This window comes from Bradyrhizobium sp. JR4.1, from assembly GCF_040548605.1.
GTDB lineage: Bacteria > Pseudomonadota > Alphaproteobacteria > Rhizobiales > Xanthobacteraceae > Bradyrhizobium > Bradyrhizobium canariense.
Genome location: NZ_JBEPRY010000004.1, coordinates 56,302 through 281,103, shown reverse-complemented (window position 1 = coordinate 281,103; position 224,802 = coordinate 56,302). Strand labels below are relative to the sequence as shown.

Annotated in this window: 217 protein-coding genes, 1 tRNA gene and 3 pseudogenes (1 of these 221 only partly in view); 106 read left to right on the top strand and 115 right to left on the bottom strand. The window is 63.1% G+C overall.

All coding sequences use genetic code 11. The features are described from left to right. From ABIB90_RS12865 to ABIB90_RS12800, 14 genes are all read left to right on the top strand, one after another. Positions 1–495, top strand: partial view of a histidine phosphatase family protein gene (locus tag ABIB90_RS12865; RefSeq protein ID WP_354200783.1) — the 3' portion only. Its footprint begins 105 nt before the window's first position; the window shows 495 of its 600 coding nt (coding positions 106–600); its start codon lies beyond the left edge, outside the window; its stop codon occupies positions 493–495. After that, positions 492–1,595, top strand: a complete 1,104-nt coding sequence (locus ABIB90_RS12860) for a CgeB family protein (protein WP_354200782.1) — start codon at positions 492–494, stop codon at positions 1,593–1,595. The genes ABIB90_RS12865 and ABIB90_RS12860 overlap by 4 nt, the downstream gene beginning before the upstream one ends. A 2-nt stretch (positions 1,596–1,597) precedes the next feature. Then, on the top strand, positions 1,598–2,407 hold the full coding sequence (locus tag ABIB90_RS12855) for a nucleotidyltransferase family protein (RefSeq protein ID WP_354200781.1): 810 nt from the start codon (positions 1,598–1,600) through the stop codon (positions 2,405–2,407). Then, positions 2,404–3,171 carry a TIGR04290 family methyltransferase gene (locus ABIB90_RS12850; protein ID WP_007596136.1) on the top strand — a complete coding sequence of 256 codons (768 nt, stop codon included), beginning with the start codon at positions 2,404–2,406 and terminating at the stop codon, positions 3,169–3,171. The genes ABIB90_RS12855 and ABIB90_RS12850 overlap by 4 nt, the downstream gene beginning before the upstream one ends. Next, complete coding sequence (locus ABIB90_RS12845; protein WP_007596137.1) at positions 3,168–4,121, top strand: glycoside hydrolase 5 family protein; 954 nt, start codon at positions 3,168–3,170, stop codon at positions 4,119–4,121. Before ABIB90_RS12850 ends, ABIB90_RS12845 begins: the two co-directional genes overlap by 4 nt. Then, positions 4,109–5,314, top strand: coding sequence for a phosphopentomutase (locus tag ABIB90_RS12840; RefSeq protein ID WP_354200779.1), 1,206 nt, complete (start codon positions 4,109–4,111; stop codon positions 5,312–5,314). Before ABIB90_RS12845 ends, ABIB90_RS12840 begins: the two co-directional genes overlap by 13 nt. Before the next feature lie 209 nt (positions 5,315–5,523). Next, complete coding sequence (locus ABIB90_RS12835; protein WP_354160273.1) at positions 5,524–6,636, top strand: NAD-dependent epimerase/dehydratase family protein; 1,113 nt, start codon at positions 5,524–5,526, stop codon at positions 6,634–6,636. Continuing rightward, complete coding sequence (locus ABIB90_RS12830; RefSeq protein ID WP_354160271.1) at positions 6,636–7,700, top strand: GDP-mannose 4,6-dehydratase; 1,065 nt, start codon at positions 6,636–6,638, stop codon at positions 7,698–7,700. Before ABIB90_RS12835 ends, ABIB90_RS12830 begins: the two co-directional genes overlap by 1 nt. Further along, positions 7,697–8,983: a TIGR04295 family B12-binding domain-containing radical SAM protein gene (locus ABIB90_RS12825; protein WP_354160269.1), complete on the top strand. Its 1,287-nt coding sequence runs from the start codon at positions 7,697–7,699 to the stop codon at positions 8,981–8,983. The genes ABIB90_RS12830 and ABIB90_RS12825 overlap by 4 nt, the downstream gene beginning before the upstream one ends. Continuing rightward, complete coding sequence (locus ABIB90_RS12820; protein WP_354160267.1) at positions 8,980–10,083, top strand: glycosyltransferase family 4 protein; 1,104 nt, start codon at positions 8,980–8,982, stop codon at positions 10,081–10,083. Before ABIB90_RS12825 ends, ABIB90_RS12820 begins: the two co-directional genes overlap by 4 nt. Next, positions 10,080–11,210, top strand: a complete 1,131-nt coding sequence (locus ABIB90_RS12815) for a CgeB family protein (protein ID WP_354160265.1) — start codon at positions 10,080–10,082, stop codon at positions 11,208–11,210. The genes ABIB90_RS12820 and ABIB90_RS12815 overlap by 4 nt, the downstream gene beginning before the upstream one ends. Beyond that, complete coding sequence (locus ABIB90_RS12810) at positions 11,207–12,295, top strand: CgeB family protein (protein ID WP_354200778.1); 1,089 nt, start codon at positions 11,207–11,209, stop codon at positions 12,293–12,295. The genes ABIB90_RS12815 and ABIB90_RS12810 overlap by 4 nt, the downstream gene beginning before the upstream one ends. Next, complete coding sequence (locus ABIB90_RS12805) at positions 12,292–13,416, top strand: CgeB family protein (RefSeq protein ID WP_354160261.1); 1,125 nt, start codon at positions 12,292–12,294, stop codon at positions 13,414–13,416. Before ABIB90_RS12810 ends, ABIB90_RS12805 begins: the two co-directional genes overlap by 4 nt. A gap of 11 nt (positions 13,417–13,427) precedes the next feature. After that, positions 13,428–14,495 carry a UDP-glucuronic acid decarboxylase family protein gene (locus tag ABIB90_RS12800; protein ID WP_354160259.1) on the top strand — a complete coding sequence of 356 codons (1,068 nt, stop codon included), beginning with the start codon at positions 13,428–13,430 and terminating at the stop codon, positions 14,493–14,495. Positions 14,496–14,518: 23 nt separating this feature from the next. Here ABIB90_RS12800 and ABIB90_RS12795 read toward each other — a convergent pair whose 3' ends face one another. Continuing rightward, the gene (locus ABIB90_RS12795) at positions 14,519–14,779 is read right to left on the bottom strand and encodes a hypothetical protein (protein ID WP_219681643.1); all 261 of its coding nucleotides are present in this window, start codon (positions 14,777–14,779) and stop codon (positions 14,519–14,521) included. Positions 14,780–14,922: 143 nt separating this feature from the next. Between ABIB90_RS12795 and ABIB90_RS12790 the strand changes: the two genes are divergently transcribed. Both ABIB90_RS12790 and ABIB90_RS12785 read left to right on the top strand, forming a co-directional pair. Beyond that, positions 14,923–15,276 carry a hypothetical protein gene (locus tag ABIB90_RS12790; RefSeq protein WP_354160257.1) on the top strand — a complete coding sequence of 118 codons (354 nt, stop codon included), beginning with the start codon at positions 14,923–14,925 and terminating at the stop codon, positions 15,274–15,276. Next, entirely contained in the window at positions 15,254–15,442 is a 189-nt protein-coding gene (locus ABIB90_RS12785) for a hypothetical protein (RefSeq protein WP_007596149.1), read from the top strand. The genes ABIB90_RS12790 and ABIB90_RS12785 overlap by 23 nt, the downstream gene beginning before the upstream one ends. Positions 15,443–15,462: 20 nt before the next feature. Here the strand turns inward: ABIB90_RS12785 and ABIB90_RS12780 are convergent, their stop codons facing one another. After that, on the bottom strand, positions 15,463–15,927 hold the full coding sequence (locus ABIB90_RS12780) for a metallophosphoesterase family protein (protein ID WP_354160255.1): 465 nt from the start codon (positions 15,925–15,927) through the stop codon (positions 15,463–15,465). Between the two features lie 521 nt (positions 15,928–16,448). Between ABIB90_RS12780 and ABIB90_RS12775 the strand changes: the two genes are divergently transcribed. Then, a complete protein-coding gene (locus ABIB90_RS12775; RefSeq protein WP_354200777.1) occupies positions 16,449–18,173 on the top strand; it encodes a site-specific integrase in 1,725 nt (574 codons plus the stop codon). On the opposite strand, the gene ABIB90_RS12770 is transcribed toward ABIB90_RS12775, so the two are convergent. The 13 genes from ABIB90_RS12770 to ABIB90_RS12710 all read right to left on the bottom strand — a co-directional run bounded on the left by ABIB90_RS12770 (position 18,167) and on the right by ABIB90_RS12710 (position 28,714). Continuing rightward, complete coding sequence (locus ABIB90_RS12770) at positions 18,167–18,382, bottom strand: hypothetical protein (protein ID WP_354200776.1); 216 nt, start codon at positions 18,380–18,382, stop codon at positions 18,167–18,169. The two genes, ABIB90_RS12775 and ABIB90_RS12770, sit on opposite strands and share 7 nt — an antisense overlap. A gap of 123 nt (positions 18,383–18,505) precedes the next feature. Next, the gene (locus ABIB90_RS12765) at positions 18,506–18,817 is read right to left on the bottom strand and encodes a chorismate mutase (RefSeq protein ID WP_354160247.1); all 312 of its coding nucleotides are present in this window, start codon (positions 18,815–18,817) and stop codon (positions 18,506–18,508) included. Then, a complete protein-coding gene (gene ureG / locus ABIB90_RS12760) occupies positions 18,814–19,503 on the bottom strand; it encodes an urease accessory protein UreG (protein ID WP_354160246.1) in 690 nt (229 codons plus the stop codon). Before ureG ends, ABIB90_RS12765 begins: the two co-directional genes overlap by 4 nt. Continuing rightward, positions 19,500–20,084 carry an urease accessory protein UreF gene (locus tag ABIB90_RS12755; RefSeq protein WP_354160245.1) on the bottom strand — a complete coding sequence of 195 codons (585 nt, stop codon included), beginning with the start codon at positions 20,082–20,084 and terminating at the stop codon, positions 19,500–19,502. Before ABIB90_RS12755 ends, ureG begins: the two co-directional genes overlap by 4 nt. A 137-nt stretch (positions 20,085–20,221) precedes the next feature. Then, on the bottom strand, positions 20,222–21,925 hold the full coding sequence (gene ureC / locus ABIB90_RS12750; protein ID WP_354200774.1) for an urease subunit alpha: 1,704 nt from the start codon (positions 21,923–21,925) through the stop codon (positions 20,222–20,224). A gap of 12 nt (positions 21,926–21,937) precedes the next feature. Beyond that, positions 21,938–22,276: an urease subunit beta gene (locus ABIB90_RS12745; RefSeq protein WP_354200773.1), complete on the bottom strand. Its 339-nt coding sequence runs from the start codon at positions 22,274–22,276 to the stop codon at positions 21,938–21,940. Then, a complete protein-coding gene (locus tag ABIB90_RS12740; protein ID WP_354200772.1) occupies positions 22,273–22,851 on the bottom strand; it encodes a HupE/UreJ family protein in 579 nt (192 codons plus the stop codon). The genes ABIB90_RS12745 and ABIB90_RS12740 overlap by 4 nt, the downstream gene beginning before the upstream one ends. Before the next feature lie 6 nt (positions 22,852–22,857). Further along, on the bottom strand, positions 22,858–23,160 hold the full coding sequence (locus tag ABIB90_RS12735; protein ID WP_354160237.1) for an urease subunit gamma: 303 nt from the start codon (positions 23,158–23,160) through the stop codon (positions 22,858–22,860). Between the two features lie 25 nt (positions 23,161–23,185). Then, positions 23,186–24,097 carry an urease accessory protein UreD gene (locus ABIB90_RS12730; protein WP_354160235.1) on the bottom strand — a complete coding sequence of 304 codons (912 nt, stop codon included), beginning with the start codon at positions 24,095–24,097 and terminating at the stop codon, positions 23,186–23,188. 111 nt (positions 24,098–24,208) lie between these two features. Beyond that, positions 24,209–25,483, bottom strand: a complete 1,275-nt coding sequence (locus ABIB90_RS12725; protein WP_354160233.1) for a beta-propeller fold lactonase family protein — start codon at positions 25,481–25,483, stop codon at positions 24,209–24,211. Between the two features lie 62 nt (positions 25,484–25,545). Next, complete coding sequence (locus ABIB90_RS12720) at positions 25,546–26,127, bottom strand: cytochrome P460 family protein (RefSeq protein WP_354200771.1); 582 nt, start codon at positions 26,125–26,127, stop codon at positions 25,546–25,548. Between the two features lie 24 nt (positions 26,128–26,151). Then, positions 26,152–26,760 carry a cytochrome P460 family protein gene (locus tag ABIB90_RS12715; protein WP_354160229.1) on the bottom strand — a complete coding sequence of 203 codons (609 nt, stop codon included), beginning with the start codon at positions 26,758–26,760 and terminating at the stop codon, positions 26,152–26,154. Between the two features lie 439 nt (positions 26,761–27,199). Further along, positions 27,200–28,714: an amidase gene (locus ABIB90_RS12710; RefSeq protein WP_354200770.1), complete on the bottom strand. Its 1,515-nt coding sequence runs from the start codon at positions 28,712–28,714 to the stop codon at positions 27,200–27,202. A 222-nt stretch (positions 28,715–28,936) separates the two neighbouring features. Between ABIB90_RS12710 and ABIB90_RS12705 the strand changes: the two genes are divergently transcribed. The 4 genes from ABIB90_RS12705 to ABIB90_RS12690 are packed head-to-tail and all read left to right on the top strand — an operon-like array spanning position 28,937 to position 30,830. Further along, complete coding sequence (locus ABIB90_RS12705; RefSeq protein WP_354200769.1) at positions 28,937–29,554, top strand: sulfite oxidase-like oxidoreductase; 618 nt, start codon at positions 28,937–28,939, stop codon at positions 29,552–29,554. Then, positions 29,541–30,302, top strand: a complete 762-nt coding sequence (locus ABIB90_RS12700; protein ID WP_354200768.1) for a ferredoxin reductase — start codon at positions 29,541–29,543, stop codon at positions 30,300–30,302. Before ABIB90_RS12705 ends, ABIB90_RS12700 begins: the two co-directional genes overlap by 14 nt. A gap of 5 nt (positions 30,303–30,307) precedes the next feature. Then, on the top strand, positions 30,308–30,574 hold the full coding sequence (locus tag ABIB90_RS12695; protein ID WP_354200767.1) for a DUF6510 family protein: 267 nt from the start codon (positions 30,308–30,310) through the stop codon (positions 30,572–30,574). Between the two features lie 43 nt (positions 30,575–30,617). Then, on the top strand, positions 30,618–30,830 hold the full coding sequence (locus ABIB90_RS12690; protein ID WP_354200766.1) for a hypothetical protein: 213 nt from the start codon (positions 30,618–30,620) through the stop codon (positions 30,828–30,830). A 96-nt stretch (positions 30,831–30,926) separates the two neighbouring features. Here the strand turns inward: ABIB90_RS12690 and ABIB90_RS12685 are convergent. The 5 genes and pseudogenes from ABIB90_RS12685 to ABIB90_RS12665 form a co-directional block, all read right to left on the bottom strand. Beyond that, positions 30,927–31,698 (bottom strand): annotated as a pseudogene (locus ABIB90_RS12685) (SDR family oxidoreductase). A 38-nt stretch (positions 31,699–31,736) separates the two neighbouring features. Beyond that, positions 31,737–32,606: an alpha/beta fold hydrolase gene (locus tag ABIB90_RS12680; RefSeq protein WP_354200765.1), complete on the bottom strand. Its 870-nt coding sequence runs from the start codon at positions 32,604–32,606 to the stop codon at positions 31,737–31,739. Positions 32,607–32,784: 178 nt separating this feature from the next. Further along, a complete protein-coding gene (locus tag ABIB90_RS12675; protein WP_354160216.1) occupies positions 32,785–33,717 on the bottom strand; it encodes a helix-turn-helix transcriptional regulator in 933 nt (310 codons plus the stop codon). Between the two features lie 346 nt (positions 33,718–34,063). After that, positions 34,064–34,678, bottom strand: coding sequence for a response regulator transcription factor (locus ABIB90_RS12670; RefSeq protein WP_354160215.1), 615 nt, complete (start codon positions 34,676–34,678; stop codon positions 34,064–34,066). Between the two features lie 2 nt (positions 34,679–34,680). Further along, positions 34,681–36,354: a GAF domain-containing sensor histidine kinase gene (locus ABIB90_RS12665; RefSeq protein ID WP_354200764.1), complete on the bottom strand. Its 1,674-nt coding sequence runs from the start codon at positions 36,352–36,354 to the stop codon at positions 34,681–34,683. A gap of 334 nt (positions 36,355–36,688) precedes the next feature. Here ABIB90_RS12665 and ABIB90_RS12660 point away from each other — a divergent pair. Then, positions 36,689–36,961 (top strand): annotated as a pseudogene (locus tag ABIB90_RS12660) (TMEM175 family protein); the annotation flags it as partial. Positions 36,962–37,244: 283 nt separating this feature from the next. On the opposite strand, the gene ABIB90_RS12655 reads toward ABIB90_RS12660, so the two are convergent. The 6 genes from ABIB90_RS12655 to ABIB90_RS12630 all read right to left on the bottom strand — a co-directional run bounded on the left by ABIB90_RS12655 (position 37,245) and on the right by ABIB90_RS12630 (position 40,944). After that, positions 37,245–37,757 carry a YkgB family protein gene (locus tag ABIB90_RS12655; RefSeq protein ID WP_354160211.1) on the bottom strand — a complete coding sequence of 171 codons (513 nt, stop codon included), beginning with the start codon at positions 37,755–37,757 and terminating at the stop codon, positions 37,245–37,247. Positions 37,758–37,777: 20 nt separating this feature from the next. Beyond that, positions 37,778–38,461, bottom strand: coding sequence for an HWE histidine kinase domain-containing protein (locus ABIB90_RS12650; protein ID WP_354160209.1), 684 nt, complete (start codon positions 38,459–38,461; stop codon positions 37,778–37,780). 37 nt (positions 38,462–38,498) lie between these two features. Continuing rightward, positions 38,499–38,639, bottom strand: coding sequence for a hypothetical protein (locus ABIB90_RS12645; RefSeq protein ID WP_354200763.1), 141 nt, complete (start codon positions 38,637–38,639; stop codon positions 38,499–38,501). A gap of 245 nt (positions 38,640–38,884) precedes the next feature. Next, positions 38,885–39,844 carry an L-histidine N(alpha)-methyltransferase gene (egtD, locus tag ABIB90_RS12640; protein WP_354200844.1) on the bottom strand — a complete coding sequence of 320 codons (960 nt, stop codon included), beginning with the start codon at positions 39,842–39,844 and terminating at the stop codon, positions 38,885–38,887. 78 nt (positions 39,845–39,922) lie between these two features. Further along, positions 39,923–40,366 carry a sigma-70 family RNA polymerase sigma factor gene (locus ABIB90_RS12635; protein WP_354200762.1) on the bottom strand — a complete coding sequence of 148 codons (444 nt, stop codon included), beginning with the start codon at positions 40,364–40,366 and terminating at the stop codon, positions 39,923–39,925. A gap of 212 nt (positions 40,367–40,578) precedes the next feature. Continuing rightward, complete coding sequence (locus ABIB90_RS12630) at positions 40,579–40,944, bottom strand: response regulator transcription factor (protein WP_354160203.1); 366 nt, start codon at positions 40,942–40,944, stop codon at positions 40,579–40,581. A gap of 534 nt (positions 40,945–41,478) precedes the next feature. Between ABIB90_RS12630 and ABIB90_RS12625 the strand changes: the two genes are divergently transcribed. The 6 genes from ABIB90_RS12625 to ABIB90_RS12600 all read left to right on the top strand — a co-directional run bounded on the left by ABIB90_RS12625 (position 41,479) and on the right by ABIB90_RS12600 (position 54,945). Beyond that, positions 41,479–42,006, top strand: a complete 528-nt coding sequence (locus tag ABIB90_RS12625) for a YkgB family protein (RefSeq protein ID WP_354160201.1) — start codon at positions 41,479–41,481, stop codon at positions 42,004–42,006. Positions 42,007–42,046: 40 nt separating this feature from the next. After that, entirely contained in the window at positions 42,047–42,271 is a 225-nt protein-coding gene (locus ABIB90_RS12620; protein ID WP_354160199.1) for a hypothetical protein, read from the top strand. Positions 42,272–42,606: 335 nt separating this feature from the next. After that, complete coding sequence (locus ABIB90_RS12615) at positions 42,607–47,763, top strand: trifunctional serine/threonine-protein kinase/ATP-binding protein/sensor histidine kinase (RefSeq protein WP_354200843.1); 5,157 nt, start codon at positions 42,607–42,609, stop codon at positions 47,761–47,763. A gap of 152 nt (positions 47,764–47,915) precedes the next feature. Then, positions 47,916–53,435, top strand: coding sequence for a trifunctional serine/threonine-protein kinase/ATP-binding protein/sensor histidine kinase (locus ABIB90_RS12610; RefSeq protein ID WP_354160197.1), 5,520 nt, complete (start codon positions 47,916–47,918; stop codon positions 53,433–53,435). 160 nt (positions 53,436–53,595) lie between these two features. After that, positions 53,596–54,516: a DUF427 domain-containing protein gene (locus tag ABIB90_RS12605; RefSeq protein ID WP_354160195.1), complete on the top strand. Its 921-nt coding sequence runs from the start codon at positions 53,596–53,598 to the stop codon at positions 54,514–54,516. 111 nt (positions 54,517–54,627) lie between these two features. Continuing rightward, positions 54,628–54,945, top strand: coding sequence for a hypothetical protein (locus ABIB90_RS12600; RefSeq protein WP_354160193.1), 318 nt, complete (start codon positions 54,628–54,630; stop codon positions 54,943–54,945). A 29-nt stretch (positions 54,946–54,974) separates the two neighbouring features. On the opposite strand, the gene ABIB90_RS12595 is transcribed toward ABIB90_RS12600, so the two are convergent. Beyond that, positions 54,975–55,970: an AraC family transcriptional regulator gene (locus tag ABIB90_RS12595; RefSeq protein ID WP_354160191.1), complete on the bottom strand. Its 996-nt coding sequence runs from the start codon at positions 55,968–55,970 to the stop codon at positions 54,975–54,977. 130 nt (positions 55,971–56,100) lie between these two features. Between ABIB90_RS12595 and ABIB90_RS12590 the strand changes: the two genes are divergently transcribed. Then, on the top strand, positions 56,101–56,637 hold the full coding sequence (locus ABIB90_RS12590) for a carboxymuconolactone decarboxylase family protein (RefSeq protein ID WP_354160189.1): 537 nt from the start codon (positions 56,101–56,103) through the stop codon (positions 56,635–56,637). Positions 56,638–56,682: 45 nt separating this feature from the next. Further along, positions 56,683–57,195, top strand: a complete 513-nt coding sequence (locus ABIB90_RS12585; protein ID WP_354200761.1) for a YkgB family protein — start codon at positions 56,683–56,685, stop codon at positions 57,193–57,195. Between the two features lie 135 nt (positions 57,196–57,330). On the opposite strand, the gene ABIB90_RS12580 is transcribed toward ABIB90_RS12585, so the two are convergent. Together ABIB90_RS12580 and ABIB90_RS12575 are read right to left on the bottom strand one after the other, a co-directional pair. Further along, positions 57,331–58,218 (bottom strand): polysaccharide deacetylase family protein, encoded by an 888-nt coding sequence (locus ABIB90_RS12580; RefSeq protein ID WP_354200760.1) that lies wholly within the window; start codon positions 58,216–58,218, stop codon positions 57,331–57,333. A gap of 1,064 nt (positions 58,219–59,282) precedes the next feature. Next, the gene (locus tag ABIB90_RS12575; RefSeq protein WP_354200758.1) at positions 59,283–60,344 is read right to left on the bottom strand and encodes a LysR family transcriptional regulator; all 1,062 of its coding nucleotides are present in this window, start codon (positions 60,342–60,344) and stop codon (positions 59,283–59,285) included. Between ABIB90_RS12575 and ABIB90_RS12570 the strand changes: the two genes are divergently transcribed. From ABIB90_RS12570 to ABIB90_RS12545, 6 genes are all read left to right on the top strand, one after another. Beyond that, positions 60,337–61,440, top strand: coding sequence for an NADH:flavin oxidoreductase (locus tag ABIB90_RS12570; RefSeq protein WP_354200757.1), 1,104 nt, complete (start codon positions 60,337–60,339; stop codon positions 61,438–61,440). The genes ABIB90_RS12575 and ABIB90_RS12570 overlap by 8 nt on opposite strands. Before the next feature lie 31 nt (positions 61,441–61,471). After that, the gene (locus tag ABIB90_RS12565; RefSeq protein WP_354160179.1) at positions 61,472–61,717 is read left to right on the top strand and encodes a hypothetical protein; all 246 of its coding nucleotides are present in this window, start codon (positions 61,472–61,474) and stop codon (positions 61,715–61,717) included. A 444-nt stretch (positions 61,718–62,161) separates the two neighbouring features. Continuing rightward, positions 62,162–62,488: a putative quinol monooxygenase gene (locus ABIB90_RS12560; RefSeq protein WP_354160177.1), complete on the top strand. Its 327-nt coding sequence runs from the start codon at positions 62,162–62,164 to the stop codon at positions 62,486–62,488. A gap of 75 nt (positions 62,489–62,563) precedes the next feature. Next, positions 62,564–63,289: an alpha/beta fold hydrolase gene (locus tag ABIB90_RS12555; protein ID WP_354160175.1), complete on the top strand. Its 726-nt coding sequence runs from the start codon at positions 62,564–62,566 to the stop codon at positions 63,287–63,289. Positions 63,290–64,066: 777 nt separating this feature from the next. Beyond that, positions 64,067–64,393, top strand: coding sequence for a hypothetical protein (locus ABIB90_RS12550; protein WP_354160173.1), 327 nt, complete (start codon positions 64,067–64,069; stop codon positions 64,391–64,393). A 46-nt stretch (positions 64,394–64,439) separates the two neighbouring features. After that, the gene (locus ABIB90_RS12545) at positions 64,440–65,837 is read left to right on the top strand and encodes a dihydrolipoyl dehydrogenase family protein (RefSeq protein ID WP_354200756.1); all 1,398 of its coding nucleotides are present in this window, start codon (positions 64,440–64,442) and stop codon (positions 65,835–65,837) included. A gap of 268 nt (positions 65,838–66,105) precedes the next feature. Here ABIB90_RS12545 and ABIB90_RS12540 read toward each other — a convergent pair whose 3' ends face one another. The 12 genes from ABIB90_RS12540 to ABIB90_RS12485 form a co-directional block, all read right to left on the bottom strand. Then, entirely contained in the window at positions 66,106–66,687 is a 582-nt protein-coding gene (locus ABIB90_RS12540) for a UbiX family flavin prenyltransferase (RefSeq protein WP_354200842.1), read from the bottom strand. 287 nt (positions 66,688–66,974) lie between these two features. Next, positions 66,975–68,399 (bottom strand): UbiD family decarboxylase domain-containing protein, encoded by a 1,425-nt coding sequence (locus ABIB90_RS12535; protein ID WP_354200755.1) that lies wholly within the window; start codon positions 68,397–68,399, stop codon positions 66,975–66,977. A 27-nt stretch (positions 68,400–68,426) separates the two neighbouring features. After that, positions 68,427–69,809 carry an amidase family protein gene (locus ABIB90_RS12530; protein WP_354200754.1) on the bottom strand — a complete coding sequence of 461 codons (1,383 nt, stop codon included), beginning with the start codon at positions 69,807–69,809 and terminating at the stop codon, positions 68,427–68,429. Next, positions 69,806–70,489 (bottom strand): DUF2848 domain-containing protein, encoded by a 684-nt coding sequence (locus ABIB90_RS12525; RefSeq protein ID WP_354160529.1) that lies wholly within the window; start codon positions 70,487–70,489, stop codon positions 69,806–69,808. Before ABIB90_RS12525 ends, ABIB90_RS12530 begins: the two co-directional genes overlap by 4 nt. Then, the gene (locus ABIB90_RS12520) at positions 70,473–71,165 is read right to left on the bottom strand and encodes an ABC transporter ATP-binding protein (protein ID WP_354160165.1); all 693 of its coding nucleotides are present in this window, start codon (positions 71,163–71,165) and stop codon (positions 70,473–70,475) included. The genes ABIB90_RS12525 and ABIB90_RS12520 overlap by 17 nt, the downstream gene beginning before the upstream one ends. After that, entirely contained in the window at positions 71,165–71,911 is a 747-nt protein-coding gene (locus ABIB90_RS12515; protein ID WP_354160163.1) for an ABC transporter ATP-binding protein, read from the bottom strand. Before ABIB90_RS12515 ends, ABIB90_RS12520 begins: the two co-directional genes overlap by 1 nt. After that, a complete protein-coding gene (locus tag ABIB90_RS12510; RefSeq protein WP_354200753.1) occupies positions 71,908–72,831 on the bottom strand; it encodes a branched-chain amino acid ABC transporter permease in 924 nt (307 codons plus the stop codon). The genes ABIB90_RS12515 and ABIB90_RS12510 overlap by 4 nt, the downstream gene beginning before the upstream one ends. Further along, positions 72,831–73,730: a branched-chain amino acid ABC transporter permease gene (locus tag ABIB90_RS12505; protein ID WP_354200752.1), complete on the bottom strand. Its 900-nt coding sequence runs from the start codon at positions 73,728–73,730 to the stop codon at positions 72,831–72,833. Before ABIB90_RS12505 ends, ABIB90_RS12510 begins: the two co-directional genes overlap by 1 nt. Before the next feature lie 50 nt (positions 73,731–73,780). Further along, on the bottom strand, positions 73,781–75,169 hold the full coding sequence (locus tag ABIB90_RS12500) for an ABC transporter substrate-binding protein (RefSeq protein WP_354200751.1): 1,389 nt from the start codon (positions 75,167–75,169) through the stop codon (positions 73,781–73,783). A gap of 55 nt (positions 75,170–75,224) precedes the next feature. Then, complete coding sequence (locus ABIB90_RS12495; protein ID WP_354200750.1) at positions 75,225–75,605, bottom strand: cupin; 381 nt, start codon at positions 75,603–75,605, stop codon at positions 75,225–75,227. A gap of 16 nt (positions 75,606–75,621) precedes the next feature. Then, positions 75,622–77,091 (bottom strand): 4-hydroxyphenylacetate 3-hydroxylase family protein, encoded by a 1,470-nt coding sequence (locus ABIB90_RS12490; protein ID WP_354160154.1) that lies wholly within the window; start codon positions 77,089–77,091, stop codon positions 75,622–75,624. Positions 77,092–77,112: 21 nt separating this feature from the next. After that, positions 77,113–77,631, bottom strand: coding sequence for a flavin reductase family protein (locus ABIB90_RS12485; RefSeq protein ID WP_354160152.1), 519 nt, complete (start codon positions 77,629–77,631; stop codon positions 77,113–77,115). A gap of 141 nt (positions 77,632–77,772) precedes the next feature. On the opposite strand from ABIB90_RS12485, the gene ABIB90_RS12480 reads away from it, so the two are divergent. The 5 genes from ABIB90_RS12480 to ABIB90_RS12460 all read left to right on the top strand — a co-directional run bounded on the left by ABIB90_RS12480 (position 77,773) and on the right by ABIB90_RS12460 (position 82,806). After that, on the top strand, positions 77,773–78,384 hold the full coding sequence (locus ABIB90_RS12480) for a MarR family winged helix-turn-helix transcriptional regulator (RefSeq protein ID WP_354200749.1): 612 nt from the start codon (positions 77,773–77,775) through the stop codon (positions 78,382–78,384). An 826-nt stretch (positions 78,385–79,210) separates the two neighbouring features. After that, on the top strand, positions 79,211–79,684 hold the full coding sequence (locus tag ABIB90_RS12475) for a YkgB family protein (RefSeq protein ID WP_354160527.1): 474 nt from the start codon (positions 79,211–79,213) through the stop codon (positions 79,682–79,684). A gap of 316 nt (positions 79,685–80,000) precedes the next feature. Then, positions 80,001–80,285 carry a hypothetical protein gene (locus tag ABIB90_RS12470; protein WP_354160148.1) on the top strand — a complete coding sequence of 95 codons (285 nt, stop codon included), beginning with the start codon at positions 80,001–80,003 and terminating at the stop codon, positions 80,283–80,285. Beyond that, positions 80,282–80,854 (top strand): hypothetical protein, encoded by a 573-nt coding sequence (locus tag ABIB90_RS12465; protein WP_354160146.1) that lies wholly within the window; start codon positions 80,282–80,284, stop codon positions 80,852–80,854. The genes ABIB90_RS12470 and ABIB90_RS12465 overlap by 4 nt, the downstream gene beginning before the upstream one ends. Beyond that, complete coding sequence (locus tag ABIB90_RS12460) at positions 80,851–82,806, top strand: hypothetical protein (protein WP_354160144.1); 1,956 nt, start codon at positions 80,851–80,853, stop codon at positions 82,804–82,806. Before ABIB90_RS12465 ends, ABIB90_RS12460 begins: the two co-directional genes overlap by 4 nt. A 302-nt stretch (positions 82,807–83,108) precedes the next feature. Here the strand turns inward: ABIB90_RS12460 and ABIB90_RS12455 are convergent. The 4 genes from ABIB90_RS12455 to mnmA all read right to left on the bottom strand — a co-directional run bounded on the left by ABIB90_RS12455 (position 83,109) and on the right by mnmA (position 85,741). Further along, positions 83,109–83,185: transfer RNA gene (locus ABIB90_RS12455), tRNA-Met, on the bottom strand. A gap of 310 nt (positions 83,186–83,495) precedes the next feature. After that, positions 83,496–83,852 (bottom strand): hypothetical protein, encoded by a 357-nt coding sequence (locus tag ABIB90_RS12450; protein ID WP_007596151.1) that lies wholly within the window; start codon positions 83,850–83,852, stop codon positions 83,496–83,498. Between the two features lie 46 nt (positions 83,853–83,898). Further along, complete coding sequence (locus tag ABIB90_RS12445) at positions 83,899–84,537, bottom strand: class I SAM-dependent methyltransferase (protein ID WP_354200748.1); 639 nt, start codon at positions 84,535–84,537, stop codon at positions 83,899–83,901. 22 nt (positions 84,538–84,559) lie between these two features. Next, positions 84,560–85,741 carry a tRNA 2-thiouridine(34) synthase MnmA gene (gene mnmA, locus ABIB90_RS12440; protein ID WP_354200747.1) on the bottom strand — a complete coding sequence of 394 codons (1,182 nt, stop codon included), beginning with the start codon at positions 85,739–85,741 and terminating at the stop codon, positions 84,560–84,562. A 349-nt stretch (positions 85,742–86,090) separates the two neighbouring features. Between mnmA and ABIB90_RS12435 the strand changes: the two genes are divergently transcribed. The 9 genes from ABIB90_RS12435 (at position 86,091) to ABIB90_RS12395 (ending at position 95,879) form a co-directional block, all read left to right on the top strand. Next, positions 86,091–87,731 carry a flagellar hook-length control protein FliK gene (locus ABIB90_RS12435; protein ID WP_502918231.1) on the top strand — a complete coding sequence of 547 codons (1,641 nt, stop codon included), beginning with the start codon at positions 86,091–86,093 and terminating at the stop codon, positions 87,729–87,731. A 13-nt stretch (positions 87,732–87,744) separates the two neighbouring features. Continuing rightward, positions 87,745–88,452: a flagellar hook assembly protein FlgD gene (locus ABIB90_RS12430; protein WP_007596155.1), complete on the top strand. Its 708-nt coding sequence runs from the start codon at positions 87,745–87,747 to the stop codon at positions 88,450–88,452. Between the two features lie 359 nt (positions 88,453–88,811). Beyond that, positions 88,812–89,087: a CtrA inhibitor SciP gene (gene sciP, locus ABIB90_RS12425; protein ID WP_002714638.1), complete on the top strand. Its 276-nt coding sequence runs from the start codon at positions 88,812–88,814 to the stop codon at positions 89,085–89,087. 192 nt (positions 89,088–89,279) lie between these two features. Then, complete coding sequence (gene fliF / locus ABIB90_RS12420; RefSeq protein ID WP_219681647.1) at positions 89,280–90,887, top strand: flagellar basal-body MS-ring/collar protein FliF; 1,608 nt, start codon at positions 89,280–89,282, stop codon at positions 90,885–90,887. Positions 90,888–90,904: 17 nt separating this feature from the next. Continuing rightward, the gene (gene fliG / locus ABIB90_RS12415; protein ID WP_219681648.1) at positions 90,905–91,996 is read left to right on the top strand and encodes a flagellar motor switch protein FliG; all 1,092 of its coding nucleotides are present in this window, start codon (positions 90,905–90,907) and stop codon (positions 91,994–91,996) included. Then, the gene (locus ABIB90_RS12410; protein WP_219681649.1) at positions 91,996–92,616 is read left to right on the top strand and encodes a FliH/SctL family protein; all 621 of its coding nucleotides are present in this window, start codon (positions 91,996–91,998) and stop codon (positions 92,614–92,616) included. The genes fliG and ABIB90_RS12410 overlap by 1 nt, the downstream gene beginning before the upstream one ends. Positions 92,617–92,619: 3 nt before the next feature. Continuing rightward, a complete protein-coding gene (fliN, locus tag ABIB90_RS12405; protein WP_007596160.1) occupies positions 92,620–92,970 on the top strand; it encodes a flagellar motor switch protein FliN in 351 nt (116 codons plus the stop codon). Between the two features lie 38 nt (positions 92,971–93,008). Then, a complete protein-coding gene (flbD, locus tag ABIB90_RS12400; RefSeq protein WP_354160128.1) occupies positions 93,009–94,394 on the top strand; it encodes a sigma-54-dependent transcriptional regulator FlbD in 1,386 nt (461 codons plus the stop codon). Positions 94,395–94,730: 336 nt separating this feature from the next. Continuing rightward, positions 94,731–95,879, top strand: coding sequence for a M20 family metallopeptidase (locus ABIB90_RS12395; protein WP_354200745.1), 1,149 nt, complete (start codon positions 94,731–94,733; stop codon positions 95,877–95,879). A gap of 115 nt (positions 95,880–95,994) precedes the next feature. Here the strand turns inward: ABIB90_RS12395 and ABIB90_RS12390 are convergent, their stop codons facing one another. From ABIB90_RS12390 to ABIB90_RS12365, 6 genes are all read right to left on the bottom strand, one after another. After that, positions 95,995–96,153: a hypothetical protein gene (locus tag ABIB90_RS12390; protein ID WP_018453881.1), complete on the bottom strand. Its 159-nt coding sequence runs from the start codon at positions 96,151–96,153 to the stop codon at positions 95,995–95,997. A gap of 95 nt (positions 96,154–96,248) precedes the next feature. Then, positions 96,249–96,830 carry a flavin reductase family protein gene (locus ABIB90_RS12385; RefSeq protein ID WP_354200744.1) on the bottom strand — a complete coding sequence of 194 codons (582 nt, stop codon included), beginning with the start codon at positions 96,828–96,830 and terminating at the stop codon, positions 96,249–96,251. Between the two features lie 32 nt (positions 96,831–96,862). Then, positions 96,863–97,699, bottom strand: a complete 837-nt coding sequence (locus ABIB90_RS12380; RefSeq protein WP_354200743.1) for an ATP-binding cassette domain-containing protein — start codon at positions 97,697–97,699, stop codon at positions 96,863–96,865. A gap of 20 nt (positions 97,700–97,719) precedes the next feature. Then, positions 97,720–98,526: an aliphatic sulfonate ABC transporter permease SsuC gene (gene ssuC, locus ABIB90_RS12375; protein WP_354160120.1), complete on the bottom strand. Its 807-nt coding sequence runs from the start codon at positions 98,524–98,526 to the stop codon at positions 97,720–97,722. Beyond that, a complete protein-coding gene (ssuD, locus tag ABIB90_RS12370; protein ID WP_354200742.1) occupies positions 98,523–99,680 on the bottom strand; it encodes an FMNH2-dependent alkanesulfonate monooxygenase in 1,158 nt (385 codons plus the stop codon). Before ssuD ends, ssuC begins: the two co-directional genes overlap by 4 nt. A gap of 141 nt (positions 99,681–99,821) precedes the next feature. Next, entirely contained in the window at positions 99,822–100,772 is a 951-nt protein-coding gene (locus tag ABIB90_RS12365; protein ID WP_354200741.1) for a sulfonate ABC transporter substrate-binding protein, read from the bottom strand. 123 nt (positions 100,773–100,895) lie between these two features. Between ABIB90_RS12365 and ABIB90_RS12360 the strand changes: the two genes are divergently transcribed. After that, a complete protein-coding gene (locus tag ABIB90_RS12360) occupies positions 100,896–101,135 on the top strand; it encodes a hypothetical protein (RefSeq protein WP_354160114.1) in 240 nt (79 codons plus the stop codon). Here ABIB90_RS12360 and ABIB90_RS12355 read toward each other — a convergent pair. From ABIB90_RS12355 to ABIB90_RS12345, 3 genes are all read right to left on the bottom strand, one after another. Then, a complete protein-coding gene (locus ABIB90_RS12355) occupies positions 101,132–102,298 on the bottom strand; it encodes a cytochrome P450 (RefSeq protein WP_354200740.1) in 1,167 nt (388 codons plus the stop codon). The two genes, ABIB90_RS12360 and ABIB90_RS12355, sit on opposite strands and share 4 nt — an antisense overlap. Before the next feature lie 81 nt (positions 102,299–102,379). Continuing rightward, positions 102,380–102,808 (bottom strand): hypothetical protein, encoded by a 429-nt coding sequence (locus ABIB90_RS12350; protein WP_354160110.1) that lies wholly within the window; start codon positions 102,806–102,808, stop codon positions 102,380–102,382. 162 nt (positions 102,809–102,970) lie between these two features. Further along, the gene (locus tag ABIB90_RS12345; RefSeq protein WP_035993509.1) at positions 102,971–103,660 is read right to left on the bottom strand and encodes a hypothetical protein; all 690 of its coding nucleotides are present in this window, start codon (positions 103,658–103,660) and stop codon (positions 102,971–102,973) included. Between the two features lie 218 nt (positions 103,661–103,878). Here ABIB90_RS12345 and ABIB90_RS12340 point away from each other — a divergent pair, with 218 nt between their 5' ends. Next, positions 103,879–104,067 carry an RNA polymerase sigma factor region1.1 domain-containing protein gene (locus ABIB90_RS12340; RefSeq protein ID WP_354127286.1) on the top strand — a complete coding sequence of 63 codons (189 nt, stop codon included), beginning with the start codon at positions 103,879–103,881 and terminating at the stop codon, positions 104,065–104,067. A gap of 112 nt (positions 104,068–104,179) precedes the next feature. Here ABIB90_RS12340 and ABIB90_RS12335 read toward each other — a convergent pair whose 3' ends face one another. From ABIB90_RS12335 to ABIB90_RS12320, 4 genes are all read right to left on the bottom strand, one after another. Beyond that, entirely contained in the window at positions 104,180–104,968 is a 789-nt protein-coding gene (locus ABIB90_RS12335) for a helix-turn-helix transcriptional regulator (protein WP_354160108.1), read from the bottom strand. A gap of 63 nt (positions 104,969–105,031) precedes the next feature. After that, positions 105,032–106,237 (bottom strand): LLM class flavin-dependent oxidoreductase, encoded by a 1,206-nt coding sequence (locus ABIB90_RS12330; RefSeq protein WP_354200739.1) that lies wholly within the window; start codon positions 106,235–106,237, stop codon positions 105,032–105,034. 81 nt (positions 106,238–106,318) lie between these two features. Continuing rightward, positions 106,319–107,557 carry an acyltransferase family protein gene (locus ABIB90_RS12325; protein WP_354200738.1) on the bottom strand — a complete coding sequence of 413 codons (1,239 nt, stop codon included), beginning with the start codon at positions 107,555–107,557 and terminating at the stop codon, positions 106,319–106,321. 87 nt (positions 107,558–107,644) lie between these two features. After that, complete coding sequence (locus tag ABIB90_RS12320; protein WP_354200737.1) at positions 107,645–108,772, bottom strand: AraC family transcriptional regulator; 1,128 nt, start codon at positions 108,770–108,772, stop codon at positions 107,645–107,647. Positions 108,773–108,979: 207 nt separating this feature from the next. Between ABIB90_RS12320 and napE the strand changes: the two genes are divergently transcribed. From napE to ABIB90_RS12290, 6 genes are all read left to right on the top strand, one after another. Then, a complete protein-coding gene (napE, locus tag ABIB90_RS12315; protein WP_007596178.1) occupies positions 108,980–109,165 on the top strand; it encodes a periplasmic nitrate reductase, NapE protein in 186 nt (61 codons plus the stop codon). 26 nt (positions 109,166–109,191) lie between these two features. Continuing rightward, positions 109,192–109,506 carry a chaperone NapD gene (locus tag ABIB90_RS12310; protein WP_354200736.1) on the top strand — a complete coding sequence of 105 codons (315 nt, stop codon included), beginning with the start codon at positions 109,192–109,194 and terminating at the stop codon, positions 109,504–109,506. A gap of 16 nt (positions 109,507–109,522) precedes the next feature. Continuing rightward, positions 109,523–112,036 carry a nitrate reductase catalytic subunit NapA gene (gene napA, locus ABIB90_RS12305; RefSeq protein ID WP_354200735.1) on the top strand — a complete coding sequence of 838 codons (2,514 nt, stop codon included), beginning with the start codon at positions 109,523–109,525 and terminating at the stop codon, positions 112,034–112,036. Further along, complete coding sequence (locus ABIB90_RS12300; RefSeq protein ID WP_354200734.1) at positions 112,033–112,503, top strand: nitrate reductase cytochrome c-type subunit; 471 nt, start codon at positions 112,033–112,035, stop codon at positions 112,501–112,503. The genes napA and ABIB90_RS12300 overlap by 4 nt, the downstream gene beginning before the upstream one ends. Beyond that, positions 112,500–113,153 (top strand): NapC/NirT family cytochrome c, encoded by a 654-nt coding sequence (locus ABIB90_RS12295; RefSeq protein ID WP_354160094.1) that lies wholly within the window; start codon positions 112,500–112,502, stop codon positions 113,151–113,153. The genes ABIB90_RS12300 and ABIB90_RS12295 overlap by 4 nt, the downstream gene beginning before the upstream one ends. Before the next feature lie 265 nt (positions 113,154–113,418). After that, positions 113,419–114,534 carry an ATP-dependent DNA helicase gene (locus ABIB90_RS12290; protein WP_007596183.1) on the top strand — a complete coding sequence of 372 codons (1,116 nt, stop codon included), beginning with the start codon at positions 113,419–113,421 and terminating at the stop codon, positions 114,532–114,534. A 126-nt stretch (positions 114,535–114,660) separates the two neighbouring features. On the opposite strand, the gene ABIB90_RS12285 is transcribed toward ABIB90_RS12290, so the two are convergent. Further along, a complete protein-coding gene (locus ABIB90_RS12285) occupies positions 114,661–116,358 on the bottom strand; it encodes a caspase family protein (RefSeq protein WP_354200733.1) in 1,698 nt (565 codons plus the stop codon). Between the two features lie 244 nt (positions 116,359–116,602). Between ABIB90_RS12285 and msrA the strand changes: the two genes are divergently transcribed. The 4 genes from msrA (at position 116,603) to ABIB90_RS12265 (ending at position 118,550) form a co-directional block, all read left to right on the top strand. Then, complete coding sequence (msrA, locus tag ABIB90_RS12280) at positions 116,603–117,307, top strand: peptide-methionine (S)-S-oxide reductase MsrA (protein WP_007596185.1); 705 nt, start codon at positions 116,603–116,605, stop codon at positions 117,305–117,307. Positions 117,308–117,352: 45 nt separating this feature from the next. Beyond that, positions 117,353–117,772, top strand: coding sequence for a peptide-methionine (R)-S-oxide reductase MsrB (gene msrB / locus ABIB90_RS12275; RefSeq protein WP_354160088.1), 420 nt, complete (start codon positions 117,353–117,355; stop codon positions 117,770–117,772). Between the two features lie 108 nt (positions 117,773–117,880). Then, entirely contained in the window at positions 117,881–118,045 is a 165-nt protein-coding gene (locus ABIB90_RS12270; RefSeq protein WP_007596187.1) for a DUF3309 family protein, read from the top strand. 211 nt (positions 118,046–118,256) lie between these two features. Beyond that, positions 118,257–118,550 (top strand): hypothetical protein, encoded by a 294-nt coding sequence (locus tag ABIB90_RS12265; RefSeq protein WP_007596188.1) that lies wholly within the window; start codon positions 118,257–118,259, stop codon positions 118,548–118,550. A gap of 77 nt (positions 118,551–118,627) precedes the next feature. On the opposite strand, the gene ABIB90_RS12260 is transcribed toward ABIB90_RS12265, so the two are convergent. Continuing rightward, positions 118,628–119,185, bottom strand: a complete 558-nt coding sequence (locus tag ABIB90_RS12260) for a DUF4112 domain-containing protein (RefSeq protein WP_354200732.1) — start codon at positions 119,183–119,185, stop codon at positions 118,628–118,630. Positions 119,186–119,246: 61 nt separating this feature from the next. After that, on the bottom strand, positions 119,247–119,672 hold the full coding sequence (locus ABIB90_RS12255; RefSeq protein WP_007596190.1) for a DUF5413 family protein: 426 nt from the start codon (positions 119,670–119,672) through the stop codon (positions 119,247–119,249). Positions 119,673–119,815: 143 nt separating this feature from the next. Here ABIB90_RS12255 and ABIB90_RS12250 point away from each other — a divergent pair, with 143 nt between their 5' ends. The 3 genes from ABIB90_RS12250 (at position 119,816) to ABIB90_RS12240 (ending at position 120,857) form a co-directional block, all read left to right on the top strand. After that, positions 119,816–120,061, top strand: a complete 246-nt coding sequence (locus tag ABIB90_RS12250; protein WP_007596191.1) for a cysteine rich repeat-containing protein — start codon at positions 119,816–119,818, stop codon at positions 120,059–120,061. A 37-nt stretch (positions 120,062–120,098) separates the two neighbouring features. Next, positions 120,099–120,326 carry a hypothetical protein gene (locus ABIB90_RS12245; protein ID WP_354160085.1) on the top strand — a complete coding sequence of 76 codons (228 nt, stop codon included), beginning with the start codon at positions 120,099–120,101 and terminating at the stop codon, positions 120,324–120,326. Positions 120,327–120,587: 261 nt separating this feature from the next. After that, positions 120,588–120,857: a hypothetical protein gene (locus tag ABIB90_RS12240; RefSeq protein ID WP_354160083.1), complete on the top strand. Its 270-nt coding sequence runs from the start codon at positions 120,588–120,590 to the stop codon at positions 120,855–120,857. A 165-nt stretch (positions 120,858–121,022) separates the two neighbouring features. Here the strand turns inward: ABIB90_RS12240 and ABIB90_RS12235 are convergent, their stop codons facing one another. Both ABIB90_RS12235 and ABIB90_RS12230 read right to left on the bottom strand, forming a co-directional pair. Further along, on the bottom strand, positions 121,023–122,645 hold the full coding sequence (locus ABIB90_RS12235) for a hypothetical protein (protein ID WP_354200731.1): 1,623 nt from the start codon (positions 122,643–122,645) through the stop codon (positions 121,023–121,025). 37 nt (positions 122,646–122,682) lie between these two features. Next, positions 122,683–123,975, bottom strand: a complete 1,293-nt coding sequence (locus tag ABIB90_RS12230; RefSeq protein WP_354160079.1) for an adenylosuccinate synthase — start codon at positions 123,973–123,975, stop codon at positions 122,683–122,685. A gap of 405 nt (positions 123,976–124,380) precedes the next feature. Between ABIB90_RS12230 and mgtA the strand changes: the two genes are divergently transcribed. Next, on the top strand, positions 124,381–126,879 hold the full coding sequence (gene mgtA, locus ABIB90_RS12225; RefSeq protein WP_354200730.1) for a magnesium-translocating P-type ATPase: 2,499 nt from the start codon (positions 124,381–124,383) through the stop codon (positions 126,877–126,879). A gap of 153 nt (positions 126,880–127,032) precedes the next feature. Next, positions 127,033–127,965 carry a DMT family transporter gene (locus ABIB90_RS12220; RefSeq protein ID WP_007596200.1) on the top strand — a complete coding sequence of 311 codons (933 nt, stop codon included), beginning with the start codon at positions 127,033–127,035 and terminating at the stop codon, positions 127,963–127,965. A 55-nt stretch (positions 127,966–128,020) separates the two neighbouring features. On the opposite strand, the gene ABIB90_RS12215 is transcribed toward ABIB90_RS12220, so the two are convergent. Then, on the bottom strand, positions 128,021–128,410 hold the full coding sequence (locus ABIB90_RS12215; protein WP_007596202.1) for a DUF1330 domain-containing protein: 390 nt from the start codon (positions 128,408–128,410) through the stop codon (positions 128,021–128,023). 105 nt (positions 128,411–128,515) lie between these two features. Here ABIB90_RS12215 and ABIB90_RS12210 point away from each other — a divergent pair, with 105 nt between their 5' ends. Then, complete coding sequence (locus tag ABIB90_RS12210; RefSeq protein WP_354200729.1) at positions 128,516–129,451, top strand: DMT family transporter; 936 nt, start codon at positions 128,516–128,518, stop codon at positions 129,449–129,451. A 97-nt stretch (positions 129,452–129,548) separates the two neighbouring features. After that, positions 129,549–130,526, top strand: a complete 978-nt coding sequence (locus ABIB90_RS12205) for a Bug family tripartite tricarboxylate transporter substrate binding protein (RefSeq protein WP_354160071.1) — start codon at positions 129,549–129,551, stop codon at positions 130,524–130,526. Positions 130,527–130,646: 120 nt separating this feature from the next. Here the strand turns inward: ABIB90_RS12205 and ABIB90_RS12200 are convergent, their stop codons facing one another. Further along, the gene (locus tag ABIB90_RS12200) at positions 130,647–132,332 is read right to left on the bottom strand and encodes a methyl-accepting chemotaxis protein (protein WP_354200728.1); all 1,686 of its coding nucleotides are present in this window, start codon (positions 132,330–132,332) and stop codon (positions 130,647–130,649) included. Positions 132,333–132,583: 251 nt separating this feature from the next. Here ABIB90_RS12200 and ABIB90_RS12195 point away from each other — a divergent pair, with 251 nt between their 5' ends. The 8 genes from ABIB90_RS12195 to ABIB90_RS12160 all read left to right on the top strand — a co-directional run bounded on the left by ABIB90_RS12195 (position 132,584) and on the right by ABIB90_RS12160 (position 141,112). Beyond that, complete coding sequence (locus tag ABIB90_RS12195; RefSeq protein ID WP_354160067.1) at positions 132,584–133,627, top strand: C-terminal binding protein; 1,044 nt, start codon at positions 132,584–132,586, stop codon at positions 133,625–133,627. An 87-nt stretch (positions 133,628–133,714) separates the two neighbouring features. Next, complete coding sequence (locus ABIB90_RS12190) at positions 133,715–135,058, top strand: ABC transporter substrate-binding protein (protein WP_354160065.1); 1,344 nt, start codon at positions 133,715–133,717, stop codon at positions 135,056–135,058. 140 nt (positions 135,059–135,198) lie between these two features. Next, positions 135,199–136,155: a carbohydrate ABC transporter permease gene (locus ABIB90_RS12185; protein ID WP_007596214.1), complete on the top strand. Its 957-nt coding sequence runs from the start codon at positions 135,199–135,201 to the stop codon at positions 136,153–136,155. Beyond that, complete coding sequence (locus ABIB90_RS12180; RefSeq protein WP_219681670.1) at positions 136,148–137,047, top strand: carbohydrate ABC transporter permease; 900 nt, start codon at positions 136,148–136,150, stop codon at positions 137,045–137,047. Before ABIB90_RS12185 ends, ABIB90_RS12180 begins: the two co-directional genes overlap by 8 nt. Positions 137,048–137,180: 133 nt before the next feature. Continuing rightward, positions 137,181–138,149 carry an MBL fold metallo-hydrolase gene (locus ABIB90_RS12175; RefSeq protein WP_354200727.1) on the top strand — a complete coding sequence of 323 codons (969 nt, stop codon included), beginning with the start codon at positions 137,181–137,183 and terminating at the stop codon, positions 138,147–138,149. A 50-nt stretch (positions 138,150–138,199) separates the two neighbouring features. Further along, positions 138,200–139,204: an alpha/beta fold hydrolase gene (locus ABIB90_RS12170; RefSeq protein WP_354200726.1), complete on the top strand. Its 1,005-nt coding sequence runs from the start codon at positions 138,200–138,202 to the stop codon at positions 139,202–139,204. A 21-nt stretch (positions 139,205–139,225) separates the two neighbouring features. Beyond that, positions 139,226–139,672, top strand: a complete 447-nt coding sequence (locus ABIB90_RS12165) for a DUF6130 family protein (RefSeq protein WP_354200725.1) — start codon at positions 139,226–139,228, stop codon at positions 139,670–139,672. A gap of 84 nt (positions 139,673–139,756) precedes the next feature. Beyond that, on the top strand, positions 139,757–141,112 hold the full coding sequence (locus ABIB90_RS12160; RefSeq protein WP_354200724.1) for an esterase-like activity of phytase family protein: 1,356 nt from the start codon (positions 139,757–139,759) through the stop codon (positions 141,110–141,112). Positions 141,113–141,284: 172 nt separating this feature from the next. On the opposite strand, the gene ABIB90_RS12155 is transcribed toward ABIB90_RS12160, so the two are convergent. Next, positions 141,285–142,964, bottom strand: a complete 1,680-nt coding sequence (locus ABIB90_RS12155) for a mucoidy inhibitor MuiA family protein (RefSeq protein WP_354200722.1) — start codon at positions 142,962–142,964, stop codon at positions 141,285–141,287. A 167-nt stretch (positions 142,965–143,131) separates the two neighbouring features. Next, positions 143,132–143,752 carry a response regulator transcription factor gene (locus ABIB90_RS12150; protein ID WP_354160053.1) on the bottom strand — a complete coding sequence of 207 codons (621 nt, stop codon included), beginning with the start codon at positions 143,750–143,752 and terminating at the stop codon, positions 143,132–143,134. Between the two features lie 202 nt (positions 143,753–143,954). Here ABIB90_RS12150 and ABIB90_RS12145 point away from each other — a divergent pair, with 202 nt between their 5' ends. Beyond that, positions 143,955–144,983, top strand: a complete 1,029-nt coding sequence (locus ABIB90_RS12145) for an AraC family transcriptional regulator (protein ID WP_354200721.1) — start codon at positions 143,955–143,957, stop codon at positions 144,981–144,983. A 1-nt stretch (position 144,984) separates the two neighbouring features. Here the strand turns inward: ABIB90_RS12145 and ABIB90_RS12140 are convergent, their stop codons facing one another. Then, positions 144,985–146,196, bottom strand: coding sequence for an NnrS family protein (locus ABIB90_RS12140; protein WP_354200720.1), 1,212 nt, complete (start codon positions 146,194–146,196; stop codon positions 144,985–144,987). 128 nt (positions 146,197–146,324) lie between these two features. Here ABIB90_RS12140 and ABIB90_RS12135 point away from each other — a divergent pair, with 128 nt between their 5' ends. Beyond that, complete coding sequence (locus ABIB90_RS12135; RefSeq protein WP_354200719.1) at positions 146,325–147,035, top strand: Crp/Fnr family transcriptional regulator; 711 nt, start codon at positions 146,325–146,327, stop codon at positions 147,033–147,035. 87 nt (positions 147,036–147,122) lie between these two features. On the opposite strand, the gene ABIB90_RS12130 is transcribed toward ABIB90_RS12135, so the two are convergent. Together ABIB90_RS12130 and hemN are read right to left on the bottom strand one after the other, a co-directional pair. Further along, a complete protein-coding gene (locus tag ABIB90_RS12130; protein ID WP_007596228.1) occupies positions 147,123–147,320 on the bottom strand; it encodes a DUF1858 domain-containing protein in 198 nt (65 codons plus the stop codon). Between the two features lie 180 nt (positions 147,321–147,500). After that, positions 147,501–148,853, bottom strand: a complete 1,353-nt coding sequence (gene hemN, locus ABIB90_RS12125) for an oxygen-independent coproporphyrinogen III oxidase (protein WP_354200718.1) — start codon at positions 148,851–148,853, stop codon at positions 147,501–147,503. 159 nt (positions 148,854–149,012) lie between these two features. Between hemN and ABIB90_RS12120 the strand changes: the two genes are divergently transcribed. From ABIB90_RS12120 to ABIB90_RS12110, 3 genes are all read left to right on the top strand, one after another. After that, complete coding sequence (locus ABIB90_RS12120; protein WP_354200717.1) at positions 149,013–149,219, top strand: hypothetical protein; 207 nt, start codon at positions 149,013–149,015, stop codon at positions 149,217–149,219. Positions 149,220–149,455: 236 nt separating this feature from the next. Further along, the gene (gene nirK, locus ABIB90_RS12115; RefSeq protein WP_354200716.1) at positions 149,456–150,553 is read left to right on the top strand and encodes a copper-containing nitrite reductase; all 1,098 of its coding nucleotides are present in this window, start codon (positions 149,456–149,458) and stop codon (positions 150,551–150,553) included. A gap of 51 nt (positions 150,554–150,604) precedes the next feature. Beyond that, positions 150,605–151,483: an SUMF1/EgtB/PvdO family nonheme iron enzyme gene (locus tag ABIB90_RS12110; protein WP_354200715.1), complete on the top strand. Its 879-nt coding sequence runs from the start codon at positions 150,605–150,607 to the stop codon at positions 151,481–151,483. Positions 151,484–151,694: 211 nt separating this feature from the next. On the opposite strand, the gene ABIB90_RS12105 is transcribed toward ABIB90_RS12110, so the two are convergent. The 3 genes from ABIB90_RS12105 to ABIB90_RS12095 are packed head-to-tail and all read right to left on the bottom strand — an operon-like array spanning position 151,695 to position 153,725. Further along, complete coding sequence (locus ABIB90_RS12105) at positions 151,695–152,330, bottom strand: GNAT family N-acetyltransferase (RefSeq protein WP_354200714.1); 636 nt, start codon at positions 152,328–152,330, stop codon at positions 151,695–151,697. A 21-nt stretch (positions 152,331–152,351) separates the two neighbouring features. Next, positions 152,352–153,002 carry a CoA transferase subunit B gene (locus tag ABIB90_RS12100; RefSeq protein ID WP_027570379.1) on the bottom strand — a complete coding sequence of 217 codons (651 nt, stop codon included), beginning with the start codon at positions 153,000–153,002 and terminating at the stop codon, positions 152,352–152,354. Positions 153,003–153,017: 15 nt separating this feature from the next. After that, positions 153,018–153,725 (bottom strand): CoA transferase subunit A, encoded by a 708-nt coding sequence (locus ABIB90_RS12095; protein ID WP_007596238.1) that lies wholly within the window; start codon positions 153,723–153,725, stop codon positions 153,018–153,020. Positions 153,726–154,014: 289 nt separating this feature from the next. On the opposite strand from ABIB90_RS12095, the gene ABIB90_RS12090 reads away from it, so the two are divergent. From ABIB90_RS12090 to ABIB90_RS12070, 5 genes are all read left to right on the top strand, one after another. Further along, on the top strand, positions 154,015–155,943 hold the full coding sequence (locus tag ABIB90_RS12090) for an AsmA family protein (protein ID WP_354160525.1): 1,929 nt from the start codon (positions 154,015–154,017) through the stop codon (positions 155,941–155,943). A 133-nt stretch (positions 155,944–156,076) separates the two neighbouring features. Continuing rightward, on the top strand, positions 156,077–157,969 hold the full coding sequence (locus tag ABIB90_RS12085; protein WP_354200713.1) for a WG repeat-containing protein: 1,893 nt from the start codon (positions 156,077–156,079) through the stop codon (positions 157,967–157,969). 185 nt (positions 157,970–158,154) lie between these two features. Next, the gene (locus ABIB90_RS12080) at positions 158,155–159,540 is read left to right on the top strand and encodes an ABC transporter substrate-binding protein (protein ID WP_354160035.1); all 1,386 of its coding nucleotides are present in this window, start codon (positions 158,155–158,157) and stop codon (positions 159,538–159,540) included. 94 nt (positions 159,541–159,634) lie between these two features. Beyond that, the gene (locus ABIB90_RS12075) at positions 159,635–160,507 is read left to right on the top strand and encodes a carbohydrate ABC transporter permease (RefSeq protein WP_007596244.1); all 873 of its coding nucleotides are present in this window, start codon (positions 159,635–159,637) and stop codon (positions 160,505–160,507) included. Continuing rightward, on the top strand, positions 160,504–161,355 hold the full coding sequence (locus ABIB90_RS12070; RefSeq protein ID WP_007596245.1) for a carbohydrate ABC transporter permease: 852 nt from the start codon (positions 160,504–160,506) through the stop codon (positions 161,353–161,355). The genes ABIB90_RS12075 and ABIB90_RS12070 overlap by 4 nt, the downstream gene beginning before the upstream one ends. Here the strand turns inward: ABIB90_RS12070 and ABIB90_RS12065 are convergent. The 6 genes from ABIB90_RS12065 to ABIB90_RS12040 form a co-directional block, all read right to left on the bottom strand. Beyond that, positions 161,352–161,852 carry a DUF6622 family protein gene (locus tag ABIB90_RS12065; protein WP_354200712.1) on the bottom strand — a complete coding sequence of 167 codons (501 nt, stop codon included), beginning with the start codon at positions 161,850–161,852 and terminating at the stop codon, positions 161,352–161,354. The two genes, ABIB90_RS12070 and ABIB90_RS12065, sit on opposite strands and share 4 nt — an antisense overlap. 13 nt (positions 161,853–161,865) lie before the next feature. Further along, positions 161,866–162,678 carry an ABC transporter permease gene (locus tag ABIB90_RS12060; RefSeq protein WP_007596248.1) on the bottom strand — a complete coding sequence of 271 codons (813 nt, stop codon included), beginning with the start codon at positions 162,676–162,678 and terminating at the stop codon, positions 161,866–161,868. 4 nt (positions 162,679–162,682) lie between these two features. Next, entirely contained in the window at positions 162,683–163,597 is a 915-nt protein-coding gene (locus ABIB90_RS12055; RefSeq protein WP_219681684.1) for an ABC transporter permease, read from the bottom strand. Then, positions 163,594–164,763, bottom strand: a complete 1,170-nt coding sequence (locus ABIB90_RS12050; RefSeq protein WP_354200711.1) for an ABC transporter ATP-binding protein — start codon at positions 164,761–164,763, stop codon at positions 163,594–163,596. The genes ABIB90_RS12055 and ABIB90_RS12050 overlap by 4 nt, the downstream gene beginning before the upstream one ends. Before the next feature lie 75 nt (positions 164,764–164,838). Further along, complete coding sequence (locus ABIB90_RS12045; RefSeq protein ID WP_354200710.1) at positions 164,839–166,296, bottom strand: glycerol-3-phosphate dehydrogenase; 1,458 nt, start codon at positions 166,294–166,296, stop codon at positions 164,839–164,841. A 140-nt stretch (positions 166,297–166,436) separates the two neighbouring features. Beyond that, on the bottom strand, positions 166,437–169,124 hold the full coding sequence (locus ABIB90_RS12040) for a sensor domain-containing protein (protein ID WP_354160024.1): 2,688 nt from the start codon (positions 169,122–169,124) through the stop codon (positions 166,437–166,439). A gap of 202 nt (positions 169,125–169,326) precedes the next feature. Between ABIB90_RS12040 and ABIB90_RS12035 the strand changes: the two genes are divergently transcribed. Beyond that, entirely contained in the window at positions 169,327–170,430 is a 1,104-nt protein-coding gene (locus ABIB90_RS12035) for an NAD(P)/FAD-dependent oxidoreductase (RefSeq protein WP_354160022.1), read from the top strand. Positions 170,431–170,598: 168 nt separating this feature from the next. Here the strand turns inward: ABIB90_RS12035 and ABIB90_RS12030 are convergent, their stop codons facing one another. Together ABIB90_RS12030 and ABIB90_RS12025 are read right to left on the bottom strand one after the other, a co-directional pair. Continuing rightward, a complete protein-coding gene (locus ABIB90_RS12030; RefSeq protein ID WP_007596254.1) occupies positions 170,599–170,778 on the bottom strand; it encodes a YdcH family protein in 180 nt (59 codons plus the stop codon). A 111-nt stretch (positions 170,779–170,889) separates the two neighbouring features. After that, positions 170,890–171,036, bottom strand: a complete 147-nt coding sequence (locus ABIB90_RS12025) for a hypothetical protein (RefSeq protein WP_240543946.1) — start codon at positions 171,034–171,036, stop codon at positions 170,890–170,892. 69 nt (positions 171,037–171,105) lie between these two features. Here ABIB90_RS12025 and ABIB90_RS12020 point away from each other — a divergent pair, with 69 nt between their 5' ends. The 3 genes from ABIB90_RS12020 (at position 171,106) to ABIB90_RS12010 (ending at position 171,925) form a co-directional block, all read left to right on the top strand. Further along, positions 171,106–171,312 (top strand): YdcH family protein, encoded by a 207-nt coding sequence (locus tag ABIB90_RS12020; RefSeq protein WP_007596255.1) that lies wholly within the window; start codon positions 171,106–171,108, stop codon positions 171,310–171,312. Positions 171,313–171,431: 119 nt separating this feature from the next. Then, complete coding sequence (locus ABIB90_RS12015) at positions 171,432–171,650, top strand: hypothetical protein (protein ID WP_007596256.1); 219 nt, start codon at positions 171,432–171,434, stop codon at positions 171,648–171,650. A 23-nt stretch (positions 171,651–171,673) separates the two neighbouring features. Further along, positions 171,674–171,925: a hypothetical protein gene (locus ABIB90_RS12010; protein WP_007596257.1), complete on the top strand. Its 252-nt coding sequence runs from the start codon at positions 171,674–171,676 to the stop codon at positions 171,923–171,925. On the opposite strand, the gene ABIB90_RS12005 is transcribed toward ABIB90_RS12010, so the two are convergent. Next, on the bottom strand, positions 171,926–172,663 hold the full coding sequence (locus ABIB90_RS12005) for a GGDEF domain-containing protein (RefSeq protein WP_354160019.1): 738 nt from the start codon (positions 172,661–172,663) through the stop codon (positions 171,926–171,928). 141 nt (positions 172,664–172,804) lie between these two features. On the opposite strand from ABIB90_RS12005, the gene purE reads away from it, so the two are divergent. Continuing rightward, complete coding sequence (purE, locus tag ABIB90_RS12000) at positions 172,805–173,293, top strand: 5-(carboxyamino)imidazole ribonucleotide mutase (RefSeq protein ID WP_354160017.1); 489 nt, start codon at positions 172,805–172,807, stop codon at positions 173,291–173,293. Then, the gene (locus tag ABIB90_RS11995; protein WP_219681688.1) at positions 173,290–174,396 is read left to right on the top strand and encodes a 5-(carboxyamino)imidazole ribonucleotide synthase; all 1,107 of its coding nucleotides are present in this window, start codon (positions 173,290–173,292) and stop codon (positions 174,394–174,396) included. Before purE ends, ABIB90_RS11995 begins: the two co-directional genes overlap by 4 nt. 36 nt (positions 174,397–174,432) lie before the next feature. Here ABIB90_RS11995 and aqpZ read toward each other — a convergent pair whose 3' ends face one another. Then, entirely contained in the window at positions 174,433–175,155 is a 723-nt protein-coding gene (aqpZ, locus tag ABIB90_RS11990) for an aquaporin Z (RefSeq protein ID WP_007596263.1), read from the bottom strand. A gap of 260 nt (positions 175,156–175,415) precedes the next feature. Here aqpZ and rpsU point away from each other — a divergent pair, with 260 nt between their 5' ends. Both rpsU and ABIB90_RS11980 read left to right on the top strand, forming a co-directional pair. Beyond that, complete coding sequence (gene rpsU / locus ABIB90_RS11985; RefSeq protein WP_007596265.1) at positions 175,416–175,724, top strand: 30S ribosomal protein S21; 309 nt, start codon at positions 175,416–175,418, stop codon at positions 175,722–175,724. A 125-nt stretch (positions 175,725–175,849) separates the two neighbouring features. Further along, entirely contained in the window at positions 175,850–176,500 is a 651-nt protein-coding gene (locus ABIB90_RS11980) for a tetratricopeptide repeat protein (RefSeq protein WP_007596267.1), read from the top strand. Positions 176,501–176,528: 28 nt separating this feature from the next. On the opposite strand, the gene ABIB90_RS11975 is transcribed toward ABIB90_RS11980, so the two are convergent. The 11 genes from ABIB90_RS11975 to ABIB90_RS11925 form a co-directional block, all read right to left on the bottom strand. Beyond that, the gene (locus ABIB90_RS11975; protein ID WP_354160014.1) at positions 176,529–177,461 is read right to left on the bottom strand and encodes a hypothetical protein; all 933 of its coding nucleotides are present in this window, start codon (positions 177,459–177,461) and stop codon (positions 176,529–176,531) included. 92 nt (positions 177,462–177,553) lie between these two features. Further along, on the bottom strand, positions 177,554–177,838 hold the full coding sequence (locus ABIB90_RS11970; RefSeq protein WP_007596270.1) for a cupin domain-containing protein: 285 nt from the start codon (positions 177,836–177,838) through the stop codon (positions 177,554–177,556). Between the two features lie 34 nt (positions 177,839–177,872). Then, a complete protein-coding gene (locus ABIB90_RS11965) occupies positions 177,873–178,970 on the bottom strand; it encodes a calcium:cation antiporter (protein WP_354160012.1) in 1,098 nt (365 codons plus the stop codon). 70 nt (positions 178,971–179,040) lie between these two features. After that, positions 179,041–180,522, bottom strand: a complete 1,482-nt coding sequence (locus ABIB90_RS11960; RefSeq protein WP_354200709.1) for a sodium:proton antiporter — start codon at positions 180,520–180,522, stop codon at positions 179,041–179,043. Next, positions 180,476–181,273, bottom strand: coding sequence for an alpha/beta hydrolase (locus tag ABIB90_RS11955; RefSeq protein WP_007596276.1), 798 nt, complete (start codon positions 181,271–181,273; stop codon positions 180,476–180,478). Before ABIB90_RS11955 ends, ABIB90_RS11960 begins: the two co-directional genes overlap by 47 nt. Positions 181,274–181,430: 157 nt before the next feature. Further along, on the bottom strand, positions 181,431–182,828 hold the full coding sequence (locus tag ABIB90_RS11950; protein WP_354200708.1) for an NAD(P)(+) transhydrogenase (Re/Si-specific) subunit beta: 1,398 nt from the start codon (positions 182,826–182,828) through the stop codon (positions 181,431–181,433). 42 nt (positions 182,829–182,870) lie between these two features. Then, positions 182,871–183,188 carry a proton-translocating transhydrogenase family protein gene (locus tag ABIB90_RS11945; RefSeq protein ID WP_007596278.1) on the bottom strand — a complete coding sequence of 106 codons (318 nt, stop codon included), beginning with the start codon at positions 183,186–183,188 and terminating at the stop codon, positions 182,871–182,873. Positions 183,189–183,199: 11 nt separating this feature from the next. After that, the gene (locus ABIB90_RS11940; protein WP_354200707.1) at positions 183,200–184,327 is read right to left on the bottom strand and encodes a Re/Si-specific NAD(P)(+) transhydrogenase subunit alpha; all 1,128 of its coding nucleotides are present in this window, start codon (positions 184,325–184,327) and stop codon (positions 183,200–183,202) included. Positions 184,328–184,464: 137 nt separating this feature from the next. After that, positions 184,465–184,617: an aa3-type cytochrome c oxidase subunit IV gene (locus ABIB90_RS11935; protein WP_007596280.1), complete on the bottom strand. Its 153-nt coding sequence runs from the start codon at positions 184,615–184,617 to the stop codon at positions 184,465–184,467. Between the two features lie 185 nt (positions 184,618–184,802). Next, positions 184,803–187,694, bottom strand: coding sequence for a patatin-like phospholipase domain-containing protein (locus ABIB90_RS11930; RefSeq protein WP_354200706.1), 2,892 nt, complete (start codon positions 187,692–187,694; stop codon positions 184,803–184,805). A 211-nt stretch (positions 187,695–187,905) separates the two neighbouring features. Continuing rightward, positions 187,906–189,828, bottom strand: coding sequence for a M3 family oligoendopeptidase (locus ABIB90_RS11925; protein WP_354200705.1), 1,923 nt, complete (start codon positions 189,826–189,828; stop codon positions 187,906–187,908). A 127-nt stretch (positions 189,829–189,955) separates the two neighbouring features. Between ABIB90_RS11925 and ABIB90_RS11920 the strand changes: the two genes are divergently transcribed. The 3 genes from ABIB90_RS11920 (at position 189,956) to ABIB90_RS11910 (ending at position 195,899) form a co-directional block, all read left to right on the top strand. After that, positions 189,956–191,449 carry a sigma-54-dependent transcriptional regulator gene (locus ABIB90_RS11920; RefSeq protein WP_354168076.1) on the top strand — a complete coding sequence of 498 codons (1,494 nt, stop codon included), beginning with the start codon at positions 189,956–189,958 and terminating at the stop codon, positions 191,447–191,449. Positions 191,450–191,807: 358 nt separating this feature from the next. Further along, positions 191,808–193,988 (top strand): L,D-transpeptidase scaffold domain-containing protein, encoded by a 2,181-nt coding sequence (locus tag ABIB90_RS11915; RefSeq protein WP_354168074.1) that lies wholly within the window; start codon positions 191,808–191,810, stop codon positions 193,986–193,988. Between the two features lie 288 nt (positions 193,989–194,276). Continuing rightward, positions 194,277–195,899, top strand: a complete 1,623-nt coding sequence (locus ABIB90_RS11910; protein ID WP_354200704.1) for a peptidoglycan L,D-endopeptidase MepK — start codon at positions 194,277–194,279, stop codon at positions 195,897–195,899. Positions 195,900–196,070: 171 nt separating this feature from the next. Here ABIB90_RS11910 and ABIB90_RS11905 read toward each other — a convergent pair whose 3' ends face one another. Together ABIB90_RS11905 and ABIB90_RS11900 are read right to left on the bottom strand one after the other, a co-directional pair. After that, positions 196,071–196,343 carry a DUF2312 domain-containing protein gene (locus ABIB90_RS11905; protein ID WP_007596286.1) on the bottom strand — a complete coding sequence of 91 codons (273 nt, stop codon included), beginning with the start codon at positions 196,341–196,343 and terminating at the stop codon, positions 196,071–196,073. 209 nt (positions 196,344–196,552) lie between these two features. After that, a complete protein-coding gene (locus ABIB90_RS11900) occupies positions 196,553–196,855 on the bottom strand; it encodes a DUF1244 domain-containing protein (protein WP_007596287.1) in 303 nt (100 codons plus the stop codon). A 181-nt stretch (positions 196,856–197,036) separates the two neighbouring features. Between ABIB90_RS11900 and ABIB90_RS11895 the strand changes: the two genes are divergently transcribed. Together ABIB90_RS11895 and pyk are read left to right on the top strand one after the other, a co-directional pair. Then, entirely contained in the window at positions 197,037–197,630 is a 594-nt protein-coding gene (locus ABIB90_RS11895; protein WP_007596288.1) for a DUF1036 domain-containing protein, read from the top strand. Further along, positions 197,627–199,063 carry a pyruvate kinase gene (pyk, locus tag ABIB90_RS11890; protein ID WP_007596289.1) on the top strand — a complete coding sequence of 479 codons (1,437 nt, stop codon included), beginning with the start codon at positions 197,627–197,629 and terminating at the stop codon, positions 199,061–199,063. The genes ABIB90_RS11895 and pyk overlap by 4 nt, the downstream gene beginning before the upstream one ends. A 150-nt stretch (positions 199,064–199,213) precedes the next feature. Here the strand turns inward: pyk and ABIB90_RS11885 are convergent, their stop codons facing one another. Continuing rightward, on the bottom strand, positions 199,214–199,894 hold the full coding sequence (locus tag ABIB90_RS11885; RefSeq protein WP_007596290.1) for a TetR/AcrR family transcriptional regulator: 681 nt from the start codon (positions 199,892–199,894) through the stop codon (positions 199,214–199,216). On the opposite strand from ABIB90_RS11885, the gene ABIB90_RS11880 reads away from it, so the two are divergent. Then, positions 199,893–200,090, top strand: coding sequence for a hypothetical protein (locus ABIB90_RS11880; protein ID WP_354200703.1), 198 nt, complete (start codon positions 199,893–199,895; stop codon positions 200,088–200,090). The two genes, ABIB90_RS11885 and ABIB90_RS11880, sit on opposite strands and share 2 nt — an antisense overlap. Positions 200,091–200,163: 73 nt before the next feature. After that, positions 200,164–201,147, top strand: a complete 984-nt coding sequence (locus ABIB90_RS11875; protein WP_219681697.1) for a phosphatase PAP2 family protein — start codon at positions 200,164–200,166, stop codon at positions 201,145–201,147. A 236-nt stretch (positions 201,148–201,383) separates the two neighbouring features. On the opposite strand, the gene ABIB90_RS11870 is transcribed toward ABIB90_RS11875, so the two are convergent. Continuing rightward, a complete protein-coding gene (locus ABIB90_RS11870; RefSeq protein WP_007596297.1) occupies positions 201,384–201,548 on the bottom strand; it encodes a Flp family type IVb pilin in 165 nt (54 codons plus the stop codon). 297 nt (positions 201,549–201,845) lie between these two features. On the opposite strand from ABIB90_RS11870, the gene ABIB90_RS11865 reads away from it, so the two are divergent. Together ABIB90_RS11865 and ABIB90_RS11860 are read left to right on the top strand one after the other, a co-directional pair. Further along, a complete protein-coding gene (locus ABIB90_RS11865; protein WP_354200702.1) occupies positions 201,846–203,360 on the top strand; it encodes a hypothetical protein in 1,515 nt (504 codons plus the stop codon). Continuing rightward, positions 203,357–204,607, top strand: a complete 1,251-nt coding sequence (locus ABIB90_RS11860; RefSeq protein ID WP_354200701.1) for a glycosyltransferase family 87 protein — start codon at positions 203,357–203,359, stop codon at positions 204,605–204,607. Before ABIB90_RS11865 ends, ABIB90_RS11860 begins: the two co-directional genes overlap by 4 nt. A 132-nt stretch (positions 204,608–204,739) precedes the next feature. Here the strand turns inward: ABIB90_RS11860 and ABIB90_RS11855 are convergent. The 11 genes and pseudogenes from ABIB90_RS11855 to tolQ all read right to left on the bottom strand — a co-directional run bounded on the left by ABIB90_RS11855 (position 204,740) and on the right by tolQ (position 218,606). Beyond that, positions 204,740–205,953 (bottom strand): annotated as a pseudogene (locus tag ABIB90_RS11855) (ABC transporter substrate-binding protein). A 288-nt stretch (positions 205,954–206,241) separates the two neighbouring features. Then, complete coding sequence (ftsH, locus tag ABIB90_RS11850) at positions 206,242–208,164, bottom strand: ATP-dependent zinc metalloprotease FtsH (protein ID WP_007596301.1); 1,923 nt, start codon at positions 208,162–208,164, stop codon at positions 206,242–206,244. A 268-nt stretch (positions 208,165–208,432) separates the two neighbouring features. Next, a complete protein-coding gene (gene tilS / locus ABIB90_RS11845; RefSeq protein ID WP_354200700.1) occupies positions 208,433–209,488 on the bottom strand; it encodes a tRNA lysidine(34) synthetase TilS in 1,056 nt (351 codons plus the stop codon). A 76-nt stretch (positions 209,489–209,564) separates the two neighbouring features. Beyond that, positions 209,565–210,620 carry a tol-pal system protein YbgF gene (gene ybgF / locus ABIB90_RS11840; protein WP_354168059.1) on the bottom strand — a complete coding sequence of 352 codons (1,056 nt, stop codon included), beginning with the start codon at positions 210,618–210,620 and terminating at the stop codon, positions 209,565–209,567. Positions 210,621–210,807: 187 nt separating this feature from the next. Continuing rightward, entirely contained in the window at positions 210,808–211,296 is a 489-nt protein-coding gene (pal, locus tag ABIB90_RS11835) for a peptidoglycan-associated lipoprotein Pal (RefSeq protein ID WP_007596304.1), read from the bottom strand. Positions 211,297–211,541: 245 nt separating this feature from the next. Further along, positions 211,542–212,306, bottom strand: coding sequence for an N-acyl amino acid synthase FeeM domain-containing protein (locus ABIB90_RS11830; protein ID WP_007596306.1), 765 nt, complete (start codon positions 212,304–212,306; stop codon positions 211,542–211,544). Between the two features lie 165 nt (positions 212,307–212,471). Continuing rightward, on the bottom strand, positions 212,472–214,802 hold the full coding sequence (locus ABIB90_RS11825) for a putative bifunctional diguanylate cyclase/phosphodiesterase (protein WP_354168056.1): 2,331 nt from the start codon (positions 214,800–214,802) through the stop codon (positions 212,472–212,474). Positions 214,803–215,045: 243 nt separating this feature from the next. Further along, on the bottom strand, positions 215,046–216,392 hold the full coding sequence (gene tolB, locus ABIB90_RS11820; protein WP_007596313.1) for a Tol-Pal system beta propeller repeat protein TolB: 1,347 nt from the start codon (positions 216,390–216,392) through the stop codon (positions 215,046–215,048). A gap of 41 nt (positions 216,393–216,433) precedes the next feature. Then, complete coding sequence (gene tolA / locus ABIB90_RS11815; protein ID WP_007596315.1) at positions 216,434–217,393, bottom strand: cell envelope integrity protein TolA; 960 nt, start codon at positions 217,391–217,393, stop codon at positions 216,434–216,436. A 3-nt stretch (positions 217,394–217,396) separates the two neighbouring features. After that, positions 217,397–217,846 carry a protein TolR gene (gene tolR, locus ABIB90_RS11810; protein ID WP_018453789.1) on the bottom strand — a complete coding sequence of 150 codons (450 nt, stop codon included), beginning with the start codon at positions 217,844–217,846 and terminating at the stop codon, positions 217,397–217,399. A 43-nt stretch (positions 217,847–217,889) separates the two neighbouring features. After that, complete coding sequence (gene tolQ, locus ABIB90_RS11805) at positions 217,890–218,606, bottom strand: protein TolQ (protein WP_007596319.1); 717 nt, start codon at positions 218,604–218,606, stop codon at positions 217,890–217,892. A gap of 423 nt (positions 218,607–219,029) precedes the next feature. Here tolQ and ABIB90_RS11800 point away from each other — a divergent pair, with 423 nt between their 5' ends. After that, positions 219,030–219,548, top strand: a complete 519-nt coding sequence (locus tag ABIB90_RS11800) for a DUF2231 domain-containing protein (RefSeq protein ID WP_354200699.1) — start codon at positions 219,030–219,032, stop codon at positions 219,546–219,548. Positions 219,549–219,583: 35 nt separating this feature from the next. On the opposite strand, the gene ABIB90_RS11795 is transcribed toward ABIB90_RS11800, so the two are convergent. Further along, complete coding sequence (locus tag ABIB90_RS11795; protein ID WP_354200698.1) at positions 219,584–220,351, bottom strand: serine acetyltransferase domain-containing protein; 768 nt, start codon at positions 220,349–220,351, stop codon at positions 219,584–219,586. 317 nt (positions 220,352–220,668) lie between these two features. Between ABIB90_RS11795 and ABIB90_RS11790 the strand changes: the two genes are divergently transcribed. Next, entirely contained in the window at positions 220,669–221,832 is a 1,164-nt protein-coding gene (locus ABIB90_RS11790) for an acyl-CoA desaturase (RefSeq protein WP_354168052.1), read from the top strand. 188 nt (positions 221,833–222,020) lie between these two features. On the opposite strand, the gene ABIB90_RS11785 is transcribed toward ABIB90_RS11790, so the two are convergent. From ABIB90_RS11785 to ABIB90_RS11765, 5 genes are all read right to left on the bottom strand, one after another. Next, entirely contained in the window at positions 222,021–222,506 is a 486-nt protein-coding gene (locus tag ABIB90_RS11785; protein ID WP_007596323.1) for a DUF2852 domain-containing protein, read from the bottom strand. Between the two features lie 120 nt (positions 222,507–222,626). After that, on the bottom strand, positions 222,627–223,367 hold the full coding sequence (locus tag ABIB90_RS11780; RefSeq protein WP_007596325.1) for a TetR/AcrR family transcriptional regulator: 741 nt from the start codon (positions 223,365–223,367) through the stop codon (positions 222,627–222,629). Between the two features lie 95 nt (positions 223,368–223,462). Beyond that, positions 223,463–223,825, bottom strand: a complete 363-nt coding sequence (locus ABIB90_RS11775; RefSeq protein WP_354168050.1) for a YciI family protein — start codon at positions 223,823–223,825, stop codon at positions 223,463–223,465. A 38-nt stretch (positions 223,826–223,863) separates the two neighbouring features. Next, positions 223,864–224,268 (bottom strand): YciI family protein, encoded by a 405-nt coding sequence (locus ABIB90_RS11770; RefSeq protein WP_354168048.1) that lies wholly within the window; start codon positions 224,266–224,268, stop codon positions 223,864–223,866. Between the two features lie 78 nt (positions 224,269–224,346). Then, a complete protein-coding gene (locus ABIB90_RS11765) occupies positions 224,347–224,712 on the bottom strand; it encodes a nuclear transport factor 2 family protein (RefSeq protein ID WP_354200697.1) in 366 nt (121 codons plus the stop codon). Positions 224,713–224,802: the final 90 nt, after the last annotated feature.

Sequence of the window (224,802 nt, the reverse complement as noted above, 5' to 3'; positions counted from 1 at the left end):
GAAATCGCGCGATGCGCCGATACCTTCACGCCGCTGCCGAGCATGGTCCAGTCGAGCCCGCAGCGGCGCTGCATGCAGTCGGCCTGCATCCTGGCGACGCGCTTCGGCTTGCCAGTCGAGATCGTGCCGGCACTCGACGAGCTCGACTACGGCGAATGGACCGGACTGTCATTCGAGGCGCTCGCCGGAGACCCCCGATGGTCGCGCTGGAACGAACAACGCGGAACGAACCGCCCGCCAGGCGGCGAAAGCATGCGGTCGCTCCAGAAGCGCGTCGTCGCCCATCTGGAACAAGTGCGCAATGATCATGGTAGCGGCACCGTCGTCGTCGCCGTCAGCCATGCCGAACCGATCCGCGCAGCGCTGCTGCATTATTCCCGGAAAGAGCTCGACGACTTCCTCTCGATCGAGATCGACCCCGGCAGCGTCAGCACCCTCAGCGTGGACAATCGCGGACTCAAGATCACCAGGATCAATCAGCGGGTGCCAGCGTGAAGATCGTCATTTTCGGCCTGACAATTTCCTCGTCCTGGGGCAACGGTCACGCCACCTTGTGGCGAGGGCTTTGCAAGCATCTCGCGCGCGCCAACCACAGCGTCGTCTTTTTCGAGCGCGACGTGCCGTACTACGCCGGCGCGCGGGATTTGCACGAACTGCCCGGTGGGCAATTGCGACTGTTTTCGAACTGGGACGATGTGCTTCCTTTGGCGCGCAGCGACATTCGTGATGCCGATGTCGCGATCGTGACCTCCTATTGTCCCGACGCGATCGCCGCGACGGAGCTCGTCCTGTCCGAGGGTCGTGCGGTGCCCGTGTTCTACGACCTCGACACGCCGGTCACGCTGGCGAAGCTGATGGCTGGCGAGACCGTTCCCTACATCGGGCCGCGGGGCCTGCGGGATTTCGCCCTGGTCCTGAGCTTCACCGGCGGTTCCCGCATCTGCAACGAATTTCGCGACAGGCTCGGCGCCGGCAATGTCCGTCCGCTCTACGGCCATGTCGATACGGACATTCATCGGCCGGTGCCGTCGCAGCCGCATTACCGTGCGGATCTGTCTTATCTCGGCACATATTCGCAGGATCGCCAGCGCGCGCTCGAGGCCCTCTTCGTCGAACCCGCACGTAGCAGGCAGGATCGGCGCTTCCTGATCGGGGGTGCACAATACCCGGAAGATTTTCCCTGGTCGCCAAACATTTACTTCGTGCAGCACTTGCCGCCGTCTGAGCACGCGTCGTTCTTTGCGTCGTCCCGGCTGACACTCAACGTCACGCGCCGGGCCATGGCGGAGATGGGCTGGTGCCCCTCCGGCCGCCTGTTCGAAGCCGCTGCCTGCAAGACCCCGCTGCTCAGCGACGACTGGCCGGGACTCGATGAATTCTTTGTACCCGGGCAGGAGATCCTGATCGCACGCGATGCGAAGGACACGCTCGCCGCGTTGACGATGACCGACGCCGAGCTTCAGCACATCGCCGGGCGCGCATATGAACGGACCATGGATCAGCACACATCCGACAAGCGCGCAGCCGAACTGATTTGGCTGTTCGAGCAGACGGCATCCCTTGGCGCGCGCCGACAGCAACCCGAGGAGGCCTGATCATGTGGGGCATCGTTCCGGCCGCGGGCCGCGGCAGCCGCATCCAGCCGCTTGCCTTCTCCAAGGAGTTGCTTCCGGTCGGAAGCCAACGGGACGACGGCATCGACCGTCCGTGCGCGGTCTCCGAATATCTGCTGGAGCGGCTGATCCTTGGGGGGGCCGACAAGATCTGCTTCGTGATCTCCCCCGGAAAATCGGACATCCTCGAATATTTCGGCGATCATTACGGCAGCGCCCAACTCGCCTATGTCGTGCAGCCCGATGCGTCGGGGCTGTGCGATGCTGTGTTCAGGGCCGGCACGGTGGTTGGCCACGACGAAGACATCCTGGTCGGACTTCCGGACACGGTCTGGTTCCCAAGGGCGGCCCTGCAGGCGTTGCCGGCCGCTGACCTGTCGTTTCTGCTGTTTCCGGTTGAGCACCCCGAGTTCTTCGATGCCGTCGTGCTCGACGGCGATCGCGTCACGGAGATCCAGGTCAAGCAGCCGGATGCGGCGTCGAAATGGATATGGGGCGCCTTCAAGATGTCCGGCAACGGATTTCGCGAACTCCAGTCGTTGTGGACAAAGCGCGAGCGCCGGGATGAATATTTCGGGACGCTCGTCAATGCCTACATCGCGGCCGGCGGCCAGGGTCTCGGCGTCAAGGCTGGCGAATCCTATGTCGATGTCGGCACCATCGACGGCTACCGAACGGCAATGGCGTTGCTCGCGGAAAGCTCTCCCGGGAACGGACGCTCTCGACTACTGGCCGGCGGTTCGCCGGAGGCAGCCCGCCCGGCCCAGGTAATGAACAATGGAGTGACCGCATGAGCAGTGGCGCCCTCTCCCGCGAGGAAATCCGCCAGCGCGTCGATGCGCTCGGGCCATGGTTTCACAATCTGGACCTCAACGGCGTGCCGACAGCGCCTTCACACTTTCTCGGCGACTATCCCAACGTGAAATGGCGCCGCTTTTCCGGGATCATTCCGGACCGCCTCGAAGGCAAGACCGTGCTCGATATCGGCTGCAATGCCGGTTTCTACGCCATGGAGATGAAGCGGCGCGGCGCCGAGCGCGTCCTCGGCCTGGACACCGACGACGAATATCTTGCGCAAGCCCGCTTCGCGGCCGAGGTGAACGGGCTCAGGATCGAATTCCGCAAGATGTCAGCCTACGATGTCGGACAGCTGCGCGAAAAATTCGATCTCGTGATCTTCATGGGCGTCCTCTACCACCTGCGGCACCCCCTGCTGGCACTCGACCTGATCCACGAGCACGTGGCCGGCGATCTCCTGCTGTTCCAGTCGATGCAGCGCGGCGACAGCCGCGTGGATTCCCTCGACAAGAACTACGACTTCTGGACCACCGATCAGTTCGATTCCCCGGGCTATCCAAAGCTGCACTTCATCGAGAACAAATATGCCGACGACCCCACCAATTGGTGGGTGCCGAACCGCGCCTGCGCCGAAGCCATGCTGCGCAGCGCCGGCTTTGCGATCGCGGCGCATCCGGAAGAGGAAGTCTATCTCTGCAAGCGGGTGACAAGGCCGCAGGCGGAAGGTCCGGTTTATCCGTCGCGGGAGACCGGCCGATGATCGAAGCCGCCAAGATCTGGAACGAGCCCAACAACAAATCGCACTGGGACATCCTGATCGATCCGGATTGGACCATGTTCGCCAGCCTGGCGCTGGCTGCCGGAAAGGCGATCCGCAGCGCGCATCCCACACTCCCGCGTGTGCTTGGCGGCATGTCGCCGATCGATCCGTCCTTCATGCGCAACATGCAGGCGCGCGGCGTGCTCGATCATGTCGATGCCGTGGCCGTGCACGGCTTTCCGCTGGACTGGAACCTGTGGCAGATCGCGGAATGGCCCGCCAAGATCGAGGAGATCAAGGCGGTCACCTCGCTACCGGTCTGGGTGACGGAGGTGGGAGTCTCGTCCTTCGGTGCCGAGGAGGTGCAGGCCTGGGGACTGACGCGGACCGCTGAGCTATTGACTGGCCGGGCGCCGCGGATTCACTGGTACAGCCTGTACGATCTGCCTTCGAGCTGGGAGGCGACCACGCGGCACAAGGAAGCTGAAGGCTCCTCCTACTACCGGCATTTCCACATGGGACTGCTGCGCGAGGACGGCACGCCGAAAGCTGCCGCGGACTTGTTCGGCCAATATGCACCTGCGATGGGCCTCTGCCAGTGGTTTCACTTCGAGGACCACCGCCTCGATGACGCCGTGCGCTGGATGCGCCGACTCGGCGTGCAGCATCTCAGGACCGGCCTGTCCTGGGCTGACAGCTTCCGTCCCAATGCGCTCGCCTGGTTCGATCGGCAGATGGACGCGCTGGCCGAGTTTCAGGTCACGGTGACCTTCTGCTTCACCCCGGAACATCGGGGTATCGAGCCTCATCACACCAGCCCGCCGCTCGACGTCAACGAGTTCGCGGATTTCTGCGCACAGATGGTCGAACGCTATTGCGCGAAAACCGGGCTCGCGCCGTCCGCAGCGTCTTCGCGCGCGGCCATCTCGGAGCCGACATGCGTGCCCTGATCCTGGTGATGGACTCCGTCGGCATCGGCGCCGCGCCCGATGCCATCAATTACGGCGACGAGGGTGCTGATACCGTCGGCCACATTGCTGACATGTGCATGGCCGGCAATGCCGACGGACCACGCCGGGAGGGGCCGCTTCGGCTTCCCAATCTGGTCGCGCTCGGCCTTGGCCAGGCTTGCCGTCTCGCCACCGGGCGCGTACCGCCGGGGCTCGATGGCCGTCCTGAGCATGCGCGATTTGGCTGCGCGAGCGAGATCTCCAAAGGCAAGGACACGCCATCCGGCCATTGGGAGATCGCCGGCGTGCCGGTGCCGTTCGACTGGGGCTATTTTCCAAGAACCAAGCCGTGCTTCCCGCGCGACCTGATGGAGCGCCTGTGCAAACAGGCCCGATTGCCCGGCATCCTCGGGAACTGTCACGCGTCCGGCACCGAGATCATCGCCGAATTCGGCGAGCGTCACATCAGAACGGGCGAACCGATCTGCTATACGTCGGCCGACAGCGTGTTTCAGGTCGCAGCGCACGAGGAGACGTTCGGACTCGAACGCCTCTATGAGGTCTGCCGCATTGCGCGCCGACTGGTCGATCCCCTCAACATCGGGCGCGTCATCGCACGTCCCTTCATCGGCACGTCGGCAGGCGACTTCAAGCGAACATCGCACAGGAAGGACTTTTCCGTTCCGCCGCCGGAGCGGACGATCCTCGATCTAGCCGAAAGCGCAGGCCGTGACATCGTCACGATCGGCAAGATCGACGACATCTTCGCCCATCGCGGCACCGGGAGGAACCTGCGCAGCGACGGCAACCAAGCGCTGTTCGATGCCACGCTCGATGGGCTGGCTTCTCTTGCAGAGGGCGGGATGTTGTTCGCAAATTTTATCGATTTCGACACGCTGTATGGCCATCGCCGAGATGTCGGGGGCTATGCAGCGGCACTCGAAACCTTCGATGCACGCGTTCCGGACCTGCTGAACCGCCTGCGCGACGATGATCTCCTGATCATCACGGCCGATCATGGTTGCGACCCAACCTGGAGCGGCACCGATCATACGCGGGAACAAGTGCCGGTCTTGGCGTGGAACGCACGATCAACTTCTCCGATCGGCCAGCGCGACGGATTTGCGGACATCGGCGCGACGGTCGCGAGCCATCTCGAACTGCAGGCGCCGGGTCACGGCGTGCATTTCTAGTCCGCTGCACCGGACAGATTCACCTGGGTTATTGATCCAGGTTAGAGAAATATTCGTTTGTAGGTTTCGCAGGAACGAACATTCCTTGCATCGCTTCTAATTCCAAATGTGACTGGCGCGCCGGTCGCCCGACCAGAACAGCAGCGCGCTTTCATTCTCATCACGGATTGATCCCGCAGGATCGATCTCACGGCGGCACGGAGCGGTGAATGACGCGAGTATTGATCACTGGAGGTGCGGGATTCATCGGGTCGCATGCGGCCGACGCGCTGCTGGCGGCCGGCTATGAAGTCCGCCTGCTCGACAATCTCTCGCCGCAGGTCCACGGAGGCAACCGCCAGCGTCCCGCCTATCTTGCCAAAGACGCGGAGCTCGTCGTCGGTGACGTCACCGACGCTCTCGCGGTCGATCATGCGTTGCGCGGCACCGACATGGTCCTGCATCTCGCATCAGCAGTCGGCGTCGGCCAGAGCATGTACGACATCGAACCCTACGTCAGAACCAACGAGCTCGGTACCGCCGTGCTGTTGCAGACACTGTCCAAGCGCCCGGTCGCGCGGCTCGTGGTGGCCTCGTCCATGAGCATCTACGGCGAGGGCCTTTACCGGAGCGCCGATCAGAGCGTGGTCGCCTGCGAGGAGCGGGCGGTCGAGCAGCTTCGCCGCGGCGATTGGGAGCTGCGCGATGCAGCCGGTAACCCGCTCGATCCTGTCCCTACGCCGGAGACAAAGCAGCCTTCGCTGAGCTCGATCTATGCGCTCAACAAATATGCGCAGGAGCGCATGTGCCTGATCACGGGCAAGGCTTATGGCATCCCGACCGTGGCGCTACGCTTCTTCAATGCGTTCGGGCCGCGTCAGGCCCTGTCCAATCCGTATACCGGCGTGCTGGCCATCTTTGCCGCCCGGCTGCTCAACGGCCGCCCTCCCCTCGTCTTCGAGGACGGCCGGCAGCGCCGCGATTTCGTCCATGTCCATGACGTTGCCCGCGCCTGCCGGTTGGCGCTGGAGGCGGAGCACGCGCAGGACGTCTTCAACGTCGGCTCGGGCCAGAGTCGCACCATCCTGTCGGTCGCGGAGGATCTGGCCGAAGTCATGGGGCGCCGCGACATTGCGCCGGAGCTGACGCGGAAATATCGCGCCGGGGATATCCGGCACTGCTTCGCCGACATGGGAAAATCCCGCGACGTGCTCGGCTTCGAGCCTCGCGTCGCATTCAAGAACGGGCTCGAAGAGCTGGCGGAATATCTCGCCGACCAGATCGCTGACGATCAGGCGGAGCGAGCCACCAGGGAGCTGCAGCAACGAGGATTGGTCGCGTGATGAGTGAACGAGACAACAGACCCGTCCTGATCACCGGCGGATGCGGGTTTATCGGCTGCAACCTCGCCGACCGCCTCGCGGAGCGCGGCGAGCCGGTGCTGATCCTGGATAATCTCGCCCGCGCCGGCGTGCGGGAGAATGCGCAGTGGCTGAAGTCCCGGCATGGCGACCGGGTCACAATCACCGTGGCCGATATTCGCGAGCCGATCCCGGTGATCGACGCCGTACGCGAAGCCCGCGCCGTGCTGCACTTGGCCGCCCAGGTCGCCGTCACCGACAGCGTGAGCGATCCGGCCGCCGATTTCGAGATCAACGCGCGAGGAACTTTGAACGTGCTCGAAGCCGTGCGCCTCCACAACAACGCAGCGCCGATCGTGTTCGCCTCGACCAACAAGGTCTACGGACGCCTGATCGACGATGGCGACATCGCGCTCACCGGCCGGCGCTACACGCCGACAAGCGACCTGCTCGCCGCCGGCATCTCGGAAAATGCGCCGCTCGACTTCTACAGTCCCTATGGATGCTCCAAGGGAACGGCGGATCAATACGTCCACGACTATGCGCGGGTCTATGGCCTCCAGACCGTCGTGATGCGGATGAGCTGCATCTATGGGCCCCGTCAATTCGGCACCGAGGATCAGGGCTGGATCGCGCATTTCCTGCTGAGCGCCATCCGCAGCCAGGAGCTGACGATCTATGGCGACGGCCATCAGGTCCGCGATGCGCTTCACGTCTCCGACGCGGCCTCGGCCTGGCTCGCCGTGCTCGATGGCATCGCGCTCGCCCGTGGACGCGTCTTCAATCTCGGCGGCGGTCCGGCCAACGCAATCAGTCTGCTGGAATTGATCGACCGCATCACCGATCTGACCGGCCGCAAGGTGGCCTATCGCTTTGCTGATTGGAGGCCGGGGGATCAGCCCTGGTACGTCACCGACACGCGCGCGCTCTCCAGCGCGCTCGGCTGGGCGCCTCAGGTTTCGTTCGCAGACGGCCTCCGATCCCTTCACACCTGGCTGGACGGCCGGTTCGGATCGTCACAAGGCAACCGCGAGGCGCTGGCATGACGCGTGTTGCCCTCATCAATCCAAACTGGGATTTTGGCGGCAGCATCTATTTCGGCTGCCGATCCCCTCACCTTCCGCTCGAACTCGGGATCTCCGAGCATTACCTGAAGGCGGCCGGGCACAAGACGCTGCTGCTCGACGCCCACATGTTCGATCTTTCCCTCGCCGATATCGAAGCCGAGCTGCGCGCGTTCGGCCCCGACCAGATCGTCATCACGACGGCACCGACCTATCTGTTCTGGCGCTGTGCCCCTCCCGAGCTCCGCGTTCCGCAGGAGCTCGCGATGGCGGTGCGCGATTTGGCTCCGATCCTCATCGCGGTGGGCCCGCATGGCTCGACTGTGCCAAGGACCGCGCTTCGAAAGCTCGGCACCGACATCGTCGTGATGGGCGAGTGCGAGGCGTCCTTGCTGCGTCTCGCCAATGGCGAGCGGGACTTTCCGGGCCTGTGCTTCGCCGATGGCGCATCGCTCCGTGTCAATGGCGGCCCGCAGGCCGTCGCGTTCAAGGATCAGCCGCCGCTCGACTGGCCGGAGGAGATGATCCGGCGGCACCATCATCACCATCATCGTTTCGAAGCCGAGCCGCAGGCGCCGGGAGCCGAGGTCGAGTCGTCCAGGGGATGTCCGTACAACTGCACCTTCTGCGCCAAGGAGAATTTCCGCAACGCTTACCGCAAGCGGCCTGCCTCCATCGTTCTCGAAGAGATCGACGGCCTGCGTCATCAGGGCATCGAATACGTCTATTTCATCGACGAGATTTTCCTTCCGAACGCGGAACTGCTGGAAGGGCTGACCACACGCGGGCTGAAGTTCGGAGTGCAGACCCGCATCGACCTCTGGAGGCCGGATATGCTGGCTCTGCTCGGCCGCGCCGGCTGCGTCTCGATTGAAGCCGGCATCGAGAGCCTGACCGTCGAAGGACGCGCCGCGCTCGCCAAGAACTGCAAGATGACGACCGACCAGCTTGCCGAACGGCTGGTCGAAGCGCGCCGTCACGTTCCTTTCGTGCAGGCCAATTTGATCGAAGTCCCCGAGGACGATGATCCCGTCGTGCAGCGCTGGCGCCGCACCATGCAGGATGCCGGCATCTGGGCCAACGATCCGGTCCCGCTGTATCCCTATCCGGGCTCGCCGGATTATCGAAAGCTGTGGGGCGAGCCCGACGATTTCGCCTGGGAGCGCGCACACCGGCACTATCTTGCGATGTTCGACCAGTTCAGCGACGTGCAGAACGATCGCCCGGTCCCGCTCGAGACTCTCGAACTGCAGGTGACATCATGAGCCGCAGCTCGCAGCTCAGGATCCTGATGACGACCGATACCGTCGGGGGCGTCTGGACCTACTCGTCCTCTCTTGCTTCGTCCCTTGCTGCGAAGGGCGCCGACGTCACCCTTGTGACGATGGGTCCGCGCGCGCGAGCCGGCCAGCTTGAGATGCTGCGTGGCTCGCGGGTCCGCCTGATCGAAACGGACCTTGCACTCGAATGGCAGGACCCGGAAGGACGAGATCTGCCCCAGGCCAGGCGCGTCCTTGCGAAGCTCGAAACCGGAATCAGGCCCGACGTCGTTCACCTCAATAGTTTTCGCGAGGCGACCTTCGCTTGGCGCGCTCCGGTGGTCGTCGTCGCACATTCCTGCGTCAACTCCTGGGGGCTCGCCTGCCGCGATACGAGCTGGCTCGGCGAACCGAAATGGCGCGGCTACACCGAGCGGGTGACGGCCGCACTCGACACGGCACAGGCCTGGGTTTGTCCCAGCCAGTCCTTCCACGACGACATTGCGGAAATTTATCGGCCTCGCTCGCGCGGCATCGTGATCTGGAATGGAATTGGCCCTCAGGGTCTCGCGGGACAGAAGCAAGACATGATCTTTGCGGCGGGCCGGCTCTGGGACCGCGCCAAGAACATCGAGGTCCTGGCGACTGCCGCGCCTGGGCTGGACTGGCCCGTTCAGGTGGCCGGGCCGGCGAACGAGTGCCCTTCGGCTTCCGTCACCTGGCTCGGGCATTTGCCTCACGAAGCCATGCGCGCGCACTTGCAGCACGCCGCTATCTTTGCCAGCCCCGCGCTCTATGAGCCGTTCGGCCTCTCCGTTCTGGAAGCCGCGGCGGCGGGATGCGCTCTCGTCCTGTCCAACATTCCCACTTTCAGGGAATTGTGGAGCGGGGCCGCGCTGTTCGTCGACCCCACCGACAGCAAGGCGCTGCATCGAGCACTCGCGGATCTGTGCACCGACGATCGCGAGCGAGTGCGGCTGCAACGTGCCGCCTTTGAGCATTCCCTGACCTACTCGCTGACCCGAACCACGAGCGCCTATTTCAGCCTCTACGAGGAGCTGCTTGCTGACCATCACGCGCCCGCCCCCATGGAGGTACGCGCATGAAATGCGTTCTGTTCTACCACGCGTTCACCTCCTGCTGGAACAACGGCAATGCCCATTTCCTGCGCGGCTATGCCCGCGAACTTCACGCGCTCGGTCATGAAGTCGTCGTGTTCGAGCCGATCGACGGCTGGAGCCGATTGAATGCGATCCGCGAGGGTGGCAGTCAAACGATGGAGGATATTCCAACGCTATTTCCCGGCATCGGCATCCGCCGCTACGATGCCTCCCTTAATCTCGATGAAGCCTTGCACGGCGCCGATCTCGTCGTCGTCCACGAATGGAATTCGCCTGATCTAATCGCAGACATCGGATCGAGACGGGCTCACGGCGCTCCGTTCACGCTGCTGTTCCACGACACCCATCATCGCGCCGTTAGCGCACCGGACGAACTTGCGCAGTTCGACCTCGACGGCTTCGACGGTGTGCTCGCCTTCGGCGAGGTCCTTCGTCAAATCTATCTGAAGCTCGGCTGGGCCGACCGGGCGTTCACCTGGCACGAGGCGGCCGACATCGCCCTGTACCATCCGCTGCCGCATGTCGAGCGCACCGACGATGTCGTCTGGATCGGAAATTGGGGCGACGGCGAACGCAGCACCGAGCTCAACGAATTTCTGGTCGAACCCGTGGCCGAGCTGAAGCTGCGCGCGGGGGTCTATGGCGTCCGCTATTCGGACGGGGCGCTCGACACCATTCAGGCGGCAGGCATTCGGTATGGCGGCTGGCTGCCCGCACACTGGGCTCCCATCGCTTTCGCCGGCGCACGCGCGACTGTCCACGTTCCCCGCGGCCCCTATGTCCGCTTGCTTCCGGGCATTCCAACCATTCGCGTCTTCGAGGCGATGGCCTGCGGCATTCCACTGGTCTCGGCCCCCTGGTCGGATGCGGAAGGCCTGTTCCCGGAAGGTGCCTATCTCAGCGCCTCCGACGGCACCGAAATGAAGCGGGCGCTTCGTGCGCTGCTCGATGACCCGGAGTTATGGTCCTCCACCGTGGAGACCGGACTCCGGACAATCAAGGAACGTCACACCTGCCGTCACCGGGCGGAGCAGCTTGTCGGCATCGTGCAGGACCTCCGGGCCACAGGCCACTCCAAAAAGCCCCTGCGATACATCGGAGCCTCCGCATGAAGATCTGCTTCTTCGGGTCCAGCCTCGTCTCATCCTACTGGAACGGTGCTGCCACCTATTACCGCGGCATGCTGAAGGAGATTGCGGCCCTCGGCCACGACGTCACATTCTTCGAGCCCGATGCCTTCGAGCGCCAGGCCCATCGCGACATCGACGATCCGGACTGGGCGAAGGTGGTGGTCTACGCCGCGACGCCCGACGGCTGGCGAAGCTCGCTTGAGGAAGCGGCCCGCTCGGCCGACATGCTGGTCAAGGCCAGCGGCGTCGGCGTCTTCGATCGGGAGCTGGAGAACGCGGTCGCCGAAATTCCGTCGAATGCGATGCGCATCTACTGGGACGTCGATGCCCCCGCGACGCTGGAATCGGTGGCGGACAATCCAGACCATCATCTGCGCCATGCGATCCGGTCCTACGACATGGTTTTGACCTATGGCGGCGGCGATGCTGTCGTATCCGCTTATCGCGGCATCGGCGCGCGAGACTGCGTGCCGATCTACAATGCGCTCGACCCCGCCACGCACTTTCCGGCGCCGCCCAATGCGCACTTCACCTGCGATCTGAGCTTGCTGGCAAACCGCCTCCCTGATCGCGAGCAGCGCGTCGAGCGGTTCTTTATCGATGTCGCCTGCCGATTGCCGGACAAGACATTCGTGCTCGGTGGATCGGGGTGGGACTCGAAAAACACGCCAGCCAATCTGCACAAGGTCGGGCATGTCGGGACCGGCGACCACAACGCGTTTTTCGGCTCCGCTCTGGCTACGCTGAACGTCAATCGCGATAGCATGGCCCGCTACGGCTTCTCGCCGCCAACGCGCGTGTTCGAAGCCATCGGTGCCGGAGCCTGCCTGATCACCGACCAGTGGGACGGCATCGATCATTTTCTCGAACCAGATCGCGAGGTGCTGGTGGCCGCGAGCGGGGCCGAGGTCGCAGAGCATCTTGCCGCACTGCGCCTCGACCGGGCTCAGGCGATCGCAGCGCGCGCTCGTGCGCGCATTCTGAGCCATCACACCTACCGGCAGCGCGCGCGCCAGTTCAACGATCTCTTTGCCGCAAGCAGTTCGCGAATCGAGGCAGCAGAATGAAGCTCACCATCGTCGTCGTCGGTCTTTCGGTTACTTCGTCCTGGGGCAACGGTCATGCCACGACCTACCGCGCCCTGATCGAAGCCCTGGCACGACGAGGTCACCACGTCACGTTTCTGGAACGCGACGTCCCCTGGTATCGCGAGCATCGTGATCTTGCCAAGCCTTCCGCTTGGACCGTCGAGCTTTATCAATCCTTGAAGGACATCCCGCAGCGTTTCGGCAAGATAATCCGCGATGCCGATCTGGTGGTCATCGGCTCCTACGTGCCCGACGGCATCGCGATCTCCGAATGGATCACGACCCACGCCAGGGGGATTACCGCCTTCTACGACATCGACACGCCAGTCACGCTTGCCAAGCTCGAGCAGGGCTTGGACTATCTTTCCGCGGCGATGATCCCGCGCTTCGATCTTTATTTGTCCTTTGCCGGCGGCCCGGTGCCCGGCATGATCGAGGAGAACTATGGCAGTCCGCTGGCTCGGGTGCTGTATTGCAGTGCCGACACCGACATCTACGCGCCACAACGCGTGGAGAAGAAGTGGGCATTAGGCTATCTCGGAACCTATAGCGAGGACCGGCAACCGGTTCTGGAGCAGTTGTTGCTCGCCCCTGCTCGCACTCTGTCACGCGAGCAATTCGTCGTCGCCGGGGCGCAGTATCCCGATGAGGTGGTCTGGCCCGCCAATGTCGCCCGGATCGAGCACCTCACGCCCAGACATCATCCGGGATTTTACGCAGAGCAACGCTTTACGCTAAACGCCACCCGCGCCGACATGCGCGCGCTCGGCTTCTCGCCCAGCGTTCGGCTGTTCGAAGCGGCCGCGTGCGGCACGCCCGTCATCTCGGACCGGTGGCCTGGAATCGAAACCGTCTTCGAGCCTTTCCGGGAAATCCTGCTCGCATCGAGCCCCCGCGACGTCGTGGAGATCCTGCGCGACATGCCCGAGGAGCAAAGGCGCACGATCGCGGAAAACGCACGGCGCCGCGTTCTGGCCGACCACACCTCCGACCATCGCGCCCGGCAAGTGGAGACCTACTATGCCGAGGCATCGGTCCGTCGCCGCCGGAAAGCCCCGCAACTTCCCGCCTCGCGTCCCATGCAGGTCGCCCAAATCTGAAAGGCAGCACCATGACACTTCAGACCCGCATCAACGCGTCCCGCCGCTCCCCCACCGTTCTGGTGGCCGGCGGCGCCGGCTTCATCGGATCCCACCTCTGCGACTCGCTTCTGCAGCGCGGCCACACCGTGATCTGCCTCGACAACCTGTTTACGGGAAGGATCGACAACATCCGGCCGCTGCTCAATCATCCGAATTTTCGCTTCATCGAACATGACGTGCGCGATCCCGTCGAGATCGAGGGCGACATCGACCGGATCTACAGCCTCGCCTGCCCGGCGTCGCCCCGTCACTATCAGAAAGATCCGGTCGGCACGATGAAGACGTGCGTGCTCGGCACCATCAACATGCTGGAGCTCGCGCAGCGGAAAGGCGCGCGGGTGCTGCAGGCATCGACTAGCGAGATCTACGGCGATCCGGAGGTCCATCCCCAGCCAGAAACCTATCTCGGCAACGTCAATCCGATCGGGCCCCGGGCCTGCTACGACGAGGGCAAGCGGGCCGCGGAAACGCTGATGTTCGATTACCATCGCATGTACGGGGTCGAAATCAAGGTCGCGCGCATCTTCAACACCTACGGACCCCGGATGCTGGAGAATGACGGACGCGTGGTCTCCAACTTCATCGTGCAGGCACTTCGCGGAGAGCCGATCACGATCTATGGAGGTGGTACGCAGACCAGGAGCTTCTGCTTCGTCGACGATCTCGTGCACGGCCTCCAGCTGCTCATGGAGAGTTCGTCTTCGATTACCGGTCCGTGCAATCTGGGCAATCCCCACGAGGTCACCATCGAGGCCATTGCGCGCGACGTGCTGGCGTACACGGAATCAATTTCCCCGCTCCGGTTCGAGGAGTTGCCCAAGGACGATCCAAAGCGCCGCAAACCGGTGATCGACACAGCCGTTCGAGCGCTGGGATGGCGCCCGCGCGTGGCGCTCAAAGACGGTCTCAAGGCGACGATCGCCTATTTCGCCATGCGCATGGCCGGGGAAGCGCCGGCACTCGTTCCGGCCATTGCACCGCGCCGGGGCGGACGTACCGGGGCACGCGGCAAGCTGACGATCGCCGATCGGCAGTGATCAGCGGAACTCCTCGCGAGCCCTCAAGCCCGTGAAGCAGCCGCGCCGCGGACCGACTTGCAGAGGTTCTCGAGATGGTACTGGTATTCGGAGATCGCGCGGTTCGCCATCCGGATCCGATTTTCCTGGCCTTCCTGGACCATCATGGTGATGCGTTGGGCTAGAAATACGCACGCATCGAATTCATCGTGGATCGCTCCACTACGGGCGAGAAAGTCCCATGCGATCTCATAGGCCTGTTCGGCAGCAGGATTGCGGTAGTCGTTGAAGATGATGTGCGTCATGACAGCAAAACGCGGATGAGAGGGTTTCGGTCCTGCGAGCCCATATGACAGCGCAGCCAGCCTCGGCGGCCGATACATGCCCGTAGGAACGAACGATTCCTGCCCGTGTTGACCCCGCAGTTCCTACCGACGGCTTTTTGTTCATGGTCAAGGATCTATCGCGTGAAACGGAGAAGGACGGCACCCGGAAGCTGATGATGGCGGGATCGGGAGTGGCCGCGGTCCTGTTTGTGGGTTTCATCGTCTGGTTCGCCGTCCCGCAGATGTCCGGGGCAACGGACTATCTGGGCCGCCCCTCCACAGGAGCCGGCTGCCTCAACGATCAGCAGCGCGAACAGCTCCGCTCCATCCTCTCATCAGCGCATGACCCCGCGATGGATCGCCCGAATTTCGAGATGATGATCGGTACTTCCGTGCCGCGCCAGTACGCTGATCGCGTGCCGCCGCATCGACGGATTGTAGAGAGGACAGCTTATGCCGAAAGCAAAAGAACCTGAAAACGATCCGAGAGAAACCCCGGTCGACGATCCGCGACAGCAGACCGATTTGCCAACCCACCGGCAGACGGACCAGCCTTGGCAGGGGAATCCCGAGAAGGAGCAGATCGACCCAAAGCGTCCCCCGATTGATCTGGAGCGGTGGCAAAAATCGAATACCCACTAGCTGCGACGCACGTACCTCGTTCACGCGTCGAGCTCATGGATGGTGGGCCGCAGGTCGCCCTCATCCGGATCGAGCGTTGCCAGCGTGATCGGCAGCTTGAAGCGCCTCGGACCGGCGCTTCCGGGATTCAGGAAAAGCACTCCGTTGATCGTGTTGACCTGCACCCGATGCGAATGTCCTGATATCACCACGTTCACACCGGTTGCCGCAGGGTCGATGGCCAGCGTCTTGAGATCGTGCAGAAGATAGAAGCAACGAGCGCCGAGGTGCACCGTTTCGGTTTCGGGATAGCGCCTCGCCCAGCTGCCGACGTCGACGTTTCCCCTGATGGCGGTGACGGGTGCTATTCGGCAAAGCCGCTCCAGAACCTCCGGCGCGCCGATATCACCGGCGTGGAGGATATGCGACACTCCCGCAAGACAGCGCTCGGCCTCCGGCCGGAGAAGGCCGTGCGTATCCGAGATCACTCCGATTCTCGTCAACATGTCAGGCCGGGACTTCAGTGCAGGACATCCATTGGCACTTTCCCGATCTCCTCACCCTCCTGGTTCGTGACCGGGATGGAAAAATGACGATTCCTGAGTTCGGGACGCTCCGCGAGGCTTTTTCTCGGACAACGCAGTCCCGCAAGCGGGGCTCCGACCGCTACGGGTCAGGAGTACAAAATCGCAGGAGATAGTAATTAGGGATGCAAAATCGCGGAATTTGGTAGCGGGAGAGGGAAACGCTACCAGGTCCAAGTTGAAGCAAAATCTTGAGATTTTCCAGCACGTTGGCCGGATTGGAGTAGCGGATTTGACGGTGTTACATCCCATCCGGATGTCTCACGCCAGCTGCCTCCGGAAAGGCTGCCAACGTGTCTCGTCCCTCCTACCTCGCCCGGCGCGGCGACGGTCGCTATTTCCTCCAGATTCGGTTGGGGAAACAGGCCGCTCGGCTCTTTGGGCTCCCCCTTCTTCGTGTCAGCCTCAGGACCGGGAACTTCAATGAGGCGAGGCGCCGGCTGGTGGATAATCTCGATTGGGTACAGGAGCTGATCGAGGCTCCCGACCTGGAAGCCATGGGAACCGTGCTCGACGTACGGCTGCAGGCCAATGTCGGCCGCGGCTCGCCGGCTGACGAGCGGCTTTTGGCCGAGCGCTGCGCCTTCGAGCATGAGGTCCGACGCTTTCTCACGCGGGCGCAGGAACGCGGCTACGCCTACGCGATGCACTTTCCGCAGATGCCGACCCTTTGGGTCGACTTCGTCAACCAGAACAAGGCCGCTGAAACCAGCATTGCCCGGCTCAATGTCCGCCGTTCCTACGAAGCCGGCCGCCGCGAGGCCACCGAAGCAACCAAGGAAGGCTGGGCGTCGGAGCCGAAGGCGGCTTTGCCAGCACGTCGGGACGGCTTCGATCCAGTTGCCATGATCGATCGGCTCGTTCAGGACGCAGTGGCTCAGCGCGTGGCCCAGCTGGTACCGGCCAATGTCGCCCCGTTGGCGCCGTCCATCGCACCGCTCGCGGTTACTGCCCCGACTCAGCCGACCAACTCCGACGATCCGACCGCGAGCAATTCCGATCGCATGTCCTCGTTGCTACGGGAATTTCTGCGGCCGGCCAGCCGAAAGCGCCAGCACACGATGAAGGGCCGCGGCGAGGCCGAGGCCGTCGTGCAGTTCGCGATCGATTTCCTTGGCGATCCCCGGATGAACGAGCTCACCGACGACAAGTGGAAGCTGCTCGACGAGGCGCTGCCCGACATTCCGAACCGCAGCAACATCCCGCGCGAGGCTGCAAAAACACTCTTCCAGCGCTTCAAGTACGCGGAAGACCGCGGCTGGTCCGAGCTCACCCGCGTCACCACAACCACGATCAAAAGCAGGTACTGGGGCGGTCTGTACAAGTTCATCGATTGGACCATCCAGGAGAAGCGCTACAGCGGAGCGCGCTACACGTTTGAGTGCATCGACCCGGAGAACCTGGCACCGCTGCCGCGCGACGCGTTCGATGATGACGAACTGCTCAAGCTTTTGACGCAGCCGCTGTTCACCGGCTGCAAGAACCGCATGCACGTCTGGCAGCCGGGCGGATACCTGGTGCAGTCCCATATCTATTGGGGTTTTCTGATCTGCATCTTGACCGGCATGCGACCGGGCGAGGTTGGCCAGATCAAGTGCGCCGACATCAGGACCGACAATCAGTTCTTCTATTTCGATCTGAGACCATTCGATGCGCGGAGCGGACGCGTTGCCCTGCAGGACTTGCGTAACCTCAAAACCAACGCGGCCGGTCGGGTCATTCCCGTTCATCCTTTGCTGATCGAATTAGGCTTGCTCGAGCGGATGCAGGAGTTGATGGACAAGGGCGAGGAACGCCTGTTTCCCGAGTGGGACGTCTACATCAGGAAAGATGGCACGCAGCGCTGGTCTCAGCCGCTGAGCAAGTCGTGGCAATACGCAAAGAAGCTTTTGAAGTTGAGCCGCGCCGACTTGACGCTTTACAACACGCGGCACCTCATGGCCGATTGGCTCGACAGCGGCGGCATCGCTCAGCGGACGCGCGACCGCATTCTCGGGCACGCCAGCGACGTTCGCGGTCGTTATGGCCGCAAAGGCATTCTCGATCCGCAAATCGCGGCGAAGATCGAGGCGCTCGAACCGCCAGTGATCAAGCGGATGAGGGAGATCCTGCTCGCGGCGAAGAATCGCGCCGACGCCGGTGGGCTCACGGTCCTAAAGACTTATTGAGTTTTCGCCGGCCTGAATGGCGAACCTAAAACGATTCGAATCGCAGCCTGACGGCGCGGCAGAAGCCCCGGAAGAACGTGATCGACCAGGGCAGTCGCGCCGGTCGTCGCGCTGCCGACGGTGTTTCCCGTCATGTCGACGTCCCGCTCGCCCTCGGCGCTATCGGGCTTCTCGTCGGCTGCAGAGGACCACGACGCTTTCTTGCGCAAACACGGAGAACTTCCCGAGCGCAATCAACGGCGGCCCCTCTCCCCTACCTTCGAGCACGTCGGGTGGCCGCTCTCGGCTGGACCTCGTTTCGCCGGAATAGGCACGCGCTGATATACGCCGCCCTAGCCGGCGCCCAACTCAAACTTCATCGCCTCATGATTGGTGATGACTTCTCGCACGACCAGCGCATGCAGCTTCTGGACAAAATCCGGATCGAGCCCGCTCTGGGCGGCTAGGGTGCGAAGCCGCTTCAATTGCGCCGCTTCACGTCTGGGATCCCGAGACACCAGTCCATGTCTGGCCTTGAGCTCTCCGATCGCATCAGTACAGCGAAAGCGTTCTGCGAGCAGGTGCACCATCGCCGCATCCAGATTGTCGATGCTGCGGCGCAGCTTGGCCAGATCGCCGGCAAACTCCTGGTCATCATCCGTCATCGATGGGCACCTCCAGACAGCGTCGCGGCGGATAACCCGCCCTTCTGCAGAATGAAGCCCGCGATCTCATCGACACCTTGGCCACTCTTCAGATTGGAGAAAACGAACGGTCGCGCGCCTCGCATCCGTCGTGCGTCTGCTTCCATGATTTCCAGATTCGCGCCCACCAGGGGAGCCAGATCGATCTTGTTGATCACCAGCAGATCGGATCGCATGATCCCCGGCCCTCCCTTGCGCGGGATCTTCTCTCCTGCGGCGACGTCGATCACGTAGACGGTCAGGTCCGCAAGCTCCGGGCTGAAGGTGGCGGCGAGATTGTCACCGCCCGACTCGACGAAGCAGAGCTCCGCGTCCGGAAACTTCAGGTTCATGTCATGGATCGCCGCCAGGTTCATCGATGCGTCCTCCCGTATGGCCGTATGCGGACAGCCACCCGTTTCCACTCCCATGATGCGCTCTGCCCCCAACGCTTGCGCGCGAGTCAGAATGAGCTGATCCTCCTTAGTGTAGATGTCGTTCGTGATGACGTAGATCTCGTAGAAATCACGTAGGTGCTTGCACAGCGCCTCGACCAGCGCCGTCTTTCCAGAACCGACCGGACCGCCGATTCCGACGCGCAGTGGCCCGTTGGTTGCCGGAATGCCAAGTGTGCGGAGAGACCTGCTCTCGCGTTCAATCGTTCTCATGACCGAAACAACCTCGTATACTGGAGCTCGTGCGCGATGGACGCGAGCTCAACCATCAGGCCCGCCGAACCGAGATCGTTGACCGTCTCACGGCTTGCGATTTCACTGCGCGACAGGATCGCCTGCTCGAGCGCCGCGATGGCAAGCTGACCATCGGTCTGACCGAGAGGCACCAATCGCACGCCCGCGCTCACCAGATTGGCGACGTAGCTGTGCAGGAACGCCGGTAGCGCGATTTCGACGGCAATCCGTTCGCGCGCCGCTCGCGCTCCGAGCAGGACAGCCAACACCGGCGGACATCTCGGGTCGGAGAACATGTCCAGAATTCGATCCGGCCAGACACTGCGAAGGGTCGTAAGGCAGGCAGACGATTGTTGTGCGGATTCGAGCACGAATTCGGATGTGCCGCGGGAAGCGGCTGCGAGTTCGGCCAGATCCGGGAGTTTGTCCTCGGTGCCTTCGGCCACGCATCGGTAGGCTTCGTTAAAGAAGATTGCTTCGTTTCGGCCGGAGCCATAACAGAGGTCGGCCTCGAGCCAATCGATCAGGCTGCGCCGATCGGAGACATAGCCGGCCTCCACGGCCCACTCCAGTCCGTGCGAGTAGCTGTAGGCCCCGTTCGGGAACGCCGGCGAGAGCCAGCTCTGCAACCTCAGGAACGCCAGCGCCTTGTGTCCATAACTTTCGTCTGTCATCGCACCACCATGCCGGCAACGCGTCAGTACATGAAATAGCGCTGCGCCATCGGGACCACATTCACCGGCGGGCAAGTGAGGAGCCGTCCGTCGGCCCGCACCTCGTAGGTTTCGGGATCGACTTCCATATGGGGCAACGCGTCGTTGAGAATCATGGAATGCTTGCCGATCGATCGCGTGTTCGCGACCGGCAGGAGTTGCTTTGCCAAGCCCAGCTGTCTCGTCGTTTCGAGCGAGGCCTGACTGACGAAGGTCACGGAATTTCTGCCGGGAGAACGGCCAAAGGCGCCGAACATAGGCCGGTAGTATTCCGGTTGAGGCGTCGGTATCGATGCATTGGGATCGCCCATGATCGCGGCGACGATCACGCCGGATTTCAGGACCATGTCGGGTTTGACGCCGAAGAACGCCGGATCCCAGATGACGATGTCCGCGAGCTTTCCGACCTCGAGCGAGCCAACATAACGTGACATTCCCTGAACGATAGCCGGATTAATCGTGTATTTCGCGACGTAGCGCCGAGCCCTGAAATTGTCGTTATGCCCGGTCTCCTCCGGCAACCGCCCGAACTGCTTTTTCATCTTGTCGGCAGTCTGCCACGTCCGCGTGATCACCTCGCCGACGCGCCCCATCGCCTGGCTATCCGACGACACGATCGAGAACGCGCCGAGATCGTGCAGGATGTCCTCTGCGGCGATCGTCTCCCTTCGTATGCGGCTCTCCGCGAAGGCGACATCCTCCGGGATACGGCGATCCAAGTGGTGGGTCACCATCAGCATATCGAGCGCTTCGTCGAGCGTGTTGGCGGTGTAAGGACGCGTTGGATTTGTCGAGGCTGGGATGACGTTCCTCTCGCCGCAGACCTTGATGATGTCCGGCGCATGCCCGCCGCCGGCCCCTTCCGTATGGGCCGCATGGATCGTCCTGCCCTTGAACGCGGCGATCGTGCTCTCGACGAACCCGCCTTCGTTCAGGGAATCGGTGTGGATCATGACCTGCACGTCCATGTCGTCGGCGACAGAGAGACAGCAGTCGATCGATGCGGGCGTTGCGCCCCAGTCTTCGTGCAGCTTCAAGCCACACGCGCCGGCTTCGATCTGCTCGACCAGGCCCGCGGGTACGCTCGCATTGCCCTTTCCGAAAATGCCGAAGTTCATCGGGAACCCATCCAGCGCCTCGAGCATCCGATGGATGTGCCATGGCCCCGGCGTGCAGGTCGTCGCCGTCGTCCCTGCGGCAGGCCCGGTCCCACCACCCATCATGGTTGTGACGCCCGAGAAGAGCGCCTCGTCGATCTGCTGCGGGCAGATGAAATGAATGTGCGTATCCATTCCGCCGGCGGTGATGATCTTGCCCTCGCCCGCGATGATTTCTGTCCCCGGCCCAATGATGATCGAGACACCCGGCTGTATGTCGGGGTTGCCCGCCTTGCCGATGGCGGCAATGAGCCCGTCCTTGATCGCGATGTCGGCCTTGACGATTCCCCAGTGATCGAGGATCAGCGCGTTGGTAATGACCGTATCGACCGCTCCCTGCGCGCGCGTGAGTTGCGATTGTCCCATGCCGTCGCGAATGACCTTGCCGCCACCGAACTTTACCTCCTCGCCATAGATCGTGAGGTCCCTCTCGGGCTCGATGAACAGGTCGGTGTCCGCCAGGCGCACCCTGTCGCCGACCGTAGGGCCGAACATCTGCGCATAGGAGCTACGGCTCATCGTGTGGGACATATCTTCCTCACCTTATTCGTTGGCGCCGGGCGCATCGGTCCCTGATTCCAGAGGTCCCATCACGCCGCCGCTGAAGCCGTAGATGCGCCGCGCTCCGGCAAACGGAATCAATGAGACCTCGCGCGACTGACCCGGCTCAAACCGCACGGCCGTCCCGGCCGGGATATCGAGGCGGCACCCACGGGCAAGGGATCGATCGACCGCGAGTGCGGCGTTCACTTCGGCGAAGTGATAATGGCTGCCCACCTGGACCGGCCGGTCGCCGGTGTTGGCTACGGCAATCGATGGTCCGGTCCTGTCCCCGTTCAGGACGACGTCGCCGTCAGCCGGAATGACCTCCCCGGGGATCATGCCACGCCTCCAAGCAGCAGCAGTCCGACAAGCCCGGCGCATACGCCCGCGGCGCGAAGCAAACTTCTTCTGGCCGCGTGTGCTCCCCAGAACCCGATGACCATTCCGGTCAGGAGAAGAGCGGCGGTCGCCGTTGTGAAGCCGATCAGGTAGGGAACAAGCATCGAGGCGGCTTCAGTTCCATGTGCGTGACCATGAAAGAACGCGAACAGCCCCACGGCCGCCGCGCCCAGCATCACGGGCATCCTGAATTCGAACGCAACGAACGCTCCAAGTGCCACCACCGAGAGGCTGATCGCCGCCTCCACGAAGCCCATCTGAAGTCCTGCGCTTGCCGCAGCGAAGCCGCCCAGCATCGCGATCAGAAAAGTCAGCGGCCACACGGCTCTCGCGGATCCGCCCACAAGCGCGCTCCACGTTCCCACCAAGGTGATCGCAATCAGATGATCCGCGCCGCTGAATGGATGGACGAGACCGGCGTCGAACGAACTGCCCGCGTCCGGAATGGGATGAGCGAAGGCCGGCGAGGCAAGCACGCTCAGCGCGACGACACAGAACGGTAGGATACGCATCATCAGCTCCTATCGGATCGGGTTGTGCACGGGGACGAGCTTCGTCCCGTCCGGAAACGTTGCCTCCACCTGGACCTCGCGGATCATTTCCGGGATACCCTCCATGACCTGGTCGCGGCGCAGAAGCCGGCCGCCTTCAGACATCAGATCCGCGACCGATCGTCCATCGCGGGCACCTTCCATGATGGCATCCGCAATCAATGCTATGCTTTCGGGATAATTCAGCTTGACGCCTCGCGCGAGCCGGCCGCGCGCAACGATCGCGGCGAGGGCGATCATCAGCTTGTCTCGTTCCCGTGGTGTCAGATTCAAATGCTCCTCCCACTTGGCCGCGCTGCTAACAGGACCACATCTTCGGCACTCCGAAGGGACCGGATCCGAGTTCATGGTCGAGTTGATCGAGGAAGCGGCGCAGACCTCGCCTGAGATCCACGCTTGCAATCGCGGCGACCCGGACCACGATGATCGCGCCCACGATCGTGACGCCGCACGCACATTCCAGGGAAGCACCGATCTCGCGCAATCTCTCGAGCCGGGCCTCAAGACCCGGACCGAAATAGATCATTGTCGCGACCGCCTTCCAGTTCGAGAGCAGCGCCGTCTTCCGAAGCTGCAGGAGGGCCTGGTCTGACGCGAGGAAGCCATCTGCCCATACCAGACGGCCGTCGACCCTGACGCGCCAGCTGTCCAGGATATGTCCGGCAAGAACCTCCTCGCCGCTTTCGATGCGGCCAAGAACCAGCCACTCGAGGGCAATCAATTCGGTGCCCGAGCTCAGATCGATCTCGGTCTGTCGCGCGATCCGCGCCTGGTCGAAGACGATGGTCTCTTGTGGAAGCCACGCAAGCCGAGCACGTCCCTCAGCCCTTAACCGCGTCCGGATGCGGGCAGGCCGATCGAGCGCCCGATAGACCTTCTCCGCGGCCTGTGTGGTCACTGCGACTGACGCATTGCCTTGAGCGACCACCTCGATCCTGATCTCGTCGCCGCCTGCAACACCACCCGAGGTATTGATGAGGACCGCTTCCTTGCGCCGACGATCGTCGACATTCGGGAACGCGACGGCCATCGGAAATTTCTGATAGACGTCAATGATCTCCGTGCCGTTTGCCTCGCCGGAGAACACCACGCGAGCCTCCCCGGCAGCGCGCTGCAGATCGAGTTTTTCCGTGGCGCTCCGCCTTTCTTCCGGATGGCCGGGATAACCCGCGGATGTACCGCGAGAGCGCTCGTGAATTGCTTCAAACATCCGTCTCGCGGCTCGTGATTGACCTTGTGTGTCTCGCATGTCGGCGAGGGGGAGGCCGAGCGTGGAACGGCAATGCCGACCACGCCCGGATCTCGTGTCGCGAAGCCAGGATCAGAAACCCGCAAGCCCCTGGGAGCTGTTGTAGGGGATCTTGACGCTGCTAATCTCCTTCAGCGAACCGTCGGGCTGGGTGCTGTAGCTGACCAGCTTCGAGGCGTTGCCGTAGATCTGATAGAGATAGGCGCCGTCCGGCGAGAGCCAGCTATCGCTGGGACCGCTCGTCACGGTTCCGTTCAATCCCCTCGCGGTGCCGTCGCCGGGGACCTTCGGGCACGCCGGATCGCACGCAATCTCCAGGCCGCTACCGTTGATCCGGTAGCTGCTGATGTTGCTGTATCCGAAATTCGTCGCGTAGATCGTGCGATCATCGGGCGAGACGGCGAGCCAGCACAGCTCGGACGGAAGACCCGCGCTGGTGTCGATCTTGACGAGCGGACCGATCTTGATCGAGCCGTTCTTCTCGATGGTGCAGATCGAGCATCCGTCGCCAACGGCATAGCCGATCACAAACGTATTCGGGCGCTGATGCAGGAACGCGATGTAGAACGGAGAACCGCCCTTCGCGTCGTAGAACCTGGCCGTGCCGAGCGAGCCGTCCTTTTGTAGGGCGAACACAGCGAGGCCGTCCGGATCCGGCGCATTCGACGCGATCGAGTGCAACGCGCCGCCGGCGCGCTGGACCCAGAGAATCGGCGAGCCGTCGGGATACAGGCCGGTGAGCGCGATCGGCTCATCGAAAGTGGTGCCGACGAGCACCAGCTCCTCGTTGGGCGAGACCACGACCATGGTGGAGACACGGTTGCGCTTGCTGTACGTGTTGACCGAGTATCGCTCAGGCCGCGTCTTGAGCATGCCTTCGGCATCGACTGACATCAGCCGAAGATGATCCGGTCCGAACGAGTGCAGCACGAAGAGGGTGCGGGTCGACGGAGCGAAAGCCAGCGATTTGGCCGTGCCGCTCCTGCCATCGACCGGGTTGCCGGTCGACTTCACGTCGAGCAGCGTCAGATGACCGTCGCTATCCAGGCGGAAGCTCGAAACGGAGTTGTCTCCGCCATTGGTCGCAAACATGAAGCGCCGATCGGATGTTATGATAACGCTTCCCGCGCCCTCAAAGGAGTTGGGCGCGCTGTCCTGGCCGCTGATCGGCTTGAATTCACCGGAGCCGGCGCCGCCCGTCTTGATGCGCGCGACCTCGGCCAGCTTGCCGTCCGCCTGTCGCGTGTAGTGAATAATGGCGTTATCGATCTCGTTGGTCTGGATATAGAGATGTCCAGTCTGCCCCTTCGACATTCCCATCTCACTCGCCGTCGCTTCTTTAGCCATCTCTCGCTCCTTTGATGATTGGCTTTGGTAAATCGAATGACTTTCAGTGACCCGCACCATGGCTATGGCTTCAACGGGGGGTATCCATCGACGTAAACCCAGTCGGACGTCCGCACGGGCACATGGCACGCCTGGCATTGAGCCTTGTAATTCGTCGTTGTCGTTTTTGAGCGATCGCCCGCGTCGAACCAGGACCATCCCCAACCGTCGCCCCAGAGCGGGCTCCCCGGGTGACTGTTCGCCGCGTCCTTCACCATGACGAACCAGCCCTTCAAAGCATCGGCGCGGCTGACGGTACCAGTCGTCATTTCAGAGGTTGTCGCCTTGAACACCTCCTTGACCAGCACCGCACCGTCCGGGAAGCGCTTGTCCTTCCGATAGGCGTCAATCACTCCCGGCGAGGCGTACACGACGTGAAGCTCCTTCGAGCCGTGACTGTCGTCTGCCGCAATCGCCCAGCTTCCGAGGAGCTGATAGGTCGTACGATAATCATCTGGCACGTGCAGACGCCCGTCGCGGTCGGCGACACTCGCACCGGTCGAAACAGCATCCACCGCGTTCGCCCACAGCTGTGACTGCCTGATCGCGGACGCGACTCCAAGGATCACGACGAAGGCAACACAAGCGGCTTTGAGGACTTTCATGCCGATCTTCCGCCCATTGCGCGCTCAGCGCGCGTCCTTGTTGTCCAGCAGCGGATAGAACTGGGTCCAGACCTCATCCTTCTTGGCGTTGGCGATATGGCAGTAGGCGCACTCGTCTTTCGACTTCACCTTGGCCATCGACGCCTTTGGTTCGTGGTGATTGAAGTTGAAATAGCCCCACCCGTTGGTGTCGGCGAAGCGCTTCGAGTCCTTGACGGTCACGTCGGCGCCGTTCCACTTGCCCGGGAAGTAGCCACGTCCCGACGCTTCCGTTCGCGAGCCGTCGGCATTCTCCTGCGGCAACGTCAGCTGCAGCTCCTTGAACAGTATCGTCCCCTCGGGGAATTCACCGGTCTTCTTGTAGATCGCGTACGAGCCCGGCTCGATATAGACGTTGTGGAATTCCGGGAAGTTCGCCTGCCCGCCGTTGAGGGCGTTTGGCGTCAGCGGCGAGCCGACATAGACCCACTCGTGGAAATTCTTCGGCAGAAGCAACTGCCCGTCCGCGGTATATTCCGGCAGATAGCGCGTAACGCTCTGGGCATTGGTATCCTTGAGCGATCCGAAGAACAGGATCGTTGCGACCGCACTGCCTGCGATGACTGCCGCTGCTGCCTGGACTCTCACGCGCATTGTCTTCTCCCGCGACTGCGGCCGAACGCGCGAGGCGCCGGCACGATTGACCTGTCGAGAGATGACTTAGCCAGTCGCGCAAGATCTTGCGCGTTGGGGATTGCCTTCGCTTTGGCCATCTTGATGCATTCGGTGCCGAACTTGCGATCGCCGAAGAGGTTCACACTTCGGAAGCAAGACGCGCGGCCCAATCGGCGCTGCGACCACGGCGCGGACGGCCATGGAAACGACCGAGGGTGCAGGGTCAGCGGGTGAGATCCGAAAGCGGGGTTGCTCTCAGGTGCCGCATCACTTGAGAACGTTCGCTGCACGGGGAGGACGGCTTTGCCCTCATATGGCCTGCCAATGGCTGGAGACCGATTGGAAGTGTCGGCAGGCGCGAAGCCGCCGGACATCGATTCTGCGGGTGGGTTGACCGATGGATCACGCAGATCGTTCGTTATACCCGCAGGGGGCGCTCGCGGCAGATCCGGTAATTGTCCTGCCAGGGACGAAGCCGCTCGAAAGCCGCGCTCGCGGCCAGTACGTCGAAGTCGGCGTTTCGCCGACCTATGATTTGCATCCCGACCGGAAGACCGTCGGACAAACCCGCCGGGATCGAGGCCGCCGGATGGCCTGTGAAGTTGACGAAGTAGGTCAGGCACCATCCGATGAGAGGATCTATGTCGAAACCATTGATCGAATTTGGTCCAGCCGTGTTGCCATCGCTGGCGTTGTCGACCGGCGGGCACGCGACAGTCGGCGTGACCAACAGATCGAATCTCTCAAGGACGTTCTGGAAGGCATCGTAGACCTCCGACCGGACGGCCTGGTCGCGGAAGAAATCGAGCCCCGACATGCGATTGGTCTTCTCGACCCAATCCATGTATTCGGGTGGAAAGTCGTCACGATGCTTTCCGAACAGATCGATGCCGTCGCGCTTCATGTTCTCGATCGCCTGCAGGTTCAGAAGCATGTAGAGACGCGACCAGACGTCGCTCAGCTCCCGTTGCGGGCGGGCGATGCCGAGCTTCACTTCCTCAACGTGAGCGCCAGCTTCCTCGAACGCCTGTACCGCGCGGCGGACCGTCTCCGCGACTTTCCCGTCGACCGGAAAAACGTCCAGATTCGGACTATAGGCAATCTTGAGGCCACGGATTGAACGACGGGTCGCCGCGGTGAAGTCGACGGGCGGCTCGATCAGGCTGAAGGGATCTCGTGGATCAGGGCCGGCAAGTACGTTCAACGCGATGGTGGCATCTTCGACCGTCCGCGTGATGGGCCCTTCGAACAGGAACGGAGAGTCGGCCACTCCGAACGCGTTGGGGCGCACGAGAAACGGCACGCGTCCGAACGACGCCTTGTAGCCATACACTCCACACCAGGCGGAGGGGATTCGTATCGAGCCGCCAGCGTCCGTACCTTCTGCAATGGGTAGCAGTCCATCGGCGACCGCCGCGGCGCTTCCTCCGGATGAACCACCCGTGTTTTTGGCAAGATTGAACGGGTTGCGCGTGGGACCGAACAGATAATTGTCGCAGGTGCCTCGGAATCCCATCAGAGGGCTGTTGGTCTTGCCGAGGAACACAGCTCCGCCACGCTTCTCCATGCGCTCGCAGAACACGCAGTAACCGTTCACGACGTGGTGCTTGAGCGCGCGGATGCCGCCCAGGCTCGCAGGCCAGCCCGGCTTGAAGTCGAACAGATCCTTGAGCGCCGACGGGATGCCATGCAGTGGCCCCCACCGCTCGCCGGCGACCAATGCGCGCTCGGCCTCTTTCGCTCTCGTGCGGGCGCCGTCGAAATCGAGATAGACCAGCGCATTCAGGCTCGGATTGCGCGCTTCGATGCGCCGGATGAACGCATCGACCACTTCAACCGGCGACAGATCACGCCGCCGGATGCGAGCTGCCAGCTCGTGCGCGGTGAGGTAAGCGAGTTCGTCGGAATGCAAGGGTTGGCTCACGCTCGACATCGTTTCCTCCTTTTGAACCACTTCAGGACGAAGCCGCATTTGACATTGAAACAGTTCCTGACTGCGCAGCCGCGATTGCTTCGTCTTTCGCAATCTTGATGCATTCACCGCGACGGCCATCGACAAGGCACCGATCAGGGTTCATGTGCGCTTACGTGAGCTGCAGATTAAGCCGACGCGCGTTCGGACATCCTGCGCATCACCGCACAAGGGCACGCTTCCATGAACCGACCTCCCGTTTCTCGCGGCTTCAAATCCAAGCGACAGGCAGCCGAAGCCGCCCGGTTGCCGCCCGGTCAGTATCTAACGACGGACTTTCCGGTGCTGTCCGCCGGCCCCACGCCGGAAATCCGTGTCGCCGACTGGAAGATTGCCCTTCAACTCGGCGGGTCGTTGCTGGGGAAATGGACGTGGGACGAATTCGAGGCACTGCCCCAGACCACGGTCACGGTCGACATTCACTGCGTCACCAAATGGACCAAGCTCAGCACGGTCTGGCAGGGCGTTAGCTTCGACGATCTTCTCAAGGTGGTCGGGCTGAGCGAGCCGCCGGACGCCTATGTCATGGCGCATTGCGAGGGCGGATACACGACGAACCTTCCGGTAACCGATCTGGTCGCGGGAAAGGCGATGATTGCGACCCGCTATGGGGGTCTGCCGCTCGCCCCCGCACACGGCGGCCCCGCGCGACTTCTGGTGCCGCATCTTTATTTCTGGAAGAGCGCAAAGTGGCTGCGAAGGCTCCGTTTCATGCCCAAGGACGAGCCTGGGTTCTGGGAATCGCGTGGTTATCACAACTATGGCGATCCCTGGCGGGAGCAACGTTATGACGGCGACTGATGCGCCACTGCAGCAGCCCAGGATCGAGTGGCAGACCGGTCGCGTGCAGGCCATCGTGGCCGAAACAAGCCGGGTGAAGAGCATCATCCTGCAACCGGCCAACTGGTCCGGGCACTGGCCCGGCCAGCACGTCGACATCCGTCTCACCGCCGATGACGGCTATCAAGCCGAACGAAGTTACTCGATCGCATCGCCTCCGGAAGAAAAACTGCTCACTCTCACCGTGGAACGGGTCGAGGACGGTGAGGTGTCCTCCTATCTCCTCGACGAATTGCGGGTTGGTGACGCTCTCGAATTTCGTGGACCCATTGGGCGGCATTTCATCTGGAGCCAAACGCGCGGTGGACCGATTTGCCTGGTCGCCGGCGGCACCGGGATTACGCCGCTGATGGCAATGCTACGCCACCGCTGGAGGTCGCTCGCGCATATACCGGCATCATTGATCTATTCGGCACGCAGCCTTGCCGAAATCGTGTACCGGGATGAACTCGATACGATGGCTCGCTCCGACCGCGACCTGCGTCTGGCCTATGCGCTCACCCGCGAGCATCCGAGCGACTGGAACGGACATCGGGGGCGGATCAACGAGGCTCTGCTCTCAGAGAACAGCTTTACGCGCGAGCAAAATCCCACGTTCTTCATTTGCGGTCCCACCGGCTTTGTCGAAGGCATATCGAGCATGCTCGTGAAGCTCGGCTTCGACCCTCTCGCCGTAAGGACCGAGCGTTTCGGGCCAACAGGAGCATGATTGCCATGGCAGACAACATCGCCGACCTCATTCTTGGTGGTGATCCCGGCACGCATTTGCTTCAAGAAGCCTTTGCCTTTGACATCACCCTGACGAAGATCCGGTGCGCGGCATGCAACACCGTGTCCTGCCTTGGCGCTTTGGCCGTCGACGGCGGGCACCTGGAGGCGCTCGTCAAGTGCGCCGATTGCGGATGCGATCTGATGAGGGCAACGCGAACTCAGAAGGGATGTGTCCTTGAAATGCACGGTGCCCGGCATCCGTACTTCTGAAGGCCGAGCCCGACCGCCCGCCAAACTCCGATCAAAAACCGGCATGCACGGTGAAGACGTCCACCTCGTTGAAATCGAGCGCCAGATTGCCGCCACGGCGGCGAAGCTTCGCGAGCTGATTGAACAGTCTGCCGCACATGTCGCCCCGATGAACGAAGAGCTCGTCGGCCAGCGCATTGACGATCAGGCCGCCCGGCTTGAGATTCTGATCAGGCGCCGCGAAGAGCTCCTCAGAGCCAGATCTGGCAAAGACTGAAAAGAACGGCGAGCGCGTGCGCACCGAACGGGCCTGGAAGCGTCAGCTGTGAAATTTCAATCCCTCGACGATCTTCGATTTGCGTTCGGCGCCAAATCAAATCGATTTCACCTCGCCGCCGTCCATCCGCAACGCCGAGCCGGTCATCCAGCGCGCGGCGGGCGATACGAGGAATGCCATCAACTCGGCAATCTCTTCCGGCTCGCCGTAACGCGCGATCCCGGCCTCCTTGGGAAACTTTGCCGTAGCTTCCTCGACGGTCATGTCGTGCAGGGGGCGCCCAGTGCTCGAGGTAGGAGCGGCGGCGGCCCGTCATCACCGGCCCCGGCAGGACGCTGTTGACCTGGACGCCGTCGCTGATTCCCTTGTCGGAGAATGCCTTTGCCAAAGCGACGATTGCAGCGTTGATGGTGCCGACCGCGGCATAGGGCGCCTTGGGGAAAGAGGCCGAGTTTCCCGACATCAACACCACCGCCCCCTTCGCGGCCATGAGCGACGGCCAGGCTGCGATCGTGAGCCGCCGGGCGCCGTGCAGCTTCAACGCCAGCCCGGCTTCCCATTGTGCTTCCGTTGTCTCGAACGGATCGACCTGAGGTACCGCGCCTGCGATATTGAGCAGGGCATCGATCCGGTTGAACGCCGCCAAAGTCTGGTCGACGACAGATTGAGCAATACGAGGTTCGGCCAGATCGGCATCGATCACCAGCACCTCGGCGCCGGCGCCCCTGACCGCCTTTGCGGTGTCCTCGAGGTTGGCCCGGTTTCGCGCGACAAGGGCAAGAGCCGAGAAATCGCGCGCCAGGCGCACCGCGGTCGCCCGGCCGATTCCCTGGCTCGCACCTGTGACGATGGCGACTGATTTCGACATATGAACCCTCCCGAACACCGTGGCGAGGGAGGCGGCGCTCACCCGTTTGAAATCGGCTGTGCAAGAAAATCGCCGATCGCCACTGCGATCTCCCGAGCATCAGTTTCGAGCGCAAAGTGCCCCGTATCGAAGAAGCGCACTTCGGCGCCTGGCAAGTCGCGCTGAAACGCCATCGCGCCCGCCGGCAGGAAGAAGGGATCGTTCTTGCCCCAGACCGCCAGCAAGGGCGGCTTGTACTTGCGGAAATAGGCCTGGAATTCTGGATACATGGCGACGTTGGTCCTGTAATCGCCGAACAGATCGAGCTGGACCTCGTCCGCGCCCGGGCGCTCGAGATAATGGTTGTCCAGCGTGAAGCCATCAGGGGAGATCAGGGAGGCGTCAGGCACCCCGTGGGTGTATTGCCAGGCCGTCGTTTCCGGCGAAAGGAATGATCGGAGCACCTCTCGATTCGCTTGCGATGCATGTTGCCAGTAAGCACGGATCGGGCTCCAGCCTTCGCTCAATCCCTCCTCATAGGCATTGCCATTCTGCGAGATGATGGAAGCGATGCGCTCGGGATGTCGAAGGGCCATCCGAAAGCCCGTCGGCGCGCCATAGTCGAAGACGTACAGCGAGAAACGAGCAAGTCCGATGATTTCCGTGAACCGTTCGATCACCTGCGCCAACGCGGCGAACGTATAGGCAAAGCTTTCGCGAGCCGGCATGTCGGACTGGCCAAACCCGGGCAAATCCGGCGCCACCAATCGGAAGCGATCCGACAGCGCCGGGATCAACCCGCGGAACATGTGGCCAGCCGTCGGAAATCCGTGAAGCAGCAGCAAGGCGGGCGCGTCAGCCCGGCCGGCCTCCCGATAAAATACGTTCAGTCCGTCCACGTCCACCTTGCGGTATCGAATGTTCGTCATCTGCGGTCCCTCGCGGTCCCCTCGACGCCCGTTGCGCCTTGTGAAAATGATGATCCGAGGCGCTCACCTGGATACTTCGTGGCTCGGGACCATCCGGTTACAGACTCACCGGGATTCTTCCGCCCGTACGAAACTACCTGTCACCTCCTCTGCCCGATCTACCGTCCTCCGGACCGACTCACTCGAACTCCCTGCGATAGTCCGTAGGAGTCCAACCCGTCGCTTTGCGAAAGGCGGAGCTGAAGGAGCTCGTTTGCGCATAGCCCAGGCTGAGTGCGATATCCGTAATCGATACCGCGCGATCCGCCAGTCGTAGCTTGGCGCACTCCATGCGTCGCTGCACCTGATACTGGTAGGCCGGAATTCCGAACGACTTCTTGAAAGCACGGCAGAAGTGATGAACGCTGAGCCTGGCAAGCTCGGCAAGCGTCAGGAGGCAGACTTGTTCTCCCAGATGCCCCTCGACGTACTCGACCACGACGCGCTTCTGCCAACCTGCGAGGCCTCCACGACTGACCGGTGCCGGCTCGCGAACGAGATCGTGATCAGACCTGGAAAGCTCGTGGGCGAGCACGCCGCAGAGCGCCTCGAGGTAGGGCGCACAGTTCGACGCTGCGCTCTCGATCGCCTTCTTCAGTTTGGAGGCGGTCTCCCAGACCAGCGGATCCTCGAAATATATTCTTGGCGCGAGCCCGGCCGCGCCGTCGTCGGACTTATGAAGCGCGGCGGGATCGAAGTAGAGGAAGGTCACCTGCGCAGACGAGGCGGCCTCATGCCATTCCTGATAAGCGCGTCCCGCCGGGACAAAGGTCAGCCTGTGCTCAGAATCTCGCAGCTTCGACGGGCAGAGGCCATCGATGGAGGTCTCACCGCTTTTCCGTGCTCCCTTGTTGTACAACACCAGGAGATGTCTCGATCCCTGAAAGCGAAATTCAATCCTGTTGCCGATGGGGAGGTGGACGCTCTCCGAAAACCACCAACGCCAGCCTATCCCAAGGCGCTTCACCGGTTCGGGAGGCGTTATGCTGACCGTCGGATGAAGCGCCGCGTCGGACGGCCTGAAAGAATGCGTCTCGTCCACCGGACGGATTGGCGAAGCGGCAACCGCCATCCTTGGCGTGGTCTCACTCGAGTTTGATACGTGCATGCCCATCGTCGTCGCCCTGTTCTGTGCTCCGGATGGCCGCGTCCAATCGTCAACGAACTTCTGCACGGAGGAGATGCCATGATCGCCTGGATACGGGCGTTGAAGCCGCAAGCTGCAAGTGGCGTTACCTCTCCGGTCAAAGCGCGCTGCCAACGCCGGCTGGCAGCACCGCACAGGAACAACATGCTTTTCATCGCCCTCGCGGGCAATCTCACGCTTGTGCTGTTCCAGCCCATACTTAGGTATGGGTCGCGCGCAGGGACGCCGCTGCGATGAGTGAGAAGGGGATGCCGGTCCCGAAGGCAACGCTTCAGCCCTGGAGTTGGAGTGCTTCAGCCATTCGAACGAGCATCGCCGCGGTTCTTGCCCCCAGCTTCCGCATGACGCTGCCACGATGCATCTTGACCGTCGCTTCGCTGATCGAGAGCTCGCTGGCGACCTGCTTGTTCATCAGACCGGATGCCACCAGCGTCATCACTTGCCGCTCGCGCGTGGTCAGGAGTGCAAACTTCTCCTGCAACTGCGCAAGGTGCGCGTTGTCGTCGCGCCGCTCGATGTCCTTTCGGATCGCAGCAGTGACCGCGTCGAGGAGATCCTGATCCCGTATCGGCTTGGTGAGAAAATCGACCGCCCCCAGCTTCATGCCTCTTACGGACATGGGAATGTCGCCAAAAGCGGTCATCAGGATCACCGGGATTCCGACATTGATTTTCGTCAGGTACTCCTGCAGCTCCAGTCCACTCGTGCCAGGCAATCTGACATCGAGCACCAGACACGCAGGGCCATCCGACAGTTCAACCTTCAAGAAATCCGAAGCAGATCCGTACAAGGCGACCTTATAGTGCAGGGACTCAAGCAGGTCGCCAAGGGACTCGCGAACCGCGCGGTCATCGTCGACAATATGCACAACGCCGGACGGAGGCATGTCTACCGTCTTTCCGGAATCCGAACCGTCTGGCGAAGCGGGAGAGCGAAGGTGAACTTCGCTCCGCACCTCCCATTTTCTTCCACCCATAGCCGTCCTCCGTGGAGTTTCACTATCTTGCGGCAGATCGACAATCCCAGACCGAGTCCAGCTCCCTTCGTCGTATAGAGCGTCTCGAAGACCCGCTCTCTATCAGCCGGGCTGATGCCACCCCCCGTATCCGCGATTGCCACGGAAATCATACCATCGGCGACCCCCGAGGAGAGGGCCAAAATGCGGTTCCCGTGCTCAACCTCGGCCATCGCCTCGATCGCGTTGCGCACGAGGTTGAGGGCGACCTGCTGGACCTGAACACGGTCTGCTTCCACACGGGGCAATGATCGATCGAAGTCGGTACGGACGATGACCCCGGCTCGCTCGATTTCCCTTTTCGACAGAAGCAGAACCTCCGCGACCGCATCGTTGATATCGAACTGGGCAAAATGGACCTGCGTGCCCCTCACCAGAGAGCGGACTCCGGTCACGACCTCCGCAGCTCGACGTGCCTGCCTGATGATGCGCGCGACCGATTTCCGGGCCTCCGCGGCTTGAACGGGATCCCTGGCGAGCCACCGGAGGCAAGCTTCCGCGCTCATGATCATGCCCGTCAGCGGTTGATCGATCTCGTGAATGATCGAGCCGGCGAGCTCGCCAAGGGACGTCAGCCCCGTCGCCCGTGCAAGCTCGTTTCGTGCGTCGGCGAGAGCCTGCTCCGCCGCCTTCCGTTGCGAGACGTCCGTGATGATGCCTTCCAGCTCGAGGTCTCCCGTGGGCCCCTCATCGAATTGACCAACGGCCACGACGTGCAACGTCTTGCCGTCCCGGTGGACCACTCGGTACTCGTGGGTGAATGGCGACTTGGTGCTGATTGCCTCGGTGAGGTCTTGCTCCAGCGCGGGATAATCCTCGGGGTGAACCCGGCTCCTGAACACCTCGAATGGCACGGGGTTTACATCCAGGTCGATATCCAGAATGCGGTAACATTCCCGCGATCCACGCGAGAGCAGGGTCCGCGTGTTCCAGCGATAGCTGCCCATCCCGCCGATCTGCTGACCTCTGACCATCCACATGTTGGTCTCGCGCAGCGCTTCAAACAGGCGTACCGATTCGAATGAGACGGCAGCCTGATTGGCCAGCATGGATGTCCCCCAGACGCACCGCGGCGTGAAGATATCCGCATCTCCATCCGCTTCGAGGTAGAGAACGCCAATCGCCCAGTGCTGGTGAATCAACGGCAGGCACAGCTGAGCTATCTTGCCAGACGGCGGGTTCGCGGGGTCGATCAGTGCCGAGTTCTCAGCTGCAGCTTGCCTCACGACCGTTTGTTTCCGATCCAGCACCTCTTCGGCAAGGTTGCTCGGCAAGCGGAATTCGGCGTTCGGCGGGAAGGAGGCAAGGAAGTTCGCCCTCTCGCGCGGGAAGCTCGCATCGGCCTTGGCAAGCAATTCTCTTTGCCCGCTGAGCAGGATCGCCCCTCGACTGGCCCCGGAATAACTCAGCGCCTCCATGAGGAGAGCCTTGGCCAATCCCTGATAGCTGATTTCTCGCGAGATGATCTGAATCGCCTTTGCGACCAGATCCAATTCGTGCGTCTCGTTATCAAGCCTCATACCGAGATGTCTCGTCGTGACAATCATATCCAGACGTCTCGACGCATCACCCGACCGCTTGCGGATCGAAGGATGGGACGAGAGCGCGTCAGTACGTCGCAACATGTAACGGGACTTGAGGACGTTGCCAAGTTTGGCCGCGGAGAGCCACGGTTTAGGCGCCCGCGCCTTGCAGGTCGCTGCGCATCGCACGGATTTTTTTCGAAGCAGGTGTAACCGATGCGACGTTTGCTCCGAATACCTACGAAAGTGTGGAGCGGCGGCATTGCGCCCCGCTGGTCGTTGGCATGGCTCGCTTTCTGTTCAGGCCCGATCGGGGCGTCGAGACACTGCGCAGTCCTGCATCGGCAAGGAAACAGGAATGATGACCGCGGACTCCCCGAAGACAGAACGCCTGAATGCATTCTCGGATGGTGTTTTTGCAGTCGTCATTACAATTCTCGCCCTAGACCTCCGCCCGCCACACGCGCCGAGCCTCGATGCTCTGTTTGAAATCTGGCCGACCGTCATCAGCTACGCAGTCAGCTATCTCTTCATTGCCATCGTCTGGGTGAACCATCACCATCTTCTACGCTACGCAGGTGCGGCGACGCCCCGATTGATCTGGGGAAACTTCGCTCATCTGTTTTCCGTATCGCTGCTGCCATTCTCGACAGCCTGGATCGCGAGCTCAAGGCTGTCGCCGCTGCCCGTCGCCGTCTACGCCGGCATATTCGCCCTGGTGAACGCGACTTATCTATTGCTGTGCTGGGAATCCGTCGACCGGCCAGCGATCGAGGCGATCCCAGGCCAGGCGCGTATGATGATGCGGATGCGATCCTTGACCACCCTGCTCGGATTCCTCGCCGCGGTGGGCGTCTCCCTGCACTATCCCATGCTCGCGCTGGCCATGATCTGCATCTGCCTTGCCCCATATCTCAAGCCTCAGGTAGCAGGACACGCGCCGCGTCTTGCTTCAGAAGATACAACGACACCGCAAGCAGCACGACATCCTTCATCAGGAACGGAACGTTGCCTGTCATCGCCGGAAAGCCGCCCGCAGCAGCGTCCCAACCGTCCGGCATAAATGGAATGATTGTGACTGTTGCGATGAAGGTACCGGTAGATCCGAGGGCGCCCAGCATGCCGAGGCGTTTGCTCCAGAAGCCCGCGAATATCAAGGCGCCAAAGGTCCATTCGGCGACGCCGAGGAACCAACTGGCCCCCTGATAGCCGAAAGCGGGGTAGAGCCACCAGATCAGGGGACCGTTGCTGATGAAGGGCTCCAGGCGATCCGCCTCGTACGCCCACCATTTCTGGTAGCCGAAGAAGAAGAACAGGATCACCATCGAGGCCCGGACGATATGGTAATCCAAGTCTCCCGCAAGCAGCCCCGATATCGGCAGCCTGCCTGCGAACGATTTGCGCGGGGCTCTCGCCAATGTACTCATGGTGTCGATCCTCCTTGATCCTAACTGACAGCCCCTTGCGTGGTCACCGTTTGCCCGAGATCGATCAGAAGCCGGCAGACAAGACCGTCGGGTGCGAAGTCGAGATCGACCTGCGCGCCCGGTAGGGCCCTTGCGATCAGTTGGGTGCCGAACCCTCTGCGTTCTGGCTTGGTCACTATCGGTCCGCCGCGTTCGCGCCACTGGATCGCAAGACCTTGTCCGCCGAGATAGGGCGGACTCTCCCAGATCACCTCGACGGCTCCCGCCGTCGAGGTCAGCGCGCCGTACTTGCTCGCGTTCGTAGCCAGCTCGTGAATGATGACGTGGAGCGCTAAGGCGATGTGCGGCTCCAGCGTGAGGTCCGGCCCCGCGAGCAGAATGCGGCCCCTGTGAAACATCGCGTGCGGCTTGAGCGTTCGCTCCAGCACCCCCGCAAGAGACACTCGCTGATCTCCCGCCGATTCGATCATCCTGTAAGCGTCGGACAGGGTTGCGATCCGCGCCGAGAGCGCCTCGCGAAAATCGGCGGTCGTATTTGCGTCGGTGTTGTTCACGAAGCACAGAACGATGCTGAGAATATTGCGCATGCGATGCTGCAATTCCCTGACGACAAGCTCGAGCGCGTCATCCCGGATCGGGGCGATCGGCTCGTATTGCGCGCACCCGCTTCCGTCGCGGACCGAACCGGTGACAGTGTGCCTCATTTGCCGACCTATCGCTGTTTGCTGAACCGGATCTCGATCAACACCCGCGGCAGATTTTCAGCTTCTTGTCGAGATCTGCGTCCAGGCCTTCCTGTTTCCGGTTGAAGTCGGTAATGCGCCTCTGCACCGCATCCTCGGCAGTTGAATTCGGCATGAATTCACCGCCGCGCGGCTGCACCTGGACGCTCTCAGCCGGGCTCGGCGCTTTCGGCGATGGCGCCGGGAGTGGATCTGCCAGGGCGGTTAGAGGAATGGCGGCGAAGCTCAGGATGAGGGATGAACGGAATTGCATGGTCGCGCCTCGACGTTGATTGCCATGATGACGCGCCCATTATGATGCATATGCACGGGCCTCGCTGTTCGTGGATTGCGCCGATTGAGGCGATATTGTTGGAATGATTCCGTTTGCGCCGCCGATGCAGCCTAGGGTGCCGCCGGCTCGGGCCTTTGCTCCGCGAGAATGACCGAGAAGAGCCCTCTGTCGTCAGTCCAATCGGCGACGGGATTCCATCCGCCGGCCTGCAGCAGGACGAAGGCATCCCTTCGACCGTATTTGAGGCTGTTCTCCGTGTGGATGGTCTCGCCCTTCGACAATGAAAAGGGCCGACCGTCGACCTCGAAGCAGACGGCGCGCGTGGCTTCCAAATGCATCTCGATGCGCGCCTCCACGTCATTCCAGAGCGCCAGGTGGCGAAACGCCCCCAAGGGAATCGAGCCGCCGAGTTCGCGGTTGATCCGATGCAAAAGGTTGAGATTGAATGCGGCCGTCAGCCCTTGCGTGTCGTCATATGCCGGCAGGAGAACATCCTGTTCCTTGATGCGGTCGATGCCAATCAGCAGCATCGATCCGACACCCAGGGTCGCCGCCATGGCCCGCAGCAGATCGACCGCCGCAGGCACGGTCAGGTTTCCGATCGTCGACCCCAGAAAGAAGCCGAGGCGCGCAGTCGACGCAATCTCTTCCGGCAGCGCAAAGGGATGAGTAAAGTCGACCTCGGTCGGATAGATCGGCAGCCCCGGGAACGCATGCGACAAGCCTGCCGCGACCTGCCGGAGGAACTCGCCCGAGATGTCGATCGGCACATAGGCCGAGGGCTTCGTCTCCGCCAGCAACAGTCGCGTCTTTGCCGATGAGCCTGAGCCGAATTCTACGACTGCGCGGCCCGGCCCTGCGAGCGCGGCGATTTCCGATACTGCGGACGCAATGATCGATCGCTCGGTTCGTGTCGGGTAGTATTCGGGCAGCAACGTGATGGCTTCAAACAGAGCCGATCCACGACGGTCATAAAGCCATCGCGCCGGAATGGCCTTTGGCGCGAGGCTCAGCCCCTCCATGATGTCATAGCGGAACGCCGCCGTCAGGTCGGCCACCGCGGATCGCATTTCGTTCTGGAGTTGGAGCAATTTCGATTTTCCTTCGCACGACGTCCCGGCCGGCCCGGGCGGTCGGCCCCAATAACATCAGGAGACTAATGTCGCCAATTTCTTCAGGCCGCGGTGGATATTGATCTTAACCAGGGCCGCCGACTGGCCGGTCGCACCGGCCGCTCGCTCGATGCTCAGACCATTGAGCTTCACGAGGCGGATCGCGCTCGCTTGTGCAGGCTTCAGCCGGCCAAGTAGCTGGTCCAGCGCAGCAGCGCTGATCGCGGCACCTTCGTGATCCTCGATCGCGATGTCCTTGTCGAGCGCGAGCGCGCTGTAGCGCGAAGCATCGCGAATGCGATCGACCCATTTGTAGTGGGCAATCGCCGTGACCCAGGCCCCGAAGGGCTTCGAGGGCGCAAACGTGTGGCGTTTGGCGTGAATGGCCAGCAGCACCTCTTGCCTCGCGTCGTCGGCAGCGGGATAGGCAAGCCGGCGCGCGTAGTAGGCCCGCAGCCACAGATCCAGCTCCCGCAGCAATCGCTCATATGCGGCCCCATCGCCTGCTCGCGCCGCAAGCATGAGCCGGCCCCATCGCTCCGAACATTCGTTCCATCTCTCCCAACCGACGGTCCTCTGGCGATTATATCGCGGCCGATCCGTATCTTCCCGGGGTCGTGGACGCCCGGGCTCGTCGCCACCTGACAATGGCGTCGCCATGGAGGACGTGATGTCGTCACCCGAGAGCGCTTTCATCTTCGAAGGCTCCTGTCGAGACACTCAAGCAGCGCGCTCGTTTCGAACGGCTTTCTGAGAAGGCAGAATGCGCCCATTGAAGCCGCTTCGGCGTCCAGCTGCCGGTGAGGAAGCGCGGTAATGAGAATCACCGGCGCTCCGACCCTCTGCTGCCGGAGCTCGCGAACGAGGTTCAGCCCGCCCATTCCGGGCATGTGAACGTCGGCAATGATGCAGTCGAAGCTGAACCGGTCGGCGTAGCTCAGCAGCGCTTCGGCCCTGTCGAACGGCTCGGAGCGGTATCCGATCGATCGCATCAGATCCACCAAAGACAGGCACAGGGCCTCGTCGTCATCGACGACTCCTACGAAAGGGACCTTCACCTGACTTACCCTCGCAAGATGCGATCATCATCGAAGCGCGATCGCAACGGGGTCGATCGGCGCGCAAGCCGCTCCCCAGTTGACCAGGCTGCGACTGCCGTGACGTTCGATGCTTGTTCGCGACAGGCACATGTTCGGTCTCCCCAACTGAGGAAAATCCAGTAGCTGCGCCATGATCGGTTGCGCGTGTCGGCCTCGAGCATGCGTTCGGCGGGTGCCCCCTACAACCTCCCGGTTGTGATGCATGGACCCATACTTTGGTATGGGTTTGCGGCGCCGAGGCGAGCCACCCCACGGTGGCGCGGACGCGTGGAGAGACCGCGCCGCCGTCTCATCACGTCATTTGCATGTGCCAGAACGCGAGCGAAGTCTGCCCACGCCGATCCCGGTTGCCTGCGGCCGAACAGCGCAAGTTTGAGAAAGGCACGATAACCTGCGCACAGCGCGTCCTTCGAAGCTTGGCTACTCTTCAGATAATGACGGACGTCGACGCGGCCATTCGCCAATCCGACCTCGAGGATGAGACCACATCAGATGGACCAGCTCATAAAGAAACTGTCCGAGCTCGATCTAGTCAGAGGCGATTTTGACTACCATGCCACGCGTGTGGCGATGATCGTCGTCTTCTTCGTCTTCAGCTGCCAGAAATGGTTCGACTACGAAGCGCACGCGTTGATTCCGTTCATCAGCAATGGTCCGCTGATCTTCTGGCTGTATCCGGTGTTTGGCGTGCGCGGTGCGGCCTACTTCCTGGGTTCGGCGGAATTGTTGTTTGGGCTGCTTCTTCTGCTCGGCTTCTGGAGCAGAAAATTGGCAGTCCTGGGGTCGCTGGGTTCATGCGCGACCTATGTGGCCACCGTGACAATCATTCCGTTTTTCCCCGATGCCTGGGCCGCGCCAGCCGGCGGCTTTCCTGCGGCCACGCTGCCGTTCCTCTTCCTCATGAAGGATGTCGTACTGCTTGCGGCTTCGGTCTATCTGCTCAAGCGGGACCTCCTCCGGGCAGCAGCCGATGTGTCGCCTGCTCAGAACGGGATTGTTCGACAGGAAGCGATGCAATAGCACCGGTTGGCACTGGAGGAGCAGGATCAACATCGCCCCCGTGACGGGCGATGAGCCGCTCGGCGGCATCGGCGAGGTCGCGGCCGATGATCTGCGGCTGAGGACCAATTCCGAGGATATTATTGCGAGAATATTATTGCTGGGCTGCCTCATGAACGCCGCTTCCGAGCCGACCGCGACGGCGCCGAGCGTATCCCAGGCATGGCAGGCGATCATGCAGAGCTGCGAAGGACGGACGCCAAGTTCATTCTCCACGCCAGCGTGAGTTTGCGGCGACGGCTTATAGACGTTGACGCTGTCCACGCTGAAGATCTCTCGAAGAATTCCGCAATTCCCCCGCGCTTAAGCCAAGGAATCTGCAGCTCACGGGCGAGTTCCCGACACCCAGAGTTCCCGATCAAAATCAAATCTGCCTGTAACCTATATGGCAGCATGTTCGAATATTGGAGGCCAGCGGAGTGAGCAGCGTGAAGCCAGCGGGGTTCGTTCTGATGAGTGCCGTTGTGAGGGACCTTTTCGGAGATTAGGGTGATGAGGGGGCGATTGGACGGTTGGCGCGCTTTCTCGACGGGGCGGCCGGTCAGTTCCGGAGTCCGGCAGATGAATGTGTCCTCGCCGATCCCCCCGCATGGAGATGCCGGTCTCGAACTCCTATGGGACGACGGCGAGCGCGTCTTTTGCCGTGAATGGCGCCGGAGCGCCGATGGCAACCTCAACTGTGTCTTGACCGTAAGAGCCGCGGCGGAACATCCGCCCGCGGTCCGCGACCGGTTCGCGCACGAATACGCCTTGCGCGACCAGCTCGATCGAGCCTGGGCTGTACGGCCGCTGGAACTGATCCGCGATGGCGATCGTGCCTTGCTGATATTGGAAGATCCCGGAAGCGAGCCGCTCGAGCGGCTGCTCGGCTCGCCGATGAAGCTGGACCATTTCTTGCGATTGGCTCTTCGTATTGCCGGGGCGGTCGCCCAGCTCCACCATCGTGGCCTGATCCACAAGGATCTGAAACCGGCGAATATTCTGGTCGACGCAGCGGGCGCGATCAGGATCACCGGATTCGGCCTCGCATCTCGTCTGCCACGCGAGCGACAGCAGCTCGGACCACCGGAGACCATCGCGGGCACGCTGGCCTACATGGCGCCCGAGCAGACCGGCCGCATGAACCGGTCCGTCGATTCCCGCAGCGATCTGTACGCACTCGGGGTGACGTTCTACCGGATGCTGACGGGGGCACTGCCGTTCACCGCGGCCGATCCGATGGAATGGGTGCACAGCCACATCGCGAGACGAGCCGCTCCGCCTGCCGAAAGGGTCGATGGCGTCCCTCGCGCCGTGTCGGCGATCATCATGAAGCTTCTCGCCAAGACAGCCGAAGACCGCTACCAGACCGCCGCCGGCCTCAAGAACGACCTCGAGCACTGCCTCGCCGAATGGCTGGCGCGAGGCCGGATTGACGGCTTTACACCCGGCGAGGCGGACCAACCGGACCGCCTGCTCATTCCCGAGCGGCTCTACGGCAGGGAACCTGAGCTCGAGGCCTTGCTCGACGCGTTCGACCGCGTCGCCCGGAGCGGAAAGCCCGAGCTTGTCTTGATCTCGGGCTATGCCGGTATCGGCAAGTCGGCCGTAGTCCACGAATTGCACAGAGCCCTGGTCCCGCTGGGTGGCCTTTTCGCCTCGGGCAAGTTCGATCAGTACAAGCGCGACATCCCTTATGCGACGCTCGCACAGGCCTTTCAAAGCATCGTCCGTCGCCTCCTCGCCAAGAATGACGCCGAACTCGCATCGTGGCGCAACGCCATCTGCGAAGCATTGATGTCCAACGGCCAGCTCATGGTCGATCTGGTTCCCGAATTGAAACTGGTCATCGGCGATCAACCGCCGGTCCCGGATGCTTCACCGCAAGACGCTCTGCGACGATTTCAACTCGTCCTGCAGCGCTTCATCGGCGTCTTCGCGCAACCGGACCGGCCGCTTGTGCTCTTCCTCGACGACCTGCAGTGGCTGGATGCTGCGACGCTCGACCTGCTCGAGGAGCTGCTGACGCGATCGGACCTGCAACATCTCTTGCTGATCGGCGCTTTTCGCAGCAACGAGATCGATGCCAACCATCCGCTGAGGCGCAAGCTCGCCGCAATTCACGATTCGGGCGCGCCTGTCCAGACGCTCAGCCTGGCAGCCCTCATTCACGCCGACGTCGAGCATTTCATCGTGGATGCGCTTCGCTCCGAGCCGGCCCGCGCTGCGCCATTGGCGCAACTGATACATGAGAAGACCGGCGGCAATCCGTTCTTCCTGATCCAGTTCCTGCACGCACTCTCGGAAGAACGCTTGCTGGCCTTCGATCATGAGACAGGCCAATGGCAGTGGGACCTCGAGCGCATCCATGCCAAAGGCTATACCGAAAACGTCGTTGACTTGATGGTCCGCAAGCTGAGCCGTCTGCCAGAGGAAACGCGGACGGCTTTGCAGACGCTTGCATGCCTCGGCACCAGCGCCGACGTCCCAACTCTGTCATTGATGCTCGGCATATCGGAACAGCAGGTCCATCTCGACCTCGTCGACGCGGTGCGTCTCGAGCTGGTCGAGCGTCAGGACCGGCACTGCAGGTTCGTGCACGACCGGGTCCAGGAAGCCGCCTACGCACTTATTCCCGAATCCGAGAGGCCTGCGTCGCACTTGCGAATCGGGCGGCTCCTGGTGGCACGCACTCCGCCGGAGCAGCGCGAGTTGGCGATCTTCGATATCGTCAATCAACTCAACCGCGGCCTACCCCTCGTCGGCTCGCCGGGCGAGCGCGAGCAAGTCGCCGAGCTCAACTTGATTGCCGGCCAGCGCGCCAAGGCATCCTCAGCCTATAGCTCGGCACTTGCCTATCTCTCCACCGGAAGCGAGCTCTTGACCGCCGATTGCTGGGCGCGGCGGCACGAGCTTGCCTTCACACTGGAAATGAATCGGGCCGCATGCGAGTTCCTGACCGGCGAACCAGCTGTCGCGGACGATCGTCTGGCTGCACTGGCGACGCGCGCGACCAATCCGCTCGAACAGGCCGCCGTCGCATGCCTACGTATGGATGTCTATACAACGCTCGGTCAATCCGGCCGCGCCGTCGACGTCGGCCTGGGGTACCTGCGGCAGCTCGGCGTGCACTGGTCTCCCAACCCGACTGAAGCGGAGGCGCGCCGCGAGTACGATCTTGTCTGGACGGGCATTGGGGAACGCAGCATCGAAGACCTCGTCAAGCTGCCCTTGATGAGCGACCCAGCCTCCCTTGCGACGATGGATGTTCTGACAAAGCTACTGCCGCCCGCCCTCTTCACGGATATGAACCTGCTTTCCCTCACGATCTGCAGGGCCGTCAATCTTGGGCTCGAGTGGGGCCACAGCGACGGATCGTGCGTTGCTTATGTACAGCTCGGAATGGTGGCCGGCCTGCAATTCGGCGACTACAAATCCGGATTTCGCTTCGGAGAGCTCGGTTATGAATTGGTCGAGCAGCGCGGAATAAACCGCTTCCAGGCTGCGACCTATCTGATATTTGGCGCACACGTCGTGCCGTGGACCAGACACTTCAGGGTCGCCCGCGATCTCCTTCGCCGCGCTTTCGAAAGCGCGCACAGAAGCGGCGATCTCACCTATGCGGCATATAGTTGCAGCAATCTGAACGGCAATCTATTCCAGGCAGGCGATCCACTCGTCGAGATTCTGAGCGAGGCCGAGGCTGGCCTCGCCTTCGTCCGGAAGATGGGGTTCGGGTTCATCGAGGACATCATCTCCGCGCAACGCGGGTTGTTCCGGACGCTCCGCGGGTTGACCCCAACATTCGGTTCCTTCGACGACGAGCAGTTCGACGAACTTCGGATCGAAGAGCACTTCGCCGTCAATCCGAATTTGTGGCGCGCAGAATGCATTTACTGGATCCTCAAACTCCGGGCGCGTTTTCTTGCCTGCGACTACTCAACGGCGGTCGGTATCCTGTCGAAGCTGCAGCGGCGGCGATGGACGCCGCTCACTCCGGCCGAGGCAGCTTCGTATCACTACTATAGTGCGCTTTCTCTGGCTGCACTGCCGGAAGCAATCACCGCCGAGCACCGGCACATCGACACGATTGTCGCGCATCATCGGCAACTCCAAGCCTGGGCTGAGAATTGCCCGGACAATTTCGCGCACTGCGCAGCGCTGGTCGATGCGGAAATCGCCCGCCTGGAGGGCCGCGACTCCGATGCAATGCGCCTTTACGAACACGCAGTTCGCTCGGCCCGCGCAAACGGACTCATTGCCGATGAGGGTCTCGCCTACGAACTGGCTGCGAATTTTTATGCGGCTCGCGAATATAACGCGTTCGCCGATATATACCGTCGGAACGCGCGCGACGCCTATTCCCAGTGGGGAGCCGAGGGCAAGATACGCCAGATCGATGAGATGTATCCGCATCTTGCGGAGAACGCACCCCTGGGCACTGCAACTGACACGATCGGTGCACCGATCGAACATCTGGACCTCGTAGCAGCCCTGAAAGTCTCGGAGGCCGTGTCCGGAGAGATCGTCCTCGAGAAACTGATCGACATTCTGATGCGTACGACCATCGAGCACGCCGGTGCGGAACGAGGACTGTTGATTTTGCAGCGGGACGCGAAGCTGCGGATTCGGGCGGAGGCGACGACGCAGGGAGCTTCGATCAATGTCGATCTGTGCGATCGCCCGATCTCCCAGATGGAAATCCCGGAGTCGCTCGTCCTGTACGCGGCTCGCACGCAAGGAAGCGTCATTCTCGACGATGCTGCGGAAAGCGGAACCTTCAGAGGAGACCCGTACATTCAGCTCAAGAGCGCCCGGTCGGTTCTGATCATTCCGCTCACGAAGCAAGGCGGCCTGGTCGCTCTGCTGTATCTCGAGAACAATCTTGCAAAGGGTGTGTTTACGCCCGCAAAGGTCGCCCTCCTCAAATTTATCGCGTCCGAGGCCGCGACGTCGCTCGACAACGCTCGTCTGTACCGGGAGCTTCAGGAACGCGAGCAGCGTTACCGCGAGGCTCAGACGGAGCTGGCCCACGCCAACCGCGTGGCGGTGATGGGACAACTGACGGCGTCGATCGCCCACGAGGTCAATCAGCCGAACACCGCCGTTATCGCCAGCGCGCAAGCGGCCTTGAGCTGGCTCGATCACCAGCCGCCGGCGCTGGCGCAGACGCGCAGGGCGCTGACACGCGCCATCGAGAACGGCATCCGCTCCAGCGAGGTCATTGGGCGAATCCGGGATCTCGTAAAAAAGTCACCGCCCAAACGGGATTCCCTGGCGATCAACAACGTCGTCGGCCAAGTCATCGAACTCACGGAAGCTGAAGCGGCGCGGAACGATGTCTCGATCCAGACGATATTCGCCGATCGTCTGCCCAAGGTCATCGGCGATCGCGTCGAGCTGCAGCAAGTCGCGCTCAACCTGATCCTGAACGCCATCGAGGCCATGAGCGAGACAACGGAGGGCAAGCGCGAGCTATTGATCCAAACCGCGAGAGCAGATGCCGAGAGCATACTCGTATCGATCACGGATTCGGGACCGGGCTTGTCTGCGGAGAGCCAAGCGCGGCTGTTCGAACCCTTCTACACGACCAAGTCGGGCGGCCTCGGTGTCGGACTGTCGATATGCCGTTCGATCATCGTTGCGCATGGCGGCAGGCTATGGGCGGCTGCAAACGAACCGCGCGGAGCCGTCTTCCAGTTCACCGTGCCAATCGATGAAGGCTTTGCAGTTGGTTGAGCCACGCCCCGAAATCCGAATGTGGCTCATACCACGGCTCCGATCCCCGCTATTGTTGAGGATTGGTGTTGGGAGTACGTTCCCGAACGGGACTGGTGAACACCTTTCCCTCCTCTTCAACCGACTAGCCGGCTAGTTCCGGAGTCCGGCAGATGCACGTATCTTCGCGGGTATCTACAAATGGCAATGCCGGTCTCAGGGCGTTATGGGACGACGGCGAGCGCGTCTTCTGCCGTGAATGGCGCCGATCCGCCGATGGCAACGTCAACAGTGTCCTGACCGTAAGGGCGGCTACGGAACATCCGCCGGCCGCGGTCCTCGACCGGTTCGCCCATGAATACGCCTTGCGCGACGAGCTCGATGGGACCTGGGCCGTACGGCCGCTGGAGCTGATCCGCGACGGTGGCCGAACCGTGCTGATATTGGAAGACCCCGGCAGCGAACCGCTCGAGCGGCAGCTCGGCGCGCCGATGACGCTGACCCGCTTTCTGCCATTGGCTCTCGGCATCACCACCGCCGTCGACCAGCTGCATCGGCAGGGCCTGGTCCACAAGGATTTGAAGCCGGCCAATCTCCTGGTAACCGGAGCAGACGAGGTCAGGATCACAGGATTCGGCCTTGCATCTCGCCTGCCGCGCGAGCGACAGCAGCTCGAACCACCGGAGACCATCGCGGGCACGCTGGCCTACATGGCGCCCGAGCAAACCGGCCGCATGAACCGGTCCGTCGATTCCCGCAGCGATCTGTACTCAGTCGGCGTGACGTTCTACCGGATGCTGACTGGCGCGCTGCCGTTCACTGCGGCCAGTCCGATGGAATGGGTGCACAGCCACATCGCGAGACGTGCCGTTCCGCCCGCCGAACGAATCAATGGCGTGCCTCGCGCCGTGTCGGCGATAATCGTGAAGCTTCTCGCCAAGACGGCCGAGGACCGCTACCAGACCGCCGCCGGCCTCAAGAGCGACCTCGAACGGTCACTCGCCGAATGGGAAGCGCAGGGACGGATCAATGATTTCGTTCTGGCCCAAACCGATACACCCGACCGCCTGCTGATTCCCGAACGGCTATACGGCAGGGAGCACGAGATCGAGGCGTTGCTCACCTCGTTCGATCGCGTCACCCGGAGCGGCACGCCCGAGTTGATCCTGGTATCCGGCCCCTCCGGTATCGGCAAGTCCGCTTTCGTCGACGAAATGCACAAGGCCTTGATCCCGTTGGGAGGGCTCTTCGCTTCCGCCAAGTTCGATCAGAGCAAGCGCGATATGCCTTACGCGACGGTCGCGCATGCGCTCCAAGGCCTTATCCGAGGCCTCCTCGCCAAGAGCGATGCCGATCTGGCACCCTGGCGTAGCGCACTGCACGACGCGCTGGGCCCTCTCGGTCAACTGATGGTGGATCTCGTACCGGAACTGCGGCTCGTGATCGGGGATCAACCACCTGTCCCGGAAGCTCCCCCGCAAGACGCACAGCGACGCTTCCAACTCGTCGTTCGACGCTTCATTGGCATCTTCGCCAAGCCTCACCATCCACTCGTGCTTTTCCTCGACGACCTGCAATGGCTCGACGTGGCCACATTGGATCTGATCGAGTTTCTTCTAGACAGATCCGACCTGCAAGATCTGCTTCTCATCGCTGCCTATCGACGCAAGGATGTCGACGTTAAACATCCACTGGCACAACGACTCGTCGAAATTCGGGCCTCCCGCAAACGGGTGCTGGAAATCGACTTAGCACCCCTCACTCGCGCTGCCGTCCTGGAATTCACCGCGGATGCACTTCACTGCGAGCCGGCATACGCCATGCCCATGGCGCAGCTGATATACGAGAAGACAAACGGGAATCCGTTCTTTCTCACGCAGTTTCTACGGGCACTGGCCGAAGAAAAGCTACTGACCTTCGATCATGACAAGGGACAGTGGCGCTGGGATCTCGAGCGCATCAGGGAAAAGAGCTACGCCGAAAACGTCGCGGATCTCATGGTCGGCAAGCTGAGCGGTTTGCGCGACGAGACACGTCAGGCCCTGCTGGAGCTGGCCTGCTTGGGCAACAGCGCCGAGATCGCAATGCTCTGCCTCGTGCACGGAACACCGGAGCAGACACTGCACGCAGATTTGCGAGATGCGACGCATCTCGAACTAATTCGACGCCTCAAGAGCTCTTACGCGTTCGTGCACGATCGCGTGCAAGAGGCCGCTTATGCGCTTCAACCGGACCAGGACAGGCGAACAGCCTTGCACCTTCGGATCGGTCTGGTCTTGGCAGCGCAGCTGACGCCTGACGAGACCAACGAGCGCGTCTATATGGTTGCCAACCAGCTGAACCGCGGCATTGCCTCTTTGACGAACGACGCTGAACGCGAACAGGTCATTGCCGTCAATCTCGCAGCTGGCCGGCGCGCGCGAAATGCAACGGCTTACCACGCGGCCGCAACGTACCTTGAAATCGCCCGCGAACTGCTCGGGGAGGAAGGGCATCCGCAGTGCAGCCGAGACGCCTTCGCGATCGGCCTGCTCCACGCCGAATGCAAATTCCTGCTTGGCGAGCTGAACACAGCAGAGGCGGAATTGACGGTCCTGTCGCAGAGCCGTTCAGACATTCAGGCGAACGCCGAGGTCGCCAGACTCCAGGCGCAGCTATACACCACTGCGGGACAGCTCGAGCGGGCGGTCGATGTTTGCCTCGCATTTTTGCGCAGAACCGGCATTGACTGGTCTCCTCATCCGAGCCGCAGCGAGGTGGATGAGGATCGGCGACGTTTGCGGAGTTTGACCGAAAAGCTGTCCGATGATCAGCTTTACGCGCTACCGCCGATGACCGATCCGGATCATCGTGCGACCATGGGCGTTTTGGCTGACCTCCTCACACCTGCGTTTCTCACCGATCGTAACCTGTCCGACACCATGCTCGTGGAGGCAACTCGACTGACGCTCGAGCACGGGACCTGCCCTGAATCGTGCTACCCGCTGACCGCCATATTCGGCGTGCTCGCGAGCAATTCAACCGATGCAGAACTTGGATTCAGATTATCACAATTTGGTGCAGCGCTTGCTGACAGGCAACCGCAGACAGGGCTGAGCGGCCGCGCGCTTTTGGCATTCGGCCTCCACGTGACCCCATGGATTCTCCCGATCCGATCGGGAAGGCCGTTCATTCGGCGCGCTCTTGCAATCAGTTTGACGACTGGAGATCTAGCATTCGCGGCGTATTCGCATCGCGGACTGATATCGGTGGATCTCTTCTGCGGCGATTCGCTCATGGACGTCTGTTCGAACGCCGAGCAATCCTTGACGTTCGCCGAGGGTCTGGGCGTCCGATTGGCTGCGGAGGGCCTCATCAGGCAACGAAATCTGGCGCTGAGCCTTATGGCGCGCGATGGGCCGAATGACTTCGAGAGCCCCGGGGCGCTTCAGACCTCGGACGCGAGCGAACCGCTAAGCGCCTTCTTCTACTACGCGACGCAGATTCAGATCGAAGTCCTTGCCGGACGTAACGATGTCGCGATCGCCCTCGCCGCACGCGCAGAAACGTTCTCATGGTGCGTCCGGGCTTATTCGGATTTCACCGAATACCGGTTCTACACGGCGCTTGCTCATGCCGGAGCTTATCACGCATCACGGCCCGAGGATCGCGAGCGACGCTTCAGCGACCTCCGCGAACACCACCGCAAGCTGACAATCTGGTCCAACCGCTGCCCCGCAAACTTCGCCGCCCGGCAGAAGCTCGTCACGGCGGAGCTCGCGCGCATCGAAGGCCGCGAACTTGAGGCGGAACAGCTGTACGAAGAATCGATCCGATTGGCGCAAGAATCCGGATTCGCGCAGATCGAAGCGATCGCCGCGGAACGTGCAGCTGGGTTCTACGAGGCGCGAGGCATTCGAACGGTCGTTCTGTCCTACTTGAAAAAAGCGTGCGATTGCTACGCGCGCTGGGGGGCCGAGGCGAAGGTGAGCCAGCTCGAGAAACTCCATCCGGGCCTGCGGGAGAGCGGATCCGCGCTCAACGCGGCCGGTACGATCGGAGCACCTGTCGAACAGTTGGACCTTGCGACGGTTCTCAAGGTGTCGGAGGCTGTTTCAGGCGAGATCGTTCTGGAGAAGCTCACTGAGACCCTGCTTCGTTCGGCCATCGAGCATGCGGGTGCGGAACGTGGCGTGCTGATTTTACCGAGGGGTTCTGAGCTGAGAATTCGGGCGGACGCGGTGACTGGCGGCGGTTCGGTCGCTCTCGATCTCGCCGATTCACCGATCTCCGCCGCTGAAGTACCGATGTCGATCGTACTTTACACGGCTCGCACCCAAGAAAGCGTCGTGCTTGACGACGCCTCGACGAGCAGCGCGTTCGGCGGCGACGAATACATCCGGAAGAAGCACGTCCGATCAGCCGTGTGCGTGCCGCTCATCAAGCAAGGTAAGGCGGTGGCATTTCTGTATCTCGAGAACAATCTCGCCTCGCGCGTCTTCACGCCCGCCCGGATCGCAATCCTGAAATTTCTCGCATCCGAGGCTGCGACCTCGCTCGACAATGCCCGTCTGTACCGTGAGCTTCAGGAGCGGGAGTCGAGGATCCGCCGGATGGTCGAGGCCAACATCATCGGGATATTCATCTTCGATCACACCCCCGACTTTCTCGATGCCAATGACGCGTTCCTGAAGACCATCGGATATGATCGCGAGGATCTCGCCGCAGGCCGGTTGCGCTGGGCAGATCTAACGCCGCCCGAATGGCAGGAGCGCACCGCTCGCGCCCGGGCCGAATTGAAGGCGACGCGGGTTGTCCAGCCGTTCGAAAAGGCGTTCTTCCGCAAGGACGGCAGCCGGGTGCCGGTGCTGACCGGCGGAGCCTTGTTCGACGACGAGCAAGAGCAAGGCGTTGCCTTCGTACTGGATCTCAGCGAGCGCAAGCGCGCCGAAACCGAGGCACGCGAGAACGAGCAGCGTTACCGCGAGGCTCAGATGGAACTGGCCCACGCCAACCGCGTGGCGGTGATGGGACAACTGACGGCGTCCATCGCCCACGAGGTCAATCAGCCGAACACCGCCGTTATCGCCAGCGCGCAAGCGGCCTTGAGCTGGCTCGATCACCAACCGCCGGCGCTGGAGCAGACACGCAGGGCGCTGACACGCGCCATCGAGAACGGCATCCGCTCCAGCGAGGTCATTGGGCGAATCCGGGATCTCGTAAAAAAGTCACCGCCCAAACGGGATTCCCTGGCGATCAACAACGTCATCGACCAAGTTATCGAACTCACGGAAGCTGAAGCGGCGCGGAACGATGTCTCGATCCAGACGATATTCGCCGATCGTCTGCCCAAGGTCATCGGCGATCGCGTCGAGCTGCAGCAAGTCGCGCTCAACCTGATCCTGAACGCCATCGAGGCCATGAGCGAGACAACGGAGGGCAAGCGCGAGCTATTGATCCAAACCGCGAGAGCAGATGCCGAGAGCATACTCGTATCGATCACGGATTCGGGACCGGGCTTGTCTGCGGAAGGCCAAGCGCGGCTGTTCGAACCCTTCTACACGACCAAGTCGGGCGGCCTCGGTGTCGGACTGTCGATATGCCGTTCGATCATCGTGGCGCATGGTGGCAGACTCTGGGCGGCTGCAAACGAACCGCGCGGAGCCGTCTTCCAATTCACCGTACCAATCGATGACGGCTTTGCGGTTGGTTGAACCGTCTCGGCTGGCGTCATCACACCGCAAAATTGGTTGGGTGACTGTAACCAAGGCCGGGCCGCGAACGAAATATAGCCATCGGATCGCACCGGCGAAGCCAAGCACGAGCCGGAATAGATCCGCCATCGGCTGACGGTGTGCTGCAGGGAGAGATCAGTTGGGACTGTCCTGGCAACAAGGCCCGCTTTCAACGGGAGCAATCGGCCGCTTTCTCGTCCCCGAGCCGCTGCCCAAGCGACTATTGTACGTCGAACCGTTACGTCGCCGCATACGTGTGCGCTTTGGGGCAAGCTGGATCGCCGATAGCGAACGGGTCCTCCTGCTTTTTGAACCGGGCCGTTATCCTGTGGCCTATTTCCCGGAGGCCGATGTTTCCCCACATGTGCTGGAACGCACCGAGCATATCACTCAACACGCCGATCTTGGGCCGACGTCCTGGTACAGCGTTCGGGTCGACAAGCAACACATCGCGGCGCGAGGAGCGTGGCAGCACACCAACCTGCCCGCCCATGCAGGCGATTTGCAGGGTCTGATCGCCTTCGCCTGGCGGGCCATGGATGCCTTCTACGAGGAAGACGAACGCATCGTGGGCCATGCTGCCGATCCCTATCACCGCATCGACATCCGCCAGACCTCTCGTAACCTCGTGGTCAGCCACCAGGGCCGGGCCATTGCCGATACAAAGCGGCCGCTGGTCCTTTACGAGTCTGGCTTTGCACCCCGATGGTACGTTCCTCGTGCCGACATCGATGAGTCTGCCCTCACCCCGGTAAAGCTCCAGACCTTCTGCCCGTACAAGGGCCTCTGCAGCTATTACTCGATCGGAGGCGCGCGCCAGGCTGCATGGTCGTATCTCGACGCCTATCCCGAAGTCCGCCGCATCTCCAATTTTGTATCGTTCGAGCCGGACATCGTGACGGTCCATCTCGATGGCACGCAGATGCGTCTCGAACCCGGCCAGTTGGTGGTTTCACACGGCCCCGATCGTAATCTCGACATCGGCGAGGTGGTCCCCGAGCCAACGCCTGGTAGCCAACCCGCTGAAGCTGCAACCAGTCCACTCCATCGACGTTCGTGAGACGAACGAGCACACCTTAGAGATCGCGCAGCATTCAGCCTTTCGCGTCCACGATTATTGTGACCCTCAACGGAGCTGCTCATCCCGAGCCTCCATTACGGGAGCGCCACAATGTCCTATCGTTCGAACCAGACACGCTCGATCCGCTCCGCTTTTGCGGGCCTCCTCCTGATCGGCTTGCTGTCGCCCGCACATGCCTCCGACCGGAACAGCTCTCTCGACGCCCTCCCCGATCTGCCGTCGCGCGCCGCCCAGCGTTTCGCCTCGGCCGAGCCGACGTCGCGCCTGCCCTGGCTCGCTCCGGTCGGCCACCGTCAGCCGAGCCGGGCAGATGCGCCTCAATCGGATGCTCTGTCGGCCTGGGAGCGTGAGCAGCAGCAGCGCAATCAGATGCTGGATCGCAAGCTCATCATCTGCCGCAGATGCTGAGGTAGCTCGGCCACCTCGCGCTCGCCTGCCTAGGCATTCTCGACACCCGATGTTGCCTCTGGCCTCTTCGCCAGCTCCAGCTCGTCAATCGTCGCAGGCGTCTGCGCAGCCTTTCGCCATTGCGCGGGGGTGATGCCCATGTGGCTCTTGAATGCCCGCTGGAACGCCGCCTCGGACAGATATCCGACCGCCTCCGCCACAGCTCCGGTCGAGAGCGAGGATTTCCTCAGTTCGTTCGTTGCCAGCGTCATGCGGATGTCGGTCAGCAGTTCGCTCGGCGAGCGTCCGACCTTCTCCTGGAATTGACGGGCGAGTGTCGCACGCGACATGTTGGCGAGCTGCGCAAGCTCGGGCAGCGTCCATGCGCGCGCGGGCGCATTGAACAAGGCCGCGACGACCGGCGCGAGGCGTGGGTGACCTGCAAGCGCAAGCAGCCCGCGTGGCGCGTCCCCGGTCTCGCTGGCGAGGCGCAGCACGAGCGCGAACATCGCCGTAGACAGGGCGTTCAGCATCGCGCGGCCACCCAGCTGATCGTCTGCGGTTTCGCCGCGCATCAAGGCAACGAGGCCTGCGAGCTGCCCCGCCGTGTCCCGTTCTCCGGCCTGCGCGCCGGCCCTCACGATCAGCACCGGCGGCAGATAGTTGCGCAGCAGCCGGTCGTGCGGCGGGGCGATCGAAAAATGTCCGCACAACAGATCGAGCCGGGCATCCGAGCCGGGATTCTCGCTGATGGTGAAGTTCAGTGACGCGCGATTACGGGCCTTCAGCGGCGCAGCTCGGCTGCCGTCGTGCATGACGTGCCGGGGGTTGCGCGGCAGCAGCAGAATATCGCCGGCCTCCAGCAGCAGCGGCCGGCCTCCCGCCGGATCGTCCAGCATCGCCGAGCCTGCGAGCACCGCATGGTACGGGATTTCGTTGGCCTCGCCCGGCCCCTGCTCGATCCGCCAGGGCGCGCCGTAGGAGCAGCGCAGGTCCAGACGGCCGCGCACAGGCATCATCTCGAACAGCCGGCTCAGCCAATCCATCCTGCTCCCCTCTCGATATGCAAATGAGACGAATGAGCATATATGCAAGCACATTAAGCATTCAACATCTCATGCCGCGTCCATAGTGTCACTCCGCAATCGTTCACTACCCCAACCACGGAGTGCCATCATGTCCCGTCTTTCCGTCCCGAACCTCGAAACTGACGCCGGCCCCTCCGGCCTGGTCTATGCCCAGATCAAGAAGGCCATCGGCAGCGTGCCGAACACCTTTGCGGCCATCGCCGCCCATGGCCCCGCCGCGCTCAAGGCCGTACTCGCCGCCGACGCCGTGCTCGCCTCAGGCGGACTGACCAAGTCCGATAAGGAGATCATCAAGCTCGTCATCAGCGAGGCCGCCGGCTGTGACTATTGTGTCGCCGCCCACAGCCATCTCGGAAAGCTCGTCGGCCTGGCGCCGGAAGTCCTGAAGAAAATCCGCGATGGCCAGCCCACCGGTGATGCCCGGCGCGATGCGCTGGTCGTTTTCGTCGACAAGCTTGCGCGCACGAGCGGCACCATCAGCGACAAGGATTTCGTCGCGATCAAGGCCGCCGGCTACAGCGACGCGCAACTCGTCGAGATCAGCCTCGCCTTTGCTACCACCGCGTTCACCAACGTCTTCAACCGCATCAACGATACCGAGATCGACTTCCCGGCCGTCGCCTAACGCGACGGCCGCCACGTCGATCATCTCATCTCAGGGATCACGACCATGACCATGCTTGCCAAGACCCACACTGCCCAAAATCCTCTCGTCCGCGCCCTGCAGGGATCCGGCTTGCTCGCGAAAGATCTCGACTACCATCTCGTTCGCGCCTCGATGGTGATCATGTTCTTCTTCTTCGGTTACCAGAAGTGGTTTCCGTACGAATTCGAACGGCTGGTCCCGTTCATCAGCAGTGGCCCGTTGATCTGGTGGCTTTATCCTGTGTTCGGCCATGCTGGCGCCAGCTATTTCCTCGGCGTTTCTGAATGGACCTTTGGCGCGCTGCTGCTCGCGGGCTTCTGGAGCCACCGGCTTGGTGTGCTCGGCGCTCTCGGCTCGACCGGCACCTTCATCGCGACCGTCACCATCATTCCCTTCATGCCGGAGGGCTGGGACCTCGCCGCGGGAGGCTTCCCCGCGATGACCGGTAACGTGCCCTTCCTGATGAAGGACGTCGTCCTGCTCGCTGTGTCGTTCTATCTCCTCAGGCAGGACTTGGCGCGTTTGGTGCAACGATAGTTTCTTTCCGCCGATAGCGAAGGATCGCCGGCAAGCATCGTGCTCGCCGGCGATCGCTTCTACACAAAATCCGCGCGAGACCGACGTTTCCGGCCCTGGCCCAGGCCGTCCGCTTGGTGCGAAGATCACCGCTCGCTACACGATACGGCTCCGCAAATGTTGTTGCCTGTACCATTTGTTGATCTCGCCGCTGGTTGTCACCCACACGTCCTTTCGGCTCAAGATGTGAGCGAAGGCTGCCGCCAGGTGCTTCGTCCGAAACGCTTGCCCCGAAATAAAGGGATGCAAGGCGATGGGATGAACCCTCGGAATACGCTCTCCTTCCTCGTAAAGGACGTCAAATTGGTCTCGTATGATCCGGCCAAAGTCTTCCGCGGACGCACCAAACGTCAGAGCCGACGGAAGGTCGTTGCATTCGACGGAGTACGGCATTCCCAGAAGTGAGCCCTTCTTCACTTTCATCTGAAAGGGCAGATCATCACACGTGTAGTCGCACAAATATTCGATGCCCCGTTCCGCGAGCAGATCCGGCGTGGCGTGCGTCTCGGTCAAGAACGGGCTGAGCCAGCCCTTCGGCTTTTCACCAGTGGCCTCCGCGATGACCGTGAGCGTGTCCTCGATCAGCGCAGCTTCCTCCTCCAACGAAAGACCGTTGACGATCTCGGAGTTATTTCGTCCGTGCCCCATAAAATCCCATTTGCGTTTCGAACCTTCCTCAACAACCCGGGGATACTCGCGACAGACATCGGAATTGAGACACACGCTTGCCGGCAAGCCATACTTGTCCAGCGTCTCCATCAACCGCCAGATGCCCACCCGCTGCCCATAGTCTCGCCACCCGTAATTAAGAGAGTCCGGCATAAAATGCGCGGTGTGCGGCACAATCGCCGGGCCAGGTCGATCCTCCGGAAAATGCTCCAAATTGATATAGATCACGACGGCGACACGTTCCTTTTTCGGAAAGGAGACAAGTGAACGATCGACAATCGGCGTGAAGTCGTAACGTTTAGTTTGAGTCTGCATCAGTCGGTCACTCCTCGGTAAACTACCTTGACCGTCGGTCTCACGACCCGACGCCCGGCCATATGCTTCTTGAACGCCCTGCTTCACACCCAAGACGGTGATGCGCCTCCGCATCCCCTCCTTCGCCCGACTTCGGGGATGACCGCTTAAACCGACTTATGCATTCGCACTACCCGACGGCCCCGGCTCCATCTAACTCAAGACAGGGTCAGCTACCGTCCGAGCCGATCACGACTTTGGCAGCCGTGCAGACGACAAAATCTATTGCGCCAACCCGCATAATCGCACTTTCAAGCGTCCACCCCCTCAAGGATGCTGCGCTCATTATATGGGGCCCAAGGAGAGCCGCATTATTTCCGGATTATCGCGTTTGCGGCGATATTGCTCGAATCCGGTTCGGAAGCCGGCGAATATTTCGCGGATCAACTTCCGGTAACGCGCAAAAAACGTAGCCAGTTGTAACCGAACGCGTCCTCCTGACGAACAATAGGCGCGGACGTGACCTGCGATCGCGCGGAGTGACTGGGTTGGACACCGCCTTCCGCAAACAAGTTGAACCTCGCGGATCTTCGGCAGGTCGTTCGTGAATCATTCGCGGCAAGGCCGATGTGGATCCGTTGCTGCAGTCCCTTGGCCATCCACTCACTCCTCTCCATCGAAAATTGCTTTCCGCAGGGCAAGGTAGGATCATGAAAAGCTCGATTGCCGACACGTCTGTAGCGCTATCGCTCATGACGGAAGCGCTGAAGTTGCTTGATGAACCGCAGCACTCCGAGGCTGCAAGTCACCTCCGAGATGCCATCTACGGATTGTTGCCCCGGAAGGGGCTGCACGGGTCTCCTCCGCGCCATGGTGCGGAGAGCACGATTGGTCCTGACGCAAACTCGCAATAATCGAGCAACATCGATAGCAAGCCAAGCACGCCTGCGGACTCAGTTCGAGATTGCGATGCGCCGATCGTGGCACGACGCGATATCGGTGGTGAAAAGCCTCTCTCAGGCTGCTCTACCAGATATCGGCGATGCAGAGGATCGGCTGAGCCTTCAGGAGCGTCCGCGCGAACGCTAACCGGGCGTCACATGTAATTCTGCATCTGCCCCCGCGTGCAACCGTTCGCGTAAAACATCAATGAAAGCTCTCACGCGGGCGGGCATTAGTGTACGAGTCGGAAAAACCGCCCATATGCCAATTTCGAGCGGCTTGGCGTCGCTGAGTATGATCCGCCGCAACTCTTCACGCGCAACGAGTTTGTGCACGTCCCAGTAGGTCAAATAGGCGATGCCAACGCCCGCAATACAGGCTGCCCGCACCGCATCGACTGTGCTGGCCGACAAGGCACCGTTGACACGGATCCGATGTTGCTCGCCGTCACGCATGAATGGCCAAGTATCCATCGCATGAAGCTTGATGCACGAGTGCCCCACCAAGTCGCCGGTTGTGGTGGGCTCTCCAAAGCGCGCGACATAGCTGGGCGACGCGCAGAGGGTGAATGGGTTATCTGCGAGCCTGGTCGCAATCATGTCGGAAGGCCTCATCACGGCCACGCGAACCGCCACATCCAATCCTGCCGTCGCGATGTCGACAACACCATCACTCAAGGTCAGATCGACGCGTAGTGCGGGATTGGCGGCGATCAAATCGGCCACGACGGGGACGACAACAGAGTGCCCGATGACGTTTGGGGCCGTGATTTTCAATACACCCGACAGGCCTGAGCCGGCGGTCGACACCGACTCGAGCGCTGAATCGCGAGCCTCAATGAGAGCGACTGCATGGGGCGAAAAGGCCTCGCCCTCAGGGGTAAGCGACAGAGAGCGCGTCGTGCGGTGAAACAGGCGCACGCCCAACTCGGCTTCAAGGCCGGCCAGCCTACGGCTGACCAGCATCGGCGTTGTGCCGAGCTGGCGCGCCGCGGCCGACAGGCTACCGACCGACACAATCGTTCGAAACAACGCGACGTCTGCGAGATCCATATTATAACGATAAGCGATATAGTGCTTATCGTCTAGTCTGGCTTCTGCACCGTAGCGGCAGAAGCTAAATGCATGTCCATCGAGCTGCAAATCCACACTTTCGGGATCAAAGCGCTTCTTTTTGGCGTCAAAGGAGACATTGGCTATGGACATCGACACAAGCGCGCTTTTCGCGCCGATCGTTATAAAAGGCCATACAGTAAAGAACCGCCTCGCTGTCGCACCGATGACCCGCATCACGGCGACCCAGGACGGCCAGGCGACCGAAACCATGACCCGCTACTACGAGCGCTTCGCGCGGGGCGGCTTTGGGATGGTCAGCACCGAAGGCACTTACACCGATCAGGCGTTCTCCCAGGGCTATTTCCATCAGCCCGGCATGACCGATCAGGCACAGGCCAACGCCTGGAAGCCGGTTGTCAACGGCATCAAGGCGCACGGGGCGCTCGCGATCGCTCAGATGATGCACGCTGGCGCGATCAGCCAGGGCAATCGCTTTCGCGATGGCACAATCGGGCCGTCTGCAATTCAGCCGATGGGCCAGCAGATGACGTTCTATCATGGCAAGGACCGCTACGCGTTGCCAGCCGCCATTACGGAAGAACAGATCGCCGATGCCATCACCGGCTTTGCTGACTCGGCTGCACGGGCAATTGAAGTTGCCGGATTCGACGCCATCGAAGTTCACGGCGCCAACGGCTATTTGCTCGACCAGTTCTTGACCGCCTACTCCAACCACAGAACGGACCGCTGGGGCGGTGTCACGGAAAATCGTGTGCGGTTAATCGTGGAAACGTTGAAGGCGGTGCGGGCAAAGGTCAGCACCACCACGCCAGTCGGCGTCCGGATCTCGCAGGGCAAGGTGAATGACTATGGTCATAAGTGGGCGGGCACGGAGAGCGATGCCGAAATCATCTTCGGCAGCCTCGGCGAGGCCGGCGCGGACTTCATCCATGTAACCGAATTCGAGGCGTGGAGACCGGCGTTCGCCGAGGGGGGTCCGTCATTGATGCGGCTCGCCAAGCGCTATGCTCCGAAAGCAACAATCTTCGCCAATGGCAGCCTGCACAATATCGAGCAGGCGGTGGCTGCGCTCGACGACGGTGCCGATATCGTCACCATCGGTAGAGGAGCTCTCGCGAATCCCGACTTGCCTAGGCGTCTGTCCGAACGCAGCGCCTTGAAAGAGTTCGACCCGGCAATTCTTGGACCTATCGCCGACATCAAGGAAATCGAACTGGCGACGTGAACGAAGCCCGGTTGCGCCATCTCGGGAGACCATGTTCGCCAGCGTCGCTGAGCCGACCGTCCTTCCGAGGATTGCTTCCGCAGCGCAGGGGAAGACCATGCTGGACTCGATTTCAGATACTTCGGTGGCGCTTTCGCTCATGCTGGAAGCGCTGAGCTTGCTAGATGGGACGGAGCACTTGAAAGCGGCGACCCACCTTCGAGATGCGATCAACGAGCTGGCGCCGCAGAAGCGGCAAGAGCCAGCTTCGTCTCCTGGCACGCAGAGCTCGGACTAATCTTTGAGATGCGCCCCGCGCTCACTTGGGACGACTGCGCCGATACCTTGAACCGCAGCAGCGATACAGCCGCATTGTGGGCACGAAGTGAACACGTCCCTGTTAGGCGTCGAGCCTGACTGATTTCGCGCTACGCCGACGGAGAGCACGACGCGAAAGATCCTCTCCCTTCGCAAGGATGGCTGCGAGCAAGACCAAGCGCCTGGCGGCCTCATCGGAGAGCGATGAGTTATCATCACGATATCGTTTTTATATCTCCCCCGACTCGCCCCTTCCGAATATCCAGTCATATCGCATAGTATACTGATATTACAGCATATTTAATGATAACAAGAATCTCTGAATGGCGAAAAATCTAGCGTTATTGAAAAGGTGTTTCTTAAAAAACGCCTTCATGGTCAGCAAAGGTTTTGATAAGAAGTCGCGCGTTGAAGATGCGCATCTATGTCAGACGACGGCGAAAGGATGAATCGAATGGTTAAGTTCGGCTTCTATGTTGAGTTGAAGGCAAGGCCGGGAAGGGAAGCGGACGTCGAGTCCTTCCTGAAGCAGGGCGCCGTGATGGCGAAGGCCGAGGCCGGGATCGTGTCGTGGTATGCGGCGAAGGAAGAAGAGCCCGGCGTCTATGCGATCATCGACACCTTCAAGGACGAAGTTGGGCGCGACGCCCACCTGAACGGAGAGCTTGCGAAGGCACTCTTCGGGCGTGCGGACGAACTGTTCGCAGTGGCTCCAAAGGTTCATCGGCTTCACATGATCGCCGAGAAGTAAGGCGCCGTTCTGCGGCTCCCCACAAGGCAGCTGATGCGCCACCTCCTGCCCAACCCTCCTGAGAAGGAAATCACAATGAATAGCAAATCAACCAAGCCCACTATCGTGCTTGTGCACGGGGCCTTCGAAGACGCGTCGATCTGGAATAGAGTAATCCAACGGCTCCAGCGCGATGGCTACCCGGTCGTCGCCTTCGCCAACCCGCTGCTGGGTGTGGCGGTCGATGCCGCCTATCTGCGTAGCGTGATCGACAGAATTCAGGGACCCATGATCCTGGTGGCCCACTCCTACGGCGGGGCCGTCATCACCGAGGCCGGCGGGGATGAAAAGGTAAAGGGCCTCGTGTACGCGGGCTCAATTTTGCCCGCGGTAGGGGAGGCTCCAAGCCAACTGATCGAACGGTTTCCCGGCAGCTCATTCCCAACGTCCACCGACGTGATCCCCTACACCCGGCCCGACGGAAGCAGTGGCAGGTATCTCCTCTACCAAGCCGACAAGTTCCACAGCCAGGTCGCCGCCGATGTGCCCGCAAGCGAGGCCGCCATGTTGCTCGCCACCCAACGCCACATGGACTTCGCCTGCCTGACCGAGAAGCTGACGTCCGCTGCGTGGGCGACCAAGCCTACCTGGCAAATCTTGACCACGCAGGATCTCGCCATTCCTCCGGCGGAACAGAAGTTCGAAGCCGATCGTGCCCGCTCCACCGTCATTGAGGTCAGGGCTTCGCACGCTGTCACCGTCTCCAACCCGGACGTGGTGGCCGACGTGATCATACAGGCGGCCAGCGCAGCCGCGAAATAACGGCGGTCTCTTGCGCGGCGGTTCCCACGCTGCGGCGGCCGCGGCGGCGCATCCCGCGGGCATCGAATTCCCTCTTCGTTATCTGCGCGAGTTCGACAGCGTCGTACGCACAGCGAGCGAAGAGGGTCGATCCGTCGAGGCTTCTCTGGAGGCCGTCGCGTCCGATCGCGTGCGAACTGACTTCCCCCTGACCTCGTCGTATTGAATGCAGGCGTTTTTCAAAAAGACAATGTTCCGATATCGATCCTGCCGACTTCGAGCATTGCTGACGGATTGGTCGTTTTGGAGGGTTTCTCGCCGGGCAAGCGGCCGCATGGCGCAACAGCTGCCACGCGCCGGTGTTTTTATGAAATTACCCGCTACCACATGCGGCATACTCGCTTTCATTCTCCTACGACGCCTGATCGCCGCCATGAGGCACAAGAAGTAAGAAATTGATATATAATGACTTTCTCTGAAATTGCGCATTCCCGCCCGTGCGGTAACGCCGATGGTCGCCACAAAAATAAAAACAACGACTTCCATATATACCGTCGATATTAGGAAGCTAAGACAGGATTGAAACGCTTGTCGGTGCGCGTCGCCTCATTGTCGGGCTCGCAGGGTCGCCCCCTTCACTGATAGACACGGGCCGGAGGCAGCTTCGCCGTGGAGCAGTTCGACTCGCTCCAAGTCTTCTGAGCCGCATATCGCGAGGCGAGTGCGGATTGGTAGGCGCAAGGAAGTCTGCCCCGTTGTGGTCTCCGCCTTTGGGCGATCAACTTGCGGGAGCGACCCTTGACGAGCGGGTTACAGGAAGGGGAAATTAAGCAGGAGCTGCAAAGCGGCGGGCACTTGCGCAATGTCCTCATCATCACCAAGACTATCGATGGTACGATCGAGCACTTGGCCTATGTTCGGCCGAGCTGGAGACGCGAGTTCCTGCCGTTGCGGACCTGGGGCGACAAGGACGATCGTACCTACAAGGATTTGGATCGGCTGCTCGTGCTTCTGCGCGACGATTTCGGCTACCGGGGCTTCATTGGACTCTACCTCGATGGGGACCCCGATTTGGCGCGCTATCGCGCGCTCTCGGAAAGCGAAGAGGCCAACGAGAAAACGTAACGCTCACATCTCGGTAGTCCACCAGTAGACTAGTAGGAGGGTCGCTATGCCTCACAACGAACAATTCGAGGTGGTGATCCTCGGCAGTGGCCAGGGCGGCAAGCTGCTCGCTTGGCACCTCGCCAAGTCTGGCAAGAGAGTTGCCGTCGTCGAGCGTCGGTGGGTCGGCGGATCCTGTCCCGCCGTGGCTTGTCTGCCATCCAAAAACGAGATTTGGAGCGCGAAAGTCGCTCATGTGGCCCGGAATGCTGCGCATTTCGGCACCAACGTGGGCGGCCTTCAAACAGACATGCGGAGGGTGCGTGGGCGGAAACAAGATATGATCGACAGGGAGATTGCCGCTCACTTGAACGCCTATGAAGAGAGCGGTGCCGAACTGATCATGGGGAATGGTCGGTTCATTGGTCCGAAGACCATCGAAGTGGCGATGAACGACGGGGGCACGCGCACACTCGCCGGCCTGCAGGTGGTCATCAACGTCGGCACTCATGCCGCGATTCCCAACATTCCGGGCCTGACAACGTCTCGCCCTCTTACGCACATAGAAGCCCTCGAACTCGACTATTTGCCCTCTCACCTGATCATTCTCGGTGGCGGATATGTCGGGATCGAGATGGCACAAGCCTATCGGCGGCTCGGCAGTCGAGTGACTATTATTGAACCCGGGCGGCAACCCATGGGCCGTGAAGATGCGGACGTCGCTCAGGAGATGAATAGCATCCTGACGAGCGAGGGCGTCGAGGTTCTGACCAACGTGAAGCCGATATTGGTGAAGGGGCTGTCGGGTGATGCCGTGACGGTCACGCTGCGCACTGAGGACGCCGAGAAGACCATCGAGGGAAGCGACCTGCTCGTAGCTACCGGCAGGGTTGCCAACACCGCCGGTATCGGGCTGGAAAAAACTGGGGTCGAGCTGGACGCGAGAGCCTTCGTCCGCGTGAATGAACGTTTGGAAACAAGTGCCCCGGGCGTCTGGGCGATCGGCGAGTGCGCCGGCAGCCCGCAGTTCACGCATGTTTCCGTCGATGATTTTCGGATTGTTCGCGAGAATATGGCGGGGGGCAATCGTAGAACGGACGATCGCCTCGTCCCATATGTTATGTTTACTGAGCCGCCCCTCGCGCGGGTTGGCCTCTCTGAAGACGAGGCAAAGCGGCAAGGCATCCCGGTTCGCGTCGCGAAGTTGCCAATGAGTCGGGTCCTGCGAACCGAAGCGACGGAGGAAACGCGCGGATGGATGAAAGCAATTGTGAGCGCGAGTGATGATCGCGTGCTTGGTTTCACCATGATCGGCGCCGATGCCGGCGAAGTGCTTGCAGCGGTTCAGACAGCAATAATCGCGAGATTATCTTACACGAAACTGCGTGATGCAGTGATTGCGCACCTTACATATGCGGAAGGCCTCGGGCTTTTGTTCGCTGCCATCCCTGAGCGTCAAGCTTAGAGCGGCTTTCCACAACCATGGCAGCAGATCCTCCGTCTAGATCGTCAAGTTCGGGTTTCGGTCGGTCGCAAATGCATCCTTCTGCCCGCGGAGCAGACCTTCCTCGACTCAGGACGTATGCGCTTCGTCGAGCTTGGCGATTTCCCAGAGCCGATGGATCTCATTCGTAAATTGCCGCAGCTTTCGTCGAGACGAAGCGGTCCCGCGCCCCGCGCCTGCATGTGCTCGCAAGGCGCGATGGAACTCAACCTCTGCGTTGCTAAGCACGCTATTTCGTCGACGATGAATGCAAGCCTTCCCAACGGCCGGCCAAATCCATATCGATATCGAACAGGTCAAGTACGCGGCCGAGCGTGTAGTCGATCATCTGCTCCAAACCTTTTGGCTTTGCATAGAATGCAGGGACCGGCGGAGCGATGATTGCACCCATCTCGGCAACGGCGGTCATTGCACGAAGGTGCCCCAAGTGCAGCGGCGTTTCCCTCAGGAGGAGAACTAGCCGCCGCCGTTCTTTCAGCACTACATCGGCAGCCCTGGCAAGCAGTCCCTCGGCGCCACCTGCCGCGATGGCAGACATTGTCCGCACCGAGCAGGGCGCAATGATCATTCCGGACGTCCGAAAGGAGCCGCTTGCAATGGGCGCAGACAAATCCTTTTGACCATAGCTCCGATCAGCAAGAGCTCTGACTTCGGACAGGGGCCTTCCGACCTCGTGGGCAAGAGTAATGCTCGCCGCGTTGGACATTACCAAATGTGTCTCCACCCCAGCCGCTCGGAGCAACTCGAGCAGGCGGACGCCGTAAACAGCACCGGACGCACCGCTGATTCCAACTACCAGTCTCCGATTCAGCGGCTGGCTCTCAAGACGCCTGCTTCTGGGCCCATCGTGCTCCGCGAACGCATGCGGGCGTACTAAGTCCGAATTCGAACGATGATCACTCGGCATGGCCGTTTCCGACTCGAGTCCTCATAAACCAGCATCCACTTCGCAAGTGAACGGTCCAGACAGGCCCGCGAGCGACCGCACCGCACAAGTGGTCGAGCTGAAATCCGGATAGAGACCGAAGAATTCGTTATGCAACCTGCTCATGATGCCTCCTTCCGGGCTCTCGCATCCCGCTATCGCGCCGGGCCCAATCAGAGAAAATCCAAAAGCTTGACCTTCCCCCAATTCATCGGCCAGGCGCGCTTGAAATCATTACGGTCGTGCCGTGACTTGATCGTCGCATCGATCCCCATCTTCCCGACCACGCGATATGGATAAAATTCCGCCGGCAGGGGCGTCGCGGATGGATCATAGAGCGAGCCGCGCGTGCGGGGCACCACGAATGTATCGCGCTCCGGGTCGCAACGGGTCGCGATCGCGTGATAAACGTCCGCAGGATCGTCCAGATCGGTGTCGGGACTAACCGCAATAACAAGCTTGGTGTTAATCCAGGGCGCGCCCATCACCATCATCAATGCGTCGTTGACAAAACCATCATGACGGTAGTCGAACTGTATGATGCAGGACAACGCCGCGCCCCAGGTCGGAAAACGTACGTCCTTAACGGCAAGCCCCATCTCGCTAAGGCGATTGTACAGTATCGCTTCATGGCAGAGCCGAGGTAACGTCTGATGGTCGGTTGCCGGACACGTTTGATGGTTTCGATAGATGGGCCTGTCCTCCCGCATCGTGATCGCGGTGACTTCCAAGGTCGGCACATGCTCGTGCTGAGGAAGGTGGTACATGCTCGGCGAGGTAACCGCACCGACCTTTTGCGAGGCAAAGTGGACGTAACCCTCGATGATCACCTCTGCCTGAGTTGGAACCGGAAGAGGAACGGTCTCCGCATCAGCGACTTCAATATCGCGGTCCATGATTGTGCCGATCATGTCGAACTCGCCCCAGAGGTCGAGATGCAGGCCGGAGTAGTTGGCCATGATCTCGTAGGCCGGAGGTACGCCGCCCATCATCACGATCGGCATCCTGGTCTCACCCATCTGGCGATATTTGTTCATGATGCGGATGCTGTGCGGTGTTGCGAAGCTGATCGCGCCGCTATGGCGGCCGGTAACGGTCGTGCCGGCGTGGTTGGAGTTGAGAAATCCGGTTTCCGGATCCCGAATGATGTTCGCGAGCGTGATGTAAGGTTGCGCATCGCCTTCCTTGTGAAAGGGGATCGGCAGCCGCGTCAGGTCGGCATCGACGCCGAGCCAGCGAACTTCCTTGACTGGGCCGCCGGAAACTTTCACCAAGGGACGCGGTGGCAGCCTGAGCCGATACGCCAGCGTCTTTAAATAGTCTTCGCGTGAAACGCCAAGCGCGCGCGCCTGGTTTTCGCGGTTTTTCACCAGGATGTCTGCGACACGGAAGCCAGGCGCCTCGATGACATTCTCGAACAGGATTGGATCGTCCGTTTGGGCGGATAGAGCGCCAATGTCGCGTAGGCCAACGGGCTTACGAATTCGGACGACGGAGTTCGCGTGAGTATGAAGATAGTCGCGCAAGCTGGCTTCAAGCGGCTTGGAAGGCTTAGCCACTGGTAGATCGCTTGGCGTGAAGACAGCCGCTTCGGTCATTTCGTTCCCTTTACTTCAATTCTTTGATCAGAACGGTTCGATGTCGTTGGCGTGCCCGCCACGTTGCAACATTGAATCGACGGTGGACGCAGTCTCCAACAGGCGCCGGTCCGTGTTCCTGCGGCCAATCAGCATCAATCCGACGGGTAGACCGTCGAGGGGTAAGGGAAGCGAAATCGAGGGGCAGTCAAGAAGATTGGCGATGCGAGGGTTGCGGAGGACAAGCCCATTGAGCTCATGAAATGTCGCATCGTCCTCAAGCGCCGACAAAAGCGGCGCGCGGATCGGTGTCGTTGGCAGAATGAGGACTTCGTTCGCAGCGAAGGACTGCTCGAAGGATTGTACGGCGGCGCGGCGAAGCCGCATCATGCGCACATAGTCGACAGCGAGGATGCCCTCACCCGCCTCGATGCGAACCCGGGTTTTCGGATCGACCCCATCGAGACTCTCAAGCCCGAGGCCGCGCAGCGTTGCGGCGACTTCGATGGATGGAAACGTTCCTATCCTATCGATCTGCGCAAGGTCGTCGAGAGCTGCGTCGATTGATCTCTCCGCAATCCGCACGCCGTAGGACCGCAGCCGCTGGATTGCGTGTTCGAACGCATTAACCACCTCCGGCTCACAGCGCTCAAAGATCCGACCGCGGGCAACGCTGAGAGAGAAGGTCCCGAGAGACGCGGGCCGCAGTCCTGACGGCGTTCGCTGTCCCGACAGCACCATGTCGGCGGCCGCGCAATCCGAAACGCTCAAGGCGATCGGGCCAATCGTGTCAAGACTCGATGACAGCGAGAAAGCGCCAACCGTCGGCACGAGACCGCTCGTCGGTTTGAAGCCGATCGCTCCCGATAGCGCCGCGGGGATCCTGATTGATCCACCGGTATCACTACCAATGGCGATCTCAGCCATGCCGTCGACCACCGACACCACGGCCCCCGACGACGAACCTCCGGGCGCACGGTTGCGGTCGCGCGGATTGCCTGGCACGCCGTCGTGCGGGTTCGTGCCAAGTGCGGAGAAGGCAAACTCGGTCATCTGGGTTTTGCCAACGATGATCGCACCCGCCGCGCGCAGATTCGCCACGACGGCAGAGTCACGAGCCGCGACTGGCAGGCGACGCAACACAGCGGAGCCCGCGCTTGTCACTGTGCCCGCAACGTCGAATAATGCCTTCACTGAGACGATGCGACCGTCAAGCGGTCCGCGCGTCGACCCGGCGGCGGCGCGCTGGTCTGCTGCCTCGGCCTCCCGCTGCGCACTGTCGGCAAAGATGGCGGTAAAGGACCTGCTGCCCTCCATCTCGAGCGACCGAATGCGGTCAAGTGTCAGCTCGAGCCGCGCGACGGCCGAAGGACTTGCATTGGCTCGCGTGTCTGTCATTGCTTCCGAACGGTTCTTGGGTGTGGCGATCAAGAGATGATCGGCAGCGCGGCAACTTCATAGCCATACGTGAGTGCACGATTGAGGACAGGGTCCTGCAGCTCCATCTCGAACCGCGTCCCCGGCCGAATGCCACCGATCGTGCCAGGCGTGCCGCAAAACATCAGCGTGCCGGCGGGCAGCGTGTCCGCGCCCGTGTGGCGGCGGATCAGATCGCGCGGTGTGCGCAGGGAGGAAACCGGGCTCTCCTGATAGAGCACGCGCTTTCCATCGATGGTGGCCCATGACCGCAGCATCAGTTGATCCCAATGCCCCTCGATATCGGGGTAGGACCAAAGCTGCGCGCCGACTGGCTTGCCGCAGAGTTGCTTCGACAGCGCGATGCCCGATGCCTCGGCCCTGCGATCGGTATGGTCGGATCCTATGCCAATCCAAAGCCCGTCGGCCATCGCGACCACGATCGGCTCCACTTCACCCGAGCTATCTTGGCCCAGCACGGTCAGGCTGGCTTCCTGCGTCAATATCTGCGCCGCAACGCGGTAGTAGAGCGGTGTCGTCGAGGGACGTGGAATGCCGAGCGCTGCGAGTTCTTCGATGTGATGTTCGATCGCCGCTGCGTCTCGGCCCGCCCACCCCGCGATGACGAGGGCATTGATCTCGACGCCGACATGGTCGGTCCGGTCTTTTGCGATGCGGTCAAACTGCAGCAACATGCGCTTCCCTATCCTTGGTCGATGTCGAGAGGATTTCGCCACGCTCGATCTGCAGCGTCCGATCGGCGATCCGGTCCAGCAACGCCGGCGACGATTCGGTGATCAGCAGGGCAAGCTCGGGGCGGCGCTTGCGCAACTCGCCGAGCGTGCGCGCATAGTCGAGCGCCAGCGCCGGGGCCAGGCCCTGGAACGGTTCATCGAGCAGCAACACCTTGCGCGCGACTGTCAGTGCACGGCCGAGCGCCACCATCTTGCCTTGCCCGCCGGAGACGCCGCCGGCCGGCCTTGCTCGCATGACATGCAATTCGGGAAGCAAGCCATAGACCTCGTCAAGCCTGTGCGCGATCTCCGCTCTGTCTAGCTTTAGCGCTAGACCCGGAAGGCGAATGTTCTCTTGCACGCTTAACTCGGGAATCAGGCGGCGATCCTCGGGCGCATAGCCGATCCCGGAGCGAGCACGATGATGGGCCGGCATGCGGCCGAGGTCATCCTCGTCGAGACGGATGGAACCGCCGTCGAGGTCGAGAAGACCCATGATCGCGCGTAGCGTCGTGGTCTTGCCCGCACCGTTGCGGCCGATCAGCACCGTCGTCCTGCTCTCGAGGATGTCGCAGCTGACCCCGCGCAGCACGCGAACGCCCTCAATCGATACGTTGACCCTGTCGAGGCTCAGCATCACGCCACCCCTACGACGCGTTCGCGAACCTGCACATTGCTGAACACTTCGTCGGGCCGCCCTTCGGCCATGATGTTACCGGAGTTCCAGACCAGGACGCGGCTCGCGTAGCGCGCGACCACGTCCATATCGTGCTCGACGAATAGCGCCGTGATCCGGCGCTGGCGTAACGCATTCATCAGCGCTTCCATCAGCGGGAACCGCTCCAGCGCGCTAACGCCACTGGTCGGCTCGTCCAGCAACAAGAGCCGTGGCTTGAGCGCCAGCGCGACCGCGATGTCCAAGAGCTTACGATGCCCCTCGGGCAAGGTGCTGCTGATCCGCTCAGCGTCGTCGGCAAGGCCAACCAGGCCGAGCAGCGCTTCCGCCTCCCCGCGCCGCGCGGCCGTCTCCAGCGGGCGGGCCGCGCTCCACAGGCCTTCGTTGGCCGCCAGCGCCAGCATCATATTCTCGATCACGCGCTGCGCCGAGAACAGCTGCGGAATCTGGAAGGCCCGCGCGACGCCGCGGCGCGCGATGGCGCGCGGCGAAAGCCGGGTGATATCTCGGCCGTCGAGCTGCACACTACCCGATCTCGGCCTGATATAGCCGGTACAGATGTTGAGCAGCGTCGTCTTGCCAGATCCGTTTGGTCCGATGATCGCGAGACACTCACCTTCGTGAATCGCGATGCTCACACCATCCGCGGCCTTGACCCCGTTGAAGCTGACGTGAAGATCCTTGGCCTCGAGAATAGGCTGCTTCATAGGCTCGACGCCTCCTTGCGCGAGAACAGCCCATAGAGTCCTTGCGGCATGAACATGATCGCGATGATCAGCGCCATGCCTACGATCAGATTCCAAGCGTCGGTCACGCTGGCTGCTACGCTATGAAGCAACTCCAGGAACAGTGCGCCAAGAAATGCGCCGGGCACGCCACCGATCCCGCCAAGCACTGCGATTAGCACGAGATGCCCGGACGCGGTCCAGAATGCTAAATCTGGCACAACACGACCGATCGCGAATCCCCCAATTGCGCCGCCGAGCCCGGCCAGTGCCGCCGAAATGACGTAGGCGACCAGGAGAACTGCCCAGACCGGAATCCCGAGATATTCAAGCCGGATTTCATTGGTATGGACGGCCGACAGCGCATGACCCAACGGGCTGTTCAGGTAGCGCTGAACAGCAAAGCCGACCAGCACCATCAGCATCAGGCTCAGATAGAACAGAACGCTCTTGAAGACAGGCTCGGCCATTGCGATGCCGAAGATACCGGGAATCGGGATGGGCATGCCGTCAGTCCCGCCGGTGACGCCGTAAAGCTTGGCGCACAGCGCGTAGAATACCATGGAGACGGCGAGATTCAGCATCGCGAAGAAGATCGCGCGATAGCGAACGAGGAACGAACCTGCCACGGCTCCCACTAGCGCGGCGGTCAGCACAGCGAGAACCAAGAGCACCCCGAAATCATTAACGCCAGCCCGTGCCAAAAATGCAACGCTATAGGCGCTCGCGGCAAAGAACATGGCATGACCGATCGAGATCAGTCCGCCGCGGAGGAGAACCGCAACACCGAGCGCCGCCAAGCCCTTGGCGATTGCAAGTGTCAGCACGAATTGCAACCATGGGGCAAAGATTGGAAGCACGGCGAGGGTGAGGATCGCGCCCGCAGTAAGGATTGTGCGCATCATATTCTCCGCACCGTCATCGATCCGAACAGGCCGTAAGGGCGGATCAGGAGAACGACCAACATTGCCAAATAGGGCGCGACCGCGTCCAGCGAAGGCGCCAGATAGATCGCGAGGACGCGTGCCAGGCCGACGATCAGCGAAGCCACTGCGGCGCCTTCGATCTGTCCGAGGCCACCGATCGCCGCCACCGCAAAGGCGAGCACCATAGTGTCAGCGCCAAGTCCCGGCGCGACGCCGGACGTGGGAGTCGCCAAGGCTCCTCCCAGCGCCGCAAGGAATACGCCGAGCGAGAAGGCCAGGATAAATATCTTGTTGGTGTCGATGCCAATCGACTGTGCCATCTCCCGATCGGTTACGACGGCCGTAACCAGGCGCCCGAGCCGAGTGTGGTTGATCAGCAGCCGCAGGCCGATCACGACCAGCAGGGCCATCGCAATCAACACGATCTGGTAATTCAGGTAGACGATCCCTCCAATGCTTGAAATGCCGAGCAATCGCATCGGTGTATCCTCGTAGAAGGATTGCACGCCAAAGATGATGCGCTGCAGATCTTCCAGAATGAGAAACAGCCCAAAGGTGACCAGGATCTGGACGGCTTCCGACTTCCCGTAGGTCCAGCGAACCAGGCTGCGCTCGATCAACGGACCGAAAATCGCCGCGACGAAGACGGCGCTGAAGAACAGCGCCGCAAACGACAGGCATGGGTTGAGCTGCCGGCTCGCAATGAACAAGCAGATCGACGCGGCGACATAACCTCCAATCGAATAGAGACTCCCGTGAGCTACGTTGAGGACGCGCAGCACACTGAACACCAAGGTCAGGCCAACTGCCGCGAAGAAGATTAACGCGGCGCTTGCAAGGCTATCCACTAACAAGGGAACGATCGCATTTGACATCGGCTTACGCCTCACGTGATAGGAGAAAGCAAGCGGGTGACCATCGTTGTTTAATTGTAGCTTCCCGGCTTAGGCAGTGTCTTCGTGAACTCCGGCGTCAGCGTCGAAATCCAAGCAAGTGGATCCTGACCGACCTGCGGCATCAGGCTATCGCCCTTGTAACGGACCATGTCGCCAATTACTGGGAACGGATACGCTGGCGTTTTCACAGTGACGCCGACAATCTGGTCGGCAAGCCCGTCATTGTCGGCGCGGGTTTGCACAGTGCCAGTCAGGGTCGCGACCTTGCTCCCCTGCATGGCGCTTGCGAGTTCTGATCGCGTCGGCCACTTGCCGCCATTCTTCAACATCGCGGCCTTATAGGCTTCCTTCACGTACACCAAGGTATTGGCCATCTTAATGGATGGGGAAACCGGATACTCTCCAAAGCGAGTCTTGTATGCTTCAGCAAATTTGGCGGTCTCGGGATTGGCCTTGGCATCCGGCGACATCCACCAGCCATCACCCAAAACACCAATAATCACACCGTCGGGCAACGGAACGCGTTGCAGCACAGTTTCGCCGACGGCGAGGATCACCTGGCTGGAGGTGAAAAGCCCGCGCGGTGCGGCCTGGCGCACGAAGTTTTCGAGATCCGCACCCCAGAGGTTGGAAAAGACGACATCCGGGCGCGCGGCAGTAAGGCGCGAAATTTCCGTCTGATAGTTTGGCGAGCCGAGTTTGGGATATAGTTCGGCGACGATCTCAACGTCGGGTTTCAACGCCTTCAGCGCTGCTGTGAAAATCTTGGCTGCGTCATGGCCAAAGGCGTAGTCCGGATTGATGATGGCAACCGTCTTCATGTTTGGCTTGCGCTCCAAAACATAGAGCGCGTAGGCGATGAATTCAGGTACGGTGTTGCCGTTCGGACGGAACATATATTTGCTTTTTCCGTCGACCAGAAGTTGGTGAGTGTCACAGTTCCAGGCTACGGTTGGAACCTCTAACTGTTCAGCGAGGGGGGCCAGCGCCAAGCAGTTAGCGCTCGACAACGCCGCAATTAGCACCTGATTCTTTGCCTCATCGGCCAAGCGCCGATATTCGGCTATGACGCCCTGCGTTCCTTGCCCTTCGTCGACATAGGTCGCACTCACCGGCACGCCCGCGATACCGCCTTCAGCATTGATCTGTTCGATCATTAGGTCGGCTGCATTTTTTCCTGGCAAGCCAAAGGCAGCTGCGGGACCAGATGTGAAGGTGAAGATACCCAGCCCGACCGAACTCGGCTTCTCCTGCGCCGCAACTGGAGTTGTCGCCACCACTCCGAACGCGAGTGCACCCGCGAGACCGTCGACCACCAGCCGAAGATTGGCCCGCGGTAGTCCGCGATCCAATCTGAAGAGCAAACGAAGTGACGACCCGCAACGCACAACTGCAATGGAAATATCTTTGAACACCATAACTGTTCTTCCCCTTGGTCGGCCAATGGACGTTGTTGGCGATTGCCAACCCGCATTAAACCGGATCAAAGTAGTGCATCTCCAAAAGCAGGCATCCGTTGACGGACTTGAACGGCCCATGCGGGGCGTGCGGTGGCCGACAGGCATAGGTGTTCGGTCGGAAACTCTCACCGCCCTCCCCCTTCTCGTCATTGCCGACGATCAGGTCACCCGAGACGAGATAGACCTCTTCCCAGTACTCGTGTGAGAATGGCGAGGTCGTGTAGGCACCCGGCGCGAAGCGCAGCAGCCGGGTGCGCGTTCCGCGCCGGTTGCCCTCGTCGAGTCCGCCCGCCAAGATCTTCTGCTGGATTCCCGCCGGGTAGCCGGCCGGCACTTCCCAACCGACGCTCATGTCGAGCGCGTGGAATTCGTCGTGCTTCTTGTTGACAGACATGTGTGGTCTCCGTGATTCAGGCGGCTTTGCTGGTGGATGAGACGCCATTGAGGTCGTAGGAATCGAGCATGCCCTGGACCAGCCGATCGGCGCCGGCCCAGTCATAGGTGCGATAGGAGTGTCCCTTGGTGACGAAGGTCGCGCCGGAGTAGAACATCTCGTATTGCTGATGACGCGATCCGAACTCGGAGCCCACGGCATCCCAGGCGAGCTTGTAGAACTTCACGCGATCATGTGAGTTGGCCTTCGGCGACTGCTGCGTTTTGCCGATCAACGCCGCAATGTCCGGGTTGGCAAAGTCGGCAACTGAGGAGGGCAGCATGATCATGCCGCCGCCGGCGAGTTCGCGCAGCGTGTTGAGCACATGCGCGTACAGTTGTTGCGTGAGCACCTGTGCGGAATAGAGCGTGTGCCGGTCCGGGATGAAATAAGGACCAACCTGTGTGCCTTTCGCCTCCATGGCCGCGACCAGCGCGTCCACCATGCCGGTCTCCGCCGCGAGTTGACCCAGCATCTCGCGCACCTGTGGGAACTGTGTGACGCCGTTCATCTCGGCGATCCGATGCGCCAGACCCGTCAGAAACTTCAGCTTCACGCTCAGCCGAACCATCGCCTGATAGTTCTGGTACACGTGACAAGGCGTGGCATGAAACTGCTTCTGACACATTTCTACATTACCTTCGACGAAGACGCGGTCCCACGGCACCTTCACGTCGTCGAAATAAAGAACGGAATCGTTCTCGTCGAACCGGCTGGACAGGGGATTGTCGAACACCGCGCCCGCCGCATCTTCGTACGATTTGCGTGACAGCATCTTGAGGCCCTTCGTACTCATCGGAATCGCGAAGGACATCGCGTAGCGTTCCTCACCTGGGCGCATCGGCTGGATGGTCGTGACGAAGACCTCGTCGGCAACGACGCCGCCGGTGGCCAGCATCTTGGCACCACGGATCGTAATGCCTTCGGCATCGCGATCGACGACGCCAGCGGTCAGGAACGGGTCCGCCTGTTCGGCCGCACCCTTCGAACGGTCCGCCTGCGGATTGATGATGACGTAGGTGAGGTAGAGATCGTTATCGCGCGCATGGTGGTAGTAGCTCTCGAGCGCGCCGGCGCGGGCCGGATCGTAGTCCTTGAAGACGTCCAACCCCATGTAGAGTCCGGAAATGCAGGATGCGACGTGATCCGGAGCGCGGCCCATGAAGCCTGCATGCAACGCAGCCCAAGCCTCAAGCGCCTTCCGTCGCTTGACGAGATCAGCGTAGGTCGCCGGCAGCTGCCAGATGCGGTTGGCACGCCCGGCGTCCGTCGTGAAAGTCATCAGATCCGCATTCTCGGAAGCGCCAGCAAAGTCGAACAGACCCGCCATCGAACCGGCGAGATTGCGGAAGGCATGGTGCGTTGTCACATCGCCGACCGACGCTCCGTTGATGTAGATGGTGCGGCCATCCTTCAGGCCTGACAAATATTCTTTTGCGCTACGCATCGCGGTTCCTCCGGTTCGAATTTAGTAATGAATGGGAAGCGGCCAGGTCGGCTCGCGCTCGGATTCATCGATGAGATCGCGATATCGACCACGAAAGAAGATCAGGGGTTTAGCGGCCTCAGGGCGGGTCGTGTGGCGGACGACGCGGACGACGAAGATGACGTGGTCGCCTCCGTCATAGTTCGCGTAGGTCGCGCATTCGAAATGGACCATCGCGCCTGAGATCAGCGGGGCCTCGGCATGACCGACCGATATCTTCACCTGGTCCCATTTGTCGGAGAGGGCGCGCGCAAACTGGTTGGAGATGCTTTCCTGGTCGCGCGCCAGGATGTTCACCGCAAAGCCCTTGGCATCGAGCATCGCAGGCAGGCTGCGCGCCTTGCGGTCGACACTGAAAAGAACGAGCGGCGGATCGAGTGAGACGGCGTTGAACGAACTCATGGTCACGCCGATAAGCTCTTCGCCCTTGCCGCGCGCGGTCACCACCGCAACGCCAGTGGCGAATTCGCCGAGCGCGCGCCTGAATGCACGGTCCTCCATGGGACAACCTCGCTGTCCTGCCCGATTTATAATTCTCAACTAGCTTTCTGCCAAAGCTATTTGAGGATGTCAAGCCCCTTGCTGCGGGGGCACATGCATGCTTTTTAGAGAAAACCAGCGAAATGCCGTTCGCGGGGGAGAATGACCGTGGTCGATGCGCTTTTGACAGCGTCGAAGCTTGAGCTGCTCGACAAAAATGGGGACCGCACGTTTCGCGGTCTCCTCTACGACTATTTCGCGTTCGGACGCAGCCTGGAATCCGCCCGTGAAACGTTCGCGAGCTTTGCCGGCCTGTCGCCCACCCAGTATCTGATCCTCATCGCAATCAAGAATTCGACGGCGGAGGAGCCGATGGGGGTCAATCAGGTCGCCGAAAGGCTGTATCTAAGCGGCGCCTTCGTTACCAACGAGATCAACAAGCTGGTTTCCGACGGCCTGATCCAGAAGACCCCCCATCCGGGCGATGGTCGGCGGGTACAACTTGCCCTCACCCAACACGGAGTGGATCAATTGATCAGCCTTGCCGCCCTGCAACGTCCAGTCAACGACGCGTTGTTTGGGGTGTTGACGCGCGAGGAGTTCAAAGTGTTGTCCCAGCTGCTGTCTCGTCTTGCTGCGAACGCCGATAGCGCGTTGAAGCTCGCCGAACATGTTCAAGCGACGCTCAAGTTTCAGGAGGATCAGCGGGCTTCCGGACCGAATTTGCCGACCTCCCGCAAAAAGCCGCGAGCGACGCTTGGTAACAGTCGGTAACGCCAATAGGGCGATTGATTAGCTAGTGAAGCCGTCGCTCAATGAGCTGCAGCAATGGTCCACCATTGAACCCCGGCAAGATTTGTACAGCCGTTGTACGGATTTCGCCGTGGGACGACTGTGTCGCTTTCCCAAAATTGCGGAAGTGCTTGCCGTAACAAGGCTTATTGTGCTGGAGCGGTGAAGAGCCCCGAGCGGAGCGGGGGAGGCGCTTAGCACCCATCGATTACACCATATAAAACGATGTCTTACGACACGATATCGAATCTTGTTGGAGGTTTCGCTGGACAAATTGTTGGACGCCTACAGCCCGACCATTATGCAAATGGCCCGTACGTTCCTACGTCAGCGCCTTATCGACGTGGTGCTCTCATCCGCCTTGAGATGACACGGGCCTTTGCTGTGGGAGCGTCTCGGAGGTCCTTGCCTTCTTGCCACCGCGATGTAGCAAGCCTTTTGGATGTATCGGCTCGTGCAGACTAGCCAACGAAGTAAGCGTCGGACCGTAATCCGCATGTTTAGAGTTCAGATGCAGGCCAGTTTCAGGACCACCACGTCGACCATGCCCGTGGCGCTTGCTTCAACACAGTCGGTCACTTGCGGATATCGCAAGAGCGAGCGCTTAGGTCAGCCATGGACCAGAAGCGGCAATCTGGGCTTGAAGCCGTCTCGCGGCAGAGCGATACATCTTATTCCCAACGGGCTTTGCACAATATTGTGACCCTTCATCAACAGCCCCGCGCGTAACGGGTCGATGAAGCCTGCGTACAGAGTGTAGCCTGTGATGCAGAAGATCGCAGCGCGACAACTAGAGGTGAGCGCTCTGATGAATGAAATGTTCAATATTGCCGAAAGAGGCACGGGATCTTATCGATTGCTGGGCATCCTGAGGTGGGTCATGGTTGTCATATTCGTGTCGTTCGGAATGCAGAAGTTTACACCCCAATCGGCACAAGGCATCGCGCAATTCATAACCAACAGCCCCTTCATTTCCTGGCTGTCCGTGCTCGGCTTGAGAGGCGAGGCTTACTTCTTGGGAGTTGCGGAGTTCGTTATTGCGGCGATGCTCGTAGCAGGCGCGTTCAGCCCACTTCTTTCAGCTTTGGGGTCGCTCCTCGGCGTGGTTACTTTCGCTATTACGTGGTCTTTCTTCTTTACGACACCCGGCGTCGTGAAGTGGAGCCTTTCGACCGATCCGATGGCCTGGAATTTGGCGGGAGAGTTCCTGTTCAAGGATATAGTTCTACTGTGCGTATGCGTAGTGCTATTTCTCGCGTCATTGCCGCGAACCTTGCGCTGACCGAAGTCCTTGAGGGCACGGGCGACACCTGTCCAGAATGCAACTAAGCAGCCTGCTCGGCGTCTGCCGAGACGCCGCCTTCGCGCTTCTTATTGATTAAATTCAACAGATGAGCCGCTGCCCTCGCGTCAGATAATGCTCGATGGTGATTCTCAAGCTCGATCCCGTAGATCGCGCACAGCTTCCCGAGTCCCTACAATTTTTGCCCGGGATATCGGCGACGCATTCCGACGCAAGCGCACAACTTCGGAAAACGAAAGCGCCGTTCGGGCCGTCCGTACTCGTATGACAGAAATTCGCGCTCATGGAGGATATCATGCGTCGACCGGCGGCCTACCCGGCACTGCAGACGCAGATTGAACAAGTGGTCCTCGGTGCCGTTAGTGAAGCTCACCTTCGGACGCGAGTGGAAGGCGCCACCTTCGGGCCGGAAATGATGATCGAGGCGCAAAACCGGCTAAAGGCCGCGGCAATCGACCATGCCGAGCAAATCGGACATCATGGATATGACTGCCTTGTTGGCGTGACGGGTCTCTTCACGAGCGAGTGCCGCGTTTGGTGGAGCGATCGCTTTGACCTCGTTTCGGGAGAGCCGGGATGAGCTTGCGCCTCGTGAAAACGCTTGCTGAAATGGAGAATCGCGACGAGTTGCATATGTCGCGACTTTTGATCCTTCTTCAAAGCGCCGACGTCAGAAAGAAGACGCCGGAAACGAAAGCCAAGGCGGTCGAGGGCATTACAAAACTCGCGAAGCTAGACTATTTGGTTCGTTATCCGACGAGCCTTGAGCGCGTGCTGTTGCGTTTGGATAAGGGCGCGGAAAAGGTACAAGTCCTTCCGCGCGAGCGGACATCGATCGAAGCCAAGATGATACGGTTTCGGTATGGTCCTTGGGATGCTCGCTATCGGCGTTGGCTTGGCCTCCTCCATGCGCGCGGTCTCGTCATGCTTGGCGTTACGGGCAATACGATTGAGATCGGCCTGACGGATAAGGGACGCGAGGTCGCGGCCCTACTTCGGCAAGATCCGCTCAACGTCGACGTCGCGCGCCGGAGCGACCTTACAGTTGCGGCTGTCGGTTCAATGAACGCGACGCGCCTTAAGGATTTTGTCTACGAAACGATACCTGAAATCATAGATATGAAATGGGGAGAGGCGCTCTCGCCATGAAATTTAACATTCCCGCGTTAAGTCTATCCTTTCGGCAAGAGGACGTCGTGCAGCGCTTCACCAATCTGTCCTACTTCTGGGGACAGATGGGCGCCGGAAAATCCAGCATCGCGAAGATGATCGACTATTGCCTTGGAGCGCGCGTGGAGCTTTCTCCTGCGATGCAGAGCGAGTTTGTTGCAGCTAGTCTTACCCTGGAGCTGCAGAATGGAGCCTTGACCATCGAGCGGGAGCGCGATGCCAATAACGTTCTTACTTCCTGGGGGAGCGGGGCGGACGCCATCCAATTAGTACTTCCCGCCAGAGTGGCCGCTGGCATCGCCCTTCCAGGAACAGAGGTAGAAACGCTCTCCGATCTCATTTTCCATCTGTCTGGGCTAACGCCTCCGCGAGTGCGGAAAAGCAAGAAGCGGGACGACTCGGACAGTGCACGGCTCTCGATCCGAGACCTCCTATGGTACTGTTATTTGGACCAAGACGAGATCGACAGTTCTTTCTTTCATCTGCAACGTGGCGGGGACACTTTCAAGCAGCTCAAAAGCCGCGATGTTTTGCGCTACATTATCGGTTTTCATGATGAACGTGTTGCCGAGCTTGAGGCGGAACTTGACCGGCTACGGGGTGAGCGCATTGGCATTGCTGCAACTATTGAGAGCTTGCGCCGAGCGCTCAAGCAAGTCGGGATCGAAACCGAGATAGAGATTCGAGCGCGCCAGAAGGTCTTAAGCGAACGAGATGCAGAGCTCCGTGATGAGATTTCGACGCTCCGGTCGCAACCCGACCTCGAGAAATTGACCGATCATGCTGCTGATCAGCTCCGCGACACGGCGCTTGAGCTCGGTAGAGCCATTGCCGAACTCGATGAAGCCGTGGCCGATCTTTCGGCCAGCGCGAATCGGGATCAGCGTCACCTCAATGAACTTGAGACTCTTTCGGTGCGCTTCAAGCGTTCTCGTTCGGCACGGGAGGTGCTCAGTGGCGTTCAATTCAACTCGTGCCCGCGTTGCACCCAGGCACTCCCGGAGCGTCACGCTCCGCTATGTCATGTCTGCGCTCAGCCCGACGTGAGCGAGGTTGCCGACCCGCAGGAAGCCGCACTGATCGAGAGAGACCTCAAACAGCGGATGGCGGAACTTAAAGACATCTTGCAACGTCACGACGCCGCCCTAGCCGCGAACCGAAGACAACGCGAAGAATTGGCCTTTCGCAAGCGTCGGATAGAGCACGAGCGCAACGAAGCGCTTGCACGCTACGACTCTGCCTACCTGTCGACCGTTTTGGCGAAGGAGCATGAGCGGGCGGCTATCGCGCAGAACATCGCAAATCTTGATAGCCTTGCTCGCTTCCCGCGGTTGCTCGACGAGCAAAGCGAGCAGCTCGGGAAAATCGTTGAACAGGAAACAAAGGTCCGCGTCGCCTTACGCGCTGCCAAGGCTGCTGCGGAAGAGGACGAGACCAACCTTGATGAGCTGAAGAGACTCTTTCTCGATTGCCTGTTACGGGCTGAAGTCCCGGGCATCTCTGCAAAGGATCAGGTGGTTATCTCGAAAGCAGATTTCTATCCCGTCATTCGTAGCGGTGGCATTGATGACGAAAGAGAGACGTCCTTCACGACGCTCAGCAGCGGCGGCAAGAAGACATTGTTCAAATGTTGCTTTGCAATAGCGCTTCATAGGCTCACGATGAAGCTCGGCGCGCCACTTCCGAATCTGCTGATCATCGACTCTCCGATGAAAAACATCAGCGAGAGGGAGAACAGACAGCAGTTTCACAGCTTCTATGACATGCTCTACGACTTGAGTACGAACGAGCTCAAAGCAACGCAGATTATTCTTATCGACAAGGAGTTTGCGGCTCCGGGTAAGGGGCTCGACGTCACCGTGATGGACCGACACATGAAACCGCTCGACCCCGAGAATCCGCCGTTGATTCCCTACTATCGCGGAAATTGAGCTCAAGATGAATTAGGAGCGGTTCTGAGCTTCACTGAAGCGAGCGTCTTTGTAGAACGATGAGCTTCGGACCGACGATAGCACCCTTGAGGTGCGTTACCGCCTTCGACCAAAGAACATATTCTCCGTATGTGCTTTTAACTGTCCTGACCCGGCTTGAGGCGAGAACGACCAGCCACAACGAGCTGCACAGTGCGGTCATGAGAATTGATCAGCGACCAGCTCGGATGTATCAATGAGATATCCCTCGTGGCGAAACATCAATCGGCCAACTCTGGGAAATCAAGGACTTATGCTGGATTTGGTAGCGGGAGAGGGACTCGAACCCCCGACCCCAGGATTATGATTCCCGTGCTCTAACCAGCTGAGCTACCCCGCCACAGGGTCGCGAGGGCCTGACAAGGCCGATCTCGCGAACGCGCGGCATATAAGGAAGAGGGCGGCGGGCTGTCAATCCGCCTTCGCTTCCGCTTAGCGAAAGCTTCGGCGGACATCGCCGCGGGTGGAGACGAATTGGCTTGTTTTGAGCTTAATTTCCGGCCGCACCGTCATGGCCGGGCTTGTCCCAGCCATCCACGGACTTCTTCGCTGCCGCCGAGAACGTGGATGCCCGGGACGAGCCCGGGCATGACGACGAGATTGGGGATGCGGAACAGGCTCCGCCTACGCCAAGGCTTCGGCGCGACAAGCTATTTCGGCCTTACTGTCGGATCCCCGCCGGGGCTGCCGGGGGGCGGGATCACGGGCATGGCGCCGTTCGTGCTGGGCGCCGGGGCGTGCATCTCGGGATCGACGCCGGAGGGCGGGCAGAGCACGCCGTCCGATTTGGCCAGCTTGTCGCCGAGCGGTTCCCGGGACTGGCCGGTGGTGGTGCCGTCGGCTGAGCGGTTCGGGCGGTCCTGCGGCGTACAATTCGTCGCATGCTGTGGGGACGGCGGCGCGGTTTGTTGCGGCGGCGTCGCCGGGGCGGGCGGGGCCTGCGCGATCGCGCTGCCGGAGGCGGCGATCAGGAGGCTGGCCAGAATGATGTTCGATGTGGTGCGCATGGGAGGGAAACGCGCGGGGCGCGCGCCCTGTTCCCACCCCCGAACATTACGATTTGAGGTAGCGGATCAACGAAAAGTGCCCCATCGGCGGCATCGGGCGGCGCTCCGCCAGCGTAACGCCGCCATGTTTCGCGGCCCAGTCGACCAGGCGGGCCCACGGAAACTCCGGGCGCCAGCCGAGACGGCGAGCCAAGGGCGCAAACGCGAGTTCGGAGAGTTTGCGCAAACCCTTTTCGGCGCCGATGTGATTGACCAGGATCAGCTCGCCGCCGGGCTTGAGCACGCGCACGAACTCGTCGAGCGTGCCCTCCGGATCCGGCACGGCGGTGATGACGTATTGCGCGACCACCGCGTCGAAGAAGTTTCCGGGGAAGGCGAGATTCTTCGCGTCCATCACTGAGAGCACCTCGACATTGCTCAAGCGCAGCGCACGCACGCGCGATTGCGCCTTGCGCAGCATCGGCTCGGAGATGTCGACCCCGCAGATTTTTGTGGTGCGCGCATAATCCGACAGCGAAAGCCCGGTGCCGACGCCGACGTCGAGGATGCGGCCGCCGACGCGGTCGGCCTCCGCGATGGTCGACTGCCGGCCGGCGTCGAACACCTTGCCGAACACGAGATCGTAGACCGGCGCCCAGCGGCCATAGGCCTTCTCGACCCCGGCCCGCGAGATGTCTGCTGCCATGCCCCCTGCCCTATATATTTTTTTAGCCGCGGACCGCTTCTGCGAGCGGCCTCGTCGTGCTGCTTGCGGCCTTCGCGGCGGCGCTTTGAATGAAGCCGCCGCCGAGCACGCGGGCCTGGCCGCCAGGTGCGTCGTAAAACACGCAGGCCTGTCCCGGCGAAACGCCCTCTTCGCCGGCGACGAGCTCGACTTCGTAATGGCCGTTCGCACCGCGCAGCCACGCCGGCTGGGGCGCGCGGGTCGAGCGCACGCGCACGAACATTTCGAGGCCATTGCCGATGGCGCGGTCGATGTCGCCATCGCCGATCCAGTTGACGTCGCGCAAGCTGATGCGGTGCATCTTCAGCGCCTCGCGCGGGCCGACGACGACGCGGCGGTTGGCGGCCTCCAGCCGCACCACGAACAGCGGTGCGGCGGCTGCGATGCCGAGGCCGCGGCGCTGGCCGATGGTGAAATTGGCGATGCCGTTGTGACGGCCGAGCACGCGGCCGTCGAGATCGACGATGTCACCGGGGTCCATCGCGTTCGGCCGCAGGCGGGTGATGATGTCGGTGTAGCGCCCGGTGGGCACGAAGCAGATGTCCTGGCTGTCGTGCTTGTCGGCAACCGCGAGGCCAAAGCGCCGCGCCAGCTCGCGGGTCTCGGGCTTGGTCATGTCGCCGAGCGGAAAGCGCAGATAATCGAGCTGCTCCTGCGTGGTCGCGAACAGGAAGTAGCTCTGGTCGCGATCGGCGTCGGCGGCACACACCAGCGCGCGCGAGCCGTCGTCGCGGCGGCGCGAGGCGACGTAATGGCCGGTGGCGAGCGCGGTGGCGCCCAATTCGCGCGCGGTCTTCAAGAGGTCGCGGAACTTGACCGAGCGGTTGCACTCGATGCACGGCACCGGCGTCTCACCGAGCGCGTAGCTGTCGGCGAAATTGTCGATGACGGATTCGCGAAAGCGGTCCTCGTAGTCGAGCACGTAATGGGGAATGCCGAGCTTGGCCGCGACATCGCGGGCGTCGTGGATGTCCTGGCCGGCACAGCAGGCGCCCTTGCGATGGGTCGCAGCACCATGGTCGTAGAGCTGCAGCGTGATGCCGACGACGTCGTAGCCTTCCGCCTTCAAAAGCGCAGCCGTCGTCGATGAATCGACGCCGCCCGACATGGCAACGACGACCCTGGTATCCTCAGGACGGCCTTCGAGATCCAGACTGTTGAGCATGGGCCTTAAAGCGTTGTGGACGGCGGCGTTGGGCGATCCGCTGGGTGCTTCCGGCGGGACATCGGCGATCCCCGGGAACTGAGAGTTCCCGAAGGGCACGGCCTGCCCGGTCGAAAGCGGTTGAGAGCTGTCTCTTTAATATAGGCGGCCTTCCGGTGAAGCAATCACGGACCCCGCAAGGTTTACGGCAATTCTTGCCGGGGAGGCAGAAATGGCGGGCCTTCGAGAGGCCCTGAGGCGGGGACGCCAAATCATCAAACCATTGATTTAATTCAATAAAATTACTCAGCGCGAGGATGGCCCGCTCCTTGCTCCCTCTCATGGCGAAGATGTTTCCAAGGGGTTGCCTGTGGTCGGTCGTACGTCAGATGTCGTGGCAAGCATGCAAGTCCCAAGCGCGCAGCAAAAGCCTGCCCGGTCGCAAGCGCCGAAAGAGAACTCCGCCAACGACTCGTTCGGCTCGCTGGTGGACAGCAACACCCAGGCGATCAGCGACAGCGCGGCGTCCTCCGCGCAGGACTCCCCGCGCCGGACCGATTCATCCTCCTCCGCCTCGGACAGGAGCCCGCGCGATCGCTCGGCGACCGACAAGCCCTCGCAGAGCAAGGCCAGCGACGACACTGACAATTCCGCGTCCGCCAAAAACGACATCAAGAACGACGCCAAGAGCGACGCCAAGAACGATACGACGGCTGATGCGGCCAAGGCTGATAGCAAGACCAAGGACAAGCCGGAGGCGTCCGACGCCAAATCGGCCGACAAGTCTGCGGACAAGTCCGACGAGACCAAGGGGGACAAGGCCGACGGCAGCCTTGCCGCCGTTGACGCCGTCGCGGCCGCGCAGATTGACGCGACGCAGGCCGCCGCTGTGCCCGATCCAAACGCACTCGTCGTGGCCGTGCCGGCCGATCCGAACGCGGCTACGAACCAGGCCGCCGGCTCCGCCTCCTCGCCGCTGACGATTGCCGCCGCCGGCATCGCCGCCAGCGCGTCCATCGCGGCGCAGATCGCCGGCCCCAAGACCGATACCGCGACGCCGGGCGACAAGAGCGCCAAGACCGCAAGTGCCAAGGTCGATGCCGACACTTCGGCGACGCTGGCCGATGCCGCGACCGGGACGACCGATTCGACCGCGACCGATGCCAAGACCAATGGCGGCCTGATCGCCGCGGTCGACCAGGGCACGCCAAAAACCTCGTTCAAGGCCGCAGCCCTTGCGCACGGCGCGGGCGACGTCTCCAATATCGGCCAGGACACCGGCAAGGCGAACGCCGCGCAGACCTCGGCGACAGCAGCGTCCGCCACCACGGCGCATCCGCAACCGGACAAGCCGTCCATCGATGCGAACGCGGCCGACGCCAAGGCTGGGACTTCCGACCGCACCGCCGATGCGGCACCGGCGACGACAACCAATCATGCCCATGGCGGCACGCAGGTCGCTGTCCCCACCACCGACACCAGCGCGCAGGCGGCCTCGGCCGTGCAGGCGTCGCTGACCAATACGACTTCGGCCGCGACCGCTTCGACCGCGACGCTCACGGCGACCGCGGCCACCAATACGGCCATTCCGATCAGCGGCGTGCCGATCGAAATTGCCGCCGCTGCGCGCGCGGGCAAGACCCGGTTCGACATCAGCCTCGATCCGCTCGACCTCGGCCGCATCGACGTCCGCATCAATGTCGACCGCAACGGCCAGGTCACCTCGCATCTCACCGTCGAGAAGCCGGAGACGCTGCAGATGCTGCGGCAGGACGCGCCGCAATTGCAGCGCGCGCTCGACGATGCCGGCCTTAAAACCGGCAGCAACGGACTGTCCTTCAGCCTGCGCGACCAGAACTCGTCGGGGCAGAACTCCGGCCAGAACAACGACAATGGCGGCAATGCCCGCCGGCTGATCGTCAGCGACGACGACGCAGTTCCCGCAGCCCCGGTCGGGCGCAGCTACGGCCGCATGCTCGGATCGAGCAGCGGCGTCGATATCAGAGTGTGAGGAGTATTCGATCATGACTACCACGAATGCCGCCACCGCCCCGTCCGTCGTCTCCGGCACGACCGACCTGCCGAAATCCTCGTCTAACCCAAGCCTGGGCTCGAGCACCGGCGCGACGCTGGCCGGCAACTTCCAGACCTTCCTGACGCTGCTGACGACGCAGCTGCAGAATCAGAATCCGCTCGATCCGCTGGACACCAACCAGTTCACACAGCAGCTGGTGCAGTTCGCCGGCGTCGAGCAGCAGCTCAAGACCAACGACTCGCTGTCCCAGCTCGTCACCCTGCAACAGACCACGCAGGCGACCCAGGCGCTCGGCTTCGTCGGCAAGACCGCCCTGGTCGACGGCACGACCGCAAGCATGACCAACTCGTCGGCAACCTGGCATCTCAACGTGCCCAGCGACGCCACCGTCGACATCACCGTCGCCAATGCCAGCGGCCAGACCGTGTTCACCGGCAAATACACCGCCGGAGCGGGCACCGACGTTCCGTTCACCTGGAACGGAATGGGCAATGACGGCACGCAATGGCCCGACGGCAAGTACACGATCTCGGCCACGGGCAAGGACGTCGCCAACAACAATGTCGGCATCGCCGCGCAGGTGCAGGGCACGGTGTCATCCGTGGACCTGACCCAGTCGCCGCCGCTGCTGACCATCGATGGCGCCAGCTACACGATGAGCCAGGTCAAGAGCATCATCGCGACGGCCAGCAATTAAAGGCGGAATGCCGCTGTGTCGTCCTGGCGAAAGCCAGGACCCATAGCCACCGAAAGTCGTTTTGGCGCGAGGAAGTAACTCCGAGTCTTCGTCAAACTTCGCGCTGGGGTAATGGGTCCTGGCGTTCGCCAGGACGACGTTGAGGGCCGTGCGACACCCCCGCAGGCCTCTTTCGTTAGTAAAGTATTTACGAACACCCCCCTCGGCCCGCCCGGACGCACCGTCCCGCCGGTCGAGACGGCTGCGTTCCAGCCATTTTCAACGAGAATTGTATTGAAGCCTTAGGCTTAGCGGATTTTTAAGTCGGCGGGCGTAGGGTTCCTGAGTGAGTTCAGTGGTTGAGAGTTTGTGAGTACGCCATGACAGAACCCCATCGCCCGAGGGTAAAATACGTCATCGGGCCGGACGGTAGTCCGTTGACGATTGCGGATCTGCCTGCACCCGGCACCAAACGCTGGGTCATCCGCCGCAAGGCCGAGGTCGTCGCCGCAGTCCGTGGCGGTCTTCTCTCCCTTGAGGAGGCCTGCAGCCGTTATACCCTGACGGTTGACGAATTCCTCTCCTGGCAGTTTTCGATCGACCAGCATGGTCTGGCGGGACTTCGCACCACCCGTATCCAACAATATCGCCAGTAGGCAATCCGGAAATCTGCGGCTTTTGACGAAAATCGGCCTCGCCTTGCGAGGCCGATTTTTTTCATGTTTCGTTTTGGCGCTACTTTTGTCGCAGCTCTTAACCTTCGTTAACCATATCGAAACCATCACCTAGGCAATAATTGCCCAGTCGGCCTTTCCTGTGAAAGCAGCCGAATCTGTCGGGGCGGTTGCTTGCAAGGTCTTGCGGACTTTCTGAAGGGTATCGGAGCCGCCCGGTTCGGGGCGATGATCGCGGTCACCGCCGCGCTCGTCGGCTTCTTTGCGTTCGTCATCATGCGCGTCACCACGCCGCAGATGACGACGCTGTTCACCGACCTCAGCGTCGAGGACTCCTCGGGCATCATCAAGGACCTGGAGCGCCAGGGCATCCAGTTCGAGCTGCGCAACGAGGGCACCATCATCATGGTGCCCAAGGACAAGGTCACCCGGCTGCGGATGAAGCTCGCCGAGGGCGGCCTGCCCAAGGGCGGCGGCGTCGGCTACGAGGTGTTCGACAAGTCGGATGCGCTCGGCACCACCTCTTTCGTCCAGAACATCAACCATCTCCGCGCGCTGGAAGGCGAGCTAGCCCGCACCATCCGGGCCATCGACCGCATCCAGGCCGCCCGCGTCCATTTGGTGCTGCCCGAGCGCCCGCTGTTCTCGCGCGAGGCGCCGGAGCCGTCGGCCTCGATCGTGGTGCGGGTCCGCGGCGCGCTGGAAGCCCAGCAGATCCGCGCCATCCGCCACCTCGTCGCCTCTGCCGTGAACGGGCTGAAGCCGCAGCGGGTCTCGATCGTCGACGAGACCGGGCAGCTGCTCGCCGACGGCGCCCAGACCGATCCGGAGCAGGCGATGGGCGACGAGCGCCGCACCGCCTTCGAGAAGCGGATGCGCAAGCAGGTCGAGGACATCGTCTCCTCCGTGGTGGGGACGGGGCGCGCCCGGGTCCAGCTCTCCGCCGATTTCGACTTCAACAAGATCACCCAGACCTCGGACAAGTACGATCCCGAAGGCCGCGTGCTGCGCTCGACCCAGACCCGCGAAGAGCAGAGCATGACCGCCGACAACAACGGCCAGGTCACCGTCAACAACGAGTTGCCGGGCAACCAGCAGAACGGCGGCGTCGCGGCCAAGGACCAGAGCAAGAAGAGCGAAGAGACCAACAATTACGAGATCTCCCGCACCACCAAGACCGAGGTGACCGAGGCCGGCCGCGTCAACCGCATCTCGGTCGCGGTGCTGGTCGACGGCATCTACTCCAAGAACGACAAGGGCGATCTGGCCTACCAGGACCGCACCAAGGAGCAGCTCGACCGCATCGCCACGCTGGTGCGCTCGGCGATCGGCTTCGACCAGAAGCGCGGCGACCAGGTCGAGGTCGTCAATCTGCGCTTTGCCGACGCCCCCTCCACCACCCCGATCGCGGAGCCGAGCGGCTTGCTCGGCATGCTCCAGTTCACCAAGGACGACGTCATGTACTTCGTCGAGCTCGGCGTGATGATGCTGCTCGGCCTGGTCGTGCTGTTCCTGGTGATCCGGCCGCTGGTCAAGCGCATCCTGGCATCGGACGAAGTCGCGGCCGCCATCTCCGGAGTCCTCACCGGTCCGGCGAGCGACGAGGCCGCGCCCGCCAGCCAGCCGCTCCTGCCGAGCGGCGCCGCGAGCGCGATCGACGTCGCCACCGTCCAGGGCCAGGTCCATGCCCAATCCGTCCATCGTGTCGGCGAACTCGCCGAGCGCAATCCCAACGAGACCGTCGCCATCATCCGCCAATGGCTGACCGAACCCACGAAATAATCGAGAAGTGATCTGACATGGCCGCTGCCCTGCAAAACGCCAATTCCAACGACATCACCAGCGTGATCTCCACGCTCGGTCAGCGTGCCGGCAGCCGCGGAGGCGCGAAGGTCGACGCGGTGGCGGGGCCGAAGCGCGCCGCGATCCTGATGCTGGCGCTCGGCGAGCAATATGGCGGCAAGATCTGGTCGCTGCTCGACGACGACGAGGTGCGCCAGCTTTCTCTGGAGATGTCGACGCTCGGTACCGTCGAGGTCGACACCGTAGAGGACATGCTGCTCGAATTCGTCTCGCGCATGTCGGCCTCCGGCGCGCTGATGGGCAATTTCGACGCCACCGAGCGGCTGCTCCAGCAATATTTGGCCCCCGAGCGCGTCAACGGCATCATGGACGAAATCCGCGGCCCCGCCGGCCGTAACATGTGGGAGAAGCTCTCCAACGTGCAGGAAGAGGTGCTCGCCAACTATCTCAAGAACGAATATCCGCAGACCATCGCGGTCGTGCTGTCGAAGCTGAAGCCGGAACACGCCGCGCGCGTGCTCGGCATCTTCCCCGAGGATCTCGCGCTCGACGTCGTCAACCGCATGCTGAAGATGGAGGCGGTGCAGAAGGAGGTGATCGAGAGCGTGGAGAAGACGCTGCGGACCGAATTCATGTCCAATTTGTCACAGACCCGCCGACGCGACGCCCACGAGGTGATGGCGGAAATCTTCAACAATTTCGACCGCCAGACCGAAACCCGCTTCATCACCTCGCTGGAAGAGGACAACCGCGAATCGGCCGAGCGCATCAAGGCGCTGATGTTCACCTTCGACGACCTCGTGAAGCTGGATTCCGGCTCCGCCCAGACCCTGATGCGCAACGTCGACAAGGACAAGCTCGGCGTCGCGCTCAAGAGCGCCAACGAGGACGTCCGCAATTTCTTCTTCGGCAACATGTCGTCGCGTGCGGCAAAAATGCTCCAGGATGACATGGCGGCGATGGGTCCGGTCCGCCTGCGCGACGTCGACGAGGCCCAGGCGCTGCTGGTCAACCTCGCCAAGGATCTCGCCGCCAAGGGCGAGATCATGCTGACCAAGAACCGCGCCGACGACGAGCTGGTGTATTGATGGCCGCTCCGGCAAAATTCCTGTTCGACAACGACTTCGCAGCGCCCGACCGGACGCGCGAGAAGGCCGCAACCGCGGCCGAGATCGCCCAGAAGGTCGCGGAAGCCGAGGCGCGCGCCTATCAGGACGGCTTCGCCGCCGGCCAGCGCGAGGCCAAAGCCGAGAGCGACCGCCGTGTCGCGCTCGCCATGGAAGAGATCAACATCGCCATCCGGGGCATCGCCTCGGGCATCGGCAACATCGAATCCAAGATGGAGACCGAGGCGGTCGACGTCGCGGTCGCGGTGGCGCGCAAGCTGTGCGCCGATCTGGTCGCCGCCGAGCCGCTCGGCGAAATCGTCGCGCTGGTCAAGGACTGCTTCTCGCATCTGGTCGCGACGCCGCATCTCGTCGTCCGCATCAACGACGCGCTCTACGATTCCGCGCGCGAGAACATCGAGCGGCTGGCCAGGCAGAACGGCTTCGAAGGCCGGCTGGTGATTCTGGCCGAGCCGGAGATTGCCACCGGCGACTGCCGGATCGAATGGGCCGATGGCGGCGTCGTGCTGGAGCGCGCCGCCATCGCGGCCAAGATCGACGAAATGGTGGGACGCTACGTTGCATCCCGCAGGGGGAGTTAAATCATGAGCGACACTGACGGACAGGTCCCGCTGCCCGACCTCAACGGCCCGATGCCGCCTACCGGCACCGACGTCGGCTACAACGAGGACGAATATGCGACGCGCGCCGCCGCCGACCTCGAGGCCGTGTTCGACGTGCCGGTGCAGGTTTCGGCGGTGCTGGGCCGCTCCAAGATGGACGTCAGCGAGCTGTTGAAGCTCGGACCCGGGACCGTGCTCGAGCTCGACCGGCGCGTCGGCGAGGCCATCGACATCTACGTCAACAACAAGCTGGTTGCCCGCGGCGAAGTCGTCCTGGTCGAGGACAAGCTCGGCGTGACCATGACCGAAATCATCAAGACTGAACGCGCCTAAAGCGACGACGCGCGGCAGCGCGACCACAGGAGACTGACATGCGGCTTCTCATCGTTGGCACATTGAAGGGCCAGCTCACCACCGCCACCAAGATCGCGATGGCAAACGGCGCCACCGTGACCCACGCCGAGGACAACGAACAGGCGATGCGCGTGCTGCGCGGCGGCAAGGGCGCCGACCTGCTGCTGGTCGACGTCGCCCTCGACATCCGCGACCTCGTGATGCGGCTCGAGGCCGAACACATCCACGCGCCGATCGTCGCCTGCGGCATCACCAACGACGCCCGCGCCGCGGTCGCCGCGATCCATGCCGGCGCCAAGGAATACATCCCGCTGCCGCCGGACCCGGAGCTGATCGCAGCGGTGCTGGCTGCCGTCGCCAACGATTCCCGCGAGCTGGTCTATCGCGACGAGGCGATGGCCAAGGTGATCAAGCTCGCGCAGCAGATCGCAGGCTCGGACGCTTCGGTGATGATCACCGGCGAATCCGGGACAGGCAAGGAGGTGCTGGCTCGCTACGTCCACACCCGCTCGGCCCGTGCCAAGCGCCCGTTCATCTCGATCAACTGCGCCGCGATCCCCGAGCATCTGCTGGAGTCCGAGCTGTTCGGCCACGAGAAGGGCGCCTTCACCGGCGCGATCGCTCGCCGCATCGGCAAGTTCGAGGAGGCAACCGGCGGCACGCTGCTGCTCGACGAAATCTCGGAAATGGACGTCCGCCTGCAATCGAAACTGCTCCGCGCCATCCAGGAGCGCGTGATCGACCGTGTCGGCGGCACCAAGCCCGTCCCGGTGGACATCCGCATCATCGCGACCTCGAACCGCAACCTGGTGGACGCGGTGCGCGAAGGCACGTTCCGCGAAGACCTCTTGTTCCGGCTCAACGTCGTGAATCTGAAGATCCCGCCGCTGCGCGAGCGTCCCCTCGACATTCTCGAGCTCGCTCAGCACTTCGTGAAGAAATATGCCGAAGCCAATGGCGTGCCGATGCGCCCGATCTCGGCGGAAGCGCGCCGCGTGCTCTCCACCAACCGCTGGCAGGGCAACGTCCGCGAACTCGAAAACACCATGCACCGTTCGGTCCTGATGGCGCAGGGCGACGAGATCGGTGCCGATGCGATCCTCACGCCCGACGGCGACCGCCTCGACCTCGCCAAGACCGCGCCGGCCGTGGCGCATGCCACCATGGCCGCCGAGCAGGTGACGCGGGCACTGGTCGGCCGCACCGTCGCGGACGTCGAGCGCGACCTGATCCTGGAGACGCTGAAGCACTGCCTCGGCAACCGGACCCATGCCGCCAACATCCTGGGCATCTCGATCCGCACCTTGCGCAACAAGCTCAACGAATATTCCGACGGCGGCATTCCGATCACGCCAGCCGGCACCCCGGGTGAATATCCGCGCATGCCGATGGTGGGGGCGTAGGCGCTCCTGCCGAACATTGAGACTGCGAATGCCCGGGGCTGGTCCTCGGGCATTTTTGTTGGTGAAGTGCAGACAGCCTCCAGACTCTCAATGTCGTCCTGGCGAAAGCCAGGACCCATTACCCCAAGGAGGGTTGGCGAAGATTCGTCGTTCGGTACTCCTACCACCCTCCGTCGACAGATTCCGCGGTATGGGTCCTGGCTTTCGCCAGGACGACGTTGGGGAGGCAGCGTGCATCAAACCCGCAGACTGCGACATGGCCGCACCGCATTCTCCGACTAGGTCAAGCCCCCGCAAAGCCCTATAAGCGCCACCGAGAACCACGCGAGGGTGAACATGTCTCAAGCTCAAATCACGGATTGGCTGGCGTCGCAGCGGCAGGCGATGATCGACCTGCTGCGCGATGTCGTGAACATCGATTCCGGATCCTATGACAAGGAAGGCGTCGATGCGGTCGGGGCGCGGTTCGAGCAGCATTTCGCCGAGCACGGCATTCCGTTCCGGCGCGAAAGCCACGCCACATTCGGCGACGCGATCCACGCCGAGGTGGCAAAGCCCGGCAGCAACGAGAAGCCGGTGCTGTTGATGGGGCATCGCGACACCGTGTTCGGCAAGGGCGAGGCCGGACGGCGTCCGTTCACGATCCAGGGCGGGCGCGCCTATGGTCCTGGTGTTGCCGACATGAAGTCCGGCGTCGTCTTGAACATATTCGTGGCAACCGCCTTCCACAAATTCGGCGGCAACCCGCACCCGATCAAGCTGCTGATCACCTCGGACGAAGAGATCGGTTCGCCCTCCTCGCGGCCGGTGATCGAGCGCGAAGGACGCGCCGCGCGCGCCGTGTTCAATTCCGAGCCGGGCCGCCCGACCGGCAATATCGTCACCGGCCGCAAGGGCGGCATCTTCATGCATGTCGCCATTACCGGCAAAGCCGCGCATTCCGGCGCCAATTTCGCCGCTGGCGTCAGCGCGATCGGCGAGCTCGCGCACAAGATCGTGCATATCCACGCGCTGACCGATCTCGACAAGGGCATCACGCTCAATGTCGGTCTCGTCTCGGGCGGGCAATCCGTCAACACCACGGCGCCTTACGCGGAAGGGCAGATTGACCTGCGCTACGTCGATCCGGCGGACCGCGCGAGGGTGATGGCGGCGATCGAGACGATCATCGCGACACCTTACGTGCCCGGTACCAGCGCGACGCTGACGGTCAAGGGCGAGTTCGTGCCGGTGGTGCAGAGCGCCGATTCAAAGGCGCTGTTCGAGAACTATCAGGCCGCCGCAAAGCAGGCCGGCCTCACCACGCTCCAGGGCGAGTTCTCCGGCGGCTGCGCCGATTCCGGTTTCACCGCCGCGGTCGGAACGCCGACCATCTGCGGGCTCGGCCCGGTCGGCGGGCTTGCGCACACGCCAGAGGAATATCTCGAGCTCGACAGCATCGTCCCGCGCGCGCAGGCGCTGGCGCTGGCGATCTTGCGGGGGTGAAAACAGGTGCCGTAGGGTGGGCAAAGCGAAGCGTGCCCACCGCTTCAGGTGCCGGGGAAAGATGGTGGGCACGGCGCAAGTGCGCCTTTGCCCACCCTACGAGACCTCCCGAACCTCACGAATAGCTCGGCGCATCCGGCCTGCGGAAGATCTGGATGGGGTCGCCCGGCACGATCGGATGGCCGCTGAACATCGCATAGGCGTAGAGCGCGAGATAGGCGATCGCGAGCGCGCCGACCGCGTAGAAGGCCCAGGTCGCGACGCGTTTCATCATTGCGCTCCATTGCTGTCCCGGCGGGAGGCTCAGGCAGCGCTTCTAGAGCGATGACGCGGAAAAGGCCAGCCTGCACGGCCCATCGCCAGCGGCGATCAAATGCCGCGGCGGACGTGGGTGGGAACGCTGACGTCCGCAAGCCTGACGGCGTCTTCGTCCTGATCCACCGCCACATACTGACCGTGCCAATAGGCCAACGCAGCGTTGCGAGTCGAATTCTTGACGTCTCGCACTCGGCCGATGATGATGCCGTGCGAATGGCGCTCGAAGATGTCCTCGACCTCGCAATCGACGGCGGACAATGCGCCAACCAGCAGCGGAACACCCGAGACCGCCGTCACCCATCTGGCGCCCGCGAAACGATCGGCACCCTTGAGCCCGCCCTTGCCGGCAAAGCGCTCGGCGATTTCGAGCTGATCGGCCGCGAGAATATTCACGCCGAAGGCACCGTAGCGTCGGATCAGCGGGAAGGACGAGGCATCGCGGTTGATGCTGACGATCAGCGTCGGCGGATCGACCGAGAACGAGCTGACCGAGGTGACCGTCATGCCGGTGATGTCCTTGCCCCCTCCGGCGGTGATGACGCTGACGCCGCCGGTGAGATGGCGCATGGCGCCGCGGAAATCGGCGGAGGAGACGACATTTTCGGTCATGAGATCGCGGGGCACTACATTCATGGCATCGTCCCCGAGCCGGGGTCCCTGTCTATCTAGGTACGATCGTCCGCCGACAAAAGGTGGCTCAGGATCGAGCCTTCGAGACCCGCGAGCTCGGCCGAGCCGCGTTGGCGGGGCCGGGCCGTGTTAACCACGACGTCATGGGCGATCCGCCCTTCCTCGATCACCAGCACCCGGTCGGCCAGCGCGACCGCCTCGGCGACATCGTGGGTTACCAGGATCGCGGTAAAGCCCTGGTCGCGCCAGACGCGCTCCAGCAACCGCTGCATCGAGATACGGGTCAGCGCATCCAGCGCGCCAAGCGGCTCGTCGAAGGCGAGCACACGGGGACGCGAGACCAGCGCGCGGGCAAGGGCTACGCGCTGCTTCTGGCCGCCCGACAGCACCGATGGCCACTGGTCGCGCTTATCGGTCAGCCCCACCTCGGTCAGCGCCTTCTCCGCGCGTGAATGCGCGTCGGAAGAGGCGCGATCGCGGCCGAGGCCGACCTCGACATTGGAGAGAACGCGGGCCCAGGGCAACAGCCGAGGCTCCTGGAACATCACGCGGATATCCTCGGGCTTCACGGCGTCGCCGAGCGAGATGCTGCCAGCGTCGAACTTCTCCAGGCCGGCGATGAGGCGCAGCAGCGTGCTCTTGCCGCAGCCGCTCTTGCCCACGATGGCGACGAACTGGCCGGCGGGGATGTGAAGATCGATGCCGCGCAGCACCTCGTTGTCGCCGTAGGATTTGCGCAAGCCGCGGATGCTGAGCGGCAGGCCGGAGGTCTGCACCGGGCGCTCCTCGCGCACGACGCGGGCGTGAGGCGCGAAATTGGCGCGGGTTGCGAGTTCGGTTTCCGGAAGGGAGGTACGAAGGGCAGTCTGCATGTGATTCCCGGTATTTCTGCTCAGCGTTTCCAATAAGCGGGGTGCCAGGAGAGCGTCAGGCGCTCCAGCACGCGGGAGGCGCTGTCGGCGAGCTTGCCGAGCAGCGCGTAGATCAGGATCGAGAGCACCACGACGTCGATCAGCATGAACTCGCGCGCCTGCATCGCCATATAGCCTAGGCCCGAAGACGCCGCGATGGTCTCCGCGACGATCAGGGTCAGCCACATGATGCCGAGTGCAAAACGGATGCCGACGAAGATCGAGGGCAGCGCGCCCGGGAAGATCACGCGGCGGAACAGCTCGCCGTCAGTCATGCCGTAGATGCGGCCCATCTCAATCAGCTGCGGATCGACGGTGCGGATGCCGTGCAGCGTGTTGAGGTAGATCGGGAAGAACACGCCGAGCGCCACCAGGAACAGCTTCGCGCTCTCATCGATGCCGAACCACAAAATGACCAGCGGGATCAGCGCCAGATGCGGCACGTTGCGCACCATCTGCAGCGTCGTGTCCGTGAGCTTGGCCGACAGCTGCGACAGGCCGTTAGCGAGGCCGAAGGCAAAGCCGATGCTGCCGCCGATCAGGAAGCCGATCGAGGCGCGCCAGAACGAGACCCAGATGTTGCGCGCGAGCTCGCCGGAGAGCAGCAGCTTCCAGCCCGCAAGCACGACGTCGCTCGGCGCCGGCAAGACCCGCGTCGGCACGAAGCCGGTGACGCTGGCGACCTGCCAGATCGCGATGATGGCAAGCGGCACGATCCACTGGATCAGGCCGTCGACGCGCGGCAGGCGCAAACTACGGGGAAGCGAAACGCTGTCGATCAGGCTCATGATTGCGACACCTTCTGCTGCGGACGCAAGTCGCTGCCGACCGTTTCACCAAAAGGACCGCCGTTGAAGTGCAGCTTGGTCACGTTGCTGGGCTGCTCCAGCGAGAGCAGCGGGAACACCAGCTCGGCGAAACGATAAGCTTCCTCCAGATGCGGGTAGCCCGAGATGATGAAGGTATCGATGCCGATGTCCTGATACTCCTTGATGCGGGCCGCGACCGTCTGGGCGTCGCCGACCAGTGCCGTGCCGGCGCCGCCGCGCACGAGGCCGACACCGGCCCACAGGTTCGGAGCGATCTCGAGCTTGTCGCGCTTGCCGCCGTGGAGCTGCGCCATGCGCTGCTGGCCGACCGAATCCATCCGCGCAAAGTTCTTCTGCGCCGTCGCGATGGTCTCGTCGCTGACATGCTTGATCAGCTCATTGGCCGCTCGCCAGGCCGCGTCATTGGTCTCGCGGACAATCACGTGGAGCCGGATGCCGAACGATAGTTTTCGGCCGCGTGCGGCGGCGACCTCCCTCACCTTGGCGATCTTCTCCGCGACCAAAGCCGGCGGCTCGCCCCAGGTCAGATATTTGTCGACGGTGTCGACGGCGACGTGGATGCCGGCATCCGACGAGCCGCCGAAATAAAGCGGCGGACGCGGCGACTGCACCGGGGGAAACAGCAGCTTGCCGCCTTCGACATGGATGTGCTTGCCCTCGACATTGACGGTCTTGCCGGCGAGCAGCTCGCTATAGACGCTGAGGAACTCGCGGGTGACCTCGTAGCGCTCGTCATGGGCAAGGAAGATGCCGTCGCCCTTGTTCTCGACGGGATCGCCGCCGGTGACGACGTTGACCAGAAGCCGACCGTTGGTGATGCGGTCGAGCGTCGCTGTCATGCGCGCGGCCACGCTCGGCGATTGCAGGCCCGGCCTGACCGCCACGAGATAGCGCAGCCGCTCGGTGAACGGCGCGACCGAGGAGGCGACGATCCAGGAATCTTCGCAAGATCGCCCAGTCGGCAGCAGCACGCCGAAATAGCCGAGCTGGTCGGCGGCCTGCGCGATCTGGCGCAGATAGTTGAAATTGACCTCGCGGCCGCCGGTGCCGGTGCCGAGATAACGGCCGTCGCCGTGGGTCGGCAGGAACCAGAGGATGTTGGCGTTGCTCATGGAGGTGCTCCGATGACTAGCCGTACGTCGTTCCGACCGCGGCAGCGACGATGCCGATCGATATGACGATGGCTGCGAATACGCGTTGAACGATACGCCTCATGTTCAAACCTTTTGAAATGGGGAAATTGGTGGGCACGATCAGGCTGCCGGGTTGCGCCAGACGATGTCGCGGATCACGATCGGCTTCGGGATCAGGCCGAGCTTGTGGAAGCGGTCGGCGACGCCCTGCTGGGTCGTGACGATGTCGTCGGTGACCGGGCCGACCACGAAATTTGCGCGATTGGCGGCGAGGGTCTGGATGTCCAACGGGACGCCGGTGATCGCGGCGAGCGATTTGGCGACCTCGTCGCGGTGCTGTTCGGCCCATTGACCAGCCGCGGTCGTCACATCGATGATCTGCTGCAGGATCGCGCCGTGATTCCTGGCGAAATCGCGATTGGCGATGAAGAAGGAATTGGTCTTGATGACGTCGCGCGCATTGATCAGGATGCGGCCGCTCTGCTTGGTCTCGCCGATCGCGAAGTAAGGATCCCAGATCGCCCACGCCTCGATGCTGCCATTGGCAAAGGCAGGCCCGGCATCCGGCGGCGTCAGATAGACCGGCGTGATGTCCGCGTAGGTGAGGCCCGCTTTCTCCAGCGTTTGCACCACGATGTTGTGGGCGCTGGATCCCTTGGTGAAGCCGACGCGCTTGCCCTTCAAGTCGGCGATGCCGCGGATCGGCGAATCCTTCGGCACCAGGATGCCCTGGCCGTTGGTGATGGGCTGGCCGGCGGCATAGACGATCGCCGCGCCCGCCGCCTGGGCGAACGCCGGCGGGGAATCGCCGACCGCGCCAAAATCGATGCTGCCGACATTCATCGCCTCCATCATCGGAGGTCCCGACGAGAACTCGACCCATTTCACGTCGATGCCCAATGGCGCGAAATGTTTTTCCAGGGCGGCCTGCTGACGCGTGATAACCAGCACGCCGGTCTTCTGGTAGCCGACACGAATTTCCTTCACCGCGCCTTGTGCTTTGGCACTTGAAGCGAATGCGGCGGCTGCCGCAGTTCCAACGGATAGTTTGAGAAAGTCCCGACGTTGCATCCGACACTCCAGGCCGCGTGCGGCCGTCCTTCATTCGTGTTCGTGAATGATGGTGCGGCTGATCGGAGGTGTCGAGACGCGCGGAAAAATAGCGATGCAAGCACTGCGCAGTTGGCAGAGCGCATGATTAATCTTTCAATCAGCGGAGCGAACGCAGGGGATATTTTTCCGCACGCGAATGTGAAAAACGCACGCAGCCCGGCCGAGAAATTAAAAATCGCGAAAACAACCCCATGCACAGTAGCCGGCGCGTGCGAAAACAATGACTTACGTTTATCCGAATTTGACTTGACTCGTCGGGCAAAACAGGAGCAGGATGGCATCATGGCCGCGTTGCGGATGGACCGGTCCTTGCCGGACTAATGCAGCCACCTCACCGGCAGATTCTGCAGTCCGCGGAACGCCCAGCCGCCGATCCGCACCGGTTCGTCGTCGGCAAGCTCGATCCGGCCGGCACGGGCGAACAATGTCGGCAGTGCGACGTCGGCGATCATGGCGCGGGAGGCCCAGGCACCGGCGCAGAAATGCGGGCCAGCACCGAACGCGACGCTCTTGGCCGTGTCACGCCGCACGTCGAACTGATCGGCGCGCTCGAAATGCTTCTCGTCGCGATTGGCGGAGCCGAACATGAGGAATACGCGTTCATCGGTTTCGAACGCGACGTCGCGGATCGACCACGGCTTTGCGATGCGTCGCGGCGACATGCCGATCGGCGAGATCCAGCGGGCATATTCCTCGAAGGCCTGCAGCCAGGTCACCTCGCCCTTGCGCACGAGATCGAGCTGCTCGGGATGGCTCAGCAGCGCCCACACCGTGCCGGCGATCGCCTTGCGCGGCTCGTTCTGGCCGCCGGAGATCGCCAGTTTGACATTGGCGCGCACGCTCTCCATCGCCATGTCCGACGCGAGCAGCACGCCGAGGAGGCTCTGGTCGGGATGCTTGCGCATCACAGGCAGGATGTCGTCGATCGCCGCATCGATGCCCGACGTCGCCGCATGGCAACGCGCCTCGACGGCCGCGTCACCGCTGTAGTTGGCGATGCCCTCGATCATGCCCTGTGACCAGGCGTCCATATCCGCAAAGCCGATATTGGTGAGGCCGGTAATCGACTTCAGGCATTCGCCCGAGAACGGCAACGCGAAGTCGCGCATGAAATCGATACGTCCGGGCTCGATCGCGTCAATGATGCGATCGGCATGGGCCTGGAACAGCGCGGCCCAGTGCGCCTTCACCGTCTTCGGCGACACCGTCGGAAACATCGCGCGGCGCTCGACCTGGTGCGCCTCGCCGTCCTTGCGCATCATGTTGTGGCCCATCAGCCGGTTCATCAGGCCGGCAGGCTGGTGCGAGGAGAACACGTCGATCTGCTTCTCGGAGATCGAGATGTCGTCGCGGCTCGTCAGTAGCGTCGAGCCGAGCTGCGGCACGAAGGCGATCGGCGCCTCCTTGCGCATCTTGGCGAGCATCGGATAGGGGTCGGCCCAGAACGCGGCCGGGTCGATGTCGATGCGCGGCGCCGTGCTCAAGGCGGCCTCCCTTGCTGTGTCCTCGCCAAGCTAATGCCTTCAAGCGCCGCCGTCTGTCCCCAGCGATTGGGACAAACGGCCTTAGGGCGTGTCTTCGCAACTCGAATGGCCCACGACGGGCGTCGACCAGACATCCGCCTGCGAGCGACCATGCATCAGCCAATAGTCGTTCTGCCAGCTCTCGTAACCAAGCAATTCGCCAAAGCGCCGTTCGCGATCATCGGACCAGGCTCCGGGTTCGTTTAGGAGCGCAAGCATGGCATCAACCCGCCACTCATGGCCGGGCAACGCGTAGAAGAGGCTCCGATATTCGAACTGCGGCGCGTCAGGACATGCTTCGATCAGCTCGCGTCTTGTCAAGCAACCCTCAGTGACGTGCCTGTCGAACATGCGCCAATATCGAATGCAAATATCTGGCTCCTGGCCAACGATGTCCATGAAATACGCGAGCGGCTTGATACCCCTCAGCATCAAGCCGAGCTCTCTGTTGGTGTGAACCAGATAAGGCATTTGACAAATCCGCTCAGGATACATGTTGGGCATGTTGGTCGCGCAACGTTAATTTCTGCTGAGAGTCTCTTGCGGACGCGCCAGCTGGCGCCGAGCTTTTCAGGGTGGCCGAAACATCTCGCCCCGCCAGACCCGCCCCCCTTCGTTTCGTACCCGAGTTCATTACTCCAAAGCACCCGCTATGCGTCGCGTGAACCGGCGGAATCCAACGCGTAGATCTCTCACCCTGAACATGAGGGTTATGAGCCATTCTGGCGTTCCCAGATGACGGAGTGTCTGCGCAATTCCCTGATCCATGCTCTGGCTCATATTCTGGTCGGTGTAATGCGTGCTCCCCTCACGGCTCCAATCAAGTCTCCAAGCGATCTCTTCTCGCAACGCGTCGACGCCCGACAGACGCCGAGCAAAATCCAACTCTCTTCTGGCGCAGATCCGCTCGATCCGGGGGCGGACGGCTTCATAGTAGTGGATGCCCCAGTTCTCGAGCCTTGCGTGGGTCGCCTCGTGTACGATGGCGGACGCGATCCACTCGACCGTCGTGCTTTCAGAATCGACGACACGCGCGTCGAGCAGGCAGGCGTTTATTGAATGCTGATAGCATCCGGCGCCGTGCGGAACCAATTGCACCCAGATTCGAAAAAGACTCTTCTTGATGCGCCGGTAGTGAAGTGGAGCAAACCGTTCGATCAGCCGCAGCGCGGCTTCGACGCGTTGCAGGGCTCGCTCGGGATCATCCGATAAAGATCCGATCCAGAGGCCGTCGACAACGCGGCTTTTCGACATCCACAGCCCGATTCTATCGATGAGCGAAGGTCCTGTCGCTGGGGAGCCGCGAGACATGGTGGTCGACATCTCTTCCGATCGAGCTAGCAGATCTCAAAGCTAATACAGGAGCTCCGCTTCGGCGGGTTTTACGATTTGGTTCCAACTTTATCGATCGCGGAGGCGATGTCCGCATCGGGTTTGGCACCGGGCCGGAGATCCGGCCCTATCCCGGCAGCAGCCGTGCAGGACGAAGCTTCGATGTTCGCTTATGGACCAGACCCGTCCCTCTTCCCGTATAGTAGAGGCTGCTGAAGCGGAGAGAACATGAGCGTGGCGGAATCATTCGACGTGCCATCGAAATCGGCGAACGGAACGGCAAGATTACCTTCGATGAACTAAATCAGCTGTGTGACAGCAGCACACTTGATCCCAAAGACGTTGAACGCGTTCTCAACGCCCTGAGTGAAGCGGGGATTTGGATTGAAGGAGACTGAAACCTGACTCTGGTTATATCGCCTACAATGGGTCACAGAGCGACAGTCCCGGAGGGCGGCAGCGTGTCCGCCTTGCTCTCGGAAGCAGGGACTCGCGGGCCTGGAGTACCCCTTAGTTCAGGCCGCGTGGACCGGCGAGCAGGCGCAGCACGATTCCAAACAATTCGTTCTGCGCGGAGATGCCGAGCTTCCCATAAGCGCGCTTGCGATAGGTCAGGGTCGAATGCAGGCCGATGCCGAGCTTTTGCGAGATCGCCTCTGAGCTGAAGCCGAGCAGGATGTGGCGGCAGACCTCCTGCTCGCGCGGCGTCAGTGCTGCAAGCGGCGCGCGCGTCGCGAACAGCGCGGCGAGGTTCTGGTCGAGCGGCGCGGTCGCGGCCTGCTGGAAATGGCGTGCGACGCTGGCACCGATCGCCGGTGCGATGGCCTCCAGCCGTGCACGCTGGGCGTCGCTGAAGCGGCCCTGGGCGGTGATGCGGTAGAAATTGACATAGAAGCAGGTGTCGCCGGTCCAGATCGCGGTCGCGCATTTGTCGACGATGCCGGAATCGGCAAAGAAGATTTTTCGGTAGCGGGCGCCGTACATGCGCGGCGCGAAGGCGGGCAGCACGAGCGGCGCGCGACCCTCGCCTTCGAACAGCGCATCCCGGTTGGGATCGGATTGGTGGAACTGCCCGGCATAGGCCGCACCGAGATCGCCGCCGATGGGGATGTTGCCGGCATCGAGCAGGCAGTGTGCGGCGCCCGCGCGGCTCAACGCGAACACCATGCAGTGACCGACCCCGGCCTGCCGGCGCAGTGTATCGATCAGGATATCAGGGAAATCCGGGCGACCGATGGCGAGCACCGCGGGGGTGATGTCGCCAGCTGCCAAACCTGAGCCTGTCCCGTGGGCCCGCATCGTTCTCTCCCGGCCGCGTTTTGCCGAAGCCTAGCAGCAAAGACGGTAGGCTGGAAGACGCCTCTACCCCGCCGCCGCCTTCGCCGGCGCGACGCTGACCGCGAGCTTGCCGTAGCGGTCGGTGAAGGCCTCCGTGTCGATTTCCTCCAGCTTGATCTCGCCGCTCATCACGCCCTGCTTCCAGGCCGCCTGCGCCGGATCGTTCTGGAATTCCGGCATCACCTCGCGGCCGAACAGCTCCAGCGATTCGCAGATGTGCTCGTGGCTGTTCTTGCCCGCTTGGTTGAGCAAAATGACCTGGTCGATGTGCGAGCCCTGGAAGCGCTTCAGCTTCCTGCGGATCGTCTCAGGCGAGCCGATCAGGCCGCCGCGCAGCGCGGCCTCCTGCGCCTCCGGATTGTCGCGCTTCCACTTGTTGTACTCGTCCCACATGTTGATGGTGTAGGGCGCGGGACGCTGGCGATTCTGCGAGGCACCGTAGAAGCGCAATGCGAACTGGAAGAAGGTGGCGCCGTCGGCGCGGGCGCGGGCCTCCTCGTCCGTCTTCGCGCACATGAAGAACGACACCAGCGCCATGTTCGGGTTGATCTCGTAGTCGGCGAGCTTGGCGAGACGTTTGGTCATGGCGTTGTAATAGGCGTGCACCCAGGCATGCGCGGCATCCGCGCTGACGAACTGGAAGCCGAGCGCGCCAAAGCCGTGGCGCCCGGCGCGCTCGATGGTCGGCAGCTGCGAGCACGCCATCCACAATGGCGGATGCGGCTTCTGCACCGGCTTCGGCACGACGTTGCGCAAGGGGATGTCGAAATATTTGCCGTGATGCTCGCTTCCTGCGTCCTTGAACATCGGGAAGATCGCAGCGACGGCCTCCTCGAACACCTCTTTCTTGGTCTCCATGTCGCGGCCGAACGGCGTGAGCTCGGTGATGGAGGCGCTCTCGCCCATGCCGAATTCGCAGCGGCCGTTGGAGAGCAGATCCAGCACCGCGACGCGCTCGGCAACACGCGCCGGGTGGTTGGTGGTGAGCTGGAGGATGCCGTGGCCGAGCCGGATGTTCCTGGTGCGCTGGCTCGCGGCCGCGAGGAAGGATTCCGGTGAAGGCGAGTGCGAGTATTCTTCGAGGAAGTGATGCTCGACAACCCAGGCGTGGTCGTAGCCGAGCTGGTCTGCGAGTTCCATCTGCGAGAGCGCGTTCTGATAGAGGCTGAGTTCGTCGCCGGCCGCCCACGGCCGTGGCAGTTGCAGCTCATAGAAGATGCCGAACTTCATGACGCCTCTCCCAAGTTTTCTTGAGATTTCTTGCCGCTTATATTTTTGTTGCGCGCATCTTAATGGGTGGGGCGGCGCTGTCTATGCAGTCGCAATTCCGCCTTGCGGGAGAAGGCGCTTTTCGCCGCGGCGGCCATTCAGTACCACACCGATGAAGGTGAAGCGCACCAGCAGATGATAGCTCGCCAGCATCGGAGGAAGCGCGACGATGAGAATAACGCCGCACTTGATCAGCCCGGGCCAGTCGAGCTGCGACAGCGCGACCTGCAGCGCCATCACGATCGGCAGGTGGATCAGATAGAGCCAGTAGGATGCATCGGCGAGGTAGCGCCACGTCCGACTGAAGCCGGACATGAAGCGGAGGGCGAAGCCGAGGACCGCGAATGTGGAAACCCAAATCGCCGGTCCGTAGAGGATGGCGGAGATCAGCCTCAGCGTGGCGAAGCTGACCCGCAGTTTCGGCGCGGCAGGCGACGACAGCATCACGCCTGACAACGCGAAGCTGACCAGGATCAGGAAGAGCGCGAGCAGGACATACGTCAGCCAGCGTCGCTCGATGAGCCGCAGCAGATCGACCTGCCGATGCAGGAGCCAGCCGACGCCGAATGCGGTGCCGAAGCCGACCCAGGCCTGCGCGTTGGTAACGAGCGATTGATCCGGCGTCCTCACGCCCATCACGTTGATCCATCGTGGGTCGAGGCAGAAGGCGATGCCGATCGGGATTGCCAGAACCAGGGGAGCCAGCGGATTTCGCATGATCCGCGCGAAGACCCGGTCAAACACTGTGCGTAGCGTACCTGATATATCAAGCCGGACAATTGCGCCGCGCAGCAGGAGCGTCGCGACATAGAGCTCCAGCAGCACATACAGAAACCAGAGATGGGTCAGGGGAAACTTGGGCAGTGCCGGCAGCCAGCCGGACGTGGGGTGGATCGGACCGCCATTTGGAAAGTGAGATGCCCAGATCACGATCAGAACTATCGGCATGAACACGAGCGGCCAGCCGATCACCAACGGCAGGCCGATCCGCTGCAGCCTGTCCCTGACGAAGCCCCAACTCCCCCGGCGCTGAACGCTCATGCGGGCAAAGAAGCCCGCCATCAGAAAGAAGGTCGTCATCCGGAAGACGTGGATGGTAAAGGACAGCAGGCCCAGAGCGACGCTTGGATGGGTGTCCTGGATAATCCAGAACCGGGGCGAGGCCGGCACAAACGACAATGTCGCGTGCAGGACGATGCCGAGCAGCAGGGCGCCACCCCTGACTGCGTCGAGAGCATGGAGCCTCTCCGATACAGGGGCGGCGGCGATCAAGTGGGACATGAATAGGCTCGTTCCGGCTGGATGGGAATTTATGCTGGACGGTTTAGCCAATCGGCACAGGGCCTTCTCGCCTGATCCAAAAATCGGCTAGCCGATTTCGCGGCGCGGCTGGCTGAGTTCAGCGCTGTCGGGCCGGCTCAGCGCCTCGCGCCGGAATTCGGTCGGAGTTACGCCGGTCTCGGCCTTGAAGGCCCGGTTGAAAGGTCCGATCGACTGGAAGCCTGCATCCATCGCGATGGTCAGCACCGGGACCTCGCGTTGCGTCGCGTCGGACAGCGCCAGCCTGGCGTCCTCGATACGGTAGCGGTTGAGGAAAGCATTGAAGTTGCGATAGCCCAGTCCTTCATTGATCGCTTGGCGCAGCCGATGCTCGGGAACGTCGAGCCGCGCCGCGAGCGCGCCGATGGCAAGACCCTCCTGCCGATAGGTTCGCTCCACGGTCATCAGATGGTCGACACGCCGGAGCAGGATCGGGTCGACAACAACCCGCCCCGCGGTGGCGCGATCGGCGACCTGGGCTAGCTTCCCCGCCTCGCCGGATGCGATCGCGGCCGTGGCGTCATTGACGGCCATCGCCGGCGCGCTGAACAGGCCGATGCCGGCAAGCATGGCCACCACGAACAGCCCGAGCGCGGTCGGGAGACTGCCGGGCGCACCGGGAACCGCGACGGGAATTGCGGCGAAGCCGGCGACCGCGACGGTCGCGATGAGCACGACATTGATCGCAAGCATCGCGAGCCGCAGTCGGCGTCGCCGCGCAACCAGATCGGCGCGCCAGGTCTTGACCGTCTGAACCGCGGCAGCGAGGGCCAGCACCAGGGTGGCCAGAGCCAGGACTCGCCCGCCTGCGCCGGCCAAAGCGGGCCAGTTCGCCCAGGCCAGCGTGATCGCAAATCCGAAAGCCACGATGCTCAGCCACAGGGCGCCGTGCCAACGCCTCAGCACGAAATCGTCGTCGAACGCCGCGCGCGCCCACAGCCAGAAGACCGCAGGCTGCGCGGACAGGATCGGCAACGTCCACCACCAAGCCGTTTTGGGCAGGCTGGGCGCCGTCGCGATCGCATAGAATATGCCGCCTGCGCACATCGCAATGCCCAGCAAAGCCTGTTGGCCGGTCGCACGACGCAGCAACGCCACGAGAACGATCAACAGGAACACGCCGCTCGCCGCGCCGCGAAGTCCGAGATCGATCGCCGTCAGCCCTGTCGCGGTCACAAACTCGGTTCCCCGTTCGATGCCAAATTGTCGCATCGCCTTTGCACGGGTACAACCCAAACTTGCACTTGTGGTCTGGCGGCAGCCATCATCGCAACTCGACGGATTGATCCAGATCAAGGCGTCAGTGGTCCTGCTGCTTCTAAAGTGCGGCAAGGCAACGGCCCGGATGCCGTCCCAATCCCCACATTCCAAACGAGACCGAATATGTCGGCCCCAGACGACGCGACTTCGCGCGTGCGCCGTAAGCGCATGGAGATTTTCGCTTTCCTGTTCCTGACCGCAATCGTGATGCCCGTCCTCGCGGTCGGAACGGTGGGCTCGTACGGGCTCGGCGTCTGGATCTACCAGATGTTTGCCGGCCCTCCCGGCCCGCCGCCCTCCCCGCATTGATCTCCTCGAAGCGAAAGACAGGCATCATGGCCGAATCCAAACTCAACCGCCGCGCATTGATCACCGGCCGGGTGCTCAGCACCGACCGCGTCGTCGCGCCCCCCGGGTGCGAGATCGCCAGCATCATCGTGCAGGCACGCCCCGAGCGGCTGGACCAGCTGGAAGCCGCGATCACCGCCCTTCCCGGCTGCGAGATTCACGGCCGCGATGCGCGCGGCAAGCTCATCGTCGTGACCGAAGCGCCTGATGCCGGCAGCCTCGGCACGCTGCTCAACACCATCCAGTCGCTGCCCGACGTCTATTCGGCGGCGCTGGTCTTTCACGCCATCGAAACGGCTTAAGGCCGGGAGAGTCGTCATGACATCGCCAAAGCTCGACCGCCGCCAGATGCTGAAGCTCGAGGCCGCCGCCATCGCGGCCGCCGCTGCGGGCATGCCGGCACCGGCGCTCGCCGCGAACCTCGTCGCCGAGCGCGACGTCGCCGAACTGAAATGGGACAAGGCCGCGTGCCGTTTCTGCGGTACCGGCTGCTCGGTGATGGTCGCGACCAAGAACAATCGCGTCGTCGCCACCCACGGCGACATCAAGGCCGAGGTCAATCGCGGCCTCAACTGCGTCAAGGGCTACTTCCTCTCCAAGATCATGTACGGCCACGACCGCCTGACGCAGCCGATGCTGCGCAAGACGGCGGGCAAATACGACAAGAACGGCGAGTTCACGCCTGTTACCTGGACCGAAGCCTTCGACATCATGGAGGTGAAGTGGAAGGAGGCGATCAAGAAGCGCGGGCCGAACGGCGTCGCCATGTTCGGCTCCGGCCAGTGGACGATCTGGGAAGGCTATGCGGCCGTGAAGCTGTTCAAGGCCGGCTTCCGCACCAACAACATCGATCCCAATGCGCGCCACTGCATGGCTTCCGCCGTGGCCGGCATGATGCGCACCTTCGGCATCGACGAGCCGGCCGGCTGCTATGACGACATCGAGGCCACAGATGCCTTCGTGCTGTGGGGCTCGAACATGGCGGAGATGCATCCGATCCTGTGGACGCGCCTCGCCGACCGCCGGCTCTCCGCGCCGCATGTCCGGGTCGCCGTACTCTCGACCTTCGAGCACCGCTCGTTCGATCTCGCCGACATCGGCATGGTGTTCAAGCCGCAGACCGATCTCTATCTGCTGAACGCCATCGCCAACCACATCATCAAGACCGGCCGGGTCAACAAGGACTTCGTTGCCGCGCATACGATCTTCAGGCGCGGCCAGACCGACATCGGTTATGGTTTGAGGCCCGAGCATCCGCTGCAGAAGAAGGCGACGGGCGCGGCGAAGGCCAACGATTCCACCGAGATGAGCTACGACGAGTACGTCAAGTTCGTCTCCGAGTACACGCTGGAGAAGGCGGCGGAGATGTCGGGCGTGCCGCTCAACCGGCTGGAGGCGCTGGCCGAGCTCTATGCAGATCCCAAGACCAAGGTGGTCTCGTTCTGGACCATGGGCTTCAACCAGCACACCCGCGGCGTCTGGTGCAACAACCTCGTCTACAACATCCACCTTCTGACCGGGAAGATCTCCTCGCCCGGCAACAGCCCGTTCTCGCTGACCGGCCAGCCCTCGGCCTGCGGCACCGCGCGCGAGGTCGGCACCTTCTCGCACCGCCTGCCGGCCGACATGGTCGTGACCAACAAGGAGCACCGCACCAAGGCCGAGCACATCTGGCAGCTTCCGGAGGGCACCATTCCCGACAAGCCCGGCGCCCACGCCGTGCTGCAGAGCCGGATGCTGAAGGACGGCCTGATCAACGCCTATTGGGTGCAGGTCAACAACAATCTGCAGGCCGGTCCGAACGCCAACGAGGAGACCTATCCGGGCTTCCGCAACCCCGATAATTTCATCGTGGTTTCCGACGCCTACCCATCCGTCACGGCGCTCGCCGCCGATTTGATCCTGCCGACCGCGATGTGGGTGGAGAAGGAAGGCGCTTACGGCAACGCCGAGCGGCGCACGCAATTCTGGCACCAGCTCGTCCCCGCGCCCGGCGAGTCCAAGTCCGATCTATGGCAGCTCATGGAGTTCTCAAAACGCTTCAAGATCGAGGAGGTCTGGCCCGAGGAGCTGATCGCCAAGAAGCCGGACGTGCGCGGCAAGACTCTGTTCGACGTGCTCTACAAGAACGGCCAGGTCGACAAATTCCCGACATCGGAGATCGAGGACGGCTACGCCAACGAGGAGTCCAAGGCGTTCGGCTTCTACGTGCAGAAGGGCCTATTCGAGGAATATGCCGCGTTCGGCCGCGGCCACGGCCACGACCTCGCGCCGTTCGACGCCTATCACCGCGAGCGCGGCCTGCGCTGGCCCGTCGTCAACGGCCAGGAAACCAAATGGCGCTTCCGCGAGGGGAGCGACCCCTACGTCAAGCAGGGCACCGAGGTGCAGTTCTACGGCTATCCGGACGGCAAGGCGCGCATCTTCGCCCTTCCTTACGAGCCGGCAGCGGAATCGCCGGACAACGAATATCCCTACTGGCTCTCGACCGGCCGCGTGCTCGAGCACTGGCATTCCGGCACCATGACGCGCCGGGTGCCCGAGCTCTACAAGGCCTTCCCCGAGGCCGTGTGCTTCATGCATCCTGATGATGCGCAGGAGGCGAAGATCCGCCGCGGCGACGAGGTGAAGGTGGTCTCCCGCCGCGGCTTCATCCGGGTCCGCGTCGAGACGCGCGGCCGCGACCGGCCGCCGCGTGGCCTCGTCTTCGTGCCGTGGTTCGACGAATCCAAGCTGATCAACAAGGTGACGCTGGACGCCACCGATCCGATCTCGCTGCAAACCGATTACAAGAAGTGCGCCGTGCGCATCGAGCGGGTGAACGTGTCATGATGAAACGATTTGGAGTAGCGCTGCTCGCAGTCGCGATCGCGGCTGGCGCGAGTTCGCTGACCGCGCAGACGGTGACGTCAGGCCTGCGCGGCCCGACCCCGCTCAACGACGAAGGGCCGGCGCCGCCGATGCTGCCGAACCGCAACACCTCCGAAAGGGAGGTGCGCAACTATCCGGAGCAGCCGCCGGTGATCCCGCATGCGATCGATGGCTATCAGGTCGATCTCAACGGCAACAAGTGCCTGTCCTGCCATGCGCGGGCGCGCATCGCGGAATCGCAGGCGCCGATGGTCTCGATCACCCACTTCATGGATCGCGACGGCCAGTTCCTGGCTTCGATCTCGCCGCGCCGCTTCTTCTGCACGGAATGCCATGTGCCGCAGAACACGGCGACGCCGCCCGTCAGCAACGACTTCACCGACATCGACACGCTGCTGTCGCGCACAAGCCCCGGTGGTCGCCGATGACGACGACCACTGATGAGCCCGACGAGGGAATGAAGGCCAAGGGCGGTTTCGTCGCACGAAGCTTGGACTTTGCGCGCGAGCTCTGGCAGGTGCTGATCCGTCCGAGCTCGGTGTTCGGGCTTGGTGTGCTGGTGCTGGCGGGCTTCATGGCCGGCGTGATCTTCTGGGGCGGCTTCAACACCGCACTGGAATTGACCAACACCGAAAAATTCTGCACCGGCTGCCACGAGATGAAGGACAACGTCTATGCCGAGCTGAAGTCGACCATCCACTTCGCCAACCGCTCCGGCGTGCGGGCGACCTGTCCGGATTGCCACGTGCCGCACAACTGGACCGACAAGATCGCCCGCAAGATGCAAGCCTCCAAGGAGGTCTGGGGCAAGATCTTCGGCACGATCGATACCCGCGAGAAATTCCAGGATCACCGGCTCGAGCTGGCGGCGCATGAATGGGCGCGCTTCAAGTCCAACGATTCGCTGGAATGCCGCAACTGCCACAGCGCCGATTCCATGGACATCACCAAGCAGTCGCCGCGGGCCTCGGTCGCCCATCAGCGCTTCCTGTTCACCAAGGAAAAGACCTGCATCGACTGCCACAAGGGCATCGCTCACCATCTGCCCGACATGCGCGGCGTTCCCGGCTGGCAGTAGGGACGAGGCCTGAGCGAGCGCCTCGTCCTTCGAGACGACCGCTTTGCGGTCTCCTCAGGATGAGGCTCAGCGGCATCTTTGCCCTTCGAAATTGCCGCCGCGCACTCCGCCCTCATCCTGAGGGCCCGCCAACGGCGGGCGTCTCGAAGGATGGGCCGCGGAGAACGGCCTCGAATTGCGATGGCCCCGCGCTTGAACCGGCGGTGCGAATGGTTAGTTTTGGGACTGGCGAATCGCTCCGTTTCGCCCCCTCCTCAAGACAGACATGGCCACATTCACCCCGCATCAGGATGCCGCGCTCAAGGCCGTTGGCGACTGGCTCAAGGCCAAACCCGGCCGCAACGGCACGCCGCCGGTGTTCCGCCTGTTCGGCTATGCCGGTACCGGCAAGACCACGCTGGCGCGGCACATCGCCGACGGCGTCGACGGCGAGGTGAAGTTCGCCGCCTTCACCGGCAAGGCGGCGCTGGTCATGCGCAACAAGGGGTGCGACGAAGCCTCCACCATCCATTCGCTGATCTATCGCACCCGCGAATCCGGCGAGGAGCAGCCCAGCTTCGAGCTGTGGGACGACGCCCCGGCCTCCAAGGCCAAGCTGATCGTGATCGACGAATGCTCGATGGTCGATGCCGAACTGGGCCGCGACCTGATGTCGTTCGACTGCCCGCTGCTGGTGCTGGGCGATCCCGCGCAGCTGCCCCCGATCCAGGGCGGCGGCTTCTTCACCAACACCGAGCCCGACGCGATGCTGACCGAGGTGCACCGCCAGGCCCAGGACGACCCGATCGTGCGGATGTCGATGGACGTCCGCGAGGGCCGCGAGCTCGACATCGGCCGCTACGGCGAGAGCGAGGTGGTGTCGCGCAAGGAGCTCGACCCCGATCGCGTCATGGCCGCCGACCAGGTGCTGGTCGGCCGCAACAACACGCGACGCGCGTACAATATGCGGGTGCGCCAGCGCCAGAACATCGAGGACGTCTTCCCCGTCGCCGGCGACAAGCTGGTCTGCCTGCGCAACAACCGCAAGAAGGGCCTGTTCAACGGCGGGCTGTGGCGCGTGAAGTCGCGCAACACCTCGCGCTCGAAATCCCGCATTCTCAGTATGAGGCTGTCGCCGGACGAGGATCTCGGGCACAAGGTGACCAAGGTCTCGGTGCGCGCTGATTGCTTCGAGGGCGGCGTCGAGGCGATCGCCTGGGAGCAGCGCAAGCCCTATGACGAGTTCGACTACGGCTACGTGCTGACCGTGCACAAGTCGCAGGGCTCGCAATGGGACGACGTCGTGCTGTTCGACGAGAGCTTTGCGTTTCAGGAGAGCCGGGCGAGGTGGCTGTACACGGGGATTACGCGGGCGGCGAAGCGGCTGAGCATTGTGGTGTGAAGCCCGTAGGGTGGGTTAGCCGAAGGCGTAACCCACCTCTTCTGTCTCCTCGGATCGCAACAGTGGTGGGTTACGCCCTGCAGATGCGCTTTGCGCATCTGCAGGGCTAACCCACCCTACGAAACCTCACTTCCCCACAACAAAATAAAAATCCTCTCTTCCCGGCGGCGAGCCGTATGAAAACGGCTGCTGCTCGTGCTTGGTCACAAGCCAGACGTCGTCGCGGACGATGTCGAACAGCTTCCTGATCTCGACCTTCGGCTCCTTGATCTCGCGGGCGAGCGCGGTGGCGAACGGGCTGTCGGCGCCGCCGTCGCCGTCCATCGCGGTCTCGCCGTGCTTGGCGGCGTAGACCACCATGAAGCCGGCGCCGGGCTCGATGTTGGAAAAGCCCTTGTCGACCAGCTTGAGCGACAGCGTGCGCTGCATGGTGGGCGCGAACGGATTGTCGCGGCAGGCATCCAGCATGACCAGACGCACTTTTCGCGCAGCGCCCACCGCCGCGATCACCTGCTCCAGCGCAACCGCCTGGGTCTCGGCGTCCCTGTCGGCGGCAAGCTTGGCATCGACGGGAACGAGATAATTGACGCCGCCGATCTCGAAACCATGACCGGCGTAATAGACCACCGCCCAATCCGCCTTCTCCGCTTCGGCCGCAAACGTCTGCAACGCTTCGAAGAACTTGTCGCGGGTCAGATCGCTGACGGATATCACGGTCTGGAAGCCAACGTCGCGCAGCGCGGCCGCGATCATTTTCGAGTCGCGTGGCGGATTGGGCAAGGCGTGGACGTTCTTGTAGGCGCCGTTGCCGATCACAAGTGCCACACGGCGCCCCGCGGATCCGGCTGACGGCTGCGGTGTCAGCGCAGCCAATCGCTCCTGCGCGATGGCGCGGGCGCGCGCGACGTCGAGCTCGTCGAACTTCGTCAGCGAATAGGCCGCCGCACGATAGTCGGCACGGGCCTGGGCGAGATCCTTCTTGCGCTCGTAGATCTGGCCGCGACCCGAATGTGCGCGCACATTGTTCGGGTTGATCTGGATCGCAATGTTGTAGTCCTTCAGCGCGGCGTCGAGATCGCCTTTCAGCATGTTGACGTCGGCGCGATTGTTGATCGCGTACGTGTTCTTCGGCTGCTTCTCGATCAGACCGTTGCAGTCGGCGAAGGCCTGGTCGTACTTGCCCATCATGCCGTAGGTGATGCAGCGATTGCCGGTGATCTGCTGCGCGGCCGGTTCGATCTTCTCGGCCTCCGCGAAATCGGCAATGGCGCCTTCAAAATCCTGCATCAGCGTGCGCACGCGGGCGCGGTTGGTGTAGCCGAGCAGGAACTTGGGCGCGTATTTGATCGACAGGTTGAAATCGTCGAGCGCGCTTTGCAGCGCACCCCGGCGCAACTGGATGATGCCGCGGTTGTTGTAGGGGACACCGTAGGTCGGGCGCTTCTGGAGCGCGAGGTTGTAGTCCGCCATCGCATGGTCGTCCTGGCCCGTCCGCTCATAGGCGAGGCCGCGCAAATTGAGCGTGACGACGTTGTCGGGATCGAGATCGACGGCCATGGACAAGGTCTCGATCGCGTGGCCGTAGTCGCGCTTGTTGATCAGCGTATTGCCGCGCACGGAGAGCGCGATGCCCTTGTCCTTGCCGGTGACACGGTCGGCGTTGAGCAAATTGTCGCAGGCCTGCGCCCTCGCCTGCGCATCCGCCTGGCGGTCGCGGCAAATGGCAAGGTCGTCGCCGGGTTGCGGTGCGGCCGCCGCGATCGAGTTCCAGCCGGGCAGGATGGCGAGAACGACGATGAGGGTCAGGGATGCGACGCGCAGCATGTTGTCAGGTCAGCTCCAGCCATCATTCTTTAGGTCGATCACCGATCGCGCCGGTTCATCTAGCGCGGAGTTCCGGTCCTCGCCAAGCCGGGCTGCTCCAGGCGGCGCGTTTCACAGACTCGTGTCCGTCCGGCCGTAACAATCGCCCGGTCCGCCCGTATCTCGAATGTCCGAAAATGCCGGGCAGGCTGTTCGCCCGGCCCCAACCGCCCTAGACTGTCAGACCTTCGGAAAGAGGATCGCCATGCGCCGACCTGCCGTCCTGTCCCTGCTCGCCGCAACCACCGCCCTGACGCTGGCCTTTGCCGCGCCGACCCGAGCCGCAGAGGATGCGGTCGTGATCCCCGCTCCCGCCGTTGACGCGACGCCCGCAAGCGGGATCCAGACCGCCGTGATCGCCGGCGGCTGCTTCTGGGGCGTGCAGGGCGTGTTCCAGCACACCGCGGGCGTCGTCAACGCGGTCTCCGGCTACGCCGGCGGCACCAAGGCGACAGCCGACTACCAGACCGTATCGAGTGGCCGGACCGGCCACGCGGAATCCGTCGAGATCAAATACGACCCGAAGAAGATCTCCTACGGCAAGATCCTGCAGATCTACTTCTCGGTGGCGCACGACCCGACCCAGCTCAACCGGCAGGGCCCCGACAGCGGCACGCAATATCGCTCGGCGATCTTCACCACGTCCGACGAGCAGAAGAAGGTGGCCGAGGCCTATATCGCCCAGCTCAACGGCGCCAAAGTCTTCAGCAAGCCGATCGCGACCAAGGTCGGCGCGCTGGAGGCGTTCTATCCGGCGGAGGCCTACCACCAGGATTATCTGACCCTGCACCCGAACCAGCCCTATATCGCCTACAACGACCTCCCGAAGGTCGAGAACCTGAAAAAGCTGTTCGCGGATAACTATATCGAGAAGCCGACGCTGGTGAGCGCCAGCAAGGCCACCAACTGATCGCAAGATCAGCGAAAACAAGTTCACCGAAAAAACGGGAGACCCATGCCCGATACCAAGACGAAAACCACGGACGACAAGGTCATCAAAAGCGAACAGCAATGGCGCAACGAGTTGTCGCCGATGCAATACGCGGTGCTGCGCGAGAAGGCGACCGAGCGTCCCTTCTCCGGCGAATATGAGCACGACCACCGCGCCGGTACCTACACCTGCGCCGGCTGCGGCAATGTGCTGTTCGAGTCCGACGCGAAGTTCGATTCCGGCTGCGGCTGGCCGAGCTTCACCCAGCCCGCCGCCGAGGGCCATATCGACGAGGAGCGGGACGTCAGCCACGGCATGGTCCGCACCGAGGTGCTGTGCGCCAAGTGCAGCGGCCATCTTGGCCATGTCTTCCCCGACGGCCCGGGGCCGACCGGCTTGCGTTACTGCATCAATTCCGCAGCGCTGAAGCTCGAGCCTAAATAAACCTTGCGCGCCGCCAGGTTCCGCCATGGAACCCGGCGGCGCGATGTGCTTTTCTTCCCTGGTGGTGCGGCCGGCCATGGCGTTGCGGCGGCCGCCAGGGAGGATGCCATGACGCTTGGGACCATCCTGATCATCCTGGTGATCATTTATCTCGTCGGCGGCTTGTCGGGCCGCATCGGTGGCTACGGCTACGGAATGGGTCATTCCGGCATGGGGATCGGCGGCCTCGTCCTGGTGGTACTGCTCGTGCTGCTGCTGCTTGGCAAGCTATAAACCATCCAAGCTGCTGATATTATTGCAATTTCCAGAGTTGCGGAGCTGCCATGCGCCGATTCATCATCTCGCATCGCGGGGGTCGCAATTTTGTCAAAACAGGCTATATTAGAGGACGAAAATGACATGTGCGGCGCCCACTCAATGGTGGCCTCTGCCCGTCCCAACCCCACGCGCTTAAAGCCCCAGAGAGATCACGAGGTCTTTGACCATGCGTCCACTGCGTCCGTTCAACTTCAACACTTCCGCCGAACTCTTCCCCGCTGCGATCCGCAAGAAGAAGCGTGCAGGCTTCACCTATCGCCGGTTCGGCACCGCGGCCGAAGCCGTGCAGTTCGCGATGGAGCAGTTGCCGACGGACTCGCTGAACGGCGCCTATCTTCAGGTCGAGGAAGCGCGCTTCGACCAGAACGGCATCCGCTCGCTCTATGAGAGCGAAGCCTTCCCGCTGCCCCGTCACCGCAAGCCGGTGGAAGCCAGCACCGACGCCGCCGACGCGGCGTAAATTTTCGTAGCGACTGCGATGTGCGTTGAAAGCGCGGTGGCCGAAAGGCCGTCGCGCTTTTTGCGTTTTCGGGAGTGTCAGATGCGCGGCTGCTTGTCGAGCCAGCGGCGCAGCAGGCGCACGTTGCGCATGTTGGCCCGGAACATGACGTCAAAGGCGTCGCCCGCGAACGGCACTATGCCGACGACGCCGTCGAGGGCGACATTGCCGAGCATACGCGCGGTGATGTACCAGGGCGCCCCGAGCGCCCTCGCCTCTCGCACCAGCCAGAGCGAGATCGCGGTGGTGATGATGTCACCGATGACGGGGATCAGTCCGATCAAGCCGTCGATGCCATAGCGGATATTGGTTCCGGGCAGCACAAAGGCGACGTCGAGCAGCTTTGCGATCGCCTCGATCCGCGCGATCCGCTGCTCGCGCGTCAGATTGCCGAACGGGTTGCCGGCGAAGGGACTGTCCTTCCCGAACTCGAAGCGAAACTCGCGAAAGCCCTGCTCCAGTGTTTCGGGCCGGATCTCACGACCTTCCTGATCGATGATCGGCCCACGCCCCTCGCTGCCCGAAGAGGCCGCACCCGGGCGGCTTCCCGAACGGGATCGACGCGGGGCAAGAATATCGTCATCGGACATGGTCATGGCCTGTAGGGAACGCACCAGCACGGCGGAGGTTGCTGCGGCGTGATCGAAGGTCGCGCCCTCAAGTCGGTGCCGCCGCCGGCTGCGGCTCCGCGACATATCTGTGCACGAGCCAGGATGAAATCACCGCCGGCACGAACCCGACGAGGCCGTACAGGATGAACTGCACCGCGCCCGAGTCCGGCCCGCGCGAGCTATAGGTCAGCGAGGCCAGGATGAAGGCGAACACGCCGACCAGCAGCATCCGCAGCACCGGGCCGATCCGCCGGATGTGGACCAGGATGTCGTCGACCGCCCCGATCATCAGCGAGGGCAGGAAGCCGAACAGATAGCTGTATTGCAGGGATTTGAAGAACACCGCGAACAGCTTGCCGACCTCAGCGAGACTGGTCTGGGTCCAATAGCCGGACTGATAGGTCGTCGTCAGCAGCAGCAGGAACCCGCCCACGAATGGGCCAACCAGCGCAAACACGAGATAGCGTTTCATCAGGCACCCTCATCCTTCGCCCCGTTATAGCAGCGCCGCAGGAACCTTGAATAGCGGCGGCGCGGGCTCTGCCCTGGGAACAAGCGGCATAACGACGAGTTCAGACAGGACCTGAAACTCACCTGTCAGATTTGGAGCCGCCGATGTCCCGCAAACTGTTCTTCCTGGCGACGATCGCGCTGACGGCCGTGAGCGGCCTGTCGAACGCGCCCGCTCTCGCACAAGGCCATATGGGTTCGCCGCAGGAGCAGCAAGCCTGTTCGCGGGACGCCTCGCGCTTCTGCCGCAAGGACCTCGGCAACGACGGTGCGGTGCAGAATTGCCTGCAAGCCAACCGAGCCAAACTGTCGCGGTCTTGCAGCAAGGTCTTTCAGAGCCACGGCATGTGAGGACCGGAACCATCCCCGGCGAACGGAGAGTGAAGCCATGTTGCGCGACGAACAGCTCTCGATCCTGAGGGACATCAGCCAATCCATCGCCTTTGCCGACGACCGGCACGGCAAGATAGGCGAGCTGATCGCCGACGGTTACGTGATGAAGGACGGCGATCTGTTCGAGCTCACGGCAAAGGGCGTTACGGCGGTCGAGGAGCACGCAGCGCTTAGCGCAAGCGATGCGGAACCAGCGAGCGCATCCTCCGATCGGTTGATCTGATCGCACGCGAGTCGCATTGTGCGTGACGTGCGCGCAACAATTGCGAATTCCTTTTCGCTTGGCATTGCGGCCGCGCGACAATGGCGCATACTTGATTCGGGCGGCGCAGCACTTTTCGATTCGAACATCACGAGAGATCGAGCAACCACATGCGGGATTGAGGTCCCGGCGTGATGGCTGAGACATGCGGCAGGTCAAGCCGCGTGCGGCGCCCCAAAAATCAAGTGGCTCAAGCCCACGGAACTCGGGGACGCATTCTGCATGACACGCAATCAGACGATCACAACTCTCTTCGCCCTCGCCACCACCATCGCAATCCCGACCTCGCCGGGCTTCGCGTTCTCGTCCGAAGCGCAGCAGATGTGCTCGGGCGATGCGATGCGGCTGTGCTCCAGTGAGATCCCCGACATCCCCAGGATCACCGCCTGCATGGTGCGGAACAGGTCGCAGGTCAGCCCCGGCTGTCGCGCCGTGATGGACCGCGAGCACGCCGCCGCGACATCGCGCAAGCGGGAAGCCACGGCGCAATAGAGAGAGAGAGAGCGTACCTGCGGCCATCCTTCGAGACGCCCGCCCAAGGGGCGGGCCCTCAGGATGAGGTCTCGTTTCGCGGCGAGATATCAAACCCTCATGGTGAGGAGCCCGCCGAGGCGGGCGTCTCGAACCATGCAGGCCGAGGTCTCACGGAGTAGAGATCTAGTCGCCCCACTGCGCGAAGGCGTCGTTGAAGGCGCGCTCGCCGGGAGCGCCCTTCTCGATGGCGATGATGGCGCGGCGCTGGTTGGCGTAGACCAGGGGCACGTCGAACCAGGAGCGCTCCTTCAGGAGCTGGACGTTGCGGCTGCGGTCGGCGTCGACGTTGGAGAGGCCGACCAGGAAGAAGCCGTCGGTGACCTTGACCGCGAGGCCTGCGAGCGGCGTGCCGCGTGCCTGCTCGTTCGACTTCATCAGGATGCCCGGCACGTTGGCGACGCCGCCGCCTGAAAAGTCCGCCGGCAGGACGAAGGTCAGCTCCGCGGTGTGGCTCGCCGGCAGCGAGGAGTCGGTGTTGCGGCGGAACGACATCGTCATCTTGAACTTGCGATCGGGGATCTCGATGTCGGCGCGCACGGCGACGTCGGCCTTTTGGTTGCCCGACGCCTTGATCGGCTCGAGCCGCCACACCACCGAGCCGACATATTGCTTGCCCTTCGGATCGGATGGATCCTCGTCGTAGAGCACGACCTTCTGCGCCACCGGCGCGACCGGCTGGTCGCTGGCCGAGGGCTGGCCGACGCGATCCGGGATCTTGGGCTTGCTCTGCGGCTGAGACGAATCCTTGGGCGCCTCCACCACTTGCGTCGGCGAAGACTTCAACAGGTTGGTCGCGGTCTGGACCAGTTGCTTGCCCCACAGGATGCCGGCACCGACCAGGATCAGCACGATGCCGACGGCGATCGCGCTCTTGAACGGAAACACGGAGCCGGTGCGGGCGCGCTTCTTCTTCGGTTCGCGGTCGAGAACGGGGATGTGCGGACGCTGCGGCTGCGACTGCGGCGCGTAGCGCTCAGCTTCCTCGATCGATTCGTCGTAGGAATACGGCGCGTCCGCTCCGGCCGCGCGATTTTCCAGGCTCGGCTCGAGCCGATCGAATTCCGGCGAGGGCGAGGGCACGTTGGCGTAGGTGCGGCGCGCCGCGCGGTTGGCCTGCGCGGCGGCGCCGCCGAGATCGTTGGCGTCGGCCGTGATGTCGCGGAAGCCGCGCACGCCCGGTGCCGGTGGCAGCGGCGGCGGAGGTCCCATGTCGGGCGGACGGCGCCCACCGGCGCGATCACGTCCGGCCGGCGGAGGCTCCGGCATCGACGGCGGCGCCGACGGACCCTGCGGCCGCGGCGCATCGAAACGCGGAGCCCGCGGCGCACGCGGGGCGTCGCCCTGGTCATCAACGTTGAACGAGGGCCGGTCGGCGCGCGGCGGCGGCGGAGCCGGACGGGTACGCGGCGGGGCAGCGGTTTGGGGCGCGGGCGAGTTGCCCTCGGTGGCGCGGGTGCTGGCGCGGCGGAAGGCGTCGCCGCTGCCGCTGCTGCTGCGGGTGCCGCCACCGGGGCGCGAGGCCTCGCGGGCACGCTGGGCAGCCTCCGATTCGACCTTGCGGACGGCCTCTTCCAGCGAGAGCCGCTCACGGGTGATCTCGGATTCGGAGAGCGGCGGCTGCACGCTGCGGAGCTGCGCGATCAGCGCCGTGCGCGCCCGCTCGTAGAGCGCGCGACGGCTCTCGCCGGGAGCGTTGGGGTCCAGGGCGGCAATAGCGCGGGCGATCAGCGGATAGTAATCAGCCATTTCTACTCAATTATACGCGCGTCCCGGTAAGAGATCGTTAAGCCTCAAACGGATTTTGTACCAGGATAGTATCCTCGCGTTCAGGGCTCGTGGAAAGCAGTGCGACCGGGCACCCCACCAATTCCTCGATCCGGCGGACATATTTGATCGCCTGGGCCGGCAGCTGGGCCCAGGACCGCGCATTGGCGGTCGGCTCCTTCCAGCCCTCGATGGTCTCGTAGATCGGCTCGACCCGGGCCTGGGCCCCCTCACCCGCCGGGAAATGATCGATCTCCTTGCCGTCCAGCTTGTAGCCGGTGCAGACCTCGATCGTGTCGAAGCCGTCGAGGATGTCGAGCTTGGTCAGCGCCAGACCGTTGATGCCGCAGGTCCGGACCGCCTGGCGGACCAGAACCGCATCGAACCAGCCGCAGCGGCGCGGGCGCCCGGTATTGGTGCCGAACTCGCGGCCGCGCTCGCCGATCTTGCGGCCGGTCTCGTTGTCCTGCTCGGTCGGGAACGGGCCCTGGCCGACGCGGGTCGTATAGGCCTTGCAGAGGCCGAGCACATAGCCGACCGCGGCGGGGCCGAGTCCCGAGCCGGTCGCGGCCTGCGCCGCCACCGTGTTGGACGAGGTGACGTAAGGGTAGGTGCCGTGATCGACGTCGAGCAGCGCGCCTTGCGCGCCCTCGAACAGCATGCGCTTGCCGGCGCGCCGTTCGATGTCGAGCAGACGCCACACGGTCTCGGCATAAGGCAGCAGCTGAGGTGCCAGCGCGGTCAATTCATTCAGGATCTCCTTGCCGTCGAACTCCGGCAGGCCGAGGCCGCGGCGCAATGCGTTGTGATGCGCCAGCAGCCGGTCGATCTTGTGCGGCAGCGTGTCGAGATCCGCGAGGTCCATCAGGCGGATGGCACGGCGGCCGACCTTGTCCTCGTAGGCCGGGCCGATGCCGCGGCGGGTGGTGCCGATCGCGGTCGCCGCATTGGCGGATTCGCGATGCGCGTCGAGTTCGCGATGGAGCGGCAGGATCAGGGTGACATTCTCGGCGACCCGAAGATTGTCCGGGCTGACCGCGACACCCTGCGACCGCAGCTTGGTGACCTCGTCGAGGAAGGCGGCGGGATCGAAAACGACGCCATTGCCGATCACCGACAGCTTCTGCTCGCGCAGCACCCCCGAGGGCAGCAGCGCCAGCTTGTAGGTCTTGCCGTTGATCACCAGCGTGTGGCCGGCGTTATGGCCGCCCTGGAAACGGACGACGATGTCCGCCTGCTCCGACAACCAGTCGACGATCTTGCCCTTTCCTTCGTCGCCCCACTGGGCGCCGACGACGACAACATTGGCCATTCGCGGGTAATCCCTATGCAATCTGTTAGATGCGCCCAGCCCAATCACGGCCGGGGCCGCTCGAACGCGAGGCAGCCAACCGGATAAAGGATGCAGCCTCTGTAAGCAAGCAAGAACGGGGCTTTTTCGGGGCCCAATGCGCTATCCAAGCCCTTGATATCCCCTAAAAATCCGCTTTGTCGGACGGGCTCTACGACGTTAGGCCCGGATGCGGCCGTCGACCACTTCGATGATGCGGTCGCAGCAATGGTCGAGCTCGAGGTCAATGCCGTGCAGCACGTCGTTTCAGTCGGCAGATGCCAACGAAGCCAGGCGCTCGCGGCCATCCAAATTGCGGTAGGTCAACAGGTTACACCGAATTTCGAGGCATTTGCCTGACGAGACAATTCGAATCGGGGGCCTTGCTTGTCGGACAGTCCAGCGCACGCCGACGACCGCTTCTGGCATCTTTCACCCGATCAATTATGCAAGCGACTGGGCTGCGGCCTCACCGGCCTGACCGCCGCGGACGCCTCCGAGCGCCTCGATCGCTTTGGGCCGAACAGCGACGCGCGGCCACGCGTCGAGGGGGCGGCGCGCGCGATCATGCGCCGGCTGCTGGAGCCGCTGTCTCTGATTCTGCTGGTTGCCGGCATCGTCTCGATGCTCACCGGCGACGATATCGGCGGGCTCATCATTGTCCTGATACTCGCGCTCTCGATCGGGCTCGACACTGTTCAGGAAGGCCACGCGTTGCAGGCCGCGGAAGTGCTCCGCCGATCGGTTGCGCTCAAGGCCGAAGTCAGACGTGACAACGACTTCCGCGAGATCGACGTCGATCGGCTGGTGCCGGGCGACATCCTGCGCGTCCGTTCAGGCGACATCATTCCCGCGGACGCGCTCATCCTGGAGTGCACAGCCTTCACCGCGGGCGAAGCGGCGCTCACCGGCGAACCCTATCCGGTACAGAAGCGCGCCGGTGCCATCACCGACCCGGACGACACGTCGAATGCACTGTTTCGCGGCGCCGTCGCGCAAACCGGCGAGGCGATCGCGCTCGTCGTCAGGACCGGACGCGACACAGTGTTCGGAGCGGCGGCCTCCGCGCTTGCCGAGGCCCAGATGCCTTCGCCGTTCGAACGCGACTTGCGCGAATTCGGCCTCGTGATCGCGCGCGCCACACTGGCGTTGGTGCTGGTCGTGCTCAGCGTCCGCGTGGTGTTCGGCCGCCCCGTGATGGACTCGCTGCTGTTTGCCGTCGCGCTCGCGGTCGGGCTGACGCCGGAACTGCTGCCGATGATCACCACGGTGACGCTGTCGCGCGGCGCGCTGCGCATGGCCGGCCGCAAGGTGATCGTCAAGCGCCTCGCCGCGATCCACGATCTTGGCGCCATGACCGTCTTGTGCACGGACAAGACGGGCACGCTGACCTCGGCCGAGATCACGCTGGCCAAGAGCCTCGATGCCGCCGGCAAGGACGATGCCCGCGCCGCGCGGCTCGGCGCCATCGCCGCGAAACTCGGCGGCGATCGCGGCTCGCTCGACGCGGCGCTGGTTGCCGGCCAGTCGAATGCCGCACAGGGCTGGACCCTCGCCGGCAGGCAGGCGTTCGACTTTTCACGGCGGCTGGGATCCGTGCTCGCGACCGGTCCCGAAGGCGCGCTGCTCATCGTCAAGGGCGCGCCTGAGGCGGTGCTCGAGCTGTGCGTGATGGTTGACGGCGCCCGGACCCGCGCGATCGCCCGCGTGCACGAGCTCGCGAGCGAAGGGCTCCGCAGCATCGCGATCGCCTCGCGCCCGTGGACCGGCGCAACGCGCGAGGTCGAGACCGAAGACGAGACCGATCTCGTCTTCGAAGGTTTTTGCGCCTTCGCCGATCCGCCCAAGCCGACGGCCGCGGCCGCCATCGCACGGCTCGCGGCAACCGGCATCACGCTGAAGATCCTGTCGGGCGACGATCCGGTGGTGGTGAAGCGGCTCGCCGGCCTGGTCGGGCTGAACGCCGATCGCGTCCTATCGGGAGCCGACATCGCCGAGCTCAGCGACGAAGCACTGGCGGTCCAGGTTCAATCGACCGACGCCTACGGCCGGCTTGCGCCCGATCAGAAGTCGCGCGTCGTGAAGGCCCTTCAGGCCGGCGGCGCTGTGGTCGGCTTCCTGGGCGACGGCATCAACGACGCTCCGGCGCTGAAGGCCGCCGATATCGGCCTGTCGGTCGAAGGCGCGACCGGCGTGGCGCAGGCCGCCGCCGACATCATCCTGCTCGCCTCGGATCTCGAAGTCGTCGCCGACGGCGTCGAAGAGGGCCGGCGCACCTTCGCCAACATCATGAAATATGTCCGGATGGGCGCGAGCTCGAATTTCGGCAACATGCTGTCGATGGCGATCGCCTCGATGGCGCTGCCGTTCCTGCCGATGCTGCCGACGCAGATTCTGCTCAACAACCTGCTCTACGATCTCTCCGAGCTCGGCATTCCCTTCGACCAGGTCTCGCGCGCGGCCACCGCGCAGCCGCAGGTCTGGAGCATGACGCGGCTGGTGCGTTTCGCCGCGATCATGGGGCCGCTGTCCTCGGTCTTCGACTTCCTCACCTTCGGCGCCCTGATCATGCTGTTTCAGGCGTCGCCGGACGAATTCCGCACCGCCTGGTTCATAGAGTCCATGGCGACGCAGATCCTCGTGATCTTCATCATTCGCACCAACGGCCGACCGTGGCGCAGCTGGCCCGATCCGGTGCTGTCCGTCTCATCGCTGGTCGCCTTGCTGGTCGCAATGGTGGTGCCTTTCACGCCGGTCGGCGCCTGGTTCGGCTTTGTTGCGCCGCCACCGCTCATGATGGCCGGCATCGCGCTTCTGGTGGTCGTCTATCTCGCCTGCGCCGAACTGTTGAAGCCGTTTGCGATCCGTGCCGGACTGAAGCGTTGAGCGGGTTCCGGCCGCCGCCGTGCATGGACGCGATGCGCCTCGCGCCATTGATATCGGCCGGATTTCCGTGTCTTTGAACGGGCCGGGTTTGAACTGGCCCGGGTGCCACCGGGCCGGAGGCTCGGCGCATGACGCGGAGCCACAACAATCACGATGTCCGCCACCGACGAGACCACCGGCGCCGCCACGTCCGGCCACAACTGGATCGCCAACCAGCCTTATCTTCTGCTCAGCATCACCGCGCTGTGCTGGGCCGGCAATGCCATCGTCGGGCGGCTCGCCGCCGGTCACATCCCGCCGGTGACGCTGTCGTTCCTGCGCTGGTTCTTCGCCTTCCTGCTGGTGCTGCCGTTCGCCTGGAAACACCTTGCGCAGGACTGGCCCGCGATCCGCGGCAAGCTCGGCCTGATGGTCACGCTCTCGATCACCGGCATCGGCGCCTTCAACACGCTGCAATATTGGGCGCTGGAGCATACGCAGGCGCTCAACACGCTGCTACTTCAGTCAGCCGCGCCGCTGGTCGTGGCGCTGTGGTCGCTCGCCATCCTCGGTATCAGGCTCACCGCGGCGCAGGCCTTCGGCGTGCTGCTGTCGATGTGCGGCGTGCTGATCATCCTGCTGCATGGCGATTTCACCACGCTGTCGAATATCGATTTCAACAAGGGCGACCTCATCTTCGTCGTCGCGCTGATCATCTTCGCGCTCTATTCGGTGCTGACCTTGAAGCGGCCGCCGATGCACGGCCTGTCGTTCCTCGCCTTCACGTTCGGCTGCGGTGCTGCCTGTCTCATTCCGCTGGAGATCTGGGAGCTGTCCGCGCGCCCCATGATGAAGCTCGACGGGCCGAACCTCCTGACCCTGTTCTATGTCGCGGTGTTCCCCTCGACGCTCGCCTATCTCTGCTTCAATCGCGGAGTCCGGCTGATCGGCGCCAACCGCGCCGCGCCCTTCTTCCATGTCGTGCCGGTGTTCGGCTCGATCATGGCAATGGTGTTTCTGGGCGAGCACCCCCAGGCGTTCCATTTCATCGGCTTCGCGCTGGTGCTGGCCGGCGTGTTCGTGGCGTCACGGAAGCAGGCGGCATAGGTCCTCCTTCTCCGTCGTAGGAGAAGGAAAGCGCCGTGCCGCGCGGCAGCCAAGGCTACTTCACCTTGAACTTGCTGTACGCTTCGCTGGTCGCAATGATGACGTGCTCGGCGCAGGCGTTGACGCGGTGCGGATCGGCCTCGGTCTCGTAGGCCTCCGACGTCATCATGTCGATGAAAGCCGCAACCGTGGGATAATAGACCAGCGCCGCGAAATCCCAGTCGTTGCCCTGCTGCGGGCCGAGCGCGACCGCCTTGGCGTCGCCGGTCCAGAGCAGCGTGCCGCCGCGCGCCTTGATCATCGGCACTGTGACCGCACTGTAGCGCAAATAGGCGTCCCAGCCGGAACCGTCGCCGTCGCCCGAGCGCGCGTGGAAGCGCATCAGGTTCAACATCACCACCGGTGCATGCCGATCGAGCCGATCCAGGCCGTCGATGTTCAACATATTAACCGCCAATGCCGCCTCCTCTGGTCATGCCTGCATTGTAGCATTGCGACCGCGTGACTTGTGTCACGACGTAAATCCGGCGCAAGCTCGCGTCGAACGCCAATGACGATCGCTTCGCCCGCGCCACCCGCCTCCAATCCGGCCAGCTGGCTCAACAACCAGCCTTATCTGCTGCTCAGCCTGAGCTCGCTGTTCTGGGCCGGCAACATCGTGCTCGCGCGCCACGTCGGCGCGCATGTGCCGCCGCTGACGGTGACCACGATCCGCTGGTTTGGCGTGTTCCTGATCCTGCTGCCGTTCGCCTGGCCGCATCTGAAGCGCGACTGGCCGAACTTGCGCAAGAGCCTGCCGCTGATGCTGCTCCTGTCGCTGGTGGGCTTTGCCTTCAACAACGCGATCTCGTACTGGGCGATGCAGTACACGGAGGCGCTGAACGCGCTGCTGATCCAGTCGGCCGGACCGCTGTTCGTGGCGCTGTGGTCGCTGGTGCTGTTCGGCGTGCGGCTGACCGGTGCGCAGCTCGCCGGCATCGCGATCTCGCTTCTCGGCGTGCTGATCATCATCCTGCGCGGCGATCTCGCCGCGCTCGCGAGTATCAGCTTCAACAGGGGCGACATCATGTTCGCCTCCTCGCTGGTGGCGTTCGGGATCTACTCTGCCTTCATCCCGCGGCGACCGAAGATCCACCAACTCTCATTTCTCTCCTTCACTACCTGCTGCGGCGCGACGATGCTGCTGCCGACCGCGATCTGGGAAGCCTGGAGCGGCCGCGTTCTGCAACTCGACGGGGTGACGCTGGCGACGCTGGGCTACATCCTGATTTTTCCCTCGACGCTGGCCTATCTGTTCTTCAACCGGGGCGTGGCGCTGATCGGCCCGAACCGCGCCGCGCCGTTCTTCCATCTGGTGCCGGTGTTCGGTTCGGCGATGGCGATCCTGCTGCTCGGCGAAAAGATCCAGCCGTTCCACCTGATCGGCTACCTGCTGGTGCTCGCCGGCGTCGTGATCGCCTCGCGCCAAGGGTCTGCGGTGAAGTAATTCCGCACCGCGAGACGAGGCGACAAACTCGCGTCTTCCGATTTCGACGAGGAGACGCTAGGTTCCCCGCCAACGAAAAAAGAGGGAACGACCAGACATGCTTTCAGCGTTGATCCGAAACCTGCGTGCCATCGGCACGGCCGCCCTTTGTCTCGCTGGCGCATCCGCTGCGCAGGCCGACAATTATCCGAGCCGCAACATCACGCTGGTGCTGCCGTTCGCGGCCGGCAGCGGCACCGACACCACGACGCGGCTGATCTCGCAGCATTTGTCGCAGGCGCTCGGCGTCGGCATCGTCATCGAGAACAAGGCGGGCGCCAACGGCATGATCGCCGCCACCTATGTCGCGCGCGCCGCGCCCGACGGCTACACGCTGCTGGTGACCACCAACACCACGCATTCGGCCAATCCCTATCTGCTCAAAAGCCTGACCTACGATCCGGTCAAGGACTTCACCCCGATCGCGCGCACCGGCGACCTGCCCTTCATGCTGGTGATCCACCCGGAGGTGCCGGCCAAGACGGTCGGCGAGCTCATCGCCTACGGCAAGGCCAATCCGGGCAAGCTGAGCTACGCCTCGGGCTCGTCCTCGGCGATCGTGTCGGGCGCGACCTTTGCGCACAATGCCGGGCTCGACCTCCTGCACGTGCCCTACAAGAGCTCGCCGCCGGCGCTCAACGACGTCATGGGCGGACGCGTCTCGATGATGTTCGTGGACATCCTGACCGGCCTGCCGCATGTCCAGGGCAACGCGCTACGCGCCCTCGCCGTCACGACAAAGGACCGCTCGTCGCTGGTGCCGAACCTGCCCTCGATGCAGGAGGCCGGCGTGCCGGACTTCGACATCTCGTCGTGGCAGGGCTATTTCGGCCCCGCCGGCATGCCCAAGGAGATCGTGACGCGACTCAACGCCGAGATCCGGAAGATCGTCGAGAAGCCGGAGATCAAGGCCCAGCTCGCCACCCTCGGCATGGACGCGTTTTCAGGCACGCCGGAACAGCTCGGCACGTTCGTGAACGAACAGCTCGTGTTGTGGGAGAAGCTGATCCGCGAGGCGGGAATCGAGAAGCAGTAGGGCGGTCTCGTAGGGTGGGCAAAGCGAAGCGTGCCCACCGAGAAGTTACCGCGAACTCAAAAAGAAAAGGTGGGCACGACGCCTCGCGTCTTTGCCCACCCTACGAATTCAGTGCAAGCCTTACGCCGCGCGCACCTTGGCGAGGAAGCCGTCGACTGCGCTGCGCAGCGCGCCCGACTGGCTGTCGAGCTCGCGGGCGTTGGTGAGCACGTCGCTTGCCGCCGTGCCGGTCGCTTCCGCGGCCGAGGTGACGCTGCCGATATTGGCGTTGATCTCGTTCGATCCGGCCGCGACCGACTGGATGTTGCGGGCGATTTCGCGGGTCGCCTCGCCCTGCTGCTCGATCGACGCGGAAATGCCCGCGGTGATCTCGCTCATCTCGGCGATGGTCTGGGTGATGCCGCCGATGGCGGCGACCGCATCGCTGGTCGAAGTCTGCATCGCCGCGACCTGGGCGGAGATTTCCTCGGTCGCCTTGGCGGTCTGGTTGGCGAGGGCCTTGACCTCGGAAGCGACGACGGCGAAGCCGCGGCCGGACTCACCGGCACGCGCCGCCTCGATGGTGGCGTTGAGGGCGAGCAGATTGGTCTGCGCCGCGATCGAGTGGATCAGCTTGACCACCTCGCCGATCTTCTCGGCGCCGGTGGAGAGTTCCTGCACCGTGGCATTGGTGCGCTCGGCGTCGTTGACGGCGCGGCTCGCCACTTCGGTCGAGCGGGTGACCTGGCGCGAGATTTCCGCAACCGAGCTCGACAGCTCTTCGGCAGCCGCGGCGACCGTGCCGACATTGCCCGACGCTCTCTGCGAGGCCGCGCCGACGGTCGCCGCACGCGAAGAGGCGTCGCTGGCGGTCGCGGTCATCGATTGCGCAGTGGCTTGCATGCCCGTCGCGGCCGAGGAGACGGAGCGGACGATGCCGTTGACGCTGCGTTCGAAATCGCTGGCGATACCCTCCATCGCGCTGCGACGTTCCGCCGCGACACGATCCTTGGCATCGGCTTCGGTTTTCTCGAGGTCGCGAATGCGCAGTGCGTTGTCCTTGAAGATCTGGACGGTCGACGCCATTGCGCCGACCTCGTCGCCGCGGCCGACGCCGGGAATGTCGCCCTCGAGCTTGCCCTCGGCGAGATCCTTCATGCGGGCGCCGAGCAGCGCCAAGGGACGGGTGATGCTGCGGCCAAGCCCCCAAGCGACGCTGCCCGCGACGACCACGATGCCGAGCATGGCAAGCCCGAGCAGCCAGTAGATCGGGACCATCTTGGCGTCGATATCGTCGAGATAGCCGCCGGTGCCGAGATACATGTCGAAGCCGGGTACCGCCACCGCATAGCCGATCTTGCGGATCGGCGTTTCCTGGCCCGGCTTCATGAACTCGTAGAAGAGCAGCAGTTCGCCGTTGGCCTTGACGCCATCCATCCATTCCTTGGAAAGATTGCGACCGTTGGTCAGATTGCTCATGCGGTTCAGGCCGACCTGCTTGGGGTCGGGCGCAAGCTGCGTGATGCCGTCATACGAAGTGCCGAAGAGGTAGCCCGCGCCCTTGTCGTAGGTCATCGCGTTGCCGAGCAGACGAAACTCGGCCATCGCCGCGTCCTTCGTCATCTCGCCGGCATCGACTCGTTTCTTGAGAGCGAGGGCCATGTTGCGGGCAACCTCGACGATGGCCTTAGTCTGCTCGACGCGTGCATTCACCATCTCGCGCTTCATCAGATAGCCTGCGAGAAATCCGGAGATGCACAGGCCGAACAAGGTGACGCCGACGAGAATGCCGAGCTTGGGGGCGATCTTCAGATTGCTCAATTTCACGGGATGGCTCCGGCAACAAAAGGACAAGGACGCACGAGCGAATCGATCGCAATTGAAACAACTTTTAGTGGCGACCCCTTAGCAACCTGTTACGGAGCGCCCCGTAAAGGCACGGAGGAAACGTCGGGGCCGTCGCACAATCGCCGCCACGGCAACCGCCGATTGTACGCAACCGCCCCGATTTCGCGTAAAAGACGCAAAGACTCGCGCAAAGTCCGGGTCACAACAAGAAACCAAATCGGGAGCAGGAAATGCCGAAATACAGGGTGGTGACGCCGAAGGGCGCGAGCTTCACGGTCGCGAGCAGCGATTATTCCTACGAGCGTGAGGCGCTCGATCCGATCGACGCCGAGATCGTCGAGGCGCCGGCCGACGAGGCCGGGTTCATCGCCGCCGCGAAGACAGCGGACGCCATCTACGCCAAGGGTATCCCGATCACCAGGACCATCATCGACGCGCTGGAGACCTGCAAGGTCATTACGCTCGGCTCGGTCGGCGTCGATAGCGTCGACATCAAGGCCGCGACCGCGCGCGGCATTCCCGTCACCAACATCCCCGACACCTTCATCGAGGAGGTCGCCGACCACGCCATGATGCTGCTGCTCGCGGGCTTCCGGCGGGTGGTCGAGCAGGACCGGATGGTGCGCAGCGGCCGCTGGGCCGAGGGCCGGCCGGCGTTGTCGAAGATTCCACGGCTGATGGGCCAGACGCTCGGCTTCATCTCGTTCGGCCGCGTCGCGCGTGCAGTTGCGAAGCGCGCAGCTCCCTTCGGCCTGCGGATGATGGCCTACGATCCCTTCATCCAGGAAACGCTGATGTCCGACCACGGCGTGATTCCGGCGACGCTGAACGAGGTGTTGTCGCAATCCGACTTCGTCTCGATGCACGCGCCCGCCCGACCCGAGGTGCATCACATGCTCACCGAGAAGCACTTCCGGCAGATGAAGAAGGGCTCGGTCTTCATCAACACGGGCCGCGGCGCCACCGTGGACGAGGAAGGCTTGATCAAGGCGCTTCAGGAGGGCTGGATTGCCCATGCCGCCCTCGACGTGCTGGAGAAGGAGCCGCCCTCGCACAACAACCCCATCCTCGGCATGGAGAATGTGACCCTGACCGCCCACGTCGCCTCCGCCTCGGCACGGTTCGACGAGGCGCGCAAGCGCCGGGTGGGCTACGAATTGTCACTGGTGCTTCAGGGCATGTGGCCGGTAAGCTGCGTCAATCCGTCGGTGCTGCAAGACACCGCGCTCCGCCGCTGGCAACCTGTCAGCATGGACCGCGGCCCGAACAGCTAGGCGGGCGGCCGCGAAGGCGCGCCGGCAACCGGAAAGACCCTTCACCGGCGATCAACGCCGGGAAGGGAAAAACATAGGGAGGAACCGATGAGGAACGACATCACACGTCGTGATGCCTTGGCGCTGGGCCTGTCCGCTGCGACAATCGCGGCAACCGGTGCTCCGGCGAATGCCCAATCCACGATCAAGGCCGCGGACGTCCCCGCACCGAAACTGCCGATCGAGAAAGGCGCATCCCTGCGCATGCTGCGACCGGTACGTTTCGTCCAGGCCGACGAGGATGTGTTCCGCGCCAATGCGGCGAAATTCACCAAGGAGACCGGCGTCGAGGTCAAGGTCGATTTCGTCGGCTGGGAGGACATCAACCAGCAAACCGCGGTGACCTCGAATTCCGGCGCCGGTCCCGACATCATCATCGGCTTCTCCGACGCACCGCACATTTACGTCGACAAGCTGATCGAGCTGACCGATGTGGCCGACTACCTCGGCAAACGGTACGGCGGCTGGCTGCCGCTGGCGCAGCGCTACGGCAAGAAGAACAAGAGCCCCATTTGGATCGGGCTGCCGTTCGGAGCCACCGCGGGTCCCGTGATCTATCGCAAGTCGATCCTGCAATCGGTCGGCTTCGACAAGGTGCCAGAAGACCATGCCGGAATCCTCGACCTGTGCCAGAAGCTCCAGAAGGCCGGCAAGCCGGCGGGCTTCGCCCTCGGCAATGCCAAGGGGGACGGCAACGGATTCGCAAGCTGGGCGCTATGGTCGCACAACGCGGCCCTGCTGGACGAAGAGGGCAACGTCATCATCAACAGCAAGGAGACGATCGCCGCGCTGAACTGGGTCAAGCAGCTCTACCCGACCTTCATCGCCGGCACGACGTCCTGGAATGACGTCAGCAACAATCGCGCCTACGCCGCACAGGAGATCGCGCTGACCGCCAACGGCGTCTCGCTCTATTTTTCGCTGAAGAACGATCCGGCGACCAAGGCGATCGCCGACGACAGCGAGCATCAGTTGCTGCCGAAGGGCTTGGCCAAGGTGTCGCCGATGGCGGGCCTGACGCTGAACGCCATGGTGTTCAAGCACAGCCAGTATCCCAACGCCGCAAAGGCCTTCCTGCAATACATGCTGGAAAAGGACCAATACGAGCCTTGGCTCAACGCCAACTCCGGTTACTGGTCCCAGCCGCTCGCGGCCTATGCCGAAGCGGCCGTGTGGTCGCAGGACCCGAAGGTGAAGCTGTTCAAGGACACGATGAACAGCACTTATTACGACGGTTACGCGGGCCCGATCTCGACTGCGACCGGTGCCGTGAGCGCCGACTACGTGCTGATTCAGATGTTCGCGTCCGTCGCGACCGGCGCTGCCACGCCGGAAGCCGCGGCCGCGGAAGCCGAGCAGCGCTGCAAGCGGTACTTCCGGCGGCAGAAGTAACGCTGGACGATAAAGCGACCGTCATTGCGAGGAGCGAAGCGACGAAGCAATCCAGACTGTAACTGCGGAGACAGACTGGATTGCTTCGCTTCGCTCGCAATGACGGATGTGGTGACAGCCTAAAACAGGACGCCTGACCGATGTCCGTGACCACCCTCTCCTCCCCCGTACTCGCACGACGGCAGCCCTCCTGGCTGGTGCGCCTGTTCGACTACAAGCCCTTCCTGATCGTGATGTGCCTCGCACCCGCGATCGGGCTCCTTACGGTGTTCCTGACCTATCCGCTCGGCCTCGGCATCTGGCTCGCCTTCACCGACACCACGATCGGCAGAAAAGGCGTCTTCGTGGGCTTCGAGAATTTCCAGTATCTGCTCACCGATTCCCTGTGGTGGAACGCGGTGTTCTACAGCGTGGTCTACACGGGGATCGCGACCTTCGGGAAGTTCGCGCTGGGCTTCTGGCTCGCGCTGCTGCTCAACAACCATTTTCCGTTCAAGAGCCTGTTGCGTGCGATCATCCTGATGCCCTGGATCGTGCCGACGGTGCTCTCGGCGCTGGCGTTCTGGTGGATCTACGATCCGCAATTCTCGATCATCTCCTACCTTCTGGTCGATGTGCTGCATTGGCGCACGAGCAATATCGACTTCCTCGGCTCGCCCTGGCCGGCGCGCTTCTCGCTAATCGCCGCCAACATCTGGCGCGGCATTCCCTTCGTTGCGATCTCGCTGCTGGCGGGCCTGCAGACCATTTCGCCCTCGCTCTACGAGGCGGCGATGCTGGATGGCGCCAGCGCCTGGCAGCGCTTCCGCTACATCACCTTCCCGATGATGATGCCGATCCTCGCCATCGTCATGACCTTCTCGATCATCTTCACCTTCACCGACTTCCAGCTGGTCTACGCCATTACCCGTGGCGGCCCCGGCAACTCGACCCATCTGCTCGCCACGCTTGCCTTCCAGCGCGGCATTGCCGGCGGCGAGCTCGGCGAGGGCGCGGCGATCGCGGTGTCGATGATCCCGTTCCTGGTGTTCGCGACGCTGTTCTCTTATTTCGGCCTGGCGCGCCGCAAATGGCAGCAAGGAGAGAGCAATGACTGATACAGTGGCGCAACCGGCCGTCGCCGACGCGAAGGCTGTGCCGGACACCATGGCCTGGGATTCCGGGCTGCGGCGACTGATGATGATCTATCTGCCGCTCGGCTGCTTCGTGCTGATCCTGCTGTTTCCGTTCTACTGGATGGCGATCACGTCGTTCAAGCCGAACGCCGAGCTGATGAACTACCGGGAGCACAACCCGTTCTGGATCTCCTCGCCGACGCTGGCCCACATCAAGCACCTGTTGTTCGACACCGCCTATCCGCGCTGGCTGTGGACGACGATGCTGGTCGCGATCGGCGCGACCACGCTGTCGCTGATCGCGAGCACGCTTGCCGCCTATGCGATCGAACGCTTGCGCTTCCGCGGCAGCCCCTATGTGGGGCTGGGCATCTATCTCGCCTATCTCGTGCCTCCATCGATCCTGTTCATTCCGCTCGCAACCGTGGTCGTGCAGTTCGGCCTGTTCGACAGCCCGCTTGCCCTGATCCTGGTCTATCCGACCTTCCTGGTGCCGTTCTGCACCTGGCTCCTGATCGGCTATTTCAAGTCGATCCCCTACGAACTCGAGGAATGCGCGCTGGTGGATGGCGCCACACGGCTCCAGATCCTGCGCCGGATCACGCTACCGCTGGCGGTGCCCGGCCTGATCTCGGCCGGCATCTTCTCCTTCACGCTGTCCTGGAACGAGTTCATCTACGCACTCGCCTTCATCCAGAGCGGCGCCAACAAGACGGTGCCGGTCGCGATCCTGACCGAGCTCGTCACCGGCGACGTCTACCAGTGGGGCGCGCTGATGGCGGGCTCACTGCTCGGCTCGCTGCCGGTTGCGATCTTCTACTCGCTCTTCGTCGATTACTACGTGTCGTCGCTGACCGGCGCGGTAAAGGAGTAACTCGCGGCTGAGCGCAAGCGCAGTCGATCGTGCTATCGTGATAGACTGCTTGCTGCATTGGCCCCACGCTCCATCGTGACAGCGGGGTCGATCATTGGCGCCGTCGATTGTCGCTCGAGAAAGCGAAAATTGCATGCGTTCGCCAAAGCTCCCGTCGTTATCCCGACGCGGTTTCTGCCTGTGTTGCGTCGGCGCCGCAGCGTCCGCCGCTTCGGGATGGCTTAGCCCGAGGCAAGCCTACGCAGAAGCGCGAGGCATCGTCAGCCTGATCAAGGACAGTGCTGCGGTATCGTCGATTGTCACGCACAAGCTCCGAAACAACATCACCGTGCTGGAAGGCTCCGGCGGCAACATTGCCGTGCTGACCGGGCCCGACGGCAAAGTCCTGATCGATGCGGGCATCCGCGTCTCACGTCCACAACTCACCAAAGCGCTGGCTGATCTCGGCGCCGATCCCGTCACCCATCTCGTCAACACCCACTGGCATTTCGATCATGCCGATGGCAACGAATGGCTGCATGCAGCCGGCGCCAAGATCATTGCGCAGGAAAACACCCGCAAACACCTTGCCGAAGTGCAGCGGGTCGAGGACTGGGACTACAATTTCCTTCCGCTCGGCGCGGGCGGAATCCCCAGCGAAGTCTTTGCCGACAGCCGCGAGCTTAAGCTCAACGGAACCTCGATCGGCCTGAAGTATTACGGGCCCGCACACACCGACAGCGACATCTCCGTCACCTTCGCAGAAGCCAATATCATTCATGTCGCCGACATGTTCTGGAACGGCATCTATCCGTTCATCGACTATTCGACCGGTGGCAGCATCGACGGGATGATCGCTGCATGCGACGCCAATCTCGCGGCGATGGACAAGGACACGATCGTCATCGCCGGGCATGGCAAGCCGGTGGGCAACAAGGCCGAATTCCAGGCCTTTCGCGACATGCTCGTCGGGATCCGCGACAACGTCGCGCGCCTCAAGAAGGAGGGACGAACGCGGGATGAAACCGTTGCGGCGAAGCCGACCGCGGCGTTCGACGCGATATGGGGGCAATTCGTGATCGATCCCGGCTTCTTCACCCGGCTGGTCTATCAGGGCGTTTGAAAAATCCCTCTCGGCCGTCGACGAACTCATCGTATTGAAAGGACATTGACATGAAAATCGTAGAGACCACATCCAAGCCATCGCTCCTCGATCGTCGCCGTCTCGTTCTTGGGTTGTCCGGAGCGGCTGTCGCAGTTGCTTCCACGGCGGCATCCGCGAAGCCGGAGCGCGACGAACACACCGCCGGCGCCTATCCGGTCACCTATCACCGAACCAAGACCGTCGACGGGATCAAGATCTTCTATCGCGAGGCGGGTCCAAAGGACGCGCCGGTCGTGCTGTTGCTGCATGGCTTCCCGACCTCCTCGCACATGTTCCGCAACCTGATCCCGGCACTGGCCGACAGGTACCACGTGATCGCTCCCGACTATCCCGGCTACGGCCAGAGCGAGATGCCACCGCGTGCGACATTCAAGTACACGTTCGACCGTTTCGGCGAGCTTGTCGGCGGCCTGCTCGACCAGCTCGGCGTCACCCGCTACGCGATGTATGTCATGGATTACGGTGCTCCCGTGGGCTGGCGCCTGGCGCTCAAGAATCCAGAGCGCATCAGCGGCCTGATCGTGCAGAACGGCAACGCCTATGATGAAGGGCTGAAGGAGTTCTGGAATCCAATCAAGCAATACTGGGCCGACGGATCCGATGCCAGCCGGCAGGCATTGATGAAGCTGGTGACGCTGGAAACGACGAAATTCCAGTACACCGACGGCATGTCCGACGTCAGCCGGATTTCACCCGACAACTGGGTGCAGGATCAGGCGCTGCTCGACCGTCCCGGCAACAGCGAAATCCAGATGGACCTGTTCTACGATTATCGGACCAATTTGCCGCTGTATCCCGCGGTGCAGGCCTACTTCCGCAAGCACAAGCCGCCGACCCTGATCGTCTGGGGCAAGAACGATTTCATCTTCCCGGCCGATGGCGCCCATCCCTACAAACGCGACCTGCCCCAGGTGGAGTTTCACCTCATCAATACCGGCCATTTCGCGCTCGAGGACAAGTTCGACGAAATGGTCCCATTGATCCGCAACTTCCTCTCCCGCAAGATCGCCTGATCAGTCCGGAAGGAAACGGACATGTATGCCGCTCTCGACTGCATAGCCGTTCTGGCGGCCTCCACCTTGTTCGCAGCAGCCGCCGTCGCCCAAACCGCCAGAGACGTGCGCGGCCCGTCGCCGCTGGTCGCGATCGAAAACGAGGCGCCTGCGCGGCTGATCGTCGATCCGCCGCTCGCCGAGCAGTTGGCGCAGGGTCTTGTCTTCATTCAGTACACCACGGAGAATCTCCGCGTCGTGCCGGTGTTTGGCAAGGGCGCGCTCGACGTATCGCCGCGCATCGGCCACGTCCATATCACGGTCGACGACGCCCCGTGGCATTTTGTCGATGCCAGTGGCGAGACCGTGATCGTGGTCGGACTGAAGCCAGGACCCCACAAGGTCCTGTTGGAGCTGGCAGATCCGACGCACCACGTCATCGACAGCAAGACCGTCAGCTTTGAGATTCCAACACCGCTAAAAAAATGACCGTCGGCCGCGGCGTTTGGCTCGGCTTCACAAAACTGCAATGCGCGGTCCGCATAAGACGGCCTCCGTTAACAGGAGACGCACATGCGCGCGACTTTTCTTGGCACCGTCGCAACGATCATTCTCACCGCGAGCTCCGCGCTCGCGCAGAGCGAAGGCGAATTCCCCGCCAAGCTCGCCGGCCACGTCGTGATGCCGGCCGCCACGTTCATCGACGCGCCGACTGATGCGCCCGCCGATCTCAAGACCTCCGGCAAATACACCACCGGAAAGCGCGTCGACGCGCTCGGCACGGTGATGGGCAAGTCCTATGAGCGGGCGACCGGCTTGTCGCTGCCGTTCAAGGGCCAGCCGCTGCAAGGCCATTCCGGCATCAAGTCGATGGGCGACGGCACCTTCTGGGTCATCACCGACAACGGCATGGGCGCGCGCGCCAATTCGCCGGATTCCATGCTGTACCTCAACCGCTACAAGATGGATTGGGCCGGTGGCAAGATCGAGCGGCTGGAGACCGTGTTCCTGCACGATCCCGACAGACGCGTGCCGTTCCGCATCGTGCATGAAGACACCGAGAGGCGCTATCTCACCGGCTCCGACTTCGACACCGAAGGCTTTCAGATCATCGGCGACACCTTCTGGATCGGCGACGAGTTCGGCCCCTACATCCTGAAGGCCGACAAGACCGGCAAGATTCTCGGGCTGTTCGAGACGGTCGCCGACGGCAAGCCGGTGCGCTCGCCGGATCATTGGGCGGTGGCGACCCCGGGCGCGCCGGGCGCGACCTACAGCAACGTCAACCTGCGACGCTCCAAAGGTTATGAGGGCTTCGCCGCCTCGAAGGACGGCAAATTCCTCTACGGCCTGCTCGAGGGGCCGCTGTGGGACGCCGACAAGAAGGACTGGGAGAAGGTCGACGGCAAGGAAGCCTCGCGCATCCTCGAATTCGACGTCGCCGCGGAAAAGTTCACTGGCCGCTACTGGCAGTATGTCTTCGAGCAGAACGGCAATGCCATCGGCGACTTCAACATGATCGACCCGGCGAGCGGTCTGATCATCGAGCGCGACAACGGCGAAGGCACGCCCGACAAGGCCTGCCCGCAAGGCACCCGCGGCGAGAACTGCTTCCCCGACGTCGCCAAGTTCAAGCGCGTCTACAAGATCGAGCTCACCGACGCCAATGTCGGCAAGCCCGTGCGCAAGATCGGCTACATCGACCTCCTGAAGATCAGGGATCCCGACAACAAGGCCAGGAAGCCGCTCAATGGCGGCGTCTACACCTTCCCGTTCTTCACCATCGAGAACGTCGATCGTGTCGACGAAACCCACATCATCGTCGGCAACGACAACAATCTGCCGTTCTCGTCCAGCCGCGATCCCAACAAGGCCGACGACGACGAGTTCATGCTGCTCGATGTCGCAGATTTCCTGAAGGCGAAGTAAGCTGACGCTCTTTCAACACGGTCATCGCCCGGCTTGACCGGGCGATCCAGTAATCCGCGGCGCCGGCGATTGAATCGTGACGCCGCGGCGTACTGGATGCCCCGCCTTCGCGGGGCATGACAGGGAGTGAGCGAGCGCGAGCTAAGACAGCATCGCACTTCGGCGCCGCCCATCAACCCGCCGGCACGATCACCATGCTCTTGTCCTTCGGCCAGCGAATGCGCCAGGCGAAATTGATGTCCTTGACCTCACCGGGCTTGGCGTCGAACGACCATTCCAGCACGCCGCGCCGGTCGCGAATGTTGCTTGCGGTCGGCGGCGTGGTCGCAGGCAACATCTCGACGAGGATGTCCTCGTTCTCGCTGACCGGCAACTGATCCTCGATCGCGACCTTGATCGGGAAGTCGTGACCATTGCGGATTGTGGTCTTGAACGAACGCTCGTCGGTCTTCGAGGTCGTGACCAGGAGACCGGCCGAACCTTCGTTGCGCTTGAGCACCGCGCGCTCGATCCTGACCTTGTCGTCGGCGCCGAAGCCGAGCCGCACGATATCGTCCTTGGCCGAAGCCGAGAGCTTGCCGCGGCCGACGAAGGTTCCATCGCGATAGATTGCGACCTTGCCTGGCAACAGGCTCGTGTCGTCGGCCTGCTTGAAGCTGGCTTCGAGGAAGGCGGTGGGATCCATCACCGGAGCCGCGCGCACCATGAGATCGGCGGGCACGGTCATCGAGGCGATGCGCAGGCTCTTGGCGCCCTCGGCGGCCCCGAGGCTGACGCGGCCGGGAATTTTGTAGGTGGCCTGGAAGTCGCCGATCTCGGCGACCGCCTGCTGTTCTTCGGCGCGTTCGGCAATATCTTCCCTGGATCGGCTGGCATAAGCCGGAGCTTCCATCTTACGCTGCATTGGCGCCGCCGCAGGCATTGCCGAATCCGAAAGCGAACCCAGCGCCCGCGGCTTCGGCACTTGCGGATACTGCGCGACCAGCGAATTCAGCTCCGGCGCGCTGCCGCCGCGGCCGATGCGGACCGTGGAGACGCCGAGCGTGACGTTGGACCAGTCCTCGCCGGTCGATTGCGTGACTTCGGCACGGCGAACCAATTCGAGCTGCGGCTTGCGATCCTTCGCGCCGGTGTCGAGGCGGGCGTCGTAGAGCGGCAGCCAGCGCGCATTGCGCACGTTGTAGGTGACCCTCAACGTCGCCTTGGTTGCTGCCGGCACGGCGATGTCCATGCGGACTTCGAGCTTGCTCGGCGGCTTGGCCTTGCGCTCGATTTCGAGCTGGCCGATCTGCCGATCGATCTCGCGCATCTTGCGCGTGGCGTCGCGAACGGCGGTATCGGCGCTCGCAATTTCCTCGCCGACGGTGGCAAAGGCCGTGCGCCATTCGGCAATCGGCCGCGCCTCGCCCTTGTCGCCGATGCCGGCGGGCGATGCTTCCGCAAAATGCTCCGCGAATTTGCGCCGCGCATTGGCCGAGTCGATCGCGCCTTGCAGGTCGGCGCGCTGGTCATTCAGCGCCTCGATGCGTTTGTCCAGCTCCGGCAGATTGACCGGCGCCGCACGCGGCGTTCGCGCATCGATCGTGCCGATGGTGAGCTTCGCTCCCCCCTCACCCTCCACCCGGATCGAGGAGGTGTCGAGACCAAGCGGGAAGTCCTTGGCAATGAGCGTCGAGTCACCAGACGGCAGGTCCACCGCGATGACGCGGGTGACGGTCGCGCCATCAGGGTAAACCGTGACGGTATTGATGGCCGATGTGGCGTCCAATTCGGCGGCCCATGACGACGACGCGAAGGCCGTGGTCACCAGAACCAGGCTCGTCGTTGCCAAACATCTTGCGGTGATGCGCATCAAGTCCCTCCTCCAAGTCATCGCCGCCGCCAGCCGGACGCGCGATCCAATGCCTCGCCAACATGGTTGGACGCGGCAGGGAAGGAACTGGTTCGATTGAGGTTTCCGTGGGGCGCCGCCGCGGCGGCAGCGGGGCCCGGAACGGGTCGTCGGCCGCGACAGAGCCCTTAATCCTGAGCGGACGAACCCTGACCGAAGATGCGGCGGAGCAGATCGGTGACGTTCTTGGCGCCCGCCTTCCTCAGAATGCCTGCGCGATAGCCCTCGACCGTGCGTGCGCTCAGATGCATGCGCCGGGCGATCTCCTTGTTGGTCAGGCCGGCGGCGAGATGCTCGAGCACGTCGCCTTCGCGCGCGGACAGGGGTTCGCAGCCGGGCAGCCAGCGCTGCCGGCTGGAGCCGGGCTGTGCGAACTCGTCGATGGCAGCACCGATCCGGTCGACGATGTCGCGGGTGCGGAACGGCTTCTCGATGAAGTCGGCCGCACCGCTCCTGATGGCATCGACCGCCATGGCGATGCTGCCGTTTGTCGCGGTCACCAGCACCGGCGCCATGCAGTTTTCCTCGCGCAGGCGCTTGAGCACGTCGAGACCGGAGCGATCGGGCGGCATCTCCAGCAGCACGCAAGCCGGCATCCGCGCCTTGGCCTCCGAGAGCAGAGACGCGCCGTCGGCAAAGCAGATCACGTTGTATGCGCTCTGTTGAAGCGCTGTGGACAATTGTTCGCGGGAGGCGGCATCGGTGTCGATGACGAATACCTCACCCTTGGAAAGCATGTTCCCAGGCATAATTCCGATCCAGCAATGTCTTTGGTCAAATGATCCGAGACGGCAGCGGGGCCTCGTCGCGCCGCGCCGTCATATGCACGGCATTCACGCCCGTGCTCGGTTTCACTTATGTATGTTCCACCCGGTTCCCGGATTTGACGGATCGGGACATAAACTTTACATTTCGGGACATCTGCGGGAATGGCTGGCAGGAACGGTTCGCATGACCGACCTCATTCGCAGCGCGGGCTTGAGCTATTACCCGGAGGTCGCCCGGTCGGTCGGGCTCGACCCCAGACAGATGATGCGCAAGGTCAGGTTGCCGCTGGCCTGCCTCGACAAGCCCGATACGCCCATTGCCGTCACTAGCCTGCGACGTCTGCTCGAATTGTCGGCCGAGGCGTCCGGAGCCGAAGATTTCGGCTTGCGGCTTGCCGAGCGCGGCGGACTGACCAATTTCGGCGCGGTCGGCTTGATCGTGCGCGAACAGGCGACGGTAGGTGAAGCCATCGAAGCCTTCTCGCGCTTCATCCCGATCCATCACGACGGCATGAAGCTGGACGTCACCCGCGACAAGCAGACCGTGACCGTCACGCTGCACCTGCGCGGCCGGCAGCCGACCGCCCCGCGCCAGTCGATCGACATGGCGCTCGGCAGCGTCCATCGCATCATCCAGTCGCTGTTCGGCAGCGATTGGCGGCCGCAGGAAGTGCACCTGCATTACCCACCGCCGCACGACCGCAAGCGCTACCGCGAGTTCTACGGCTGCCGCGTGATCTTCAACGCGGAGAACGATTCGATCCTGTTGTCGGCACACGACATGGAGCGCCGGATCCCGAGCGCGCATCCGCTGATCGCGAGCTATCTGCGCAAGCGGATCGAAGCGATCGAGACACGGCCGGCAAGCTGGGAGGAGAAGGTCGACGAGGTCGTGCGTCTCCTGCTCGCCGGCGGCGACTGCACGGTCGAGCGCGTCGCCGAGCATCTCGCCTGCACCCGCCGCACCATCCACCGGCACCTGGCCGAAGCCGGCACCAGCTTCTCGGCCATTCTCGACGCGCAGCGCGCCGATCTCGCGGTCCAGCTGATCGACGACCCCGGCCGACCGCTGGCCGACATCGCCGTGCAGTTGGACTTCTCCGCGCAGAGCGCCATGGCCCGCTGGTTCCGCGGCCATTTCGGCTGCACCATCACCGCATGGCGCAAAGGCGTCAGGCCATTGAAATCGTCGACCGTGGCGACCGCAGCTTGAATCAGCGTGCCGGGACGGGCACGCCCATGATGGCGAGGGCGCGGCGAGGGCTGCCGGCGAGCAGCGGGCCGAACGCGATGGCAAAGCCGAGGAACGCAACGATCCACCCGCAGGCGGCAAGGTGCAGCAACGCATCGCCGTGCGCAGGCCAAACCACCGCCGCGACCCGCGCCAGCGCCGCGACGATGATCGCGGCATAGATGGCTTGTGTCGCCGGCGACGCCGTCAGCGCCTGTCCGGTATGGCCGAGACTCGCACGGGTCATCACCGCGAGGGTCATGGTTCCGGCCGCGCCCGCCATCCAGGCGTGGATGCCCGCGCTCGGCGGCAACGCGCCGAAGACGGCAAACGCATGCAGGAGGAAGCCGAGCGGCACGAAGACATAGCCGACATGGAGAATCAGGAGCAGCCTCTCGCGGAAGGTGCGGTCACCGGCCCAGCGTGCGAGCCGCACCAGATGGAGCCCGCCGACAAGCGCCATCGCCACGCCGGTGAGGGTGCTCAACGGCGCCACAATCCACGCGATGATCGCAATTGCGCTGCACCCGATCACCACACCGTCAAAGCGTCCGAATGGCACCGGGAGGCGGCCGGGGTTGAACTTGACCAGCCAGTTGCGGGTGAAGCTCGGGATGATGCGGCCGCCGATCAGCGAGATCATCAGCACGACCACGCCGATGCCGACGCGGATGCCGACATCGGCCGCACCCGCATAATGCGCTTCGAGATGGAAGCCGACATTGCCGGCGAGCAGCACGAGCACCAGCACCACGACGGGCAGGTTGCGCCAGTTGCCGCCGGCGACGATCTCGCGCGTTGCTGCAGCGACGACCAAGGTCAGGAAGGCGGCATCGACGGCAAGCGCAAACGCCCAGCCGATATCGGCGGACAGCGTCACCGCGACCCGGCCGGCGATCCAGACCGCCAGCAGCGCGCCCAGGGACGTCCCCTGGATCGGCAGCCGCCCGGTCCAGTTCGGGATCGCCGTGAACAGGAATCCCGTGATCACCGCCGGCAGGAAGCCGTAGAGCATCTCATGAACGTGCCAATCGCGCGGCGCGAAAGCGGAGCTCACCGACAATTCGCCGTAGAACATCGGCAGCCAGGCCAGGATCGAAAGCCCTGCCTGGATCGCGGCAAGCAGGAAAAAGGGCCGAAAGCTGTTCGCAAACAGCGGCCTGCCCTCAAAGTTGCGGGATCGGACGCCAGCCATGGGTCAACTCCAGTCGATTCAAATCGTCGCCTGGAAAAATACTGCCGTCCGGCCGGCTCGTTTTTGAGCTATCGCAAACACCCTGACGATTGCAGGTGTCATCACACTTCCAGCGCCAAGGAGGCAGAATGGCCAAGGTCGACACATCGCTGGTTGCGCATTCGCCGCTGTTTGGGGGTGTCAAACCCGAGGACCTCGAGGAGATCCTGCGCGAGGCCCGCTCAGTGCGCTATCCCAAGAACAGCGCCATTTTCGAGCAGGGCGCCGACGCGCAATCCTTCTTCCTGCTGCTGCACGGCCATGTTCGCGCAGCCAAGACCACACCGAGCGGCGAGCAGATCGTGGTGCGCTACGTCTCGCCGGGCGAGACGTTCGGTCTCGCGATGGCGATCGGGGCCGCGCGCTATCCGGCCACAGCGATCGCGGTCGACGACAGCGTCGCCCTGATCTGGCCGACTTCGGCCTGGCCGCGACTGGTCGAGCGATTTCCCTCGCTTGCCGCCAACACGCTCCAAACCGTCGGCACGCGGCTGCAGGAGAGCCACACCCGAATCCTGGAAATGTCGACCCAGCAGGTCGAGCAGCGCGTCGCGCATGCGCTGCTGCGCCTCGCCAAACAATCCGGCAAGAAGCTCGACCATGGCATCGAGATCGATTTCCCGATCAGCCGCCAGGACATCGCGCAGATGACCGGCACCACGCTGCACACCGTGAGCCGCATCCTGAGCGGCTGGGAACAGCAGGGGCTGGTCGAGAGCGGCCGTCAGCGCATCATCCTGCGCGATCCGCATGGCATCGTCGTGCTGGCGGAGCGGAGCCCTGACAGCGGCGCGGCTTAAGGCCAGGGGTGAGGGTCGCTTCCGCTTACGGCGAAAGCGCCCCTCACCCGGGAATCCGCGCGCAGCCCGCGCGAATTCCAGATCGGTTCACGCCGGCACGCGGTCACACAGCGCGGCGAGGAATTTGTCGCGATCGATGCCATGCTCGCGGCAGGCGTCATCGACCGTGTGGAAGGTTGCGATCGGACAGCCCACGCAGGCCATCCTGAAGGCGAGAAACACGCGGATCGTGTGCGGCGCCGTGCGCATGATGTCATCGACCAGATCGTCGGATCCAAAAGGCATGGACAACAACTCCGTTCCGAAACCACGATAGCAGAGCGGGCGGCGGTTTCTTTGTTGGAGCGCAAGCTGCTTGTCATTCCGGGGCGCGCGAAGCGCGAGCCCGGAATCCATCGGGCAGCAGACCAAGAGGTGAAATGGATTCCGGGCTCGCGCCAAGTGGCGCACCCCGGAATGACGGGACTACACCGCCCGGCTGTGCAACTGCTTCGCGGGATCCAGATGCGCGTCGAACGCGGCCGCGACGCTGCGCACGAGAAAGCGCGAGTCCTTTGCGACCGCGATGCGGTCGCCGTCGAGTCTCACGACGCCGTCGGAAATCAGCGGCTTCAGACGCGACGCCGATTTCAGCATTGCCCCGGCCTCTGCGCCATGACGCGCGCAGATATCGCCGAGATCGGCGCTGAACTCGCACATGATGCGTTCGATGATGTCGGCGCGCAGCCGGTCGTCGTCGGTGAGGCCATAGCCTTTCGCGGTGGCCAAATGGCCGGCGGCGATGCTCTGCGCATAGGCGCCGATCTGCACCTCGTTCTGGACATAGCCCTGCGGCAAATGTCCGATCGCGCTCGCGCCGAAGCCGAGCAGAACTTCGCCCTGGTCGGTGGTGTAGCCCTGAAAATTGCGCCGCAGCGTGCGTTGCTCGAAGGCCACGGCCATGGAATCGCCGGGTCGCGCGAAATGATCGAGCCCGATCTGCACGTAGCCGGCCTCCTTCAACGCATTGGCGATCGCGCAGGCTTGGTCGTGGCGCGCAAGGCCGTCGGGCAGCACGGCCTCGTTGATCATGCGCTGGTGCTTCTTGAAAGCAGGCACATGCGCGTAGCCGAACACCGAGAAGCGGTCGGGCCCAAGCTCGAGCGAACGTCGCACCGTATCCAGGCACGAGGCAACGGTCTGGTGCGGCAGTCCGTAGATCAGATCGAAGTTGATCCCCTTGATGCCGGCGTGCTGGAGCATGTCGACCACGGAAGCCGTCTGCTCAAAACTCTGCACCCGGTTGATCGCGCGCTGCACGACAGGGTCGAAGCTCTGCACGCCCAGGCTCGCGCGATTGACGCCGGAGAGCCGCATCGCCTCGACCATGTCGGAAGTCAGCGTGCGGGGATCGATCTCGACTGCAATCTCGGCCGACGGCAGCACGAAGAACGATTGCCGCATCGCCGCCATCAACTCGGCAAAAGCCTCCGGCGCCATGATCGTCGGCGTGCCGCCGCCGAAATGGATGTGCTCGACCTTGATGCGCCGGCCGATCGTCTCGGACACATGCGCGATCTCGCTGCGCAGCGTACGCAGATAGGCCGCGATGAGACCGTCTCGACGAACGATCTGGGTATGGCAGCCGCAATACCAGCACATCTCGCGGCAGAACGGCACGTGCAGATAAAGCGACGCGCTGGCCGCCGCCGGGAGCTCCGCCAGCCAGCGGGCGTAGGCCCCCGCGCCGATCTCCGGCGAGAAATGCGGTGCGGTCGGGTAGCTCGTGTAGCGCGGCAATCGTTCTTCGCCGTAGCTCGCCGCAAGATCGGCCCTCATATCTTACCCATTCGTCAATCAATGCTGCGCAGCGGGGCGGCGCATCCCGGATGGCACGAAATTACTCGTTTTCGGGTGCGAAACCTTGCGCTCGCTCAAAGTCCGAGCACGGGATCGGAGCCATGGTGACATTTGATTATTGCCCTCTGGAGATAGGTTATGGCGTCGTTCGCGCTCGATCTCGTTCTGTGGCTCACCAGCGTTCGCGGCCATATCCCGCGCTTCGACGATTTTCGTCCCGTCCCCTCCACGCCCACCGTTGGCGCCGGCCACGTGGTCCGCGTGATGGTCATCACGGCCGCGGTCTTCGCCGCGCTGTCGCTCGCGGTTTGGGGCACGGTCTGGATTGCGATCCAGTTGCTCTAATCGACGACAATCCATTCGCAATAAACGCAGCTGAACATGCGAACGATTTGCGGCCGACGCGACTGACGTCGCGAGTCGTCACGTATTTCGTATCGCCGATGCGATCTTCGACAAACTCCTAAGGATTTTACCGGAGGCGAATTCGGCAAAAGCTTGTCGCAGCACAAACACACTTGCCGCGATCGGCGCACACTGCATTCCGTCATCAAAACCATTTCAGATGAAGGATGCTTCCGATGTTCACCCGCCGAGCCGCATTGATCAGCGCCGCCGCAACCGCCCTGATGCTGGCGACACCCGCCTTGGCTGCCGATGATCTCAAACTGCCGCGCCAGAAGGTCGAGCTGGTCGCTCCGCCCTTCGTGCATGCGCACGAGCAAGCGACCAAGCAGGGCCCCAAGATCGTGGAGTTCACGCTCACGATCGAGGAGAAGAAGGTCGTCATCGACGAGAAGGGCACCACGTTCCAAGCGATGACCTTTAACGGCTCGATGCCAGGTCCGATGATGGTCGTGCACGAGGGCGACTATGTCGAAACGACGCTGGTCAATCCCGCAACCAACTCCATGCCGCACAACATCGACTTCCATTCCGCGACGGGCGCGCTCGGCGGCGGTGCGCTCACGCTGGTCAATCCCGGCGAGCAGGTCGTCTTGCGCTGGAAGGCAACAAAAACCGGCGTGTTCGTCTACCATTGCGCACCGGGCGGCCCGATGATCCCCTGGCACGTCGTCTCCGGCATGAACGGCGCCGTGATGGTGCTGCCGCGTGACGGCCTCAACGACGGCAAGGGCCACGCACTGAAATACGACAAGATCTACTATGTCGGCGAGCAGGACATGTACGTGCCGCGCGACGACAAGGGCAATTTCAAATCCTATGAATCGCCGGGCGAAGCCTTCACCGACACCGAAGAGGTGATGAAGAAGCTGATTCCCTCCCATGTCGTGTTCAACGGCAAGGTCGGTGCGCTCACCGGCAAGAATGCGCTGACCGCCAATGTCGGCGAGAACGTGCTGATCGTGCATTCGCAGGCCAACCGCGACAGCCGTCCGCATCTGATCGGCGGCCATGGCGACTATGTCTGGGAAACCGGCAAGTTCTCCAATGCGCCGGAGACCGGGCTCGAGACCTGGTTCATCCGCGGCGGCTCGGCGGGAGCTGCGCTGTACAAGTTCATGCAGCCCGGCATCTACGCCTATGTCACGCATAATCTGATCGAGGCCGCCGACCTCGGCGCCACCGCGCACTTCAAGGTCGAAGGCAAGTGGAACGACGATCTGATGACGCAGGTGAAGGCGCCTGCGGATATCCCGGCGCCCAACACCAACTAGACGCGACGAGGGGCCGGTGATGACCGGCCCCTTCTTCCCTGGGGGACGACCATGCTGATCGCATTCAAGCTGAAACTGCTATTCGCCTGTGCCGCCGGGTTCGCGGGGCCGATCGCGGTAGCGCCGCTGGTGTCGGACATCGGGACTCATGGCGCCGCGACGGAGCCCGCCATCGTCAGGGTCGCGCCAGGCGGCCTGTCCTATCGCGAGGCCGGCGATTTCACGCGTGCCGGGCAGCAGGCGGAAGCGCCGCTGCGCACGATGCGCTTCGAGAGGCCGATGCACATCATGCGGCATCAGGTCTCGTCATCCGACTATCAGATTTGCGTGCAGGACGCCGCTTGTCGCGCGCTTGATCGCGGCGTGGCCATCGCCTCCGATCGGCCTGCGGTGCAGGTGAGCTGGCACGATGCCGAGGCTTATGCGGGTTGGCTCTCGCGCAAGACCGGTCACAACTATCGCCTGCCGAGCGACGCCGAATGGGCCTTTGCCGCGGGCTCGCGATTCAGGGACGACGGCCTTCCGGTGGACGCAACAGATCCATCGAAGCGCTGGATCGGCCGCTACGAGCGTGAATCCGAGCGTGACCTCTTCGACACGACAGCCTATCCGTTCGGCAGGTTCGGTTCGAACGAGCACGGCATTGAAGATCTCGCCGGCAATGTCTGGGAGTGGACCTCGACCTGCTTCGTGCGCTCGCGCACCGACGCGGCCGGCAATACCGGCAAACCGACCGTGAACTGCGGCGTGCGCGTCGCCGAAGGTGCGCACCGCGCCTATGTCACCGATTTCATCCGCGACGCCCGCGCGGGCGGCTGCGCACAGGGCGTCCCTCCCGCCAATCTCGGCTTCCGCCTGGTTCGAGAGGAAACGTCCTGGGTCGCAAGCGTGTCGGCGCGGTGGAGCAAGACGTGGGCAGCGAGGTCGTAGCGGATCTAAACGCGAGGGAAGATCGACGCCGGCGCCTCATATTCAGTCATTGCGAGCGCAGCGACTTGTCCGCCGAAGCCTGGGCGAAGGCGGAAGCAATCCAGAATCTTTCTGCGGAGACAGTCTGGATTGCTTCGTCGCAAGAGCTCCTCGCAATGACGAAATTGCGGCGCGCGCCCGGCGCTCAACCGTCACTGCACGCGCGGCGTGCTCAGATCGCCCGCACGAACATGCGAAAGCCCGGCGCACCGATGATCGCCTCGAAGGCAGCATCGCGCTTCTCCTCGGCAAGGACGAAGCCGGCCTTGGCATAAGCGCGCTCGGCGGGCTCGTTGCCGATCAGGAACGATATCGTCGCCCGGGCAAATCCAGCTGCCCGCCCCTTCTCCAGCGCATGCGCGATCAGTGACTGCACCAGGCCGCGGCCGCGATAGGCGGGATCAGTCGCGACATACTCGATCATCCAATCGCCCTCGCCGCCCTGAACCCAGCAGGCGCGCGTGTAGCCGGCGCGTTGACGAATGGCCTCCAGCTCTGCCGGGGCGAGCCCGGACGCGGCTGCGACTTCCTCGATCGCACGCCAAGCCGCTGGTCCCGTGCCGGCCGCCGGTAGCGCACACAAGGCGGCAGCAGGCTTGCCATCGATCTCGGCGACCAGAAATTGCGAGACGTGCCACATCGACACTGCGCGGGCGACTGCGACGCGCGCGATGAAAGCGCGGCACTGTGTTTCAGGCCAACCGAGCGCAACGTCGAACCAGCCGCGCGGCCGGTAGCCGCGCTGCGATGACAGGATGGTTTGTGCGATGAAATCGGCGTCTTCGGGACGCGCAGACCGTATCGTCATGCGCGCCCCTTCGCGAAAACCTTACGTGTTCTTCAGCGCAACGCGGAATTCGGCTTCGGTCTTGGCCTTGACCTCGTCGAGCGAGACGCCGTCGGCGAGCTCGATCAGGGCCATTCCGCCGTTGCCGTGCTTGTCGATGGTGAAGACGGCCAGGTCGGTCACGACCATGTCGACCACGCGCTCGCCGGTCAGCGGCAAATTGCATTGCTTCAGGAGCTTTGGACCGTCCTTGGCCGAATGCTCCATCACCACGACCACGCGCTTGACGCCGGCGACGAGATCCATCGCGCCGCCCATGCCCTTGACCATCTTGCCGGGGATCATCCAGTTGGCGAGATCGCCGTTCTGGGCCACCTGCATGGCGCCGAGGATCGACAGATCCATGTGGCCGCCACGGATCATGCCGAAGGAATCCGCGCTCGAGAAGTACGAGGTCGACGGCAGCTCGCTGACGGTCTGCTTGCCGGCGTTGATGAGATCGGCGTCCTCTTCACCCTCATAGGGGAACGGGCCCATGCCGAGCATGCCGTTCTCGCTCTGAAGGCTGACGTCCATGCCGTCGGGGATGTAATTCGAGACCAGCGTTGGGATGCCGATGCCGAGATTGACGTAATAGCCGTCACGCAGTTCCTTCGCGGCGCGCGCAGCCATCTGTTCACGGGTCCAGGCCATCTTAGTCTCCTGATCTCAAGCTGCCGTGCGCGGGCGGGTGTTGCGGAATTCGATGCGCTTCTTGGCCGTTCCGACCTCGACGATGCGCTTGACGAAAAGACCGGGTGTGTGGATGTGGTCGGGATCGAGTTCGCCGGCCGGAACCAGATGCTCGACCTCGGCCACCGTGACCTTGGCGGCCGTCGCCATCATCGGGTTAAAGTTGCGCGCGGTCTTGCGGTAGATGAGGTTACCTGCGGTGTCGCCCTTCCAGGCGTGGACGATGGCGAGGTCGGCGAACAGGCCGCGCTCCATCAGGTATTTCTGCCCGTCGAATTCCTTCACTTCCTTGCCTTCGGCGATCAGCGTGCCGACGCCGGTCTTGGTGTAGAAGGCCGGAATGCCGGCACCGCCGGCGCGGATGCGCTCGGCCAGCGTGCCCTGCGGATTGAATTCGAGTTCCAGCTCGCCGGCGAGGAATTGCTGGGCGAATAGCTTGTTCTCGCCGACATAGGACGAGATCATTTTCTTGATCTGACGGGTTTCGAGCAGGCGGCTGAGGCCAATGCCGTCGACGCCGGCATTGTTTGAGACCACCGTCAGGTCCTTGACGCCGGAGTCGCGGATCGCGTCCGACAGCGTCTCGGCGATACCGCAGAGGCCGAAGCCGCCCGACATGATCATCATGCCGTCTTTCAGAACGCCCTCGAGAGCCGACTTAGCGTCGGGATAGACCTTGTTCATGCAAATTACCTTCGAGTGAACCTTCGGCTTGCAGGCGTCGCGCCTTAGTGGCGGCGATTATTAGGCGAAATCGTCCGAAGCCGTCAATGATACGGGGTTCTCCGCTCCGCCCCTGGGTGATAGAAGCTGCCCAAGCCGTGGGCGCAACCGTTCCCGCGGCCTTGAAAGCGACAAGAAAACCCATCAAGTTGCGGCACTTAACACAATAGGTCTTGGGCGTGGGGCGCGCAGGTTTCCCGGCCCGCCTTCTGGCTCCAGCGACCAACTCGATCAGGACATGCCATTGACCATGGCCCAAGGAATGAAGCGCCTCGGGACGCCGATCGCGGCGCTGCTCGGCGTGGCGCTGATCGCCCTGATCGCGACCTCATGGCTCATCAACCGCGACGCGCTGCGCAAGGCGGTGGAAACGCAGATCCGCGACGTCACAGGGCTCGAGGTCAATGTCGCAGGCGCGATCGACATCTCGGTGCTGCCGGCAAGCTACATCTCCTTCCATGACGTCGGCCTGAAGGGCGGCGGCACCAGCGATCCCGCGCTCCATGTCGACGTGCTCACCGCGAACCTGCGGCTGCTGCCGCTGCTGCTGCAACGGTTCGAGATCGCCGACCTGACGCTGCTGCGGCCGCGCATCCATGTCAGCCTGAAGCCGGACGGCGAAAGCAACTGGACGCCGTTCATCCAGACCATCGCGCGCACCATGAAGCCCGGCGCCGAGAATCAAGTGTCGTTCTCCGAGATCCGGATCCAGGACGGCGTGCTCGATTACGAGGACGCCGCCATGCACGGCACCGAGAAGTTCGAGGACATCGACCTCTCGCTGGCCTGGCCATCGATCTCGCGCTCCTTCGCTGCGACCGGACAATTCGACTGGCGCGGCGAACGGGTCGACGGCTCGATCAGCTTTGCCGATTTCGTCGCCGCGCTCTCCGGCGAGCGCTCGGGATTGAAGGCGCGGATCGCGAGCGCACCGCTCAAGCTCGCCTTCGACGGCAGCGTCGCCAACCGCACCAGCCCGATGATGGAGGGCACGCTCACCATCGACAGCCCGTCCTTGCGCAACGCGCTACGCTGGACCGGCCAGCCGCAGCCCGCCAGCGGCGGCTTCGGCCGCTTCGCGTTGAAGGCGCGGGCCAATGTCGTCGGCGCGTCGATCGCGCTCACCAATGTCAATGTCGAGCTCGACGGCAACACCGCCGAGGGCGTGATGACCTACGCCAATAACGGCCGGCAGACGCTGCAGGCGACGCTCGCAGCCGACGCGCTCGACTTCACACCCTATATCTCGACCTTCCGCCTGCTCGCGAGCGGCGCGCGCGACTGGAACAGGCAGCTGTTCGATCTCAACGCCTTGTCGACCACCGACCTCGACATGCGCCTGTCGGCCGCCAAGCTGACGGTCGGGGCGTCGAAACTCGGCCGCACCGCGATCGGCGCGAATCTGCGCAACGGCACGCTGGCGCTCTCGGTCGGCGAGGCCCAGGTCTATGGCGGCATCGCCAAGGGCTCGTTCGGCATCGCGCGCTCCGACACCGTGGCCGACATCAAGGCGCAATTCCAGTTCACCGACGTCGACCTTCAGGCCTGCGCCTCCGAGCTGTTCGGTATCAACAAGCTGTCCGGGCGCGGCAACATCAACGTCTCGCTCCTCGCGTCCGGCTCGAGCCCGTTCGGCCTCGTGCAGTCGCTCGACGGCAGCGCCACCGTGACCGGGCATGATGGCGCGATCGCGGGCTTCAATGCCGAGCAGCTACTGAAGCGGCTCGAGCGGCGGCCGCTGTCCGGCGGCGGCAATTTCCGCAACGGCTCGACCCCTTACGACAATCTCACCATCGCGGTGAAGTTCTCCGACGGCGTCGCCACCGCCGAGGACATCCGCGTCGAAGGACCGGCGGCGAAGATCACGATGACCGGCACCGCCTCGGTGCCGACGCGCGAATACGACATGAAGGGCGTGGCCAGCCTCAACAGCGCGTCGGGGTTCGAATTGCCCTTCGTGGTGCAGGGCCCCTGGGACGACCCCCTCGTCTTCCCCGATCCGGAAAGCCTGATCCGCCGCTCGCCGGCCTCTGCGCCCCTGCTCGACATGCTGAAAGACCGCAAGCCGGGCGACGCGGTGCGCTCCGCGATCGAGCGCATCACCGGCACTGGAAAACGTCCCGCACCCGCCGAAGCGCCGACAGCGGAGAACGCCAAGGAAGGCGCGAAGTCGAACTAGTCCTGAGCGGATCGCGGACGCGGAACGCCTCCGCCAACGCATAAGAGCCGTCCGTATTTCGCCACGATGGTCTCATACCTGAGGTTGAAGCAGGAGGAGACATCGCCCAATGGGAAGCTTTGGAAGATGCCGGGTGGCCGCCGTTATTGCGGCACTCGCGCTGGTCACCGTCGCGAGCGCCTCGCATGCGCAAGACGTTTCACGACCGGAGTCTGTTGATCGCCCCTCCGCTCTTCTCCTTCCTGCCGGGAAGGTCATTTTCGACGCCGCGGTGGCTCGTGCGAACAGGGGCACAAACGGCTTCGGCCTGCCCCCTTCGTTCCCACTGCCCTCGTGCGGATTTCCTGATGGGCTTTGCGGCGCGGTGAACCGCGACGGCACGCTTGCTGTGCCGGCCGAATACGATTGGGTCGATACCTTCCATGAAGGGCGCGCGCTGGTGCGATCGAATGGTCGCTATGGCTATGTCGACACAAGCGGTCATGTGATCGCAAAGCCGCAATATCCGATTGCAGATCGCTTCTCGCACGGATTTGCGCAGATCGACGTCGGCGGCCGATCCGGTCTGATCGACCTCGACGGCAACACCGCGCTCGAGCCGAAGTTTGGCTACGTCATTCCCTTCACCGAGAAGGTCTTCTTTGCCACCGAGGGCCGGACCACGTCAGGAGGCATCGCGGGCACGGAGCAGTTCAGCCATGGGATTTTCGAGTTCGTCGGCGCGATCGCCGACAGCAGAGCGGTCACTGCGACAGGCAAATGGGGCCTCGTGGACCGCTCCGGCGCCTGGCTTGTTCCGCCGTCTCTCAACGCGATCCTGCCTTTTGACACCGAAGGTACGGCGCTCATGCTGGCGAGGGTCGATTCCGGATGGGGTGTGATACGTCCCGACGGAAGCTGGGAGATCGAACCAAAATTCCAGTATCTTGGTTCGTTGGTTGATGGGATGGCCTCCGCAAAGGTCGATGACCATTGGGGTTTCATTGATCGCGCGGGACGCCTCAAGATCGAGCCGAAATTCGAGAACGTCCATCAATTTGTACACGGCGCGAAATTTACCCCAGCCCGCCTGAACGGCCGATGGGGCCTGGTAGATCGCACCGGCGAATGGGTCGTCCAGCCCCAATACGAAAACATATCTCTGAAGGGGACTGCGCCATGGTCGTGGGACATTCAGAACGAGAAGAAGCATGGCTATCTCGATGAAAACGCCAAGGTCATTGTCCCGCCCCTATTCGATTTTTCGGTCGGGCGATGCGCCAATGGACGCATTGTCGGGGAGATCGACAGGCAGCCGCGAATTCTTGATGAGAATGGCAAGTCGATCGAGCCGCAGGAGGGTGAGCTATCGAGGCCGGTGACCTGCGACGGACCTTATATCCTCAAGATCAGCGGTAAATTTGCCTATGCGGCAGCCGATCTCATGCCGATGACGGCACAGCGGTTTGACCGTGCCGGCCCTTTCGTCGGCTCTCTTGCTGTCGCCGGTTTTGGGGACAAATTCGGATTGTTGAGAACTGACATCAGCTGGGCCATAGAACCCACGCTCGATGCGATCTCTCCAGGCTTGCCGAATGGTTCGGTTCTAGCGCGGCTGGACGACAGGAACGGCATCATCGATGCCTCGACCGGTGCATGGATCACCAAGCAGCCCTTCGAACGCATCTGCCACATCAGGCCTGATATGGCCATGGCATTCGAGGGGGGTAAACGCGGCATCCTTGATGCCCATGGCTCCTGGCTAATCAAACCGCGAGAGGGACGGATGGGCATTCGCCTCGAGGATGGCTTGGTCCCGGCCCAATCGGGCGGGCATTGGGGCTTCATGAATGTGGAAGGAAAAATGGTGATCGAGGCGAGATTCGATGCACCGACGTTTTTTGATCGCGGCATCAACTGGACCAGTACCGACGCCTCTTGGTGTCCGATCGATCGCAGGGGACAGCCGATCGAAGGCCTTCAATGCCAGCCGTCGGACCCGCTAAAGAGACAGTTTGGCGTATTTGCATGTCAGCTCGGGCCCTGAGACCTCACGCGAATTGATCAGGGCGAATTGATGCGGCGATTGGATCGATGCCGCACATTAAGCATCTCCTCTCGCCCGACACCCCACGACCTATGTCTGACAAGAAGCCGCTAGATCGGATAGCGGCCATGCGCTAGTGTTTTATACGACCGGTTAAAAACACCGGCCGTTTGAGGGAGAAAAACGTGAAATCCAAGGTTATTGGCGCAGTATCACTGGCGGTCGCTGCGGCCGGGCTGTTTGCAGCCGCTGCACCCGCATTTGCGCAGCAGAAGACGATTACGGTCTGGTGGGGCAAGGGCTTCTACCGCTCCGAAGACGACGCGCTGCTCGAGACGATCAAGAAGTTCGAAGCCAAGACCGGAATCAAGGTCGAATTGTCGCAGTACGCGATCCAGGACATGATTCCGAAGACGGTCGCCGCGCTCGATGCCGGCACCGTGCCCGACGTCGCCTATTCCGACTCTTATGACGTGCAGGCCCAGGGCAAGTGGGCCTACGAGGGCAAGCTCGAGGATCTCACCGACGTCATGGAGCCGATCAAGGGCCGGTTCGTGCAGAACACGCTGGACGCCTCGATCCTCTATAACGACGTCACCAAGAAGAAGGCCTATTACGGCTTCCCGCTGAAGCAGCAGAGCATGCACGTCCAGATCTGGAACGACATGCTGGAGAAGGCCGGCTTCAAGCAGAGCGACATTCCGACCGACTGGGCGGGGTACTGGACGTTCTGGTGCGACAAGGTGCAACCGGGAATCCGCAAAGCCACTGGCCAGCGCATCTACGCCGTCGGCCAGCCGATGGGCGTAGAATCCACCGACGCCTTCCAGTCGTTCTACACCTTCATGGATGCCTACCACGTCAAGCTGGTCGACGACGACGGCAAGCTCACGGTCGACGATCCCACGGTCCGCGAGAACCTGATCAAGGCCATGAAGGACTACACCGACACTTATATCAAGGGCTGCACGCCACCGTCCTCCACGACCTGGAAGGATCCGGACAACAACGTCGCGTTCCACAACAAGACCATCGTGATGACCCACAACTTCACGATCTCGATCGCGGCTAAGTGGTATGAGGACTCGCAGAACCAGGCGCTCACGCAAGAGCAGCGCGACGCCGGCAAGAAGGCTTATGAGCAGGACATCATCACGGCGTCCTTCCCCAAGGCGCCGGATGGGTCGACCATCCGCTACCGCTCCGACGTCAAGACCGGGCTGGTCTTCAGCGTTGCCAAGAACAAGGCCGAGGCCAAGCAGTTCATCAGCTTCCTGCTCCAGGAAGAGAACGTTCGCCCCTATATCGAGGGCGCGCTCGGCCGCTGGTTCCCGGTGACGAAGGAAAGCCAGGCCAGCCCGTTCTGGCAGGCCGACAAGCACCGCAAGGCGGTGTACGCCCAGTTCACGGGCGGCACCGCGCCGTTCGATTTCACCAAGAACTGGAAGTTCACGATTCTCAACAACGAGAACGTGTGGGCCAAGGCGATGAACCGGGTGGTGAGCGAGAAGGTTCCGGTCGACAAGGCCGTCGACGAACTGATCGCCCGCATCAAGCAGGTCGCGGGTTAAGTCATCATCCCCTCGCCCCGCCCAGCGGGTGAAGGTATAAGAACAGTACCGGCCGCGTTTCGCGGCCGGCAACTCTTTGAAGAGTCCAAAAAGAATGGCGATTACGCTCTCTGGTGATCAGTCGATCCCCGCACCGCCCTTGTCGTCGCGGCTGACCCCGACGCAAATCTGGGGCATCGTGCTGCTCGCACCCTATTTGCTCGTTTTCCTTGCCTTCGTCGTCTACCCCGTCTGTTACGGGCTATGGCTGGCGCGGGCCCCGTCGAATTATGTCGCGCTCTATAACGACCCGATCTTCGCGCGCGCCGCCGTCAACACGCTGATCTTCCTGGTCATCGGCATCAACATCAAGATGCTGATCGCGCTGTTTTTGTCCGGCTTCTTCGCGCAGCAGCGCACCTGGATCAAATGGCTCTCGGTGGTCTTCATCCTGCCCTGGGCAGTGCCGTCAATTCCGACCATCCTGTCGGTGCGCTTCATGTTCAACCCCGAATGGGGCATGGTCAACCACCTCATCTTCAACTTGACCGGTGATGACGGCCCGAACTGGCTGAACGACCCGACCGTGGCGCTGACCATGGCAATCGGCGTCCACATCTGGAAATCGCTGCCGTTCTGGACGCTGATCCTGATGACCGGACGGCTTGCGATCGCGCAAGATCTGTTCGAGGCCGCCGAGGTCGACGGCGCCAGCTGGTGGCAGAAATTCCGCTACATCACCTGGCCGTCGCTGCAGATGCTCTACATCACCTGCACGCTGCTCTCGATGATCTGGACGCTCGGCGACTTCAACAGCGTCTATCTGCTCACCGGCGGCGGCCCGGCCGACCTCACGCACGTGTTGTCGACGCTCGGCATCCGCTATCTCCGGCTCGACCAGCTCTCGCTCGCGATGGCCTCCATCGTCTGCGCGATACCGTTCGTCCTGCCGCTGATGTACTTCATGATGAAACGGTTGTCGCGATGAAGCTTCCCTCTCTCCGTGACGTCGCGACCGAGGCGCGGCTGCTCCTGATCGGCATTCCCGTCCTGCTCTGGACGATGATACCGATCTATCACATGTTCCTGTTCGCGATCTCGCCGAAGGAGGACGCGTTCTCGGGCAAGCTGTGGCCGGATCATCCGACGCTGCACAACTTCGAAATCGTGTTCAAGCAGCAGCATTACTTCCTGCGGGACTTCTACGTGCAGTTCTGGAATTCGCTGGTGATCGCGGCAGCCGTCGGCGTGCTCACGCTCGTCATCGCAACCGCGGCTGCGTTCTCGATCTCGCGGTTGCGCGTGCCCGGCGGGCGCATCGTGATGAACCTCGCGCTGTTCACCTATTTCATCCCGGCAGCGTTCCTCGCGGTGCCGATGTATCGCACCATGGGCAATTACGGCCTGCTCAACAATCATTGGTCGCTGATCCTGGCCATGGTGACGATCGCGAGCCCTTATGCGATCTGGGTGCTCAAGCAGGCCTCCGACAAGCTGCCGGTCGAGCTGGACGAGGCCGCGGTGATGGACGGCGCGACGACTCTCCAGATCTTCCGCCTGGTCTACTTGCCGCTGATGATGCCCTCGCTGGTCGCGATCGGCACCTATGCGGTGCTGCTCGCCTGGAACGAATATCTCTACGCGTTCCTGCTGCTCTCAAACGATCGCGAGATCACCCTCCCTGTCGCGCTCGGCAACTTCCTCGCCGCCGACGACTCGCCGTGGGAGCTGTTGATGACGACCGGCTTCATCTACGCGCTGCCGCCGGCCGCCATCTACTACGCCTTCCGCCGCTACATGGTGGGCGGGCTCACGGCGGGTGCGGTGAAGTCCTAAACATCGGCCGCGCGCTTGCTGCGATATGCGATCAGAAGCGCGACCGTCGAGCCGAGGAAATAGCCGGCGGTCGCGCCCGAAATGGCGCGGCCGGCGATGAAGGCCACCGCGCGATCGCCCGCATCGATCGCCGAGATCACGCCAACCGTGTACTGCAGAGAGAACACGACGAGGTTGCGGACCAGCGCAAACGCGCTGCCGGGACGAATGATCTCCCCAGTCGTGTGATCGACATCGAACGGACGCGGCGTCAGCACGCCGAGCGGCAGTAGCGCCAGTGCCGCCGCGATCCAGGCGATCAGCGGCCATGTGCCGTCCTGATGTCCAAAGCCGATCCGTGAGACGCCCCAGACGATGAACACGGCCGGCACGATCAGCGCGCGCCAGATCGGCGTCCTGCGCGGCTGCATCGCCTTGATGCCCTGCCAGACCAGATAGGCGAACAACGTCCAGATCCAGAGTGGCGTATGGACGAGGACCTGGTAGGTGAATATCACAATGCCTCCCCTCTCAAAGCGGCGCCGCGCTTTCGCCCTGCGAGCTCGACAATTTCGAGGCGAGCGAGGCGATCACGATGACGACCGCGATCAAGGCGATCACCAGCGTGCAGATCGCGTTGATCTCGGGCTTCACGCCCAGCCGTACCTCTGAATAGATCCGGATCGGCAGCGTCGCGGAGCCCGGGCCGGTGGTGAAGCTCGCGATCACGAGATCGTCCAGCGACAGCGTGAAGGCGAGCATCCAGCCCGCGACGATCGCGGGCGCAATCAGCGGCAGCGTCACGGCCACGAACGCCCGCACGGGGTCGCAGCCGAGGTCCATCGCGGCCTCTTCTAATGAACGGTCGAGCGAGCCGAGGCGGGACTGCACGACGACGGCGACGAAGCACATCGTCAGGGTGGTGTGGGCGATCGTCACCGTCCAGAAGCCGCGCTCGGCGTTCAGCGCCACGAACAGCAGCAGCAGCGACAATCCGGTGATCACCTCCGGCATCACCAGCGGCGCATAGAGCATGCCGGAGAACAGGGTGCGGCCGCGAAACCGCTCGCCGCGCGACAGCGCGACGGCGGCGAGCGTGCCGATCAGGGTCGCAATGGTCGCCGACGAAACCGCGACGCGCAGGCTCATCCAGGCCGCCTCGATCATGGCGCGGTCATTGAAGAACTCGTGATACCAGCGCAGCGACCAGCCACCCCACACCGTCACCAGCCGCGAGGCGTTGAAGGAATAGATCACGAGGATCAGGATCGGCAGATAGAGGAAAGCCAGACCCAGCGCGAGCGAGACGACGTTGAAGCGGGACAGGCGGGAGACCTTGCGCATCGCCTCACCGCCCCTGTTCCAGCTGCCGCTTCTGCAGCCGTTCGTACAGCAGCAGCGGGACCAGCAGCACCACCAGCAACACGATGGCCGCGGCGGAGGCGACCGGCCAGTCCTTGTTGGTGAAGAATTCGAGCCACAGGGTCTGACCGATCATCAGCGCATTGGAGCCGGCCATGAGATCCGGAATGACGAACTCGCCGACGATGGGGATGAAGCACAGCAGCACGCCGGCGCCGACGCCGGGCAGCGACAGCGGGAAGGTGACGAGCCAGAACACCTGCCAGCGCGGTGCGCCGAGATCGGAGGCGGCCTCCTCCAGCACCGGCTCCATTTTGGCGAGCGTGGCATAGAGCGGCAGGATCATGAACGGCAGGTAGGAATAGACGATGCCGATATACATCGCGCTGTCGGTGGAGAGCCACACCACCGGCTGGCTGACGAGATGCAACGCAAGCAGGATCTGGTTGAGCAGGCCGTCATGCTGGAGGATGTTGATCCAGGCATAGATGCGGATCAGGAACGAGGTCCAGAACGGCACGATCACCAGCACCATCGCCACGGCCTGCCAGCGCGTCGGCAGCCGCGCCATGCCGTAGGCGATGGGATAACCGATCAGGAGCAACAGCGCGGTTGCGGTGACGGCGACGGTGAGGCTACGCACATAGGCGAACACGTAGATATCGTCGGAGACGAGCAGCCTGAAATTGTCGATCGACAGCGCAGCAAAGGCGGCCTTCAGCGCCCCCCATCCCGCCATCAGGTCGAACACCGGCTCGTAAGGCGGCTGCGCGATCGCCGTCTGCGACAGGCTGATCTTCAGCACGAAGCCGAACGGCACCAGGAAGAACAGCACCATCCAGACATAGGGCGCGATCGCGGCAAGGCGAGCGGGTCGCGCAAAAATGCGGCGCGCGCTCATGACGGCAGCACCACGCAGTCGTCGGGCGTGAACCAGGCGACGACAGGCTGGTTCAGGCTGTAGGCGTCGACATCGAGGCGCGCGCTGTTGGCGACTGCAGCCTGCACCATCCCGCCGGCGTCGAGCTTCACCTTGTAAGTGGTGGTGCCGCCGAGATAGCAGATGTCGGCGATCACGCCGTCCAGCTGGTTGATCGCCGTTTCATGACCGGCTTCCCGCACCGGACCACGGCGCGACAGCTTGACCTTCTCGGGGCGGATCGCAACCGATAATCTGCCCTCGCCGAACGGCTCGCGCGGCTCCGCCACCACCAGCGTACCCGCATCGCGCGTGCCGATGACCAGACGATGACCGTCGCGCAATTTGGACTCGGCGTCGAACAGGTTGACGTCGCCGACAAACTCCGCGATCCAGCGCGAGCGTGGCGCCTCGTAGAGCTCGCGCGGGCTGGCGACCTGCGCGAGCTTGCCGTCCCTCATCACACCGATCCGGCTCGCCATCGTCATCGCCTCTTCCTGGTCGTGGGTGACGATGATGAAGGTCATGCCAAGCCGGCGCTGAAGTTCCATCAGCTCGCCTTGGGTGTTTTCGCGCAGCTTCTTGTCCAGGGCCGCGAGCGGCTCATCGAGCAGAAGCAGCTGCGGGCGCCGCGCCAGTGCGCGCGCCAACGCCACGCGCTGACGCTGGCCACCGGAGAGCTGATCGGGCTTGCGCTTCTCGAGCCCATCGAGCTTCACCAGCGCAACCATCTCCGCAACGCGCGTGGCGATGTCGGCGCGCGCCATGCCGGCGCGCTTCAGGCCGAAGGCGATGTTGTCGCGGACCGACAGGTGCGGAAACAGCGCGTAGTTCTGGAACATCATGTTGATCGGCCGCTCATGCGGCAGCGCCTGCGCGATGTCCTTGCCGCCGAGCAGGATGCGCCCTTGATCCGGCGCTTCGAAACCGGCGAGCATGCGCAGAAGCGTGGTCTTGCCGCAGCCGCTGGGCCCGAGCAGTGCAAAGAACTCGCCCGGCTTGATGTCGAGCGACACGCCGTCGACGGCCCGGAACGCCCCGAACGTCTTGGCGACGCCCTCGATGCGCAGCAGCGGCTCGCCGGCCGCGAACTGCGTCTCTCCAACCGCAGCCGCAGCCGCGTCTGTTCTGGGCAACTCGTCAGTCATGGTCCCTGCCAACCCCAATCCCGCCGCACGCTAGCGGCCGATCGTCCCTCACTCAACCAATTAGAGGCGGCTCGTTCACGCATTCGCCATGAACGCAGCCAGCGCATCGCATTCCTGTGCGGACATCGTCAGGCCGAGCTTGGAGCGGCGCCACAGGATGTCCTCGGGAAAACGCGCCCATTCGTGGGTCATGAGATAGCGCACCTCGGCGCCCGTCAGCTCGGGACCGAAGGCGGCGCCGAGATCGTCCCGGGTCTTCGCCTCGCCAAGCACGGCCGATAACCGCGAGCCATAGGCCGCAACGAGGCGTTGGGCCTGCGTCTCCGACAGAAAGCGCCAACGGTCGCGCGCAAGATCGACCTCGGTGTCGAAACGGTCCCAGGCAAAATCTCCGCCGGGCAGCGCCGCGCCGGCGGTCCAGGGCGGCGACATCGGATAGAACGGCGTCAACTTCGTCACCGCGCGCTCCGCCCGCAGGCGCGAGGTGGTGACGTCACCGCCGAACATCGTGATCAGCGGCGCCTTGCGCCGCCGCGCGTCGAACAGCGTCGTGCCGTCACGCCGGCGCGCGGACGCCAGCGTCAGGTTGACGCCGGAGACCGCGCGCACCACGTCGATCGGGGCAACGCGCTCGCGGAAATAGCGGCTCGCCGCTTCGCAGAGATAGCCGACATCGGCCCCCGGCATCGCGACGATCGCGGGATCGCCGGTGAAATCGTGCGTTACTGTTCCGATCAGGGTGAAATCGCGCTCGATAGGACTCGCGAAGATCAGCCGGCCATCGCTGTTCTGGAAGACGTAGACGTTATCGGAATCAAACAACCGCGGGACGATGATCTGGCTCATCTGCGTCGCCACCATGGCGGGTTGCGGCTGCCGCAGCACGGTCTCGGCGACCATCGACGTCCAGCCGCCGGTGGCGTTAGCCAGTGCCCGGGCCGTGATCGTGCGACGATGGCCGCGGTCGACCACCGCGAGCCGCCATGTATCCGTTCGATCGGCACGCACACAGCGCGCTCCAGTCCGAATCACGGCGCCGCGCTCGGCCGCATCCAGTGCCGTGAGCACCACCAGTCGGGAATCGTCGACGACGCAGTCCGAATATTCGAAGGCCGTGCCGAACGGTCGTTTCAGCGCGTTGCCGACCGGATGATGCGTGATGTCGAGGGTCGCCGTTGCAGGCAGGCCGCTCCGGCCGGTGAGGCTGTCGTAGAGGAATAGGCCAACGCGCAGCAGCCATGGTGGGCGCTCGTCGGAATGCGCCGGGATCACGAAGCGCATCGGCCGAACCAGATGCGGCGCGATCCGCAGCCAGGTCCGGCGCTCGGCCAACGCTCGGCGCACCCGTCGGAAGCCGCGCCGTTCCAGGACCGAGAGATCGCCGTGGATCAGCCGCGGTGTTGCCGAGGACGCCGCACCGCCCAGATCGCCCTGCTCCAACAGGATGACCCGCAGGCCGCGGCCGGCGGCATCGCGCGCGAGGCTGACACCGTTCAGGCCGCCGCCGATGATCGCAAAATCGTAATCCGCCATAAAGCCGTCGAATGGGAGCGAAAGAAGCGCCCACCCTCACTAGAGCCATTTCCGTTCCGATGAAATCGGAACGGGGCTCTAGATTCTAGTTTGGCGCGTTTTCTTGACGCGAACCGGCAGCCACTTCGCTCGAAAACGCTTTAACCGGTCTTGAGCGCAAGCTCCATGACGTCGGCGCGGCCGACGAGGCCGGCATATTTTCCGATCGGCAGGGGCTTGCCGAGCAAATAGCCCTGCACGCCGTCACAGCCTTCCGCGGCGAGGAAGGCGAGTTGTTCCAGCGTCTCGACGCCCTCGGCGACGATCGACATTTCCAGGCCATGGCCGAGATCGATCACCGCGCGAACGATCGCCGCCGATTGCGGGTTGCGGCCGAGATTGATGATGAAGGCGCGGTCGATCTTGATCTTGTCGAACGGGAACGCCTGGAGATAGCTCAGCGAGGAATAACCGCTGCCGAAATCATCCATGGAAATGCGCACGCCGAGCGCCTTGAGCCGGCGCAGCAGCGCAAGGCCGCGATCGAAGTCCTCGATCAGCACGCCCTCGGTGATCTCGAGCTCGAGCCGGCCGGGGGCAAGACCCGTCTCGAGCAGGATGGAATGGACGAGCCCGACCACGTCGCCGTGCATGAACTGCGCCGGCGACAGGTTGACCGCGATCTGAAGCGGCGTCGGCCAGGAGGCGGCCTCGCGGCAGGCCTCGCGCAGGATCCACTCGCCCATCTCGACGATCAGGCCGCTTTCCTCCGCGATCGGGATGAATTCGGCCGGGGAAACCTGGCCGCGCACCGGATGCTGCCAGCGCGCCAGCGCCTCGAAGCCGATGATCTCGCTCTCGGCGACGCTGTGGCCCGCTGCTCCCTGCGGCTGGAAGGCGAGCGAGAGCTCGCCGTTCTTGATCGCCATCGAGAGATCCTGGTGCAGCACGCGGCGATCGCGGATCTGCTGGTCCATCTCCGGCTGGAACAGGCTGATCGTGCCGCGCGATTTCTGCTTGGCGCGGAACAGCGCCGCGCCGGCGTTGGCGAGCAGCGAGGCGGCGTCGGCGCCGTTGTGCGGGAAGATCGACATGCCGGTGGTGACGCCGGCGCGAACCGGGCGGCCGTCGATCTGGAATTCCTTGGCGACGGCATCACCGATCTGCTGCGCCAGCGCGAGACCTGCATCCGGCTGCTTACCGTCGATGATCAGGCCGAACTCGTCGCCAGACAGGCGCGCCACCACGCCGCCGCGCGCGGAGTCCTGGAGCCGCTGGGCCACCTCGACCAGGAGCTTGTCGCCGTGCGCATGACCGAAGACGTCATTGACCTCCTTGAGGCCGTCGAGATCGACGCACAGAACCGCGAACTCTTCGCCGGTGCCCTCGCAGGCCTCGATCATCTGGGTCAACGCCTGCAGGAAAGCGGCGCGGTTCGGCAAATCGGTGAGGCCGTCGTGATAGGCCATGTGCGCCATGCGCGACTCGGTCTGCCGGCGATCGGTGACGTCCTCGTGGGTCTTGATCAGATATTGCGGCTCGCCGGTGTCGCTCAGCACGGTAGCGCGGCGGGTGAGAAACAGCCGCAGCCCGTCCTTGGTGGAGATCGGGTGCTCTTCGGTGATCATCCCGCGCTTCTTGATCGCGGCTTCGTCGCGCGCAATGATCAGCTTGGCTTCCTTGGGATTGAAGATGTCGGACGCGGTCAGGCCCGTGGCTTCCTCGCGCCTGCGGTTGAGGATCGTCTCCGCGCTGCGGTTGGCGAGCAGGTAGCGGCCGTCCTTGACCTGCTCGACGATCAGGGCCACCGGGATGTTGTCGACCACGAGCTCCAGGAACTTCTTCGTGCTCTCCAGCTCCTTCGACAGCGAGCGGCGATCGGTGATGTCCTCGAACACGAGCATCAGGAATTCGGGCTTGTTGCTCTCGTTGCGGACCACGATCCGGATCGAAGCAACCATGCGCCGCTCACCGGCGCGGTCGACCTCGAATTCGTTGCGAAACTGGCCGTCCTGCGAATCGAGTGCCGCCCGGTCGGTCGCCTCGATGCTGTCCGCCGAGACAGGCGCAAACAGCTCGCGCGCGTTCTTGCCGACGACATGGTCGCGCGAGAAGCCCCAGAACCGCTCATAAGCGCTGTTGGCGAAGATGTAGCGACCATCCTCGATGTTCTTCGCGGCCACGCAGGCCGGCACGTGGTCCAGCAATGTTTCCAGGAACTGCTTGGTGGAGGCGAGCTGCCGCGACAGCCTGCGCTGCTCGCTGACGTCCAGATGCGTCGTCACCGAGCCGCCATTGGGCAGCACGAAATATTTCACCAGGATGGCCCGCCCGTCCGGCAGTTCGGTGATCAAGCCGTTGGTGCTTGCCGCCTTCTCATAGAACTCGTCGTTGGAGGCGCCCCCGAGCACACCGCGCTTGCGTCGCAGCTCAAGGAGTTCGTAGCCGTTCATGTCGGCCCAGAGATCCGACCGCGCCAGGCCGTAAATCTCGATATAGCGGTCGTTGCAGAAGATGATGCGCCGCTGCGCATCCGTCATCACCACGCCCTGGTTGAGATTGTTCATCGCAGAGGAGACGAAGGCATTGCGCCGCAGCTGCAGACGCTTGGTCCGGCGCAACGAGGAATGGATCCACAGCGCGATCGCGACGAGGAACGAGCAGATCACGATGCCCGCGATCAGGGCTTCCCAGATCACGTTGGGATCGAGGTGGCCGAGATAGCTCGGAGGAGTGAAGCTGTCGGAGAGGGCAAAGGCGCGCGCAGGCGTCACCGCTGCGGCCAGGCACACGACGGCCTGCACCGCAATCGGAAGCGCGCTGCCCGCGTGCCAGTTCTTCTCAGCCATCAGCCACCCGCGATTTCAACGTCGGATTGTCTGGCCTCGCGGGTTTGGATCGGGTAAACGCCTGTACGCGCAACGAAAAAATGTGGCATCAAATACGGCAATTGCCCTGACATGATAAATGCTTCGTTAACGGAAAACGCCCCCGCGCCGCCCTCCCCAGGCGTGAGGCCATCGTCGCTTCGAGCGGACGTCCTGCACTACCATGGATAGGGTCGACTGCGTCGTCGTCGGAGCCGGCGTGATCGGGCTCGCGGTGGCTCGCAAGCTGGCGCAAGCCGGGCGCGAGGTGATCGTGCTCGAGGAAGCCGAGGCCATCGGCACCATCACCTCCTCGCGCAACAGCGAGGTGATCCATGCCGGCATCTACTACCGCGCCGGAAGCTGGATGGCGCGCATGTGCGTCGACGGCAAGCACGCGCTCTACCGTTACTGTTCCGAGCGCGGCATCCCGCACAGGAATAGCGGCAAGCTGATCGTCGCGACCAATCCGAAAGAGACCGAGAAGCTGCAATCGATCAAGGCGCATGCCGAGGCCAACGGCGTGCTCGACATGCAGTTGCTCACGGGCGATGCGGCATGTGCGCTTGAGCCGGCGCTCGCCTGCGACGCCGCGCTGCTGTCGCCGTCGACTGGCATCATAGACAGCCACGCCTACATGCTCTCGCTGCGCGGCGAAGCCGAGGACGCGGGCGCGGCCTTCGCGTTTCACACCCCGCTGATCCGTGCCAAGGCCAGCGCCGGCGTCATTGAAATCGAGGCGGGCGGCGAAGCGCCGATGACGCTGCAATGCAGCCTCCTCGTCAACGCCGCCGGGCTCTCGGCGACCACGGTGGCGCGCAACATCGAGGGCATGCCGCTGGAACGGATCCCGACGGCCTACCTCGCCAAGGGAAACTACTTCAGCTGCAATGCCAGGGCGCCGTTCTCGCGCCTGATCTATCCGGTGCCCGAGCCCGGCGGGCTAGGGGTGCATCTGACGCTGGACATGGCCGGGCAGGCACGTTTCGGCCCTGACGTCGAGTGGATCGAGACCATCGATTATGAGGTCGATCCGTCACGCGCCGAGCGCTTCTACCCGGCGATCCGCAAATACTGGCCGACGCTGCCTGACGGCGCGCTCATGCCGAGCTATTCGGGCATCCGCCCGAAGATCGTGCCGCCGGCGGTGGCTACGCAGGATTTCTTGATGCAAGGCCCGCGCGATCACGGCGTCGAAGGCCTGATCAATCTGTTCGGCATCGAGTCGCCCGGATTGACGTCATCGCTCGCGATCGCGGATCACGTCGCCGAGCTCGCAAATGTCTAGTGGTTTAAAGCGAAGTGGATTCCAGTTGCGCGTAAAGAACCGCGTCCAGACAAGAAGCTAGAGCCGCACAAATCCTTACACGGTGCGCGCCTTGCAGCAGGGATGAGCGCAAAGATTCCCATCCCTGCCTGAAAGGGTGCGATCAACTCTACGCTGTTACGGGGGTTACTAGTGGAGCGTGTCGCCGTGCCTGAGACGCTCGATCTGGTCCTTGACCATCAACTTCCGGCGCTTCAACTCAACAATTTGCAGGTCGTCTGTTGAAAGGTGCACGAGAGCTTCGTGCAATTCGTTTTCGAGAGTTTTATGCTTCCGTTCCAATTCAACCAGATGTGCCTGAATTGTCATTCGAAACCTCCTCGGTAGGGGTGAACCTTGGATTCGACCGGACGAGGAAGTGTACATCACCGATTCGTTCTGTCGATGGATATCAGTCGTCGCAGTGTCATTTTTAAAAATTCATATGTAACGAAGCGTGAGTAAGGGAACCACGCGGGAAAAATCCGTGATATCAATGCGCTTGCGCAACGCCGGAGCGACCGCAGAAATATCTCGCGGGAGATCGGCGCGCGACAGCCCGAGATCGCTTGCGATCACGGCGCGCAAGGACGATAGTTTCCACAGGGCATCCACAGCCTTAATCTCACGCCTATCGGTTTTTCGGCCACCGCAGACATGACCAATGAAGATGCGCGCGAACTCGAATCCGAGCTCGCCCGGTTGCACCAGGAACACCGAGATCTCGATGTGGCGATCGATGCACTGCATCAATCGCCCGCCCCCGACCTGTTGCGGTTACAGCGGTTGAAGAAACGCAAGCTGTTGTTGCGTGACCGTATCGCGTTCATCGAAGACCAGATCACGCCCGACATCATCGCCTGATCCACAGGAGGAGAGCTTTACGGCAGCTCGCCGCACGTGAATCCGCTTGACTCGAAAGGAACAAAATAAGAACATTTGGGCGCCAACGCCCCCAGGAAAACCGTCCAAGGAAAACGCAGATGTCGGCAACCGCCCTTCTCGACAACAGCCATTATGAACAAGCCTGCGATCAGGCGATCGCGATGTGCGACGGCAATCTGCGCAGCACCATCAAGGCGCTGATCATGGCCAATGAATATCTGGAGGCCGAGCTGGAGGAATTGCAGGCGGCCATTTCCGCCGGCTGCATTCCGGAGACCTCACGCAGCAAGATGCGGAGCAAGAGCAGCGCAGCCTGAGCTGTCAGCTATCGGAGCCGACCATGTCCGATGTCACCTATTACGTTGCATTACCTTTCCTGACCGACGAGGACGGATCGCCGGTCGCAGGTGCGGCCGAGGAATGCCAGACCGCGGCGGCCGCGTTACGGCGCGCCGAGGTTATGTCGCACGGCGCCGGCCACACCGGCGCCGTCGCATTCAGCCGCAGCGGTGATCCCATGACCGGCGAATTCGGTGACGCCAAACTGCTCCGCAGCTTCGGCAACGTACCGAAAGACCTCGGCACGCTTTAACTAGCTGCTGACGAGCCTGATGCGCGGCTCGTGCCGCCGGTGCGCCTTGCGCACATACATCGCGGCATCGGCCTCTTCCAGGGCGCGCGCGGCGTCGGACTGTACCCCGAGCAGGGCCACGCCGGCGGAAGCGCCCGCGCTCACGTGCTGGCCGCGAAAGACAAAGGACAAGTCGTCGACGGCCTGCTCGAAGGCCGCGGCCTTCGCCTTGGCGTCGGTCTCGCTGAGATTCCAGAGCAGCAGCGCGAACTCGTCGCCGCCGAGCCGGCCGACCACGTCGGAGGCGCGGATCTGCCGCGTCAGCGTGGTGGCAATCGCCTTCAGCACCTCGTCGCCGGCCGCATGGCCGAAGGAATCGTTGATCGGCTTCAGCCGATCGACGTCGAGCACGATCAGAGCGCCGCTGGCGCGGTAGCGCTTCATGTAGGCGACGGCGCGTCCGAGCTCGCGTTCGAAGCCGCGCCGGTTCGGAATTTCGAGCAGGAAGTCGGTGTCGGCGGCCGCCTCGAGCTCCGCGACCCGCCGCAGCGCCCCCTTCAGCTTGCTCCGGAGGTCACGGATGGTCGCGTTGATGGCCGTCTTGATGACCGCTTTGGCGCCGTCATCGGCAGACGCTCCGCGTCGCGACGGTCTGGTCGGACGCTTGACCGGACGCTTAAGAGCAACTTTGGAGCGAGCGGCGCTGGTTTTCGGGCCCTTTTTGGCCTTCGCAGCGCTCGCCCTTTTTGGTTTCTTCATGGGCATCCTGCTCAATGAAGGCTTGCGGGGATTCACCAAGACAGGATAGTGCATTCCCTTCTCCTTGCCACCGCCTTGCGAGCCACCGGCCGGAACCGCTAATCTGGCCTATCTTCCTGTTTTTCGAGCACAATTCACGTCATGACCGCGCCGATCGCCATCATCATGGGAAGCCAGTCGGACTGGGACACGATGCGGCATGCCGCCGACACGCTCGCAGGGCTCGGCGTTGCCGCCGATACCCGTATCGTTTCGGCCCACCGCACCCCCGACCGGCTGTTTACGTTCGCCAAAGGCGCCAAGACGGCCGGTTACAAGGTCATCATCGCCGGCGCGGGCGGCGCAGCCCACCTGCCCGGCATGGCGGCGGCGCTGACGGAACTGCCCGTGTTCGGCGTTCCCGTCGAATCGAGGACACTCAAAGGCATCGATTCGCTCTATTCGATCGTTCAGATGCCCGCGGGCATCCCGGTCGGCACCCTCGCGATCGGCAAGGCCGGCGCCATCAATGCGGCGCTGCTGGCGGCTGCCGTGCTGGCCTTGTCCGACCCGGCCTTGTCCGACCGCCTCGCCGCCTGGCGCAAGGCGCAGACCGAGGCCGTGGCCGAGCGCCCGGAGGACAAGGCGTGACTGACGCAAAGCAGGTGAAGCTGAAGCCCGGCGACACCATTGGCATTCTCGGCGGCGGACAATTGGGGCGGATGCTGGCTATGGCGGCGGCACGGCTCGGCCTGCGCTGCCAGGTGTTCTCGCCGGATCCGGACTCACCGGCCTTCGACGTCGTCCTGAATGCGACCTGCGCCGAATATGCCGATGTCGAAGCACTCGAGCTGTTCGCCAACGACGTCGACGTCATCACCTACGAATTCGAGAACGTGCCGTCCGCGGCCGCGATGGTGCTGGATGCGCGCCGCCCGGTGCTGCCCAACCGCAAGATTCTCGAGACCACCCAGGACCGACTCGCCGAAAAGGATTTCGTGACCCGGCTCGGCATCGGCACCGCGGCCTATGCCGACGTCACCTCGGTCCCGTCATTGCGCGAGGCGATCGCCAGGATCGGCCTTCCGGCAGTGCTGAAGACCCGTCGCTTCGGCTATGACGGCAAGGGCCAGGCCATCATCCGCGAGGGCGACGACATCGCGAAAGTGTGGACCAGTCTCGCCACCAAATCGGCCATCCTGGAAGCCTTCGTGCCGTACGAGCGTGAGATTTCCGTGATCGCCGCCCGCTCGGCCACAGGCCAGGTCGAGTGTTTCGACGTCACCGAAAACGAGCACCGCGACCACATCCTGAAGATCTCCCGTGCGCCCGCGCGGATCCCGGATGTGCTCGCCGAGGAAGCGCGCAGCATCGCCGGCAAGATCGCGGGCGCGCTCGATTATGTCGGCGTGCTTGCCGTCGAGATGTTCGTGCTCGCCAACGGCACCGGACCCAAGGTGCTGGTCAACGAGATCGCTCCGCGCGTGCACAATTCCGGACACTGGACGCTCGACGGTGCGTCCGTCTCGCAGTTCGAGCAGCACATTCGCGCCATTGCCGGCTGGCCTCTCGGCAAGCCCGTGCGCCACGGCGAAGTCGTCACCATGACCAATCTGATCGGCGACGAGATCAACGAGTATGAGAACTGGCTGAGCGTGCCGGGCGCGACCGTGCACATTTACGGCAAGGGCGCGCCGCGTCCCGGCCGCAAGATGGGCCACGTCACCGAAGTGCGACCCACGACCGGCAAGTAACGGGACCGCGGCGTATGCCGCGATCCCGCTTTGCGATTACGCCGTCTTTGCGCCCGCGACGACGCCGGTGGGTTCGTCGCTGAGCCAGCGATAGATCACTCCGCCCAGCGCGCCGCCGATCAGTGGCGCAACCCAGAACAACCAGAGCTGCGACAGCGCCCAGCCGCCGACGAACAATGCGGGGCCCGTGCTGCGCGCCGGGTTCACCGAGGTGTTGGTGACGGGGATGCTGACGAGATGGATCATCACCAGCGCGAGCCCGATCGCCAGCGGCGCAAAGCCCACGGGCGCGCGGCCGTGGGTGGCGCCCATGATGATGAACAGGAACATCATGGTCATCACCACCTCGGTGAGGAAGCACACGATCATGCTGTACTGGCCGGGAGAATGGGCGTCGTAGCCGTTGGACGCGAACCCTTTACTGACGTCGAAGCCGGGCGCTCCGCTTGCGATGACGTAGAGAAGCCACGCGGCCACGATCGCGCCGGCCACCTGCGCGATCACATAAGGCAGGATCTGTCCGGCCGGAAAACGTCCGCCGGCAGCAAGGCCGACAGTGACGGCCGGATTGAGATGGCAGCCGGAGATGTGGCCGATCGCATAGGCCATGGTGACCACGCTCAGCCCGAATGCGAGGGAGACACCGACCAGACCGATGCCGACCTGCGGAAAGCCGGCTGCGATCACAGCACTTCCGCAACCTGCGAATGTGAGCCAAAAGGTGCCGATAGCTTCGGCCGCGTATTTCTTCATATCCATGTGTCGTCCCCTGCTTTCAAAGATTCCGGAACAAAGCTCCGGAAACGGCCCCACCCTTGGCGTCAAATCTCCCAAATCAGGGCCGCACAGAGGTATTTTGCCTCATTTAATGGCTGAACTTGGCCCGAAAACCCGCTTGGCCGGTGGACATCCCAGGTTTTGTCTGATACATCCGCGCCCTCAAGGTTAAGGGCTTGTGCGTTTCGCCATCCCCTTTGACTTACCAGAATTCAAATCCGATCCACTGAAGAGGATGCCGCGTGCAGGTTCTCGTCCGCGATAACAATGTCGATCAAGCCCTCAAGGCGCTGAAGAAGAAGATGCAGCGCGAGGGTATTTTCCGCGAGATGAAGCTCCGCGGTCACTACGAAAAGCCCTCCGAGAAGAAGGCCCGCGAAAAGGCCGAAGCCGTGCGTCGCGCACGCAAGCTGGCCCGCAAGAAGCTGCAGCGCGAAGGCCTGCTGCCGATGAAGCCGAAGCCGGTGTTCGGCGCTGGCCCTGGCGGTGATCGTGGCGGTCGCGGCGGCCCGGGTGCTGGCGCAAGTGCCGGTCCGCGCGGACCGCGCTGATTTACCGGACTTGAGAGATTTCAGTTTTCGATGACGCGGGCCCCTGGCCCGCGTTATTGTTTTGTGAGCGGTGCCTTCCTGGGATGGGGCACTCCCGATGCGGCACTAGCGCGAGCGAACCGTAGATGGCCTCCCCTTTCCCCAAGCGCGGCTTGGCGCGGTTACGCCAGATCTTGCTGCAGCCATTTGCGCTGGCCTTGATGGGGATTTCGCTGTGCGGCTGCTCCTTCGACCTGGGATCGCTGACGCCGGAGAAGGAAAAGCCGCAGGAGGCACCCAAGGCGGCCACGACCGCCGAGAATGTGGTCAGCGCCGGCAATGTCAGCGAAGCCCAGGCCCATACGGCAAAGGCCCAAGCCTTGGCAAAGTCCGGCGAGACGGCGGCCGCGCTCGATGAATTCAATCACGCGGTCGGACTCGATCCCTACAATGCGCAGGCGCTCTATGGCCGCGCCCTGATCTACCAGGGCAAGAACCAGCACGATTTCGCGATCGCCGATTTCAGCGCGGCGAGCGGCCTTAACCCACAGAAGGTCGAGCCGCTGCTCGGCCGCGCCAACAGTTATCTCGCCCTCGGCAAGGCCAAGGAGGCCGCGGCCGATCTGGATGAGGCTTCCGAGGCCGATCCCCACAATGCCCAAGTTTGGACCATACGCGGCCAGGCCTATGAACGGCTGGGCGACAGGACCAAGGCGGCGGCGTCCTACACCAAGGCGGTCTCGCTTCGTCCACGCGACGATGCCGCCCGCAGCGGCCTCGCCCGCGTCGGCGGCTGACGATTCTGGCGAAGCCGCAGGCGCCGTCTTAATCCGGGGTGACGCCCTTCGGCAGAACGGAGTGGAACATGGACTTGACGCCCGACAGCATGTCGTCGGCGACATTGGTCTTCGGCCGCGGCATGGACGCGCCGGCATCGGCGCGCAGATCGAGCGGGGGCGCGATCATCGGGACAGGAATGTCAGCCGGCGGCGTCAGCCGATTCGGGTTCTCGTTGCCGACCGAGGCCGTGTAGGGCGGGTTCGCCTGCGACGAGCCGCCATCGCCATAGGCCTCGGCTGCGGGCGTCGAGACCGTGATCGGCGGCGGCAACGGACGCACCGTTGACTGATCCAAGGGGATGATACGCGGAGCCTCCGGGCTGCGGGCGGCTTCGCGCACCGCAGGCTCCTGAGTCTTCTCGGGCGCCTTGGCTTCCGAAGACTTGGTCTCAACCGACTTGGCCTCAACGGCTTTACCCTCAGGCGACTTGCGCAGGCGCTCGATCGCGGCGCGCACGAGATCGTTGGCGTCGGGGGTTGCGGTCGGTGCGGCAGCAGCCGGCGCCGAATTGGCCTCCACCACCGGGGTGGCGGGAACGGGTGCACTGACGGCCGGGGTGGACTTGGCGACTGCCTTCTCGCGCGCGGACGGCTTGCCGCGCGGGGCGGCCTCGGCCGGTGCGACGTCCACCGTAGAAGTCTTTGGCTCCGCGGCGGGCTGATCGCCAGCCTTCTCGGTCGCCGGCTTGTCCGCCACCTTCTTCTCGGAAATGCCCTTGGCCTTGACGCCCGGCGCGGGCAGGTTGGCCAGATCGGCGGGCTTGCCGTTCTTGCCAGCGTCGGCAGGCGCCATCACGGCCGCGGGTGCATCCGCCGCCGGCTTCGCGTTGATGTAATGATTAACGATGTATGCCCCGATGATCGTTGCGAGCACCGAGGGGAAGATGTCCATCGAGATTTTAGCGATGTATTTCAGCATTCCGGCCACTCCCCGCGCGATCTGATGCGGGAACTTTGAGGCATAGTGAGGGATCAACTGCGACGGATCAATGGCAAAGGGGTACGCCGGATTTACGACTTCAGCTCAACCTCAAGGAACACGATCTCGGTTGCGGTTTCGTTAAGCACATCGTGCTGGACGCCGGCCTTGCGAAAATAGGATTTTCCGGCCGCAAGCTGCGCCTTGGACCGCTCGCCATTGGGTGCCACGATGGTCATTTCCCCTGCGACCACGGGAACAATGACGTAGTCCATGCCGTGGGTGTGATGCCCGGTGGCGCTGTTTGGCGCAAGCCGCCACTCGGTCACCCGAACCTGCTCATTGTCGACCTGAACCTCGGACTCGGCGGCAAGCATCGGAACTCTCCTGGGGCATATCCGGAAAACCGGTTCAGGGCACGAAAACCATGAACACGTAGACGGCAAATACCACCATATGGACCAGCCCGAACAGGACATTGGTCCTGCCCGTACCGAAGGTCAGCATGCTCAAAAAGAAGGTCAGGAGCAAAAGCACGCTGCCCTGGCCGCTGAGGCCGAGCGTGAGCTCCTTGTCGAGTGCATAGGTGGCGACACCGACGGCCGGGATGGTCAGCCCGATGGTGGCGAGCGACGAGCCGAGCGCGAGGTTGATGCTCTTCTGAAGGTCGTTTTTGCGAGCCGCCGAGACGGCTGCGACGCCTTCCGGCAGCAGGATCAGGAGCGCGACCAGAAGTCCGGCAAAGGCAGGCGGCGCGCCGATCCTGGCCGCGACCGCATCGACCACCAGCGAGAATTTCTTGGCCAGCAGCACGACCGCCAGCAGCGCAATCAGCAGCAGCACGACGCTGAGCGCCAAGGTCCTCCCCGACAGATGCGCCTCCCCGCTCCCGCCGCCCGCCCGGTCGTGAACGAAGTAATCCTTGTGCAGCACGGTCTGGGTGTAGAGAAACACCCCATACAGCGCGAGTGTGACCACGTCGACGAAGCCGAGTTGAGCCGCCGAATAGACGGGGCCCGGCGTGGTGGTCGTGTAGTTCGGCATGATCAGGGTGATGGTCGCGAGCGCGAACAGCACGCTGAGATAAACGTTGGCGCCGGAGAGCTGAAAACCCTGCTCGCGATAGCGCAGGCCGCCGATGAAGATGCAGAGCCCGACGAGGCCATTGCAGACGATCATGACCACGGCGAACACGGTGTCGCGCGCCAGTTCCGGGGCCGGCTTGTCGCCCAGCATGATCGTGGTGATCAGCGCCACCTCGATGATGGTCACCGCGAGTGTCAGCACCAGCGTGCCGTAGGGTTCGCCGACCCGCTCGGCGATCACTTCGGCATGATGGACCGCGGCAAACACCGTGCCGAACAGGATGACGAGGAGCACGAGGGCGAAGACGAGCCCGCCGAACGACAGCGTGAACACGTAGTCCGTCGCGCTGACGGCCGCGAACAGCAGCACGGCCAGCGCCGGAAAGATCCAGGCCGACCGAGGCATCGGATTGTGCGCGCTCATCCACCGGCTCCAATTGCTTCGCGCAAATTCATCGCATCTTGGGCGAGCAGTAGCAAATCGGGTGGCGGATTCAATGCCAGCGCAGGATCGGAGCGAACGGCAGCAGCGTCAGCAGCACGAATAGCGGGATCAGCACCGCGCTGGCGCGCACGAAATAACCGAAGAAGCTCGGCATCTTGATGCCGTTCTCGCTGGCGATGCTGCTCACCATGAAATTCGGCGCATTGCCGATATAGGTGAGCGCGCCCATGTAGACTGCGCCCATGGAAATGGAGGCGAGCGTGCCCGAGAGTTCGTGCATCAGCACCTGCGGGTCGCCGCCGGCGAGCTCGAAGAACAACAGATAGGTCGGCGCATTGTCGAGGAACGCCGACATCAGACCGGTGAACCAGAAATAGGCAACCTCGCGCGGCGTGCCGTCCGGCGCCGTCACGGCCGACAACAGCCAGGCGAACGCGCCGTGATGGCCGGCATCGAGCATGGCGATGACCGGGATGATCGCGACAAAAATGCCGGCGAACAGCTTCGCGACCTCGCGGATCGGCTCCCAGGTGAAGCCGTTGGCCTGCCTGTGCTCGTCCGGCGTCAACCACACCGACAGAGCCGCTATGGCCAGCAGCGCCGCGTTGCGGGCGATGTCTTCCAGCTCCAGCCTGGTTCCGAGAATGTCCAAGGCGATGCCGGGCTTCCACATCGCCGACGCCAGCAGGCTCGCGACGATGGCTGCGATCAGCACCAGGTTGACGAGGCCGCGGATCCGGACCGGCTTCGCGGCGCCGGCGGCGCTGAACAAAGGTTCGCTACGGAAGCGCCAGACGTCGATGACGACGAAGATCGCGAGCAGCAGTCCGGCAACGATCGCCGTCTGCAGCCAGATGGTCCGCGTGGTCCAGAAGAAGTCGACACCGTGCAGGAAGCCGACGAACAGCGGGGGATCGCCGAGCGGGCTCAGCGCACCACCGACATTGGCGACCAGGATGATGAAGAAGATGACGACATGGGCGTTGTAGCGCCGCGGCCGGTTGGCGCGGATCAGAGGGCGGATCAGGATCATGGCCGCTCCCGTGGTGCCGACGACGCTCGCCATCACGGTGCCGAGCGCAAGGATGCCGGCGTTGGCCGCCGGTGTCGCCTTGATGTCGCCCGTCACGAGAATGCCCCCAGCCACGACATAGAGCGAGAACAGCAGCACGATAAAACCGAGATATTCGGCGAGCATGGCGTGAACGAGCGCCGCCAGCGTCGCCGTGCTCCCGGCCAAGATGACGAGCGAGGCGAGTGCCAGCAGCGACCAGGCTGCGGCGATCTTGCCGTAATGATGGTGCCAGAATCGTGCAAATAGCAGCGGGCCGAGCGCAATCGACAGCAGCAGGCCGGCAAAGGGAAGCGCATAGGGCCAGCCCATCGCCGCGCCGTCGAGCCCGGTCGCAGCCCATGCGTGCTGTGGCAACAACACGACGAGGATCGCGGCGATGAACCCGCTCGCGCGCCGAACGACAAGTCGTCTAGGAAGCAATGAATCGCCTCGCCGTTTCAATCGCACCGAACGCATCGAGATTGTCGTGTCCACCGCCTGCAAAGCGAACGAACTGCTTCGGTTCATGCGCAAGCGCGAACAGACGCTCTCCGAACACGATCGAAATGGCAAGGTCATTGGTGCCATGCATCACCAATAGCGGCACAGTGACGCGCGGGATGCGCTCGTCGGAATGAAAGGGATCGCGCATCAGCAGACGCACCGGAACGAACCAGAACGATGATGCTGCAATGTCGGCCGTCGATGTATAGGGCGCTTCCAGGATGAGTTTTCCAACACGATGCTCCGAGGCGATCGCGACCGCCACGCCTGTCCCGAGCGAAAAGCCCCAGGCGGCGATTCGTTCCGCCGCGTAGCGCGCAGTGGTGAAGGCGTAGGCGGCCGCGGCATCGCGCAGCAGGCCCGCCTCGCTCGGCGCCCCGCTCGAGCCGGCATAGCCGCGATAGGACAGCGCGACGAGGCCGGTGCCGTCCGCCGTCATGGCCTTGAAACGGCTGACGCGACCGGCGAGATAATCGCCATTGCCTGGGAAATACAGGATCACGGGGCGGCCGGGCCTCGCCGGCACGTGCCAGACGATGACCTTCTCGCCATCAGAGGTGGTCAGGACGTGCTCTTCGGCCTCAGGGAGGCCTGCGGCATCCGGCGCGGTTCGACCGACGGGCGGGATCGGAAACAGCATCTCGCGCTGCCTGACATACAGCACGAGGAGACCGGCGCAATAGACGGTCACGAGCAGGATGGCGATCCACTTGACGATGGTCATGATGACACGGCCCGGCCCCCGTCAGGGCTTTGCACCGGCTCCGCAGCAATTTCATGACCTCGCGGGAGGCGCGCCGGCCGCACGCCGCCCAGTGAGCGGTGTGCCATACGACGCGCTGCTCGCGCGTCGCTTTGGCAATGGCCCGCTTGCCTCCGCGCTACATCGCCTTGACGATGTTCTCGGTGACCTTCTTGGCGTCGCCGAGCAGCATCATGGTGTTGTCGCGATAGAACAGCGGATTGTCGATGCCGGCATAGCCCGAAGCGAGCGAGCGCTTGATGAACATCACGGTGCCGGCCTTCCAGACCTGGAGCACGGGCATGCCGTAGATCGGCGAGGTCTTGTCCTCTTCGGCGGCCGGATTGGTGACGTCGTTAGCGCCGATCACGAACGCGATATCGGCCTGCGCGAATTCGGAGTTGATGTCCTCGAGCTCGAACACCTCGTCATAGGGCACGTTCGCTTCGGCCAGCAGCACGTTCATGTGGCCGGGCATGCGGCCGGCGACCGGGTGAATGGCGTATTTCACCTCGACGCCTTCCTTCTTCAGGACGTCGCCCATTTCGCGTAGCGCATGCTGAGCCTGCGCCACCGCCATGCCGTAGCCGGGCACGATGATGACCTTCTGCGCGTTCTTCATGATGAAGGCCGCATCATCCGCCGAGCCGAGCTTGGCCGGCTTCTGCTCGCCGCCGCCACCGCCGGCCGCCGCGGTCTCGCCGCCGAAGCCGCCGAGGATGACCGAGATGAAAGAGCGGTTCATCGCGTGGCACATGATGTAGGACAGGATCGCGCCGCTCGATCCCACCAGCGCGCCAGTGATGATCAGCGCGGAATTGCCGAGAGTGAAGCCGATGCCGGCCGCGGCCCAGCCCGAGTACGAGTTCAGCATCGAAATCACGACCGGCATGTCGGCGCCGCCGATCGGGATGATCATGAGGACGCCGAGCGCCAGCGCGATGATGACGATCAGCCAGAAGTCGAGCGCGCTGCCCGACATCACCAGCCCGACGATGAAGACGACGAGGGCGACCGCGAGCGCGATGTTGATGACGTGGCGGAACGGCAGGATGATCGGCGCGCCGCTCATCCGCGCGGACAGCTTCAGGAACGCGATCACCGAGCCGGTGAAGGTCAGCGCGCCGATGGCGACGCCGAGCGACATCTCGACCAGGCTCTGCGGATGGATGTTGCCGGGGCTGCCGATGTCGAAGGCCTCCGGCGCGTAGAACGCACCGGCGGCGACCAGCACCGCGGCCATGCCGACCAGCGAATGGAAGGCGGCGACCAGTTCCGGCATCGAGGTCATCGGCACGCGGCGGGCGATCACCGCGCCGACGCTGCCGCCGATCGCGATGCCAAGGATCACGAGGATCCAGGCGAGGCCGTCCGCCGGCGGATGGCTGGCCAGCGTGGTGGCGACCGCGATCGCCATGCCGATCATGCCGAAGAAATTGCCCTGCCGCGATGAGGCGGGGCTGGACAGCCCGCGCAGTGACAGGATGAACAGCACACCCGCCACGAGATACAGAACTGCAGCCAGATTGGCGTTCATCTCAGGTCCCCTTTGTCTTCGTCACCCCGAGGTGCACGCCGCTCACTTCACCTTCTTCTTGTACATCGCCAGCATGCGCTGGGTGACAAGGAAGCCCCCGAAGATATTCACGCAGGCAAAGATGAGCGCGATGAAGCCGAAGCCGCGCGCCCAGCCCGAGCCGCTCGAGATCATGCCGACGCCGACCGCGAGCAGCGCGCCGACCACGATCACCGAGGAGATCGCGTTGGTCACGCTCATCAGCGGCGTATGCAGCGCCGGGGTCACCGACCACACCACGAAATAGCCGACGAAGACGGCGAGAACGAAGATCGACAGCCGGAAGACGAAGGGATCGACGACTTGTGCAATATGCTCCATGACGGCTCTCCTTACGCTTTCGGCTGGAAGTTCGGGTGGATGACGGCGCCGTCTCTGGTCAGCGCGGTCGCTTTGACGAGTTCGTCGTCCCAGTTCACGGCCAGCGCCTTGCTGGTCTTGTCGACCATCGTTTCGATGAAGTTGAACAAATTGCGCGCGTAGAGGCTGGAGGCCGACGCGGCGACGCGGCCGGCAACGTTTGTGTAGCCGACGATCTTGATGCCATCGACATCGGTGACCTCGCCCGCCTTGACGCCTTCGACATTGCCGCCGCGCTCGACGGCGAGATCGACCAGCACCGACCCTGGCTTCATCGACTTGACCATGTCGGCCGTGACGAGCCTCGGCGCAGGCCGGCCCGGAATCAGCGCGGTGGTGATCACGATGTCCTGCTTCTTGATGTGCTCGGCGGTGAGCGCGGCCTGCTTGGCCTGATACTCCTTGGACATTTCCTTGGCGTAGCCGCCGGCGGTCTGCGCGTTCTTGAATTCCTCGTCCTCGACGGCGAGGAATTTTGCGCCGAGCGATTCGACCTGCTCCTTGGTGGCGGGCCGGACGTCCGTCGCGGTAACGACGGCGCCGAGACGGCGCGCGGTCGCGATCGCCTGGAGGCCGGCGACGCCGACGCCCATCACGAACACTTTGGCGGCGGGCACCGTGCCGGCTGCGGTCATCATCATCGGGAAGGCGCGTCCGAAGGCCTCGGCGCCCTCGATCACGGCGCGGTAGCCGGCAAGGTTGGCCTGCGAGGACAGCACGTCCATCACCTGCGCGCGCGTGATGCGCGGCATCAATTCCATCGCGAAGGCGGAGACGCCGGCATCGGCGATCGTCTTCAGCGCGGCCTCGTTGCCGTAGGGGTCCATGATGGCGATGACGAGCGCGCCGCGCTTGTACTGCGCCAACTCGGAGGCTTCAGGGCGCTTCACCTTGATGATGATGTCGGCGTCCTTCAGCGCGTCGGCGCTGACGGTGGCGCCCACGGCGGTGAATTCGGAGTCCGGCAGACCCGACTTGAGGCCGGCGCCCGGCTCGACGGCGATCTCGGCGCCCAGCGCCTTGAACTTCTTCACCGTATCCGGCGAAGCGGCGACCCGCGGCTCCGACGGATCGATTTCCTTGGCAACGGCGATCTTCATAGGCCCTCCGGCGACGCGGGAAAGAGCGCGCACGCGAACTTAGCGTTACTCCCGCAACGTTGGATACCGGTTTTCAATCCGGCTTGATTGCAAATTTTATGGGCACCGACGACGCTGGCGGTGCTGCAGGCGATGGATCAGGTCAGAAAGATCGCCATCAGGATCACGATAAGCGCGACCGAGACCGTGCCGTACTTCACCAGCTTGATGAAGCCCTCGTAGGTCTGCTCGTGGGCAACGTAGTCGTTGCCGTCGGCGGTGCTGTACGCCACTTCGCTATGGTCAGCCATGAATTGTCCCCAGTCGAAAGTCGAATTTCATGGCTGGGATACCGCAAACTTTCGGGCAGGGCAACGGCACGGAGGCGCGGTTTCCCGGCAAATCGGGTCATTTGGAATTCCGATTGGCGGAATCCCGCTCAGACCGGTGGTCCGCCCGTTGGAGGCGGTCTCCGGTGCCACGAACCGAAGGCCTCTCAGCGCAGGCCGAGCGCACGGCGGACTGCGCCGATCGGCTCCACCTTGCTGTCGCAGAAGTTTCGCTTTGCACAGCGTTCTCCCGGAACGTTGACGACGATCGCATCCGCGCCGGCATCCTCGGTGAGAAAACCGTGGGTCATGTGGAAACCCAGCGCGCGGTAGACCTCGAACTGCTCCTCCGAGAAGAACTGGTCACCGGTGGTTTCGTGCGGGAAGGTGTCGTTGCGGCGTGCATAGTCGCGGATGTAGTCGTTCTCGTCTCCGGTCAGGGACGATTTGATGTACACGAGGTGCCCCTTTTCCCCCGAGCCGTAGTCGATGGTGCCGACCGCCATGTGCGGTCCGCTCGCCGCGCGCCGGGCCGCGGCCGGGGATTTGGTGGCGTTGCACTTCATCCACTCGAGCGTCGTGTTGCGGATCGGCGTCCACGGCAGGTCGATGATGATCCCGAGATCAATGCGCGCATAGCGCTGCAGCGTCACCAAGGATGAGAAATTCATCGGCGCATCGGCTTCCGCGTCAACCGCGATGATCACCTTGCAGCGTCGTCGCAACAACTCGTAGACGCCGAGATTCTCGATGTGTCCGCCGTCCGTCAGGTAGACCGCATCGGCATTCTCGTAAAGCCGGCCCGAGATCTCAGACCATAGAAACAAAGGGGTCGAGTGGTGCTGCGGCTTGTCCTTTGTCGAGACCCAGCGCGGGTTTTTCAACCAGTACCCGAGGCGCACGTTGAGGAGCGCCAGGGTCGGGGTCAGCGAGCGGATCGACCCCGAGCCCATGTTCGACGAAGCGGCGGCCCCGGAGATCGCCATCGCGGTCGCAAGATCGAGGCCCGGCGCGACCTTCTCGAATGCCGGTGTATTCGCATAGCCGGTGGCCTCGCTGCCGACGTGCAGCGGCGAGAATATGAAGAAATCAGCGTTCCGTCCCCGCCGATTGGCGAAATCGGATCCCTGGATGTTCAGGGCGGCGTTGATGATGGGATATGGCGAGGCCAGGCTGCTTTTTTTCGATGTCGTGACCGTCATCGCTCCCGCTGGATCAGCGCCGTAGACCATCTGATGTAGCAGACCGCTCAGCTTCTCCTCGTCGAGCGGAAGGAAATCCCTCCCCTGGTCCAGGCTCGGCATGTTCCGCGACGGCTCCCCGTCAGCGTAGTAGAGCGGATTGAACAAGAAGGCCTTGCTCAGGCGATCACGATAGAGCCGGTGCAACGAATTGGCATTCGGCCCGAGAACCCACGACAGGCCGAACAGGGCCGAGCCCGACAAGAAGTAGAGCAGCACCATCCGCCAGCTGACACTGTTGCCGAACTGGTACTTCGACCAAGTGAATGTGTTCGGGGACTGCAATGATGCAACGGAAAACAGCCATGCGGGGATGTGCGAGATCGGCCCCACCGGCTTGGAGGCGACGGCCTTCGCTTCGCCGTTGGTGATCTCGGCCGAGAGCTTACGCGTCGCCGAGTCGAACTGGACATTTCCCTTGACGTCAACACCGGCCGCGGGCGGCACGGGTTGCACGCCAGCCGCTCCCCACTCCTCGATCATGGGATATTGGCGGTAGGCGGCGTCGAGCGTCTTGTCGTTCGCGATGCCCCAATAGCAAAGATAGAGATATCCGACCCAGATCAGTAAGGGCAGCGCCAGTCCCGCGACAAGCACGGCTGCTTTCGCCGCATGGGCGAGCAGGCGTGAGCCAAGGTCCGAGGCGCCGGCGCCCTTCAGCAGGTCGGCGAATTGCTGCCGGAACAGCGTGACGGCCGCCGCAACCGGCGCAGTGATGGCCGCAAGCGATTGGAGCCATTTGATTGCAACGCCCCCAATGATGCCGCCGGACTGAACCGTGTTGGCGTCGGCGACATCGAACATCTGGGCGATCATGAAGGGCTGGAATTCGAAGAAGCAGATGGCGGCAAGCAGAACGAGATAGGTCGCGCCGATAGTCGACGGATAGCCGCGGAATTCACCTCCCTTGGTCGACGAAATCGATCGTAGCACCGCCCAGCCGAAGAAAAGCACGAGGCCGAGCAGGAGCGCTGCAAGCGAAAGCCCAAAGTGATCGACGTTCAGGCAGCTGGCGATCGCGCAGATGAGTCCCAGCGCAAACGCAAGACCGGCCAGGTAGCGAAAAAGCTCGCGCCGCCCGACTTTGAAAAGGCGCCCGACCAACAAAAGCAGCGAGGCGGCAACAAGGCCGCCAAGAAAGAAGGCAGGCATCAATCCCAGGCCGGAGAGGGGACCAAGATTGCTGGTGTCGTCGACGCTCAGCCCGAAGAAATTGGTCGTATAGAGTGACGAGCGTGCGGCGTTGGACAGGATCGTGATCACGGCAACGAGCAGTACGACCGGCAGCGTCAGGCTCAGATTGGCAACGAGCCCACGCACGACGATTGCGACGCCGGTGATCAGGTCGCGCGCGCCGGCCGGAACGAGGTAGTTCGAGTAATTCCGGATATGGCCCACCGCAGGCGTGTCACTGATCTCGTTGGCGCTCTCGGCTCCGGGTGTCGGCGTGCTTCCGAAGACGAAATTCTGCGCCCGCGTCATGGTCGCCGTGAACGAACAGCCGGTGTAACCGCCGCCCGATACGGTCGACAGATAGTCGATGTGCTTGATCAGCCCGTGGTGATTGAAAGCCTGCAGGACGCCGAGGCAGATTGCGGAGGATCGGATCCCCCCGCCTGACAGCGCAAGGCCGACCGTGTCGATCGCCTTTTCGTCGCCAGGGTATGCGACGGGATCCACGCCCTGGGCGCGGCGGCGGTTGTTGATGGCTGCGAGCTCGCGCTTGACGATCTTCCGGTGCTGCGTCCCCCACAGCTGCTGTTCCTCGACAGCCCGTGGCGGCTCCACCTTGGGGTCTGGGGCACTGATCCTGGCCATGTTCGCCTCCCTGGCCGAGCACACCACGACAATCAACAATCATAGATTGCATTGCAGGTCGAACCCGCCTGCAAGAATTAGTCTGGCCTCAGGCACAAACGTTCAATGTGCAGGGCGGGAACTTTACAACCCGCCTCCCCCGTTGTCGGAACAACGGGACACTCGGACGGCCGACCCGACCTGCCCGCTGCAGCGCTGAAGACGGTTCGGCTCAGCCCATCGCTTCCAGTTCGTCGATCATGCCGGCGATGACGCTCAGGCCGCCGTCCCAGAACTTTGGATCCTTGGCGTCGAGCCCGAACGGCCGCAGCAGTTCGGAATAATGCTTGGTGCCGCCGGCGGCGAGCATGTCGAGATAGCGTTCGGCAAAGCCTTCGGCCGCGTTCTCGTAGACGGCGTAGAGCGAGTTCACCAGACAATCGCCGAACGCATAGGCGTAGACGTAGAACGGCGAATGGATGAAATGCGGGATGTACATCCAGTAGTTCTCGTAGCCCGCTTTGATCTCGATTGCCGGCCCGAGGCTCTCGCCCTGCACCGAGAGCCAGATCTCGCCGAGCCGCGTCGCGGTGAGCTCGCCGTTCTTGCGTTCGGTGTGGACCGCGCGCTCGAAGGAATAGAACGCGATCTGCCGCACCACGGTGTTGATCATGTCCTCGACCTTGCCGGCGAGCAGCGCCTGGCGCTGCTTTGCGCTCCTGGTCTGCGCCAGCAGCCGCCGGAAGGTCAGCATCTCGCCGAAGACGCTTGCCGTCTCCGCCAGCGTCAGCGGCGTCGGCGCCATCAACGCTCCGTTCCTGGCCGCCAGCACCTGATGCACGCCGTGGCCGAGCTCATGGGCGAGCGTCATCACGTCGCGCGGCTTGCCCTGGTAGTTCATCAGCACGTAGGGGTGCGCGGACGGCGTGGTCGGATGCGAGAAGGCACCCGGCGCCTTGCCCGGGCGCACCGGCGCGTCGATCCAGCGGTCGGTGAAGAAGCGCTCGGCGATGTCAGCCATCTTTGGCGAGAAGCCGCGATAGGCGGTCAGCACCATGTTCCGCGCATCGGGCCAGCCGATCACGTCCGTCGCCGCAAAAGGCAGCGGCGCGTTGCGGTCCCAATAGGCCAGGCGCTTCCTGCCGAACCAGCGTGCCTTCAGCGCGTAGTAGCGATGCGACAATTTTGGATAGGCCGCGCGCACCGAGGCGACCAGCGCATCCACCACCTCGCGCTCGACCCGGTTGTTGAGATGCCGGGAATCCGCCACGTCCTTGAAGCCGCGCCAGCTGTCGGAGATGTCCTTGTCCTTGGCCAGAGTGTTGGTGATCAGCGCAAAGGTGCGCTCATTGGCCTTGAAGGTCTTTGCGAGCGCCTCTGCTGCGGCCTTGCGCTTGGCGCCGTCGCGGTCCTGCAACAGATTGAGCGTCGGCTCGATCGCGAGCTCCTTGGACCCGACCTTGAAACGCAGGCCGGAGATGGTCTGGTCGAACAGCCGGTTGAAGGCGGAATAGCCGGTCTGCGCCTTCTCCAGGAAGAGCTGCTCGAGCTTGTCGTCGAGCTGGTACGGCTTCTCCTTGCGCAGATCCTCGATCCAGGGACGGTAGTGCGCGAGCTCGGCGGCCTGCATCGCGCGGTTCAAAATATCGTCATCGACTCGATTGAGCTCGAGCGCGAAGAACAACAGATGCGTCGATGCCGCCGTCAGGCGCTCGGAAACGTCGCCGTAAAACTTTGAAATCTTGGGGTCCACGCTGTCGCCTGCATGAACGAGGCCGGCATACGAGCCGAGCCGGCCGGCAAGGTCGTCGATCGCCTCATAGCGTCGCACGGCTTCAGCGAGCCATTTTCCGCCATCTTCCTTTGCTGTTCCTGTTGCGAGCTTGCCCTTGTAGTCCGTCTCGAACGCGACGCAATCGGCATCCATCTTTGCGAGATCGCGCGCCACGTCCGGCGCATCGATCCCGGAATAGAGGTCGGCGAGGTTCCACTCCGGAAGCTTGCCGGTCTTGCTCGCAGGCTTGGCGGGTGAAGACTTGGCGAGCGACGGCTTGGAGGATTTGACCTTGGCTGCGGATTTCTTGGTGTTCGGTTTGCGGAGAGCGGGCTTGCCAACGGCGGACTTCTTAACTGCAGACTTGGAGCGCGAATTCATTGTGTGGGAAACCTGTGTTCAACAATCGCGACGGCGGGCGGGGGCATCAGGATTTAACAGTGCGTTAATCGGCTTCGGCCAGAGTGCCCCGATTCGAGACAGATAGTAGTAGCGTGCGGGGAACACCATGGCTGCCAGTATTTTGATCGCCGACGACGACGCTGTAGCCCGCCGGCTGGTCGAAAACATGGTGCAGAAATGCGGCTATGAGACGATCGTGGTGGACTCCGGCGACGCCGCGATCGCCGCCCTCACCGCCCCTGACGCGGCCATCGACGGCGTCATCCTCGATCTCGTGATGCCCGGCCTCGACGGCATGGGCGTGCTGGCGAAAATCCGCGAAGCGGGTCTCAGCATCCCCGTCATCGTGCAGACGGCCCATGGCGGCATCGACAATGTGATCTCGGCGATGCGCGCGGGCGCGGCCGATTTCGTGGTCAAGCCGGTCGGCCTGGAGCGGCTCCAGGTCTCTCTTCGCAACGCGCTCAATTCGTCCGCGCTCAAGGGCGAATTGCAGCGCATCCGTCACAGCCGCGAGGGCCGGCTGACCTTCTCCGACATCATCACCCGCGCCGAGGCGATGGCGGGCGTGATGCGCGCGGCGCAGAAAGCAACAAACTCCTCGATCCCCGTGCTGATCGAGGGCGAGTCCGGCGTCGGCAAGGAGATGTTCGCGCGTGCGATTCATGGCAGCGGCGAGCGCAAGGCAAAGCCGTTCGTGGCGGTCAATTGCGGCGCGATCCCCGACAACCTCGTCGAATCCATCCTGTTCGGTCACGAGAAGGGTGCCTTTACCGGCGCCACCGAACGCCACACCGGCAAGTTCGTCGAAGCTCATGGCGGCACGCTGTTTCTGGACGAGGTCAGCGAGCTGCCGCTGAGCGCGCAGGTCAAGCTGCTTCGCGCGCTCCAGGAAGGCGCGGTCGAGGCGGTCGGCGGCCGCAAACCCGTGAAGGTCGACGTCCGCATCATCTCGGCGACCAACCGCAGGCTGCTTGAGCGGGTCAAGCAGGGCCACTTCCGGGAAGACTTGTTCTATCGCCTGCACGTGCTGCCGCTGACGATCCCCTCGCTGCGCGCCCGGCGCGAGGACATTCCACATCTCCTCAGGCATTTCCTGGCCCGCTTTGCCGCGGAGGAGAACCGCCCCATCACCGGCATCAGCGGCGAGGCTGTTGCGCACCTCGCCCAGCTCGATTGGCCCGGCAACATCCGCCAGCTTGAAAACGCGGTCTACCGCGCCGTGGTGATGAGCGACGGCGACCAGCTTGGCCTTGACGACTTCCCCCTGATCGCCTCGCAGCCGCATCCGGGAACAGACATTCCGACCGCGCCGCTGATGCTGGAGCCGATCGCGGCCCCCTCCGTCGTATCAGGTAATGAAATACCGATCGCGCCGCTACCCGTGGCGGGTGCGCTCTCCATGCTGACCGCGACCGGCGACGTCCGGCCGCTGGAGGAGATCGAGAACGAGATCATCCGTTTCGCGATCTCGCATTATCGCGGGCAGATGTCCGAGGTCGCCCGCCGCCTCAAAATCGGCCGGTCCACCCTCTACCGCAAACTCGATGAAGCCGGAGTTCCCGGCCATGGCGGCAAAAGCGGTGAGGAGACGCACTGAGCCTGATGCGAACGGAGGTTCGTCCGGGCGGCGCGAGAGGACTGTAAGCCGTTCGCATGACGACGGAATTCGACTGCGACGTGAACCGTGACTCGACCGTGACTTGGAAGTGACAGACACAGGGAAAAGCGCGTGGCAGAAGCGCACAATCCGTTGCCAAGCGGCTTGCTTGAAGTCAGTTTGTCGTGAGTTGTCCCGGGTAGCGCTGGCCGCGAAATCGGGGCCTGTATATCGTCTGCGTAGGATTCGTTGCGTGCAGGCGTGCAACTTTCGAGAGGCCGGCGCGGTTTAGCCGAAACTCAATAGGCGATAACGAAGCTGTTCCACGAGGAACAGTTCACCCGAGGGGTGCGACACAATGCGTGACTGTTTGAACCACCGTGCAGGCTTTGACCGTGTCTTGGTGACGGTCGCGGCGACCTTCCTCACGGTATCGGCCAGCTCGGCCCTGGCGCAGGATCAGGCGCGCAGCAGCGCTGCCGAGCTCGCGATCGAAGCTGCGATCCCGCGCCCCGAACCCGCAAACGTCCCGCCCCCGACCGCATCCGACATCAAGCTCGACACCACCGCCACGGTTCAGGACTCGGCAAAGGAGCCGGTCAAGGAACCCGTGAAGGCCGAAGCCGCTCCCGCGCCGGACAAGGTCGAGACCAAGCCTTCCGACGTGGCCACCACGCCCGCCGCCGAGGCGACGAAGAGCGAGACTGCGAAGACTGAGCCTGCCAAGTCCGAACCTGCCAAGGCCGACACGGCGATCCCAACGCCGGCCGCGCCCGCCACCGCCGCTGCTCCGGCCTCGGAGCCGGTGAAGGCCGCGAGCAACGTTCCCGCGGCCGACCAGCCGGTCGCCGACAAGCTCAAGGACATCATCGGCGCCAACGCTTCGCGCTATTTCGACCGTAAGAACGAACGCGCGGCGATCGAGAAGTTTTACGGCGCACGCGACTTCGCACCGGTCTGGACCCAGGCCGGCAGCCTGACCACTGCGGCCAAGGGAGTGATCGCACGGCTGAAGGACGCGGCGTCCGACGGTCTCAATCCCGCCGATTACCCGCTGCCGGACTTCGCAACCGCCACGACACCCGATGCGCTCGCCAATGCCGAGCTCAAGCTCACCGCCAGCATGTTCGACTATGCGCGTCAGGCCCAGAGCGGCCGCATGCACTGGTCGCAGGTCAGCGGCGACATCCTCTACCCCGAGCATCCGGTCGATCCGAACGAGGTGCTCGCCAAGGTCACGACCGCAGCGGACGCCTCCGCGGCGCTCGACAGCTACAATCCGCCGCAGAAGCTCTACAAGGAGCTGAAGGCGAAGCTCGCGGAGCTCCGCGGCCAGGGCAACGGCCCGGTGATCGAGATCGCCGATGGTCCAACGCTGAAATACACGCCGGCCGGCAAGAAGCAGGCTGAAATCGTCGTTGAAGATCCGCGCGTGCCGCAGCTGCGGGCCAAGCTTGGCATCGCCGAGAATGCCAACGATACTCGCTATGACGCGGCAGTCGCAGAAGCCGTGCGCAAATTCCAGAACAGCGCCGAGCTCAAGGCGACCGGCATCCTCGACGACAAGACGGTCAAGGCGATCAACACCCCGAAGCGCGACAAGCAGATCGACGTGGTGCTGGTGAACATGGAGCGCTGGCGCTGGCTGCCGCGCGACCTGGGCGTTCCCTCGCTGGGCGATGCCTACGTCATCCTCAACATTCCCGACTACACGCTGAAGGTGATGCAGCGCGGCCAGCAGGTCTGGACCACCCGCGTCGTCACCGGCAAGCCCGGCACACATGCGACCCCGCTGCTCACCGAGACGATGAAGTACATCACGGTCAATCCGACCTGGAACGTGCCGCCGTCGATCGTCTACAACGAATACCTGCCGGCGCTTCAGCAGGACCCGACCGTGCTCCAGCGCATGGGCCTCAAGCTCGAGCAGAACCGCGACGGTTCGGTCCACATCTCGCAGCCGCCCGGTGAAGCCAATGCGCTCGGCCGCATCCGCTTCAACTTCCCGAACAAGTTCCTGGTCTATCAGCACGACACGCCGGACAAGAACCTGTTCGCCCGGGACGAACGCGCCTTCAGCCACGGCTGCATGCGCGTGCAGAACCCGGATCAGTACGCCTCGGTGCTGCTCAACATCGCGATGCCGAACGAGAAGTACACGCCGGAGCGCGTGCGCAGCATGTACGGCAAGAGCGAGATCGACCTGAAATTCCCGACCCCGATCCCGGTCAACATCACCTATCAGACCGCATTCGTGGACGAGGGCGGCAAGCTGCAATTCCGCAAGGACGTCTATGGCCGCGACGCGACCATGATCAACATCCTGAAGAACGGTCGCGGCAAGGATCTCGAGAACGTCGTCGCCCACTCCCAGCCGAGCTATTCACGCCCGGCAACGACGCTGCCGAACGGCGTGCTGGCGGCCAACAATGGCGGCTCGTCTGGCCCGAACTTCTTCGAGCGGCTGTTCGGAGCGCCGACCCCGCCGCCGGCCCCGATCGGCCGCCGGCCGCAGCAGCAGCGGGTGTTCACCCGCTGAGCCAAGCCCGCCCCAGGGCCTGATTTCCTGAAATTCTGCAATAAAATCAGCGACCTCATCCTTTGGATGGGGTCGCTTAACGTTAACCATTCTCCACCTGACCTCGGGCAGCGGGCGTTTTTTTGCCACACTCACCCGGTTAGGTTCGCGATCTGACTTGGTTTGGGGGCGGGAAGGTCAACCTCGAATTAACCTTCTCGCTTTAACAAAGCGTTCATCCTCTTTCGCGCGCTACGGGGTTAGCGGGAGAGTCCATTTTGAACGCTCGTCGACTGGGTGGGCTCTAACGTGCTGACTGGAATCGCACGCCAATTTGCTGTGCTGTCGTTGTCCCATGCGGGAGTGAAGGCCGGTTCCAGGATCGGCCTCGCTGCCGTATTGCTGCTTGCTGCCGCGGGTTCAGTTCATGACGCCGCCGCGCTCAACGAGACCAAGACGCTCTCCTTCCACCACACCCATTCCGGCGAAGACCTCACCGTCACCTTCAAGCGTGACGGACGCTACGACGAAACGGCGCTGAAGCAGCTCAACCACTTCCTGCGCGACTGGCGTACCCAGGACGAGACGGTCATGGACCGTCACCTGTTCGACATCCTCTGGGAAGTCTATCGCGACGTCGATGCCAAGCAGCCGATCCAGATCATCTCCTCCTACCGCTCGCCCGCCACCAACGCCATGCTCCGCCGCCGCTCCGCCGGCGTGGCGCGCTTCAGCCAGCACATGCTGGGGCATGCGATGGACTTCTACATCCCGAACGTGCCGCTGGAGCAGATCCGCTTCGCCGGCCTGCGCCTCCAGCGCGGCGGCGTCGGCTTCTACCCGACCTCAGGCTCGCCCTTCGTGCATCTGGACACCGGCAGCATCCGGCACTGGCCGCGCATGACGCATGACCAGCTCGCCAGGGTCTTCCCGGACGGACGCACCGTCCATGTTCCGACCGACGGCACGCCGCTGAAGGGCTATGAGCTTGCCAAGGCCGAGATCGAGCGGCGCGGCAGCGGCGAGGATTCCGGCAACAAGTCGAATTTCTTTGCCGCCCTGTTCAAGGGCAAGCCGGCTCCGGCCGCCACGAGCAACGACGAGGATGACGAGAGCGCGCCCGCCCCGTCCGCGAAGACTGTCGCGCCGACCGTGGTCGCCGCCGCGACCAAGCCGGCCGATCCGGTGCCGACGTCGCGCGCCAAGCCGTCAGTCGCGGCGACCATTCAGCTCGCCTCGGCCGATGCGCAGATCGTCGCGCTGCCCAAGTCGAAGCCGGCGGCCGTGGCTGACAAGCCGGCCGCCGGCAAATCTGCTGACGCGAAGCCCGAGACCCCCGCCGACATCATCAATGCCCGTGGCTTCTGGGACGCCCCGGCTACGCCGCAACAGGCGACGCCCGCTCAAGTGGCTGCGCTGAAGGCGCGCCAGGCGCTTGCCGCCGCCACCGATCCGCAGCCGACCGCGAGCGTGTCCAGCGCCGCCTATCAGGCCCTGGCCTACGCGCCGGCGTCCGCCTCCCCGGTCGACCGCGCCAATGTCGTCGCTGCCTCCGCGCCGATCCCGCGCTCCGCCCGTCCCACTGCCGCGTCGCGCAACGTTGCGCCCGCGACCGAGATCAACACGGTGGTCGGCAAGCGCGTCGACGGCATGGTCGCAACCGCGACCCGGCTCTCCGCAGCCAAGGGCGAAAGCATCTGGCTCAAGATCGTGATGCTGTCGCCGAGCGCCAGCCGCGCGATGTCGGTCACGCTGATGGGCGAGGTCGACACGGCCGCAATGCGCGCCTACTTCGTCAAGCCGCAATCCGTGATCGCAATGGGTTTTGCCGACGATCCGATGCAGGGCCTGTCCTGCGACAGTTTCTCGGGCACCGCCACCGCCAAGCTCGAGACGACGTCCTTCGTCATGCGGACGGCTTCGCTGCGCTGAGGCTGATAAGCCGCGCCGTTACCAAAATCTCTGTCGTCGTCCTGGCGAAAGCCAGGATCCGTACCGCGTGATCCATCTGGCTCACGCGGTACGGATACCAAGCGACGAATTTTCGCCAAACTGCTCCCTGGGATAATGGGTCCTGGCCTTCGCCAGGACACGACACCGGGCTCAGATCATCCCCAGCGCCTGCATGTAGGTCTCGAGAATCGTCTCGGCCTCGGCGCGCTCGTTCGGGTCCTGCTTGCGCATGCGCACGATGGTGCGCAGCGCCTTGACATCGTAGCCGTTGCCCTTGGCCTCGGCGAAGACGTCGCGGATGTCGTCGGAGATCGCCTTCTTCTCTTCCTCCAGCCGCTCGATGCGCTCGATGATGGACTTGAGTTGGTCCTTGGCAAATTTCGTCGCGGGCTCGTCGTCGCGGACGGCGGCGGAGGTGGCCATCTTGGTACTCCCAATGGAACTGGCAAAACGAGGTGACGCCGGCATCCTCACCGCGCGTGCTGGTTAGACCCTTAGGGTTCGGACCTCTCGCGTTCAAGGCAGCATCGCGCTCGTCCACAGCGCGCCCACACCTTCCTGCGGCGGGTCGAAGAAAGCTGTTGTGTGATGCGACTCAAGGGCAGCGCATCTCGGGCTGCCGGCGAGGCCGTTCAGTGCCCCGGATGAACCTTCTTCATGGCATCGAGCTGCTCAGGCGTGGCCGCGCCCTGGTATTTCGACTTCCAGGCCTCGTAGGGCATGCCATAGACGGCTTCCCGGCTCTCGTCCTTGCTCAAGGCGACGCCTTGGGCGTCGGCGGCGTCCTTAAGCCAGTTCGACAGGCAGTTGCGGCAGAAGCCTGCGAGGTTCATCAGGTCGATATTCTGGACGTCTGTCCGCGTCTTCAAATGATCGACCAGGCGCCGGAAAGCGGCAGCCTCGAGCTCCGTTCTGGTTTTGTCGTCGATTGCCATGGCTGGATCCCCTCGGCTTTGCGAAATTGGCTGTGACCTGGATGGGGTCACCCTTACGAGATCAGGTGGGGGCCTGTCACAGATTTTGCCATATCGCGGCGCAAACGGGCGCGAAGCCGGCTTCAGGCAGTTCCCAGGCCCTACGCCAAATCGTCAATGATCTGATATAGCTTCCGCGACAATGATCGCCGAATCTCCCCGCTCCCCCTTTCGCCTGCTCGCCCGGTTGGTCCCGGTGCTGGTGGTTGGCCTGCTGTGCCTCTGGGCCAGCCCGGCCTCCGCCGATTTCCGGCTTTGCAACAACACATCGAGCCGGGTCGGCATCGCGCTCGGCTACAAGGATGCCGAGGGCTGGACCACCGAAGGCTGGTGGAACATCTCGTCCCGTTCCTGCGAGACCCTGCTGCGGGGAACCTTGGTGGCCCGCTTCTATTACATCTACGCCATCGACTATGACCGCGGCGGCGAATGGTCGGGCCAGGCCTTCATGTGCTCGCGCGACAAGGAGTTCACCATCCGCGGCACCGAGGATTGCCTTGCACGGGGCTATGACCGCACCGGCTATTTCGAGGTCGATACCGGCGAGCAGCGGGCCTGGACGGTGCAGCTCACCGATGCCAACGAGCAGCCGTCAAAACAGCAGCGCGTGCCGGGAATGCCCGGCCCGGTTGGCCCGGGGGTTCCCGGTTTGCCCAATGGCCCGCCCGGTGGTACGCCCCCCGCCGCGCCTGGCCTCCCGCCCGCTCCCTCGCCCCCGTCTGGAAATAAGCCATGAGGCGTCTTCGCCGTATCAAGATTCTCGCGACGCTTGGACCCGCCTCTTCGGACCTTGCGATGATCCGCCGCCTGTTCGAGGCCGGCGCCGACCTGTTCCGCATCAACATGAGCCACACCCCGCATGACAAGATGCGGGAGCTGGTGGCGACGATCCGCAACGTCGAGAGCAGCTACGGCAGACCGATCGGCATTCTGGTCGATCTCCAGGGACCAAAGCTCCGGCTCGGTGCCTTCGCCGAAGGCGCGGTCCAGCTCCAGAACGGCCAGACCTTCACGCTCGATTCGGACAAGGCACCGGGTGACACAACCCGCGTCCAACTCCCGCATCCGGAGATCCTGGCCGCGCTGCGTCCGGGCCATTCGCTGCTGCTCGACGACGGCAAGGTGCGCCTGATCGCCGAGGAGACCTCGAAAGACCACGCGGTGACGCGCGTCGTGGTCGGCGGCCGGATGTCCGACCGCAAGGGCGTCAGCCTGCCGGACACCGACCTGCCGGTCTCGGCAATGACGCCGAAGGACCGCGCCGACCTCGAAGCGGCGCTGGTCACCGGCGTCGACTGGATCGCGCTGTCCTTCGTGCAGCGCGCCGACGACGTGCTCGAGGCCAAGAAGATGATCCGCGGCCGCGCCGCGGTGATGGCGAAGATCGAGAAGCCGCAGGCGATCGATCGCCTCGCCGACATCATCGACGCCTCCGACGCCCTGATGGTGGCGCGCGGCGACCTCGGCGTCGAGCTGCCGCTGGAACGCGTGCCGAGCCTGCAGAAGCAGATGACGCGCATGGCGCGGCGCGCCGGCAAGCCGGTGGTGATCGCGACCCAGATGCTGGAATCGATGATCCAGTCGCCGGTGCCGACCCGTGCCGAGGTCTCCGACGTCGCCACCGCCGTCTACGAAGGCGCCGACGCCATCATGCTGTCGGCGGAATCGGCGGCCGGCAAATTCCCGGTCGAGGCCGTCTCGACCATGAACCGCATCGGCGAGGAGGTCGAGCGCGACCCGATCTATCGCTCCGTCATCACCGCACAGCGCCCCGCGCCGGAAGCCACCGCCGGCGATGCCATCGCGGACGCCGCGCGGCAGATCGCCGAGACGCTCGACCTGCCGGCCCTGATCTGCTGGACCAGCTCGGGATCGACCGCCGTGCGCGTGGCGCGCGAGCGGCCGAAGCCGCCGATCGTGGCGATCACGCCGAACGTCGCTGCGGGACGCCGGCTGTCGGTGGTCTGGGGCGTGCATTGCGTGGTGGCGGAAGATGCGCGCGACCAGGACGACATGGTGAGCCGCGCCGGCCAGATCGCGTTCCGCGACGGCTTCGTCCGGGCGGGCCAGCGCGTGATCATCGTCGCTGGCGTGCCGCTCGGCATCCCCGGCACCACCAACATGGTGCGCATCGCCTCGGTCGGCCCCGAGGGCGAAGCGAATATTTAGGTCCGCCAGCACGCGGCAAACAAAAATGTCGAAAACAACCCCATGCACAGTAGCGGGCTGGTCCGGCGAATGTGCTGGGGTTTTTCGCAAAGGCGAACTCGGGGAATGGCCTGGGCGCGATCAGGTCCCTCGGTCGATCAGGCGGACGTTTTAGGCCCCAACCAGCGCTTTCGCGGTCGGCAGCAGCGTCTGCTGCACAACGAGACCCCTGGCGCGGGCGTCCATGACGCCGACCGCGCGGAGCGCCAGCAAGGTCACAGTCTGCACGGCATCGCGCATCCTGGCGGGATCTTCGAGATTATCCGGCGCAAGCGGTCCGACCAGGGCTTCGTGCAGGGCGCCGAGCAGCGCGGTGGCGGCGAGCGCGGTGTCCTGCGCCGGCAGGTGCCCGGCGCGCACGGCGGCGTCGATGCGCGAGGCCATCTCACCTGCGATCTCGCGCCGGCTGGCGAGGCGCGAAGCGCTGACATCAACGTCGACCGGCTCGGCCAGGATGCCCCAGGCGAGCCTGCGCTGCGACAGGGTATGGACCGCTACGGTGGTCACCGCGGCCGCCAGCGCCGAGGACGGCCCCGGCGCCGCATCGGCGGCTCGCCGGATCGCCGTGAGCTCGTCGCGGGAGACTTCGGCGATCAATTCGGAGATCAAATCGGCCTTGGAGGGGAAGTAGCGGTAGACCGTACCCGCAGCGACGCTGGCGCGAACCGCGACCGGCGCAATCTGCACCGCCGCCATCCCGCCTTCCGCCGCCGCCTCCCGCGCCGCCGCCAGTATCGCACTGCGCCGGGCCGCAAGGCGCTTCACCACTTGATGCGTCCGCCGATAAACCATGGCGCGCTTCCTGTCCCACACGCCGGCCGCACGCCCTGCGGCCGAACGCTTCGTCACCGATGTCGCAAATCGCCCCGCAAGGACTGAACAACTATTCAGAGGGGATGACAAGGTGCAAATGCATGAAGCGTCACGCCAAGAAAAGCGCGAGCTCGAACAGCTAAAAACCTCGCGAACTGCTTTGGTGAAGGGGTAACCACGATCGTTACCGCCATCTTAAACCTGCTCCGCGACTGTGCTGCGGTATTGCGATCCCACCTCGGTGCAGCATGGTCGACACGGACGCCCGGACCGCCTGGCAGCTCTTCCACCTGAACTGGCTTCCCATCGCAGCCATGGGCAGCCTGCTGGCGCTGGGCCTCCCCTTCACTGGCCTGAGCCTCGAACCGGTCGCCTACGGCGTGACGCTGGCAGTCGCTGCACTCCTGCTCGCGCTGGCCTATGGCCACCGCATCCTCAAAGGCGAGCTTGCCGACCCGAAGTTGCTGTTTTCGCTCGGAACGATCGGACAGATCATTCTCACTTGCGCCATCGTCGGACCGCTCAGCTATGTCGCGGCCAAGCTGAACTGGCCACTGCAGGACCAAGCACTGCTTGCGATCGACCGTGCACTCGGCCTCGATCCCGAACCGATCGCGCGATACGTCAACGACCATCCCTGGCTCGCGGACAGCCTGGCTCGCGGATACGGGCTGATCAAATTGCCGCTGCTCGGCATTCCCGTCGTGCTGGCACTGACGGCGCGCTATATGCGGCTGCAATTGTTCATGCTCGCGATGAGCCTCGCGCTCGCGGTCACCATCGCGATCTCCGCCATCGTGCCCGCGATCGGCACCTATTGGGGGCTGCAGCTGTCCGCCGCGCATTTTCCCGAAATCAACACCGCGGTCTATGCCGGGCAGTTGCGCGACATCCTCGCGCTTCGCGACGGTAGCCTGCACGAGCTCCGGTTGTTCTTTCTCGCCGGCATCGTCTCGTTTCCGAGCTTCCACGCCGCATCCGCCGTGCTCTACATGTGGGCGCTGTGGCCGGTGCGCGGCCTCGGCGGCATCGCGGCCGCGCTGAATCTGCTGATGATCGCGGCGACACCAGTGATCGGCGCGCACTACATCATCGACGTCGCCGGCGGAATCGCAGTCGCCGCAGCGTCGATCTGGGCGGCGAAATTCTATCTCGAATGGCACGGCCGCGCGCGGCAAACGTCTGCCGCGCCTGCGCCGTCGGCGGTCTGGCAGCCCGGCCTCGCGGAATGACGGGCGGCAAGTTACCGAGGGGGCCGCGCGTAGCGCTGTGCCCATCAGCAACTTTCAATGTTCGATGTTCTCGACAGCGGGAACGTTTCCGCCTGCGCTCTTGGAGCTGAGGCGGACGCTTTGCCGTCCTACAAGCTTGCTACGGCTTCACGATGTCCCAGACCAGGAAATCGTCGACCAAAAGAAAAAGAGCCCCGTCAACGACGGAGCTCTCTCAGTTCGCGATGAGTCCAGCCTTACTTGAGGCTGCTCGAGATCGAGGTGAACTTGGCGTTCAACGTGGTGCCCAGGCTGTTGATGACAGTGATGATCGCCAGCGCGATGCCGGCGGCGATCAGACCGTATTCAATGGCGGTGGCGCCGGATTCATCTTTCGCGAAACGCGCAACGAGGTTCTTCATAAAGAGCTCCAAATGAGTACACGAGGCTACAACTGATCTGGTCCTTTTGGCTTCCCAGCGCCGCTTGACCATGGAACCAAACGTAGTGGCAAAGAATTGCGCCGCAGTTAATTCGACTGCGGAAACACAGAGCGGTTTGCGTGTATTCGCCGATGGTAAACCGAAATCTAAAACGATCCGTTAAATTGTCGAGACATCAAGCCGGCCCGGCACCGCCGGTTTACCCGGAATTATGACCGCCATGGTCCCATGTCGATCGCTCGGCACAACGACAAAACACCAGGACGACGAGGCGGCATGTCCCTTTCCTTTGCCAACAGCATCACGGTGCAGAGTCGTGCGCGAGCGCTGGTGCCGCTGTGCGTCGGTGCGGGCGCCTATCTCTTCTTCCTGTATGTCGGCGACACGCTGCTTCAGGACTCCGACTCGCTCTGGCAGATCAAGATCGGGCAATGGATCCTCGATCACCACGCGCTTCCCTACACCGACTTCTATTCCTTCACCCGGCCGGGGGCGCCCTGGGTTTCGACCTCATGGCTGTCGCAGGTGCTGTTCGCTCTCTCCTACGCGCAATGGGATTGGGCCGGCCCGGTGATCCTCACCGCACTTGCTGTCGCATTGTCGGCGGCGATCCTGGTCAGCCTGCTCGAGGCCCATCTGGAAATTCCGCGCGCGGTCCTGTTCGCGATGTTCGCGATCTTGCTGTCGCTGCACCACATTCTGGCGCGGCCGCATATGCTGGCGCTGCCCGTGATGATCGCGTGGGTCGGCGTGTTGATGGCCGCAGCCGACCGCAAGGGCGCCCCCTCATGGTACTGGCTGCCGCTGATGTCGCTGTGGTCGAACCTGCATGGCGGCTTCGTGCTGGGCCTGGCGCTGATCGGCCCGATGTCGTTTGTGGCGCTCTCGGGCATGGAGTCCAGCAAGCAGGTCCGGCTGCTGTCGCGCTGGTTCCTGTTCGGTGTTGCGGCACTCGCCGCAAGCTGCGTCACGCCCTATGGCTGGCGCACATTGCTCGGCGCGATCAACATCCTCAATCTCGGCGAGTTGCTGACGGTCATCTCCGAATGGTCGCCCGCGAGCTTCGCATCCTTCAACGCATTCGAAGGCGCGCTGTTCGGCCTGATTGCGATCGGGCTGTATCGCGGCCTGACGCTCTCGCCGCCGCGTATTCTTCTGATCCTGCTTCTGACCTGGATGGCGCTCACCCACGTCAGGAGCATCGAGGCCTTTGCCTTCCTGGTACCGCTGGTGCTGGCCAAGCCCCTCGGCGAACGGACTGCGCTGCTACAGCCTGGCACGCAGGGCGGCGAGAGTTGGGCCGCCCGCTACGTCACCGCAACCGGTGCGCTGATGATCGTGGCCGCCGGCTGGACCTCGACCTCACTTTACATGGCGCATCACCGCTTCACCTTCACGATGGATCAGACACCGGTCGCTGCCGTCGATCTGCTCGAGAAACGCCAGGCGCAGCGCATCTTCAACGCCTACCAGTTCGGCGGCTATCTGATCTCGCGCGACATCCCTGTCTTCATCGACGGCCGCGCCGAGCTCTACGGCGAAACCTTCGCCATGGACGTCTTCAAGGCCGTGGAGCTCAAGAAGCTCGACACCCTGACGCGGCTGCTCGACGCGTACAAGATCGACGCCACGCTCATGGTCGCGGACGCGCCGGCCGCCCAGGTGCTGGACCACATCAAGGGCTGGAAGCGGCTCTACGCCGACAACATCGCCGTGATCCATGTGCGAATCGGCGGCACAGAGGCCGGGGCGACGCCGGAAGCGGAGTCCTCGAAGGAAGCCCTCAAGTGAGCGCGTCCGCTCAACAGCCGATATCCGATGTATCGCGCCGCTGGATCGGAATTCCCCTCGTGATGCTGCCAGCGTTTTCGATCGCAACGCTCTTCGGCTGGGGCGTCCTGATCTCCACCTTCACCCATCCCGGTTGGATCGGGCTGAACCACGTCGCGCCCGGCACCGACTGGATGGTGTTTTACGGCGCCGTCAGATCGTTGCTCGCCGGCAATCTTGCGCTGGTCATCGACGGTGAGGCGTTCACGGCCTATCTCAGCCAGTCGTTCGCATCATGGCTCACGGTGCCTCTGGAGTTCCGTCCATGGTTCTATCCGCCCGGCTTCCTCGTTCTGCTGCTGCCATTCGCGCCGCTTGGCTTCATCGGCTCCTATGTCGCATTCCAGGCCGCGACCGCAGGCTTCCTGGCCTGGGCGCTTCGCAACCGGGCCGATCAGCCGCAACTGACGCCCTACATCATCGCGGCCGTGCTGGTCTCGCCATCGGCATCTCTCAACCTGGCCGATGGACAATGCGCTTTTCTCGTTGCCGCACTGCTGGTCACGGGTGTCAGGCTGCTCGGATCACGACCGCTCCTGGCCGGGGCAATTCTCGGGCTGCTGAGTTTCAAGCCGCAATTCTTCCTGCTCGTCCCGCTCGCGCTGGTGGGGTCGCGCCGTTATGGCAGCCTGTGCGCTGCTGCATGCTCGGCATTCGCATTGGCGGCTGCAAGTGCCATGATTTTTGGCGTCGAATTGTGGCTTTGGTGGATACCGCAGGCATACAACAATCTGGTCAACCCCGACGCGAAATGGCTCGCCTATGGCCGCATCTGGGGTCACAGCGTGTGGGCCTGCGCAATGCTGCTGGGCCTGCCGGAGCGGCTGGCCTCCATCCTTCAGCTGGCCGCGATCCTTTCGAGCGCGGCGGCGACGTTCGCGGCCTTTCGCTCCTCGCTCAGCACCAACAACAAGCTGATCGTACTGCTTGCGGCAACCGTGCTGGCGGCCCCGCATTCGGGCCCTTATGACGCGACGCTGCTGACGGTCGCCGTCGTGCTGTGGCTTGCCGCATCGATCGATGCTCCACGCTTTCGCGACTGGCTGATCGGGCTCGGCATCTGGATGGTGCCGTTGCTCAGCCCGGCGGTGTATATTCCGGCGGGACGACTATCGCCGCTCCTCATCGTCGCTCTCATTGGCGTCGTCTTCGGCGCGTTGCGCAGTCCGGCAGGGTCTGGCGAGCCGGCAATGTCGCCGCATTCCTGAATCCAATCTGCGGCTGGCGATGGGGACGCCGAAGTGATGAGTAGCGGACAGGACATGCATTCGCGGGCAGATCGGACTTATCGGTAGGGAGAGATGATCCCCGTTCTGGACTCGCATCGGCCCGATCAATCATCAATTGCCCGTCTGCAGTTCGCCGAATCTATCCCAGCTCTTGCCGTTGAAGCGCATGAACTGCATCTGGTCGACCGGGACATGGTCGGTCGTGCCGGTGTTGACCTTGATGCCGGGCAGCAGCATCGGCAATTCGAGATCGCGAATTGCAAAAGCCTGCTTGAGGATGTTCTCGGTCGACAGATCATTGCCGCAGGCTTTCAGCACAGCCTCCAGCGCCATCGCACTGTTGTAGGCGTTGACATAATTGGTGTCGTGCTGGTCGGCCTCCGGCAAATATTTGGTCATGAACTCGCGCCAGCCCATGACGCCGGAATCGTCCTTCCAGGCGGGATCGTCGGGGTCCTTCACGTAAGCGGTGGAGAGGATGCCGGTGCCGGCTTCCAGTCCCGCAGGCTCCATCACCGTCGAAACCCACACCGCAACGTTTGACAGGAACGTCATGGGTCGCCAGCCGATCTCGAAGGATTTGCGGATCGCTTGCGCCGCGAATTTTGGGGTCGCCGCGATCACGAATACATCGGCGCCCGACGCCTTGAGCTTCACGATCTGGGAATCGATGGTCGGGTCCTGGATTTCGTAGGTCGCGCCGGTGACCACTGTATCGTATTTCTCGCCGAGCACGTCCTTCAGCCCGGCGAGATAATCGCGGCCGTAATCGTCGTTCTGCGAGATAACGGCGAACTTCGCGTTCGGATTCTTCGCCAGCGCATAACGCGCATAGAGCCGCGCTTCGTAGCGGAACGGCGCCTGCACGCCCATCGTCGCCTGCGGATATTGCGCGACGTCGGCGAATTTCGAGGCGCCGGAGCCGATGAAGAGCTGCGGCACGTTCCTGGACTGGAGGTATTTCGCGATCGCCGTGTTGTGGGCGGTACCGATCGAGGAGAAGATCAGCGCGACCTCGTCGCTCTCCACCAGCCTGCGGGTCTGCTCGACCGATTTGGGCGGCGCATAGCTGTCGTCGAGCGAGATCAGATTGACCTTGCGGCCGTTGATGCCGCCCTTCTCGTTCAGCATCTTGAAATAGCCGACCTCGCCCTTGCCGAGCGCCCCGAAGGCCGACACCGGCCCGCTGTAGGGCATGGTCTGGCCGATCTTGATCTCGGTCGCGGTGACGCCGCGCATTCGGCGGCGGCGGATGGAGCGGACGGGAATGAGACTATCAGGGACGAAACGGCGCCAAGCGCGCCCAATGCCCTCGCAAAGCGCATCGGCTTGCCCTCCCCTTTGTCTGCGCGGTCGAGCCGCGCCTTAATTGGGAAGAGCATGCCACGACTTCACCGCAGACTCCAATCGCTATGAGTCGCGGGGATCGGAGAGCGAGCAAAGGTAAGGGTGCCCCAACTGCGGCGCCCCATAGATGGTCGGCACTGCGCAAGGGCGGCTTTGCGCACCTACCTGTTCGTCGCGAGATGCTCAGCTGCCACGTTCGAAAAGCATCACCCAACAAAAAACGCGGCGTTTCCGCCGCGTTTTTCAATTCTATCTGCCGTACGCGATTACGCCTGCGGCTGCGGCTCCAGGCCGGGATCCGGATCGGGCCGCGGACGCGACTTGCCGGCCGGCGGCACGGCCGAGGCGCGCGGCGTGGTCGGCTCGAGCACGGATTCGCGGTTCGGCTTCTTGCCCTTGAGCAGGTCGATGATTTCGTCGCCGGAAAGCGTCTCGAATTCGAGCAGACCCTTGGCGAGAGCTTCGAGATCGGCGCGCTTCTCGGTGAGAATACGCGTTGCTTCGTTGTAGCCTTCTTCGACGAAGCGCCGGATCTCGGTGTCGATCTTCTGAACCGTCGCTTCCGATGCGTTCTGGGTGCGCGACACCGACATGCCCAAGAAAACCTCGTCCTGGTTCTCGCCGTAGGACACGGTGCCGAGCGCCTCGGACAGGCCCCAGCGCGTCACCATCATGCGCGCAAGACGCGTCGCCTGCTCGATGTCCGACGACGCACCCGAAGTCACCTTCTCGCGGCCGAAGATCAGCTCTTCGGCGACGCGGCCACCCATCATGATGGCAAGGCGCGATGTCATCTGTTCCAGCGACATCGACAGCTTGTCGCGCTCGGGCAGCTGCATGACCATACCCAGCGCACGACCGCGCGGAATGATGGTCGCCTTGTGGATCGGATCGGTCGCGACGACGTTGAGGCCGACGATGGCGTGGCCGCCCTCGTGATAGGCCGTCAGAAGCTTCTCTTCCTCGGTCATGACGAGCGACTTGCGTTCGGCGCCCATCATCACCTTGTCCTTGGCTTCCTCGAACTCGGCCTGGGTCACCATCCGCTTGTTGCGGCGGGCGGCGGTGAGCGCAGCTTCGTTGACGAGGTTCATCAGGTCGGCGCCGGAGAAGCCCGGGGTGCCGCGCGCGATGGTCTTGAGGTTGATATCGGGCGCCAGCGGCACCTTGCGGACGTGGACCTTGAGGATCTGCTCGCGGCCGACGACGTCCGGGTTGGGCACCACGACCTGACGGTCGAAGCGGCCGGGACGCAGCAGCGCGGGGTCGAGCACGTCGGGACGGTTGGTCGCGGCGATCAGGATCACGCCCTCGTTGGCCTCGAAGCCGTCCATCTCGACCAGCAACTGGTTCAGCGTCTGCTCGCGCTCGTCATTGCCGCCGCCGAGGCCGGCGCCACGGTGACGACCGACGGCGTCGATTTCGTCGATGAAGATGATGCAGGGCGCGTTCTTTTTGGCCTGCTCGAACATGTCGCGGACGCGGGAAGCGCCAACGCCGACGAACATCTCGACGAAGTCAGAACCCGAAATGGTGAAGAACGGCACGTTGGCTTCGCCCGCGACCGCACGCGCGATCAGGGTCTTGCCGGTGCCGGGAGGGCCGACCAGCAGCACGCCGCGCGGAATGCGGCCGCCGAGGCGCTGGAATTTGCCGGGGTCGCGCAGGAATTCGACGATCTCCTGCAGGTCCTGCTTGGCCTCGTCGACGCCCGCGACGTCCTCGAAGGTGACGCGGCCATGCGCTTCAGTCAGCATTTTTGCGCGCGACTTGCCGAAGCCCATTGCCTTGCCGGCGCCGCCCTGCATCTGCCGCGACAGGAAGATCCACACGCCGATCAGCGCGATGAAGGGCAGCCAGGAGACCAGCAGCGAGACGAACCACGGCACGTTGTCGCCGGGCGGCTTCGCGGTGATCTGCACCTTGCTGTCATAGAGGCGCTTCACGAGCGTCGGGTCGCTCGGGGCATAGGTCTGGAAGCTCGAGCCGTTGGTGAAGGTGCCGTGAATGTCCGGCCCCTGGATCACGACGTCGCGCACATTGCCGCGATCAACCTCGCTCAAGAGCTGGGAGAAGGCGATGTCCTGCGAGGAGGCGCGCTGACCCGGATTCTGGAAGAGCGTGAACAACGCCAACAGCAGCAGGACAATGATGACCCAGAGGGCGAAATTGCGCAGATTGGCGTTCATCGATCTTCCTTCGTGGTCGCGCGGATCGCGGCCTGATCCTCGGGCAGTTACTTTAAGCCGTACGAGGAAATCCCAAGGAATCCTCTCGGTTAGATGCATTACAATTTAGGTGCCGCCCCGGTCGCTGCCAAGGGAACGAGATGGGACTATTTATCCCATCTTAGAGCGATTCCCGCTGAAATAATGGCGCCCGGACAGGGGTTTTTCCCGCCTGGTTAAGGTGACCTGACGCCGCGCCGCCGAAACGGCTGGTGTCATGGTCCGCGGCTTAGCTCCCCTTGCGCCGCCGCGCCGGCGCCGGCGCGATGTGGATACGCCCCCCGGCAAGGCTGATCAAGGCTCCCGCAAGGGTCTGCTTCACCACCGGCCGGCCATTTGCAGCCGTACTTCCCGCCGCCATGGCCTGATCGAGCACGGCCAGGAGAGATTCGACCTTGCCGAGTTCCGCTGGTCCCTCATGCCCAAACGCGTTGATGGCCCGCAGCAGGAGCCGCAGCCGGACCTCCTCCGGCAGGGCGGCAAACACGGGGGCCTCGAAGCTTCGAACGCCGGCCTGCGGCGCATCGCCGCGATCCCGCAAACGGAGGAAGCGCTCGGCTCCATCGGTCAGCACCTCGACGGCCGCATTGGCGCGCGCCAGCCTTGCCGCGAGCCGAGCCAGGCTGCGGGCATCACCGCCCTCGGCCGCGAGCTGCGGCAGCAGCGCACGCAGCCGCGGCCGGGTGAAGGCAGCGTCGTGGTTGGTGGGATCGTCGGCAAAGCCGATCTTCGCCCGCTTCAAGGTCGCGATCAGCTGCGACTTCGGAACGTCGAGCAATGGACGCGCAAGGACGACGCCGTCGCGCTCGGTGAGACGGGCCATCGCCGACAGCCCGGCTAATCCGCTGCCGCGGACAAGCCGCATCAACAGGGTCTCGGCCTGGTCGTCTCGGGTGTGGGCGGTCAGCACGTGGCTCGCACCGGCCTTGCGCGCGGCCTGCGTGAGCAGGCGGTAGCGGGCTTCGCGCGCGGCGGCCGGCAGTCCCGTTTTCGGCTTTGCCCCGCGCCAGCGCACCGTCCGGTGCGGCAAGCCAAGCCCGGTCGCGAGATGCTTGACCTCGCGCGCCTCGCGCGCCGCTTCCGCCCGCAAGCCGTGGTCGATGGTGACGACGGTGAGACGCGGGCCGCGCGCGAGGCTGCGGTGCCAGCGCGCCGCAAGCCACATCAGCGCCACCGAGTCGGGCCCGCCGGAGACCGCGAGCAACAGTCCCCGCGCGCCTTTCAGGCCTGCGAAGAGGCGCTTGGCTTCACGCGCCGAGATCGGTGAATTATCGTCGTCTGACATGGCGCTGCAATCGTCCGCGGATGGACCGAATGTTTAGCGCAGCGCCATCAATCTTGTCAGGATCAATCGCCGCCAGTCAGCACTTCACCCGCTTCTGCTCGCGGTCGACCGCGGCTTTGACGCCGGCGGAAGCGCGCGGATATTTGCGGCCGACTTCGCCGAAGGCGGCGCAGGCGGCCTCCTTCTCCTTCAGCGCCGCCAGCGACTGGCCGAGCCGCAGCAGGGCGTCCGGCGCCTTGGCGGATTTGTCGTATTTGGTGGTGACGGCGAGGAAGGCTTCCGCGGAGTCGCGATATTGCTGGCGCTGGAAATAGCTCTCGCCGAGCCAGTATTGCGCGTCGCCGAGCAGCGGGTCGCTCGGATATTTCTGCGAGAAATTCTTCATGGTCTGCTCGGCCAGCGCATAGTCCTTGCGCTGCATGTAGCCGATGCCGAGGTCGAATTCGTCGCGCGGCGTGGCCGAGGGCGGCAGCGTCGTCAGCGCCGGGGCGCCTGCTGGCGCGGGAGAGCCGGATGGGGCCGGCGGATAGCCGGGCTGCGCGGCCTGAGGCGCGGCCGCTTGCGGATAGCGGGGGCTGCTGTTGGCGAGATCGAGCGGTTCGCCAGCGCCACGGCCACCGGGCGCGCCGCTCGGGGCACCTGCGGGCATCGGTTGCTGCCCGCCGCCGAGCGCGCGTGGCGCACCCGGCGCATTCGGGCTCTGGTTCGGGTCGAAGGCATCTCCGCGGCGGCGCGTGCCCGGCGCGCCGGGCGCAGGCTGCTCCTGAACGATCGGCGCGGGAGAGGCGATCTGCGGCTGCTCGTAATTCGGCTGGGCCGCCTGCTGGTGCGGCGGCTGGCGATAGGCCGGCGAGGCTTGCGCGGGCGGCATGGCCGCGACATTGGGCTGGACCGGCGCCTGGCCGGGTGCAGCTTGCGCGCCGCCCTCGAGCGCTCGCAGCCGCTCTTCGAGCTGGCGGTTGCGATATTGCAGCTCTTCGTTCTGGCCGGTGAGCTGGCGCAGCTGATTCTCCAGCCGCTCGATCCGCATCTCGGGATCTGCATCGTCCGATTGTGCGAGGGCGGGCGAGCACAAAGAGAGCAGCGCGGCGATCGCCACGGTGCCGGTGAAAACCTTAAATCTGGATGACATCTTGCCCTGACGACGAAAGCGAAATGGCCTGCGACCGAACATTCGACGCGCCACACATTGAAGGGGAGTACGCCAAAACTGTGACTGTAACAAACGGGTTTCTGTCACAGATCGCTGAAACGAAACCGGCGCCCAAGAGGGCGCCGGCATAATCGGTTTCTGAAGATGAACGGCGCCTGACCGATCGTCAGGAGCTCGCGTTCAGCACGGTGACGGCGCGGCGGTTCTGCGACCAGCAGGAGATGTCGTTGCAAACGGCCACCGGCCGCTCCTTGCCGTACGAGATCGTTCGCATGCGGTTCGGATCGATGCCGCGCGAGGCGAGGAACGAACGGACCGACTGGGCACGGCGGGCGCCGAGCGCGATATTGTATTCGCGGGTGCCGCGTTCGTCGGCATGACCTTCGACGGTGAAGCTGTAGCGCGGATAGCTCTGGAGCCACTGCGCCTGCTTCTCCAGAGTCACGATCGCCTGCGGGGTCAGATCGGTCTGGTCGCTTTCGAAGAACACGCGGTCGCCGACATTGACGACGAAGTCTTGCTGGCTGCCCGGCGTCGCCGCGTTGGCCATCGCATCCGTGGCAGCGTTCTTGTTGGCACAGGCCCCCATCGACAACGCGACGGCAAGCACCGCGGCCAGCTTCAATCCCTGGAGGATGCGCATAGGATGTTTCATTCCGGAGCCTCCACGCTCACGTTTCGTCCACTGCTGTCCGGTCTACAGGGGGTTGGTTAAGCGAACGTTCCGTCAACCTTGATGGAACCTTGCCACAGCCGGTCAAATGCCCCCAACCAGCGAAAAGCAACGGTCATGGTTAATGGGTTGTAAATGTGGCGCGATGGTGAAGGCAAGCCGCGCCGACCGGCAAAAACCGCGGGCTTTGCTGGAATTTTAGGCTCGTCGTGTGGAGACCCTAGCGCCTAGCGGGCAGAACCCGTTGCCGAGGCCGCTACGTCCGGCGTCCGCTGCGTGGCGAGCGACACCGGGCGCGGGGCCGCCTGGCGCGGGCCGCTGCGTTGAAACAACATGCGCCGCTCAAAAGCGCTGGAGCGCATGATCGGAAAGCGCGTCAGGACCTTTTCCCGCTGGTTGCGGAAATCGGACGCCATCAGCACGGCCTTCTTGGTGGGCCAGCCCGGAAACCCGCGCGGCTCCGGTGAAATGGTCTCGTGCAGGAAGATGCGACGATAGAACGCCTGATGATCGGTCCGGATCATGGCCAGCCCGGTGTCGGCGTTGAAATGATCGCAAGCCACAAAAGCCAGCCGCACCGTCAGATAGGGCAGCTCCGGAAAACGCTGGTGCTTTTCGGGATCGGCAACAAACCGGCACGGATCGATGAGGACTTCGCCGCGGTCGAGCCGGGGATGCAGGACGTCGCCAAACACTTCGGTCGTGTAGGACATTCGCCAGTCGGACGTCAGGACGTGAATGCGAACGGAGCTGCAGAGCTCTCCATCGACATAGACCCCGAAATTCCAGGTGTTGGGCGCATCGTCGAAGCGATCGGTCACGCGCCGCGACTCCGACGGCTCGATCAGTCCGGCGTGCAGATAGGCCCGGTACCGCATCAGATAGAGGTTGTCTCGGTCCTCAGGAGTTTCGATCAGGCGGTAATCGATGCGGTCAAACAGAGCGGCTCCCCGCGGAAGGAGCACCGTTTGCGGTTCAGCCCCAGACGTCATCCAGTACCCCTACACTCCAAAGCAACTTCTGCGAGTGTGACGAGATTAATGGTTCATTAACGGAATTGCAAAGGCTTAGAAACGTTAGGGTTAACCTTTGCGGCCCGCAAAAACACGGGGCGCGAACGAGAGCCAAGGGCGTTGAAGAAGTGGGGCAGCGAAAGATCAGGCGATCGATCGCGAGGACACCATGACGATCTGGTCCTCAGCCCCGCGACGGCCATGCGAGGCATTGAGCAATTGGCGAATCCGGACTGCCGGCACCGGCCGGCTGAACAGATAGCCCTGCCCTTCGGTCACGGTGCCGTCGGCGCTGATCAGCTCGAGCTGATCATTGGTCTCGATGCCCTCGACCACGACGGCCATGCCGAGATCGGCCGACAGCCGCGCCACGCCGCGCAGCAGCGTCAGCGGCCGGTCGGCATCGATGCCTTCGAGGAAGGAGCGGTCGATCTTCACCTTCTGCATCGGGAAATTGTGCAGGTAGCTGAGGCTCGAATAGCCGGTGCCGAAATCATCCAGCGAAATGCCCACGCCGATCGCATGCAATTGCGACAGGATGTCGTGCGTGAGCTGGGTGTTGCGCAACAGCGAGGATTCGGTGATCTCGATCTCCAGCCGATGCGCCGGCAGCCCCGAAACCTCGAGCGCGTAGCGGATTTCGCTCAAGACGTCGCGCTGGTGGAATTGCTGCGGCGAGAAGTTGACGGCGACGCTGACACCCTCCGGCCATTTCATGCATTCCATGCAGGCGCGGCGCAGGATCCAGCGGCCGAGATCGACGATCAGCCCCATGTCCTCGGCGACCGGGATAATGTCGACCGGCGAGACCGTGCCGCGCACCGGATGATTCCAGCGCAGCAGCGCCTCGCAAGTCGTGATCTTGCCGGACTTCAGATTGACCAGCGGCTGGTAGAACAGCTCGAACTCCTCGTTGGCGAGCGCCTTGCGCAGATCGAGCTCGAGGATGCGGCGCGCCTCGACGGTCGCCGCCATCTCGTCGCGGAAGAAGCAGAAGGTGCCGCGACCGTCGGCCTTGGCCCGGTACAGCGCCATGTCGGCGTTCTTGAGCAGCGTGTCCGCGCTGATGCCCTCCGGCGCGGTCAACGCGATGCCGACGCTGGCGCCGATCTCGACCAGATGATTGTCGATGCGGTAGCGCTCGCTCAGCCGCTCGACGATGCGGCGCGCCAGCGCAGCGGCGTCCTCGGGCGAGGAGATGTTCTCCTGGAACACGACGAATTCGTCACCGCCGAAGCGGGCGACGAAATCCTCGGGGCGCAGCATCTCGCGCAGACGGTTGGCGACCGCGCACAGCAGCTGGTCGCCGCAGGGATGGCCGAGCGTGTCGTTGACCTGCTTGAACTGGTCGAGGTCGACGAACAGCAGCGCGGACAGGCGCTCGGCGTCGTGCGAGATCGCCAGCAGCCTTTCGATCTCGTCGCGGAAATGAACGCGGTTGGGAAGCGCGGTGAGGTCGTCGTAGCGCGCCAGATGCGTAATCTTGGCCTCGGCGCTGCGACGGTCGGTAATGTCCTCGAGCAGCACCACCGCGCCACCGTCAGCCATCGGCTGGACAGTCCAGGACAACGACCTGTTTCGCTGCGTATCGGGATCGGCTGTGATGATCTCCTTGGCTTGCGAACTCTCGATGTCCGTGACGATCCGCTCGCCGCTCCCAGCCGAGATGGATCCGGCGCTGACGCATGCCGCGACGATGTCACGCGCGTTGACGCCGCGTTGCGCCAGACCTTCCGGCAGATTCATCATTGCGCCGAAGCGGTGGTTCATGACCGCCAGCTGTCCGTCGACGCGGAACATGCAGAGGCCGTGCGGCATGTTGTTCAGCGCCGTATCGAACTGGCCGGCGAGCGCGGCTTCACGCTCCCGTGCCACGACCGCTCCCATGAAGATTCGGTGCAGATTCACCGAGAGCTGCATGATCGCCATCAGGAACGCGGCGCTGACCAGCGCCATCGCGATGTAGTAGGGCGTTCCACGCAGTGCCAAGGCAAGCACGGCCGGACCGAAAATCAGCACGGCCTGGAGGTGGAAGATCGCAGGCCGGCCATATGCCCTGCCCGCGCCGCCCGCCGCGATTCCGGTGGTGACCGACAAGGCGATCATGTGGGCCACAGCGTCGTCCGTGGCCAGCAGGGCGGTGGCGCACCAGATGCCGATCGCAGCCGCCTGGATCTTTGCCCCGATCTGATAGCGCTTCTGCCAGCGTGCTGCCGCCTCGATGGTCATGACCGACTGACGTGCCTGATAGAGGCGCAGGTCGATCGCCCGCGCAGTCCCGGCCAGGACAAGAAGTGCGACGCACGCCCAGATCAGAGGCTCGCCCGTCCTCAGCGCGGTCAGGGCCGCACCGATCGACACGAAAATGAGTCCGGCCAGCAACGGACCAGGCGCTTCGAACAGCGAATCGATTTGCGCCGCCGAAGTTTTCGGCGGCCGCTGTTCCGGCTCTCCGCTCTGACTTGCAAACTGCATCTGGTGTTTACGCGCGTCCTGTCTGGAGCGCAGTTTTACCGATCCGGTATGAAGTCTTTCTGAGGGAATATCGTTAAAGTCGAGTTGTTTTGAACGAGCAACAGTCGAAATACATCAATAGAAACAAACCCATGGGAAAAGTTTGCCGAGTGCAACCTTAAAGAACAATTATCGCGGGGAAACATCGCGCCAAGTTTTCGAAAAAGGCGCGCGGTCAAATCATTGCGCATCGAGGACGGGCGGCTAGCCCGATGTCGAGGACAATAGCGGCGACCATGCGGGGTCGGAGGCGAAGCCCGGCGTCGGCACCTTCAGCTCGTTGCGGCCCGAGATGTCGACCGAGAACAGCGATGGCCCGCCGCTGCCGCCGGGATCGCGGAAGAACATCAGCACGCGGCCGTTCGGCGAGAAGGTCGGGCCTTCGTTGTGGTAGCCGGAGGTGAGAAGCCGTTCGCCGGAGCCGTCCGGCTTCATGACGCCGATCGAGAACTGCCCGCCACCTTGCCTGGTGAAGGCGATGTAATCGCCGCGCGGCGACCACACCGGCGTCGAATAGGTGGCGTTGTTGTCGTCCTTGGAGAAGGAGATGCGCTGCGCCGCTCCGCCGCCCGCGGCCATGACATAGATCTGCGATCTGCCGCCGCGATCGGACTCGAAGCAGATGCGGGCGCCGTCCGGGGAGTAGGACGGAGAGGTGTCGATCGCGGGCGTGTCGGTGAGGCGCGTGGTCGAGCGCGAGCGCAGATCCATCACGAACAGGTTGGAATTGCCGCCCTGCTGCAGGCTCATGATGACGCGCTGGCCGTCCGGCGAGAACCTCGGGGCAAAGGTCATGCCCGGGAAGTTGCCGACGATCTCGCGCTGGCCGGTCTCGATGTTGAACAGGTAGACCTTCGGATCGCCCTGCCCGAACTCCATGTAGGTGATCTCTTGCGAGTTCGGCGAGAAGCGCGGCGTCAGCACGAGGTCGGAGCCGCGGGTCAGATAGCGCACATTGGCGCCGTCCTGGTCCATCATCGCGAGCCGCTTGACGCGGCGCTCCTTCGGCCCGGTCTCGTCGACGAACACCACGCGGCTGTCGAAATAGCCCTTCTCGCCGGTCAGCTTCTCATAGATCTGGTCGGAGATGATGTGGGCGATGCGGCGCCAATATTCCGGCGAGGTGAAATATTGCTGGCCGGCGAGCTGCTGGCCGGTGACCACATCCCACAAGCGGAATTCGGCCTTGAGGCGCCCGTCCGGCTGCCGCGTCATGCGGCCGGTGACGAGGGCCTGCGCGTTGAGGGTTTTCCAGTTCTCGAATTGCGGCGCGACGTCGATGTTGCTGATGCGCTCGATGAAGGCGGCCTGGTCGACCGGCGCGAACAGGCCCGAGCGTTTCAGATTGTTGGTGATGACCTGCGTGACGCCGTTGCCGACGTCGCCGTCGGCGGGCGAGCCGGGCACGAAGTTGGTGATCGCGATCGGAATCGGCCGAAACTCGGTGGGATCGATGCGAAGGCGTCCCTGCGGCTGCTGGGCGAAGGCCTGCCCGCCTCCGAGCATCGCGAGCGTCGATCCGGTCAGGGTCATGAAGCGGCGGCGGTTCATCGAGCGGACGTCATTCATCGCAAAATTCTTTTGTTCGGATGTCACAACATGTCTTTCAGGCCGAAAGTCATCGGAATGAGCTTCCAGCTCTCGTATTGCTGCTTCGGCATGAACGAATAGACCTGACACTGCACGATGGCGCGTCTGGCACTCTCCGCCACCGCCTGTGCGATCGACCGCGACGGCCCCCTCACCGCGACGACGATCGGCTCGGACGCGAGCGATCCGTCGATCTTCATGGGAATGTCGATGTCGGCTTCGTATTGATCTGCATCCTGCCCGTTATAGGTCGGCGTGAAGCAGCGCTTCACCGCTCCCTGGAACGCCCCCCGCCAGGTCGCAATGTTGTTGGCGGCCGTTCCGCTCGTCGATCCCAGCGAGGCCGACGCATTCAGCGTCGAGCCGGCGAGTTCGTGCCGGGTCGCCGCGCGCTTGTCGAGATCGCGCTGGATCTGCGCGGGATCGAAGCTGCGCTCCTTGGGCTTCGGCACCTGCTGCGGCTGCACTGCTGCGACCTTCTGCTCCGGCGGCTTGGGCGGCGGCTTCTTGGTTTCGAGCTTTTTCTGGAGCTCGGCGATCGGATCTTCCTTGGCCGGGTCAGGCTTTTTTTCCGGCGGCTTCGGTTCTTCTTTGGGCTTCGCCTCGGCGACGGGCTTGGGCGGCTCGGGCTTCTTCTCGACCGGCTTCTCGACGGGTTTTGGCGGCGGTTCGGGCGTCGAGTTGGTCTTGATCAGCTCTTTCTTCTCGGTGACCTTGCCGACGGCGTCTTCCTCGGGCTTGGCTTCCGCGATCTTCTCGACCTTCGGCTTCGGCTCTTTCTTGTCGCCGGTCTTCTGCCCCGACATCATCTGCGCGAGCTGGTCGGTGGAGATGATGTCGATCGGCAGCGACTCTTCGGCCGGAACGAAAGCCCTGCTGCTAAAGGTGACGAGCCCCCATCCCAGCACGAGGACGTGGAGGGCAATCGACGCAACGAGTGTCTTGTCGACCTTCACCTTCACGGTCTACCCCTGATCCGCTTCCGTGACGAGCGCCAGCTTCTTGAAGCCTGCGCCGGACAACTGGCCCATGACCTTGGCCACCGTCCCGTAATCCGCCTTCTTGTCGGCACGCAGATAGATGCGCTCCTCGAGCCCGCCGCGCGCGTCCGTGATCGCCTTCAGCTTGGGGATCAGTTCGTTGATCGCGATCTCGGCGTCGTTGATGAACACCTTGCCCTTGATGTCGACCGACATCTGGATCGGCTTCTGGTCGTTGTTTTCGAGGCTCTTGGCCTGGGTCTGCGGCAGGTCGAGCGGCACGCCGACCGTCAGCATTGGCGCCGACACCATGAAGATGATGAGCAGCACCAGCATCACGTCCACCATCGGCGTGACGTTGATTTCGGCCACGACCGGCTTACGCCGGCCACGGCGCCCACCGCCTCCGGACGAACTCGCGACGTTCATGCCCATGGTCTGGTGCCCAAATTGCCCTTCACACTATACATGCCGTCCGTCAGCCCCGCTCGTCGATCTGGCGCGACAGGATGGCTGAAAATTCATCGGCGAAGCCTTCGAGGCGCTGGGCCTGCCGGTTCACCTCGGAGGTGAACTTATTGTAGAAAATAGTGGCAGGAATGGCGGCGATAAGGCCGACGGCGGTTGCAAACAGCGCCTCCGCGATGCCGGGGGCCACCACCGCCAGAGAGGTATTTTTCGACGCCGCGATCGACTGGAAGCTCGACATGATGCCCCAGACGGTGCCGAACAGGCCGACGAAGGGGCCGGCGGAGCCGACGGTGGCGAGCACCAGTAGCCTGCGTTCCAGCCGCTCGACCTCGCGGGCGATCGAGACATTCATGACCTTGTCGATGCGCATCTGAAGGCCTGCGACCGAGCGGGCCTGGCTCTCGAACGAACGCTTCCACTCGCGCATCGCCGCGACGAAGCAGGCCGCCATGGAATGCGTCGGCTTGGCCGAGAGCGTGCGATAGAGGTCTTCGATCGACTCGCCGGACCAGAAAGCCTGCTCGAAACGGTCCATCGAGCGGCGGGTGCGGGCAAACAGGAAGATCTTGTCGATGGCGATCGCCCAGACCCAGACCGAGCAGGCGAGCAGCCCCAGCATCACCGCTTTCACGATCCAGTGAGCCTGCCAGAACAGCGCGATCAGCGACACGTCCGCGGAAGCGGCAACCGGAAGGGCTGACTGAGCCACGTCGGCCGGATTCATAAGCAGTATCCTCTCAAGGCGATCGTTACCTGATGTCCCGATCTAATGTCCCGGCCAGCAAATGGCCGCCGGTTCCCCAATAGCCGCGCTAGAACCGGCGCGGCCGGCAAGCCCGCTCAAAGCCTTGTCTTTCTGGGGTGCAGGGCTCGTCCAAAGCCAGCCGCCTGCATTCCCTGCCAAGATGTCAAAACTATGGGCCCGACCCCAAGGCTCAGACTTCCGGCTTTGGGCGCGATTGTCCGCAATTACCAGAGCCCGGCGATGGTTAATGCTGGGTTACCGCGGGCGGATTTGGCTGCCGGAAAGCGAGCGGGCGCAGGCGGTTGGCAAGCTGCCGGCCCCGGCTGTTGCTGACATCACGTTGGAGGAACCAGCCCTCGCCCGAAAAATTGTCTGGAAAATCACTTCTCGCGAGGTTTTGCCATGAGCGTCAACCCCAAGACGACCGCCGCCATCGGCGATCATCCGCTCCACCCCATGATCATCCCGCTCCCCGTCGCCTTCCTGGTCGGCGCGCCCATCGCCGATCTCGCCTTCATCGGAACCGGCGACGGCTTCTGGGCCAGAGCCGCCATGTGGCTGATCGGCGCCGGCATCGTGATGGCGCTCGTTGCTGCCGTGGCAGGATTCACCGACTTCTTCAGCGACGCCCGTATCCGCAGCCTCAACGATGCCTGGTATCACATGATCGGCAATCTCGTGGCGGTGGTGCTCGCTGCGATCAATTTCTACCTCCGCTACGCGCAAGGCGCGGAGGCTGCGGTCAAGCCGTGGGGCGTGGTGCTCTCGCTGATTGTGGTCGGCATCCTCCTGTTCACGGGATGGAAAGGCTGGGAAATGGTCTACCGGCATCATGTCGCGGTGCTGGACGCGCCGGGCCAGACCAGTTCGGAACCGGTCACCCCGCATCATGGCGGCGAGAGCCGCCGCCGCGCCGCCTGAACGAGGAGTACGTCGCTTGATGACGTGAGGGCGAGTCAGGCCGCCGAGGCGGGTTCGGGGCAATTGGTCAGCCGCGCCGGATTGCCGATTGCGGTGCAGCCCGGGGGCACGTCGCTCGTCACGACGGTGTCGGCGCCGATCTTCGCACAAGCGCCGATCCTGACGTTGCCGAGAATTGTGGCGCCGGAGCCGATGAAGACGCCGCGACCGATGCGAGGCGAGCGCGCCGGCAGTTCCGTGCCACGACCGATGCTGACGTTCTGAAGGATGGTGGCGTCGTCGCCGATCGCCACATCTGCACCGATCACGATGCCGGTGGCGTGGTCGAGATACACCGATGATCCCAAGCTCGCCGCCGGATGAATGCTGACCTGCAGGACGTTGGAGGCCTCGTTCTGAAACAGCAGCGCCGCGTCGCGATAGTCGTGATGCCAGAGCCAGTTCGAGACGCGCCATGCCTGCAAGGCGACGTAGCCCTTGAAATGCAGCAGCGGCGCCAACAGTCCGGTGATGGCGGGATCGCGGAGAACGATGGCTTGTAAGTCGCAGCCGGCCACCTCGATCAGATCCGGCTGGCCATGGAAGGCGTCGCGGGAAAACGTCGTGAAGCGCTCGCGTTCGGCCGCGCTGTCGCCAAGCCGGCGTCCGATCAGATCGGACAGTGCGGCGGTAAAATCGTCATGGACGAGGATGAGTCCGACAAGAGCCTTGCCGAATATGGGGTCGGCTGCCGCTGCGCGCTGCGCCTCGTCGCGGATCTCCTGCCAGAGGGCCTCGCTCGCCGTCATCGCCGCTTCCGCCATCGTTGCTGCCTGCGGTATTTTGACGCTTCCTTTTCACTGTCGGATATAAACCGTCGGCAGCCCGCGCGCCACGCACCCCGTGACGCTACGAGCTTGCATGCCAGGCGGCCTGGATCATATATAGGCCGTCGAGTTCGCGGTCGAAGCTATGGCCTCAGGTTGACTTTGCCGCGTGCGGCCGCCTTGGGCCAGGGTTGTCCAAGCACCTCGTTCAAGACCCCGCGGTGGTCCGCCATCGCCGGGTTTTTCGTACACAGCGGCCCTCAATGCTGCCGAAGCGAAACTCGAATCTCTGTCATCCAAGGTCACGCCAATACATGTCGCCCAACGCCCCCGCCGACGACCAACACGACGACATCATGTATCCCTCCGCCCTGCCGTTCCTGCTGGTTCATCTCGGCTGCGTTGCCGCCATCTGGACCGGCATTACCTGGCAGGCCGTCGCGATCTGCGCCTCGCTGTATGTCGTGCGCATGTTTGCGATCGGAGCGGGCTACCACCGCTATTTCTCCCATCGGGCTTTTGCGACCGGCCGGGTGTTTCAGTTCATCCTGGCCTGGCTTGCGCAAAGCACCGCGCAAAAAAGCGTTTTGTGGTGGGCGGCCAAGCATCGACATCATCATCTGCATTCCGATACCGAGGACGACGTGCATTCGCCGCGTCACCGAGGCTTCCTCTATAGCCATCTCGGCTGGATTTTTTACCGGGAGCACGATGGCACCGACCTCGTGAAAGTCGGCGATTTCGCTGCCTATCCGGAGCTGATGTGGCTGCATCGCCTGGAACTCCTGCCGGCCGTGACGCTGGCTGCGCTCTGCTTCCTGGTCGGCGGATGGTCCGGTCTCGTCGTCGGCTTCCTGTGGAGCACCGTGCTGGTCTATCACGCGACCTTCTGTATCAACTCCCTCGCCCACGTGCATGGACGCAAGCGGTACGTGACCGGCGATGATTCCCGCAACAATTGGCTGCTGGCCTTATTCACCCTCGGTGAGGGCTGGCACAACAATCACCACGCCTACCAGAGCAGCGTGCGGCAGGGTTTTCGCTGGTGGGAAATCGATGTCACCTATTACATCCTGAAGGTGCTGTCCTGGTTCGGCGTCGTCTGGAACATGAAGTCGCCGCCCGAGCAGGTGCTGCGCAACGAGCAGCCGCTCGGCGCACGCGTCATCAACCGGGCGGCCCGCGAGCTTGCCGGACGGTTCGATGCGCAGACCCTGGCGCACGCGATCTCGTCGGCGCTACGCCGAGCCGATCTGGCCCAGTTGCAACTGCCGACGCTGCACGACATCCTCAGTCGCGCGCATGAAGGCGTCGATGCACTGACGCATCTGCATTTGCCGAAGATCCCGACCCGCGAGGAGTTTCTCGCCGAGGCCAAGGCGATGTTCGCGCGTACGCGATCACTCAACGAGATCGTGGACTACGCCTACGAACACTTCCTGGAGTCGGTTCGCGCGCAGCTCGCCACGGCGCGCTGAGCAAGGTCTCTGCGGACAAGATTTTTCCAAACCAAGGCAATCCGGACGTCGCGGCGGCCTGCCGCGCATTCCCAAAACCAAACCGCCCGCCTGCGGGTTGCGCAGGCGGGCGGCTTGGGGCCATCAGGACTTTGGGGGCATGCGCCTGACGGCTTTGAGAAGCGTCAGTCTCGAGATCAACCTTGAGATCAACCCTGCTGCTGGTCGGTCGGCGGCGGGGTCGGGCGCGTCTTGTGTTGCGCCATGAACTGGTCGAACTCTTCCTTGTCCTTGGCGTGACGCAGACGGTCGAGGAAGTTCTTGAACTCGACCTGCTCTTCCTCGAGCCGCTGCAATGTCTCGGTGCGGTACTCGTCAAAGGCGCGGTTGCCGCTCGAGGGCGGGCCGAAGCCAAAGCCGAAACCGTGGCGCTCCATGCGGCCGCGCATACGGTCCATCTTGTACTGCATCCGCTCCATCTTGTTCTGCCAGCGATCCTGGTTGCTCCAGCACGACATTCTTCTGCTCCCGAGTGTGAAAAAGAGAAGGGCAAGTCCGATCGGCCACCAGATGATGAAGCCGAGGATGGTCACGGCGATCCAGCCGGGATGCCAGGGCGTGTTGAGCATGTGGGGGCGCTCGTAGTGTTGGTCCGAAGGGCCGCGCCATCGATTGACATCAGCGGTGTAGGCCATTTCCCTCTCCATGACGGCATCAGCGCCGTTGTGAATGTAAATAACATTTACATAGGTAGATCATCCCGCGATTTTGTCAAGCCGACCGCCTGACGGGGCGAGGCAATTATTTGGGTAACTTTATTTCGGCTTGCCCCAGGGACCACCGGGCGGCACTCCGGAACCGGAGGATGCCTCCGGTGGCACCGGCGGCGGCTCGGCGCTTTTCGCCGGAGGACGGCGATCGGTCGGGAAGCCGAGACCGCGGAGATAAATCAGCACCTCGGCTTCGAGCAGCTCGTCCGGCGACATCGGCAGCTTTCGACGCGCGGCATCGCCGCGGGAGAACAGCGAGGCCACGCCATGCGCCATCGACCAGATGTGCAGCGCCATCATCATCGCCGGAGGCCGCGGCGTGCCCGGCGGCGCCAGCGCGGCAAGCCGCTCCGCCGCGGCACGAATGACGTTGAAAGCACGCTCGCTAGCGGCCTGTAGCGCCGGATTGACATCCACCGGCACGCCCGATTCGAACATCGCGTTGTAGAACGCGGGCTCCTCGCGGGCGAAGGCGAGATAGGCCCTGCCGACACGCTCGAACGCCGTGACGGTGTCGGGCCGTCCGTCGTCCCAGGCCGCGGTCAGGCGCGATTCGAACTGCTCGAAACCGCGCTGCGCGATCGAGGACAGCAGTTCGTCACGGTCGCGAAAATGCCGGTACGGTGCCGCCGCACTGACGCCGGCCATGCGCGCGGCATCGGCAAAGGTGAAGCCGGCCGCGCCCTTCTCGGCGATCAATCCAAGGGCGGCCTGCAGCAGGGCTTCCTTCAGATTGCCGTGGTGATAGCCGCGCTCGGCGCGGCGCGTCTCCTTGCGCCAGCTCATGTGAACGACCTTTACATGAGCTGGGCAGGAAGGTCACTAGCGGCGACGGGTTGATCAGCCCGTATTCTCCCCGGTCCGGGGCAGCGGCCGAAGCCCTAGCCGCCAGGGATCGGCAGCACCGGCATGATCTCGACGCGTTCGCCGGGGAAGATCGTGAAGTGCGGGTGTTTTTCGAACATCTTCGCCGCGGCTTCGTGCGAGGCCGCACGCACCACGGTGAAGGCGCCCATCTCGTTGGCGATGTCGGCGAGGCCCTTGCCGTCGACCTTCTTGGTCTTGCCGAGCGGCCCGCCCATGGCCTGGATCGCGCCTTGGTGCTTTTCGACCCAGCCCTTCCAGGCCGCCATGCCCTCCTGCTCCTTCGCCTTGCGCTCGGCCTCGGGCATCGCATCCCATGCGGCCCATTTGGAGCTGGTCTTGCTGCCGAGGAAAACGGCGAGATAGGTATCGGTGCTCATCGGTTCTCTCCTTTGCTGATGGATAGACAAAGCTGCGGCTATTTCTTGAGGTCGCCGAAACCGGCGGCGGCCTCCTGCACGTCAGGCGGAAAGTCGCTCATCTCCTGCACCTGACGGATCTCGATGATTTCGTTCGGTGCCGCCGGACACCGCTTGGCCCAGGCGATCGCCTCGGCACGCGATGCAACCTCGATCATCCAGTACCCGCCCAGGACCTCCTTGGCCTCGGCGAACGGGCCATCGGTCACGATGGGCTTGCCGGCCGCAAACGAGACGCGCGCGCCCATCGAGGGCGGGTGCAGGCCGTCGAGCGTGATCAGCACGCCGGCGTCGTTCAGCACCTCGTTGTAGCGCATCATCGCAGCGACCCGCTCGGGATCGAGCTGAACGTCGGGCGCTGCGGTCTCGTAGCCGAGCGGGATCATCAGCATCATGAATCGCATGGAGGTTCCTTGCTTGCTTAGTCGCCCTTACCCAAGACGAGCGAACCCTGACGGAACCGACAGCGTGGCGACAATTATTTAGCGCGCCTGCGGCAGGAAACGCCCGTCCTGCCGGGCAGCGCCGAAATAAACCTCGATGCGGCGAACCTTGCCGCCGGCGAAGGTGAAGAACTCGGTGTTGCGAAAGCTCCTGCCATCTGTCGCCAGGCAGAGATAGGTGACGAAGGCCTCGTCACCTTGGACGAAAATCCGCTCGATGTCGTGCCGCGCAATCCAGCCGGTGCCCCTCCAGCAACGCTCGAAATAGGCCGCCTTGTCGAGGTCCTCGTCGAACGGGCTGGTGAAGCGGAAATCGTCCGCCAACGCGTCGGCGACCCGTTGCCGGTCGTTGTCGAGATAGGCGGCGAAAAGGTCTCGAATCAGGCGCTCGTGATCGTTGGACATTCCGGGTCTCCCTGGCAATGATCCCCTGGAAGACGATCCATCGAGGACCGTCCCGACATCGTGGCTTCGAGTTAAGGCCTTCCTCGTCGG

What these genes read in the sequence shown, in the direction of transcription:
- ABIB90_RS12855 (WP_354200781.1), top strand. Translation starts at nt 1,598, where the DNA reads ATGTGGGGCATCGTTCCGGCCGCGGGCCGCGGCAGCCGCATCCAGCCG.
- ABIB90_RS12850 (WP_007596136.1), top strand. Translation starts at nt 2,404, where the DNA reads ATGAGCAGTGGCGCCCTCTCCCGCGAGGAAATCCGCCAGCGCGTCGAT.
- ABIB90_RS12845 (WP_007596137.1), top strand. Translation starts at nt 3,168, where the DNA reads ATGATCGAAGCCGCCAAGATCTGGAACGAGCCCAACAACAAATCGCAC.
- ABIB90_RS12840 (WP_354200779.1), top strand. Translation starts at nt 4,109, where the DNA reads ATGCGTGCCCTGATCCTGGTGATGGACTCCGTCGGCATCGGCGCCGCG.
- ABIB90_RS12835 (WP_354160273.1), top strand. Translation starts at nt 5,524, where the DNA reads ATGACGCGAGTATTGATCACTGGAGGTGCGGGATTCATCGGGTCGCAT.
- ABIB90_RS12830 (WP_354160271.1), top strand. Translation starts at nt 6,636, where the DNA reads ATGAGTGAACGAGACAACAGACCCGTCCTGATCACCGGCGGATGCGGG.
- ABIB90_RS12825 (WP_354160269.1), top strand. Translation starts at nt 7,697, where the DNA reads ATGACGCGTGTTGCCCTCATCAATCCAAACTGGGATTTTGGCGGCAGC.
- ABIB90_RS12820 (WP_354160267.1), top strand. Translation starts at nt 8,980, where the DNA reads ATGAGCCGCAGCTCGCAGCTCAGGATCCTGATGACGACCGATACCGTC.
- ABIB90_RS12815 (WP_354160265.1), top strand. Translation starts at nt 10,080, where the DNA reads ATGAAATGCGTTCTGTTCTACCACGCGTTCACCTCCTGCTGGAACAAC.
- ABIB90_RS12810 (WP_354200778.1), top strand. Translation starts at nt 11,207, where the DNA reads ATGAAGATCTGCTTCTTCGGGTCCAGCCTCGTCTCATCCTACTGGAAC.
- ABIB90_RS12805 (WP_354160261.1), top strand. Translation starts at nt 12,292, where the DNA reads ATGAAGCTCACCATCGTCGTCGTCGGTCTTTCGGTTACTTCGTCCTGG.
- ABIB90_RS12800 (WP_354160259.1), top strand. Translation starts at nt 13,428, where the DNA reads ATGACACTTCAGACCCGCATCAACGCGTCCCGCCGCTCCCCCACCGTT.
- ABIB90_RS12795 (WP_219681643.1), bottom strand. Translation starts at nt 14,779, where the DNA reads ATGACGCACATCATCTTCAACGACTACCGCAATCCTGCTGCCGAACAG.
- ABIB90_RS12790 (WP_354160257.1), top strand. Translation starts at nt 14,923, where the DNA reads ATGGTCAAGGATCTATCGCGTGAAACGGAGAAGGACGGCACCCGGAAG.
- ABIB90_RS12785 (WP_007596149.1), top strand. Translation starts at nt 15,254, where the DNA reads ATGCCGAAAGCAAAAGAACCTGAAAACGATCCGAGAGAAACCCCGGTC.
- ABIB90_RS12780 (WP_354160255.1), bottom strand. Translation starts at nt 15,927, where the DNA reads ATGTTGACGAGAATCGGAGTGATCTCGGATACGCACGGCCTTCTCCGG.
- ABIB90_RS12765 (WP_354160247.1), bottom strand. Translation starts at nt 18,817, where the DNA reads ATGACGGATGATGACCAGGAGTTTGCCGGCGATCTGGCCAAGCTGCGC.
- ureG (WP_354160246.1), bottom strand. Translation starts at nt 19,503, where the DNA reads ATGAGAACGATTGAACGCGAGAGCAGGTCTCTCCGCACACTTGGCATT.
- ureC (WP_354200774.1), bottom strand. Translation starts at nt 21,925, where the DNA reads ATGTCCCACACGATGAGCCGTAGCTCCTATGCGCAGATGTTCGGCCCT.
- ABIB90_RS12745 (WP_354200773.1), bottom strand. Translation starts at nt 22,276, where the DNA reads ATGATCCCCGGGGAGGTCATTCCGGCTGACGGCGACGTCGTCCTGAAC.
- ABIB90_RS12740 (WP_354200772.1), bottom strand. Translation starts at nt 22,851, where the DNA reads ATGATGCGTATCCTACCGTTCTGTGTCGTCGCGCTGAGCGTGCTTGCC.
- ABIB90_RS12730 (WP_354160235.1), bottom strand. Translation starts at nt 24,097, where the DNA reads ATGTTTGAAGCAATTCACGAGCGCTCTCGCGGTACATCCGCGGGTTAT.
- ABIB90_RS12725 (WP_354160233.1), bottom strand. Translation starts at nt 25,483, where the DNA reads ATGGCTAAAGAAGCGACGGCGAGTGAGATGGGAATGTCGAAGGGGCAG.
- ABIB90_RS12720 (WP_354200771.1), bottom strand. Translation starts at nt 26,127, where the DNA reads ATGAAAGTCCTCAAAGCCGCTTGTGTTGCCTTCGTCGTGATCCTTGGA.
- ABIB90_RS12715 (WP_354160229.1), bottom strand. Translation starts at nt 26,760, where the DNA reads ATGCGCGTGAGAGTCCAGGCAGCAGCGGCAGTCATCGCAGGCAGTGCG.
- ABIB90_RS12710 (WP_354200770.1), bottom strand. Translation starts at nt 28,714, where the DNA reads ATGTCGAGCGTGAGCCAACCCTTGCATTCCGACGAACTCGCTTACCTC.
- ABIB90_RS12705 (WP_354200769.1), top strand. Translation starts at nt 28,937, where the DNA reads ATGAACCGACCTCCCGTTTCTCGCGGCTTCAAATCCAAGCGACAGGCA.
- ABIB90_RS12700 (WP_354200768.1), top strand. Translation starts at nt 29,541, where the DNA reads ATGACGGCGACTGATGCGCCACTGCAGCAGCCCAGGATCGAGTGGCAG.
- ABIB90_RS12695 (WP_354200767.1), top strand. Translation starts at nt 30,308, where the DNA reads ATGGCAGACAACATCGCCGACCTCATTCTTGGTGGTGATCCCGGCACG.
- ABIB90_RS12690 (WP_354200766.1), top strand. Translation starts at nt 30,618, where the DNA reads ATGCACGGTGAAGACGTCCACCTCGTTGAAATCGAGCGCCAGATTGCC.
- ABIB90_RS12680 (WP_354200765.1), bottom strand. Translation starts at nt 32,606, where the DNA reads ATGACGAACATTCGATACCGCAAGGTGGACGTGGACGGACTGAACGTA.
- ABIB90_RS12675 (WP_354160216.1), bottom strand. Translation starts at nt 33,717, where the DNA reads ATGGCGGTTGCCGCTTCGCCAATCCGTCCGGTGGACGAGACGCATTCT.
- ABIB90_RS12670 (WP_354160215.1), bottom strand. Translation starts at nt 34,678, where the DNA reads ATGCCTCCGTCCGGCGTTGTGCATATTGTCGACGATGACCGCGCGGTT.
- ABIB90_RS12665 (WP_354200764.1), bottom strand. Translation starts at nt 36,354, where the DNA reads ATGATTGTCACGACGAGACATCTCGGTATGAGGCTTGATAACGAGACG.
- ABIB90_RS12655 (WP_354160211.1), bottom strand. Translation starts at nt 37,757, where the DNA reads ATGAGTACATTGGCGAGAGCCCCGCGCAAATCGTTCGCAGGCAGGCTG.
- ABIB90_RS12650 (WP_354160209.1), bottom strand. Translation starts at nt 38,461, where the DNA reads ATGAGGCACACTGTCACCGGTTCGGTCCGCGACGGAAGCGGGTGCGCG.
- egtD (WP_354200844.1), bottom strand. Translation starts at nt 39,844, where the DNA reads ATGCGATCCGCGGTGGCCGACCTGACGGCGGCGTTCCGCTATGACATC.
- ABIB90_RS12625 (WP_354160201.1), top strand. Translation starts at nt 41,479, where the DNA reads ATGGACCAGCTCATAAAGAAACTGTCCGAGCTCGATCTAGTCAGAGGC.
- ABIB90_RS12615 (WP_354200843.1), top strand. Translation starts at nt 42,607, where the DNA reads ATGAATGTGTCCTCGCCGATCCCCCCGCATGGAGATGCCGGTCTCGAA.
- ABIB90_RS12610 (WP_354160197.1), top strand. Translation starts at nt 47,916, where the DNA reads ATGCACGTATCTTCGCGGGTATCTACAAATGGCAATGCCGGTCTCAGG.
- ABIB90_RS12600 (WP_354160193.1), top strand. Translation starts at nt 54,628, where the DNA reads ATGTCCTATCGTTCGAACCAGACACGCTCGATCCGCTCCGCTTTTGCG.
- ABIB90_RS12595 (WP_354160191.1), bottom strand. Translation starts at nt 55,970, where the DNA reads ATGGATTGGCTGAGCCGGCTGTTCGAGATGATGCCTGTGCGCGGCCGT.
- ABIB90_RS12590 (WP_354160189.1), top strand. Translation starts at nt 56,101, where the DNA reads ATGTCCCGTCTTTCCGTCCCGAACCTCGAAACTGACGCCGGCCCCTCC.
- ABIB90_RS12585 (WP_354200761.1), top strand. Translation starts at nt 56,683, where the DNA reads ATGACCATGCTTGCCAAGACCCACACTGCCCAAAATCCTCTCGTCCGC.
- ABIB90_RS12580 (WP_354200760.1), bottom strand. Translation starts at nt 58,218, where the DNA reads ATGCAGACTCAAACTAAACGTTACGACTTCACGCCGATTGTCGATCGT.
- ABIB90_RS12570 (WP_354200757.1), top strand. Translation starts at nt 60,337, where the DNA reads ATGGACATCGACACAAGCGCGCTTTTCGCGCCGATCGTTATAAAAGGC.
- ABIB90_RS12575 (WP_354200758.1), bottom strand. Translation starts at nt 60,344, where the DNA reads ATGTCCATAGCCAATGTCTCCTTTGACGCCAAAAAGAAGCGCTTTGAT.
- ABIB90_RS12565 (WP_354160179.1), top strand. Translation starts at nt 61,472, where the DNA reads ATGTTCGCCAGCGTCGCTGAGCCGACCGTCCTTCCGAGGATTGCTTCC.
- ABIB90_RS12560 (WP_354160177.1), top strand. Translation starts at nt 62,162, where the DNA reads ATGTCAGACGACGGCGAAAGGATGAATCGAATGGTTAAGTTCGGCTTC.
- ABIB90_RS12555 (WP_354160175.1), top strand. Translation starts at nt 62,564, where the DNA reads ATGAATAGCAAATCAACCAAGCCCACTATCGTGCTTGTGCACGGGGCC.
- ABIB90_RS12545 (WP_354200756.1), top strand. Translation starts at nt 64,440, where the DNA reads ATGCCTCACAACGAACAATTCGAGGTGGTGATCCTCGGCAGTGGCCAG.
- ABIB90_RS12535 (WP_354200755.1), bottom strand. Translation starts at nt 68,399, where the DNA reads ATGACCGAAGCGGCTGTCTTCACGCCAAGCGATCTACCAGTGGCTAAG.
- ABIB90_RS12525 (WP_354160529.1), bottom strand. Translation starts at nt 70,489, where the DNA reads ATGTTGCTGCAGTTTGACCGCATCGCAAAAGACCGGACCGACCATGTC.
- ABIB90_RS12520 (WP_354160165.1), bottom strand. Translation starts at nt 71,165, where the DNA reads ATGCTGAGCCTCGACAGGGTCAACGTATCGATTGAGGGCGTTCGCGTG.
- ABIB90_RS12515 (WP_354160163.1), bottom strand. Translation starts at nt 71,911, where the DNA reads ATGAAGCAGCCTATTCTCGAGGCCAAGGATCTTCACGTCAGCTTCAAC.
- ABIB90_RS12510 (WP_354200753.1), bottom strand. Translation starts at nt 72,831, where the DNA reads ATGCGCACAATCCTTACTGCGGGCGCGATCCTCACCCTCGCCGTGCTT.
- ABIB90_RS12505 (WP_354200752.1), bottom strand. Translation starts at nt 73,730, where the DNA reads ATGTCAAATGCGATCGTTCCCTTGTTAGTGGATAGCCTTGCAAGCGCC.
- ABIB90_RS12500 (WP_354200751.1), bottom strand. Translation starts at nt 75,169, where the DNA reads ATGGTGTTCAAAGATATTTCCATTGCAGTTGTGCGTTGCGGGTCGTCA.
- ABIB90_RS12495 (WP_354200750.1), bottom strand. Translation starts at nt 75,605, where the DNA reads ATGTCTGTCAACAAGAAGCACGACGAATTCCACGCGCTCGACATGAGC.
- ABIB90_RS12490 (WP_354160154.1), bottom strand. Translation starts at nt 77,091, where the DNA reads ATGCGTAGCGCAAAAGAATATTTGTCAGGCCTGAAGGATGGCCGCACC.
- ABIB90_RS12485 (WP_354160152.1), bottom strand. Translation starts at nt 77,631, where the DNA reads ATGGAGGACCGTGCATTCAGGCGCGCGCTCGGCGAATTCGCCACTGGC.
- ABIB90_RS12480 (WP_354200749.1), top strand. Translation starts at nt 77,773, where the DNA reads ATGACCGTGGTCGATGCGCTTTTGACAGCGTCGAAGCTTGAGCTGCTC.
- ABIB90_RS12475 (WP_354160527.1), top strand. Translation starts at nt 79,211, where the DNA reads ATGAATGAAATGTTCAATATTGCCGAAAGAGGCACGGGATCTTATCGA.
- ABIB90_RS12470 (WP_354160148.1), top strand. Translation starts at nt 80,001, where the DNA reads ATGCGTCGACCGGCGGCCTACCCGGCACTGCAGACGCAGATTGAACAA.
- ABIB90_RS12465 (WP_354160146.1), top strand. Translation starts at nt 80,282, where the DNA reads ATGAGCTTGCGCCTCGTGAAAACGCTTGCTGAAATGGAGAATCGCGAC.
- ABIB90_RS12460 (WP_354160144.1), top strand. Translation starts at nt 80,851, where the DNA reads ATGAAATTTAACATTCCCGCGTTAAGTCTATCCTTTCGGCAAGAGGAC.
- ABIB90_RS12450 (WP_007596151.1), bottom strand. Translation starts at nt 83,852, where the DNA reads ATGCGCACCACATCGAACATCATTCTGGCCAGCCTCCTGATCGCCGCC.
- ABIB90_RS12445 (WP_354200748.1), bottom strand. Translation starts at nt 84,537, where the DNA reads ATGGCAGCAGACATCTCGCGGGCCGGGGTCGAGAAGGCCTATGGCCGC.
- mnmA (WP_354200747.1), bottom strand. Translation starts at nt 85,741, where the DNA reads ATGCTCAACAGTCTGGATCTCGAAGGCCGTCCTGAGGATACCAGGGTC.
- ABIB90_RS12430 (WP_007596155.1), top strand. Translation starts at nt 87,745, where the DNA reads ATGACTACCACGAATGCCGCCACCGCCCCGTCCGTCGTCTCCGGCACG.
- sciP (WP_002714638.1), top strand. Translation starts at nt 88,812, where the DNA reads ATGACAGAACCCCATCGCCCGAGGGTAAAATACGTCATCGGGCCGGAC.
- fliG (WP_219681648.1), top strand. Translation starts at nt 90,905, where the DNA reads ATGGCCGCTGCCCTGCAAAACGCCAATTCCAACGACATCACCAGCGTG.
- ABIB90_RS12410 (WP_219681649.1), top strand. Translation starts at nt 91,996, where the DNA reads ATGGCCGCTCCGGCAAAATTCCTGTTCGACAACGACTTCGCAGCGCCC.
- fliN (WP_007596160.1), top strand. Translation starts at nt 92,620, where the DNA reads ATGAGCGACACTGACGGACAGGTCCCGCTGCCCGACCTCAACGGCCCG.
- flbD (WP_354160128.1), top strand. Translation starts at nt 93,009, where the DNA reads ATGCGGCTTCTCATCGTTGGCACATTGAAGGGCCAGCTCACCACCGCC.
- ABIB90_RS12395 (WP_354200745.1), top strand. Translation starts at nt 94,731, where the DNA reads ATGTCTCAAGCTCAAATCACGGATTGGCTGGCGTCGCAGCGGCAGGCG.
- ABIB90_RS12390 (WP_018453881.1), bottom strand. Translation starts at nt 96,153, where the DNA reads ATGATGAAACGCGTCGCGACCTGGGCCTTCTACGCGGTCGGCGCGCTC.
- ABIB90_RS12385 (WP_354200744.1), bottom strand. Translation starts at nt 96,830, where the DNA reads ATGAATGTAGTGCCCCGCGATCTCATGACCGAAAATGTCGTCTCCTCC.
- ABIB90_RS12380 (WP_354200743.1), bottom strand. Translation starts at nt 97,699, where the DNA reads ATGCAGACTGCCCTTCGTACCTCCCTTCCGGAAACCGAACTCGCAACC.
- ssuC (WP_354160120.1), bottom strand. Translation starts at nt 98,526, where the DNA reads ATGAGCCTGATCGACAGCGTTTCGCTTCCCCGTAGTTTGCGCCTGCCG.
- ssuD (WP_354200742.1), bottom strand. Translation starts at nt 99,680, where the DNA reads ATGAGCAACGCCAACATCCTCTGGTTCCTGCCGACCCACGGCGACGGC.
- ABIB90_RS12365 (WP_354200741.1), bottom strand. Translation starts at nt 100,772, where the DNA reads ATGCAACGTCGGGACTTTCTCAAACTATCCGTTGGAACTGCGGCAGCC.
- ABIB90_RS12360 (WP_354160114.1), top strand. Translation starts at nt 100,896, where the DNA reads ATGATTAATCTTTCAATCAGCGGAGCGAACGCAGGGGATATTTTTCCG.
- ABIB90_RS12350 (WP_354160110.1), bottom strand. Translation starts at nt 102,808, where the DNA reads ATGCCTTATCTGGTTCACACCAACAGAGAGCTCGGCTTGATGCTGAGG.
- ABIB90_RS12345 (WP_035993509.1), bottom strand. Translation starts at nt 103,660, where the DNA reads ATGTCGACCACCATGTCTCGCGGCTCCCCAGCGACAGGACCTTCGCTC.
- ABIB90_RS12335 (WP_354160108.1), bottom strand. Translation starts at nt 104,968, where the DNA reads ATGCGGGCCCACGGGACAGGCTCAGGTTTGGCAGCTGGCGACATCACC.
- ABIB90_RS12330 (WP_354200739.1), bottom strand. Translation starts at nt 106,237, where the DNA reads ATGAAGTTCGGCATCTTCTATGAGCTGCAACTGCCACGGCCGTGGGCG.
- ABIB90_RS12325 (WP_354200738.1), bottom strand. Translation starts at nt 107,557, where the DNA reads ATGTCCCACTTGATCGCCGCCGCCCCTGTATCGGAGAGGCTCCATGCT.
- napE (WP_007596178.1), top strand. Translation starts at nt 108,980, where the DNA reads ATGTCGGCCCCAGACGACGCGACTTCGCGCGTGCGCCGTAAGCGCATG.
- ABIB90_RS12310 (WP_354200736.1), top strand. Translation starts at nt 109,192, where the DNA reads ATGGCCGAATCCAAACTCAACCGCCGCGCATTGATCACCGGCCGGGTG.
- napA (WP_354200735.1), top strand. Translation starts at nt 109,523, where the DNA reads ATGACATCGCCAAAGCTCGACCGCCGCCAGATGCTGAAGCTCGAGGCC.
- ABIB90_RS12300 (WP_354200734.1), top strand. Translation starts at nt 112,033, where the DNA reads ATGATGAAACGATTTGGAGTAGCGCTGCTCGCAGTCGCGATCGCGGCT.
- ABIB90_RS12295 (WP_354160094.1), top strand. Translation starts at nt 112,500, where the DNA reads ATGACGACGACCACTGATGAGCCCGACGAGGGAATGAAGGCCAAGGGC.
- ABIB90_RS12290 (WP_007596183.1), top strand. Translation starts at nt 113,419, where the DNA reads ATGGCCACATTCACCCCGCATCAGGATGCCGCGCTCAAGGCCGTTGGC.
- ABIB90_RS12285 (WP_354200733.1), bottom strand. Translation starts at nt 116,358, where the DNA reads ATGCTGCGCGTCGCATCCCTGACCCTCATCGTCGTTCTCGCCATCCTG.
- msrA (WP_007596185.1), top strand. Translation starts at nt 116,603, where the DNA reads ATGCGCCGACCTGCCGTCCTGTCCCTGCTCGCCGCAACCACCGCCCTG.
- msrB (WP_354160088.1), top strand. Translation starts at nt 117,353, where the DNA reads ATGCCCGATACCAAGACGAAAACCACGGACGACAAGGTCATCAAAAGC.
- ABIB90_RS12270 (WP_007596187.1), top strand. Translation starts at nt 117,881, where the DNA reads ATGACGCTTGGGACCATCCTGATCATCCTGGTGATCATTTATCTCGTC.
- ABIB90_RS12265 (WP_007596188.1), top strand. Translation starts at nt 118,257, where the DNA reads ATGCGTCCACTGCGTCCGTTCAACTTCAACACTTCCGCCGAACTCTTC.
- ABIB90_RS12260 (WP_354200732.1), bottom strand. Translation starts at nt 119,185, where the DNA reads ATGACCATGTCCGATGACGATATTCTTGCCCCGCGTCGATCCCGTTCG.
- ABIB90_RS12255 (WP_007596190.1), bottom strand. Translation starts at nt 119,672, where the DNA reads ATGAAACGCTATCTCGTGTTTGCGCTGGTTGGCCCATTCGTGGGCGGG.
- ABIB90_RS12250 (WP_007596191.1), top strand. Translation starts at nt 119,816, where the DNA reads ATGTCCCGCAAACTGTTCTTCCTGGCGACGATCGCGCTGACGGCCGTG.
- ABIB90_RS12245 (WP_354160085.1), top strand. Translation starts at nt 120,099, where the DNA reads ATGTTGCGCGACGAACAGCTCTCGATCCTGAGGGACATCAGCCAATCC.
- ABIB90_RS12240 (WP_354160083.1), top strand. Translation starts at nt 120,588, where the DNA reads ATGACACGCAATCAGACGATCACAACTCTCTTCGCCCTCGCCACCACC.
- ABIB90_RS12235 (WP_354200731.1), bottom strand. Translation starts at nt 122,645, where the DNA reads ATGGCTGATTACTATCCGCTGATCGCCCGCGCTATTGCCGCCCTGGAC.
- ABIB90_RS12230 (WP_354160079.1), bottom strand. Translation starts at nt 123,975, where the DNA reads ATGGCCAATGTTGTCGTCGTCGGCGCCCAGTGGGGCGACGAAGGAAAG.
- ABIB90_RS12220 (WP_007596200.1), top strand. Translation starts at nt 127,033, where the DNA reads ATGTCCGCCACCGACGAGACCACCGGCGCCGCCACGTCCGGCCACAAC.
- ABIB90_RS12215 (WP_007596202.1), bottom strand. Translation starts at nt 128,410, where the DNA reads ATGTTGAACATCGACGGCCTGGATCGGCTCGATCGGCATGCACCGGTG.
- ABIB90_RS12210 (WP_354200729.1), top strand. Translation starts at nt 128,516, where the DNA reads ATGACGATCGCTTCGCCCGCGCCACCCGCCTCCAATCCGGCCAGCTGG.
- ABIB90_RS12205 (WP_354160071.1), top strand. Translation starts at nt 129,549, where the DNA reads ATGCTTTCAGCGTTGATCCGAAACCTGCGTGCCATCGGCACGGCCGCC.
- ABIB90_RS12195 (WP_354160067.1), top strand. Translation starts at nt 132,584, where the DNA reads ATGCCGAAATACAGGGTGGTGACGCCGAAGGGCGCGAGCTTCACGGTC.
- ABIB90_RS12190 (WP_354160065.1), top strand. Translation starts at nt 133,715, where the DNA reads ATGAGGAACGACATCACACGTCGTGATGCCTTGGCGCTGGGCCTGTCC.
- ABIB90_RS12185 (WP_007596214.1), top strand. Translation starts at nt 135,199, where the DNA reads ATGTCCGTGACCACCCTCTCCTCCCCCGTACTCGCACGACGGCAGCCC.
- ABIB90_RS12180 (WP_219681670.1), top strand. Translation starts at nt 136,148, where the DNA reads ATGACTGATACAGTGGCGCAACCGGCCGTCGCCGACGCGAAGGCTGTG.
- ABIB90_RS12175 (WP_354200727.1), top strand. Translation starts at nt 137,181, where the DNA reads ATGCGTTCGCCAAAGCTCCCGTCGTTATCCCGACGCGGTTTCTGCCTG.
- ABIB90_RS12170 (WP_354200726.1), top strand. Translation starts at nt 138,200, where the DNA reads ATGAAAATCGTAGAGACCACATCCAAGCCATCGCTCCTCGATCGTCGC.
- ABIB90_RS12165 (WP_354200725.1), top strand. Translation starts at nt 139,226, where the DNA reads ATGTATGCCGCTCTCGACTGCATAGCCGTTCTGGCGGCCTCCACCTTG.
- ABIB90_RS12160 (WP_354200724.1), top strand. Translation starts at nt 139,757, where the DNA reads ATGCGCGCGACTTTTCTTGGCACCGTCGCAACGATCATTCTCACCGCG.
- ABIB90_RS12155 (WP_354200722.1), bottom strand. Translation starts at nt 142,964, where the DNA reads ATGCGCATCACCGCAAGATGTTTGGCAACGACGAGCCTGGTTCTGGTG.
- ABIB90_RS12150 (WP_354160053.1), bottom strand. Translation starts at nt 143,752, where the DNA reads ATGCCTGGGAACATGCTTTCCAAGGGTGAGGTATTCGTCATCGACACC.
- ABIB90_RS12145 (WP_354200721.1), top strand. Translation starts at nt 143,955, where the DNA reads ATGACCGACCTCATTCGCAGCGCGGGCTTGAGCTATTACCCGGAGGTC.
- ABIB90_RS12140 (WP_354200720.1), bottom strand. Translation starts at nt 146,196, where the DNA reads ATGGCTGGCGTCCGATCCCGCAACTTTGAGGGCAGGCCGCTGTTTGCG.
- ABIB90_RS12135 (WP_354200719.1), top strand. Translation starts at nt 146,325, where the DNA reads ATGGCCAAGGTCGACACATCGCTGGTTGCGCATTCGCCGCTGTTTGGG.
- ABIB90_RS12130 (WP_007596228.1), bottom strand. Translation starts at nt 147,320, where the DNA reads ATGCCTTTTGGATCCGACGATCTGGTCGATGACATCATGCGCACGGCG.
- hemN (WP_354200718.1), bottom strand. Translation starts at nt 148,853, where the DNA reads ATGAGGGCCGATCTTGCGGCGAGCTACGGCGAAGAACGATTGCCGCGC.
- ABIB90_RS12120 (WP_354200717.1), top strand. Translation starts at nt 149,013, where the DNA reads ATGGCGTCGTTCGCGCTCGATCTCGTTCTGTGGCTCACCAGCGTTCGC.
- nirK (WP_354200716.1), top strand. Translation starts at nt 149,456, where the DNA reads ATGTTCACCCGCCGAGCCGCATTGATCAGCGCCGCCGCAACCGCCCTG.
- ABIB90_RS12110 (WP_354200715.1), top strand. Translation starts at nt 150,605, where the DNA reads ATGCTGATCGCATTCAAGCTGAAACTGCTATTCGCCTGTGCCGCCGGG.
- ABIB90_RS12105 (WP_354200714.1), bottom strand. Translation starts at nt 152,330, where the DNA reads ATGACGATACGGTCTGCGCGTCCCGAAGACGCCGATTTCATCGCACAA.
- ABIB90_RS12100 (WP_027570379.1), bottom strand. Translation starts at nt 153,002, where the DNA reads ATGGCCTGGACCCGTGAACAGATGGCTGCGCGCGCCGCGAAGGAACTG.
- ABIB90_RS12095 (WP_007596238.1), bottom strand. Translation starts at nt 153,725, where the DNA reads ATGAACAAGGTCTATCCCGACGCTAAGTCGGCTCTCGAGGGCGTTCTG.
- ABIB90_RS12090 (WP_354160525.1), top strand. Translation starts at nt 154,015, where the DNA reads ATGGCCCAAGGAATGAAGCGCCTCGGGACGCCGATCGCGGCGCTGCTC.
- ABIB90_RS12075 (WP_007596244.1), top strand. Translation starts at nt 159,635, where the DNA reads ATGGCGATTACGCTCTCTGGTGATCAGTCGATCCCCGCACCGCCCTTG.
- ABIB90_RS12070 (WP_007596245.1), top strand. Translation starts at nt 160,504, where the DNA reads ATGAAGCTTCCCTCTCTCCGTGACGTCGCGACCGAGGCGCGGCTGCTC.
- ABIB90_RS12060 (WP_007596248.1), bottom strand. Translation starts at nt 162,678, where the DNA reads ATGCGCAAGGTCTCCCGCCTGTCCCGCTTCAACGTCGTCTCGCTCGCG.
- ABIB90_RS12055 (WP_219681684.1), bottom strand. Translation starts at nt 163,597, where the DNA reads ATGAGCGCGCGCCGCATTTTTGCGCGACCCGCTCGCCTTGCCGCGATC.
- ABIB90_RS12050 (WP_354200711.1), bottom strand. Translation starts at nt 164,763, where the DNA reads ATGACTGACGAGTTGCCCAGAACAGACGCGGCTGCGGCTGCGGTTGGA.
- ABIB90_RS12045 (WP_354200710.1), bottom strand. Translation starts at nt 166,296, where the DNA reads ATGGCGGATTACGATTTTGCGATCATCGGCGGCGGCCTGAACGGTGTC.
- ABIB90_RS12040 (WP_354160024.1), bottom strand. Translation starts at nt 169,124, where the DNA reads ATGGCTGAGAAGAACTGGCACGCGGGCAGCGCGCTTCCGATTGCGGTG.
- ABIB90_RS12035 (WP_354160022.1), top strand. Translation starts at nt 169,327, where the DNA reads ATGGATAGGGTCGACTGCGTCGTCGTCGGAGCCGGCGTGATCGGGCTC.
- ABIB90_RS12030 (WP_007596254.1), bottom strand. Translation starts at nt 170,778, where the DNA reads ATGACAATTCAGGCACATCTGGTTGAATTGGAACGGAAGCATAAAACT.
- ABIB90_RS12020 (WP_007596255.1), top strand. Translation starts at nt 171,106, where the DNA reads ATGACCAATGAAGATGCGCGCGAACTCGAATCCGAGCTCGCCCGGTTG.
- ABIB90_RS12015 (WP_007596256.1), top strand. Translation starts at nt 171,432, where the DNA reads ATGTCGGCAACCGCCCTTCTCGACAACAGCCATTATGAACAAGCCTGC.
- ABIB90_RS12010 (WP_007596257.1), top strand. Translation starts at nt 171,674, where the DNA reads ATGTCCGATGTCACCTATTACGTTGCATTACCTTTCCTGACCGACGAG.
- ABIB90_RS12005 (WP_354160019.1), bottom strand. Translation starts at nt 172,663, where the DNA reads ATGAAGAAACCAAAAAGGGCGAGCGCTGCGAAGGCCAAAAAGGGCCCG.
- purE (WP_354160017.1), top strand. Translation starts at nt 172,805, where the DNA reads ATGACCGCGCCGATCGCCATCATCATGGGAAGCCAGTCGGACTGGGAC.
- aqpZ (WP_007596263.1), bottom strand. Translation starts at nt 175,155, where the DNA reads ATGGATATGAAGAAATACGCGGCCGAAGCTATCGGCACCTTTTGGCTC.
- ABIB90_RS11980 (WP_007596267.1), top strand. Translation starts at nt 175,850, where the DNA reads ATGGCCTCCCCTTTCCCCAAGCGCGGCTTGGCGCGGTTACGCCAGATC.
- ABIB90_RS11975 (WP_354160014.1), bottom strand. Translation starts at nt 177,461, where the DNA reads ATGCTGAAATACATCGCTAAAATCTCGATGGACATCTTCCCCTCGGTG.
- ABIB90_RS11970 (WP_007596270.1), bottom strand. Translation starts at nt 177,838, where the DNA reads ATGCTTGCCGCCGAGTCCGAGGTTCAGGTCGACAATGAGCAGGTTCGG.
- ABIB90_RS11965 (WP_354160012.1), bottom strand. Translation starts at nt 178,970, where the DNA reads ATGAGCGCGCACAATCCGATGCCTCGGTCGGCCTGGATCTTTCCGGCG.
- ABIB90_RS11960 (WP_354200709.1), bottom strand. Translation starts at nt 180,522, where the DNA reads ATGCGTTCGGTGCGATTGAAACGGCGAGGCGATTCATTGCTTCCTAGA.
- ABIB90_RS11955 (WP_007596276.1), bottom strand. Translation starts at nt 181,273, where the DNA reads ATGACCATCGTCAAGTGGATCGCCATCCTGCTCGTGACCGTCTATTGC.
- ABIB90_RS11950 (WP_354200708.1), bottom strand. Translation starts at nt 182,828, where the DNA reads ATGAACGCCAATCTGGCTGCAGTTCTGTATCTCGTGGCGGGTGTGCTG.
- ABIB90_RS11945 (WP_007596278.1), bottom strand. Translation starts at nt 183,188, where the DNA reads ATGGAGCATATTGCACAAGTCGTCGATCCCTTCGTCTTCCGGCTGTCG.
- ABIB90_RS11940 (WP_354200707.1), bottom strand. Translation starts at nt 184,327, where the DNA reads ATGAAGATCGCCGTTGCCAAGGAAATCGATCCGTCGGAGCCGCGGGTC.
- ABIB90_RS11935 (WP_007596280.1), bottom strand. Translation starts at nt 184,617, where the DNA reads ATGGCTGACCATAGCGAAGTGGCGTACAGCACCGCCGACGGCAACGAC.
- ABIB90_RS11930 (WP_354200706.1), bottom strand. Translation starts at nt 187,694, where the DNA reads ATGGCCAGGATCAGTGCCCCAGACCCCAAGGTGGAGCCGCCACGGGCT.
- ABIB90_RS11925 (WP_354200705.1), bottom strand. Translation starts at nt 189,828, where the DNA reads ATGAATTCGCGCTCCAAGTCTGCAGTTAAGAAGTCCGCCGTTGGCAAG.
- ABIB90_RS11920 (WP_354168076.1), top strand. Translation starts at nt 189,956, where the DNA reads ATGGCTGCCAGTATTTTGATCGCCGACGACGACGCTGTAGCCCGCCGG.
- ABIB90_RS11915 (WP_354168074.1), top strand. Translation starts at nt 191,808, where the DNA reads ATGCGTGACTGTTTGAACCACCGTGCAGGCTTTGACCGTGTCTTGGTG.
- ABIB90_RS11905 (WP_007596286.1), bottom strand. Translation starts at nt 196,343, where the DNA reads ATGGCCACCTCCGCCGCCGTCCGCGACGACGAGCCCGCGACGAAATTT.
- ABIB90_RS11900 (WP_007596287.1), bottom strand. Translation starts at nt 196,855, where the DNA reads ATGGCAATCGACGACAAAACCAGAACGGAGCTCGAGGCTGCCGCTTTC.
- ABIB90_RS11895 (WP_007596288.1), top strand. Translation starts at nt 197,037, where the DNA reads ATGATCGCCGAATCTCCCCGCTCCCCCTTTCGCCTGCTCGCCCGGTTG.
- pyk (WP_007596289.1), top strand. Translation starts at nt 197,627, where the DNA reads ATGAGGCGTCTTCGCCGTATCAAGATTCTCGCGACGCTTGGACCCGCC.
- ABIB90_RS11880 (WP_354200703.1), top strand. Translation starts at nt 199,893, where the DNA reads ATGGCGCGCTTCCTGTCCCACACGCCGGCCGCACGCCCTGCGGCCGAA.
- ABIB90_RS11885 (WP_007596290.1), bottom strand. Translation starts at nt 199,894, where the DNA reads ATGGTTTATCGGCGGACGCATCAAGTGGTGAAGCGCCTTGCGGCCCGG.
- ABIB90_RS11875 (WP_219681697.1), top strand. Translation starts at nt 200,164, where the DNA reads ATGGTCGACACGGACGCCCGGACCGCCTGGCAGCTCTTCCACCTGAAC.
- ABIB90_RS11870 (WP_007596297.1), bottom strand. Translation starts at nt 201,548, where the DNA reads ATGAAGAACCTCGTTGCGCGTTTCGCGAAAGATGAATCCGGCGCCACC.
- ABIB90_RS11865 (WP_354200702.1), top strand. Translation starts at nt 201,846, where the DNA reads ATGTCCCTTTCCTTTGCCAACAGCATCACGGTGCAGAGTCGTGCGCGA.
- ftsH (WP_007596301.1), bottom strand. Translation starts at nt 208,164, where the DNA reads ATGAACGCCAATCTGCGCAATTTCGCCCTCTGGGTCATCATTGTCCTG.
- tilS (WP_354200700.1), bottom strand. Translation starts at nt 209,488, where the DNA reads ATGTCAGACGACGATAATTCACCGATCTCGGCGCGTGAAGCCAAGCGC.
- ybgF (WP_354168059.1), bottom strand. Translation starts at nt 210,620, where the DNA reads ATGTCATCCAGATTTAAGGTTTTCACCGGCACCGTGGCGATCGCCGCG.
- pal (WP_007596304.1), bottom strand. Translation starts at nt 211,296, where the DNA reads ATGAAACATCCTATGCGCATCCTCCAGGGATTGAAGCTGGCCGCGGTG.
- ABIB90_RS11830 (WP_007596306.1), bottom strand. Translation starts at nt 212,306, where the DNA reads ATGACGTCTGGGGCTGAACCGCAAACGGTGCTCCTTCCGCGGGGAGCC.
- ABIB90_RS11825 (WP_354168056.1), bottom strand. Translation starts at nt 214,802, where the DNA reads ATGCAGTTTGCAAGTCAGAGCGGAGAGCCGGAACAGCGGCCGCCGAAA.
- tolB (WP_007596313.1), bottom strand. Translation starts at nt 216,392, where the DNA reads ATGAACCGCCGCCGCTTCATGACCCTGACCGGATCGACGCTCGCGATG.
- tolR (WP_018453789.1), bottom strand. Translation starts at nt 217,846, where the DNA reads ATGGGCATGAACGTCGCGAGTTCGTCCGGAGGCGGTGGGCGCCGTGGC.
- tolQ (WP_007596319.1), bottom strand. Translation starts at nt 218,606, where the DNA reads ATGAATCCGGCCGACGTGGCTCAGTCAGCCCTTCCGGTTGCCGCTTCC.
- ABIB90_RS11800 (WP_354200699.1), top strand. Translation starts at nt 219,030, where the DNA reads ATGAGCGTCAACCCCAAGACGACCGCCGCCATCGGCGATCATCCGCTC.
- ABIB90_RS11795 (WP_354200698.1), bottom strand. Translation starts at nt 220,351, where the DNA reads ATGGCGGAAGCGGCGATGACGGCGAGCGAGGCCCTCTGGCAGGAGATC.
- ABIB90_RS11790 (WP_354168052.1), top strand. Translation starts at nt 220,669, where the DNA reads ATGTCGCCCAACGCCCCCGCCGACGACCAACACGACGACATCATGTAT.
- ABIB90_RS11785 (WP_007596323.1), bottom strand. Translation starts at nt 222,506, where the DNA reads ATGGCCTACACCGCTGATGTCAATCGATGGCGCGGCCCTTCGGACCAA.
- ABIB90_RS11780 (WP_007596325.1), bottom strand. Translation starts at nt 223,367, where the DNA reads ATGAGCTGGCGCAAGGAGACGCGCCGCGCCGAGCGCGGCTATCACCAC.
- ABIB90_RS11775 (WP_354168050.1), bottom strand. Translation starts at nt 223,825, where the DNA reads ATGAGCACCGATACCTATCTCGCCGTTTTCCTCGGCAGCAAGACCAGC.
- ABIB90_RS11770 (WP_354168048.1), bottom strand. Translation starts at nt 224,268, where the DNA reads ATGCGATTCATGATGCTGATGATCCCGCTCGGCTACGAGACCGCAGCG.
- ABIB90_RS11765 (WP_354200697.1), bottom strand. Translation starts at nt 224,712, where the DNA reads ATGTCCAACGATCACGAGCGCCTGATTCGAGACCTTTTCGCCGCCTAT.